The sequence below is a fragment of the Arthrobacter sp. NyZ413 genome (assembly GCF_049390645.1).
Classification (GTDB): Bacteria; Actinomycetota; Actinomycetes; order Actinomycetales; family Micrococcaceae; genus Arthrobacter.
Window position 1 is genome coordinate 906,524 of the sequence record NZ_CP155434.1, and the last position, 230,686, is coordinate 1,137,209.

Consider the following 230,686-nt stretch of genomic DNA (forward strand, 5'->3'; position numbering starts at 1 on the left):
CCGGTGCGCGGATTGGCCGTGAACATGACACCGGAAACCTCGGACTCGACCATCACCTGGATCACCACGGCGAGGCTCAACCCCTCTGTATCTATTGCCCGGCGCGCCCTGTAATCCATGGCCCGCGCTGTCCATAGGGAGGCCCAACAATCCTTGATGGCGTCTTCGAGGCCGGCGGGGCGGATATTCAGGTAGGTATCCTGCTGGCCCGCGAAACTTGCGTCGGCCAGGTCTTCGGCCGTGGCAGATGACCGCACGGCGAAGGTTGCCTCGGGGCCGGCGCCCAGGCTGAGCAGCGCTGTATTGATCTCTTGCGAGATCCCTTCAGGAACGACGCCGGAACGGAACAGGGCGCGGATCTCCCGTTCGGCGTCGTCGGAGGATCCTCCCCCGGCCAGTTCCGCGACGCGGGCCGTCAACCCGTTGGAATCCAGGAACGCCCTGTAGGCGTTCGTGAGGATGACGAAGCCCGGCGGGACGGGGAACCCGGCGCGGGCCAGCTCGCCCAGGTTCGCACCCTTGCCGCCCGCGCTGGCGACGTCTCCGCCGTCGATCTCCTCAAACCGTTGCGTGAAAACCATCGCCGATGCTCCCTCGATCCAGTTTCCTGTGCTCATGTGGGCCGGTGCCGCCTCACACGCTACGCCGGGCATCTCCTGAGCGAAAGGCGCCAGCCGATTGACTTCGTCGCGGAGCTGGCGAAGCCCTTCGCCATGAGCCTGCCGGCGATTGTCCAGCCGGCAATTGAGCGGCTACTTCGCCGCCGGTATCCGGCGGAGTACGACGGCGGCGAGGACCGCCGCTCCTGCCATCAGTACCAGCCCGATCGCCGCGGTGATGTGCACGCCGGATTCAAAGGCGGAACGCGCCGCGGCGGTCAGGGCTTCGGCCATCGGCTGGGGGAGCGTCGCGGCGGTATCCATTGCTCCGGCAAGCGTTTCGCGGGAACGTTCGGCCGGGTGTCCGGACAGGCCTGCAGGCAGCAGGAGGTGCTGCTGGTAGGACGCTGTGAGGATCGAGCCAAGAACCGCCGTCCCGAGGAGGGACCCCAGTTCGTAGCCGGTCTCGGAGATCGCTGAGGCCGCACCGGCCTTGTCCGCGGGCACGGCGCCGAGAATGAGGTCGTTGGAAATGGTCTCGGACGAGCCGACTCCCACCGCGAGCAGCAAGAGCGCGGTCAATAGGTATCCGGGTCCTTGGCCATGGTTCCCCGCGGCCGCCACGAGGTAGCCCACCGCGTTCAGGGTCAGGCCGGCGGCGACTACCAGTCCCGGCCGGATCTTCTTGACCACGGGGACCACCACGAGTCCGGCGAGGATCGTCGCGAGCAGCGCGGGGACCATCGCGATTCCGGCTTCCATGGGAGTCTGTCCTTCCACGAGCTGCAAGTGTTGCGCGAAGAAGTATATGAAGCCCGTCATGGAGAACAAGGACAAGATGTTGGCCGTAATCGCCGTGCTGAAGACCTTGTTCCTGAAGAGCCGCACGTCCAACATGGGCGAAACCAGGGAGCGCTGCCGGCGGACAAAGACGACTCCCATGGCCAGGCCGAACACGATGAACGCCGCAGGGCCGGGACCGAAACCGTGCACGGCGGCTTCCTTGATGCCGTAGACAACGGGCGCCATGGCCAGGATGGACAAAGCGACGCTTGGGACATCGGCCTTGCCTGGATTGCTGTCCTTGGATTCGGGGATGAGGAACGGGCCAAAGGCAAGCAAAGGCAGCAGGAGTGGCACGGCCACGAGGAACACTGCTCCCCACCAAAAGTGCTCAACGAGCCAGCCACCGAAGATCGGGCCGAGTGCCGCCCCACCCGAGAAGCCGGCAGCCCAAATCGCGACAGCAAGCCGACGCCGGTTGGGATCCGGGAAGATGTTGCGGATCAGGGACAGCGTTGACGGCATGAGCATGGCACCGAAAATGCCCAATCCCGCACGGCCGGCAATGAGCCATTCGGGAGATGGCGCGAACGCCGAGGCCGCAGAGACGGCGGCGAAGCCCGTGCTGCCGATCAATAGCAGTCGACGGCGGCCAATCCGGTCGCCGAGGTTCCCCATGGAGACCAGCAATGCGGCCAGCACGAGCGCGTACGAGTCCACGATCCACAGCAACTGGACGCCCCCGACGTCGAGCTTCCTGGCGATTTCCGGCAAGGCGAAGGTCAGTGCGGTGTTGTCCACCGCGACCAGCAGTACGGGAAACATCAAGAGGGCCAGGGCCGCCCAATCGCGCCACGGCGCAGTGTTGGACGCGGAGGGAATGCGGGGGAGCTGGGTTGTGGACGGGCTGAACATGGAAATAACTGTACCGTCCGGACGGTATAGTTTCAATCGACCTCGGGACCTAGGGAAAGATGGACACCATGCCTCGAAAACCTGTTGCGCGGGCCGCTGTCCTGGACGCCTATGAAGCCTTGTTGATCGACGTGGGGGAGCGGGCGGCAACGCTGGACGCCGTTGCCAAGCAAGCGGGGGTGTCCAAAGGGGGCCTCCTTTACCATTTCCCTAACAAGGAAGCGCTGATCGCGGCCCTCCTGGAGCGCATGGATACCTTGGCCGCGAAGGACCTCGCGGAAATGAAGGCCGCGCCCGAAGGGCCCGCGGCTTTCTTCATCAAATCGTCCCTGTGGGCGAACTCTCCCTTGGACAGGGTTTTTGTGGCCGCTGCCCGGCTTGTGGAAGTCGCCCACGAGGAAACACGTAGGCGCTTTGCCGGGATCCAGCAGCAGTGGCTCGACCTGCTCGCCGAAGAAGTAGGACCGGAGATGGCGCGTGCCGTTCGGTATATGGGCGATGGGCTGTATTTCAACGCGATGCTGGAAGGCGGGGCCGCCGGCGGAGAAAGCAAGGCCGACGAGAGGAGCGCCGACGTCGCAGCGCTGCTTGCCGCCGTCGAACGCCTTCGCAACTGAACACCTGCGCAGCTGAAACAGCCGGCGCCCTACCCAATTGGCGACCCCATTTGCGGAGCGGCCCCGGACATAGGAGAATTGTCCCTTGTGAGAGCTGTCACCGGCTCGCGCAATCTGACTCACACAACTGAATACGCCTTTGAACTGCGGCGGGAGAGTCCTGCAAGCAAGTGATGCAGGCGCCGTAGGAGCAAACCCTCCCCAGGAATCTCTCAGGCCAATGCACCGCCGCGGCAAGGCAACTCTGGAAAGCAGCAAGCCGTCCCGTGGTCCCGGAACTTCCCGGAACCACGAACAGGATGTGCCGTGCTCACCGACGGTGCAAGCGGGCAATAAAGCCTGCGGAAACTCTCAGGTCCAATACAGAGCGGGGAGGAACCCTGATAGCTGTGGCGTACTTTGCGCCGCCTTAGTAATGGAGTTCCTTCGTGACGGTTAGTTCCACCTCCGCAACGTTTGTTGACCGGCATATCGGCGCCCGCCGCCAGGCCGATATTGACATCATGCTCAAGGCTGTCGGTTATGACAGCGTCGATTCGCTCGTTGATACCGCGGTTCCCAATGACATCCGCCAGGACGTCGCACTGACTCTCCAGAACGCGTTGAGCGAGGTTGAGGTCCTCGCCGAACTGCGCAAGCTGGCGTCCAAGAACAAGACCGCGGTCCAGATGATCGGGCAGGGCTACTACGACACCGTGACGCCCGCGGTGATCCGGCGGAACATTCTTGAGTCCCCGGCCTGGTACACCGCTTACACGCCGTACCAGCCGGAGATTTCCCAGGGCCGCCTCGAAGCCCTGCTGAACTTCCAGACGATGGTCCAGGACCTGGTTGGCCTGCCGATCGCGAACGCGTCCCTGCTGGATGAAGCCACCGCCGTTGCCGAGGCCGTGCTCATGATGCGCCGGGCCAACAAGAACAAGACGGCCCACGATGGCAAGACTGTCCTTGACGCTGATTGCTTGCCGCAGACCATCGCGATAGTGAAGGGCCGTGCCGAGGCGCTGGGCTTCGAGGTCGAGATCGCTGACCTTTCGGCCGGGCTTCCCGACGGCGACATCAACGGTATCGTGCTGCAGCAGCCTGGTGTTTCGGGCAGGGTGTTCGACCATTCTGCCGTGATCGCGGCCGCGAAGGAGCGCGGTGCCCTGGTCACGGTTGCCGCTGACCTTCTCGCGCTGACGTTGATCACGCCTCCGGGCGAGCAGGGCGCGGACATCGCTGTCGGCTCCACCCAGCGTTTTGGCGTGCCGCTGTTCTTCGGTGGCCCGCACGCGGCCTACATGGCCGTGCAGAAGGGCTTGGAGCGGTCGATGCCGGGCCGCCTGGTGGGCGTGTCCAAGGACGACGCCGGAACTCCCGCCTACCGCCTCGCGCTCCAGACCCGCGAGCAGCACATCCGCCGCGAGAAGGCCACCTCGAACATCTGCACCGCGCAGGCGCTGCTGGCGATCGTGTCCTCGATGTACGCCGTCTACCACGGCCCCGACGGGCTGAAGGCAATCGCCGAAACCGCCCACAAGCACGCCCGCACCCTGGCGGCGTCGCTGGCGGCGGCCGGCCTTGAGGTCCTGCACGGCAGCTTCTTCGACACCGTCACCGTCCGCGTCCCCGGCAAGGCGGCCGACGTCGTCGCCGCCGCGGAAGCCAAGGGAATCAACCTGCGCGGCATCGACGCCGACACGGTCGGCATCTCGGTAGACGAGACGACGACGGCGGCAGTACTCGCCGACGTCGCAGCCGTCTTCGGTGCCACGCTCGCCGAATCGGGCGAAGGTTTCTCCCTGGATTCGGCCGTCGGACGTACCTCGGATTACTTGCAGCACCCGGTGTTCAACACCCACCGTTCCGAAACCCAGTTGCTGCGCTACATCCGCAAGCTCTCGGACCGCGACCTCGCGCTGGACCGCACCATGATCCCGCTGGGCTCGTGCACCATGAAGCTGAACGCCACCGCGGAGATGGAAGCCATTTCCTGGCCGGAGTTCGCCTCGATCCACCCCTTCGCTCCGGATTCGCAGACCGTGGGCTGGCGCGAACTGATCGCTGACTTGGAAGCCGACCTGACCACGATCACCGGGTACGACCAGGTCTCGATCCAGCCCAACGCCGGTTCGCAGGGCGAGCTGGCCGGCCTGCTGGCGATCCGCGGCTACCATTTGTCCCGGGGCGATGAGCAGCGCAATGTCTGCCTGATTCCGGCCTCTGCCCACGGCACGAACGCGGCGTCGGCGGTGCTGGCCGGCATGAAGGTGGTCGTCGTGGCCACGGCAGCCGATGGCACGATCGACCACACGGACCTGCAGGCCAAGATAGAGGCCAACAAGGAAGCCTTGTCCTGCATCATGATCACCTACCCGTCCACGCACGGTGTCTACGACGCCGACGTGCGGGAAATCTGCGACTCGGTCCACGCGGCCGGCGGACAGGTGTATGTTGACGGCGCGAACCTGAACGCCCTCGTGGGCCTGGCGCAGCCGGGCAAGTTCGGCGGGGACGTTTCGCACCTGAACCTGCACAAGACCTTCTGCATCCCGCACGGCGGCGGCGGACCCGGCGTGGGCCCGGTCGCGGCCAAGGCCCACCTGGCACCGTTCATGCCCGGCGACGCGAACAAGGCAGCACACGAGGACGGGCACGGCGTGGCCATCTCGGCCTCCCGCTTCGGTTCAGCCGGTGTGCTGCCGATCTCCTGGGCCTACGTGAAGCTCATGGGCGGGGAAGGCCTGACCGAGGCCACCAAGTCGGCGCTGCTGGCTGCGAACTATGTCGCGTCCCGCCTGAACGAGCACTTCCCGGTCCTGTACACGGGCGAGGGCGGCCTCGTGGCCCACGAGTGCATCCTGGACTTGCGCGAACTCACCGCCCGGACCGGGGTCACCGCGGAGGACGTGGCCAAGCGCCTCATCGACTTCGGTTTCCACGCCCCGACCCTCGCGTTCCCGGTCGCCGGCACCCTGATGGTGGAACCGACCGAGTCCGAGGACCTGGGCGAGATCGACCGCTTCATCGAGGCCATGATCACCATCCGCAAGGAAATCGAGCAGGTCGCCAACGGTGACTTCACCGTGGAGGAGTCCCCGCTGCGCCACGCACCCCACACGGCTGCCGCCGTCGTGAGCTCCTCCTGGGACCGTGCGTACCCGCGCGAGCAGGCCGCGTTCCCGGTCCACCACCTCGCCCAGGACAAGTACTTCCCGCCCGTCGGCCGCATCGACGGCGCGGCCGGGGACCGGAACCTGGTCTGCTCCTGCCCGCCGCTTTCCGAGTTTGAAAACTAAAGGATCCCGATATGTCTGAGAACTACACCGCGCTCTATGAAGAGCACAAGAAGCTCGGCGCTTCCTTCACCGATTTCGGTGGCTGGCAGATGCCCTTGAAGTACTCCTCGGAACTGGCCGAGCACCACGCCGTGCGCAACGCTGCCGGCCTGTTCGACCTCTCCCACATGGGCGAAGTCTGGGTGACCGGCCCTGCCGCCGCAGCCTTCCTGGACTACGCGCTCGTGGGCAAGATCTCCGCGATGGCCGTGGGCAAGGCCAAGTACTCGCTGATCTGCCAAGAAGACGGCGGCATCATCGATGACCTGATCACGTACCGCCGCCCGTCCCCGGAGGAAGGCAGCGATAGGTTCCTCGTGGTCCCGAACGCGGGCAACGCCAAAGTGGTCGCCGCGGCCCTGGCCGAGCGTGCCGCCGGTTTCGACGTCGTCGTGGAGGACGCCTCCGCGGCAACCTCGCTGATCGCCGTGCAGGGCCCCAAAGCCGAGGCGATCCTGCTCCGCTTGGTCCCGGCCGCGCAGCACGAGCTCGTGACCGGGCTGAGGTACTACGCCGCGGTCGAGGTGCCCTTCCTCTTCGGCGGGTCCACCACCGAGCTCCTGCTCGCCCGCACCGGGTACACCGGCGAGGACGGCTTCGAGATCTTCGTTGACAACGACTCCGCCGCAGCCCTGTGGGAAGCCATCACGGCCGTGGCCGAAGACGGCGAACTCATCCCGGCGGGCCTGGCCTGCCGCGACTCGCTGCGCCTGGAAGCCGGCATGCCGCTCTACGGCAACGAACTCTCCCGCGAAGGCAACCCCTTCGCCGCGGGTCTCGGCCCGGTGGTTTCGCTCGCCAAGGAAAGCGATTTCGTGGGCCGCGCCGCCCTGGAAACCCTGAAAGCCGAAGGCGCCGGAACTAGCACGGGCCGCAAGCTCGTTGGCCTCAAGGGCCTCGGCCGCCGCGCCGGCCGCAGCCACTACCCGGTGCTGAAGGACGGCGTCGTCGTCGGCGAGGTGACCTCCGGCCAGCCGAGCCCGACGCTCGGTTACCCGGTCGCGTTGGCGTATGTCGACGTCGAACACTCCGAACCTGGCACCGCCCTGGACATCGACCTGCGCGGAAAGGCCGAACCCTTCGAAGTCGTCGCCCTGCCCTTCTACAAGCGCTAAGCAGCTGCGCTAAGCAACAGAGCACCCACTGGAGTTTGTGTACAGGTCACACCCCTTAAGAACGCTTTCAGGGGGCATGATCTGTACACAAACTCCATCAGACCAAAGAGTTTCAAACGTAAAGGAAAAGCGCATGGCAAAAGTTGCACCTGAACTGCAGTACTCCGACGAACACGAGTGGGTCTCCCGCGAAGACGGGAACCTCGTGTCCATCGGCATCTCGGCCATCGCCACCGATGCCCTGGGCGACATCGTGTACGTCGACTTGCCCGAGGTAGGCGCCGCCGTCACCGCAGGGGAAACCTGTGGCGAAGTCGAATCCACCAAGTCCGTCTCGGACCTGTACTCCCCGGTCACCGGCGAAGTCACCGAAGTGAACTCCGCCGTCGTCGACGACCCCGCCCTCATCAACAACGACCCCTACGGCGCTGGCTGGCTGTTCAAGGTCGCCGCTGAGTCGGACGGCCCGCTGCTCTCCGCGGAGGAATACGCTTCCAAGAACGGTGGCGAACTGTGAGCGCCGCAACGGGAACCGCGTTCGAGCAGGTCGTCTCGCCGTCGCTGGACGCGCAGATCTCCGAGCTGGACCCGGAGATCGCGGCAAAGATCGACGACGAACTCGGCCGCCAGCGCGGCGGACTGGAAATGATCGCCTCCGAGAACCACACTGCCGTGGCTGTCATGCAGGCGCAGGGTTCCGTCCTGACCAACAAGTACGCCGAAGGCTACCCGGGCAAGCGCTACTACGGCGGCTGCGAGCACGTTGACGTGATCGAGCAGCTGGCCATCGACCGCGTCAAGGCCTTGTTCGGTGCGGAGTATGCGAACGTCCAGCCCCACTCGGGCGCCCAGGCGAACGCTTCCGTGATGCACGCGCTCATCAAGCCCGGCGACACGATCATGGGCCTGAACCTCGCGCACGGCGGGCACTTGACGCACGGCATGCGGATCAACTTCTCCGGCAAGCTCTACAACGTGGTCCCGTACGGGGTCCGCGAGGACAGCCACACCGTGGACATGGCCGAGGTTGAAGCCCTTGCCCTGGAGCACAAGCCCGCGCTGATCGTTGCCGGCTGGTCCGCGTACTCCCGCCAGCTGGACTTCGCCGAGTTCCGCCGCATCGCGGACCTCGTGGGCGCCTACCTGATGGTGGACATGGCCCACTTCGCCGGCTTGGTTGCCGCGGGGCTGCACCCCTCGCCGGTCCCGCACGCGCACGTGACCACCTCCACGACGCACAAGACCCTCGCGGGTCCGCGCGGCGGCATCATCCTGTCCAACGACGCCGAGATCGCCAAGAAGATCAACTCCGCCGTGTTCCCGGGACAGCAGGGCGGCCCGCTCGAGCACGTGATCGCCGGGAAGGCCGTGGCCTTCAAGATCGCGGCTTCGGAAGAGTTCAAGGAGCGCCAGCAGCGCGTCCTCGCCGGCGCCCGGATCCTGGCTGAGCGCCTGGTCCAGGACGACGTCGTGGCCAAGGGGATCTCGGTTGTTTCGGGCGGTACCGACGTGCACCTGGTGCTCGTGGACCTGCGCAACTGCGAGCTTGACGGGCAGCAGGCCGAAGACCGCCTCGCCGCGATCGACATCACCGTCAACCGCAACGCCGTGCCGTTCGACCCGCGCCCGCCGATGGTCACCTCCGGCCTGCGGATCGGCACGCCGGCCCTGGCGACGCGCGGCTTCAGCGAAGCCGCGTTCCGCGAAGTCGCCGACATCATCGCCGAGGCGTTGATCGCCGACGCCGGTGCCGACCTTTCCGGTCTGCGTCACCGCGTGGAGGCCCTCGCCGCCGCGCACCCGCTCTACCCGGGCGTAGCAAACCTGGGCTGATCTTGGTGGCCCGTTGGGGCCGACATCCTCCGCGTGCTCGGTCGCGAAGACGCCCGCTGGGCGGACGTGACGCTCTCTTGGACGCACGCTTCCGGATGTTGGCCCCAACGGGGCCATCCCGGCGGACCGTTTGCCCGGGCCCGGATCCTCGGGTCCCCGCCGTATCCGAATTAAATTAGTTAGGAACCACCATGGCTGTTGGCGTCTTCGATCTTTTCTCTATTGGGATTGGTCCTTCGAGTTCGCATACCGTGGGGCCGATGCGGGCTGCTGCCGTGTTCGCGGGCGAGCTGAAGGATTCCGGTGCCTTGGAGCGCGTGGCATCGCTGCGGGTGGACCTTTATGGTTCGCTTGCCGCCACCGGGCGTGGCCACGGGACCATGACGGCGGTCCTGCTGGGACTTGAGGGCTACCACCCGGAGCTGATCCTTCCGGATGAAGTTGAAGCGCGGCTTGCGGCAATCGCCGAAACCGGCACGCTGAACTTGGCGAGCGCTGGTGCTTCCGGTGCCGGCAAGCAGCTTCAGTACGGGGAATCGGACATGGTCCTGCACCCGCTCACCGTCCTTCCCCGGCACACCAATGGGATGAAGGTCTCCGTGTCCGACGCCGATGGCGAGGTCCTGCACGAAGCCACCTTCTTCTCCGTGGGTGGCGGCTTCATCGTGCGTGAGGGCGAAGAGGAAAGCGCCCGGAAGGAACTGGAGGAGTCGAAGAAGGAACTTCCCCTGCCGTTCCGCACCGCTGCTGAAATGCTGGGGCGTTGCGCGTCCAAGGGGCTCAGCATTTCGGACATCATGCTCATCAACGAGCGTGCTTCGCGGAGCGATGAGGAAATCCGCGAAGGGCTCCTGCACATCTGGTCTGTCATGGAAGGATGCGTCGAGGTCAGCCTCAAGCGCGAAGGCGTGCTGCCCGGCGGACTGAAGGTCCGCCGTCGGGCCCCCGACTGGCACGAGCGGCTCCTGAAGGAAGACAAGGACCGGGACCCGAAGTACTGGCAGGAATGGGTCAACCTCATCGCGCTGGCCGTGAACGAGGAAAACGCCTCCGGGGGACGGGTTGTCACCGCACCCACGAACGGGGCCGCCGGAATCATTCCGGCCGTCCTCTATTACGCCTTGCACTACGCTCCTGGGATGGACAACGCCTCGCAACAAGACCGCGACGACGTGGTGGTGAAGTTCCTCCTCGCTGCGGGGGCGATCGGGGTCCTCTACAAGGAGCAAGCGTCCATTTCCGGCGCTGAGGTCGGGTGCCAGGGCGAGGTAGGTTCTGCGTCCTCGATGGCGGCCGCGGGCCTGGCGGAAGTCATGGGCGGCTCTCCCGCCCAGGTGGAAAACGCTGCCGAAATCGCGATGGAACATAACCTCGGCCTGACGTGCGATCCGATCGGCGGCCTCGTGCAGATTCCCTGCATCGAACGCAACGCGATCGCCGCGGCGAAGGCCATCAATGCCGCCAAAATGGCGTTGTGGGGCGATGGAACGCACCGCGTCTCCCTTGACGAAGTCATTGTCACCATGCGGGAGACCGGCAAGGACATGAGCGACAAATACAAGGAAACCGCGATGGGAGGCCTCGCCGTCAACGTCGTCGAGTGCTGACGTCAACCTTATGGCGTGCCGGTGCGTGAGCGGGAGCGGGCGGCCATGCCGGACCGAGCAAGGCCGCGGACGCCATGGCAGCGATCGCTGACCAAACGCTGTTGCCGCGGCCGGCAGTGAGCGGCGGAATGGGACGGTAGGCGATCATCGGATCCTCCAGGTTCGGTTAGTGGTATTACCACTGTGCACGGGCGTGCTGGCTGGGAACTTTGGGGAATCTTTGCCTGGGCTGTGAAGCAGTGGATTGGCATGCGTGGAGTTTGCAGTCAAGGAGCCGAAGGCCATCCAATTGGAGTCTGCGGACCAGATCCAGTTATAGGGGCCGATAGACTTGAGAGTGAACGCCTGCGCCGCCCAGCGGTGCCTGCTGCCTCACGTAACGCAACTGATTGGACACGGCCCCCTTGCGAGAATTCACCGCGCGCTTTGCCACCTCCGAGGAAATCGAACACTGGGACAAACACGTCACGGCCAACCCCAACGGCGGAAACCTCCTCCAATCCGAGGCTTTCGCTGAGGTCAAGCAGCATTTCGGCTGGAAGCCCCTGCACCTGGTCTATGAGACGGCGGACTACAGCAGCTTCAACCTGGTCTTGGAGAAATCCTTCCCGCTGCTCGGCAAGCTCTGGTACCTCATCAAAGGACCGGACGTCGCCGGCGTCGAGGACATTCCCGGGATCGTCAAGGCCAACCAGGAATTCGTGAAGCGCGCCAAGCTGGGTGTGTTCGCCATCAAGATCGAACCAGACATCATCCTGGGGGAGGACGCCAAGGCCACCATCGAGGCCACAGGCGTCGTCAAGACGCCCAACCTGCAACCCAACGACTCCACCGCGCTGCTGGATATTTCCCCCGAGGAAAACCAATTGCTGCGAAACCTCCATTCGCGGGGCCGCAACGCCGTCCGTCGCGCCATCCGCGAAGGGGTCGAGGTCCACACGATGGAGCCGACGGAAGAGAACTTCCGTTCAATGTATGCGCTCATGACCAACACCGTTGAGGCGAAGTCCCAGGTGCGGGTGCGGGAATTCGATTACTACCGCCGGTTTTGGACCAATTTCATGGACCGCGGCCAGGGCAGGCTCCTGTTTGTCTTCGAAAACGGCGTTCCCAGCGTGGGTGCGTTCGTGATCAATTACGGCCGGAAGGGCACGTACAAAGACGGCGGCTCGTTGCAAAAACGCGGTCAATACGGGGATTCGCACTTGGTCCAGTGGACAGCCATCAACGCGGTCAAGGAGCTGGGCTGCACCGAGTACGATTTCTGCGGCACCCCTCCGGCTGACCGGCTCAAAGACACATCCCACCCCTTCCACGGATTGGGCCTGTTCAAGACGAGTTTCAGCAAGACCGTCACTGACTTCGTAGGCTGCTACGACCAAATCATCAGCCCGCTGAAATACAAACTGTGGACCGTTGCGGGGGAGCGCATCGCCCGGCAGATCTACACTCGCCGCACGGGCAAACAGTTCTACTAGGAGTACACCCGTGACCGACCGCCCGGACCACAGGCCCATCACGGACGGATTGCCCAAGACGCAGCCCCTCAAGCCATCGCAGGTGCGCCAGAACGCCAACGCAAGGCGCATGCTCCGCCGGCTCGTCCAGGGCGAGAACCCGCCCACTGCGCCGTTGAGCATCGTGGATCGCTTGGCTGGCAGCCCCTACGCCAACCCCACCATCCAGGTGAGCGGCGTGGATGCTTCGGCCCGCAAGACGATCGATTTCGCGCTCCACATGGCCGAGACGATGTTCCGTTACGGTGCCGGCGCCCTGGAGGTCGAAACCAGTATTATCGCCGTGACGGCCGCGCTCGGCCTGAAGTACATCGAAGTGGACATCACCAACCAGTCGGTGGCAATCAACTACGCGCCCAAGGACCAGACTCCCATCACCTTGCTCCGCGTGGTGCGCTCCTGGACCAACAACTACGCCGGCCTCGCGCAGGTCCACCAGCTTGTCACCGATATCGTCGCCGGAGGAGTGGGCCGCGCCGAAGCCGTGGGCCGCCTGGACGACATCATCCGGAAGAGCAAGCCCTTCCCTCGGTGGATGGTGACCATTGCGTTCGGTGTGTTCGCCGCGGTCTTCGTCGGCGTATTGGGCGGGGGACTCGGAGCTTCGGCCCTGGCTTTTGCGTCCAATTTGCTCGTGAACCTCGTTGCCCGGCAATTGGGCAAATGGCGCACTCCCGACTTCTTCGTCACGGCTGCTTGTTCGTTCCTGGTGACGTTCATTGCGTTGATGCTTCGCTGGGCGGGAGCGGAAATCCCACCGTCCATCGTGGTGGCCGGCGGGATCCTGTTGTTGCTGCCGACGGGACGGCTGGTCTCGTCGGTCCAAGACGCGATCAACGGCTTCCCCGTGACCGCGGCCGGAAGGTTCCTGTCCACCATCCTGACGTTTGGCGCCATTGTTGCCGGGATCGCCGTGGCAGTGGTGGTAGGCGACCTCGTCGGCACCGCCAACATAGACGTCACGCAAACATTCCCCGAGGCGTACCCGTTGTGGGGCCAGGCGATCCTGATCGCGATCGCCGTGATCGCCATCGGGATCACGGAACAGACCCAGTTGAAGCTACTGCTCCCGACGGCGGCTGTAGGCGTTGTGGGCTACTTTGTCTTGTGGGGGGCGGGCGTTCTCGGCATGGGTGACCGGCTATCGCCGGCGATTACGGCCGTCGCGATCGGCCTTTTGGGACGGATTGTGGCGCTGAGGCTCGGCGCTCCCCAACTGGTAGTGGCCGTGCCCGCCGCCATCATCTTGCTACCCGGGCTGAAAATATTCCGCTCCATGTATGTATTGACGGTCCAGGAAGCCGACATCCTTTTGGGTTCGGGCGGCATGCTGAACGCCGGAGCGATCGTCCTGGGCGTCGCCGCGGGAATCGTGCTTGGCGACAACCTCGCCCGGCCGCTGACCAAGGGCTTGGCGAGCAACGAGCGTCGGCGCGTGCGGAGGCGCTAGATCTGCCCGCGTTAGATTTGCCCGCGTTAGATTTGCCCGATGGGGAGCTTCTTTTCGGCTTGGAAGTCGTCTTCAATACGGCCTTGCGCCCAGTAGCCGGAGAGTGAAACCTGCGAACGCTCCAGCCCGTGCTGCTTGAAGAAAATGTCCCGCAGTCCCTTCATGTAGCCGCGCTCACCGTGCGCGAACACGTCGACCCGTCCCTCCGGCCACTCGGCATCGCCCACGGCATCTGTCAGCAGGGAGCACGATCCAGCCGGTACGCCCGAGCGGAAGAGCCAACGCAACTCAACACCTGCCGGCGCCGCGATATCCAGGACGTCCGCTTCGTTGTCCACCTCGAGGAACGCCAAACCCTTGGCATGCGCCGGAAGAGCCTCGATCGACGCAGCGACTGCCGGCAGCGCGGCGTCATCGCCTGCGAAAAGGTACCAGTCGGCGTCCGGGGCCGGGTTGTAGGCGCCACCGGGGCCGGTGAAGACCAGCGGGTCGCCCGGTTGTGCCGCCACGGCCCACGGCCCGGCAAGGCCCTCGTCGCCATGGACCACGAAGTCGATGGCCAATTCCTGGGCGGCTTCGTCCACCCAGCGGACCGTGTATGTGCGGGTGTAAGGCCACTGCTCGCGGGGCAGGGTCTCACGGATAGTCCACAGATCCAGCGGCTGCCCGTAATCCACCCCCGGCTGCGGGAACACGATCTTGACATACCTGTCCACGAAATCGTTGTTCGTATAACCGTCAAAGCCCGGACCGCCTGCGATGATCCGCACCATGTGGGGTGAAAGCTGTTCCTTGCGCAGCACCGTCAGGTTCACCTGCGGACGGGTTTTGCGGGAGGCGGACGAGGCGGCTGGCAAAGAAGTCATGTAGGCAAGCCTAGCTAAGGGAGCGGGGGAAGTTCCCAGTTGACGGGATCGGCGCCTTGCTCGGCCAGCAAGGCATTCGTCCGGCTGAAAGGCCGCGAGCCGAAGAACCCACGCGAAGCGGACAGAGGACTGGGATGTGCCGAAACGATCGCCGGAGCGCCGTCCAACAGCGGTTGCACGGCTTCGGCGTCCTTCCCCCAAAGGATCGCGACGAGCGGGCTTCGCTGCCCCGCACTCGTGCGGCGGCCGGCGACGGCGGTGACGGCCGCCGTCGTGATGGCCTCCCAACCCTTGCCCCGGTGCGATCCGGCCTCCCCGGCGGCGACGCTGAGCACCCTGTTCAACAAGAGCACCCCTTGGCCGGTCCACGCCGAGAGGTCGCCGTGGACGCGCGGCGGAAGGCCGAGGTCCGATTCCATCTCCCGATAGATGTTCGCGAGGCTGCGGGGGATGGGCCGGGTTTGGCCGGAGACCGCGAAGGAGAGCCCGACGGCGTGTCCCGGCGTCGGGTACGGGTCCTGGCCGAGGATCAGGACTTTTACGTCCGCCAGCGGTTGCTGGAACGCGCGAAGGATCCGCGTCGCCGCCGGCAGCACGTGGGTGCCTCGGGCAGCCTCGGCCGCCACGAAAGACAGGACGGACCGCAACTCGTCCTCGACGCCGGCCAACGCTTCAGCCCAGTCCGGTGCCACCAGGACTTCCAGGGGCGCCTCCGGCAGCGCCGCGAATTCCGGCGACTGGTCTTCGGCCCCAAACTGAAACAACGCTTCTTCTGCCATCCGGCCATTCTCCCCTCAGGGAGCTCCGACGTGGCAAACAACAGCCTTGTTATTCCACCGGTACCATTGGAAGGGACGAAATTCGGTTTTGCGGTGAAGGAGTGTGTCGTGGCAGAACCCGCACGGGAACCCTTGGCGGCCGAAGTGACCGGACCGTCGCTTGATGAGCTGAATGCCGGGATCCGCAGTGATTCGCCCCTGGGCAAGCGCGAACAGCAGATGCTTGCCTTGGAAAGGCAATGGTGGAAGTACGCGGGCGCCAAGGAGCAGGCAGTCCGGGAGCTTTTCGACCTTTCGGCGACGCATTACTACCAGCTCCTCAACGCCCTCATCGACACCGAGGAAGCGCTGGCGCACGATCCCATGCTCGTCAAGAGATTGCGTAGACTACGTACGTCACGTCAACGGGCCCGCACGGCCCGCCGCCTCGGCTCCGACGCATAGAACACCCCGCTGTACCGCAGCAAGAAAAGCAGCAAGGACAAGGCCTCACCATGACCAAATATGCCCGGGACGAATTCGACCGTGTCCCGCAGAGCTCATCGCGCCAAGGTGTCCATCGGCTCGTCGCGTCAGCGTCACGCCCTGTTTTGTGGCCTGTCCTGGCCATGGGCGGCATCGCGTTGGCCGTAGGCCTGGTTGCTTTCCTGATCCTGCCGAAACTGGGCTCGGCCCCGACGGTGGTCCCGCAGGCGGTTGCGGCCGCTGACGCCACCAAGACCGCGGCCGCGCCTTCGGCAAGTGCTTCGCCTTCGGCCAGTACCGCTGCCCAGCCGTCGAGCGAGCCAAGCCCCAGCACCACGCCGTCGAGCACCCCGACGCCGACTACCGCAGCGGTGGACATGACCGCCGCCGTCGCCGTCTACAACGGCACCACCACCAGCGGGCTCGCCGCCCGGGTGGCCGGCCTTGTGCAGGGCAACGGATGGCCCCTGTCCACCGTCGCGAACTGGGGCGGCATGCCCCAGCAGACCTCGTCCGTCTTCTACAAGGGCGAAGCCCAAAAAGGCAACGCCGAAGCCCTTGGCAAGCTGCTGGGCATCGCGAACCTTGTGGACAGCGCCGAATTCCAGCAGCCCGTGGTGGTCATCCTGGGCCCCGGCTACCGCTAGGCCGGTTACGCCTCAATAACATTGCGGCCAGCCTTGCGCCTCATTGCGCCACAGCATCGTGACTGTGGTTACAGTAGTTGGGAGCCGGACAGGGGAACCCCCGAACGGCTACCGCTAGTTGAAAGTGTGGGGAACATGGCTTTGGGGACCGTCAAATGGTTCAACGCCGAAAAGGGCTACGGATTCATCACCGTGGATGATTCCGGCGACGACATCTTCGTGCACTGGTCTGCGATCCAGATGGATGGCTTCCGTGCGCTCGAAGAAGGGCAACGCGTCGACTTCGAATTGGGCGAGGGCCAGAAGGGCCCGCAGGCAGAGAGCGTCCGGCTTATCTAGTGGGTATTGCGGCAAGGCAGCTTTCACGGCCCTCCATGGGACGTCCGTCCAGGTCACTTCCACCCGTACCCGCCCTTCTCGCAAGCTGTGCCGTCCTTGCCCTCGGGCTCTCCGGATGCGCCGCGGCCGGCGCAAACGCCCGGCTCGATTCGGTCGCTCCAAGTGGTGACGGCGTCCTGCGCATCGGGGTCATCCTGGACAATACGGGCGATTCTGCGTTCCTCAACGAATCCGAACTGGCTGCGGCGAAGCTTGCGGTGAAGCAGATCAATGATGCCGGAGGCTTCAAGGGGCATCCGGTCGAGTTGCTCCCCGCGGCGGCGGGCGCTCCGGCGGGGTCCAGCCCGAGCCCGAGTGCGTCGGCCAGCCCGAGTGCGACGGCGAGCCCGAGCGCCAGCCCGACGGCGAGTTCCAGCCCGAGCCCGAGCGCACGCAGCACCCAATCAGCTACCGGCCCGAACGATTCAGCCTTCACTGCGGACACCGCGACCCAGGCCAAGGCGTTGTTGGCCGCCCATGCGGACGTCGTCATCGGACCGACGGATTCAAGCCATGCCCCCGCCGCGATCGATGTCCTCTCTCCGGCTCACATACCGCTCATCTCGCCTGCGAACACGGCGACGGGGCTGAGCTCCTACAAGAGCGGCGGGTTCTATTTCCGCACCTCCGCCGCCGACGCCGCCCAAGGCAGTGTCCTGGCAAAGCTAGCCCACGACGCCGGTGCGAAGCGGCTTTCGGTCCTCCACGAGGCCGGCGATTACGGCACTCGGGTCTCGGGAGCGGTCATGGACGCGGCGCGCGGACTTGGCATGGATGCCGCGAACAATGTCGAGTTCACTGCCGGCAAAGCAGCCCCGGCTGCCGCGAGCATCAAAGCGGCGGCGCCGGACGCCGTCGTCGTGGTTGCCCGTGACGGCGCCCAGGGCGCCCTGGCCGAATTGCTCAACGCTGGACTCGGCGGCAACAAGCTGTACTTGAGCGACGGCGCTGTTCGGCAGTACGGGACGGAGCTCGGCGCGGGCGGCCTCAATGGTGCGCACGGAATCGTTCCGGGTGTCTTCCCGACCGTCGAATTCCAAACCGCGCTGACAGGCATCGACCCTGGCCTCAAGGACACGACATACGCCGCCGAGACGTTCGACGCCGCAACTCTCGCCGGCCTTGCCGCCGCCGCTGCGGATGACGACGCCGGGGGATCGATCGCCGCTTGGCTCACCACGGTTTCCGGTGGAGTGCGTCCGACGTCCGGTACTGGAGCCGGGAAGGACCGCGCGAACTGTACGACGTACCAGGGTTGCCTCGACGTGTTGAAGGAAGGGAAGCTGCCCGATTACGACGGCGAGTCCGGCACCATCGGATTCGACGCGAACGGGGACGTCACGTCCGCCAATTACATGGTCTTCAGCTACGGAGCCGATAACACCGCCCGCGTGAGCGGCAAGGAGACTACCTCGAAGGCGCAGTGACGCCACTGTGCCGATAGCGAAACCGCAGGCGTAGCGGGCGGTTTATGGGACGCGCTGCTTGCACTCTCCTCGGTCGAGTGCTAATTATTGATTAGCACTCTCAAGCACCGACTGCTAATTGTTCGTGCGGCCCCGGTCGCATGGGAATGGCGCTGGTGCGTGGGGGACCAAGAACACCTTGCTGGGGTGAGATCCGGACCGCGCGGCAAACAGAGGCCGCAAGCGAAGGATCGTCCGTCGCGGGCACCACAGTGAAGGCACCTTCTTAACGACTGTCCCGGAAGGACTACCGCCGTTATGGCCAAGATCATTGCATTTGATGAAGAGGCACGCCGCGGACTCGAGCGGGGTCTGAACACCCTCGCCGACGCCGTCAAGGTCACCCTCGGCCCGCGTGGACGCAACGTCGTCCTCGAAAAGAAGTGGGGCGCCCCCACGATCACCAACGATGGCGTTTCCATCGCCAAGGAGATCGAGCTGGACGATCCTTACGAGAAGATCGGCGCCGAGCTGGTCAAGGAAGTTGCCAAGAAGACGGACGACGTCGCAGGCGACGGCACCACCACGGCAACTGTTCTGGCCCAGGCCCTGGTCAAGGAAGGCCTGCGCAACGTTGCTGCCGGCGCCGACCCGCTGTCCCTCAAGCGGGGCATCGAGAAGGCCACCGAAGCAGTCATCAGCGAACTGCTCGCGTCCGCCAAGGAAATCGAGACCAAGGAAGAGATCGCGGCCACCGCATCGATCTCCGCCGGTGACACCGAAATCGGTAGCCTCATCGCCGAAGCCCTCGACAAGGTCGGCAAGGAAGGCGTCATCACGGTCGAGGAGTCCAACACCTTCGGCCTGGAGCTCGAACTCACCGAAGGCATGCGCTTCGACAAGGGTTACATCTCCGCCTACTTCGTCACCGACGCTGAGCGCCAGGAAACGGTCCTCGAAGACCCGTACATCCTGATCGTCAACTCCAAGATCTCCAACGTCAAGGAACTCGTTGCGGTCCTCGAGAAGGTCATGCAGTCGAACAAGCCGCTGCTGATCATCGCCGAAGACATCGAGGGCGAGGCCCTGGCCACCCTGATCGTCAACAAGATCCGTGGCACCTTCAAGTCCGTCGCCGTCAAGGCTCCGGGCTTCGGTGACCGCCGCAAGGCCCAGCTCGCCGACATCGCCATCCTCACAGGTGGCCAGGTCATCGCCGAGGAAGTCGGCCTGAAGCTGGAGAACGCAACCCTCGAACTGCTGGGTAACGCCCGCAAGGTTGTTGTGACCAAGGACGAGACCACCATCGTTGAAGGTGCCGGCGACGCCGAAGCCATCGCCGGTCGCGTGGCCCAGATCCGTGCCGAGATCGAGAACTCCGATTCCGACTACGACCGCGAGAAGCTGCAGGAACGCCTTGCCAAGCTCGCCGGCGGCGTCGCAGTCATCAAGGCCGGTGCCGCAACCGAGGTCGAACTCAAGGAGCGCAAGCACCGCATCGAGGACGCAGTCCGCAACGCCAAGGCAGCTGTTGAAGAAGGTATCGTCGCCGGTGGTGGCGTTGCCCTCATCCAGTCCGGTGCCAAGGCATTCGCCAACCTGCAGCTCGAAGGCGACGAAGCAACCGGCGCGAACATCGTCCGTGTTGCCATCGACGCTCCGCTCAAGCAGATCGCTTACAACGCTGGCCTCGAGCCGGGCGTTGTTGTCGACAAGGTCCGCGGCCTGCCTTCCGGCCACGGCCTGAACGCTGCAACCAACGTGTACGAGGACCTACTGGCTGCCGGCGTCAACGACCCCGTAAAGGTCACCCGCTCGGCCCTCCAGAACGCAGCGTCCATCGCTGGCCTGTTCCTGACCACCGAAGCCGTTGTTGCTGACAAGCCGGAGAAGAACGCTCCTGCTGTTGGCGGCGGCGACGACATGGGCGGCATGGGCGGCTTCTAGTCCCCGCACCGGCTCACAAGCCAAACGCACGACGGCGGTTCCCACCTCAGGTGGGGACCGCCGTCGCGCTTTAACTGTCGGGGGCGTCTGGCAGGATGGAAACCATGACGATTATTGCTGCCGCCGATGGTTCCGCCCTAGGCAATCCGGGGCCTGCCGGTTGGGCTTGGTACGTGGACGACTCGTGCTGGAGGGCCGGAGGGTGGCCGCACGGAACCAACAACCAGGGTGAGCTGATGGCCGTGCTGGATCTCTTCCGCTCCACTGCGCATGTTCCGAACGAAGAGTTGAAGATCCTGTGCGACAGCCAATACGTCATCAACTGCATTACCAAGTGGATGCAAGGCTGGAAACGCAAAGGCTGGCGCAAGGCCGACGGGAAACCGGTTCTGAACGTCGACCTGCTTAAGGACATCGACCAAGCCATCGTTGGCCGGAAGTACTCGTTTGAGTGGGTCAAAGGTCACGCAGGTCACGATCTCAATGAGGCGGCTGACGATCGGGCACGGGCAGTTGCCAGTGCATACCAGCAAGGTACTGCCGTCTTGAGCGGACCGGGGTACCCCGGGAGCCGGCTCGGAAACGGGGGAGCAGCCGTGCCCACCCAGGCAGCGGCCCCGGTGGCGTCCGGCGCCGATAACCAGGACGCCGAGTCCCAAGACGAGGACTTGACGCTATTTGGCGGGCAGGATAGTTTCGCGGAGCCCACCCTCTTCGCCGAATTTGAGGAAGAAGCCGTCAACGGCGCGAGCGGCCAGCAGTCCGATGAAGACGCCGTCATTCAGCTTGAAAAGGAGCTCTTGACGCCCGAAGTCAGGGGCGACGTAGGGCGCACCGGGTTCTTGCTCCACCCGGATTTCACCGAGATTGGAAGCTCCGGACGGATCTGGTCGCGCGATGAATTGATGATGGCGTTGGAGGACAACCCGGGGACTACCGCGGAGCTCGAAGTCATTTCGGCGGATCGGATTTCCAAGGACACGATTCTGCTGAGCTACCGGAGCCACGGATGGAACGGTTCGGCCCTTCGCAGTTCGATCTGGCTATTCGACGACGGACGGTGGCGCCTGCGCTTCCACCAATCCACCCCGGAGAAGTAGGCGGGACACCCTTGTCGGCATCCGGCTGGGGCCCGCATAAGGCCCCGGCCGGATACCGCGCCGCTAGTAGCTGAACCTCTGGGTGTTGCCTTGCTCGGCCTGGAGGTAGCTTGCAGCGGCCGAAGACAGCGCGAGGTTGATGGAAGCGAGCGACGCCTCGACCTTGTTTTGGGTCATTGTCCACTCCGCGATGAGGGCTTGGAAGTTGTTGGCTGCCGATCCCTTCCACGTGGCTTGGAGCTCGTCCAACCCGCTTTTCATGGCCTGCACGTCGGCGCTGATGCGGTCCACGGTGGCCTTGACGTTGGCGGACTTGAGCTGGAGGAGTTCGGTATCGACGGAAATGACGCTCATAGGGCGGTGCCTTTCGACTAGCAGTGTCCGCGGGGTGCGGCTGACTTGTGGTCCACACCAATGAGCCTAGGAGACGCTGAAGGGCACCTGCCAGGGTCGAGTCGCGCTATGTGGACAACTAATCGGCGAAGTCCGCCTCCGTGATGCCCCGGGCGTCCGTGACGCTTCCGCCGTCCGGCCCGTCGCTTTCAGGCCCGTCCTCGGCTTCCGGGACCTCCGAGATCGCGTCGTGGAACGGGAGGCTGACAACCAAAGTGGCACCGCCGCCGTCGGTCTCCTCGACCCGGACGGAACCACCATGGGAGCCGACGATAGCCGCAACAATGGCGAGGCCCAGGCCGCTGCCGCCGGTTTCACGCGTCCGCGAGGTATCGGCCCTGTAGAAGCGCTCGAAGATCCGCGGCAGCTCGTCTTCGGGAATGCCGCTGCCGTGGTCGCGCACTTCCATGACGGAGAACACGCCGGCCTCGGTGTTCCTGACCCCCACGGCCAGTTCGATCGGCGTCCCGTCGGGGGTGTAGCGGAGGGCGTTGCCCACCAGGTTTCCCAGGACTTGCCGCAGCTTGGCTTCGTCTCCCTGGACGGGCGCGGGGGCTGCCGACCCGCCGTCAAGCCCTGTCAGTGAGAACTTCCTGGTGCTTGAGGTCGCGAGCGAATCCACCACGGCGTCGTTCGCCAGCAGTTGCAGGTCTACGGGTTTTCGCTGGAGGGGCCTTTGTTCGTCCAAGCGCGCGAGGAGAAGCAAGTCTTCCACCATGGAGCCCATGCGTTTCGCTTCGCTCTCGATCCTGCTCATGGCCGTGCCCACGTCTTCGGGGGTCGCGAGGGCGCCGTGCCGGTAGAGCTCGGAGAAGCCGCGGATGGTGACCAAAGGTGTGCGCAGCTCGTGGGAGGCGTCGGCCGCGAATCGACGCATGCGGGCTTCGGAGGCTGCCCTCGCAGCGAACGACGATTCGATGTGGGCGAGCATCGCATTCAGGGAGGCCCCGAGCCGGCCCACCTCGGTGACGGGATTTTCGATCTCGACGCGGCGTGAGAGGTCACCGGCCGCAATGGCGGCGGCAGTCTTTTCCACCCTCGCCAAGGGACGGAAGGACCGCGCGACCGTCCAGGTGGCGATGAAGAACGCGAGCACCAAGGTCAAGAGCCCGACGCCGACCACCACCAAGGTGGCGTGTTCCATCACCCTGTCCACCGGCGAGAGGGGCAGCCCTACGATGACGACGGCGTTTTGTGCCGTCCGGTTGTCGACTACCGGGACCGCGACAACGCGCCAGTTACCGCCTGCCGTGCCGCCTACCTGGAAGGGGACGTAGTTGCGGTCCCGGGCCTCGGCGGGCGTGATGCTGGCGATGTTCGGGCGGTCGCTCTTGCTCCCGCCGAAGGGGTAGGGCTGCTGGCCCTGCACGAACAACGTGAGGGAATAGTCCGTGGGCACCGTGGGAGTGGACTCGGACAACCTGTCGAAAGATTGTTGCTGTTGGGCGAGCTGGACGGCGGCCCTCAGCTTTTCATCCACTTGTCCTTGGAGGTAGCTCCGGACAAGGGTCAGCGTCCCGGCGCCGGTTGCGGCCAGGGCAAGGAGCAGCAGTCCCATGATGATGGCGACGAGCTGCGACCTGAGGGACGCCGACTTCCAACGGTTATACAAGGTCAGCGCTTCTCGGCCGTCCGCAGTACGTAGCCCACTCCGCGCTTGGTCTGGATCAGTGCGGCGGCGTCCGGATCGATGTCCACCTTGCGCCGGAGATAGGAGATATACGATTCCACGATCGAGGCGTCGCCGTTGAAATCGTATTCCCAGACGTGGTCCAGGATCTGGGCTTTGGAAAGCACGCGGTTGGGGTTGAGCATGAGGTAGCGCAAGAGCTTGAATTCGGTGGGCGACAACTCGATGATGGTGCCGCCGCGTCGAACCTCGTGCGCGTCGTCGTCGAGTTCGAGGTCATCCACGCGGATGACGGCGTCGTCGTCTTCCATGGGCTGGGTGCGGCGCAGCACGGCGCGGATCCGCGCCACTACTTCGTCCAGGCTGAAGGGCTTGGTGACGTAGTCGTCGCCGCCGACCGTGAGGCCGGTGACTTTGTCTTCGGTATCGTCCTTGGCGGTCAGGAACAGGACGGGGAAGTGCTTTCCGGCGGCCCGGAGGCGGCGGGTCACGGTGAACCCGTCCATGTCCGGGAGCATGACGTCCAGCACGGCAAGGTCCGGAGCGTGGGTGTCGGCCGCCGCGAGGGCCTCGCGACCGTTCGACGCCGCGACGACCTCGAAGCCTGCGAATCGCAGCGAGGTGGAGAGCAGCTCACGGATGTTGGGTTCGTCATCGACGACGAGGAGCTTGGCTTCGGGGCCGTTCTTTTTCATACCATTCATGATGCTCCCAGTTTCTGGGAGTTGACTGGATGCTTGTTGGGAGATTTATCCAGATGTCGCGGGCTTTGTCAGGGCGGGTCGACTGCCCGTCAACTGCCGAGGGCCAGCCCGACGCCGAGTCCCACCATCGTGACCGCGACGCCGCCGTCGAGGAACCGCCAGGACACCGGCCGCGCAAAGAACCCGCGCAAGAATTTCGCCCCGAATCCGAGCGAGCAGAACCATACGACGCTGCCCACCATGGCTCCAGCGCCGAACCACCATTGCAGCCCGGCACCTTGCGCATTCGCCACCGAGCCGAGGAGCAGCACAGTATCCAGGTAGACGTGCGGATTGAGCCACGTCAGGGCGAGGATGGTGGCCAATGCCGCAGCCAGCCCGCTCCGCGAACTACCTGAAGCGTCGGCGGAGACCAGCGCTTTCGGCGAGAGGATCCGTTTCGCCGCCATCACGCCGTACGTCACCAGGAAGGCCGCGCCGACGTAGCGGAGGACGACGACGGCGGCAGGGGCCGCGGCGAGCAGCGCACCTGTGCCGAGTACCCCGGCCGCGATAAGCACGGCGTCCGAGACTGCGCAGGCCGCAACCACCGCGCCGATGTGCTCACCACGGATTCCTTGCCGAAGGACGAAGGCGTTTTGGGCGCCGATGGCAACAATGAGGGCCAAACCGGTACCAAGGCCCAGTCCGGCAGCGTGGAAAGCTTCAGGAGAGATCATGTTTCGAGGCTAAGTAGGACGTCCATCATTAGTCCAGCTAAAGATTCTTAGGCAAGATAAGATTCACTTATGTCGCGTTTTTCCTCCGAGCAGCTGCAGACCTTCGCTGCCGTCCTCACTGAAGGCACGCTCGAGTCCGCCGCCCGAATGCTGAACATCACGCCGTCGGCGGTGTCGCAGCGGCTCAAGGCCCTTGAGCAGGCAGCCGGAAGAGTGCTGTTGCAGCGCAGCAACCCGGTCCAAACCACCGAGTCCGGGCAAATCGTGCTCCGGCTCGCCCAACAGCTCGCACAGTTGGAGGCCGATGCCGAACTCGAGCTTGGGTATCCCGGCGAATCGCCCATGGTGTCCGTGCCGATTGTGGTCAACGCCGATTCCTTGTCGGTCTGGTTCCTGGACGCGCTGACGAGGATTCCTCCGGAGCTGAACGCCGTTTTCGATTTGCACCGGGACGACGAGCAACATTCCACTTCCATGCTGCGCGCCGGAACGGTGATGGCCGCCGTGACGGCGACCCCCGAACCGGTCCAGGGTTGCCGGGTGGAACCGCTCGGCAGCATGCGGTACCGGGCAGTCACCACGCCCGCTTTCCGGTCCCGGTGGCTCGCCGACGGTGTGGACTACGACGCCCTGCGTGCAGCCCCGGCGGTCGATTTTGACCGCAAGGACGAGTACCAGCACCGCTTCCTTGGGCTCATCGGCGGCAGTGCGGTCAGGGCGATTCCGCCCGGCCCGCGGCACTATGTCCCGTCCAGCCAGGAGTTTGCCGAAGCCATCCGCTTGGGGCTCGGCTGGGGGCTGTTGCCGGAAGCGCATTGCCTTCCGGACATCGACGCCGGACGCCTCGTGGAGCTTGCGCCACACCTGCCGATGGACATTCCTTTGTACTGGCAAAGATGGCGCAGCGCCTCGCGGATCCTGGACGCCGTCACTGAAGCGGTGCGGGGCGCGGCGGCGGAGTTCCTGCGTCCGGCCTGAGACACAATTGAATCCGGGGGGACCGTGAACCTGCGGGTCCCGTGAATCCGGCGGATGCGGGGCCGAATTGCCAACACGCCGGAAGCACAGCCTTAAATTGTCGTAGCCCCGTCCCACACTGGAGCCATGGAAAACACGCAAGCAGCAGAGGACGCCCGGAAAGGCGCCATCGAATACCGTGTCAGCTACCTGGACCCGCACTCAGGGCACGTCATGGAGGAGCAGTTCGGCAACCTCGCCGCGGCGGAGCGGTTCGCCAATGCCCAGCTCAAGGACGCCGATGCCTGGGCCATTGTGGACGCCGTCGCAGTGGAAACCGCGGTCTCCGGCAGCACACCGGAGCGCTCGCAGCAGCTGGTCGCCTAGCCTGCTGCCACGTCTTTCGCGTCCATGATCCGGTAGGCATAACCCTGCTCCGCGAGGAACCGCTGCCGCTTGGCTGCGAAGTCCTGGTCAAGCGTGTCACGGGCTACCAACGAGTAGAAGCGTGCCGCGCGGCCGTCTTGCTTTGGCCGAAGCAAACGGCCTAGCCTCTGCGCTTCCTCCTGCCGGGATCCGAAGGAGCCGGACACTTGGATCGCTACCGACGCCTCGGGAAGGTCGATCGAGAAATTGGCCACCTTGGAAACAACCAGGGTCTTGATCTCACCCGAGCGGAAGGCGTCGAACAGTTTCTGCCGTACCTTCACGGTTGTGTCGCCCTTGACCACCGGGGCATCGAGGCGCTCGCCGATCTCGTCCAATTGGTCAATGTACTGGCCGATCACCAGTAACTGCTCGCCCTTGTGCAGGCCAACCAGTTGCTCCACCAAGTGCGTCTTTGTTTCGGATGTCGAGCACAAACGATACTTGTCCGCGTCTTCGGCCATCGCGTACGCCACCCGTTCATCCTTGGGCAGGTCCACACGGACTTCCACGCAGTCGGCGGGCGCAATGTAGCCTTGGGCTTCGATGTCCTTCCAGGGCGCGTCGTAGCGTTTGGGACCGATCAGGCTGAATACTTCGCCTTCGCGTCCATCCTCGCGCACCAGGGTTGCCGTGAGCCCCAGCCTCCGCCGGGCCTGCAGGTCAGCGGTCATCCTGAAGATCGGGGCAGGCAAGAGGTGGACTTCGTCGTAGATGATGAGTCCCCAGTCGTGCCCGTCCACAAGCTCGAGGTGCGGGTAGATGCCTCCGCGCTTGGTGGTGAGGACTTGGTAGGTGGCGATCGTTACCGGCCTGACTTCCTTGACCGAGCCTGAGTATTCACCGATCTCGTCCTCTGTCAGGGAAGTCCGCCTGAGGAGCTCGTCTTTCCATTGCCGGGCAGCCACCGTGTTGGTGACGAGGATCAGTGTGGTCGTGGAACCGGTGGCCATGGCAGCCGCGCCCACCAGGGTCTTTCCCGCACCGCATGGCAGGACGACGACGCCGCTGCCGCCGGCCCAGAAGTTCTCAGTAGCGAGTTTCTGGTAGGGCCGCAAGTGCCAGCCGTCCTCGTTGAGCGCGATGAGGTGCGGGGTGCCGTCCACGTAGCCGGCGAGGTCTTCGGCAGGCCAGCCGATTTTGAGCAGGAGTTGCTTGAGCTGGCCGCGCTGGGAGGAATGGACCACAACGGTTTCCCCGTCGATCCGGGGACCGAGGAGCGGGGCGATCTTCTTGGCCCGGATCACTTCCTCAAGCACGGGGTAGTCGTTGGTCCGCATGACCAGGCCGTGCTGCGGATCCTTTTCAAGCCGCAGCCGCCCGTAGCGGGACATGGTTTCTTCGATGTCGATCAGCAGCGCGTGCGGCACGGGGAACCGCGAGTAGCGCAGCAGCGTGTCCAGGACCTTTTCGGCGTCGAGCCCGGCCGCCCGCGCGTTCCACAGCCCCAAGGGCGTGAGCCGGTAGCTGTGGACGTGTTCGGGCGCGCGTTCCAGTTCGGCGAACGCCGCGATGGCGTGCCGAGCCTCCGTGGCGAGTTCGTGGTCGACTTCAAGAAGGATGGTTTTATCGCTTTGTACGATCAGCGGACCGTCGCTCACTATGGCTTCCTCACTTGCGCGGTTCGCCCGCGGGTTCCACATCGATAATGCGGTGTATGGACAAGACTCTTTCGGTGTCCTTGGCGGCGTCGAACACCCTCACGCGCCCGCCGGATACCGATACGGGAACAACGGTCTCGGTGTTGGAATTCCCCAAACCGTCCACCACGTTCATGGTGACGGCCTGCTTGAGCCGGATGGCCTTCTGGAGTGTTTCGAGCCCCAATTGCGTGGCCGCCTCACCCGCCACCTCGCCATGGCTCGCGCGATGGCGCCGCAGCACGGCGAGCTGGTCTTCGACGTCGTCCTCTGGTGGTGCCAGCCGGGGCGCCGTGTAGACGGGGCGCGCACTGCCGGGCACCGCCGTCGTCCTCTTGTAACGCACAACGGCGGGTTCGGCCTCTTGGACGGCAGGCGAGAGTCCCAGCTCGCGCAGCACGCGCGCGGTCTCCCGCGGGCTCGCCGCGGACGTCAGCACAGTCGGGGCGATCCGGACCAACCCGAGGCTGGCGGCTCCGGGTTCGCGGATGAGTTCCGAGATGGCCGTTTCGTCATCGCTTTGGATGAAACTCGCGCTGCTCGCGACACGAAGCTTGCCGTGCCGGGACGCGATGTCCTTGACCAGGTATTCGAGCGGCTGCGGGACATCCGTGGCGGAATGCGTGCGCAGGAACGTGAGGATGGATTCGGCGTCTTGGCCTGAATCCAAGGCACGCCGGATCGAATCGCTGGAAAACCGGAAGATGGTGGCCGGACCCTGGCCTTCGGCATCAGCCATCGCAAGCAGCTTTTCGCCAAGTTCAGGCGCGAGGTATCCAGGGGCGACTGCCGTCAGGTCGGCCTGGAGCAGGACGTGGTTGACGGCTGCCGGCAAATGCTCGCCGAGGATGTCGAGGGCGCGTTCCGGTTGCTCGGCGGCGATCGCCGAACCGAGCTGGGTCAGGGCTCCGGACCCCATGAGCCCCAGGAGTTCGGCTTCGCCCAGGATGCCGCGGACCAGGGAACTGAACCTCCGTGCCATCCGGGGCTGGGCCCATTCCGCGCGTTCCATGACGGCTTCGGCGTCCAGCACGGGAGCCTTGCCGTCCGGAGCTTCAGCCTCCCGTGTGAGCTCGTCGAGGATCTCGAGGATCCGTTTGCGCACCAAAGGGGCGTCCGGGCGTTGTGCCTCGGCGGACAAAGCGTTGATGGAGTTTCCCGCGGCGCCGGACCGGGTCGCCGTGGCGGCGGCTCCCGGGAGCGCCTGCCCCACAAGCGAGGGGGCTCGTTCGCTCGCGATCCAGGCGTGGACCAGCCACAGCCACTGTTCCTGCCGGGGAAGCGTCAACCATTCCAGCGCCGGCGTTTGGATCCACGTGGAACTGTCCACGTCGAGGCGCAGCAATCCGGAGAGTGCGCCAAGCTCAAGGATCAGGGCGGCCTCGGGCAAGTCCAAACGGAGGGCATCGGCCACGCGTGTGAGTTCGCGTACTCCGACTCCGCTGCTTCGCAGGGTTGCCACAGGCTGTTCACGGACGGCGTGCAGGAGCTCGCCGACAAGTCGCAGGAGCTCGGCGATCGCCCCGAGGGCCGCGTTCCGGCGCAAAGCGGCGCTGGTCTGGCCAAGCTCCGGGACGGGCGGCCGCAAGGTGAAATGGTCCACGATCGCGCCGCCGCGCAAGGACAAGCCGACGCTATGCGGCAACTCGACGTGGTTGGCGTCCAGGGGGACCAGCAATCCGCGCGCCAGCAACCAATCGATGGGGCCGACGTCGTGCCCTTCATGGAGCACGGACGCCTTGCGCTGGGCTTGCGGCACGGCCCCCATGGCCCAATTGCCGAACTTGTTCAACAGCGGCCGCGTGCGGGCCGGTGCTTCGGACAAGATGTGTTGCAGGTTCTCCGGCGTCGATGTCCACCGCTGGAGGGCCAGGCCCGCGTCCATGGGGGTGGCGGCGGGCTGGATGTTCGCGCCGCTTTGGTGGAGTTCCGCGACGAGGTGGACTACCCGCTGGGCGAAGGCGGGCTGGAGGCGCACCAGTTCTGTATAGCTGCGGCCCAGGCCTGCCGGATAGATCCCGATGACGTCCTTGAGGCTACCCACCGGCAGGTAGAAACGCTGGCGGCCCGGATTATGCATGGAGGCGGGCGGATCGGCCCGGTGGATGAGGGCCAACTCCTGCAGCTTGTTCAAGATCGGTTCGAGGGCGGCAAGCGTTGAGCCGTTGATGCACTTTTTCAAGCCTGCGGCGGAAACGCTGTGGCCGGTGTCCGCGTTGGTCGAGAGGTGCAGGGTTTCCAACACCTGCATTTCAGGTTTGTTGAGCCGCTCGAGCGCCCTCTGCACGCTGACCCTTGCGCTGGCCCTCGCTGCGAGTGCCGGAAAGTCCGGAGCTATGGGGGAGATGAGGTCCGGCCGCGCGGCAAACAGGGCCCGCAGCGATTCGTCGCTGCGCGCTTCCAGTTCGTTGCTGAGCGCGCGTATGAGGGACATCAGTTCAACGTTACCGCCAGCGTCGCCCGCCGTCGGGCTTTCGCCCCGCTCATTGGCGGCGGCGCGTCCACATGGAGTCCACGATGAGCGCGGCCATCAGGATGAAGGCGAGGGGCAGCCCGTAAAGGGCAGTCGATGTCACCCAGGCCGGCGGTACGCCATTGGCGAAGGCAACCGCCATGACCACGCCGACGGCGGCCAAGGACAGGACCGCGACGACGCCGGCAACAATCGTGAGCGCGCGGCGGTAGCCAGGGGGAATCATGGAAGTAACGCTAACAGCCCCGAAGGGTTCGAAAGGTCCACGCGGTCTCAAAGCGGGAATCCCCGTCCGGGCACGATAACCTTGGATCAATAGACCAACGCGCACCACGCCGTTACCCCTGTTCCCGCAGTACCCTGCGGATGCGGTCGCGAGCGGGTCGTGTCTCCCAAAGAACGAAGAAGGTTGATTAAGTGCCCACCGGCAAGGTCAAGTGGTATGACAAGGACAAAGGCTTCGGATTCCTCGCGGCAGAGGATGGCCAGGAAGTATTCCTGCCCAAATCCGCCCTGCCCGAGGGCGTAGCGGACCTGAAGGCAGGCACCCGGGTTGAGTTCGGCGTCGCCGACGGGCGCCGGGGCGCCCAGGCACTCGGAGTCCGCGTGCTGGAGAAGTTGCCGTCCATCGCGAAGGCAAAGCGCATGAACGCGCGCGAACTCGCGCCCCTCGTGCAGGACCTCGTATCCGTGCTGGACAACCTCTCCGGAACGTTGTCGGCCGGAAAGTACCCGGAAGGTGCCAAGGGCAAGGCCATCGCGGCGGCCCTGCGCAAGGTTGCCAACGAGCTGGAAGCCTAAGCGGGCCATGACATCGGAATCCGCAGGGACCAACCCTGGAGAAAACGGTGATGGCACCGCTCCAGCAACGGCAGGAGCTGTCGCGGCAGGATCCGTCGTATCCGGTTCCGGGCGGAAACCGGCAGCGGTGAAACCACGTGCCGGAATCCCCGTGTGGCGCGTCGGCAAGCCGGATGCGTTCCTCGCGTCCGCCGTCGACGTCGCCCGCGCGGCCGTGGAAACCATCGCCAAGCCTGCCGAGATCGGGCCGCACATCGCAGCCCGATCCGAAGGCGAGCGCGTCGTCACGCACTTGTTTGAGTCCCGGCTCGCCGGTTACGGCGGCTGGCAGTGGTACGCGGTGGTCACGCGCAACTCGCGCTCCAAGGTGGTGACGGTCAGCGAGCTTGGGCTCCTGCCCTCGGAGGACTCGATCCTTGCTCCCGAGTGGGTGCCGTGGGCAAAGCGCGTCCGTCCCGAAGACGAAGCGGCTGCCGCGGAACTGGCGGCGGCCGAGGCCCTGGGCGCCGACGCCTTGGATGAGGACGAGGACGACGACGACACTTCCGTAGCGGACGACGCGCAAGCCGTGGTTGCGGACCAGGACGAAGTGCACGACGCCGACGAGTATGACGAAGAAAGCTTCGACGACGAAATCGAGGCTGACTAACTTTTGACGAACCCGGCGAGCGAACCTATTGAAGGTGGAAGTTGATGTCCACCTTCAAATCGCTGGGTGTCCTTAATTACCGTATTTGGTTCATCGGTGCCCTCATCTCCAACGTGGGTACGTGGATGCAGCGTACGGCCCAGGACTGGCTGGTCTTTGCGCACTTGAGCAATCAGGACGCCGGTGCCATGGGCGTCACCATGGCGCTTCAGCTCGGACCCCAATTGTTCCTGGCTCCGTGGGCCGGCCTGCTTGCCGACCGCTACAGCCGGCGCAGGCTCCTGGTGGCCACCCAATCCGCCATGGCGCTTTTGAGCGCGGGATTGGGGCTACTGGTCTTGAGCGGAGCGGCGCAGTTGTGGCACGTCTATGTGTTCGCCCTGCTCCTGGGCGTCGTGTCCGCCCTTGACGCACCTGTCCGGCAGACGTTCGTCTCCGAACTGGTCAAAGAGGACTACCTTGCCAACGCAGTGGCGCTGAACAGTGCATCCTTCAATGTCGCCCGCATGATCGGTCCGGCTATCTCCGGCGTTTTGACGGTGGCCATCGGGCCGGGCTGGGTCTTCATGATCAACACGGTGACCTTCGTTGCGATGCTTGCCGCGATCCGGGCCATCCCGACGTCGACCTTGCGGGCGCAGCCGCGGGCAGCCAGCGGCAAAGGGCGCATCCGCGAGGGTTTCCAGTACGTGCGCAACCGGCCGGACATCATCGTGGTCCTTGTGGCGATTTTCATTATGGGGACGTTCGGGCTGAACTTTGTCCTCTTCATCGCGGCGATGGTGGGTACGCAGTTCGGGCTGGACGCGGGAGCGTTCGGCCTCCTGAACTCGGTCATGGCCATCGGTTCCGTGGCGGGAGCGCTGCTGGCGGCCCGGCGCGGAAGGCCACGGTTGCGGCTTATCTTCGCCGCGGCCGGAGGGTTCGGCATAGCCAGTGGATTGGCTGCGCTCGCACCGAACTACACAGTGTTCGCCATCACCCTGGTTCCCTGCGGCCTGTTCGCCTTGACCATGATCACCAGTGCCAACGGGTATGTGCAATCCACCACCGATCCCGCGGTGCGGGGCAGGGTCATGGCCCTGTATATGGCTATCTTCATGGGTGGAACCCCTATTGGCGCGCCTTTCGTCGGCTGGGTATCCAACGTTGCCGGCCCGCGGTGGTCCGTCGGGGTGGCAGCAGCCGCCGGAATCATCACCGCGGCGGTGGGCCTCGTCTGGATTATCAGTGCCGGGCAGCTCCGTCTCCGCTTCGACCGGAGCGCACGCGGACTCCGGTTCCTCCGGATCGAGGCGCAGCGCCCGGGCGAGTTCCAGCGTCCCGCCGGACCCGCGGACGCTGACGGTCATAAGGCCCCAACCGACGTCGACGGCGTTAAACGGTCCGGCGCCGCCCGGGATCCCCACCCGGACGACGCCGATAACTCCTGACCGCCCGATGGCGGCGGACAATTACTTCTTCAGTTCGCCCACGACGAAGTCGATGCTGGCCAGCAACGCCGAGACGTCGTCCGGTTCGATCGCGACGAAAGTAGCGATGCGGAGCTGGTTGCGGCCAAGCTTCCGGTAGGGCTCGGTGTCCACGATTCCGTTGGCACGCAGTACCTTGGCCACGGCCGCGGCATCGATCGAGTCGTCGAAGTCGATCGTGGCGATGACGTTGGAGCGCTCCTCGGCCTTTGCCACGAACGGCGTAGCGTACTCGGAAGCCTCGGCCCAGCTATATACGCGGCCCGCGGAGTCCGCGGTGCGGCTGGAAGCGAAGTCCAGGCCGCCGTTGCTGTTGAGCCATTGCACCTGGGCGTCGAGCGTCACCAGGGTGGAAAGCGACGGAGTGTTGTAGGTCTGGTTGAGCTTGGAGTTGTCGATCGCGGTCTGCAGGTCCAGGAAATCGGGGATCCACCGGCCGGTCGCTTTTACCCGGGCCGCGCGCTCGATGGCCGCGGGGGAGAACAGGCCAAGCCACAACCCGCCGTCGGAAGCGAAATTCTTCTGCGGAGCGAAGTAGTAGACGTCCGACTCGGCGACGTCCACGTCCAGTCCGCCGGCCGCCGACGTCGCGTCAACGAGGACGAGGGCGCCGTCGTCGGCACCCTCTACGCGCTTGACGGGGGCAGCCACACCGGTGGAGGTTTCGTTCTGCGGCCATGCGTAGACATCCACGCCGGCTTCGGCCTTGGGGGACGGGCGCGTCCCGGGCTCGGACGTGATGATGGAGGAAGCCTCAAGGAACGGCGCCTTGTTGGTGGCCGAAGCGAACTTCGAGCCGAACTCCCCGAAGGAAAGGTGCTGGGCCTTCTTCTCCACGAGACCGAAGCTGGCGACGTCCCAGAACGCGGTGGAGCCGCCGACGCCGAGGATCACCTCGTAGCCCTCAGGCGCGCGGAAGAACTGGCTCAAGCCTTCGCGGACGGATCCCACCAGGTTCTTGACCGGCGCCTGGCGGTGCGAGGTGCCGAGGATCTTTGCCGAGGCGGCGGACAAGGCCTCGATCTGTTCGGGGCGGACCTTGGAGGGCCCGGCGCCGAAACGGCCGTCCTTGGGCAGCAGATCGGCGGGGATGGTGATGCTGTTGTCGCTCACGGGATGCTCCAATGGTGAAGTAGCGGCCTAGATGGGTCGTGGCAGGTGGCAACGATGCCCCTTTGACTTCCCAATTCTGCCTGACGCCGGATGCGGGTGGAGAACCGAAGGTGTCATAGTCCGCCACGTGGATGCCTCCACCCGGCCTGGGGATTATCCGGAGTAATTCCAAATAAGCTAAGCTTGGAGCTGGCGCCGGTACTTGGGGCGACCGGTCGATCCTTTGCCCGGCCGGCTGCGGCACGGTGGAAAGCACGCTAGATACTGCGCTCGAGGAGCTGAGCTGGATGACGGATCTGATCGATACCACTGAGATGTATCTTCGGACCATTTTGGAGCTTGAGGAAGAGAACATCGTGGCTCTTCGCGCACGCATCGCCGAGCGCCTCCGGCACTCGGGTCCCACCGTTTCCCAGACCATCGGACGCATGGAGCGCGACGGCTTGGTGATCGTTTCCAATGACCGCCACCTTGAGTTGACCGAGTTCGGCCGCAAGCGCGCCACCGAGGTCATGCGCAAGCACCGCCTCGCCGAGCGGCTACTGGCCGACGTCATCGGTCTGGACTGGGCCTACGTCCACGACGAAGCCTGCCGCTGGGAGCACGTCATGAGCGAGCGTGTGGAAAGGCGCCTTTACGAACTCCTGGACCACCCCACCGAATCTCCCTACGGTAACCCGATCCCCGGGCTTGAGGCCTTGGGCGGATCAGCCACCAACGCCTTCGCCGATGGCGTTGTCAACCTCCTGGACGCCATGGACGACTACTCTCCGGACAACCGCGTTACGGTCAGCCGCCTGGCCGAGCCCATCCAGGTGGAACCGGAGTTGCTGGTCCAGCTGGACGAGGGCGGAATCCGGCCCGGGGCCAGGGTTTCCCTGGAGCGCGTCGGCGAATACATTTCGGTCCGCGTTCCCAACATCGACGGCGCCCTCGAACTGCCGCCGGAGGTAGCTTCGCACGTCTTTGTCACGGTGGCTTAGCGCGCCTGCAGGACCTTCGCCGGGCTACTCGCCAGAGCGCTCGCCGGACCGCTTCCGGAAAGATAACGAAATTATTACTACAGGGGTTAATCCCCTATAGTTAACCACTAGCGCCGATACCAAAGCGTTACCTGATCCGGAGCCTAGTTCTGCCAGCGGATCAGCTGGATTAGTCCATTCACTGGCAGAAGCGGGGGAACCATCAGCGGTTGCCGAAATGCAGCCTTGGGGTGAAGTCCGCAGCGGAGAGCAAATCACGGGACCCTTGACCGGGCTGCCCGCGTTCGGTGCTCCTCTACGCGGACCGGGTCTTCGAACTCTCTGACCCGAATCCGACAGCTAACTTCGCAGGCTTGTTAGAGAGGAAAATCTTGAGCACGCAGACCACCAGGGGCCGCAGACGCGCGTCCGTGCCTACTGCTGAGCTGCGAACCGCGCACGTTCCGCCGCAAGGCCGCCCTCGGGATTCGCAGCGCGAAGTGCGCCGACGCAAGGGCCCCTTGCGTCAAATGGCCGAGTTTGCCGCAGCCAGCGGAGTGGGCCAAAAGGCTGGCGTGGCCCTCGCGGTCACGGGCCTCGTCCTGACCGTCACGATGCCGGGCACCGGTGCCCTGACTGCTACGTCAGAATCGGGCCAGGCCTCGTCCGCCGTTGGGACGCAGCCCGAGATTCCAGCGTCCGCCAGCGCCACCATCGACTTCAGCCGGGCCGCGGTTTCGACGACGGCGGACCCGGACAGCCGGCTCAAGCAGCTCTTGAGCGCGCAATCGGTCGGCTCAATCCAGGCTTCTTCTTCAAAGGGCACCCTGGGTGCCCCTTTGGACACCTTGGTCGCGTCGTCGCCGTTCGGCTACCGCGTGAATCCCATTACGGGTGCCGTGGGGGAATTCCACCGTGGCCAGGACTTCGTGGCCCAGTGCGGGACCCCCGTGCACGCCGCTGCGGCCGGGAAGGTAACGTTCGCCGGCTGGCACCCTTATGGCGGAGGAAACCGCGTTGTGGTGGATCACGGTAACGGTCTGGAAACGACGTACAACCATTTGTCGGCGTTCAACGTCAAGGTGGGCCAGGCGGTCAGCCGCGGAGACGTCGTCGCCTTGAGCGGAACCACAGGCGCCTCCACCGGTTGCCACCTGCATTTTGAAGTGATGGTCAACGGCGATGTCGTTGACCCAATGGGCTGGCTCTAGCCAATCCGATGGTCGTCTATCGCATGATTGTCACGCTCCGTGACCTGAATGTGACTTTCGCTCCAAACTCCTGTACCGTCTAACTCGCATCAACTTTTAGAGAGTTGATGCACCCGGGTGGATTGCCTAGCTCTGCCACTGCCCGGGTCTCCGTTCGCAAAACATCGTCTGGCAGAGGCGGGGGACCCACTTTTGGTCATCTTCACGGATGGCCTTGGGGTTAAGTCGTGCGCGATTCCGGAAGGAAGAGCGTGCGGCCGGATGACTCCCATCCGAATCCGACAGCTTACCTCGCGGGCATAGGGAGAGGCCTTTCACGTGTCTTCACGCTCTACTCTTGCGCGCCACCGTGCCGCGGTCACTAAGACCAACTCGCTTGCCGTTATCGCAAAGACGGTCGGCAGCAACGCCGGTGGCGTAGGCCGTCAGGCAGCCGTTATCGCGGCTGCGTCCGGACTGGTCCTTACCAGCGGTATCGCAGCAAACGCTGCCGAAACCAACGTCCCCCGCGAATCCACTGCGACCTCCACGCTGGAAGTCCAGTCCGTCGCCCAAGCCAGCATCGCGGCCGACTCCTCGGTTGCCATCAAGTACGAGCGCCCGGTTGTTTCCACCGAAGCCGCTCCTGTCGCCCAGGCTCCGGTAGCCGTCCAGGAAGCAACTCCCGCGACGCAGACCGACGCTCCGGCCGCCACCACCGGCGGCGTCACGGCAACCCTGGCAGTTTCCACTCCTTCCCCTGCCGCGAAGCTTGCCAGCGGCCAGGGCGCAGCAATTGCCGCCGCTGCCTACGCACAGCTCGGCGTTGCCCAGGACTGCACCGCCCTGGCCACCAACGCACTCGCTGCCGTCGGTATCCACTTCCACGGCTGGCCGGCAGACTACCTTTCCCTTGGCCGCACGGTCAGCGCCGCTGAAGCTCAGCCGGGCGACCTCGTCTACTACCAGAACGGCGGCATGGGCATGGCCCACATCGCTGTCTACGTCGGTAACGGCATGGCTGTCCACGGTGGCTGGAACGGTGGCACCACCGCCCTGTACAGCGTCAACGTTGGTTCGGGCCCGGTCTTCATCCGCGTCGGCGGCTAATCAGTTTTTTACAATGTCCCCGCTGCCTTTCGGCAGCGGGGACATTGTCTTTAATCGCGCCGTCACGGGTTCCCCTCCCCGTGCCCGCCGCATGTCCGGCACGTGAACATTGCCCTACAGTCTTCCGGAACCGGCCTGTGGATTCGTTGATTTGGCAATTGAATGCTTACTCTTGTCATGTCGATCCACAGCCCGTACATGCAGAGGGCAGCCGGCCCTCGCGCCCCTGACGGGTGCGGCCGTGAAGAGGTACGTGCATGCGCACACTCGTTCTGAATGCTGGATATGAACCGCTGGCGGTAGTAACCTTCCGCCGGGCGCTGGTCCTTGTGCTTACGGGAAAAGCGAGCGTAGTGGCCGAAGGCGACGAGCCTGTCGTCGGGCCACAGGAGATTCTCGGACGACCCTCCGTGATTCTTCTCAATCGCTACATCCGCCCAAGGTACAACCGGATCACGGCGGTCACTCGCCGCGGCGTGCTGCGCCGCGACGGACACCGTTGCGCCTATTGCGGGAAAGCAGCCCACACTATTGACCACGTCCACCCCAAATCCAGGGGCGGCGCGGATTCCTGGGAAAACCTCGTGGCGGCGTGCCTGCGGTGCAACAACGCCAAGAGTGACCACACACCGGCCGAGATGGGCTGGAAGCTGAGGTTCACTCCCGCGCCACCCACCGGGACAATCTGGCAAATCAAAGAGCTTGAGAAACCTGCGCCTGCATGGGATCCCTTCCTCTTGCCCGAATCGGCGGCCTGATCCGGAATTGAGGCTGCCTCCCGGGTAATCTGGGCGGGTGGACTTCGATGCGGTGATTTTGGCGGGCGGTAAGTCCTCCCGTCTATGTGGCGTGCCCAAAGCCGAGTTAAGGTACGACGGCGACACACTCCTTGGGCGCGCCCTTTCTGCTGCGCGCGGGGCCGGGAGGGTCGCCGTCGTCGGGCCTGATCCCGGCACCCTGCCGTCGGGAACGCTGACCGCCCGGGAGGATCCGCCGTTCGCCGGTCCCGCTGCCGCGATCGAAGCGGGGTTGCTCGCCTTGGATACGAACGCAGGACGCGGCGCCCCGTGGATCCTCGTGCTGGCTTGCGATATGCCCCATGCCGTCAATGCCGTTCCGGTCCTGCTGGCGGAACTGGCGCGGAATGCCAAGGCTGAAAATGCCAATACCGAATATGCCGGCATCGAAGGGGCCATGGCTGTTTCGCCTGACGGCCGGAAGCAGCCTTTGCTCGGAATCTACCGCTTGTCCGCCCTGCAGCGGGAAGTGCGCGCCGCGGCCGGGCAAGGCGGACTCGCCAACGCGTCGGTCTTCCGCCTGCTTGCTAGTCTTGATCTGCTGGCGATACCGGTCCCGGAGGGCTCCACGGATGACGTGGACACCTGGGACGATGCGGCGGCGCTCGGAGTGAACGGCGACCTGCCGTGAAACTGCTGGACAGGGACTGTGGAGGCGGATCGTGAAGACCCAGGAAGAAACGCTTGAGGAATGGTGCCGTAGCCTGCTGCAAGCATTCGAGCTTGAGAACGTTGAACTCGACATCAACGAGATCCTGTCCCTGGCCGGGGTAGCCGCCCATTCGGTGGTCCGTCCGGCAGCACCGTTGACTACCTTCATTGCCGGCTTGGCCGCCGGCCTTGCCGCGGGTTCGGGCCAGGCAACCCAAACCGCGTCCGTGGACGCCGCGTTGGGACTGGCACGCACGCTCGCCAAGGACTATACCCATGAGGAAACCGACGCCGGATGACGGAAGGCCCCCGGCAAGGCGCGGATCAACCCCGGCCGGATAGCGACAACGAAGATCATGGGCACGGCCACCACGCCGACCATTTGTGGGCGGAAGCCCGGCAACTCGCCTTTGACTGCGCCACGCCCATTCCGTCCGGCCCGGTCGCGCTGAAGGACTCCCTCGGCAGGATCCTCGCGTCCGATGTCCACGCCCTGCAGGATTTGCCGCACTACGCCTCCTCGGCCATGGACGGTTGGGCCGTCAACGGGAGCGGGCCGTGGATCCTTGTTGAGCCGGGCCATCGCTTGGCGCCGCACCAAGCCAGCCCGATCGTCACCGGGGGCCTGGTGCCGCCCGGGGCGAAGGCCGTGCTCCGCAGCGAGAGCGGCATCATGTCCACGGACGACGACGGCCTGCCGGTGCTCGCGCTCGGCGGAACCGCGAAGCCTGGGGATCCGCGCAATGGCCAACACATCCGTAAAGCGGGGGAGGAAGCGGAGGAGGGCGAGCTGCTGATCAAGGCCGGTGTCGTCTTGAACCCGGCCCACCTTGCCTTGGCAGCGTTGGCCGGACGGGACGAGCTCGAAGTCCTCGGCAAGCCGGTCGTCAAGCTCCTTTTGACCGGATCCGAAGTGGTGACCTCGGGCGTCCCGGCCCCCGGCCGCGTGCGCGACACCTACGGGCCCCAACTGGGCGCCGTCGTCGAACTCCTTGGCGGGATCCGCGGCGGACAGGTCAAGGTGGGGGACTCCTACGAGGAATGGCTCGCGGGCCTTGACGAAGGCGAGCCGACAGCCGAAACGCCACCCGCCGACGTCGTTATCACCACGGGCGGTACTGGTAAATCCGGAACGGACCACTTCCGGCGCGCGGTGGCTGAACTGGGAGGCCGGCTGCTGATCGACGGCATCGCGATGCGTCCGGGACACCCGGCGGTCCTGGCCGAACTGCCTGACGGCCGATTTGTCCTGGGCCTTCCGGGCAATCCGCTCGCCGCCATGATGGTCCTTTTCACGGTCGGGGCGCCGCTGCTTGCCGCACTCGGGCACGGAAAACTCGGCGAGGTCGGCGAGGTGCCTTGCGGTGCCACGCTCGACGCCGACCCTCGACGCACGCGGTTGCTTCCATTCCGGTTCGTGTACGGCCTGGCCTCGCCCGCCCAGCATGCCGGTTCCGGCATGATGCGCGGACTGGCCAGCGCCGACGGCGTCATGGTGGTGCCGCCCCACGGGGTGCAGATGGGCGAACTGGTTCCGGCCTTCCCGCTACCCTGGGGACCGCCGCTGCCGCAGCCCAAGGAAGACAAGGCAAAGAAGCCGTCCACAAGGACGGCGCGCAAGGCTCCTTCCGGGCCCGTCGACTGGAGTGCCCTGAGCGGCTGAGCGTCCTTGGATGGACACGGCTGGAATCGGGGCTCAGGCCTTGCAATGATAGTGGAATGAACACGCATGCTTCTCCCCAAGCGTTCCGCAGCCGCGGGAAGGCAGGTACCTGAAATGGGACGCGTGACGCAGCGCCGCAAAATTCATCGCTTCGTCCTGGACGGCTCTCCCCAGGCACTCGAGCATCCGGTGCGTTTCCGCGAGGATTTCCTCGCAGTCGAAGAACCCCTTGAGGTGCGCCTCGGCCACCTGTCCTTCTCTGTGACCATGCGCACCCCGGGCGACGATTTCGACCTCGTGGCGGGTTTCCTCGTCTCGGAGGGCGTTATCTGGGACGCCGAACAGCTCATCTCGCTGCGTTTCTGCGCGGGAGAAGACGAAAACGGCGTCCAGACCTTCAACGTGGTTGAAGCGCAATTACGGCCCGACGTCGTCCTTCCCGAGATCGGACGCAACGTCTACACGTCCAGCTCCTGCGGGATTTGCGGCACGGACTCCATCGAGGCGGTGCGCAAATCATCCCACTTCAACGCGGCGGATGACCCTCTGGCTATCCCGGTAGAGGTCCTCGCTTCGCTTCCGGACCGGCTTCGCGAAGCGCAGGCCGTCTTCGACAAGACCGGCGGCGTGCACGCTGCGGGACTCTTCCGGATGCACGACGACGGCGAACCCGAACTTTTGTGCCTGCGCGAGGACGTGGGACGGCACAACGCCGTGGACAAAGTAGTGGGCTGGGCGCTGCGCGAAGGGTTGCTGCCCCTCCGCGGGACGGTCTTGCAGGTTTCGGGCAGGGCGTCCTTCGAGTTGGTGCAAAAGGCCGCGCTCGCCGGAATTCCGGTGCTCGCAGCAGTCAGTGCGCCGTCGAGCCTCGCGGTGGAACTTGCCCAGGACACGGGCCTCACCTTGGTCGGATTCAGCCGGGGCACCAGTTTGAACGTGTACGCCGGCAGTGACAGGGTGGGCGTCCCGGCGACGCTCTAATGCCTGTTTGGATAGTCGTCGATCACTTGGCTATTGACCGGGAACAACGTAGATTTTATCCATCGATTGGAACCGTTGTTTCCACCGGCCGGTAACCTCGCTTCGCTAGGCTGCCCGCGACGGTAAAGGAAGCCTCCCTACCCAGCCCGGCGCCAAAGGGGACTTGAATTGCACGACGACCGCCTGATTACCGAGAAGCGGCTCGAACGTTTCGTCCGCGAGCGAATCGCCCCTGCCATCTACGGCCGCGCCGTGCCGTTGGAACTGAGCAGCTGGGATGCGCCCGGGGAGCCGGTTCCCGTCTCGGACGCACTCCACCAGGTCTTTGAACCCCAGGAGCATGGCGCCGCATGGGGTAAGGCGTGGGGCACCAAGTGGTTGCGCCTCCGCGGAGAGGTTCCGGAAGGCTGGGGCGCTGCCGAAGGAACAGCCGTGGAAATCGTCGTCGACCTCGGTTTCAGCAACGACGTTCCGGGATTCCAATGCGAGGGCATCGCGTGGCGGGCGGACGGCACCATCATCAAAGCCATCTCTCCACGTAACCGCCATGTTCCCCTGAAGCTGCTCGGCGGTGGCCTTTCCGTGGACTTCTATGTCGAAGCGGCAGCCAATCCCGACGTTGCCCAGGGGTGGACGTTCGCGGCAACACCCCTGGGTGACAAGGCGACCTCCGGGGACGAGCCCAGGTACCGCCTGGGCCTCATCGCCATCGCGGAACTCAACGAGGTTGTCTGGGAGCTCTACCAGGACGTCTGGACCCTCAGCGGGCTCATGCACGAGTTGCCGTTCGACCTTCCCCGGCGGCACGAAATCCTCCGCGCTTTCGAACGCATGCTGGACATCATGGACCCGGACGACGTCGCGGGCACTGCCGCGGCCGGCCGGGAAGCCCTTGCAGAAGTCCTGGGCCGTCCAGCCTACGCGTCGGCGCACGAACTGGTCGCGACGGGCCACGCGCACATCGACTCTGCCTGGTTGTGGCCGGTGCGCGAGACCATCCGCAAGTGCGCGCGGACCTTCTCCAACGTGGTGTCACTGATGGATGAGAACCCGGATTTCGTGTTTTCCTGTTCCTCGGCCCAGCAGTTGGCGTGGATGAAGGAGTTCTATCCGGAACTGTTCGTGCGGATCCGCGAGAAAGCAAAGGCCGGCCAGTTCATGCCGGTGGGCGGCATGTGGGTGGAATCGGACACGAACATGCCAGGCGGCGAAGCCATGGTCCGCCAATTCGTGGAAGGCAAGAGCTTCTTCCTTGAGGAATTCGGGATCGAATGCCAGGAAGCCTGGCTCCCCGATTCCTTCGGATACTCCGGCGCCCTTCCGCAGATCGTCAAGGCCGCAGGCTCCCGCTGGTTCCTTACCCAGAAGATCTCCTGGAACCAGGTCAACCGGATGCCGCACCACACGTTCAATTGGGAAGGCATTGACGGCACGCGGCTCTTCACCCATTTCCCGCCCGTGGACACCTACAACGCTGAGCTCCACGGCCGCGAGCTCGCCCACGCCCAGCGGAACTACCGTGAGCATGGCCGGGGAACCGTTTCGCTTGTGCCGTTCGGCTATGGCGACGGCGGTGGCGGACCTACGCGCGAAATGGTCGCCGCGGCGCGCCGCACGGCCAACCTCGAAGGCTCGCCGAAAGTGCGCATGGGAACCGCGAAAGAGTTCTTCACGCAGGCCGAAGCGGAATATCCCGATCTTCCAGTGTGGGTTGGGGAGATGTACCTCGAACTGCACCGGGGAACATACACGAGCCAAGCCAACACGAAGCAAGGCAACCGCCGCTCGGAGCACCTGTTGCGGGAGGCCGAACTTTGGTGCTCGACGGCGTCAGTGCGCTCGGGCGGTTCCTTCACCTACCCCGTGGAGGAGCTGAAGCGCCTGTGGCGCCTCGTGCTGTTGCAGCAATTCCATGACATCCTGCCGGGCAGCGCCATTGCGTGGGTCCACCAGGATGCCGAACGGAATTACGCGGCGATAGCCCGCGACTTGGAAGCCATCATCGCCGGGGCCGCGTCGGCACTACTCGGCGAAGGGGAGACTGCCTTCCTGCTCAACGCGGCACCGCAGGAGCGCAGCGGGGTGCCGGCCTTGGCAATCGCCGAGCCCGTCCGCGCGGACAACCCCGTGGCTGTCACGGAACGCGCCGGTGGTTACGTCCTGGACAACGGCATCATCCGTGCCGTGATAGATGCGAATGGACTCCTGACGTCCCTCTTGGACCATGCCAGCGGGCGCGAAGCGATTGCCCCCGGGCAGTTCGGCAACCACCTTGAATTGCATCGGGACACTCCCAACGAATGGGATGCCTGGGACATTGACGCGTTCTACCGCAGGAATGTCGTCTCGGTAGTCGAGGCTCGTTCGGTGACGCTTGAGAGCGCCGGGTGGGACGCCGTCGTCGTGGTTGAACGGACGGTGGGATCGTCCACCATCACGCAGCGCATCTCGCTTGAGGCCGGTTCCGAGTCCCTCGGCATTTCCACCACCGTGGATTGGCAAGAGCGCGAGAAGCTGCTGAAGATCGGCTTCCCACTGGATGTCCGCGCGGACCGTTCGGCCTCGGAAACCCAGTTCGGGCACGTGTTCCGGGCAACCCACACCAACACGTCCTGGGAAGCCGCCAAGTTCGAGATCTGCGCCCACCGTTGGATCCACGTAGGGGAGCCGGGATACGGCGTCGCGATTTCGAACGCTTCAAGCTATGGGCATGACGTCACGCGCGCCATCCGCGAGGACGGCGGGACTACGACCAACGTGCGTGTTTCCCTGCTGCGTGCGCCCAAATTCCCGGACCCGCAGGCCGACCTCGGCGTCCACGTCCTCGAACTCGGCATCCGCCCTGGCGCGAGCATCGGTGACGCCGTCGAAGAAGGCTATCGGCGCAACCTCGCACCGAGGATTGTCATGGGTGGGAACCAGACAGAACCGCTATTCACGGTCTTCAACCAGGCGTTGGTCATTGAGGCCGTCAAACTTGCCGAGGATGGTTCAGGGGATGTCATCGTGCGGCTCTACGAATCGCTGGGCGAACGTTCCGAAGGACTCATTACGGCCAACTTCGCCACCCGCGGCGTGCAAGCAGTCGATCTCCTGGAGCGCCCGCTCAAGGCTCCGGGCGTCGTGCCGGGAGACGGTGCGGCAGAGTTGACCCTTCGGCCCTTCCAGTTGGTGACGTTGCGCTTCAGCCGCTGAGAAATGAGGCTCTGAGAAATGAGGCTCTGAGAAATGAGGCTCTGAGAAATGAGGCGGCTGGGAAGTCGGTGCGGGAAATGACCGTGCGGGGAAATGACTGCTTAAAAAGGCTGAGTGGGGGCGGTCCCCAACAGCCCGCCACCACTCATCCCCCCAAATGCGCTCCGGTACGCGCCACAGACCCTTGAAACCCGTTCATTGATTCGAGCGTCAGGCTGCGTCTCCTTCACACATTCATTATTATGGCACGATATAATGGATTTGCGAAAGAGGTTACGCGGTATGTTTTTACCGTTGATCTGAAGGTATCGTGTGGATAGTCCGGCGCGCAATGGTCTTGGACAACCAGATTCCGCCCAAACCGAGGGCGCTCGCCAAGGCAGCCGAGTAGTTGATGAGCGGCCGCAACCACGTATTCGAATCCGGAATGAGCGGAAAGACCTGCGAAACGATCAACAAGGCGAGCCCCGCGAGCAGCATCCCCGAGGCGGCCCGCAGGAGCGCCGGGCCGGAGCTCCGGACTGATCGCCAAATGGCGGGAATGAGGCACGCGGAGACATAGCCCGGATAAGCCCGGCCGAAAGCGGAGTACAGGTCAAGGGCCGGTTCCGGATCCAGGTCTTCCAAGCCAACGGTGGATCCGGAGGTATCCATCGAGAAGAAAAAGACGGCCGTCAGGACCGCCGTGATCGCCAGGACCGCAATTCCCCACGGCCCCCGAACGGCACGTTCCCCGCCTCTTGAACCGAAGGCCCGGGCCACTTTGATGCCCATGAGGAGGAAAGTCCCATAGAGCAGGAAGCGGAGCAGGAGGTTGCACACATTGAAGCCGCCCATGAGCCCGTCCAGGAACTCATACGGGACCTCAAGGCTGAGCAGGATGTCAAGGGAAATGAGTGCGAACAAAACGAACATCATCCGGTTTTCGCCACGCAAGGCGCTGGGAATCCGGATACCGGTCAGGGCCACGCAAACACCAAACGTGGCCCACGCAAGGACATTGGTCATGCGAGGTTGTCCCAGATCCGCTGGGTTCGGTCGAGCTCATGTTCCTGGCGGCGGAGGCTCTTTCCGAAGGCCTGAAGTCGTTCGCCGGCCAGAAGGGCCAGTTCGCCATCGCTCAGCCGGTTCAAGGCGTCCAAGCGTGCACCGGAGGGCCAACCTGCCTCGGCTTCCGTTACGAGCCCGCTCGCCACGAGGCCGCCGGCCGGTCCGACGCCAGCCTCCCGCGACGTCGCCAAGGCAAGCTCGGGAGGCAGCCGGTTGGACGTCAAATAGGCGGAAAAGTTCTGTGGGGCGATCCCGACGGCGTCACTGACCCGGTGCCGCAAGTCGCCGTCGTCGATCGCGTCCACCCAGTTCCGGACGGAACCCGGGTGCGGCGTGCCGGCCAAGTCCAGCGTCCGGGGCCCGTCGGGGTGCTCCGAGCGGTCCACGACGGCGCGGAGCATGTCCATCGTTGAGACCTGGCTGACGAGTTCGGCGTCCGTCGGCGGCACCGGCGTCCCGCGGAGCGCGGCATACGCCTCGAATTGCGCCAGCGCATCGAAGGGATTCACGTCAAAGGCCCGGCTGATGCTGACCAACGACGACTCAGCCACCTTGCCGCGAACCAACTGCTGGGCGAGTGTGGTGCGCTTCACTCCCGAGGAACGGCAGACGTCGGCCGTGCTGGTGTTCGGTGCGATCCCGTGCAACCAGTGTTGGAACGCCTTGGAAGGAAGGGACATGAACCACTTTCTGCTGGACGGCTTCTTTCGCACTGTAATTTTACGATCAGCGCACATTGAATTATGCTTGATTCTCGAACCCGCTGGTCCGCACACCCCCCAAGTCCGGACCAGCGGGTTCTTCCATGCCCGCCCGCCAGGCGGGCAGTGAGAGGATTGACTAATGACTGCAACGCTTGTCGCCAAAGAACTCTCCGGCGGCCACGGTCACCGCACTTTGTTTTCCAAACTGTCCCTCACCGTTGCCCCCGGCGATGTGGTGGGCGTCGTCGGCGCCAATGGTGCCGGAAAATCCACCCTCCTGCGGATCCTCGCCGGAGCCGACCGTCCGCAAGGCGGAACGGTCACCCTCGCGCCCAGCGATGCTTTCGTGGGCTGGTTGCCCCAGGAACACGAACGCACCCCGGGCGAAACGGTCGCCGCCTACATCACCCGCCGTACAGGATGCGCCCAAGCGACTGCCGACATGGAAGAAAGCGCGGAAGGGCTCGCTTCAGGCGCGCCTGGCGCAGACGACGCCTACTCGTTCGCATTCGACCGGTGGATGGCCTCCGGAGCCGCCGACCTTGAGGACAGGATCCCTGCCGTCCTGGCGGAACTCGGGCTCGACGCCGGACCCGAAGCCCTCATGACGGGACTCTCCGGTGGCCAGGCTGCGAGGGTGGCTTTGGCCGCGTTGCTCCTGAGCCGCTTCGACGTCGTCCTCCTCGACGAACCCACGAACGACCTCGACCTGGACGGACTGGCACGGCTTGAGTCCTTCGTCCAAGGCCTGCGCGGCGGTGCGGTGCTGGTCTCCCACGACCGCGAATTCCTGGCTCGTTGCGTCACCAAAGTGCTTGAACTGGACCTTGCGCAGAACAGCGTCGCAGTCTACGACGGCGGCTACGATTCCTTCCTCGAAGAACGCGCCGTGGCAAAGCGCCATGCGCGCGAACGCTACGAAGAATTCGCCAGCACCAAGGCCGACCTCGTTGCCCGTGCGCGGACCCAACGTGAATGGAGCTCGCAGGGCGTCCGCAACGCCATGAGGAAAAACCCGGACAACGACAAGATCCGCCGGGCAGCGAGCACCGAGTCCTCCGAAAAGCAGGCCCAGAAGGTCCGGCAGATGGAATCGCGCATCGCCCGCCTCGAAGAGGTCGAGGAGCCGCGCAAAGAGTGGCAGTTGCAGTTCAGCATCGGCCAGGCTCCCCGGTCGAGTTCCGTCGTCGCAACCTTGCGGGACGTCGTCGCACGCCAAGGCGATTTCACCCTGGGGCCGGTCAACCTGCAACTCAACGCGGGGGAGCGGATCGGAATTACCGGTCCGAACGGAGCAGGAAAGTCCACCCTCCTGCGCCTGCTGCTGGGGACGCAAAAGCCCGACGCCGGCGAGGCTTCAATGGGAGTGTCGGTCGCGATCGGCGAAGTGGACCAAGCGCGGGGACTCCTGGCGGGGCACCTTCCGTTGGCGGACGCCGTCGAAGCCGTTTTGATTGACTGGAGTTCCGCGGATGTCCGCACGCTCCTTGCCAAGTTCGGCCTCAAAGCGGACCACACCTCCCGGACTGTCGACTCGTTGTCCCCGGGCGAGCGCACGCGCGCCGCCCTTGCCCTGCTCCAGGCCCGCGGGGTCAACCTTCTGGTCCTCGACGAACCCACCAACCACCTCGACCTGCCGGCAATCGAGCAGCTTGAGGACGCCTTGGACAGTTACGACGGCGCCCTCTTGCTGGTCACGCATGACCGCCGCCTGCTCGAAAACGTCCGCCTCGATTCCCGATGGAACCTTGAGGACGGCACCGTAACAGAACTGCACCACACTTCCGGAATGGGGAATCACCAGCCATGAGCATGGATGGCGTCGCTTGGCGTTCGCTTTACAACATCAGCCGTGCCAAGAGCGGCTCCCAGCCGTTCTCCCGGGAAACCATCAAGCGCGTCTTGGCTTTTGCCAAGCCGTACCGCAACAAGCTGATCGCGTTCGTGGTTACTTCCATCATGGGCGCGTTCCTCGCGGTTGCCACGCCTGTCCTTGCCGGCCGGGTGGTGGACGCGATCATCGCCCATTCCGCGGCCGGCATCGTGATCGGCCTCGCCGGGCTCATTGCGGCGGTCGCGGTTGCCGACGCCGGGCTGGGACTGCTGACCCGCTGGTTGTCGTCGGTGATCGGTGAAGGCGTGATCGTCGACTTGCGCACGCGGGTTTTCGACCATGTGCAGCGCATGCCCATCGCGTTCTTCACCCGGACCCGCACCGGCGCCCTGGTCAGCAGGCTGAACAACGACGTCATCGGTGCCCAGTCGGCGTTCGCCGGCACGCTTTCCGGCGTGGTGAGCAACTTCGTGTCGTTGGTCCTCACGCTCTTTGTCATGCTGAATACGTCGTGGCTGGTCACGGTGGTGGCCATGGTCTTGCTTCCGGTCTTCCTCATCCCGGCCCGGCGGATGGGTTCGAGGCTCGCGGACCTGCGGCGCGAGGCGGCCACCCACAACGCCGCAATGGGAACCCAGATGACGGAACGCTTCTCGGCGCCGGGCGCCACCTTGGTCAAGTTGTTCGGCCGCCCGGACGAAGAGTCCGCCGAGTTCGCCCTGCGCGCCGGCCGTGTCCGGGACATCGGCGTCCGCACGGCGATGCTGCAATTCACCTTCATCACCGCACTCACCTTGGTCTCGGCCCTCGCTCTCGCGCTCGTTTATGGCTTGGGCGGCTGGCTTGCGCTCGGCGGGCAACTGGCAGCGGGCGACGTCGTCGTGCTGGCGCTGCTCCTGACCCGCCTGTACGCTCCGCTCACCGCGCTGTCCAACGCGCGCATCGAGATCATGAGTGCCCTGGTCAGCTTCGAGCGGGTTTTCGAGATCCTGGACCTCGAGCCGCTCATCCAGGAAAAGCCCGACGCCGTTGCAGTGGCTTCCGGGCCTGTCGCCGTGGAGTTCGACGACGTCCGATTCGGTTACCCGTCCGCGGATAAGGTTTCGCTCGCGTCCCTCGAGGACGTTGCCACTTTGGACACCCGTGGTGGCGAGGAGGTCCTGCACGGCATCAGCTTCAGGGTAGAGCCCGGCCAGACGGTGGCGCTGGTCGGTTCGTCCGGCGCCGGCAAGTCGACGGTGGCCCAGTTGCTTTCCCGGCTCTACGACGTCGATTCCGGCGCGGTACGTCTCGGCGGGCATGGCCCGGGGACCGGCCTGGACATCCGGGACGCGACTTTCGACTCGTTGCGCACCACGCTTGGCATGGTTACCCAGGACGGGCACCTATTCCACGAGAGCATCGCCTCCAACCTGCGGCTCGCGAGCCCGGGAGCGAGCGACGAGGAAATGTGGGACGTGCTTCGGCGTGCGCGGCTCGAGGCCATGGTCCGTTCCTTGCCGGACGGACTGGAGACGGTGGTGGGGGAGCGCGGCTACCGGCTCTCCGGCGGCGAGCGCCAGCGCCTCACGATCGCCCGCTTGCTCATTGCCCAGCCGAGGGTGGTCATCCTCGATGAAGCCACGGCCGCCCTCGATTCCACGAGCGAAGCCGCCGTCCAGGCGGCCCTTGGCGAGGCGCTCGAGGGGCGTACCGCCGTCGTGATTGCCCACCGGCTCTCCACGATCCGTGCCGCGGACGTCATCCTCGTGGTGGAAGACGGCTCGATCATCGAACGCGGAACTCATGCCGAACTCCTTGCCGCGGATGGCCGTTACGCCGAGCTCTACAACACCCAGTTTGCCGAGGCCGCGGCCGTGGCACGGGAAGCTGTTCCTGAGCTGTAACGGCGCCAGGGGCAGGGCGCCGGCGCCAGCGCCCGCCGTCAGCTGCGGCGTTCAGCTGCGGATGACGTGGCGGACCTCCGGCGCGATTTCAACACGGTTCCGGCCGGAGTTCTTGGCCGCGTACAACGCCATGTCCGCTTCCTTCAGGAGCCTTTCGCTACTGACGCGATGGCCCGGGACGTAGGCCGAGATCCCGGCGCAGACCGTCAGGGTGCCTGAGGGGTTGCCGGAATGCGCGATGTTAAGGGCACGAATCGACTCGAGGGCGCGCAAGAGCCGGGTTTCAGCTCCAGTTAGCCTTTGGCCGGGAAGCAGGAGCAGAAATTCTTCGCCGCCGAAGCGGTAGATCCCGTCGCTCTTGCGTCCCCCGCCAGCGAGCGAGGCGGCCACCGCCTGGAGCGCCGCATCTCCCGCCTGGTGCCCGTAAATATCGTTGTAGCTCTTGAAATTGTCGACGTCGCAAATGGCCAGGCAATAGTCAGTTTCATAGCGGGCGCTCCGCTGGTGCAATTGTTCGAGGTCCTCGGCGAGCTTCAGCCGGTTGTAGAGCTTGGTCAGGGGATCGGTACGGGCTTGCTCTGCGAGTGCCTCACGATAGCGGGCAAGGTCCGAATGCAAGGACGTCACCCGCTTTGCCACGAGGAGCCGGGTATGGAGGGTGAACGGGTCAAGGGGCTTGGTCACGTAGTCGTCTGCGCCGGCTTCCATCCCTGCGATCACGTCCGCGTGCGAATCCTTTGATGTCACGAGGACCAGGTAGGTGTAGGCGTAGTCTTCAGCGTCGCGGATCGACCGGCACAGGTCCAGGCCGTCGATTCCGGGCATCATGAGGTCCGTGACCACCACTTCAGGCCGGTGTTGCCTATAGAGTTCCCATGCGGACGTGCCGTCAGCGGCCACGATGCATTCGTGCCCCGACTGTTCGACTGCGGCTTTCGCGACCAGCCGGGAGCCGAGATCGTCGTCCGCCACAAGAACCTTCACGAGGCAACCGAAAGTGCCCTGTCCAGGGCGTGGTCGACGAGGACGAGTTCAGCGTCCAGCCTGGCCAGGAGCGAGGGGTCGACGGCGGCCGGGGCTGAGGCGCCGCGCTCGATGTCCTCGCACAGCTTCGCTGCACGGTTGGCTCCGATGTTTGCCGATGAACCTTTCAACTTGTGGGCCGCTTGCTTGATTTCCTCCCCGGAGCCGTTGGCAACGGCTTGGTGGAGGGCATCCAGGCTGGGTTGGACACACTGGCGGAAGGCCTGTGCGGCTGCCGGCAACAAACCCAAGCCGTCCGCCGGTCCGAGGTCCCTCAGGACATCCAGCCGCGCCGGGTCCAGTGCGGGGCCGGCAGGTTCCCCCAGGGAATGCTTAGGGACCCATCGGTCCAAGAGTTGTTCAAGTTTGCCCATGTCGACTGGTTTGGCGAGGTAGTCGTCCATGCCGGCGGCTCGGCACCTTTCGCGGTCCTCGTCCAACACACCTGCCGTCATCGCGATGACCGGGAGCCGCCGCCCCCCGTCCAGCCGTGCCCTGATGGCCCTGGTGGCCTCGAAGCCGTCCATGACCGGCATATGGCAATCCATCAGGACGGCCGCGTAGCGGGTGGATGCCGTGGCCGCGAGTGCTTGTTCGCCGTCAGCCACCACGTCCACGTTGAACCCCAGCTTCTCCACCATGCTCCGCGCCACGAGTTGGTTCACTTCATTGTCTTCCACTACCAGGACGAGCCCGCGCGATGGCCGGCCTGGACCCACCGGAAGCGGATATGCCGGCTGCGGGGACACATGCGCAGCGGCGGTCGCCGGACGGCTTGCCACGAGCCGCATGAGGCGGTCGTAGAATTCGGAACTCCGAACCGGCTTGGTCAACCATTCCTGGACGCCGGCGGCGGTGAGTTCGGCTTTGTTCACGTTCATGGTGGAGGTCAGCATGATGATCCGCGTGGATCGCAAAGCGGTGTCCGCGCTCAATTGCCGTGCCAGCTCCAGCCCGTCCATGCCGGGCATGCACATATCGAGGACGGCGATGTCGAAGGGGTGTCCGGCGTTGTGCTCCTCCCGGCATCGCTCCAGCGCTTGGCGGGCATCGCCCACGGCTTCGGGGATCAGCTGCCATCCGGCCAGTTGCGCTTCAAGTACGAGGCGGTTGCTTGCGTTGTCGTCCACTACGAGGACCCGGCGGCCGGACAAGTGGTCCTGCCCGATCGACGGCGGAGCCGGGGCCGGGCTCGACACCGCGAGCGGCAGGGCAGTCCAGAAAATGCTGCCGCCTCCCAGCGAGCTCTCGACGCCGATCTCGCCGCCCATGACCTCGGTGAGCTTCCGCGAGATCGCCAAGCCAAGGCCGGTCCCGCCGTAGCGCCGGGTAGTGGAGGCGTCGGCTTGGGCGAACGACTCGAAGAGCCTGAAATGGTCGGCGGCGTCGATTCCAATGCCGGTATCGCGGACCTCGAAGCGGACCCGCACATTTTCGGTATCCCGCTCCACGACCTTGGCGCTGATGACCACTTCGCCGGCTGGGGTGAACTTCACGGCGTTCGAAGCCAGGTTGAGCAGGATTTGGCGGATGCGTCCGGAGTCTCCAACGAGCATCGCAGGAACTTCCGGGCGGCAATACGCAATAAGTTCCAGGCCCTTGGCTTGCGCGGCTTCGGCCATGAGCGCCGCGAGCTCTTCCACCAGCGTCCGCGGATCGAAGGGGCGGGGATCGAGGTCCACCTTGCCGGCCTCGAGTTTCGAAAAATCGAGGATGTCGTTGATCAAGGTCAGCAAGGCTTCGCCCGCGCCCCTGACTCCCTCCGCGTAGTGGCGCTGGGTCTCGTCCAACGGGGTACCCAGGAGCAAGCCGGTCAACCCGATCACGCCGTTCATCGGGGTGCGGATCTCGTGGCTCATCGTTGCCAGGAATTCCGACTTCAACCGGCTTGATTCCTCTGCCGCCTCCCGGGCGGTGACCAGTTCTGCCTGCGCGATTTTGCGTTCGGTAATGTCCTGGCCAATGGTCGCGATTCCGTGGGTTCCGCCGCTGCCGCGGATCGGGGACATCGTCAGCGAGACGGGAACGATCGAGCCGTCGATTCGGACGCGCTTGGTTTCGTAGCTGTGGGTTTCCCCGCCGGTCCTGATGATGGCGAGGAGGCGTTCTTCCTCCCCATGCAGTTCCTCGGGAATGATGAAGGAGACATGCCGGCCAATCGCCTCGGCTGCACTGTAGCCGTAAATTCTTTCGGCGCCCGGATTCCAACTGGTGATGACTCCATCGAGGGTCTTGCCCACAATCGCGTCGGCGGAGGAATTGACGATCGCGCCGAGCCCTTCGAGCTCCGCGGTCCGCTGGGCCACTTTCGACTCGAGGTCCCGCGTGAGGTTGATGTTCTCCAGGATGATGAGTACCTGGCGAGTCACGGCCAGGGCCAGCACAGTGATTCCCACACCTTGGAGGAAAGGATCGCCCGGTCGGCCGGTCCGGATGGGGGCAACCATGACCATGCCGACGACCGGAACGTATGGCAGCAGTTCAAGAGCGAGGGTGTAGAGTCGCCGGTCCGGCCTGTCCCGCGTCAAGTAGGGGACCATCGGGGCCAAGGCGACAAGGAGGAACGCGATGATCCAACCCGCGGCGAGAGGGGTCCCGGTGAGTCCGGTGACGCCGTCGGCGGTTAGTTTTACATAGGTGCTGTCCGTGATTGCCAGGACGAGCAGCCCGCCACCGAGGCACACCCACCGCAGCCGTTCGCCGGGAGCCCGCCGCATGGTCAGCACCAGGACAATGGAGACCATGACGACGTCGACCACGGGATAGGCAAGGCCCGTGAGATGGGCGAGGATGTCCGTATCTTCGGCCTTGTACATGGAGCCGAGCACGGTGGCCCAGCTCATGAACAGCACCGCTGAAGCGATCACAGCCGCATCCAGGATCACCCGAACGAAGGCCACCTTGGACACCCGCGGCCGGGGGAACAAGTAGACGCCGATAGCGGCCGGGATGGCGCAACCCACGAAGGCGGCGTCGGCCAGCGAGGGGTAGGGGTAGCTGTGGTTCCTGCTCAAGCCGAAGAAGGTCCAGATCGCCTGGCCGGCAGCCCACATGAGGGTCGCCGTGGCCATGAACCACCATGCCCGGGAGTTATCGTCCTCGCGGCGGGCGGCTTGGGCGCAACTGGCTGATGCTATGAGTGCGGACGCGAGGATGACGAGGTCCCCTGCGGATTGTGCGGCAGGCGATCCGCTGTTCATGCCCAAGGCCACGGTGAGGAAGGCGACGGCAATGAAACTCAGGGCCGCCAGCCACCCGAGGGCAGGCCTTCGCAGCACTTGCCTGCGCGTCCCGACCGCCGGACCGGCCCGGCGCTCGCCCATGGATTGCATACGGATCCCCCAGTTGGACCTGTCTATGCAGAGACCTCAATTAACCTACAAACAAACTTTGCCACCCTCAGGGCAAAAGCTCCATGGTTCTGGTGGGAAAGGTGGGAATTCCGGCCCTCGTTTCCCGGACCGGCTCCTCTTTTGACCGGCGCTGCTTTTGTACGGCGCTACTTTTGACTGAGCAGGGGGAGCACGTGGTCTGTCAGGAGCGGGGCAAGATCGTCCGGGAGCTCCGCTTCAAGGTCCAGCCAGCGGATCTCGGCGATTTCGGCCGAAGGACGGGCCTCCCAGGTTCCCGGAGCAGTGAAGACCGTGGCTTCGATGTCCGTGGCGGCCTCGTTGGCGGCAACCGCGAGCCATGTTCCCAGGAGTTCCAAAGCATCCGGCCCGATGACGATGCCGACCTCCTCGAACAGCTCCCTGGACGCCGCCTGGGCTGCAGTTTCGCCCGGTTCGGGCTTGCCGCCCGGATGCATGAACTTGTCCGTGCCGCGCTTGCGCACGGTCAAGAGCCGTCCGGAGCGGTCGTAGACGCAGACGGCGCTGACGACGATCAGGTCCTTGGCCGGGTGTTCCTGGGTCATTGCATCCTCCTCAGCCGGGATTCCAGCAGCAGGTCCTTGGCGGGTCCCCGGACGTCCCAGGCGTAGTTGAATTCATCCGGCCCGGCCCAGGAGTAGTTGACTTTGTAGTCGTCGGGCGCGCACCAATGCGTGTCCTCGTTGGCGTGCTCGACGAAGCTCATCCGATGGAAGGGCTTCCCGTCGGGAAAATAGACATCCATCGCTGCCGGCGAGTCCGAGGGCCGCAGGAGGTACTCGCGGAAAGCCGGTCCGGTGTGGGTTGGCCAGCTCATGGTTCCGTCTTCGCGCAGGAGGAGGCCGCCGTCGGGGGTTTCCGAGTAACGCACGACGCCGGTAAAGGTTCCGCGGGTGCCGCCGGCGCGGTCCCAAAGGGACCGGTGAATGCTCCATTCGCCGAGCAGATAGGCGCGAAGGTCCGGCGCCGGGAGCGATTCGCGCGACTGGTCTTTCAAGTGCCCTCGATTGGAATCGAACCAACGACACCGGCTTTAGGAGAGCCGTGCTCTATCCACTGAGCTACGAGGGCCTGTGCCGGGGAGGAGTTTCCGAAGAGCCGCCGTCCGGACACGCATACAAGCATACAAGCTGCGGCGACGCGGCTCGACCACCGACACCACGGCTCCGAGGGCCTGCCGTAGGCTGGCGGCCATGAGAGACCAGATCACGGTACCGGCAGCGCGCGGAGACTACGTCCCGGACCTGGCCTCGACCCGATCGGCCATCGGCAGCTGGGCCCACCTGAGCGTGGTGCAGTACTTCGTGGCCGAATCGGCGGTGATCGATGCCTGGGGCGGGCCGGAACCGTACAGCCGGCGGACGGGCTTCATCAGCGACCTCGGTGCCCTTAAGTGCGGTATCTACGAGCACCGCGACGTCTGTTCGCCATTGCACTTGCTCATGGACGCGTCGTTCGTGGTGCAGGGGCTCGGGATGCTGTTCGGTGCGCTCCTGCTGACTTCGACGCTCCTGAGCATCGCGGCCCGTCCCGGTGTGCGGATCCAGCCAGGGGCCGCCTACCGCAGGTCCTGGTCCGCCGCCGTCGTGATCCGTATCGTTACGGCAATATCCGGGCTCGGAACCGTCATTGTGGGCCTTGTGCCGGAGGACCTCGGATCTCCATTGCACCTCACGGGAGCACTGATGTTCTTCATCGGCGGCGCGTTCGCCTTGTTGGTCCTTGGAGTGCTCTGGCTGCCACATACCACGGTGAGTTGGTTCATCCTCGTTTGCGGATCGGTGTCCTTCGTCGCCCTCGTGGCCGGCGGCCTGACCCGGATGGCGATCCCGGAGCCCGGAACCCTGGAGCGGCTGATGGCGTACCCGTTGACCATCGGATTCAGCGCCGCGGGCCTGGTCATCGCCCAAAGGGTGCGGGACGTCCGGCGGGCTGCCCGCTTCCAAGTTCGCTGAATCTTCGGGCGAAACCCCCCCTTGTTAACGAGTGGGCGTGTTTGGATTATCATGAGTGCACTTGCGGGAAAGCGCCGGGCTGAGGGTTCCATGCAGCCAGGCAGACAGAAGATTGATCGACACAGCAGAACATAGGACCCATGACTCATCAGCTTGTTCTGCCGGGCGCGGCGCTTCCGCCGGGCGTTACGGCTCCGCCGGTTGCCAGCGTGGTGCCGGGTGCGGCGACGCCCGCTCCGATTGCCGTCCATTTCGGCGACGACGGGATCGTTGAGGTCACGCTCCCGGTCAACGCGGTTGTCAGGTCCCATGAAGCCAAGGCAGCGGCTTCGGCCGTTCGCGAATTCTCGGCCGGGCGGAAGGTCCCCCTTCTGCTGACCGTGACCGGCGTGCTCGCCATCACCACCGATGCGCGGGCATCCTACGGGAATCCCCTCGCCATTTCGGCGTGCGCCTTGCTGGGGGAGAGCCCCGTGGACCGCGTGATCGCGCACTTCTTGCTTCGCGCGAAGCCCGAGTCCTTGCCCGCGCAATTCTTCACCTCCGAAGCGGAGGCCCGTGAGTGGCTGAAGGAACACGATGGTGAATCCTGAAACGCAGGATCCGCGCCTCCTTGCCCTCGTCGAAGGCGTGGTCCGAATCGCCGACGGTGACCTCAGCACCAGGATCCCCGTCTCCGGTCCACGGGACGAAGTCGCCGCCGTCATCACGGGCATCAACCTCATGGCGGACGATCTCCAGGCCATTTACCAGGAGCTCGAAGAGCGGGTGGAAAGCCGTACCGCGATGCTCCGCGAGGCCCAGATCGAGCTGGAGCGAATGGCGCTCACCGATCCCCTCACGCAACTGGCCAACCGCACCGCCCTCAACCGCGCACTCAGCTACGAGCTCACGGAGTCCGAGCGCGGGGAGCTTCCTCCCGCTTTGTTGGTCATGGATTTGAACTCGTTCAAGGGGATCAATGACACCTTGGGCCATGGAGCGGGCGACACGGTCCTGCAGGTCACCGCGCAGCGACTTCTCGCGGCGGTCCGCGACGGCGACACCGTCGCCAGGCTCGGCGGCGACGAGTTTGCCGTCATGCTGCCTAAATCCACGGCGGCCCACGCACGGGGAGTGGCCAAACGGATCCTGCGCGCGGTGGGCGAAAGCATCGACATCGGCGAAGTGCGCATCATTTGCGGAACCAGCATCGGCCTCACTGTCGGCCAACCCGGCCAGACTGTGGACGACGTCGTGATGGAAGCTGACACGGCCATGTACGCCGCGAAGGCCGAGCAACGTAGCAGCGTCCGGGTCTTCGAACCGGCGCTGCTCTACGCCCGGCGGCTGCAGGGCCTCATGATCACGGAATTGCGCGAGGCGATACGCACGGATCAGCTGGTGCTGTATTTTCAGCCGGTTGTGGAGTTGAGCTCGGGGCGAATCGAAGGCGCGGAGGCTTTGGTGCGCTGGAACCATCCCGAGCGTGGGCTGCTCATGCCGGACCAATTCATACCGCTGGCCGAGGAAACCGGCATCATCATTGATCTCGGCTATTGGGTATTGCGGCAGGCGATGCGGCAATTGCGCGAATGGCAGGAGCAGCCTGGCGTCACGGGCGATTTCAGCATGCGGGTCAATATCTCGACCACGGAATTACAAAGCCTCGAATTGATCGAGCATGTCAGGGAAGTGCTGGCCGAAACCGGGGTGGAAGCTTCCAAACTGGTCATCGAACTGACGGAATCCATGGCCGTGAACGGCAGCGACATTGACAAATACTCGCTGACTGGACTGCGGCGCTTGGGTATCCGCCTGGAGATCGACGATTTCGGTACCGGTTATTCGTCCATCAGCTATTTGCGCAACCTGCCCGTCAACGTGGTCAAGATCGACCGTTCACTCATCCAAGGTTTGGGCTCGAACGACAAAGAACGCGACTTTGTTGCCGCCGTCCTGCAGCTTATCCATGCGTGTGGAATGCAAGCGGTCGCAGAGGGAATCGAGACCGCGGAGCAAGCCGCCGAGCTTGCCCGCCTCGGCTGTGCCAGCGGCCAAGGTTACTACTTCGGGCGGCCCATGGCTCCCGACAAGTTCGCCGAACTCCTGGCGGGCTCCTAAGCGTTTCCGGAGCTCCGCCGTCGTGCGCGCCGCCCCGGAGCACACCGCCGTCGTACGGACGCGGAAGGGCACCTCACTGCGGTGAGGTGCCCTTCCGTATGACGCTTTAGCTGATGCTAGTTGGTCGGGGTGCTCTTAGTGGTGGCGTTCGGCCACCAGCCGGTCGCGAGCGGGTTGCTCGTGACGGTGGCATTCGGCCACCAGCCCGTTGCGGCGGGGTCGCTCTTGATAGTGGCGTTCGGCCACCAGCCCGTCGCGTCCGAGGAAGTGCTGGAGAAGTTAGGCCACCAACCGGTTGCTACCGAAACGGTGGTGGAGAAGTTAGGCCACCAACCGGTTGCTACGGACGAATCCTGCGAAGGGTTCTCGCTGCTGGCGGAAACGGCTGCCGAGCTGGAAATCCCGCCAATCAAGATGGCTGCGGCCGCAAGGAGTGCGGCGATGGTTCTTTTCATACGGAATGCTCCTGATATGAGTTACTGATGCGACTGGAGTGAATGGAGTGAAACATGCCAATTATAGAATCAACGACACGCCGTGTCACTAACGGTTTGTCAACTGGGACAAATTCCGTGCTAATCGTCGGGTATTCGCTGCGATGCATTGCCTCTGGCCGGGAACCGGGCAGTGCCGGGACATAATGGAGCTATGCGAGAAAAGAAGGTCGCGCCGTCATACGCTGCCGCGGAACTTGAGGCGAGGGGTCATCGCGCGAGCCATGACTTCGCCAAAGCCGCCGACGGCGCGCGCTCGGCCGCGGACATTGCCCTCGACGAGGGCGACTCCGCCGGCTGGTGGAACATGACGTTCCTGCAAGCGGAAAACCTTCTCGACGCCGGCGAGTTCAGTGAGAGCGCGAAGCTGGCAAAGTCGCTCTCGGAGGCTCCCCTCGCGGCGACCTCAGTACAGCACCGTGCCCGTGCGCTCATCCTCATGGCGAACTCGCTCCGCGGCGAAGGGCTCCTCGAGAAGGCGGCTTCCACCGCGGCGTCGGCCGTCGGGCTCGTGGACGACGACGCGGACATGGAAATCGACGTGCACGCACGCCAAGCCCTGATTGCCGCTTATGGCGAATCCGGGAAGCTCGATGAAGCCTGGGCAGAATGCCTGTCCCTGTCCGAGCGGATCTCCGACGAAACCGATGACCAATTGGCTGGAAAGGCCTACTGGGTGATCGGCAATGTGGCCTTCCTTTGCGACAGGATAGACGACGGACTGCACTACCACGAGCTCGCCGCGGAAACTTTCTCCCCTTCCCGGAACCTCGACGTCTGGGCCAAGTTCAACAAAGCCTCCGCCGCGATGAGGCTAGCCGCCGAAGTCGCGGATGCCGCGACCCTCAGGTGCATTGAACGCGCCGAACTTGCCACCGACGTCGTGGGCGGAAGCGAGGAAGACATCATCCTCCTCCGCCTCAACCGCGCACATTGGAACTATCTCGCCGGGGAGGCGGGCGAGGCGATTGAATTGCTCGGCGAGATCAAGGACCGCGCCGACCAGTTGCCCCCGCAAATCGCCGGCGAAGTCTTCCTCCTCCTCGGGCGGGCGCAAGCCGAAACCGGAAACAAGCAAGCAGCCGCTGAAAGCCTCCTGGAGGCAGCGGACCGCTTCGACAAAGCCGGGGCACACCAGCGCGCCCTCCAAGCGCGGGAAATGGTCGAAACCGGGAACAGCGCGGATCGGCAATAGCGCCGGGAGCGCAAGCTTCTCAGGCGCGCTTTGACCGCTGCCGGCCCAGCACTGCGGCCACCACGCCAACAACCACGCTCGCCAGGAACAGCACCCAGCCCACCACGGTGAGCGTCGACGCCAAAGCCACCTGACCGCCGTCGGGCACTGGAGACGCCAGCGTGGTGTCTATGGCGATGTTGCCCCACAAACGGACCACCGCGAACAGCAAGGGGGCTGCCCATAGAGCCCAACGCACCGCCCGGCCAGCCACGTTTGTACCGATCAGCAGTATCCAGGTGAATGCGAAGATCAGCGGAAACAGCGTGCCGGCGGTCTTGTGGATGAAGCTGAGCTGGCCACGGGCGTCGTCGTTCATGGCGCTGTGGAGGTGCTGGACGTAGTCGGTCGAGAATCCGCCGATGAGGGAATCAGGCATGGCCAGGCCGCCGGACAGCTGGGTCATCTGGTTCAGCGTCAAAAGGTGCACATACCAGAAGAGCAGAACACTCGCCACGATGCCGGCGACCACCACGAGCTTCGCGTTGCTCGCGGCCTTCTCGGGCGAACGCTGCGTAGTGGGATTCACCACCGAGGGCGATGAGTGCTCCGGGACAACGGCATTCGCGCCGTGCTTCTTGATGCGCTGGGCGCGAGTCTTGGCCATGCCATCCATTATCCCGGCACTTAAGCTGGAAACATGACCACAGGCAGGCATTCCGCCATAGAACTTGATCCTTCGCTCAATGATTACGAGCTGGCCGCTGCCCTCGTCCGGGAAGCCGGGCAACTTGCGCTGCTCATGCGCATGGGCGGATTGCAAGGCGAACGGAAGACATCGGTGTCCGACGTCGTCACTGCCGCGGACCGGGCAGCCGAAGCCTACGTGCTCGAACAACTCCGGCGCTGCCGGCCCGATGACGGGATCCGGGGCGAGGAAGGCAGTTCGGTGGCCGGGAGCAGCGGACGGACCTGGGTGATCGATCCCGTGGACGGTACCTACAATTTCCTCCATGGTTCCACGTACTGGTGCTCGGCGATCGCGTTGAAGCGCGACCAAGATGCTTCTGCTGTTGACGTGGACCCTGACGTCATCCTCGGCGCGATCTACCAGCCTGAGTTGGACAAGCTCTGGACCGGCGGCGATGGCCACGCCGCCGCATTGAACGGAGAACGGATCGCGGGGCCGTCCAACGCGGCACTGGGCGAACTTGGCGCTGCGACCTACATCCATCCCACCTGGTTGGCCGATCCCCGCGCCGCCATGCCTTGGCACGCCGTTGCGGTTTCCGCCGCCTCGCTGCGGATGTTCGGCTCCGGCTCGTGCGACCTCGGACGCGTGGCCGACGGCGAACTCGGGTGCTGGTTCCAACACAGTTGCCCTGAGTGGGACTGGCTCCCTGGCAAGGCGATCGTCCGCGCGGCCGGCGGGCACACCGCCGTCGTGAACGTCAACGGCCTGAATTGGTTCATCGCCGGAGGCCCGACGGCGGTGAGCGAGATCCGCGGGGCGCTGACGTCCGTGCCGCAATTCGCCTGAGCATGCGCCTTGTTGGGGGTGTGCGTTGCGCATGCTCTTTGCTGGGGGTGTGCGCTGAGCATGCTCCTCGGGGGTTCGTCACGTTGACATTGGGTGTCAGTGCCACCGCCTAGACTTGTATGCACCATGGATATGTTGTTTGACCCGTACGCGGATGGCCCTTTCAAAGCCGGCAGCAGGGCTGCCACCAAGGACGCTCCTGCCATGCTTTCGCGCTCCGGCGGGGGTCTGCCGGGCTTCGAGAGAGGGATGCCCGACGCCGGTCACCGCCTTGCGGAAGGACCCAGCTCCGAAGGACCCGGCTCGGAAGGACACAACTCCGAGGGACACAGCCAGCCGGCACATAGCGTGCCGGGCAGCGAGCTTCCGGGTGCCCCAGTCCGTGAGGCCCACGGTTCACCGCACCAAGGCCAAGCCGGTTTGCCGTCGCGCGAGGCCCTGCTGCAGGGATTGAACCCGCAACAAGAGGAAGCCGTCAAGCATGCCGGCAGTCCGCTGTTGATCGTCGCGGGCGCAGGATCGGGAAAGACGCGTGTGCTGTCCAACCGCATCGCCTACCTGATTGCCACAGGACGCGCGCATCACGGTGAGATCCTCGCCATCACGTTCACCAACAAGGCAGCCGCGGAAATGCGGGAACGCATCGAGGCCTTGGTGGGGAACCGGGCGAAGTCCATGTGGATTTCCACGTTCCACTCTTCGTGCGTGCGGATCCTGCGCCGTGAAGCCGCTAATGTCGGGCTGAACTCCAACTTCTCAATCTACGATTCCACGGACTCGCTTCGTCTCATCACGCTCGTTGCCAAGAACCTGGAGCTCGATCCCAAGCGCTTCGCGCCCAAGGCCATCCAGCACAAGATTTCGGCCCTCAAGAACGAGCTCATCGACGATGACGCTTTCGCTTCCACGGCAAATTACAACGAACCCTTCGAACAGGCCGTGGCCGAGGTTTTCAAGGGCTATACGCAACGCCTCCGCCAGGCGAACGCCATGGACTTCGACGACCTCATCGCCCAGACGGTCTACATGTTCCGGGCCTTCCCTGCGCTCGCGGAGTCCTACCGGCGCCGTTTCCGGCACGTCCTCGTGGACGAATACCAGGACACCAACCACGCCCAGTACGCGCTGGTGCGTGAAATCGTCGGCGAGGGTCCGCAAGCGAGCGAGCTGACCGTCGTCGGCGACTCAGACCAGTCCATCTACGCTTTCCGCGGCGCGGACATCCGCAACATCGTCGAATTCGAGAAGGACTACCCGGAAGCCCGGACCATCAAGCTGGAGCAGAATTACCGCTCCACGCAGAACATCCTGAGCGCCGCCAACTCGGTCATTTCACGCAACCCGAACCGGCCGGACAAGAAGCTCTGGACGGCGGAAGGCGACGGCGAAAAGATCATCGGCTACGTCGGGGAGAACGAACACGACGAAGCCCAGTTCATTGCCAAGGAAATCGACCGGCTGCAGGATGAGGACGGCTTGCGCCCGGGCGACGTCGCGATTTTCTACCGGACGAACGCGCAATCCCGTTCGATTGAAGACGTCCTGGTGCGCGTCGGCCTGCCCTACAAAGTGGTGGGTGGCACCCGCTTCTACGAGCGCAAGGAAATCAAGGACGCCCTCGCGTACCTTCGCGTCTTGGTTAACCCGGACGACGACGTCAACTTGCGCCGCGTGCTCAACGAGCCCAAGCGGGGGATCGGCGATCGCGCGGAAGGCGCTGTGGCGGCCCTCGCCGAACGCGAACGGACGTCGTTCATGGCGGCCGCCCGCAAAGCCGAGCAGGCTCCCGGGATGGCCACGCGTTCTGTCAACGCCGTCCTGGGCTTCGTCAAGCTGTTGGACGACCTCGCGGAAGTGGCTACCGGCTCTGGCGCGGCAGCTGCGCTTGAAGCCGTCCTCGAACAGACGGGGTACCTTGCGGGGCTTCGAGCCAGTACCGATCCCCAGGACGAATCGCGCGTGGAAAACCTGGCGGAACTCGTTGCCGTGGTCCGCGAATACGAGCGCGACAACCCCGAAGGTTCGCTGGGAGAGTTCCTCGAACAGGTATCGCTCGTGGCTGACGCCGACCAGATCCCGGACGCTCCCGAAGGATCGTCCGCGGACGCCGCCGCGGCTGTGGCCGAGGCCAAGCGGATGGGCGTGGTCACCCTGATGACGCTCCACACGGCCAAAGGCCTGGAATTCCCGGTGGTCTTCCTGACCGGTATGGAGCACGGGCTCTTTCCGCACCAGCGCTCCGCGACCGACCCCAAGGAACTGGCGGAAGAACGGCGCCTCGCCTACGTGGGCCTGACGCGCGCACGGAAGCGCTTGTACGTGACCCGCTCCGAGGTCCGCAGCATGTGGGGCCAAAGCCAGTACAACCCCGCGAGCCAGTTCCTCGAAGAGATTCCAGGCGAACTCGTTGATTGGAAGCGCGAAGGAACGTCCCGGCAGGTGAGTGGCTGGGGCGGCGCGTCCATTGGTTCCAACCGCTACGGCGGCTCGTTCTGGGGAGCCGGAACCGCGAGGGGAACCGGGGCGAGCCCCACCGCCGGGTTCGACGCCGACGTGCCGGCCGCCGTCGTACGCAACCGCGTCCAGCCGCAAAAGGAAATCGTCGCGGTTTCGGTGGGGGACAAGGTGAACCACACCAGCTTCGGCAACGGGACCGTGATCGGCGTCGAAGGCTCCGGGGACAAGACCGTGGCGAAGGTGAGGTTCGACGTCGGGGAGAAGCGCCTGCTGCTGCGTTACGCGCCGCTGACCAAGCTGGATTCCTAGCGGCAACTGGATGCCTGACGCCTGAAAAACCGCGCCATCGCGCGGTTTTTCTACGTCCCATAGAAGTGTGTGGTTACTCACTTAACGGGTACTGTAGAACCGGCTGGCCTCCCCGGGGGGCTAAAGTTCGAGAGGAACTTGCGCAATGTGACTGGCCGTTTTGCGGTCGTCCAGAGTGCACCTATCCGCAGCCGGCTTTCGCGGTCACCGCGGTTTCCGGCTGTACCGAAACTACTTCGACGTAGAAGGACACTAAACCGTGGACCTGTTTGAATATCAGGCGCGCGATATGTTCGAAGCGCACGGTGTACCCGTGCTCGCCGGCATCGTGGCGCACACTCCTGAAGAAGCAAAGGCTGCAGCCGAGAAGATTGGCGGCGTCACCGTCGTCAAGGCGCAGGTAAAGGTCGGTGGCCGTGGCAAAGCCGGCGGTGTCAAGGTCGCAAAGTCCGCTGACGAAGCGCTTGAACACGCCACCAACATCCTGGGCATGGACATCAAGGGCCACACGGTCAACAAGGTCATGATCGCCCAAGGCGCCGACATCGCCGAGGAATTCTACTTCTCCGTCCTGCTGGACCGGGCCAACCGCAACTACCTGGCCATGTGCTCGGTTGAAGGCGGCATGGAGATCGAGCAGCTCGCGGTCGAGCGCCCTGAGGCCCTCGCGAAGGTTGCCATCGATCCCGCGGTCGGAATCGACCAGGCCAAGGCAGACGAAATCGTCGCAGCTGCCGGTTTCTCCGAAGAACTGCGCGGCAAGGTTGCCTCTGTCATCCTCAAGCTGTGGGACGTCTTCAAGAAGGAAGACGCAACCCTGGTTGAGGTCAACCCCCTCGTCAAGACCGGTGCGGGTGACATCGTTGCCCTGGACGGCAAGGTCTCGCTGGACGAAAACGCGGGCTTCCGCCACGTCCACCACGCTGAACTCGAGGACAAGGACGCAGCCGACCCGCTTGAGGCCAAGGCAAAGGCGCAGGACCTCAACTACGTGAAGCTGGACGGCGAAGTAGGCATCATCGGCAATGGCGCCGGTCTTGTGATGTCCACCCTCGACGTCGTTGCCTACGCAGGCGAAAACCACGGCAACGTCAAGCCTGCCAACTTCCTGGACATCGGCGGTGGAGCTTCCGCGGAGGTCATGGCTGCTGGCCTCGACGTCATCCTCGGTGACGAGCAGGTCAAGAGCGTTTTCGTGAACGTCTTCGGCGGCATCACCGCTTGCGACGCCGTTGCCAAGGGCATCGTTGGCGCACTGGCCGAGCTTGGCAGCAACGCCAACAAGCCGCTCGTGGTCCGCCTCGACGGCAACAACGTCGACGAGGGACGTCGCATCCTGACCGAGGCCAACCACCCGCTGGTTACCCTGGCAGCCACCATGGACGAGGGCGCCGACAAGGCCGCCGAGCTCGCCAACTCGAAGTAAGGGACGCAGGACTATGTCTATCTACCTCAACAAGGACTCCAAGGTCATCGTCCAGGGCATCACCGGCGGCGAAGGAACCAAGCACACCGCCCTCATGCTCAAGGCCGGCACCAACATCGTCGGTGGCGTCAACGCCCGCAAGGCAGGCACCACGGTGCTGCACGGCGACAAGGAAATCACCGTTTTCGGTACCGTCAAGGAAGCCATGGCGGAGACCGGCGCGGACGTCTCCATCGTCTTCGTTCCGCCGGCATTCACCAAGGCCGCGGTTGTTGAAGCCATCGAAGCCGGCATCGGCCTCGTTGTTGTCATCACCGAAGGCGTGCCGGTTCAGGACTCGGCCGAGTTCTGGGCACTCGCCCAGGCCACCGTCGACGCCGACGGCAAGCAGGTCACCCGCATCATCGGCCCGAACTGCCCCGGCATCATCACCCCCGGCGAGGCACTGGTCGGCATCACCCCGGCAAACATCACGGGCAAGGGCCCCATCGGCCTCGTGTCCAAGTCCGGTACCTTGACCTACCAGATGATGTACGAACTGCGCGACCTCGGCTTCTCCACGGCCATCGGCATCGGCGGCGACCCCATCATCGGCACCACCCACATCGACGCCCTGGCTGCGTTCGAAGCCGACCCCGAGACCAAGGCGATCGTCATGATCGGCGAGATCGGCGGCGACGCGGAAGAGCGCGCAGCCGACTTCATCAAGGCCAACGTCACCAAGCCGGTTGTCGGCTACGTGGCTGGCTTCACGGCTCCCGAGGGCAAGACCATGGGCCACGCAGGCGCCATCGTCTCCGGCTCCGCGGGTACCGCGCAGGCCAAGAAGGAAGCCCTCGAAGCCGCAGGCGTGAAGGTCGGCAAGACGCCGTCCGAGACCGCAAAGCTGCTCCGCGAGGTTTTCGCAGCCCTCTAGGGTCCGCACCCCAGGGGAGCACAACTAAAGCACGACGACGGCGCCCGCCACCTTCCAAGCGAAGGCGGCGGGCGCCGTCGTCGTGCTTTAAGGGATGTGCTTCTTGTGTCGATTCACTCCAATTTGTTAGTATGTCAGTACAAACTAGCAAAGGAGAACAAATGCCTCTCGTGCGTATTGATGTCAACCAGGGCCGCACTCCTGAGGAGCTCGGGGAATTGAGCCGTCGGATCCATGATGCGATCCTCGCCGAATATGGAATTCCCGAGCGTGACTACTTCCATATCGTGACCGAACATCCCCAGGGGCAGATCTTCGCGCAGGACGCGGGCCTCGGGTTCGAGCGGACCTCCGGAGTGGTCATGATCCAGATATTCACGCAAGGAGGCCGGAGCCGCGAAGCCAAGCAGTCCTTGTTTGCCGCGATCGCAGGCCAGCTCGGGGAGATCGGCATTGCAGGCGAAGACGTGTTCCTGGGGTATGTCGAGAACACGGCCGACGACTGGTCCTTCGGCTTCGGGCGCGCCCAGTACGTCACCGGTGAACTCGCCATTCCCGCCCGCTAGATTCCGCCTGTCGGCCGGGACTTTCAGCATGCTTTGCATATGGAATCCCGGCCATTACGTTTCGTTGTAAATATGTCAGTACAAACCTTTGACAGGACATGAATTCTGGTGCAAAGTAGAGCTTGTGGTCCCGCTCACGCGGGCCGGCAAAAGCACCGGAGCTCTCACCGTCCCGCAAGAGTTCACTAGAGAAAGGTCCGCGATCACCGTGACCCACGAACTGCTCACCATCGGGCGCATCAGCGTTGATATCTACCCGAATGACATCGGCGTCGGTTTGGAGGATGTGACGTCCTTCGGCAAGTACCTTGGCGGTTCGCCGTCGAACGTGGCTGTGGCCGCGGCACGGCACGGCCGGCGGGCCGGTGTGATCACCCGCACCGGGGATGATCCCTTCGGTGAATACCTGCACCGCGAACTGCGCAAGTTCAACGTCGATGACTCCTATGTCGCCCCGGTTGCCGGACTGCAAACGCCTGCTACGTTCTGCGCGATCCAGCCGCCGCATGATTTCCCCCTGTACTTCTACGGGCGTTTCCCGACGGCCCCGGACCTGCAGATCGCGGCCGGCGAGCTGGACCTGGACGCGATCCGCTCGGCTGGGATCTTTTGGTCCACGGTGACGGGTTTGTGCCAGGAGCCGTCCCGCAGCGCGCACCTTGCCGCACACGAGGCACGTCCCCGCACGGGCCTGTCCGAGGGCCAGTTCACCATCCTGGACCTGGATTACCGTCCGATGTTCTGGGCGTCGGAAGACGAAGCCCGTGAGCAGGTCGCGAAGGTCCTTCCGCATGTGACGGTCGCGATCGGCAATGACAAGGAATGCGCCGTTGCTGTGGGTGAGGGTACCCCGGATGAGCAGGCGGACCGTCTGCTGGCTGCCGGCGTGGAGATCGCCGTCGTGAAGCTTGGCCCGGAGGGCGTGATGGCGAAGACCCGCACCGAACGCGTTGTGTCCGCTCCGGTTCCCGTGGAGACCGTGAACGGCTTGGGTGCCGGTGATTCCTTCGGTGGCGCGTTCTGCCATGGCCTGCTCTCCGGCTGGCCGCTGGCCCAGGTTCTCGATTACGCCAACGCCGCCGGCGCGCTCGTCGCCTCGCGCCTTTCCTGCGCTGACGCGATGCCGACGCCGGAAGAAGTCACCTCGCTGCTGATCGAACGCGGCCGCCTGACCCCCGCTGATGCTGTTTCCGAAGGAGCAACCCGTTGAGCCTGAATGATGACCCCCGCCGTTACGAGCACCTCAGTGCGATCCGGCTCGAAGATCCCGACGCCGTGGCACGTGCGGCTGCCACGCGTCGCCGCCACCCGGGCCTGAAGTACGGGCAGCAGAACTTCATCGTCGCTGCGGACCACCCGGCCCGGGGGGCCCTGGCTGTGGGGTCCGATCCGACGGCGATGGCGGACCGCCTGGACCTGCTGGACCGTTTGCGGATCGCCTTGGCGAATCCTGCGGTTGATGGTGTCCTGGCTTCTCCGGACATCATGGACGACTTGCTGTTGCTGGGTGCCTTGGAGGGCAAGCTGGTGTTCGGTTCGATGAACCGTGGCGGCCTGGCCGGCCTGGTGAATGAGATTGATGACCGTTTCACGGGTCACACCGCTGACGCCCTCGAGGCTTTGGGTGCCGACGGCGGGAAGATGCTGACCCGGATCTGCCTGGGCGATCCGGACACGGCAAGCATCCTGGAGAACACGGCGAAGGCGGTGGATTCCCTTGCGGCGCGCAAGCTGATCGCGATGGTGGAGCCCTTCCTGTCCGTGCGTGAAGCCAATGGCAAGGTCCGTAATGATCTCTCGGCTGATGCCGTGATTAAGTCGGTTGCGATCGCCCAGGGCCTGGGTTCGACGAGCGCGTACACGTGGATGAAGCTGCCTGTGGTGGCCGAGATGGAACGTGTCATGGCGTCCACCACCCTGCCTACTGTGTTGTTGGGTGGAGACCCGGATGCCGGGCAGGACGAAGTGTTCGCTTCCTGGCAGGCAGCCCTGGCCCTTCCGGGTGTTCAGGGCCTGACCGTTGGGCGCACCCTGTTGTACCCGGCAGACGGTGACGTTGCCGGCGCGGTTGCCACGGCAGCCTCGCTGTTGAAGACCCCAGCGAAAGTATCGGAGTAGATACCATGAGCACGACGCGCAGGATGACCGTTGCCCAGGCGGTAGTGGAGTTCTTGTCCAAGCAGTACACGGTTGATTCGGTCAACGGTGTGGAGTTCCGGGAGCGCCTGATTCCGGGCATGTTCGGTATTTTCGGGCACGGGAACGTGGCTGGTGTGGGCCAGGCCCTCAAGCAGTACCAGTCCCAGGATCCGTCGGTGATGCCGTATTACCAGGGCCGCAACGAGCAGGCCCAGGTCCACCAGGCCGTGGGCTATGCCCGGCACACGCGGCGCCGGCAGACCTTCGCGATCAGTACCTCGATCGGTCCGGGGTCCTCGAACCTGTTGACGGGTGCGGCGTTGGCGACGACGAACCGGTTGCCGGTGTTGTTGCTGCCGAGCGATACCTTCGCGACGCGGGCGGCGGATCCGGTGTTGCAGCAGCTGGAGCAGCCCTACGCGTACGACGTGACGGTCAACGATGCGTTCCGTCCGCTCTCGAAGTTCTTTGACCGGGTGTCGCGTCCGGAACAGTTGTTTTCCGCGTTCCATCACGGCCTGCGGGTGCTCACGGACCCGGCCGAGACCGGTGCGGTGACGATCTCCCTGCCCCAGGACGTGCAGGCCGAGGCCCTGGACGTTCCCGAAGAGTTTTTGGCGGAGCGGGAGTGGCGGATCCGCCGCCCCGAACCCGAAGAGGCAGACATCGCCAGGGCCGTGGAGGCCATCCGGGCCGCGAAGCGGCCGTTGATCATCGCCGGCGGCGGCGTCCTGTACGCCTACGCCAACGACGAACTGGCCAGGTTCGCCGAGCTGACCGGGATCCCGGTGGGCAACACGCAGGCCGGCGTCGGTGTCCTGCCCTGGGACCACCAGCATTCCCTGGGCGCGATCGGGTCCACGGGCACGACGGCGGCGAACGCGATCGCCGCGGAAGCTGACCTGGTGATCGGGATCGGTACCCGGTACGAGGACTTCACCACCGCGTCCAGGACCGCGTTCCAGAACCCGGACGTGAAGTTCGTGAACATCAACGTCGCGCCGATCGATGCGTACAAGCACGGCACCGTGCTGCCGATCGTCGCGGACGCCCGTAAAGCGCTGGTCAAGCTCAATGCCGCGTTGGGCGGTTACCGGGTCGGGGCCGACCTGGCACAGGCCGTCGCCGCCGAGAAGCAGCGCTGGGACGCCACCGTGGACACCGCGTTCGACACCCGGTTCAGCCCGTTGCCGGCGCAGAACGAAATCATCGGCGCCACCAACCGGGCCATGGACGCCCAGGATGTGGTGATCTGCGCTGCGGGGTCGCTGCCCGGTGACTTGCACAAGATGTGGCGGGTCCGTGACCCGTTCGGCTACCACGTGGAATACGCGTACTCCTGCATGGGCTACGAGATCCCGGGCGGTCTGGGCGTGAAGCGCGCGGCCCTGGCCGAAGCCGCCCGCGGCGGCACGGACCGGGATGTCGTGGTGATGGTTGGGGACGGCTCGTACCTGATGATGCACACCGAACTGGTCACCGCCGTCGCTGAACGCATCAAGCTGATCGTGGTGCTCATCCAGAACCACGGCTACGCCTCCATCGGTTCGCTCTCCGAGTCGCTGGGTTCGCAGCGTTTCGGGACCCAGTACCGGGTCCTGGACACCGAGCAGCATTCCTTCGACGCCGGCGACCGGTTGCCGATCGATTTGGCCACGAACGCCGAGTCGTTGGGTGCGAAGGTCATCCGGATCGAACCGGGCGAGAAAGTCATCGCCGAACTCGAACAAGCCATCCGTGACGCGAAAGCCGCCCCCGAAGACACCGGCCCCATCGTGATCCACGTCGAGTCCGACCCGCTGCTGGACGCCCCGTCCTCCGAGTCCTGGTGGGACGTGCCCGTCTCCCAGGTCTCCGAGCTCGAATCCACCAAACAGGCCTTCCAGACCTACATCGACCACAAGTCCCGCCAACGCAAACTCCTCGGCTAAGAACCACCCCCCAACCAGGAAACGAACCCAGGAAGTCCCATGACGAACATCATCACGCATTTCATCAACGGTGTTGAAACGGCCGGTGCCGGCGATCGTAGCCAACCGGTGTACAACCCGGCTACCGGTGCCGTGACCGCGGAGCTGCGGTTGGCCAACCGGGAGGATCTTGACGCCACGGTTGCTGCGGCGAAGGCCGCGGCGGTGAAGTGGGGCGATTTTTCCTTGGCCAAGCGGACGGCGGTGTTGTTCAGGTTCCGTGAACTGGTCGCAGCGCACGTGGACGAGCTTGCCGGGTTGGTGACGGCCGAGCATGGCAAGGTCCTTTCGGATGCGAAGGGCGAGATCGGCCGCGGCCTGGAGGTCGTGGAGTTCGCGTGCGGTATTCCGCAGTTGCTCAAGGGCGAATACTCGGACCAGGTCTCCACCGGGATCGACGTGTTTTCCTTCCGTGAGCCGCTGGGTGTGGTCGCCGGGATCACGCCGTTCAATTTCCCGGTGATGGTGCCGTTGTGGATGGCGCCGATGGCGATCGCGACCGGGAACGCGTTCATCCTCAAGCCTTCCGAGCGCGACCCGTCGGCGTCGATGTTGCTGGCGAGGTTGTGGAAGCAGGCCGGGCTGCCTGACGGGGTGTTCCAGGTCCTGCACGGTGACAAGGAAACCGTGGACGGTTTGTTGACGCACCCGGACGTGGACGGCATCAGCTTTGTCGGGTCGACCCCGATCGCTAAGTATGTCCACGAGACCGCCACCCGGCACGGCAAAAGGGTCCAGGCGCTGGGCGGGGCGAAGAACCATGCGATCATCCTGCCCGACGCGGATTTGGACAACGCCGCGGACCACCTGGCTGCTGCCGCGTTCGGTTCGGCCGGGGAGCGGTGCATGGCGATCTCGGTTGCGGTCGCCGTCGGGGACGCCGTGGACCTGCTGGTCAAGAAGGTCGAGGAGCGCGCCCTGGCCGTGAAGGTAGACAACGGCACCGCGCCCGGGGCTGAAATGGGGCCGGTGATCACGCCGGCGTCCAAGGAACGCATCATGCGGATCGTCACCGAGGCCGAAGCCGCGGGTGCGGCGATGGTGGTGGATGGCCGCAACCTCGTGGTCCCGGGCCATGAGGACGGGTTCTGGGTCGGACCGACCGTGATCGACCACGTCACCACCGCGATGAGCGCGTACACCGAGGAAATCTTCGGACCCGTGCTCGTCGTCGTCCGCGTCGAGGACCTGGACGCGGGCATCACGCTGATCAACGCCAACCCCTACGGCAACGGCACGGCGATCTTCACCTCTTCCGGTGCTGCTGCCCGGAAGTTCCAGCGCTCCGTGACCGTGGGCATGGTCGGCATCAACGTGCCGCTGCCCGTGCCGGTGGCCTACCACTCGTTCGGCGGGTGGAAGAACTCCCTCTTCGGCGACAAGCACATCTACGGCCCCGAAGGCGTGTCCTTCTACACCCGCGGCAAAGTCATCACCTCCCGCTGGCCCGAAACCCACCACGCCTCCGGCGCCTCCTACAACTTCCCCTCCAACTAGCACCAGCTGGGTCACGTAAGGACACGCAATGACTGAAAACAAACTCACCATCGGAACCGCCCCGGACTCCTGGGGCGTCTGGTTCGCGGACGATCCGAAGCAGACTCCGTGGGAGCGCTTCCTGGATGAAGTTGCCGAGTCCGGCTACAAATGGATCGAACTGGGTCCGTATGGCTACCTGCCGAACGATCCCGCCCGCCTCGCGGAGGAACTCAAGCAGCGCGACTTGAAGGTCACAGCCGGAACGGTCTTCACCGCGTTCCACCGGGGTGCCGGCCAATACGAAGAGGCTTGGGAGCCTGCACGCAAGGTAGCCGAATTGACGGCAGCCATGGGCGGCGAGCACATCGTTGTCATCCCCGCGATGTGGCGGGACGACGTCACGGGCGAAGCCGTGGAAAGCGGCGAACTATCGCAGGAACAGTGGAGCGATCTGTTCGCCGGCCACAACCGCATGGGCAAAGTCCTCCTGGAAGACTTCGGCCTGAAGCAGCAGTTCCACTCCCATGCAGACTCGCACGTCGGAGCCCAGCAGGATATCGAGCACCTGCTGGCCGAGACTGATCCGCAATACCTGAACCTCTGCCTGGACACCGGACACGCCGAGTACTGCGGCGCTTCCAGCCTTGAACTCATCAAGAACTACCCGGACCGCATCGGGTACCTCCACCTCAAGCAGATCAACCCGGATGTCCTCAAGAAGGTCAACGAGGAAAACATGACCTGGGCAGCGGCCAACCTGGCCGGCGTCATGACCGAGCCGCCGAACGGCCTCCCGGACCTGCGCGCCGTCATTGAAGCAGTGGAAGGCCTCAACCGCCCCATCTTTGGAATCGTCGAGCAGGACATGTACCCGGTGGCCTTCGACGTACCCATGCCCATCGCCAAGCGCACCCGCAACTACCTGCTTTCGTGCGGCTCCCGCACTACCGTGCAGTAGTAGCCAGCAGTAACAACTAGACCAAAGGACAGAAAATTGACTGACATCCTCCGCGTGGCCGTCATCGGCGCAGGCCGCATGGGCGCAGACCACATCAAGCGGCTCAGTACCCGCATCCACGGCGCCGAAGTGGCCGCCGTCGTCGACGTCGACATTGCCCGCGCGCAGGCCGCCATCGAGGGAATCGACGGCGCTGTGGCTCTCGCGAGCGCTGACGAAGCCCTCAACAACGGCGACGTCAACGCCGTCCTGATCGCCACCCCGGGATTCCTGCACGAGGACATCCTCTACAAGGCACTCGAGAAGGACTTCCCGATCCTGTGCGAAAAGCCTCTCACCCCGGACGCGGAAAGCTCCTGGAAGGTTGTCCAGGCTGAAACCGCCCTCGGCCACAAGCGCATCCAGGTCGGTTTCATGCGCCGCTTCGACGCAGAATACGCCGCCTTGGGCTCCGTGATCCGCAACGCCGAACTCGGCGAACTGCTGATGTTGCACCACCAGCACCGCAACCCGAGCACTCCCGAAGGTTTCACCAACGAGATGCTCATCAACGACTCCGTCGTCCACGAATTCGACGCCATCCGCTTCTTCACCGGTGAAGAGATCACGTCCGTCCAGGTGCGCCTGGGCAAGGCGACGCGCAACGCCCCCAAGGGCCAGCACGATCCCCAGCACGTCCTGATCGAAACCGAATCCGGTGTCCTGGCCGACGTCGAAATCTACGTCAACGCGAAGTTCGGCTACGAAGTGGCCACGCAGGCGTCCTTCGAGGACGGCATCGTGAGCATCGGCGGCGACGGCGGTCCTTACGTTCGCAGCGCCGGGCGCTGGGGCGGCCAGGTCACGCCCGGCTTCGAGGAGCGCTTCGGTGCGGCGTACGACGTCGAGGTCCAGGCATGGGTGGACGCAGCCCGTCGTGGCGAGATCGGCGGCCCGACCGCTTGGGACGGCTACGCCACCGCTGCTTGCTGCGAGGCCGGCGTCAAGGCCCAGAAGTCCGGCGAGAAGGTCGTCGTGCACCTCAACGAGAAGCCCGATCTGTACCAGTAGGACCCGCTTGGTGTGAACCGGGTGGCCGGCCGGTTGTTGCGGCCGGCCACCCGTTTTTGCACCCGCATCCTTCGTAAGACCGTTGACCCCACAAAGGAGTGACCATGAAGATTGCCCTTGATCCCACCCCGTTCCACCACAGCCACAGCCTGCTCGAATTTCCACGGCTCGCGGCTGATCTTGGCTACAAGTACCTGCAGATGACCCCGCACGCGGACCTCATCCCGTTCTTCAACCACCCGAAGGCCGATGACGAGCTGGTGGGCAAGCTGAAGGCGGCCTGCAAGGACGCCGGCGTCGAAATCGCTTCGGTGCTGCCCGTGCTGCGCTGGTCCGGTCCGGACGAGGACGCACGCGAAGCCGCAGTGCGTTACTGGAAGCGTGCCATCCAGATCACGGTGGACCTTGGCGTGCAGACGATGAACACCGAATTCAGCGGCCGGCCGGAGAAAGCCGAGGAGTCCGAACGGGCGTTCTACCGTTCCATGGAAGAGCTCGTTCCGATCATTGAGCGCGAAGGCCTGGACGTGCTTATCGATCCGCACCCGGACGACTTCGTGGAGGACGGCCTTGCTGCCTTGCGCGTGATCCGCGGAGTGAACTCGCCGAACATCGGCATGGTGTACGTTGCTTCGCATACCTTCCACATGGGCAACAAGCCGTTGGAAATCATGCGCGCGGCGGGGGACAAGCTGCGCCTGGTCCACGTGTCCGACACCATGAATCACCACGCCTCCCACGGGCTGCGTTACATCACCAACCCGCCGGGCAACGCCGTGCGGGTCCACCAGCACCTCAAGATCGGCGACGGCGACGTCAACTGGGATGAGTTCTTCGGTGGCCTGAAGGAAATCGGCTTCCTTGACAAGGAGAACACCGTCATGGTTTCGAGCGTCTTCGCCGAGGACGAGAACGCAGAAGAGGTCTCCCGCTACCAGCTGGAGACGATGGGGAAGTTCATCGCCAACGCCTGACCTTCCTCCCGAGTTTGTGTACAGGTGGCACCCCTTAAGAACGCTCTTAAGGGGTGTTTTCTGTACACAAACTCGGGGTGCTGGCGGCTCTTACCTCACCGCTGTGGTCACCAGCAGCAGGGAGTTGATGAGGGCAACGACGACGAAGAGGAACAAAAGGCGAGCGTTGGACGCATCGAATGTCTTTTTTGCCGCCGCAACATATATGCCTGCTGCCGATGTTCCAAGAAGGACTCGGACCCAAGCTTGCCCCAGGGCGTCCAATGCTGCCGGTTCGTGTAACAGTCCCATGGCGTAGACAGTGAGCATGAAGGGTATTTGGCCTAGAAGAACCCAGAACCAACTGTCCCTCAATGTTGGTTTGCTGCCTTTGATGAGGCCTTTATAAACGAGCCGCAGTACTACAGCCTGCAGAAATGATGCCAGGATACTGAAGATATTCACGCCACAGGCGAGAAGAATCCTGAGCGTTGACTCCTCGGAGAACAGGCTGCTTTCTCCAGCCTCCGCAGCAATCCGATCGATGCCCGGTTGTGCGGCGACCAACGCAGCAGTGGCGTACCAAAGCAGCAGGAGGACGATCCAGACGGCGCCGATTTTCTTCACCGGTTGGGTTGTTGGCTGCTCTGACGCCTGGAGGTTTGCCGAGTTCATGTCTACCTTTCTGCAAGTTCTGTGGCACCTTTCTGGGCTTCTAGAGCCTAAGGCGAGACATCGCTCATAGGTGGAGGTTCACCTGAATTTGAGTGCTGATCGGCGCCAAATTGAGTGGACAGCCACCACGACATTGAGTGTTCCGCTTGGTTTTGCGTGACATCTTCCACGAAACAAACGTAAAAACATACTAATGTCAGGACAAAGTATTGACTTCCGTGATCCTTATCACCATGATCTGTGTAGAGGGCCTCAAGCACCTGCAGAGTGGCAGGGCAGGACCCTTATCGAAGGAGATAAAACGTGAAGAAGTTTTCCTGGCGGAACGCGGCCCTCGTGGCGGCTGTCGTTCCGATGATTGCTCTCAGCGCTTGTTCCGCCCAAGGAGGGAAGGCGCCTGACAACGCCAGTGCTGGTGGTGCAGGCCAAGCCGCAAGTACTCCGCGCATGAAGGTCGCCCTGATCACCCACGCCGCGGCCGGTGACACCTTCTGGGACATCGTCCGCAAGGGGGCCGAGGAGGCGTCCTCGAAGGACAACGTCGACCTGCTCTACACGAGCGACCCGGAAGCAGGCCGCCAGGCCCAGCTCGTGCAGCAGGCAATTGACCAGAAAGTTGACGGAATCGCCGTCACCCTTGCCACTCCGGACGCACTCAAGGATGTCCTGAAGAAGGCCGAGGATGCCGGCATCCCGGTGGTGAGCCTGAACGCGGGCGAGGACGTCTCGGCGCAGCTCGGGGCTTTCACGCACTTCGGCTCGAATGAGAAGCTTGCCGGTGAGGCCGTTGGAACCAAGCTCGCGGCGCAGGGTTTCAAGCACCCGATTTGCGTCATCCAGCAGCAGGGCCACGTCGGCCTTGAGGCACGGTGTGCAGGCGTCAAGGCGAAGGTCCCCGGGACCGAGGTCCTTTACGTGAACGGCCAGGACATGACTTCGGTCCAGTCCACCGCGACGGCCAAGCTGCAGGCATCCAAGGACGCCGACGTCATCATCGGCCTCGGTGCGCCGATCACCTTGACCCTCCTGAAGTCGGTCGCTGACGCCAGCAGCTCCGCCAAGGTTGCCAGCTTCGACCTGAACGCGGACCTCGCCCAGAAGATCGTTGACGGTTCCGTGCTATTCACCGTGGATCAGCAGCCGTGGCTGCAGGGCTACATGTCCGTTGATGCCCTCTGGCAGGCAAAGCGCGGCGGCTTCAAGCTCGGTGGCGGCCAGCCGGTCCTGACCGGTCCGACCATCGTTGACAAGTCCAACGCCTCCGACGTCCTCAAGTTCGCCCAGCAGGGCGTCCGCTAGATCCAGGAATCCGGCTGCGCGGCGGACGACCGCCGCGCAGCCTGAGCAACAAGGAGTTCTTGCTATGGCAAACACAGCAACCCTGCCGCCGGCGCCGGCTTCCGCTGCCGGCGATGAGCGGATCGGCAGGCGTAGTCCGGTCCAGAAGTTCCTGGCGAGGCCCGAGGTCGGGGCGCTCGTCGGGGCGGTTGTCCTGTTCATTTTCTTCGCTTCGGTGTCCCAGACGTTCACGCAGCCGAACGCTTTGGCGACGGTCCTGTACGGGTCTTCGACGATCGGGATCATGGCGGTGGGGGTGTCGCTGTTGATGATCGGCGGGGAATTCGACCTCTCCACGGGTGTGGCGGTGATTTCCTCGGCCCTGACGGCGTCCCTGTTCAGCTGGTATTTCTCGATGAACGCGTGGGTCGGCGTCGCGTTGGCGCTGGTGGTTTCGCTGGGGATCGGGTTCATCAACGGGTGGATCCTGGTCAAGACGAAGCTGCCGTCCTTCATCGTGACGCTGGCGACGTTCCTGATGCTCACGGGGTTGAACCTGGCCTTGACCCGCCTGATCGGCGGCAGCGTGTCTTCGCCCTCGATCTCGAAGCTGGACGGGTTTGATTCGGCCCACGCGGTGTTTGCTTCCTCGGTGAGCATTGGCGGGGTCGAGGTGAAGATCACCGTGTTTTTCTGGATCGTGCTGGTCCTGATCGCGTCGTGGGTGTTGCTGCGCACGAAGGTGGGGAACTGGATTTTCGCCGTGGGCGGGGACGCGAACGCTGCCCGTGCGGTGGGTGTGCCTGTGACCAGGACGAAGATCGGTTTGTTCATGGCGGTGGGGTTCTGCGGCTGGATCCTGGGCATGCACAACCTGTTCGCGTTCGACGCGGTGCAGTCCGGTGAGGGCGTGGGCAATGAGTTCTTGTACATCATTGCCGCGGTGATCGGCGGGTGCCTGCTGACCGGCGGGTACGGTTCGGCCGTGGGCGGTGCGATCGGTGCGTTCATTTTCGGGATGGCGAACAAGGGCATCGTGTATGCGCAGTGGAACCCGGACTGGTTCAAGTTCTTCCTGGGCCTGATGCTGCTGCTGGCCACCATCGTGAACCTGATCGTCAAACGCCGCGCGGAACTGAAGTAGAAAGGCCCGCAAGAGAAATGAACGCGAAACAGATCGACCAGCAGACCCTGCTGAAGGATGAAACCGACCCGCTCACGCATACCCCGGTGCACCTGCTTTCCCTGGAGAAAGTCGGCAAGCATTACGGGAACATCATCGCGCTGCGGGATGTGACCATGGCGGTGGACAACGGCCGGGTGACCTGCGTGCTGGGGGACAACGGTGCGGGCAAGTCCACGCTGATCAAGATCATCGCCGGGCTGCACCAGCACGACGAAGGCACCCTGCACGTGATGGGCGACGTGCGGAAGTTCAACTCGCCCCGCGATGCCCTCGATGCCGGGATCGCGACCGTGTATCAGGATTTGGCCGTGGTGCCGTTGATGCCGATCTGGCGCAACTTCTTCCTCGGCTCGGAACTGACCACCGGGTTCGGGCCGTTCAAGTCCATGGACGTGCAGCGGATGAAGGAGATCACGAAGAAGGAACTGGCGGACATGGGCATCGACCTGCGCGATGTCGAACAACCCATCGGCCAGCTCTCCGGCGGTGAGCGCCAGTGCGTGGCGATCGCGAGGGCCGTGTACTTCGGCGCGAAGGTGCTGATCCTGGACGAACCGACCGCCGCGCTGGGAGTCAAGCAGTCCGGCGTCGTGCTCCGGTACATCCTGCAGGCCCGCGACCGCGGCCTGGGAGTCATCTTCATCACCCACAACCCGCACCACGCGTTCCCGGTCGGGGACCGGTTCCTGCTGCTCAAACGCGGCAAGTCCATCGGGTACTACGACAAGAAAGACATCACCCTGGACGAGTTGACGGCCCAGATGGCCGGCGGCGCCGAACTGGCCGAACTCGCCCACGAACTCGAACAACTCGGCGGCCACACCCAGGCCCTCAAAGAAGTCCAAGCCGAAGTCGCCGAAGTCACCGACACCAAACCCGAGGGCGCACCTCGGCACGCATAGTCCGCACGGAAACCAGTCCGCACGGAAACGGGGGCCCGCCGCAGGCCTGCATTGTCCAGGTCCGGCGCGGCCCCCGCTCGTGTGCACAGAGCACGCGTAACGGGCTCGTTTGTAGCAAGCACTAACTAGAAAGTTGTCAATTGATGGTCGTTCCCTCCCTTCCAGCATCCCGAGTGCCGGATTCCCATGACGCTCCCGCCTTGCGATGGGGAATCATGGGGCCGGGATGGATCGCCGAACGCTTCACCGAATCGGTGCAGGCACATTCGCGCCAGGTGATTGCCGCCGTCGGGTCCCGTTCCCTGACGCGGTCCAAAGCGTTCGCGGACGCTTTCGGCGTACCGGCCGCTTACGGGAGTTACGAAGAGCTGGCTGCCAATCCGGACATCGACATCGTGTACGTTTGCACGCCCCATAACTTCCACCACCAGGCCGCCATGCTCGCGCTCAAGGCCGGCAAGCACGTCCTGATCGAGAAGCCGATCGGGCTCAACGCGGCCCAGGCGCGCGACATCGCCGAACGGGCCGAGGCGGCGGGGGTATTCGCCGCGGAGGCCATGTGGAGCTTCTTCCTGCCGAAGTTCGATGTGATCAGGCAAGTGCTCGACGCCGGGACGCTGGGTACCGTCACGACGGTCACCGCCGAATACGGCGAGTATTTCGACCGCAGCCACCGCATCTTCGATCCCGGGCTGGCGGGTGGCCCGTTGCTGGACCTGGGCACGTATCCTTTGGCGCTCATCACCGAGGTCCTGGGCGCGCCCGAATACGTGCATGCCTTGGGCCAGCCGCACGAATCCGGCGTGAATGCCCAACTGTCGGCCATCATGGCTTTCCCCGGCGGCAGCCAAGCCGTGGTGAACACGAATGTGCACAATTTCACCCCGACGGCGGCGACCATCGTCGGTTCCGAAGCCACCCTGACCATCGACGGGCCGTTCAACATGCCCGGCGGGTTCGAAATCCGGTGGCCGGATGGCACGCGTTTGCGCTATTCGGAGGAACCCGGCAGCCAAGTGGATGGCCTCCACTACGAAGCGGCCGCGGTCGCCCGCGCTATCGCCGACGGGAAGAGGGAAATCCCGCAGCGGACCTTGGCATCGTCAATCCGGACGTTGGACGTTGCCGACGAAATACGCCGCCAGGTGGGCATCGCCTTCTAGGCCGCTAATGGATCAAAAGTCTTTTCAACACAAGGAGGTAAAGCAATGAAGGAAGTCATTCTCGGATTGGTGGGCGTGGGGCGAATCGGCGTGATGCATGCCAACAACATCGCCGCCGCTAACGCGGAATTGAACGCCCGTGGTATTAGCGTCAATTTGCGGCTGACCGACGTGGCCGAGGAACATGCGCGCTCGGTTGCAGCCGGTCTCGGCGCCGAATTCCTGCCATCGGTGGAAGCCTTGATCGCTTCGGGCATCGACGGATTGGTCATCGCGACGGGGACGGCCACCCACCCGGAGCTGATCCGTGCCGGCGTGGATGCGGGCATTCCGGTCTTTTGCGAGAAGCCCGTCGCCATGAATGTTGCCGACTCGCTTCCCGTTTTGGAACATGTCCAGTCCAAGAACGGCGTAGTGCAGATCGGCCACCAGCGCCGCTTCGACGCCGGCTACCTCGAGGCGAAGCGCGCCTACCATGCCGGCGAGCTTGGCTGGATCCACTCGCTGCGCGCCGTGACGTGCGACATGACTCCGCCGCCGGTTGAGTTCCTTGCGACGTCGGGCGGCCTTTTCCGTGACTGCTCTGTTCATGATTTCGACATCCTGCGCTGGCTGACCGGCCGCGAAATTGTGGAGGTCTACGCGAAGGGTTCCAACAATGGAGACCCCGCGATCGGTGAAGTGGGCGACGTCGACACTGCCTTGGCCGTGGTCACGTTCGACGACGGAACGGTCGGCACGGTTTCGGCGTCACGCTACAACGGCGCCGGGCACGACGTCCGCCTCGAAATCCAGGGCTCCAGGAACTCCCTCACCGTGGGACTGGACAACAAGACCGCCATGGAATCCGCCGAAGCCGGGGTCGAGTTTCCCAATGGCGAATCGCACAAGACCTTCGCGGAACGCTTCGACCAGGCCTACCGTTCGGAGATGGCCGCGTTCGTTGAGCTGATCCTTGGCTTGCGTGAGAACCCCTGCACTCCGGAAGACGCCGTCGCGGCCTCCCGCGTAGCCGACGCCGCGCAAGAGTCCCTCGCGAGCGGACTGGTGGTGAAGGTAGCCTTCGCCACGGCCTAACGGCCGAGTTTGTGTACAGCTGACCCCCTTTAAGAGCGCTCTTAAAGGGGGTCAGCTGTACACAAACTCCGACGGCGGGAGGCGGCTCGGGTAGGGAGCCGCCTAAGCGCCGAACGGCAGGCGGGGGTCGATTGCCTGGGCGTCCCAGCTCTGCCGCACCCAGCCGTGGTGGGGGTCGTCGCTGATGAGCCACTCACGCACGGGGCCGGGGCCGGCCATGACGTTGAGGTAGTAGAGGTCGTAACCCGGCGCTGCCATCGCGGGGCCGTGCCAGCCATAGGGGACCAGGACGACGTCGCCCGTGCGGACTTCGGCGGCGACATCGATCGGGCGCTCGTCGGAAGCGTACACGCGCTGGTAGCCGATGGCGTCGGCGTCGGAAGGTGCGCCGGGGGCGTCGGCAACCCGCGTCTCGAAGTAGTAGATTTCCTCGAGTTGCGTTTCGCCGTCCTTCTCCTCGTCGTGCTTGTGCGGGGGATAGGAAGACCAGTTACCGGCGGGAGTGAGCACTTCGCACACAATGAACCGGTCCGCCTCAAGGGCCGCGGGGGTGCCGAAGTTGTGGACCTGGCGGGAGCAATTGCCCGCGCCGCGCAACTCGACCGGGGTCTCCGCGGCGGTCACGAGCCGGGTGGGGTACGAAGCCTTGGCGGGTGCCGTCGCGACGGCGACCCGGCCGCCGTCGGGCGAGCTGATGGTGACCGACTTGCCCACGCCGCTGTACAGGACGTCGCTCGGCCCGTGGAAGACGGACTGCCGGCCGGCAAGCTGGTGCTTGACGCCGTCGACCTCTACCGTGAAGGCGCCGTTCAGCGGAACGACGATCCGTTCTTCATTAGCGGCGGGGAGTTCGACGGCGGTGCCCGCGGCGAGCGTCGCGACCTTCAGGCCCGTGTGGGCCCAGCCGTCCACGGCAAGCGCCGAATCGGAGGTTCCAAGGGAGATGTCCCAATCGCCATCATTGGCGGTTCCAAGAGGATAGACCCAGTTGGCCATGAAGTTGTGTCCTTGCCTTAGCGCTGTACGAGTGTCATTTCAAAGCTGTAAGAGTCGCCGCGGTAGACGTGGTGACCGGTTTCCACCATGCGTCCGGTGTCGTCGACGGCGGTGCGCTCCATGGTGACCAACGCCGAACCTACCTCCGCCTCGAGCAGCGGAGCTTGGTAATCGTTGGCGATCATCGCGCCGATCCGCTGCGTCGCGAGGCGGAAGTTCACGCCGCCGCGGCGCAGGATGGCGTAGAGGCCTTCGGACGCGAGCATGGCTTCGTCCATGGTGGCGATATCGTCCCGGACCCAGTTCTCCATGAGCGCCAGCGGCTTGCCGCCCACTTTGCGGAGCCGCGTGAAGTGGTAGACCTTGGAACCGGCCGGCAACTGCAGGGCGGTCAGGGTGGCGGGGTCGGCTTCGGTGTGCGCGAAGCTGAGGACTTGGGTGGTGGGTTTCTTCCCGTTGTTGGTGAGGTCGTCGTAGAGGCTGGAGAGCTCCAGGGGCCGGCGGACCTGGCTGGACACCACCTGGGTGCCCACGCCGCGCTTGCGCACCAGGAGCCCCGAGCGGACGAGTTCGTCCATGGCTTTGCGCATGGTGGGGCGGGACAGGTTGAGTTGGGCGGCGAGGTCGATCTCGTTGTCCAAGCGGCTGCCCGGCTCCAGCACGCCGCTATGGATGGCGGCCTCGATGCCCTGGACCACCTGGTGGTACAAGGGCACAGGGGAAGAACGGTCGATATTGAGGCCAAGTTGATTCGCCATTGCATGCTCCCTCGCGTGCCGGGACTGTCCCGGATGTCGCAGGCATGTCCGTCTATGTTTGCTTGATAGGACATACTGCTTAACTGATCATAGCAGCAGGCCACGCGGGGTCAAGGGATCGCAAGGGAGGGTGTTTTGGCACTGTCTTGGCACTCTCTCGGTGCCGGCAGGATGTCCGGACAACAGCCCTTATGGGTTTACCGTTCGGACCGTCGGGTGCGGCGGCGATGCGTTACGAGCGCGACGGCGGCCAGCAGCGCGCCCAGGCCCTCCGCCACCGCGCTGACGGATTTCCCGAAAAACCAAACAGGCTCATACATGGACGGAATCGGTCCAATGGCTGGTATATCGACGTACCTGTAAAGAACGACGGCCACAAAGGCACTGCCGGCGACAAGAAGTGCCGCCGCGAACGCCGGACGGCTCCCGCGCACCAGGACATACAGGGCCACAAGCACCGCCACGACGGCCTCGAGGTGGAACAGGTTGCCTTGCCCGATACCTCCTGGGGCAGCCAGTTGATACCCCGGCGCAAGCTGCCAATGCACAGCTGCATCCACCGCCAGGGCCGCCGCGACCAAAATCCGCAACACGACGTTCAGCGTGGTGCTCCGGGTACGGCCACGGGGCCGAAAACCACCGGCAGCCATCTCGTGCGTCCTCATTTGACTACCAGCGTTCCGTGCATATTCGAGTGGTAAGTGCAATGGTACGGATAGCTGCCCGGAGTGCTGGGAGCCGTGAATTCCGCGGTTCCGCCCCCGCCGTCCACGGCGGCGTTGAAGGATTTGCCGTCGTCGGACGTCACCGTGTGGGCCTGGGCGTCGAGGTCCTTCACGCTGATCTTAGCGCCGGGACTGACCGAGACGGGCCCTTGGTAGCCGAAGTCCTTGATGGTGATCGTGTCCGGTTGCGTTGCGGACGCCGCGCTCGACGACGACTCGCTAGATGACGGGGCGCCGGGCGGTGGCGTGCCCTGGCCGCCCGAGGTGCCGCAGCCGGCAAGTGCAATCATGGCGGCCGCCGAAGCAATGACCGCCATGGCCTTGGGAGATTTCATGTCAGCCCTTCCCGATGCATCGATCACGTGGCCGCGGTCCGAGATTGCCCGCCACTCTTCATGAGACGTTTCCGCGGGCGTCGCGGTTCACTGGCGAAGGCAAAAGGCAGGCTTACCCTGATGGAATGAGTCCGTCCGGAGCATTGTCCCCCAGTCCGCGAACGCTCGAAGTCGGGAGCCTCGCACATTTCGACCGGCTGCTGGCCGCGGGTGCCATGACGATGCACGGTTGGCATGCCCAATCATTGGACCTCCGCGGACGAAGCGCCGATCTGGATCGGATGGATCCGCAAGGCGCCATTTTCCTGGGCTGCACCTTTGACGAAGGAATGGAAGACTCCTTGCGCAGCCGTGGAGCCCTCATCTTCCCCAAGCTGCAGGGCGTTCCCTTCAACCCTTACCGGGGACGGCTGTACAGCGCAGCGGAACTGTACGAGGACATCGGCGCCACGGAATACGAGTCCACGCTGGACGCCAAGGTCTACCACTGGAGCATCCTGCCAGGGCAACGAACCAGCCTCGACGCGACACTCGCTGCGGCGTTGCACGACCATGCGATCGGCGACGCGCTTGACGACCTGCTCGGCAACGGTGATTTCGCCGGCCATAAAATCGTCGGAGTCATGGGCGGCCATGCCGCGCAGCGCGGCACCCGGGAGTTCGACGACGCAGCCCACCTCGGGCGGCTCCTGGCCCTCGCCGGATACACCGTCGCTACAGGCGGCGGCCCCGGTGCCATGGAAGCGGCCAACCTGGGCGCCTATTTGAGCCGGATGCCCGACGTCGACTTCACCGCCGCGTTGCTGTCCCTCGCGGCGGTGCCTGGTTTCCGTCCCTCGGTGACGGCTTGGGCGCGGGCCGCGGCCTCCGTCGTCGGGACGTATCCGAACGGGGCGACGTCGCTCGGAATCCCGACGTGGTTCTACGGCCACGAGCCACCCAACCTCTTCGCCACCCACATCGCGAAATACTTCGCCAACTCCATGCGCGAAGCGATCCTTCTTGAACTATGCAGCGGCGGAATCGTGTTCCTCCCCGGCTCGGCGGGAACCGTGCAGGAGATCTTCCAGGACGCGTGCGAGAACTTCTACGGCGCACCGGAAACCGTGACGCCGATGGTGCTCGTCGGACGCGACCATTGGGAGCGTGTGTATCCCGCGTGGCCAATGCTGCGAAGCCTGGCGCAGGGAAAGGCAATGGAAGACCGGATCTTCCTCGTGGACACGGTGGAGGAAGCTCTGGCCGTGGTTGCGCGCTAGCTAGCGGCCCGGGGGAGCATGTCCAGTGGTCGCAAGGACCAGTGGACATAGTGGGTTTATGTCCACTGGCCAAGCTAAACGCTGAGCATGCTCCCCCGGGGGCGGGGTTAGTGGGCGGCGTTGTGGGCGGGGACGGTGTCGCCGATCTTTTCCTGGATCCAATCGTGGAAAGCGCCGATGTGGTGCTCGCTGGGGACCAGGACGCCACCGTTCGCGTAGACGCGTGAGCCCATGGCCGGTTGGCAGCGCTCGCAGGCGTCGAAGTCTTGCTGGTTGACGCGGTGGAACAGTTCCACAGAGGCGCTCACGTCCTTGCCGGATTCCACCACGCTGGGCAGGTACAGCCAATCGCATTCCACGATGGTGTGGTCCGCGGCGAGGGGGAACATGCGGTGGATGATCACGTGGTCCGGGACGAGGTTCACGAACACGGTGGGTTTGATGGTGATCGCGTAGTAGCGACGGTCCTGGTCTTCGGCGACGCCAGGAATGACGTCCAGGCCTTCGGAGCCGTCCACCGTGAAGCCCTTGATGTCTTCGCCGAATTCAGCACCGTGGCCCACGAAGTATTGGGCGGCGAGCCCGTCGGCGAATTCGGGAAGTACCTCGGTCAATTCGGGGTGGATGGTGGCGCAGTGGTAGCACTCCATGAAGTTCTCGATGATGAGCTTCCAGTTGGCCTTCACGTCGTACTTGATGCGCCGTCCCAGGGAGAGGTTGGCGACGTCGTAACCGTCGATCGCGTGCACGTCGCCGAGGCGTTCTTCAATGGCGCCCATGACGTCCTCTTCGAAGGAAGGCGGTTCCTCGGCGAGGCAGACCCAGACATAACCGAGGTATTCGCGGATGTGGACCTTGGCCAGGCCGTATTCGTCGCGGTCGATGTCCGGCATTTTGGTCAGGTTGGGCGCTGCGATGAGCTTGCCCTCGAAGTCATAGGTCCAAGCGTGGTACGGGCACTGGAACGAGCGGGCGGCTTCGCCTTGTTCTTCCATGCACAACTTCACGCCCCGGTGGCGGCAGATGTTGTAGAACGCGCGGATGGCTCCCTTGCGGGTGCGGGAAATCAACACCGATTCCCGGCCGACCTGCACGGTCCGCCATGCTCCGGCCTTGTCCAGGTCCGCCGAACGGATCGCACAGAACCACATCTGCTCGAAAATGCGTTCCTGCTCGGCCCGGAACACGGCCTCGTCTACGTAGGTGGATCCCGGCAGCGTGGGAATCAAGCTCGGGGCGGTGACTTCAGCGGTCAATGTTCCTCCTCAGAACAAAAGGGTGGTACGGACGTGGCCTTCACGCCCGCGGGTCTTGGAATGGAAAGCGGACTTAGTGCCCGACGGCGGCAAGTCCGGCGGGCTCTTGCGCTTGGGCGGGCGCGGGGAGACTGCGCCGCCTCTTGGTGAAGAGCCTTGGTTGGTTCATGCCCAGTACCGCGACGGGCGTTTCCCCCCGGTAGTAGACGGCAAGAAAGCTGTGTTCCTGCGGATCGCCGGCTTCGATCTCGAGGCGGTCGTGGCCGCTCGAATGGCCGGCGAACTGGATCTTGACGCCGTGTTGGTCGGACCAGAAGTAGGGCGGCTTCGTCGGCTGCTGCGGCGCGTCCTCGTTCAGTAGCGCCTGGACAGCGAGGGCGGCGCGTTCCAAAGCGCCGGTCCAATGTTCAATGCGGCGGGGACGTCCGACGGCGTCGTCGAACCATGCGGCGCAATCGCCTACGGCGACGATGCCGGGAACGTTCGTGCGGCCCATCCCGTCGCAAACCACCCCGCCGTCGAGGTGCACCCCCGAGCCCTCGAGCCATTCGACGTTGGGTTCGGCGCCGATGCCCACCACAACGACGTCGGCATCCAGTTCGCGGCCGTCCGACATTACCAGCCCGGTCACCTTGCCTTCGTTCCGGTGGACTTCCGTGATGGCAGCGCCGGAAAGCAGCTCCACGCCGTTCGCAGCGTGGAGGTTCGCGACGACCTTGCCCATCTCCTCGCCCAATTGGGCCGTAAAGGGGACAGTGGAATTGTTGATCATGGTGACCTTCATTCCGCGCGATGCCGCCGAGGATGCGACCTCCGCACCGACGAAGCCGGCTCCGATGACCGCGAGGCGGGCGCCTGGAACCATGTGCCCGGCGAGTGCTTGGGCGTCGGCCAAAGTGCGCAGCGTGAAGGCGTTGCCTAGTCCTGCGAGCTCCGGAAGTTGCCGGGCGCGCGCACCGGTGGCGATGAGAATGCCATCGGCGCTGATGCTTTGTCCGTCGTTGAGGCGGATGGTGCGGGTGGCGGCGTCCAGTCCTGTGGCTTCCTGGCCGAGGAGCCATTCGGCGTTGAGTCCGTCGTCGTCGGTCTCCAGGAAGAGATCGTCGGAGGTGATGGTGCCAAGAAGGAAATCTTTTGACAGCGGGGGCCGGTCGTACGGGCGGTGGCATTCATCGCCAATGATGATTAGCCGCCCGGTGAAGCCTTGAGCGCGGGCCGCGCGGGCTGCCGATAGTCCGGCGAGCGAGGCTCCCACGATCGCGAGCGTCTGCATAAAACCACTCTTTTCAAATCGCTTGATACGCAACAAGAGTCGCGATATGCAACAGCGTGACCTATCGCACTGCCAGTGTCAAGGGGGGATCGAGCAATGGAAAAGCCCTTGACAAGCGGTGTGAGCTAGAGCACTCTGTTGCTTAGCGCGAATCGTGTTGATCCATGCGAAACATACTTCCAAGAGTGTTCTCCGGTGTTCTTCCGATCCATTCCGCCAATACCATTCCCTTACTAAAAAGAGGTGCATGATGCATAAGGCCTGCCCGCTCAGTGAACTTGCTCCCGGGGAGGCGCTACGGCTTGACACAGCTCCGCCCATCGCCGTCTTCCACACCGAAGAAGGCGAACTGTTCGCCATCGATGACACCTGTACCCACCAGGACGCCTCCCTTGCCGACGGCTACGTTGAGGACTGCTGGGTGGAATGCCCGCTCCACGCGTCGAGGTTCGACCTGCGCAGCGGATCCGTGGACGCCCCGCCGGCCAAACTGCCGGTCCGCGTCCATGAAGTCAAGGTTGTCGATGGCGACATCATGGTCGTCGAGTCCAACGAAGTCCCCAACCTTCCGCCGGGACTCACTCCGCAAGGCCATGTTTGAGCGTTCCGCGCAATAATCAACAAAGGGCCCCATTTGACAATCAGCAGTGCCGGCCTTGTCCACCGGTCGCCAATGGCGGCGGCTGTCCGTGGGTCTGGGAAACGGCGCCCGGGTGCCGTCAGCGGTCTGCGCTGAAACCAGAAGGGAACAATTCTCAATGATCCATCCGACTAGGACGACGGACTCCGTCGGCACCTCCATATCAAAAGAGACCAGCTCCAGGTTCAAACGCCGTTTCATGGTGCGGCTTGTCGCCGTCTTCATCGGCGGAATGTTCCTCGACGGTTACATCCTCGGAATCATCGGCCCCGTCACCGGACTCATGCGGTCAGATCTCAAGCTCGACGCACTGTCTCTGGGCATGATTGCTGCGGGCCCGCTGGTTGGCATCTTCCTCGGCTCCCCGCTGGCCGGCTGGGCTGCTGACAAGTTCGGGCGCAAGCCCATGTTCCTCGTGGACATGGGTCTGTTCCTGGTCGCCTCAGCGGCCCAGTTTTTCGTAACCTCCGGAGACGGGGCCGTGATCCAACTGGCCATCATCCGGTTCTTCATGGGCGTCGCTATCGGCGGCGAGTACTCAATCGGTGGGCCGTTGCTATCAGAGTTCTCCCCTCCAAAGCTCCGGGGCCGGTTGCTCGGGCTGACTCTGATCGCCTGGTACGTCGGTTTCATGATGGCATTCATCATCGGCACGCTCCTGCACGACGCCGGTACCCCATGGCGCCTCGTAATCGGCACGAGCACGATACTCGCATTCGTCCTGTTCCTCGCCCGCTTTGGCCTCCCCGAATCGCCGAGCTGGCTCATTACGAAGGGACGGCGTGAGGAAGCCCTAGCAATCGCACGCAGATACGTCGAATCGCCCCAGATGCACAACAGCATCACCGAAGAGATCGATCTCAGAATGATCCAGGAGGCCCAAGCCGCGCAGAGCAGCACCAAAATCAAGGGCGCCTCTTTCGGAATGCTGTTCACGAGGCAGTACTGGCGCACCACCCTCTTCACCTCAGGTTTTTGGTTCTGCGCGGTCACTCCATACTTCGCCATCGCGACGTTCGCCGACGACGTGCTCAACAAATTCGGCTTCGGCGGCGGCTGGGCCGGTGGAGTCGGCCTGTCCGCACTTGCGACCGCGGGCGTTGTCACCACCGTACTTCTAATTGACAAGATCGGCCGCCGAATCCTCACCGTGCCCGGGCAGTGGCTCTGCGCAGGCATCCTGCTGATCATCGGAGTCTGGGCGAACGCGCCAGCGATCCTCGTGCTCGCCCTGTTCCTCGCCTTCTCCTTCTTCAATGCCGGCTACACCACGATGACCCAGGTCTATCCGGCCGAGGTGTTCCCCGGCCACCTGCGCGGCATCGGCACGGGCTTCGCCGCCGCCTTCAGCCGCATCGGAGCCGCACTCGGCACCTTCGCCCTGCCATGGGCGATCAGCAACATCGGCATGGGCCCGAGCATGGTCGTGGCCGCCGCCGTCGCATTACTCGGCGCGGTCCTCTCGCAATGGCTCGCGCCTGAGACGAAGGGGCGCACCCTCGCCGAGATCTCATCAAACTTCTCCCACTGACACCGGAAAGTGACTTCGAGTCAGAGCTAATGCCCTCAGGCGGATCATTGTCAGTTGGCAAAGTGGCCCCGTTCCCCGCCGGGAACGGGGTCACTGACGTCTGTAGCCCATTTTCTCGCTGATCATGATGCCGGCCTCACAGAGGCCTTTGACCAATTCGGGATCGTCTTCGGGCTTGAACCGGAAGGCCGGGCCCGAGATGCTCACGGCCCCGATGACCTCGCCCATGTGGTTATAGATGGGGGCCGCCGCTGCCGTCAGTCCAATTTCGAGCTCATCATGGACAATTGAGTACCCGTTCCGGGAGACCTCCAGGAGTTGCGCCTCCAACACCGCCCGGTCCGTGACAGTGCGCGACGTCCGGGGACCCAGGCCCACCTCTTTGAAAATCCGGTCCCTTTCCTCCACCCTGAGCGCTGCCAGCATGACCTTCCCGCTTGAGGTGGCATGCAGGGGAGTGAGGCCTCCCACCCAGTCGTAGGTGGCCAGCGTGGACGGTCCCATGGCTTGATCGACGTTGACGGCGTAATTCGAGCGCAGGACCGCCAGGTTGACGGTCTCTTTGTACGTGTCAGCCAAGCTCTCGAGGACGGTCCTGGCCTCGTGGACCAAGCTGAGCCGTCCGGGCACGGAGCTCGCCAGCCTCAGAATCCCGAAACCGAGCTGGTATTTTCCGCGCTCGGTGTTTTGGCGCACGATTTCCCTGTTCACGAGCGAACCTATCAGCCTGAACACGGTGGACTTATGGACGCCCATCTCTTCCGCGATTTCGCTGACGCCGGCATCGCCTTGCCGGGCCAGGATCTCCAGAATCTGCAGGGCGCGGTCTACCGACTGGACGCCGCCGCCCGGTCCGTCAGAGTCCTTTTCAGTTTCCGTTTCCTTGCCTCCGGCCGCCATCGCGCCTCATGCCTTTCCGGTTGGAAATCACAAATCCTACCCAACGAGGCAACGCTAGCAGAGTCCGGAGACGACGAGAGGCACCCCGGTGGGGTGCCTCTGGCTGGCGGATTTCCAGGCGGTGGCCGCCCGGAAATCCTGGAGCAGCGGCGCGGTCCCTAGGCCTGGACGTATCCGTGAGGGTTGAGGACAAACTCTGTCGCGGCTCCGGCGTCGAACTCGCCGTAACCGCGTGGAGCGTCTTCGAGCCCGATGGCCTTGGCGTTAAAGGCTTTGCCGATCCGGACCTTGTCGTGGAACTTTCCGGCCGACGTTGGCCGGTTGGCGATGGTTGGAATATGCGCGGCCGCCGCCCAAAGGCGATGCTTCGATGAATACCTCCCCAGGTTTCAGGCACCGAAGCACCGTCCATCGGCGACGGAACGGCTCATCCCTCTCAGCGCGAAACACGGAGGAGGGGGCGGACTGCTTGATATTTTGTTGCGCCACTAATGATATATCAGTTCTAGGAATACTATGGTCAGGGAACGTGCGAGTCAAGGCTCTGCCGGGTATGGAAGGAACGTAAAAAGTGGAAAGCAGCGGCGAACTGCCCGTTGACATTGCCGGTACCGATATTCCAGCGCGGCAGGACGATGAGTCCTACGCCGACTTCGCCTACCGGGTCCTGTGCGATGAACTCATCGTCCTCGACATCAAGCCCGGCGAACCGCTCAATGACGATCAGATATCCCGACGCCTGGGCGTTGGAAGGACGCCCATCCGGGAAGCGATGAAGCGGCTCGAAAGCGAACACCTGGTGGTGGCTTATCCTCGGCGAGGGACATTTGCAGCCGGAGTGGATATCACCGACCTCGCCGAAATTTCCGAGATCCGCCAACTCTTGGAACCGGCGGCATCCTCCCGCGCGGCGCGCCTGGCTTCGCCCGTGATCAGGCAGGAACTCCGGGACGTAGCAGGGGAGGTCAAGCAACTCCTGGCCGGCAAGCAAGCCCAGCGGGACCTCATGCGCCTGGACATGCGTGTGCATCGGCTTATCTACCGCGCCACGGGAAGCCGGCACCTTGAAGACGTACTGATTCGCTACGACAACCTGGCTACCCGGATCTGGAGCCTCGTGCTGCAAAAGCTTCCGCCCGTGTCCGAACACATTGCCCAGCACATCGAGCTGTTGGAGACGATCGCCGACGGCGACGCCGAAGCCGCTGCCCGACTGACCACCAAGCACGTCACAGAGTTCGAGAATCTGATCCGCGCCGTTCTCTAGCCGTCTTAGGCCGTCATGGTGGCGAACATGAGGGCCATGGTGGCGGCGCCAGTGGCCTCGAGGGCGTGTTTGGTGCGGTTGTTGTGTTTGGTGTGGTGCTTGGCCTGGCCGGTGGTGGGTTGGCGGCGTAGGAGCAGGGTGGTGAAGGTGATTGCTGCGGCGCCGAAGAGGATGGCCAGGATGAGGGCGGGGGCGCCTTGGTGGGTGAAGAGCGAGGTGAGCGGGTTGCCTGCGCCTGTCCCGGCGGTGGTGGTGTGGTGGTTCATGGGCATGGAGCCCATGTCCATGCTTCCCATTTTCATGTGGGGCATGCCGGTGGTTCCCATACCGGTGGTTCCCGTGGCGGTGGTGCCGGTGCCGCTGGTGGTGGTTCCTGGGCCGGTGGTGGGGGTGTTCATCATGGTGAGCATGAGGGCGGCGGCGGCCATGGTGGCGGCGTGGTAGGCGCAGGTGATGCGGCCTTGGGCGCCGGTGCAGAGGAGTTTGTATTCGGGGCGGGCGATGGCTTGGAGGGTGAACCAGAGCGCGGCGGCGGCGAGGACGCCGATCTGGGCCAGGAGCGCGGCGGGGGCGAGGTTCCAGATCATGGCGGCCATGGCGGCGTGCATGAGGGCGTGCAGGGCTTCGTTGATGCGGTCCGTGGCCTGGCGGGCGCGGGCTGCGAGGTAGAGGTGGTAGGCGCCGGCGGTGGACAGCACGGCCGTGAGGGCCCAGGAGACTGCGGGGATTTCGAACACGCGGATCACGCCCTCACTAAGGGAACTAAAAAGGTTTGTGGCTGGGATGGTTTCGGTCCCCGGCGCTGGGTGTCAGCGCCGGGGACCGAAGACTGTGTCATGCCGGCAGTACAGGCCTGCGGGTACTGCCGGTATTGCTGGTGTTACTGGTTTTTTGTTGGTGTGGGGGTTATTTGCCGGTGCTGCAGTGTCCGGTGTCGGTGGTGGTGGTTTCCCTGGGGAGGTTCAGGGTGGGGTTTTGGTTGAAGAAGCCGTGGGGTTCGAGCATGAACCCGATGTTTTGCCGGGGCATGACGGGCCAGTCTTCCAGGCGGACGACGTGGTGCATGCCGAAGGTGTACCAGACGACCAGGTCTTGATCGACGATGTTCCGGTCGGCTTGGGTCCAGGCGGGCAGTCCGTCCCCGCCGGTGGACTGGTTGGGGTATTCCCCGGCCGGGAAGCGTTCGTCCCGGGTGTAGGGGGTGACCCAGAGGTTGTTCCGGGCGAACTGGGCGCGTTGGGAGACGTGCGCGCGGTCGTCCGCGGCGAGGGTGATCGCGTTGTCCGGGATCAGCCGGTACGCGACCGGTTCGTCCACGATGTTTTTCTTGGCGTGGTTGACGATTTTCCAGAACCGGTGTTTGGACGTGTCGGCCTTGCGGATGGCTGCTTGTTCGGTTTCCAGGAGCCGGTCCACGGCCTTGAACGCGGTGAACGTCGGGTTCTCTTCCGGGATCACGGTGTCGACCTCGTAGACGGAGTTGTTCACGCCGTCGACTTCGAAGTCCATCCGGACGTTGAAGATGTGCTGGTGGATCGGGCCGTACAGGCCGTCGTTGTTCAGGGTCTGGCCGTACGGGCTCTTCTGGTCCGGGTGTTGCCCGGCGGTGGACAGGATGCCGGTGGCCTTGACCAGGAACTCGATGGACCCGTCCAGGAACAGGTGCCAGTAGAACGCGTATTCGTAGTTCGCGACCGTGGCGATGAAGGAAATGACGAGTTTGCGGTTGCGGCGGGTCTCGGCCGTGCCCTCACGGAAGTCAAAGTGCTTCCACAAGATGGAGTCGTCTTCTTCGTGCATGCAGATCGCGTTGGCGATCGTGAGCGGGTTGCCCAGCGAGTCGGTGGTGATCCCGTCGAAGTACTTGATTTCCCCGGTGCAGTCACAGCCCAGGGTCAGGGAGTTGGCCATGTTGCCGATGTTGTACTCGCCCGAGTCGAACGCGTTCTTCTTCGCCTGTACCGGGGCCGGGTCCCCGTACGGGACGACCATCTCGGCCAGCGAGGCACGGTTGATCACCGGGCGGTCCACGCCCTGGTCACGGAACTTCAGCTGGTGCAGCACCAGGCCCTCGCGCGGGGTGAACCCGACCCGGAAGGACCAGTCCGCCCAGCGCACGTGGTTGCCGGTGACCGTGAACGAGGCCCCCTCGGGCTGGGTGATGGAGATCGGCTTCAGATCCGTCCGGGCTTCCCCGACGTACTTGGGCAGGTAATTACCCCGCGCGGCCGGGACCGGGATCGCCTCGTTGTCCTCAATCCTCGCGACCTGACCGGAGGACAGGTCATAGATCACCACCAGGTTCTCGATCGGGTGCGCGTACGGGGAATCATCCGGCTCGTCCCGGACGAACACCAGGGCACGCATCAGGCGCCGGCCCTGCGCGTCCTCACCGAACCAGCCCACGCTCCAGGGCTCGAAACACACCAGGTCCAGGTCCGTCAGGCCGCGCTTGGCCAACGCCTCGATCACCCGCGGGTCCTTCTTGCAGTTGACCTCGCACTCATCAAACTCATCCAACATGAACGGCGGCTGCACCCCCCTGGCCAGCTGCGTCCAGGAGGACACCAGGCCCCCGTCCAGATCCACCACGGCCTCGAACGCGGACCCCGACGCACGGTCAATCAACACCGCATCCGCCTCACGCACCACCGCCGCACCGGCCCGCAACTCAGCCTTGCCCGGCTCCCGCAACTCCACACTGCCAAACCGGAACGACTCCGCAGCAGCCGGACCCTCCTTCAAAATAGCCACCGCACGCGAAATCTCCGCCCGCGACAAAGGATCCAAAGGATGCGCCGTACCCACGGCAGATTCCACTTCATTGTTGATGGTCATGCTTTTACTCCTTGAACTTTCGTTTTTTAGTGCGGATGTTTATGCGGCTGACTTGCCGGATAGCAGCCAGTCGGACGCGGCTTTGCGGTAGCGGATGATGCCTTTGTATTCGGCCATGTCCTCGGGGAGCTCGGCCAGGACGTGGCCGAACTTCTCCCGCCAGGACGGAACCTTGGCAATGTCGGACAGGGGGAGGAGATAGCTCCGGATCAGGAACATCAGGACCCCGCTGTGCGGGAGGCGGATCAAGTGCTGGACTTCCACGCGGAGGTGGAGCTTGTTGGGCATGTCCGGGTCGTCGGCGATGGTTCCGCGGTCCGGACCCCACTCGGGGTAGGTCTCCGTGGAAGTGTCGAGGCGGCGGCCGACGGTCATGGTCCAGTTGGTGCGGCGGAACTGCTCACCCGGCTGCAAGCGGAGCAGGAATTGCTCGGCGCGGGTGATGATGTTTTCTTCCTTGACGCGCGGGACGGGGCCGTGGATTTCAAGGAAGTTCATTCCGACGTCGAAACCAAACGACCAGTCCGCGGCGAAGGTGACAAGGCCGGCGTCGAGCCACATCGTGTTTTCACGTACATCCAGCAGGACGATGTCGTCCTGGATCTGGGTTCCCAGGAACCGCATGGGCTCCATGGGCAGCGAATCGTCGTCGCCCATGGTGAATTCCAGGTCGAGGTTCTGCAGGGAGTTCTGCCAGCGGCAAGTGTCGCCGTCGCGCTGGAAGGACATGATCTCCGGATTTTCCGCGGCCATGGAGGGCAGCAAGGTGGCGATCGAGTCCCACACGGCGGTGCGCATGTGCGGCAGTACCTGCATGCGGGAAGGATCGCGCTTCAGGATCGCCTCGCGGTCGGCCAGTTCTTCGTGGTAGAACTCGTCAATGTCGATGAGTCCGGCGCCCCAGTTGCCGGCTTCGGTCGCCACGTCCTTGTTGGCCGGCTCGACGTTCGCGCTGTAGCGGTAGAAGTCGTTGGCGAACGGGAAGGGGAACTTCCTGATCCGTTCCGGCAGGACGGCGAGTTCAGAGTCTTTGTCGATAGTGATGCTCAAAGGTCCAACTCCAATTCTGGGTCTTCGCTGCGCGATACGCAGCACATCATGGTGGTGTTGGAGGCCTTTTCCTCATCAGTGAGGTAAAGGTCCCGATGTTGGGGGGTTCCGCGGAGGACCGGGAGGACGCATTCGCCGCAGATGCCCTTGCGGCACATGTTGGGGATGCTCTTCCCTGCGTTTTCGAGGGTCTCGAGCAGCGAGACGCCGGCCGGCACATCTAGCTTGACGCCGCTCCGGATCAGGTTCACCGTGAAGGGTTCGCCGTCGTCCAGTTCGGCTGCGCCGAAGGCTTCAGAGTGCAGCCGCGCTTGCGACCAGCCAAGCTCGCGTGCTTGGTTCAGGACCGAATCCATGAAATCGGCTGGGCCACAGACGTAAAGGTGGGTGCCGAGGCTCTGGGTGGTGAGTTGCTCGGTGAGGACCTTTTGGAAACTGTTGCGGTCACCGCATTCGGTGAGCGCTGACCCCATCAGTTCCCTCGCTTCATCTACGTGGGCTCCGGCACCGGGCCGGTAGACGTAGATCAGGGACGACGTGGTGCCTCGGTCAGATGCTGCCCTGGCGTGCGAGAGGATCGGCGTGATACCAATACCGGCCGCGACCAGGAGATGATGCGAGGCATTCGACACCGGGGCGAATGCGCTGCGGGGGTAGGACACGTATACGAGGTCGCCGACCTCGAGTTGGTGCATGGCGATGGATCCGCCGGCACCCTCGTCCACCCGCAGGACCGAGATAATGTACTCGGACGGAGCATTGCCCGAACCGGTAAGGGAGTACGCATTGACGCCGCTGCCGTACTGCACGACGAGATGGCTCCCTGGGACGTACGAGGGCAGCCTTCCCCCCGATGGGTCGATCAAGGTAATGCTGCTGATCGAATCCGTCTGAAGGCTGACGTTCGCCACCTCCAGCTGGAGGCCGCCTTCCACCGAAGGGTGGATAGCGGCCTGGAGCGCCGTCACTGTCATGATGCCTCCTCGGCGTAAGCTGAGTAACCCAGGTAGGCGCTCATACGGCGGGAAAAGTGGTCAGTGACCGCCAACGTAATGGCACATCCCTGGCACTCCACCTCGGAGCCGGCTCCCTGCATAATCGTTGTGGTGTGGCAGTGAGGGCAGTAGATAACCCGCGCACCTACCTCGTTGCCGAGAAGGGTTACTTCACTATCCAGAAGTCCACAGTCGGCGGCCACGGCTGCGGCTGCCCTGATGTCCGCCGCCGGTCCGGCGAGGACAAGACGAACCCCTACGTGCGAGTTGCCAAGCACGGACCGCAGGGCGGCCAAGCTCTCAGGGGTTGCAGATTCAAAACGAAGATCATGCCGAGGCTGGCCACCGGTGTCGTGACCCGCGGTGTCACCTGTGGGGCCAAAGGACGCACAAATGACACCGCGGAAACCCGGTTCCAAGCCTGCTGTTGCGGAGGGCATGGACACGGAGGACATGGGGTGGTTCCTTACGGTGCGAAGGAGCGGTGGCCGGTGAAGAAGCCGAGTCCGTATTCGGGGGTTTCGAACTTGACGGTGGTTCCCTTCGGGAAGAACAGCACGTCGCGTTCCTTGGCGTGGGTGACCTCGCCGGTGGACTGGTCGGTGAGGATGAATTCGCCCTGGATGACGACCTTCATTTCGTCGTACGTGTAGGTGTAGACGAGGGGTTCGGAGGCTTTGAGCTCGAAGAAGCCGGCGCTCATGACCGAACCGGTCGGGTTGTGCAGGGAGTCGCCGATTGCGGCGATGGTGCCGGGTTCGTTCATGGAGGGAAGGCCGATGTAGCCGCCTTCGACTTTGTGGATGGAGCCGGCCTTGCTCAGTGTTCCTACGAGGGTTTCCATGGTTTCTCCTGTGGATGGTTGTTTGCGGTAATCGCGCAACGGTCCGTCTTTGACGGAACCATCGATGTTCGCGGGCCCATCGGAGACTGTTGGTGGAATCTTCTGTGATGCCAGTCACGTCTCTTCGTCCCAGAAGCAAAACTATGACACCTAAATCCTCTAGTCCAGCTTTTTTTAAAAATTTTTCTTATGAGTCATCCAGATTTTGCTTGATGACGTCCTGCTCCAGCCGTGGACTCCTGCCGTACGGCCTTGAGTTCATTGAGACTCCGGGCCCTAGAACTCGGGGATGCGAGGAGGATTGGACGGCCGGGATGGCTCTTTCGGGAGGGGTTTATTCAAGTTGGTTGCCAAAGGAAAATAAAATCACCCACCCTAAAAGCTGTTGCAACGCAGGTTTACCGCTGTACTCTCGGAGGTGATCTGTTTCACAAGTGGCCCCTAGCGGGAACCATCAGACGTCCTGCACGAGATCGCAGACCGGACGGCGAATTACTTCCCCAAAAGACGACACCTTAGTCCCGGTATTCCGATGCGAGTTCAGTTCCGGCCCAGACGAAACACCCTTCCACGCCACTACTCAAAGGAGAGAACCAGTTGCTTAATGGAGATTGTTATGAGTGAAAAACGTTTGGACGGAGCCGATGGCCTCGAAAGGTCGATCGACTGGAAACAGGGTTTGGCCATTGCGCTCGGCGTGCCCCTGCTGATCCTGCCCTCTTTGGGCTACATCCCGATATATTTGTCCGCCGCGGCCATCCTCATCTGGGGATTGTCTGTCATCCAGGGGTTCTTCCAGAACGCCGCCTACGCAGAAATGGCTACCACGTTCACCAAGGCCTCCGGCCTCCCGGGGTTCGCACAGCACATTTTCCGCAACGAGAACTTCCAAGGCAGGTATGACAAGAGCAAGCTGATCGGTGGCTTCAGCGCTTGGGCATACTGGTTTGCCTGGACTCCGGTGCTGGCGATCTTTTCCATCCTGGTCGGTAGCTACCTGCACGGGCTCTTCCCTGCCCTGGGCACGATGTTCACTGAGAACGAGCTCGCCCTGATGACCGGTGTGGTGATCTTCGGCGGACTGTTCGTGGTGAACTGGTTCGGCCTCAAGGACGGCGCCACTTTGGGCTACATCCTGGCGGCCTTTTCCCTCATCCCGCTGATCGTCCTGACCGTAGCGCCTTTCGCCACCGGACACGTCGACCTGGCAAACATCACTGGTAGCTGGTTGCCTACCGATTGGTCCTGGGACCTGCACCACATCCTGATCCTGCTCGGTATCTTCGCAATCGCACAGTGGAGCGCCTGCGCTTGGGAAACAGCCGCCATCTACGGACCGGAATACAAGAACCCCGCGAAGGACGTATCGAAAGCGCTGTTTGCCTGCGGCGCCATCTGCTTCTTCTCGTTCGTCCTGGTGCAGGGCGCGGTCATCGGCGTACTCGGTGTGAAAGGGGTCCTCGCGGAGCCTGTCTCTCCGCTGATCCCCGTAGCACACGCAGTCTTCGGCGAAGCCGGCTCCCAGATCACCATCATCATGCTGATCGCGGCCATGGTCCTGATCATCCAAACGGCGTACCTCGGTTCCTCCCGCGCTATGCACTCCATGGCCACGGAAGGAAACCTTCCCAAGGTCCTCGGCAAGACGAACCGCAACGGCACCCCGTTTATTGCGATGCTGGTTATCGGGTTCTTCAACCTGGTCCTCATTTTCATGGGAAACCCGGCCGCCATTGTGGCGGCATCGGCGATCGGCTACACCTGCGCCAACGGCATCAGTCTCTTCGCCTATGTCAGGGCCAAGAAGCACCCCGCCTTCGCTTCTTTGGAACGGCCATTCAAGGCCCCCAAGGGCTGGAAGAACGTGGCCATGGTCTTCGGCCTGTTCAACCTTCCGCTGTGCTTGGCTGGTGTGGTTTACCTGAACAGCCTGGAAATCGGCTGGACCCCGACCTGGGTTGGTTTCCTTGTCCTGGCACTCTACATTCCCATCTGGTTCTACTCGCAGAACGAAACCAGGCGAGCAAAGCAAAAAGAAGCAGCAGGACGCCCTTTTGGTCTTGAGCCCGCCGGATCCGACGAGCTTGCCGACGCTGAAAAGGTTCCGAACCCCAGCTAAATCCATCCCCCAACCGAGGACGTATATCCCCAACAAGCCATCCCGCTCTGCGGGAGGCCCCATCCCGCACTGAGGGACAAGGAAAGGCAGGCCGTTCGTGAACGGCCTGCCTTTCCTTGCGCCGGACGGCGTTCCCGGCTAAGCCGTATAGATCAGCGAGAGTCCCAAGTGCGGGACGTCGAGCTCGAGCTGGCGCCGCTCGGGTGACCCGGGCTTGACCCGTTCGCCCACGAGGTACATCCCCGAGTTGCCGAGGATAACGCGGTTGCTCGCGTTGATCAGGGCGGCATCGCCCGGGATGGAGCGGAGGATGGGCATGAGCCGTGGTTCGAGGTCCTTGAGGCGGATATCGCATCCGGCGACCCCGGTGAAGTGTCCGTGCACGGAGAATGGCGCAGTGAACGTCAGGATGTATTCCTCGAAGCCGAGGTAGTCGATGTATGGACCCCAGAGGGTCTGCTCGCCCGTGGATTCGGCCATGGAGAAGAAGGGCAGCTTTTCGTAGTCGTAGTACCGGCTGCTGCCTGGCGTGAGATCGAAATTGAGCGGCGCGATCGTGCCGGATTCCTTCCGTGACCACCAATCCAACGCCTGGCTGCCTTCCGCGACGGATTCGTGCGCGAAGAAAGTTCCCGCCCCGACGGCGAAGGAGTTCTTCGCCAAGAACTCCTTCGAGAGCGTATCGAGTCCCGCCAAGGCTGCCTTATCCACCTTCGACTTGCCGACGAGATTCCGTTCGAGCAACGCAGCGACGTTCGCAGAGAGCTCCTTGGTCGCAGCGGACACCACACTCGTCCATGAAGTGAGGGCTCGGGCGGCATGGACGACTTCGTTGTCGGGGTTCATGGGGCATCCTGAATCGATTGGGCGTATCCGAGCGTGAGTTTGGTGTCGATCAAGTGGAATATGTTCCGCCTGATGTGCTCCAGTACCAGTTTCTGGGCTCTTTCGGCTTGGTCCTGGGCTACCGCCCGGACCAGTTCCAAGTGTTCAGCCGTTGCCGTTTCGGGGTCAAGCGCCACACCGAGCGGTGCCCATAGTTGCTGGACTGTTTCTTCCTGAAGCCTTATTTCGGCATTGGCCAACCTCGGTGATTGTGCGGATACGGCTAATTCGATATGGAAGCGGCTGTCAGCCGATGCCCGCACTTCCGGTGTCTCGGCCAAGACGAGTGCGCGCGCAAGTTCCTGGAGCCGCTCAATATCGTGCGTCTCAGCACGTTCGCACGCCAACCTGATGATTGTCGTGGAGATAGCTGAATGTTCGTCGCCGATATCGCGGATTTCCGAGATCGACGTCGAGAGGAACCATTCGCGGATGGTGTCGGTGGGTGTCCGGGGTTGATTGACCACGAAGGTCCCGCCGCTTCTGCCCCGGCGGGTCTCCACGACTCCCTGCTCGCGCAATTCAGAGAGCGCTTCGCGAAGGGTCGCGCCTCCCACCCCGAACATCTCCGAGAGGGCAGCTTCGGGAGGCAGGCGCTCACCGACCTTGAGCAACCCCAGGGTAATCGCTTTGGAGATTCGGTCCACAATGGCGTCGGCACGTTCGATTTCGGGCAGCGACCGATAGATCTGCGACTGGAATGAAGCCGGCGAGTCCAAAAGTCTGCGCTCCGGGAAAAGAGTGGGTGACGTGTTGCGTCAATACTAACCAGTGACCAACGAAGCCGATTGCTCCCGCGCAGCTTCGACCGTGTGGAGGAGCAGTAGCGCCGTGGTCACCGAACCAACTCCGCCGGGAACCGGGGTCAGCGCCGACGCGACCTCCCGGACGCTGGCGGCGTCCGCGTCCCCCACAAGGGAACCGTCGGGCAGGACATTCGTGCCGACGTCGAGCACTACCGCTCCGTCGGAAAGGTGGCTGCCTGTCAGCAGGCCGGCACGCCCTGCGGCGACCACGACGACGTCGGCCGCTTTGGTGTGCTTCTCCAGCGGACCGGAGCGGGAGTGGCAGATGGTGACCGCGGCGTCGCGTTCCAGCAGGAGGAGGGACAGCGGCTTGCCGACCACCGCGGAACGGCCGATGACGACGACGTCGCGGCCCGCCACCGGGACGTCGAAGTGGTCGAGGAGTTCGACGACGGCGCGCGCCGTCGCGGGTGCGAAGGCCCGCTGCCCCACGGCCAAGCGACCCAAGCTGAGCGGATTCGCGCCGTCGACGTCCTTCTCCGGCGCGATCAGCCCCACCAATGCGTCGGAACGGACGCCGGTAGGCAGGGGAGTCTGCAGGATGATGCCGTTTACGGCCGGCTCTGCGCTCAAGTCTTCCAACACGGTGGCCAAGGCCGCTTCGCTGGCGTCAGGCCCGAGGTGGACGATCCGGCAATCGATGCCCGCGTTGCCGGCAGCGCGCTCGATGGATCGGACGTACCAAAGGGTCGAACCGTCGTCGGTGGCAACAACCACCGCGACGGTAGGTCGGACACCTGTTTCAGTGAGGGACAGCGCTCCGCCCCGGGCGCGTTCCTGGATGCGTTCAGCCAAGGCTTTTCCTGACAACAAGGTGGCGGTCATGCGAGGATCCTTTCCCGAACGCGGGCGGCGAGTTTGTCCGCGGCGGCGACGACGGAGTCGGCCAGTCCGTCGGTCTCTCCCGCAAGACGGGTACGGACGGCGTTGTCCTTGATGGCGACCACGTTGATGTCGATGTTGACGCGCGCCGTGGTTGCCGCCGCCCGGGCGGCATCCGCAGCGGCCGCGACGTCGCTGATGACGTTGGAATTTGCGACGTCGAAAAGTTCGGTGGCGAGGTCGACGACGGCTCGGGCGACCGCGATAAGGCGGCCAGGGACCTGGGCGGCCTGGGCAAGCGCGGCCTGGATGCCCGCGGACCGGGCGGCGTCGAGCTCTTCCGTTCCGGACGGGAGCTTGTAGGAATCGATGACGGACTGGAACGCGTGTTCGTCGGCGTCGGCTAGCTGCAACGCCTCGACGATGAGTCCGTCCGATGCCTCGGCGATGCGCTCCACCAGCGATGCGTGCTGTTCGTACTTGGCGCCGGTGGTGTACCTCGCAACCATGGCGACGAGGGCTGCTCCTTGCGCGGCGTGGAGGGCGGCCGCCGCGCCGCCACCGGGAGTGGGCTGCCGTGCGGCGAGCCGGGCGAGGTAGCCGTTGATGGTCTCTGAACCGATCATGAATCTTCCTGGGCTGGGTTGAAGAGGGGGCTGGGATTGGTGAAAGCGGTGCCTGCGTGAAAGGGATGGCTGGGTGAAAGCAGCGGCCCGGACCCACGCTTGAAGGTATGGGGTCCGGGCCGTGCTTTGCCGGGCCGTGCTTGGTTGAGGCGTTCGGGCTGTTAGCCGCGGAGCCTGCTCATCGTGGGGTCGTAGAGCGGATCAGCGGTGACCGTGGCCCGGATGCGTCGGCCGAAGTATTCGATCTCGACCGAATCACCCACGGATACTTCGCCCGGGAGGTACGCGTACGCGATCGGCTTGGCGACCGTGTATCCGAAGGCCGCGCTCGTGACGTAACCGACCGCCTGGTCCTTGTAGAACACCGGTTCCTTGCCCAGCACGAGGCTCCGGCCGTCGTCGACCGTCAGGCAGCGCAAGCGGCGGGCCGAGTTCTCCTCGGTGCGGCCCTCCAACGCGGCCTTTCCGACGAAGCTGTCCTTGGCCATCTTCACCGCGAAGCCGAGGCCGGCTTCGAAGGGGTCGTGTTCGGTGGACATGTCCGTTCCCCAGGAGCGGTAGCCCTTTTCGAGGCGGAGCGAGCTGAACGCGGCACGGCCGGCGGCGATGACGCCGAACGGCTGGCCGGCCTTCCACAAGGCATCCCAGAGGCGCTGTCCGTTTTCGGCGCTTGCGTACAACTCCCAACCCAGCTCGCCGACGTAGGACAGGCGCATCGCGGTGACGGGGACGCCGCCGATAACAGCCTTCTTGGCGCGGAAGTACTTCAGTCCGTCGTTGCTGAAGTCATCGCTGCTGACGGTGCTGACCAGGTCTCGGGCGAGGGGACCCCAGAGGCCGATGCAGCAGGTGCCGCCGGTGATGTCGCGGACCTGGACCCAGTCCCTGGCGCTGCCGTTTTCCGTTTGGTGGCGTGCTGCGCGGTCGAAGTACGCGGTGTCGATGTTTCCGTTGACCCCGAGCTGGAAGGTGTCTTCGCCCAGCCGTGCCACGGTGACGTCGCTCCGGACACCGCCGGCCTGGTCCAGGACAAGGGTGTAGGTGACCGCGCCGGGCTTCTTGTCGAGCTCGGCGGTGGTCAGTTCCTGCAGCAGCTTGAGCGCTCCGGGGCCGGAGACTTCAAGGCGCTTGAGCGGCGTCATGTCGTACATCGCGACGGCGGTACGCGTCTTCCACGCTTCGGCCGCGGCGATGGGGGAGCTGAACATGGCGGACCAGGCGTCGCGGGCCGGCGGCTGCCATTCGGCGGGCATTTCCTTCAGGAGCTCGGCGTTCGCTTCGAACCAGTATGGCCGCTCCCAGCCGCCGGCTTCGAGGAAGTATCCTCCCAGTTGCTGGTGGCGGGCGTGGAACGGGCTCACCCGCAGGCCGCGCGGCGACAGCTTGGGCTGGAGCGGGTGCAGGACATCGTAGATTTCCACGAAGTTCTGCTGCGAGGTTTCGCTCACGTACTCGGGGGTCAGCTGGACGTCCTCGAAACGGTGGATGTCGCAGTCGCCAAGGTCGATCTTGGACTTACCGTCCACCAGTACTTCGGCTACTGCCCGGGCCACGCCGGCCGAGTGTGTGACCCACACGGCCTCGGCAACGTAGAAGCCGTCCAGTTCCTTGGACTCGCCCACCAGGGAACCGCCGTCCGGGGTGAAGGAGAAGATGCCGTTGAAGCCGTCTTCGATTTCGCTTTCGCGCAGGGCCGGGAGCAGCTGCTTGGTGGCTTCCCAAGCCGGAAGGAAGTCTTCGAGGGTGAAGTCCAGCCGGGAGGGCATGTTGTGTTCGTTGATGCTGCCGGGTTCGAACGTACCGAGTTCGTCCAGGTCCACGGGCATCGGCTTGTGGGCGTAGGAGCCGATGCCGTAGCGGTCGCCGTGCTCACGGTAGTAGAGGTCTTGATCCTGGTGGCGCAGGATGGGCAGCCGGGCGCCGTTTGGAAGCTCGTTCTTGCCCTGCTGGACCGGGACCGGGGAAGTCTTGACGTACTGGTGGGCCAAGGGCAGGAGCGGCACGGTCATGCCGATCATTTCGCCGATCTTGGCACCCCAGAAACCTGCACAGGACACCACGATGTCAGCCGGGATCACGCCGTCGGCCGTTTGGACACCGGTGACCCGGCGGCCGGACTGTTCAATCCCGGTGACTTCCGTGTTTCCGAGGTACTTCACCCCGGCGGCCTCGGTGCGCTTGATGAGTAGCTGGACGGCGCGGGCGGCAAGGGCCAGGCCATCGCTCGGAACGTGGAGGCCGCCCAGGACTTCTTCTTCGTTCAGGAGGGGGTACAGCTCCTTGCATTCGGCGGGGGAAATGATCCTGCCTTCGATGCCCCACGACTGTGCGTAGCCGAGCTTGCGCTTGAGGTCGGCCAGGCGGGTCTCCGTAGTGGCCACCTCAAGGCCGCCCACCTGGTTGAAGCAGCTCTGGCCGTCCTCGGTCAGGGAGAGCAGCTTTTCCACGGTGTACTTGGCGAACAGTGCCATGGTCTTGGACGGGTTGGTCTGGAAGACCAGGCCCGGGGCATGGGACGTCGAGCCGCCGGGCATGTTCAGCGGCCCCTGGTCCAGGACCGTGATGTTGTTCCAGCCGCGGGTTACAAGTTCGTCGGCGAGGTTGGTGCCGACGATTCCAGCGCCGATGATGACAATGCGTGGCGTTGATGCCATGGAAATTCTCCTGCTGATGATCGAGTGTGGACTCTGCTGATTGGGGGTCGTGGCTAACGGAAAACCACGGTGCTGGAGCGATCCAGCAGGACACGGTGTTCGCAATGCCAGCGCACAGCGCGGGACAACGCCAAGGCTTCAGCGTCGCGGCCGACCGTTGAAAGGGCGGTCGGGCCGTAGCTGTGGTCCACCCGGATGACTTCCTGTTCGATGATCGGCCCCTCGTCGAGGTCCGCAGTGACGTAGTGGGCCGTGGCGCCAACCAGCTTCACTCCGCGGTCGTAAGCCTGGTGGTAGGGCCGGGCCCCCTTGAATCCGGGCAGGAACGAGTGGTGGATGTTGATGGCCCGGCCTTCCAACTTCCGGCACAGGCCATCGGAGAGGACCTGCATGTAGCGGGCCAGGACCACAAGGTCGGCCTGGTATTCGTCCACGAGGTCCAGGAGCTGTTGTTCTGCCTGCGGCTTGGTGTCCGGGGTCACCGGGATATGGATGAACGGCAGGCCCGCTGCCTCCGCCATGGCCCGGTGTGTCTCGTGGTTGGAGACGACGGCCACGAGCTCGCCGCCAAGGCTGCCTCCACGCCACCGGAAAATGAGGTCGTTCAAGCAATGGCCGAACGTGGACACCATGACCAGGACGCGCGGCTTGGTCTCGCCATGGAAACTGAACTTCATCTCGAAACGGTCCGCGATGGAGCGGAACTCTTCTTCGAGCCGCTCGGGCGAGTAGGCCTCGGAGCCTGAGAAAGCAGTCCGCAGGTGCAGCGTCTGGCGCAGGCCGTCGTCGAACTGCTGGTGTTCCTCGATGTTGAATCCGCGCTCGAAGAGGAACGTTGTCACCGCCTGCACGATGCCTGCGCGCTCAGTGCACGACAACGTGAGTACGAATTTCGGGTCTTGCTTTCCTCGCAGGGCCTTCGGCGCCGGTGCCGTGGCCGTTGAGGGTGTCGCTTCCAGCAAAGTCATGTCTTCTCCTTACGATATATCCTTGCGTTTGATACTGATATATCTGAGTTGTCCATCAGCGTATACTGGTCACTAGATGAGGTCAACAACTATTTGTTGCCAACAGGAGAGGATCGTGGCTGTGGCAATCGAGGCGCTGGCAATTGCGGGGGACGTCGGCAGGAAATCGTTGGCTGATATCGCCTATGAACGGATCCGCGACCGGCTGCTCTTCTTGGACATCAAGCCGGGCGAACTGCTGAATGACGACCACCTCGCCAAGGAACTTGGCGTGGGGCGTACTCCGGTGCGGGAAGCACTGAAGAGGCTCGAACTCGACCGCCTGGTTGTCACGTACCCCAGGCGCGGAACGTTCGCCACCGGCGTCGAAGTCACGGACCTCGCGTTCATCTCCGAAATCCGCACGCAGCTCGAACCCCTTGCCGCGGCCCGTGCTGCGAGGGTGGCAACGGAGCCCGTGAAAGAGGAACTCCGGGCAATCATGCGGGATGTGGAAGCCTGGGACGCGGGTACCGCCTCAGTAGTGGAAACCTTGCGCCTTGACGCGCGGGTGCACCAAGGCATCTACGCGGCCGCAGCCAATCCGCACCTTGAGGACATCCTGATCCGGTACGACAACCTCGCAACCAGGATTTGGTGCATGGTGCTGGACCGGCTTCCCGATCTTTCCCGCCACGTCCACGAGCACCTGGGTCTCTTGCGGGCCATTGCCGACGGAGAAGAGGAAAAAGCCGCAGAGTTGGCCCGGACCCACGTCACCGATTTTGAGCACGCCGTCCGTCAGGCGCTGTTCAGCGCGTAGGGCGCGCTGGCGTTGGGGCGCTGGGTATTGCAGGCGCCGCCTCAATGCTGGGGGCGGCCGCCCAGGCGCGTCGTGACCTTTCGGGCCGCCTCCAGGCATGCCTCGCCGAGGCTGTTGAGGCTGTCCTGGGAGACCCGGAACTTGGGCGCAGCGATCAGGACCGAAGCCACGACGTCGCCACGGTGATCGAACACGGGGGAGGCGACGCCCACTTCATCGATGGACGTTTCGCCGAAGTTGGCGGCCCAGCCGCGCTCCGCTGAATCCTTGAGCCGGAGAAGATAGCCTTCCACCGCCTCTTCGTCGAGGCCGGGCAACGTGACGGAGCCGCTGTTCAAGAGCCGGCGGACACGGTCTGCGTCTTCGGCCGCGAGGAAGATCTGGACCGAGGAACTGAGGGCTTCGTTGTAGCGGGCGCCAAGGGGAGCAAGATGCTTGACTTGGTGGCGGCTGGCGATTTGTTCCACGCACATGGATTCGCCGCCGTTCCACACCATCAAGGCACTCGTCTCCCCGGTCCGTTCGGTGAGTTCGCGCAGCACCGGGTACGCCACCCGTCGCTCCTCGAGTTCGGCGAGCAGGGGTCCGGCGAGCGCAATCATCCCCAAGCCCAGACGGAAACGGCGGGAGTCGTCGTCGCGCTCTACCAGGTGCTCCTGCTCAAACGTCGCAAGAATGCGGGACACCGTGCTCTTGTGCAGGCCGATCCTGCCGGCGATCTCCGTGACTCCCAGCAGGGGTTCCTCGGCCGTGAAGCTGCGGAGCACCGCGATGGCGTTCACGATTACCGAGGTGCTGCGGGTATCGCTCGTGTTTCCGGGCTCGCGGTTGTCGCTGGTCTCGCTGGTTTCCGGGGGAGTCATAGTGCTCACTATATTTCTTCGCGATAGTCGAAATGAGCATGCTCTCCCTTCGCCGCAGCCAGTGGACATATTCGGGTTATGTCCATTGGCCTTGGCAAGGGGAGAGCATGCTCAGTGGGTTTTACGGTGCTTTGCCTGGGATCAAGCGCCGATGATGTTGTATTCCGGGCCGAATGGGAACTTGGTGATGTTCTCGGCGCCGTCTTCACCGACTACCAGGATGTCATGCTCGCGGTAGCCGCCGGCGCCGGGCTGGCCGTCCAGGACGGTGATCATGGGCTCCATGGAGACCACCATTCCCGGTTCCAGGACGGTGTCGATGTCCTCGCGGAGTTCCAGTCCGGCTTCGCGGCCGTAGTAGTGGCTTAAGACGCCGAAGGAGTGGCCGTATCCGAAGGTGCGGTTGGGCAGCAGGCCGTATCCAACGTAGATCTCGTTGAGTTCAGCCGCGATGTCCTTGCACACGGCGCCGGGCTTGATGAGTTCCAGGCCGCGCTTGTGCACTTCCACGTTGATGTTCCACAGCTCCAGCGAGCGGGCGTCCGGTTCGCCGTAGAACAACGTCCGCTCCAGCGCCGTGTAGTAGCCGGAGGTCATGGGGAAGCAGTTCAGTGACAGGATGTCGTGCGTTTGGATCTTCCGGGTAGTGGCCCAGTTGTGCGCTCCGTCCGTGTTGATGCCGGACTGGAACCACACCCAGGTATCGCGGATTTCGGAATCAGGGAACGTGCGGGCGATCTCGTGCACCATGGCTTCGGTGCCGATCAACGCTACCTCGTACTCGGTGATGCCCGCGGTGATGGCGTTGCGGATCGCTTCGCCGCCGAGGTCGCCGATGCGGGCGCCGTGCTTGATGACCTCGATCTCTTCGGCGGACTTGATCATGCGCTGGCGCATCGCGGACTGGGCAACGTCAACCAGCGCCGCGTCCGGGAAAGCGGCCTGGATCTTGTTGCGGTTGTCCAAGGGAAGTGAGTCGTCTTCGACGCCGAGGCGCCGCACGTTGATTCCGCGGGACCGCAGTACTTCCTGGATGCCGAAGATGAAGTTGTCCCGGCGCCAGTCCGTGTAGACCAGGTTGTCTCCATAGCTCCGGCGCCAAGGCATTCCGGCGTCGATATTCGCAGTGACGGTGACCGTATCCTCGGCGGTCACCACCATCGCGTAGGAGCGGCCGAAGTAGGTGAACAGGAAGTCCGAGTAGTACTTGATGGAGTGGTAGCTAGTCAGGACGACGGCGTCCAGTTCCTTTTCTGCCATGATCCGGCGAAGGCCCGCGAGGCGGCGTTCGAACTCCGCATCGGAGAAAGTGAGCGATACCTTCTTGCCGTTGTTGAGTACCTTGAGGCGCTCAAGCTGCGCTACGTCGCTAACTGCCGCGTTTTCGGGGCGGGTTTCGGCGATGGTCATGAGGGTGTTCCTTTCAATGGGTGGGTTGTTTCAGTCCTGTTGGAGTGGTTTCTTGGACGTTTCCACGGCGAACAGGACCGCGATGAGGGAAACTACGGAGGCTGCTACGAGGTACCAGCCGGGAGCCAGCTGGTTGTGGGTGAGGCCGATGAGCAGTGTTGCCATGAACGGCGCAGTGCCGCCGAACAGGGCATTGGAGAGATTGAAGCTGACCGCGAACCCGCTGTAGCGGACCGCCGTCGGGAACAGTTCGGCGAGGAAGCTCGGCAAGGTGCCGTCGTTGAGCGTAAGCATGCCGCCGAGCACGATCTGAACCAGGACGATGACCATGAAGTTGCCGGTGTCGAGGAGCATGAACGCCGGAACTGTCAGGGCAATAAAGAGAATCGACGCAGTGAGGAGCATGCGCTTGCGTCCGAAGGCGTCGGAAGAGATCCCCGTCAGGAAGATGAAACCGATGTAGCTGACCAGCGCGATAGTGGTGGCGAGGAACGATTCGGCAGCGCCGAAGTGGAGTTCTTCAGATAGGTACGTCGGCATGTAGCTGAGGATCACGTAGAAACCGACAGCGTTGAGCAATACCGCGCCCGTGGCGATGATCAGTTGCTTGCGGTAGGTCCGGAACATCGCGAAAGCCGGCGCTTTGACGGGGGCTTCTTTCGCGGCCAATTCGCGGAACGCGGGAGTGTCCTCGAGCTTGGTGCGGATGTAGCGGCCGATCAGGCCCATCGGCGCCGCGAGGAGGAACGGCAGCCGCCAGCCCCATTCGTTGAGTTGCTCGGCGGTCAGGACCGAGCTGAGGAGGGCTGCCAGCAGGGAGCCGAGCAGCAATCCTGCCGCTGTGCTGGCGGGGACGACGGCAGCATAGAGTCCGCGGCGATGTGCCGGCGCGTACTCCACAAGGAAGGCTGACGCGCCTGCGTATTCGCCGGATGCAGAGAAGCCCTGGACTACCCGGACAAGCAAGAGGAGTACCGGCGCCATGACGCCGATCGTGCCGTAGCCCGGGATGAGTGCAATGCAGAAGGTTGCCAAGGACATCAGGACGATCGACAGGGACAACGCTTGTTTGCGTCCGAGCCGGTCGCCGATGTGGCCCCAGATGAAGCCGCCCAACGGCCGGACGAAGAACGAGACGGCAAAGACGCCGAACGTTGCCAGCAGCGCCGTCTGCCGGTCGGAGGAAGGAAAGAAGACCGTGGAGATGGTGCCGGCGAGGTAGCCGTAGACGGCGTAATCGAACCATTCGACAAAGTTGCCGATGAAGCTTGCGATGATGACGCGGCGTCGGGTGTCCTTGCTGACCGCGGGGACGTTGTTTGGAGTGTTTGGCGTGGCCTCGGTATCGGGAAGCGAACCGGATCCGCCATTGGATCCGGAAGGGTCTTGTCCGATGGTTGCCGCCACGGGGGAAGTTTCGTTTTTCATGAATCCACCAAGACGATGTAGTAGTTGCATTCAGAGCAACGCTGTTGCACCAGAATAGGTGTGTGTTGTGTCACCGTCAAGGGCTCTCGTGTGCGGTTGACCGACCGATGATGGGAATTTGATGCGTTCAGAGAAACTGTGTTGCGCTGATTCCGTTCCTTCGGGCAGGGGGAACGCTCGCGGACTCGCCGATGCAAGGGGCAGGGGGAAGGGTTAGGGGCGGGGAGGGGAAACCGTGGGGCGGGAGCGGGTGTCGGGGCGCTACTCCGCGCGCGAACCTTCCACCGCCCCACCGAGCATGCCCATCCTTGGGCATCAGGAGTGGGCATAATCCGGTTATGTCCACTGCACGGGGCCAGGGTTGGACATGTCCCTCTGTGTGTTCACCCGGGAATGAGCAAGTTCCCCGGGCGTTGTCGGAGCTTGTTTGGAGCATGCCCAGTGTCCGACGCCAGGAGTGCGCATAATCCGGTTATGTCCACTCCACGAGGCCAAAAATGAGCATGCTCCAAGGGGAAAGCCAAGAGGGGGCATGCTCTGGTGGGCGGGCGAAGCGGGGGCGTTCCCTCCGGGGCGATGTCGTGGCACACTTAGTGCACTATCGATTGACTGGGGGACCCGGGTCAGGAGATTGGTATGCGTGGTCTGATGCACCTCAGTACATCGTGCCGCCCGCAGGCGGTGAACGAGCCATGATGGCCGGATGGGCCTACCTCATGGCAGGAATCATGACAGTCGATTCGCTCTTGCTTGGCCTCTTGCTGTTGAACATGAAACGCCCGAGGTTCTGGAAGCGAAAGGGCTGACGACGCCCGGCGCCCGCCAACGGCGCCGGCCACCGGCGCCGAATCCACTGGATCGGCAAAGACCGGACCGGCAAAGTCAGAGAACCCCGCGGATCGCCTCTTCGAAACTCACCACGTGGTGCAAGGCGAGGGAAGCCGCACGTTCTTCGTCGCCGTCGGCGATGGCGTTGAGCAGTGCCACGTGCTCTGCGACGTGCCCCGTGACGGAGGGCATCTTGTCCAGCATGTGGCACCAGATGCGCGTCGCCAGGTTGTCGTAGCGGATGAGAACGTCTTCAAGATGGGCGTTCGCGGCGGCGTGGTAGATGAGCCGGTGGACCTGGATGTCGTAGCGCATGAGCTCTTGCTGGGCCGCGCCCTGTGACTCCAGGATGCTGATCTCGGCAGCCACTTCGCGCAGTTTGTCGCGCAGTGCCAGGCTCGCCATGCGGGCTGCCCGGCGCGACGCCAAAGGCTCAAGGAGTTCGCGGATTTCCGAGACTTCGGCCAGTTGGGTGATGTCGACGCCGGTGGCGAAGGTTCCGCGTCGAGGGTATGACACTACGAGGTGGTCGCCTTCGAGCCGTTTGATGGCCTCGCGTACCGGTGTGCGTCCGATTCCGAGTTCTGCCGCGATGTGGCCGTCGTTGATGGGGTCGCCGGGCTTGATGTCCAGCATGATGAGCCGGTCGCGGAGGAGCAGGTAGGCGTTATCCGACAGGGATGTTCCCTGTGCGGGCGCCCCCTGTCCGATCAGTGCCGGTGCTTCCAATGCTGCGCTCATCTGCTACTCCCGTTTGCCGCAATTCCTGGTGGCGGATCCCTTTGATGCCGGGTGGTTGACTGCTCTGTGATCTTCAGCATACTATGTCAACCAGTTCTAATATATCAGTTGCTTATTAGTTCGAAAAGATAAGTATTTCAAAGGAGAACATGATGGTCGAACCCCTGATCCGCCCCCTCGCCCAGGCGGACCCTGAGGTTGAACAAGCGATCACCCGGGAACTCATCCGCCAGCAGTCCACGCTGGAAATGATCGCCTCCGAGAACTTTGCCCCCACGGCCGTCATGGAGGCTCAGGGCTCCGTCCTGACCAACAAGTACGCCGAAGGCTACCCCGGCAAGCGCTACTACGGCGGCTGCGAACACGTCGATGTGATCGAACAGCTCGCCATTGATCGCGTGAAGGCACTCTTCGGTGCGGAATTCGCCAACGTCCAGCCCCACTCGGGTGCCCAGGCCAACGCCGCCGCGATGTTCGCACTCCTCAACCCGGGAGACACCATCCTTGGCCTCGACCTCGCCCACGGCGGCCACTTGACCCACGGGATGCGCATCAACTTCTCCGGCAAGCTCTACAACGTGGTCCCGTACCACGTCCGCGAATCCGACCTCCGGGTGGACATGGCCGAAGTCGAAGCCCTTGCCCTGGAACACCGTCCCAAGCTGATTGTTGCCGGCTGGTCCGCCTACTCGCGCCAGCTCGACTTCGCCGAGTTCCGCCGCATCGCGGACCTCGTGGGCGCCTACCTCATGGTGGACATGGCGCACTTCGCAGGCTTGGTCGCGGCCGGCCTGCACCCGAACCCCGTGCCGTACGCCGACGTCGTCACCACCACTACCCACAAGACCCTCGGCGGTCCGCGCGGCGGCGTCATCCTCGCCAAGGAGCAGTACGCCAAGAAGATCAACAGCGCAGTCTTCCCGGGACAGCAGGGTGGCCCGCTGGAGCACGTGGTTGCAGCCAAGGCAGTTGCCTTCAAGTTCGCGGCTGAGCCCGAATTCAAGGAACGCCAGGAACGCGTGCTCAAGGGCGCCAAGCTCCTGGCCGAACGCCTCCTGCAAGAAGACGTTGCCGCGGCAGGCATCAGCGTTGTCAACGGCGGCACCGACGTCCACCTGGTCCTCGTGGACCTGCGGAACTCCGAGCTCGACGGCCAGCAGGCCGAGGATACGCTCCACCACATCGGCATCACCGTCAACCGCAACGCCGTTCCGTTCGACCCGCGCCCGCCGATGGTCTCCTCCGGCCTCCGGATCGGTACGCCCGCGCTTGCCGCCCGTGGCTTCGGAGCCGAAGAATTCGCCGAAGTAGCGGACATCATCGCGACGGCGCTCGTCGCCACTGCCGGCACCGGCACCCTGGGCGAGGAAACCGCCGTCGAACTCCGCGGCCGTGTTTCGGCGCTCGCCGAGCGTTTCCCGCTTTACCCCCAGCTTTCCCAGCGCGGCAACGCCGCCGCCACCGAAATCGAGGCCGAAATGATTGGAGCAGCCCAGTGAGCGCCGACCACCTCCCCGAACACCCGGACTTCCTTTGGCGGAATCCGGAACCCAAGTCCTCCTACGACGCCGTCATCGTCGGCGGCGGCGGACACGGCTTGGCCACCGCGTACTTCCTCGCCAAGAACCACGGAATGACCAACATCGCGGTGCTCGAAAAGGGCTGGCTGGCCGGTGGCAACATGGCCCGCAACACCACGATCATCCGTTCCAACTACCTGTGGGACGAAAGCGCAGCTATCTACGAGCACGCGCTGAAGCTCTGGGAAGTACTCCCCGAAGAGCTCGAATACGATTTCCTTTTCAGCCAGCGCGGCGTCATGAACCTCGCCCACACGCTGGGCGACGTCCGTGAAAGCATCCGCCGCGTCGGCGCGAACAAGCTTAACGGCGTCGACGCCGAGTGGCTGGACCCGCAGCAGGTCAAGGAACTTTGCCCCATCCTGAACATCAGCGACAACATCCGCTACCCCGTCATGGGCGCCACCTACCAGCCGCGCGCCGGCATCGCCAAGCACGACCACGTTGCCTGGGCTTTTGCCCGCAAGTGCGACGAAATGGGCGTGGACATCATCCAGAACTGCGAAGTCCAGGGCTTTGTCAAGGACGGCAACCGCGTAGTGGGCGTCAAGACCAACCGTGGCACCATCAACACAGAAAAGGTGGGCCTCGCAGCGGCCGGCCACAGCTCGGTCCTCGCGGAAATGGCCGGTTTCCGCCTGCCCATCCAGTCGCACCCGCTCCAGGCCCTCGTGTCCGAGCTGCATGAACCCGTGCACCCGACGGTGGTCATGTCCAACCACGTGCACGTCTACGTTTCGCAGGCGCACAAGGGCGAACTGGTCATGGGCGCCGGCGTCGACTCCTACAACGGCTACGGCCAGCGCGGTTCCTTCCACGTGATCGAGCACCAGATGGCGGCCGCCGTCGAGCTCTTCCCGATCTTCGCCCGGGCACACGTGCTCCGGACCTGGGGCGGAATCGTGGACACCACCATGGACGCCTCGCCGATCATCGGCACCACTCCGGTGGAGAACATGTTCGTCAACTGCGGTTGGGGAACGGGCGGCTTCAAGGGAACGCCCGCTGCCGGCCTCACCTTCGCGCACACCATCGCCACCGGCGCTCCGCACGAGCTCAACAAGCCTTTCGCGCTGGAACGCTTCGAGACCGGCGCCCTGATCGACGAACACGGCGCCGCCGCCGTCGCCCACTAGCCCGCAGCCCCTTAGGAGACCAACCATGCTGCTTATCAGCTGCCCCAATTGCGGGCCACGAGACGAAACCGAATTCCACTACGGTGGCCAGGCCCACGTGGCCTACCCGGAAAACCCGAATGACCTGAACGACCGCGAGTGGGCGGAGTACCTGTTCTACCGCGACAACACCAAAGGCAATTTCGCCGAGCGCTGGGTGCACAGCACTGGTTGCCGCAAATGGTTCAACATGCTGCGCGACACCGTCACCTATGACATCAAGGCCGTTTACAAAATGGGCGAACCGCGCCCTGACCTGACAAACGAAGCGATCTCCCCGGAAGGAGCAAGCAAGTGACCTCGCAGAACGCCCGCCTCGCCACCGGCGGCCGCATCGACCGCAGCATTTCCTGGCGATTCACCGTGGACGGGCAGGAATACACAGGCCACCCCGGTGACACGATCGCCTCCGCCTTGCTCGCCAACGGCCGCGTCAGCGTCGGCAGTTCCCTTTACGAAGACCGCCCCCGCGGCATCGTCTCGGCCGGCGTCGAAGAACCCAACGCCCTGCTCAAGGTTGCCGCCCGCTTCCCCGGCCACGTCGCCGAATCCATGCTCCCGGCAACCGCCGTTTCGCTCGTGGATGGACTCAGCGCCGAGTTCCTGAACGGGCTGGGACGGCTCGACCCTGCCGAAGACCGCGCGGAATACGACAAGAAGTACGTCCACACTGACGTCCTGGTTGTCGGTGGCGGCGTTTCCGGCCTGGCCGCGGCACGCGAAGCCGTCCGCACGGGTGCCCGGGTCATCCTGATCGACGACCAGCCCGAACTTGGCGGCTCGCTCCTGTCCGGCTCCACCGCGCCGGAACTCGCCGAGAGCATCGAGGGCAAGACGGCGCTCGAGTGGATCGCCGACGTCGAAGCGGAACTCGTTTCCGCCGCCGAATGCACCGTCCTCAACCGGACCACGGCGTTCGGTTCGTACGACTCCAACTACGTGATCGCCGCGCAGAACCGCACCGACCACCTGAGCAGCCCCGCGGCGCCGGGTGTTTCCCGCCAGCGTATTTGGCACATCCGTGCCAAGCAGGTTGTCTTGGCTCCGGGCGCCCACGAGCGTCCGCTCGTCTTCGAGAACAACGACCGCCCCGGAATCATGCTGGCCTCAGCGGTCCGCAGCTACCTCAACCGTTACGCCGTCGTCGCCGGAAAGCGCGTTGTCATCGGTACCACCAACGATTCCGCTTACTTGCTGGCCACGGACCTGCAGGCAGCAGGCGTCAAGGTTGCCGCCGTCGTCGACGCCCGCCCCACCATCAGCGCGAAAGCGGCGCAGGCCGCCGAAAGCGGGATCCGCGTCCTCGTCGGCAGCGCCGTCGCGGACACGAGCGGTGCAGGGGAAGACGGCCGGATCGACGGCGTCACCATCCGCAGCATCGACAACGATGGCGAGGTCACCTCGGGCGTCGAACGGCTCGATTGCGACTTGCTCGCCATTTCCGGCGGCTGGAGCCCGGTGGTCCACCTCCACAGCCAGCGCCAGGGCAAGCTGCGCTGGGACGACGAACTGGCAGGATTCGTGCCGAGCAGCGTCGTCAAGGACCAGCAGGTTGTCGGTTCGGGACGCGGAAGCTACGAACTCGCGGATTGCCTCGCTGAAGGCATCTCCGCCGGTGCCGCAGCGGCCATCGCCGCCGGCTTCAGCACCGACGTCGTACCCTCCGAACTGAAGGCTCCCGTCGCTTCGGCGCCGACCCGCCAGCTGTGGCTCGTCCCGGGCCAGACCGGCAACGCAGGGGAGTGGCGCCACCACTTCGTGGACTTCCAGCGTGACCAGACCGTGGCCGACGTCCTGCGTTCCACCGGTGCCGGCATGCGCTCGGTGGAGCACGTCAAGCGGTACACCTCCATCAGCACCGCCAACGACCAAGGCAAGACCTCCGGCGTCAACGCGATCGGCGTGATCGCGGCGGCCCTTAAGCAGGCAGGCGAGGCTGGAACCGAAGGTAGTCGCAGTATCGGCGAAATCGGCACCACCACGTACCGCGCACCCTTCACTCCGGTAGCCTTCGCGGCACTCGCGGGACGCCAGCGCGGGGAGCTCTTCGACCCCGCCCGCGTCACCTCCATCCACCCGTGGCACGTTGCCCAGGGAGCGCTCTTCGAGGACGTCGGACAGTGGAAGCGGCCGTGGTACTACCCTCAGGACGGCGAGGACATGGATACCGCGGTGCTCCGTGAATGTGCAGCAGTCCGCGAATCCGTTGGCTTCATGGACGCCACGACGCTCGGCAAGATCGAGGTCCGCGGCAAGGACGCGGGTGAGTTCCTGAACCGCATCTACACCAACGCGTTCAAGAAGCTCGCCCCCGGTTCCGCCCGTTACGGCGTCATGTGCACGCCGGACGGAATGATCTTCGACGACGGCGTGACCCTGCGCCTCGACGAGGACCGCTTCTTCATGACCACCACCACCGGCGGCGCCGCGAAGGTCCTGGACTGGCTGGAAGAATGGCACCAGACCGAATGGCCGGAACTCGATGTCGTCTCCACTTCGGTGACTGAACAGTGGTCCACGATTGCCGTCGTCGGGCCCAAGTCCCGCGAAGTGATCGCGAAGGTTGCTCCGCAGCTGGCGGAAAACGGCGGGCTCGACGCCGAAGCGTTCCCGTTCATGACATTCCGCGAAACCACGCTGGCTTCCGGCGTGCAGGCCCGGGTATGTCGGATTTCGTTCTCGGGTGAGCTCGCCTACGAAATCAACGTCCCCACCTGGTACGGACTCAACACCTGGGAAGCCGTTGCGGCCGCGGGTGCCGAGTTCAACATCACCCCGTACGGCACAGAGACCATGCACGTGCTCCGCGCCGAAAAGGGCTACCCGATCGTCGGGCAGGACACCGACGGCACGGTCACGCCGCAGGATGCCGGCATGGAATGGATCGTCTCCAAGGCCAAGGACTTCATCGGCAAGCGCTCGTACAGCCGGACGGACGCCGTCCGCACCGACCGCAAGCACCTGGTCAGCGTCCTTCCGGTCGACGGAACGTTCCGCCTTCCCGAAGGCACCCAGCTCGTGGAAAAGGGCATCCCGGTGAATCCGGCATACGGTCCCGTTCCGATGCAGGGCTTCGTGACCTCGAGCTACCACAGTGCAGCATTGGGCCGCTCCTTCGGCCTCGCACTGATCACCAACGGACGCAACCGCATCGGCGAAACCCTGGTGGCCGCCGTCGGTGACCAGTTGCTGGACGTCGTGGTGGGAGAAACCGTACTTTTCGACGCTGAAGGGACCCGTAAAGATGGCTGAAACAGCATTGCCCGCAGAAACTAGCAACCCGGCAAACATTGACAAGCTCCGCGGGGCACGCCGCAGCCCGGCGTCGCACCTGAGCGAGAACTTCGCGTCCGGGTCCGTGGCCGGCACCGTGGCACTCAAGGAGATCCCGTTCCAGACCATGGTGGGGATCCGGGTAGACCGGGATTCCGACGCCGGCCGGCGCCTTGCGTCCGTGACCGGCGGCTTGCCTGCCGCTTGTGGCGAGGTCGCTGGAGGCGAGCGGGCCACCACCTTGTGGCTCGGACCCGACGAGTTCCTCGTGGTTGCGCCGGAAACTGCCCACGATTCCCTGGGCGGCGACCTCGTCCGGGCACTCTTCGAAGCACTTGGTGACGCGCCCGGGCAGGTAGTGGACTTGTCCGCCAACCGCACTACGTTCGAACTCTCCGGAATCCGTGCGAAGGACGTCCTGGAGAAGAGCTGCTCGCTGGACCTGCACCCGCGTGCCTTCCACGCGGGAACGGCCCTGACCACGGAGATCGGCAACATCCCGGCCGTCCTGTGGAAGACCGGCGAGGAGTCCTTCCGGATCTTCCCCCGGGCCTCGTTCGCCGATTTCCTGGGCCGCTGGCTCCTCGATGGCATGAAGGAATTCGCTTCTCCCGAGGTCCCCTGATGGCACTGAGTGTCCTTGACCTGTTTTCCATTGGCATCGGGCCGTCGTCATCGCACACGGTCGGCCCGATGCGGGCGGCAAAGCAGTTCACTGACGGCCTTGAATCCTCAGGCCAGCTCGCGGCAACGGTGCGCGTCCAGGCAGAGCTTTTCGGCTCGCTGGGCGCCACCGGCCGCGGCCACGGCTCTGATAAGGCCGTGGTCCTCGGGCTCCAGGGAGAATCCCCGGAAACCGTCGATACGCGGACGGCTGACGACCAAGTGGCCGCGGCTGCCTTGGACGCGGAACTGCGGATCGGGGGACACCACCGCGTGGACTTCAACTGGGAAGAGGACATGCTCCTCCACCGGCGCAAGTCCCTCCCGGCCCACCCCAACGGCATGACCTTCCGGGCGCTCGACCACGCCGGGGAAGTACTGCGGGAACGCAGCTACTACTCGATCGGCGGCGGTTTCGTGGTGGATGGAGACGCCTCCGGGAGCGACAAGGTAGTCGCAGACGCAACTGTGCTGCCCTACCCCTTCAACACCGCCGACGAGCTCCTGGCCATCTGCGCACGGGAGGAGATGTCCATCTCCGACGTCATGCTCGCAAACGAACTCGTGTGGCGAAGCGAAGCGGAGCTTCGCGAACGGCTGCTCGAGATCTGGGCGGTCATGCGCGAGTGCGTGGACAACGGCTGCTCCGCGGAAGGAATCCTGCCGGGAGGCCTCAACGTAAGGCGCCGGGCGCCGTCGTTGTTCAAGACACTGTCCACGAACGACGCCGGACACGTCACCGGATCGGCGGACCCGCTCCTCGCGATGGAATGGGTGAACCTGTTCGCCCTCGCGGTCAACGAGGAAAACGCCGCGGGCGGCCGGATTGTCACGGCCCCCACCAATGGTGCCGCCGGTATTGTGCCGGCGGTCCTGCATTACTACGTCAAGTTCGTGCCGGGAGCGGACGACGACGGCGTGGTGCGGTTCCTGCTCGCGGCGGCCGCCGTCGGGATCCTGTTCAAGATCAACGCCTCCATCTCGGGAGCCGAAGTCGGCTGCCAAGGCGAGGTGGGCTCGGCCTGTTCGATGGCCGCGGCCGGTCTTTGCGAAGTCCTCGGCGGCACTCCCGCGCAAGTCGAAAACGCCGCGGAAGTCGGTATCGAACACAACCTCGGGCTCACCTGCGATCCGGTGGGCGGCCTCGTCCAGATCCCGTGCATCGAACGCAACGCGATCGCCAGCGTCAAGGCCATCAACGCCGCACGCCTTGCCCTGCACGGCGACGGCAGCCACAAAGTATCCCTCGACAAAGCCATCAAAACCATGCGAGACACAGGAGCGGACATGAAGATCAAGTACAAGGAGACCTCCCGTGGAGGGCTCGCCGTGAATGTGGTGGAGTGTTAGCCATGACAGCCATTCACAATGAGACCGCGTCCGCGCCGGAACAGCCGGCGACCACCGTGGAACATGTCCTGACGCTCGATTGCCCCGAAACCCGGGGAATCGTGCACGCCGTCTCCGGCTTCCTGCTGGAACACGACTGCGACATCATCGAGAACAAGCAATTCGATTCCCAACTGGACCGGCACTTCTTCATGCGGATCCATTTCTCCTCGGAGGGAGACGAATCAACCATCGATTCGCTGCGGGAAGCCTTCGCACCGGTTGCGGAGAAGTTCGGCATGCGCTGGCAACTGAACCGGCATGGAGCCAAGCGGCGCGTGCTGATCATGGTTTCCAAGTTCGAGCATTGCCTCAACGACCTCCTGTTCCGGGCCCGGGTGGGCGAATTGCCGGTGGAGATCGTCGGGGTGGTCTCCAACCACCCGGACCACAGGCGGACCGTGGAATGGCACGGGATTCCGTTCTTCCACGTGCCCGTCACAGCGGCCACCAAGCCCGCCGCGGAAGCGCAGCTCCTGGACATCATCGACCGCCTGGACGTTGAACTCGTGGTCCTCGCACGCTACATGCAGGTGCTGAGCGATGACCTGGCCCGCAAGCTGGATGGCCGTGCCATCAACATCCACCACTCGTTCCTGCCGAGCTTCAAGGGCGCCAAGCCGTACCACCAGGCCTACGCGCGCGGCGTCAAGACGGTGGGCGCTACCGCCCACTACGTCAACGGTGAACTGGATGAAGGACCCATCATCGCCCAGCAAGTGGTGGAGGTGGACCACACCTTCGGTCCGGACGAATTGGTCGCAGCTGGACGTGATACCGAATGCAAGGCGCTCAGCAACGCCGTTCGTTGGCACTGCGAAGGCCGGGTGATCCTGCAGGGGAACAGGACCGTGGTGTTGAAATAGGTTCCGGCCCGGCCCCCGCTTGGACGGTTCCCTGCGGACACGGTGCTTACAAGCATCGAGTGCGCAGGGAACCGTCTTTTGGCGAAGTTTTGCATTAATAGAAAGCGAGCCCCGTCCATCTCTGGACGGGGCTCGCTTTCTTGGTTCTAGTTGATGGGTGTGGGTGGGCGGTTTCCGTTGAGGACGGCGAGTGTGTTGTCGGCTGCGAGCATGGCCATGGCTGTGCGTGTTTCGATGGTGGCGGAGCCCAGGTGCGGGACGAGGGTGACGTTTTCGAGGTCGATCAGTCCGGGGTGGACGGTGGGTTCCTTTTCGAAGACGTCCAGCCCGGCGCCCGCGATCTGGTTTTCGCGTAGGGCGGTGGCGAGGGCGGCTTCGTCGATGATCGGTCCGCGCGCGGTGTTGACCAGGTACGCGGTGTCCTTCATGGCCGCCAGTTGTTCGGCGCCGATCAGGTGGTGCGTGGCCGGGCCGTAGGGGCAGTGGAGGGAGACGACGTCGGAGACGGCAAGCAGTTCGTCGAGCTCGACGCGGCGGGTGCCGAGTTCCGCGGCGATACCGGGGTCGATTTCGCTGCGGGACTGGTAGACGATCTCCATGCCGAAGGCCTTGGCCCGGCGGGCGGTGGCTTGGCCGATGCCGCCCATGCCGACGATGCCGAGGGTTTTGCCTTGCAGGCTGGAGCCGAGCAGGAAGAACATGCCCCATTTCCAGGCTTGTCCGGAGCGGATGAGCCGTTCGCCTTCGCCGAGCCGGCGGGTGGCCATGAGGATGAGTCCGAACGCGATGTCCGCGGTGGCTTCGGTGAGCACGCCGGGGGTGTTGGCGGCGATGATCCCGCGTTGCGTGCAGGCGGGGACGTCGATGTTGTCGTAGCCGACGGCGACGTTTGCGACGACCTTCAGCTGCGGTCCGGCGGCGTCGAGCAGTTCGGCGTCGATGCGTTCGGTCAGCAGGCTCACGACGGCGTCCGCGCCGGCAACCCGGGCCAGGAGTTCTTCGCGGCTGATGGACTCGGAACCGGTCCAGGCGTCGACGTCGTGTTCGGCGCGCAGTTTTTCCAGTGCTGCTTCGGGCACGCGCCCGGTGACTACTACTTTGCTCATGCGTTTTGGATCCATTCGCGCAGGCGGCCGAGGCCGTCGTTGATGGCTGGTACTTCGATGCCAGAGTATGCCAGGCGGATGTATTGGCGCTCTTCTCCGGGCAGGCGCCGGCCGAAGTGCTCGCGGGTGCAGAAGGACACACCGGTCTTGTAGAGGGCATCGGAGGCGAAGTCGCCCACGGCGGTGTAGCCCAGTTTCTGCATGGCTTCGGTGACGTCCGGGAAGAGGTAGAACGTGGATTGCGGCACGGCCACGCTCATGCCCGGGATGGAGTTGACAAGCTCGCACGCGGCATCCCGGCGGTCCTTGAGGATGTCGAGCATCTGCTGCACGGATTCCTGGGGACCGCGGAGCGCTTCGATGCCTGCCCACTGGACGTAGTGGGTGGTGCAGGATTCGTCGTTGGTGTTCAGGGTGGACAGCACCTTGGCGATCTCCACCGGGGCGACGGCACAGCCCAGGCGTGAGCCGGTCATGGCGAACTTCTTGCTGAAGGTGTACAGGATCACGGTGCGCTCGGCCATGCCCGGAATCGATGTGATCGAGCTGGAGACGCCTTCGTAGCGGGTCTCGAAATAGGCCTCGTCCGAAAGCACCCAGAGGTCGTGCTCGATCGCGATCTGCGCTATCGCCTCGCGCTCGGCGGCGGTGGACTCGGCCGAGATGGGGTTCTGCAGGTCGTTGTAGATGATCGCTGCCGTGTAGGGCGTGATCGAGGCCCGGACCTGGTCCAGGTCGATCGCGAAGCCCGTGCTGGTGGGCACGTAACGGTATGGCACGGCCGTGCCGCCCAGGTACTCGATCTGGGATTCGTAGATCGGGAAGCCCGGGTTGGGGTACAGGACTTCCTGGCCGGGGTTCATGACCGCCTGGAGGAACTTGGTGATGACGGGCTTGCCGCCGGTCATGACCACCACGTTCTCCGGGGAGAATTCAATCCCGCGCCGTGAGCCGATGTCCTCAGCCAACGCTTCGCGCAGCTGCGGGATGCCCGGCCCGGGGCAGTAGCCCGTGTACCCGTCGGCGATCGCCCGGTTCATCGCCTCAACGATGTGCGGTGCGGTAGGGATATTGATGTCGCCAAGATGGAACGGGAAGACCTCGTTCCCCTTCGCCTTCCAAGCCGCCGCGGCCTGCGCGACGCTGAAAGCGGTCTCAGTGCCCAGGCGTTCAAGCCGGTGCGCGAGTTTCTGCATGATTGTTTCACTCCTCGTCGAGTTGACGATCCATCCCAAAGGGATACAGATCTCATGTGTAACTAATATATCAGACCACGGGACTAATATATCAGCGGGACGAAAGATGTCCGCTTGTTTTTCTTCCAAATTCCGGCCGAGTGTCCTGCCGGCGGTTAATGCGGTTCGAGTCGAAGCACGAGGCGACGGCTGGCGCTCGCGAGCGAGTCCGCGTAGCTCATGCGAAGCTCCGTTCCTGTGTACGCATGAGATCCGTGCTGCTCGGACGACGGTTGTCCCGGAGCGGCACGGATCTCAGCAGTTTGTGATTTCCCCGGCGTAGTTCTTACGGGCGGGAGAGGTTCACTGCCGGAGCGGTGGAAGTCGTTGATCGCTTGCTGCCGAGCGCAGCGCTCTCAGTCAGCGAAAGGCCACGGGTCTCCGGTGCCCAAAGGATTGAGATCAGGGCGCCGAGGAGGGTGATGGCTCCGGCGATGATCATAGTGGTGCCGATGCCCAGGCCGCTGAGCGCCAAGGGGACAAGATACGTTCCGACGGCGGCGCCGATGCGGCTGAGCGAAGATGCCAGGCCGACAGCGGAGCCGCGGATTTCGGTGGGGAAGAGTTCGTTCGGGTAGACCCACTGCATGATCTGGGTTCCGCCGATCAGTACGGCGTAGCCGATGAACAGGGCCATGATGATCCAGGACGACGCGTCCGGGAGGATGCCCAGCATGAGCAGGGCCAGGCCTGACCAGAGGAAGCTGTGGATCATGAGTGGGCGGCGGCCCATCTTGTTGACGAATACGCACGCGATGATGCAGCCGACCATGAACATGATGGTGATGACGGCGGAGCCGATCTGGCCCATGCTTCCGTCCAGGTGGAGTGCGCCGAGGATGGCGGGGGCGAAGGCGTAGACGGCGAAGAGGGGGACGATCGAAGCGGTCCAGAAGATCGTGATGAAGGCCATGCGTCCGCCGTAGCCGGAGCGGAGGAGGGCGCGGACGTCGAGGTTTTCCTTCGATTCCTGGGGCAGGTCGTCGACGGTGACTCCGGGGCCGAAGACCTTGCGCAGGGAGGCATTGGCTTCGTCGAGCCTGCCTTTGCCCGCGAGCCAGCGCGGGGATTCCGGTGTTCCGATCCGTGCGAGGGCGATCAGCAGGGCGGGCACGGCTGCGCTTGCCAGCGCCCAGCGCCATCCGCTGTCCCCGAGCCCGACGAGCAATTCCCCGACGACGTAGGCAACAGCGGCGCCGACGAACCACATGGTTACGTACAGGCCGAGGAGCGGCCCGCGGTACTTGCGTGGCGAGAATTCCGCCAGCAGGGAGGTTGCGATGGGGTAGTCGGCGCCGACGGCTATGCCGATGAAGAGGCGCAGGATGATCAGCCAGAACACGTCGCCCACGAAGAACTGGAGGGCTGAAAAGACGATCATCGCTATGAGGTCGAGCGTGAAGAGCGTCTTGCGCCCGAACTTATCGGTCAGCCAGCCGCCGGCGAAGGCCCCGAAAAAGATGCCGACGAGAGTGGAGGCACCGATCAGGCCTTGTTCCGACTCGTTCAGGTGCCACTGCCCGGTGATTTGCGCCAGTGCAACACCGATGATGGACAGGATATAGCCGTCAAGGAAAGGCCCTCCGGAGGAGAAGAGGGCAAGCTTCTTATGGAAGGTGGACAGGGGTGCATCGTCCAATGCGTTTGTGGTCATCGAGTTCTCCTAGTCGATGTGGCAGGGATTGCGGCGTCGGTAGTGGACGGCAATTCCTTAAGGGGGCCGACCTCACGGCTCCCCGGATTCTCTGTCCGCCAGGGCCGTTGCCGTGACGATACGGCTTCGGCCCGGATGCAGAGTCAGGGACATCGTGCGATGTCGGCGTGTTGATGGTCCTCGGTAGGTTTCGTGAACTTTGTGATCTCGAACATGCCCGTGTGAGGCATGTCTCAATACTAGGATTCGATCAAAGATCGCACAAGTACTTTCGATCAAAGATCGAAAAAAATTTGAGCGACGCCTGAAGAACTCAGAGTCTCAGGAAAGGCGTTCGTCGCTGTGGACGATCAGTCCCGCACGCACGCGGGGGAGTGGTCGCCCATGATTCGGCGGGCGTGTGGCCCGTACCAGGGAAGAGGTTTAGCTATGGTCCCGCTGGGCGGCCAGAAGGGCCTTGATGCGGTCGGTGGCATCGACAAGTGACGAGTCGTTGACGGACGCGGCCTTGAGGGAATCGCCGTCGCGGGCGGCATCGATGAGGTCGCGTTGGTAGCGCCACAGGGACTCATCGCCCGCGGTGTCCAGGGTTCCCTGCGCTCCCACGATCTTGTAGGCGCGGCACTGCCGCCAGAGGTTGCGGATCATCTGGACGAGCAGTGGATTCCCGGCGGCGGTATAGAGGATTTCCAGGAGGTTCTCGTCGTGGTCCAGGATGGGGACCACTTGGTGGTCGGTGATCGCATGCCGCATGAGGTCGTATTCTTCCTGCATCCGGTCGCAATCCTCGCGGGTGATGTGCCGACTCCCCAAGCGCGCAGCCTCGACCTCAAGCAGCCTGCGGATGTTGTAGACGTGCAATAGCTCCTCAAGGGTGAGTGCCTTCACCACTGCACCCTTGTGGGGTTCGCGTTCGACGATTCCCGCCTCTTCGAGCCGGCGTATCGCCTCGCGCACGGGCATGGCGCTGGTGCCCACCTGTTCCGCGAGCTCGCGGACCGTCAGCCGGGAGCCGGCGGGCAGTTCGCCGCTGAGGATGGCCTCGTGGATGGTGTCGTAAACCTGGTCGGTCAGGAGTGCTGGCGCGGCCCTCTTGGAAAGTGGCATAGATCAAATATATAGGCGAGTGCCGACGGCGGTGCGGTCTTTGGCGTCGTTTCTCACCGCGTGTGCCACTCGGCGCGGTTTCCGGTAAGAGTTAGCCAAAAATCTCTATTGATCTTTGATCAAATCTTGTTATGATGGGAATCACATTGTGCGGTGTTCCTCGAGGTTGTGGGACATCGCGGAGGCTGTCCCGCCTGGGGTGGGAGTATCACGGGCGCCTTCCCCTGGACCGCCCGGAGAAGCAAGCATTCGAGAATTTCGCAGAAGGGCATTCCTATGAAAGATGTTGTGATTGTCGGTGCCGGCCTGGCCGGACTTTCGGCCGGTTGGCGCCTCCGCCATTGGGACACGCTCTTGCTGGAGGCCGGCGAACGGGTCGGGGGCCGGATCCGTTCGGAGCGCCGCGGTTCGTATTGGTTGAACTGGGGCGGGCACGTCTTTGCGGGTGCGGGTTCGTCCACGGATGCCCTGCTCAACGAGGTCGGCGTCACTGCCGTGAATATCCCGGGTTCGCTGCAGGCGTTGTCCATGAACGGAAAGTTCATCCGCAAGGGACACATCGCCACGTACCCGTTCCGCATTCCGATGTCGTTGTCTTCGCGCATCGATACCCTGCGCGCGGGCATGAAGGTTGTCAGCGGCGTGGCCAAGTACACGGGCGTTGTCCGGAAGCGGGCGGGCGAGTCCGGCGCGATGCGCCAGCAGCGTATTTACGACTTCGAGAACAGCACCTCGTTCCAGGACTTCATTGGCGATTTGTCCGAGGACGCCGCTTCATTGTTCAAGACGACGGTTACGCGCTCTGCCGGCGACATGGACCAGATCTCCGCGGGTGCCGGAATCGGGTACTTCAGCTTGGTCCTGGGCATTGGGCAGGGGTTGAGCCAGGGCATCGTCGGTGGTCCGTCGACCCTGACCGAATCGATTGCAGCGTCGCTGGGCGACCGCATCCAGTTGGGCGCCACGGTGAATGAGGTCGTGCACAAGAAGGATTCCGTCGTCGTCCGCTACACCCAGGGTGGAGTGGACCGCGAGGTGGAGGCGCGCGCCGTCGTCCTTGCCACTACTGCCGATGTTTCGCACAAGGTGGGCGTGGACCTTCCGGGCGAACTGCGCGATGCCCTCAGCCAGATCAAGTACGGCCCGCACGTCAGCACGGCATTCCTCACCAACGAAACCTCCGCGCGGCCGTGGGACGACATCTACGCCATCGCTGCTCCGAAGCGGTCCTTCGCGATTGCGCTGAACCAGGCAAGCATCGTGCGTGGTTCGGAATCCGTGCGCAAGCCCGGCGGAAGCTTCATGACGTTCTCGCCGGCTAGCCTCGGTAAGGCCCTGCTGGACAAGAGCGACGACGAAGTCATCCAGACGCACCTTGCCGACCTTGACCAGGTGCTTGGCCATGGTTTTGCCGGCAGCGTTGTGGAAGCGCAGACGGATCGTTGGAAGGTCGCTTCGCCGTACTGCTTCCCGGGCCGCGCCAAACTCCAGTCCACCCTCATGCGGGGAACGGACCGTGTCTTCCTCGCGGGCGACTTCCTCGGAACCCTGTACACGGAATCCTCGATCACCTCGGGCTTCTCGGCGGCCCAGGAAGCTGCCAGCCTGCTCGCGACGCACCGCCAGGCCCCGCCGCACAGCGGCCTTTCGGTCGTCGCCTAAGCCAAGCATCCGTTCTTCCCACCTCAGCACTTAAGTAAAGGAACCACTCATGACCAACCAACTCCGCGGAGTCCTCACCGCTTTGTCCACGCCGTTCGGGCAGGATGGCGCCATCGACGTCGAGATGCTGCGTCGCGTCGTCGACCGCTCCATTGATGCCGGTGTCGACGGCGTTGTCGCCGCCGGATCCACCGGCGAAGTCGGTGCACTGTCCTCCGAGGAGCGGCTGCTCCTGATCGAAACGGTCATCGACCAGGCGAAGGGCCGCGTCCCGGTGATCGCCCAGACCGGCGCAACCTCGACGGCGGAAGCCATCCGGCTTTCGCAGGCTGCCGAGAAGGCGGGCGCGGATGTGCTCATGCTGATCACTCCGTACTACGAACCGTTGTCCCTCGAAGAGACCGTCACGTATCTCAAAGACGTGGCCGGTTCCGTGAAGCTTCCCGTCATGCTTTACAACATCCCGGCCGTGACCGGCGTCAACCTGGATCCGGCCACCGTGCGCGCACTGGCCGAAGAGGTCCCGAACATCCTCTACATCAAGGATTCAAGCGCCAACTGGGAGCAGGCCCTCCAGCTGATCCACCACCACAGCGACGTCATCGGCACGTTCATCGGCTGGGACGCCTACATTTACAGCGCCTTGGTAGAAGGCTCGGCCGGTGTCATGGCCGGTACCGCCAACGTGGTGCCCGAGGAAATCGTCGCGGTCAGCCGTCTGATCGCCGAAGGCGACCTCAACGGTGCGCGTGAACTGTGGAACTCGGTCTACCCGGTGATCGACGCCCTTCTCTCCACGCCGTTCATCGCCTCCGTCAAGGCCGGCCTCACCCTGCAAGGGCTGCCCGCCGGATCGCCCCGACGCCCCACCGCGGACCTTGGTCCCGAGGACTTCACCCGCGTCCGCGACGCCCTTGCGGCACTTCGAGTGAAGGTGGCGTAGGGCTATGTCAACGTCCAGCACAACAGTGTTCACCGTCCTTCGGGGCGGGGAATTTCCGGTTCCTGCCTTGCCTCCTTTCGGCCAGTTCATCGGTGGAGCGTTCGTTCCTTCGACGTCGGGCTCCACCGTTGATGTCGTGAACCCGGCCACCGAAGAAGTCATCGCGCAGGTCCCCGGGGGATCCGTCGAGGACGTCGACGCCGCCGTCGCCGCTGCCGTAGCGGCCAAGACGGACTGGGCGGCAAAGACCCCGAAGGACCGTTCCACGGTTCTCCTGAGGATCGCGGACATCATCGAGGCCAACCGGGACGTCTTCGAAACCCTCGAAGCGGCCAACACCGGCAAGCCGGCCGCCGTGACCGAGGACGATATCTCAAGCGCGATCGACACCTTCCGGTTCTCCGCCGGCGCCACCCGTGCTTTCACCACCCTGGGCGCGGACGACTACGCGGAGAACCACACCTCGGTGATCTTCCGCGAGCCCGTCGGCGTGGTGGGCGTGATCACCCCGTGGAACTACCCCCTCCTCATGGCCGCCTGGAAGATCGCGCCGATCCTGGGCGCCGGCAACACGCTGGTGCTCAAGCCATCGGAGCAGACACCGTTGACGACGCTCAAGCTGGCAGAACTCATCGCCTCCGAGCTTCCGGCAGGCGTGCTGAACATCGTCACCGGCCCCGGCCGGGTAGTGGGCAACCGGCTCTCGGAACACCCGGATGTTGACCTCGTCGCCATCACCGGCAGCGTGGGCAGTGGCCAGAAGGTCGCCTCGAGCGCGGCGTCCACCGTCAAGCGCGTGCACCTGGAACTGGGCGGGAAAGCGCCGGTAGTGGTCTACGACGACGCCGACCTGGAAGCAGCCGCGAAGGGTGTCCGTTCCGGGGGGTTCTGGAACGGCGGCCAGGAATGCGGCGCGGCATGCCGTGTCCTCGTGCACGAATCGGTGGCGGAGAAGTTCACCGAGCTGCTGGTCCGGGAAGTGAGCGACATTTCAGTCGGCGCTCCCGGTGCGGGGGACGACGTCGAGATCGGTTCCATGATCTCCAAGGCCCACTACGAGAGGGTGCTGGCCGCCCTCGACGACGTCCGCAAGGATGGACTGACGATCGCAGTCGGAGGCAACGCACTGGAGGGGCCGGGCTACTTCATCGAACCCACGGTCGTCACCGATGTTCCTGCCGGCGCAGCCATCGCAAGCACCGAGATCTTCGGCCCGGTGGTTTCCGTGGAGACGTTCAGCACAGATGAGGAAGCGATCACGCGGGCCAACGAAACCATCTACGGGCTCGCGGCCTCGGTGTGGACCACGAACGCGTCCCGCTCGCTGTCCGTCCCGCGCAAGCTGGACTTCGGCACCGTGTGGGTCAACTCCCACCTCGTGATTGCCAACGAAGTGCCCTGGGGAGGCTTCAAGGGATCCGGCTACGGCAGGGATCTTTCGATCTACGCCCTGGAAGACTTCTCCAGGACCAAGCACGTCATGTACAAGCGGGACTGAGTTCCGTCCCCGGCTGGCCTCAAAGCACCTCAGCGGTACGAAAAAGATCCCGACGGCGGGCAATCGCCGTCGGGATCTTTTTCGTCTTTGGTTTCTTAGCCGGCAACTGCCGCTGAGGCCCGGATCAGGGACGCCACGCGTTCCCCTTCCGTGTATGCCCCATGGGTTCCTGCAGTCTCGGAGGTGTAATCGCCCGCGAAGTGGAGCGAACCGATCGAACGCTGCAGCTCAGGAAGTGCCGTCGCCCGCTCCGGACTCAGCAAAGCGAAGCAGTGCTGCCACGTCTGGGCATGCACCGCCAAGACGCGGCCCCGAAGCTGTGGAGCCACCGTGTAGAAGTCCTCCATCCACTCGGCCACCCTTTCCTCATCGTCGGCGAAGCCGGGCAAATAGCCGGAAGAATTCCCGTAGCAGGTCAGCTGGACGATGTTCTCGCGGGAGGTCTGCTCGGTTCCACCAGGGACCGGGTTGATGATGGCGTCAAAGGGCATGCCGACAGTCACGATGATCGCCCAGTCCTTGACCTCCGGAAGCCCCTCAACGTCGGCGACGATGTTCAGCGTAGTGCTGCCTGGGCTCGCGACCCGCTGAAGCGCGGAGGTTTTCCAGCCAGGCAGGTCCTTGACGATCTCCGGGACCACTGGCCCAGGGACGGCCAACACGACGTGCCTCGCAAGGAGTTTCTCTTCACCGGGTCCAGCTTTAACCGACACCTCGTACACGCCGTCGGCCTCGCGCAGGGCCACATCCGTTACCCGGGTGTTGTAGCGGACAGCGTCTTCGGGCAGGTGCTTCAGGATGGTCCGGGGAATGGCCTGCATTCCGTCCAGCGCGAATAGTCGGTTGTCCTTTTCCCGCGCGAGGTAGCTGGCGAAGTAGCGGAGTGCGTATTTCGCTGAAAGATTGGCCGGATCGCCCACGGCGCCGCCACGGATCGCCGTCGATATGACGTCGCGAACCGCCGGTTGCAGATCCCGGATCCTCTCCGCCACGGTTTCGTCCGAGAGCTTGCCGAGCGCGTCTACCGATGTTTGGCCGTTGACGTAGTCCTGGTACTCGGCGAGTGAGGCATCAATGAACTTGATGAGTTCAGCTTTTTCGGACTCGCCGAGGTTGAGGCCGGCTACGACGTCCTCGTTTGATTCGGCAACGACTGTCTTCCCGTTGATGTGGATTCCGTACGTCGAGGGAAGGAAGGGCACGGTTTCGATCCCCAGCTCATGCACGAGCTCCTCGGACTTGGTTCCCTTGTAAACGAACATCGCACCGGAATTGGCCGATGTCCCGGCAAGCGGCACAGTGTGCGAGCGTCCGCCGACTTCATGGCCGGACTCCAAGACAAGGACATCCAGCCCCGAGTCCCTCAAGTAATAGGCAGTTCCGAGTCCGGCCGCGCCTCCACCAACAATAATCACGTCATGCAATTTGGGCTCCTCTTGGATAATTCTGTTGTTTCTTTTCTCAAACGCGCCGACGAATACGGGCTCATCGGCAATTCAATGGGCACGCACAAGGGCGACGCCGGGGCCGTAAGCCCTTGCGTCGCCCTCATGCTGTATGGCCCTTGTCAGAGTTCGCTGGGTGCGCCGGGCTCGCCGACGGAGGGATCCATTCCGTACTTATCGAGGATCTTCTTGATGGTGCCGTCCGCGCGGAGCTTCGTGATGTCATCGTCGATCGCCTTGCCGAGGGCCTGGTTGTCGAGGCTGGAGGGCAACATGACCTGGCCCACGGAGGCGAACTGCGGGACGTTCGGGTTGGGCTTGACGTTTACTACCTGGGCGCCGTCGATAGGCGCTGACTTGAACCGGTACTTCGCGGAAGCTGCGGATGCCACGAGCGCGTCGATGCGGCCGGCCTTGAGGTCTGCGTAGATGGACTCGTCGTCCTGGTAGATCTTGAAGTTGTCTCCAAGCCACTTTTGCATGCTGTCGTTCCAGAGGTTGCCGGCGACCGAGCCGACCTTCTTGCCGGCGAGGTCGTCACTGGTCAGGCCGGTCTTCGAGACGATGGCTTGCGGATCGCTCCAGAGCGGGGTGCTCATGTAGACGATGCTCGAGCGTGCCTTGGTGCGCAGCCAGTTTCCGGATCCGATGTCGACGCGCTTGGACTGTACCGACGGGATGACCGCACCGGCACCGCCGGAGGAGCTGACGGTGACCTGGAGGCATTCGAGCTTGGCGATCTCGCCGATCAGGTCGCCTTCCATGCCGGTGACCTGGTCGCCGTTGAGGATGGTTGCCGGCGCGTAGTCGTAGCTGGCCACGGTGAGTTGGCCTTGTGTGAGGGTCTTGAGGCCGTCGTGGGCGGGTTTGCAGCTGGAATTGCTGCTGGCATTGTCGGTGCCTCCGCAGGCTGCGAGGGAGATGGCGAGCAGGCCGGCGGCGGTGCCGGCCGAAAGCACGCGCACGAGTACGCGGGGGGTCCGTGACATGGTTCTACTTTCTTTGCTGGGGTGTTTAGTTGCGTTGGAGGTGGCGGTTGAGGCGTTGTTCGAGGAGTCGGACGAGGGCGAGGAAGAGGAGGGTGAGGGTGCCGTAGAGGGCGGAGGTGAGGAGGTAGACGGAGAGGTATTGGAAGGTGATGGAGCCGATTTCGAAGGCTTTGGACATGAGTTCGGGGACGGCGATGACGAAGGCGAGGGCGCTGCCTTGGAAGACGAGGACGGCGAGGCCTGCCAGGGGTGGGGTGGAGATGCGCAGGGCTTGGGGCAGGATGATGATGCGGAATCCGGTCCAGCCGGACAGTCCGGAGGTCAGGGCGGCTTCTTTTTGTCCGAGGGGTACGGCGGCGATGCCGGCGCGGAAGTATTCGGAGGCGTAGGAGCCGGTGTTCCAGGACAGGGCGATGATTGCGGTGGTGAGGGATCCGAGGGTGATGCCGGCGTCGGGCAGGCTGAAGTAGAGCAGGTAGAGCAGCACGAGGGCGGGCAGGCCGCGGCCGAATTCGACGAAGAGGAAGGAGATCCAGCGCAGGGGGGCCGGTTTCGCGGCGGCCATGACGGCGAAGAGCAGGCCGAGGGGGAAGCCGAAGAGCAGGGACAGTGCGGTGAGTTGGAGGCTGACACCGAGTCCGGGGGCGAGGGCGGGCAGCCAGGAGGCCCATTGGGTGAGCATGTCCATCATGCCACTCCGATCTTGCGGCGCAGGGTCAGGTCGATGCGCCGGGAGATGAGCGCGACGATGAGGCTGATGATGATGTAGAGGGCTCCGGCGGTGATGAAGGAGAGCAGGCCCTGGTGGGTTTGTTTGGCTGATTGTTGGGCGTAGTAGGTGATTTCGTGCACCCCGATGGTGGAGGCGAGGGCGGAGTCTTTGAGCAGGCCGATGCCGTAGGTGGCGATCGCGGGCAGCGCGACGCGGAAGGCCTGGGGGGTGATGATGTGGGTGATGGTGTCCAGGGTGCCCAGGCCGAGGGCGTGCGCGGCTTCGCGTTGGCCTTCGGGGATGGAGAGCAGGCCGGAGCGGTAGATTTCGGCCATGAAGGCTGCGGCGATGAGGGAGAAGCCGATGATCGCGGCTTGGATGGTGGTCAGGCGCAGGGCGTATTGGGGCAGGCCGAAGTAGATCAGGAACAGCCAGGTGATGGGCGGGATGACGCGGATGAGGTTGATGTAGAGGGTGGCGATGCCGCGGATGAGGGGGACGGGGGAGCGGACGGCGCCGACCAGGACCAGGCCGATGATCCCGCCGAAGAGCAGGGACGCGCCGGTGACGTAGAGGCTCAGTCCGATGCCTTGGGCGATGGTGGTGAGCAGGTGCAGGGGCATGGGGGTCACCGGTCCAGGACGGCTTTGAGGAACTGGCGGGTGCGTTCGTTCGCCGGTTGGGTCATGACTTGTTCGCTGGGTCCGATTTCCAGGACGCCGCCGTTGCCCATGACCATGATCCGGTCCGAGACGTCGCGGGCGAAGTGCATTTCGTGGGTGACGACGAGCATGGTCATGCCTTCGTCGGCCAGGTCGCGCATGACGGCGAGGACTTCCAGGCCGATTTCCGGGTCCAGGGCCGAGGTCGGTTCATCGAAGAGCATGACCTTCGGGGACAGGGCCAGGGCGCGGGCGATCGCGATGCGTTGCTGCTGGCCGCCGGAGAGCCGGGCCGGGTAGGCCGTGGCCTTGTCCGGCAGGCCCACGCGCTGGAGGAGTTTCTCGGCGGTGTCCCGGGCCTGGTCCTTGCCGGTGCCCAGGACCTTGCGCTGGGGCAGGGCGATGTTTTCCATCACGGTCAGGTGCGGGAAGAGGTTGAAGCTTTGGAACACCATGCCGGTGACGCGGCGGAGGTGGTCCAGGCTGGCCTTGTCCGGGCGTCTGCCGCCGGCGACCACCCGGGCCCCGCCGATCTCGATGATGCCCTCGGTGGGGGTTTCCAGGTAGTTCAGGCAGCGCAGGAACGTGCTCTTGCCCGCCCCCGAGGGCCCGATGATCGACACGACCTCGCCCTCGCCCATGCTCAGGTTCACATCCGACAACACCCGGGCCGGGCCGTAACTCTTCCCCAAACCGGAAACCACCACCTCCCCGGACACTGATACCCGCGGAGCCCTCGTGCCAAAACTGAAGCTCATGCCAATTCCTTCGGTAACGGGACATCCTTGTCCCTCAAACAGATCAAATGAGGATGCGTGCCCCCTGCAGGAGTATGTGACTTGCTTAGTCCGGTCAGTCTTGGTACTCGCCTGCAGTGTGCCCTACGTCACTGTAGCGAGAGAATTTACTCCCTGTCTAGATCTTTGATCGAATTTTTTGGGAAACCCGTTTTCGCGCCCGACGGCGGGCGAGACTACCGCCGTCGAGCGCGTCTTAGGGGGAATCGCCTCACCGCGCTGGCGAAAATAACCGAGCGGTCGCGCTAATTGCCCGTATATGGCATCAAACTTTGATCAGATTTCATGCGGTTCGTTGGCACGTTGCAGCGGATCGGAAGCCGTGGCGGACCGCGGTGCGTGCTGCCGGATGCGAGGCGTGCGTGCGTCGGGTACATGTGCCGGTACATTGAAGGATTGAAAACACATGGAACGGGGTGAACGCGTCATCGAATCACTGGCCGACATCGCGTACAAGGTCATCGCGGACAGGATCATCACTCTCGATATCCGCCCGAATGAGGCGATCAACGAGTCCCAGCTGTCGAAGGAAATGCAAATGGGAAGGACTCCCATCCGCGAAGCCCTGAAGCAACTGGAAAGCGAACGGCTCGTGGTGACGCAGACGCGAAAGGGTTCCTTCGCCGCGCCCATCAAGCTGACCGACCTTCTTGAAGTCGCCCAGATCCGGCAAGCACTCGAACCGTTGGCCGCGGAACTCGCGGCGGAAAATGTTCGGCCCGAGCACGAAAGCGCCCTTCGCGGGCACCTGCAGCTCCTGGCGGCCTTGTCAGGCAGGCCGGCCGAGCAGAACGAACTGATGCGGCTCAATCTTGAGATCCACCGGCAGATTTACAGCATCGCCGGAAACCTGCACCTCGAGGATACCCTCCTGCGGTACGCCCACCTCTCGACGCGAATTTGGTCGCAAATCCTGGAGCGTCGTTCGCCCGTGCGGGAGCACACACTCGAACTTGGCCCCATCATCCAAGCCGTCCTGGATAAGGACAGTGCCCAAAGCCGTACCTTGATGGATGCGCACGTGCGGAACTTCAACGAGTACATAGCCAACCTGCGATAGGCATGCCCCGCTCCTAAACGAAGCATTGACGTGTAGTGGATCACATCCTAATCTTTGATATATCAACCGTCGTCAGACTGTTGACGATCTCAGGGGGTAATCGCACACCCCATGTCAAAAGGAGCTCAATGGACATCCATGTCGCCATTGATGAAGCGCGTTTCACGCGGTTCCACAAAAAGCTAGTCGCCGCCTGCATGGGCGGCCCCATTCTCGACGGCTATATCCTCAGCATCATTGCGATCGCCCTGATCGGAATCTCGGCCGATTTCCAGACCACGCCGCTCGAAACCAGTCTCATCGGCGCGTCCGCGCTCGTGGGCATCTTCCTCGGCGCTGTCTTCCTCGGACCCCTGACGGACCGCATCGGCCGGCAGCTCATGTACACCATCGACTTGTGGGTCCTGGTCATCGGGTCCGTCCTGCAGTTCTTCGTCCAAGACTCGATGCAGCTCATCATCGCAAGGTTCATCATGGGGCTGGCCATCGGAGCCGACTATCCCATTGCCAACTCACTGCTTGCCGAGTGGCTTCCCCGCAAGCGCCGGGGCCAAATGCTCGGCGTCCTGCAGGTGGGCTGGTTCATCGGCGCCGCCCTCGCCTCTCTCGTCGGCTATGGCATGTTCGAAATCTTCGGTGGCGAGTCCTGGCGTTGGATGCTCGTCTCCTCGGCCATCCTTGGAACAATCGTCATGCTCCTCCGCCTGGGCACCCCCGAATCTCCCCGCTGGCTCCTCCACCATGGCCGGGTCAAAGAAGCAAAGGCCTCCCTCCGAGCCGCACTCGCAGACCAGCTCAGCGTCGAGCACCTGTTCTTCGAGTCTGAAACGAAGCCTGAAGCCGATACCGGCAAGGTGAATCTCTCCGTCCTCCTCAAGAAGCCATACCTGAAGCGCATCATCTTCTGCAGCGGCTTCTACACCTTGCAGGTCGGTCCGCTGTTTGCCATCTACACCTTCGGGCCGACCATCCTGTCCTCCTTCGGCCTGGGGCACGGTAACGCGTCCAATCTCGGTTCCGTGGTGATCGACCTTGTCTTCCTCGCAGGTTGCATCCCCGCGCTCAAGCTCATTGAGACGTGGGGCAGGCGTCCGCTCATCATTTGGTGCTTCGCGCTGATGGCGATCCCGCTGTTCATCCTGGGATTCGCGCCGTCCGCCCCGGTCGGCGTCATCATTGCCTGCTTCTGCGCCTACGCCTTGTTCTCCGGCGGCCCGAGCATCCTCGAATGGGCGTACCCCAGCGAGATCTTCCCGACGAACGTCCGCGCCAGCGCCGTTGGCATTACGACGGCAGCAAGCCGCATCGGCGCGGCGCTCGGGACCTTCGGCCTGCCCTTCTCACTCGAAGCATGGGGCATCGGGCCCACCATGATCATCGCTGCTGTAGTCACGGCAGCCGGCTTCTTCCTGTGCTTGTTCCTCGCGGAAGAGACCAAGGGGATGACGCTGGCCCAGGCCGGAGGCGAAACTGCTCCGGAGAGGGAGCGGGTCCGCGAGGTCGCTTAGCCTTCTCCGACCGCTTCGACGGTTTCCTGCGCACACGCTGTTTGAAAGCATCGGGTGTGCAGGGAACCGTCGAACCGGCGTTGTGGCCGGCCCCGGCTACAGCCCCACGAGCCGTGTGGCCAAGTGCAACGCTGCGAGCCTGCCCGTGCCCCGAGGATCTCCGCCGCACAGTTCGAAGATCCGTTGCAGCCGGTGATGCATCGATTGCCGTTCCACGTGAAGTTCCCGCGCTGCTTGCGCCGTGTTGCAGCCGGTGTCCAGCCAAACGGCCAATGTCCGCACCAGCTCCGAGCGGCGCTGTTCGTCATGTTCGACCACTGCCCCGAGGTGCCGCCGGACAAAATCTTCCCGCGTCCCGGCGTCGAGGCCCGCCTCCGCCAAGCGTTCCACCGCGAAATCGTCGGCATCCACAATGCCGGCGGAAATTCCGCTTCTTGCCTTGAGTTCAAGAGTCCGACGCGCCTCCGCGAGGGACCACGGAGCTTCCCCGATCCCTTGTGCCGCCGGACCCACCGCCAGCGTTGAACCGTCAGGGATAGCCAGCGCGTGAAGCGCCTGGATCAGTTCCGAGCGTGCCGCAAGAGTGTGGTCCCGGGGGAGTGCGGCCAATGCGATCACTTCGGAATTGTCCGCGTAGCTCGCGTCGTGGGACACACAGCGGTGGAGGATACTGTCCAGTTCCGTCCGCAGCTGCCCGGCGGACGGGGAACGGACGACGACGGCCGTCACCGCCCCGCCGACGGAAAACCCAGACGCCGGGCCGAGTTGCTGTAATCGCCATGGTTGCGTGCCCGAGCTGATGGCGCGCATGAGTTCGATCCCCGCGAGTTCCTTCAACCCGGGCGGCATGCGCTGCAGCAGGGCCAACCCGATGATGTCGACGCACCGCTCGCCGGCCACCCGCGCGCGGTTCGCGTCGCCGTCGTCGGGCACTTCCAGCTCGAGGCGGGCGGCCAGCACGCCCCGGACCGGCACGTCCACGGTGCTCAAATTGCAAGACGGCGCCGCGTCGCCCACGTTGGCGGGCCGGTCCGGGCTGGCGCTAGCCAAGGTAGCCCCCGACGGCGATACGAGCCTGACGCTGGCACCCGTCCGGCGTGCCAGTACCGCCAGGAGTTGGTCCAGGCCGCCGCCGTGTGCGAGTTCCGCGGACATCGCGTGGCTTGTCTCGTCGCCGAATTGCAGCTGCGCCACGGATTCGCTGACCAATTGCGAGTTGATGGCCTGCATGATGCCGACGAACGGCGCTACCTTGCGTAGCTCGATGATCGGCAGGCCGCAGGTTTCGCCGGTGTAGAGCATGGATACAGGTATCGCGGGCAAATCCGGGCCGGTTTCAATGGCAAGGGCCGCTACGCCGCGCGCCGCGAGTTGCCGGACGTAGTCCTGGCGGCGTTCGTCCGAGGCGGTGGCAAGCGCTTGGCCGCCGGTCAGGAGGAGTTCTCCGCCTTGCAGGAGGGGAGCGATGTCCATGACTTCGCTTGAATGCACCCAGCGGACTTGTCGGGACAACGCCTCCGGGATGTCCGTCCGCAGCACGGGGTCGGCTGCTTTGAGGGAATCGTGTTCGAAAGCTTCGCCTAGCAATAGGGACATGACATTCCGTAACTCTTATGGGTCAACTGTCATACACATCGTATCTTGTTGCTGTGATGTGAGGCACATACATTGAGAAGGTCCCTTTCACACACGGAGGCACCCCAATGCATGAGAACCTTTCCGCTGCCACGACGCCTGGATCTGCAACGGCGCAGACCGACGTCGAGCAAAACCTTCAGTCCATTCCCGAATCGGCGAGAACCCGCAGCGTCGCGGGTCAATTCTGGATCTGGGCCGGCGCGAACCTGGCCCCGATCAACTGGGTCCTTGGGGCCCTTGGCGTCCAGCTCGGACTTGGCTTTGCCGATACCGTCACCGTCCTGGTGGTCGGGAACCTGATCGGCATGGCACTATTCGGCCTCTTCGTCCTGCTCGGCCAGCGAACCGGCGCCACCGGCATGGTCCTGGCCCGGGCCGCGTTCGGCAGGCGCGGCAACTACCTCCCTAGCGCCATCCAAGCGCTCCTCGGCATCGGCTGGTGCGCCGTCAACACCTGGATCATCCTCGATTTGGTCATGGCACTCCTCGGTAAGCTCGGAATCGTCGATCCGGACCAGCCCAACGTCGGGCCCAAAATCCTGGTGGCCTTCCTCATCATGGCCGCGCAAGTCATCATCGCGTGGTTCGGCTACAAAGCGATCGCGGCATTTGAAAAGTGGACGGTGCCGCCGACCATTGTTGTGCTGGTGGCGATGTCGGCGGTGTCCTGGTTCGGCATGAACATCGACTGGGGCTACGCAGGCCCTCCGGGTGCGGTCCTGGAAGGCGGTGCGAGGATCGCCGCCATGACCACAGTGATGACGGTGATCGGGATCGGTTGGGGAATCACCTGGTTCACCTACGCCGCCGACTATTCACGGTTCGTGAGCACCTCCGTTCCCAAGCGCAAGGTTTACCTGGCCTCCGTCTTCGGCCAGTTCCTGCCGGTGGTTTGGCTCGGCATCCTCGGCGCCAGCCTGGCCACGAAGAGCGGTACAGCCGATCCCGGCCACCTCATCGTGGACAACTTCGGAGTCCTTGCCATCCCGGTCCTCTTCCTGGTGCTGCACGGTCCCATCGCCACGAACATCCTGAACATCTACACCTTCTCCGTAGCCGCCCAGGCACTCGACATCAAAGCCAAGCGCCGGTCACTGAACCTTTTCGTCGGCGTGCTTGCCTTGGCCGGCGTCGTGTTCTTCATCCTCCAAGAGGACTTTGCCTCAACACTGAGCACCTGGCTCGGCGGCCTGGTGGCCTGGGTCGCGGCATGGGGAGGCATCATGCTGGTGCATTACTTCCGTGTGGACAAGCGCCACCCGGTGGGCGTTGATCGCCTTTTCGACCCCGTGGGTACCCGCCGGCTCCCCGCCTTCAACCGGGCCGGGATCACCGCCCTTATCGTGGGCATCTTTGCAACCTGGCTATTCATGTATGGCGTGCTCCCGATCATGCAAGGTCCCATTGCCACGGCGATGGGTGGAATCGACCTCTCGTGGTTGGCCGGCGGAATTGTCGCCGCCAGCGTCTACGGAGTGCTCGGTCCGCGGGTTCATGCCCGGTACCTGCCGACCGCACCGCCCTCGACGGCGGGTTCCCCACCTGCTGCGGAAGCCGCCGTCGTCAACCTGGTCAACGACTGAGAGGAACTCCCATGACCGCCAACGCACCTACCGGCCGGACCGCGCGTCGCAACGCTTTTCCCGACGAGACCCACCCGATCACCTGGCCCGAGGGCTTCACCGCGGCTGCTTCGTTCACGTTCGACGTCGATGCCGAATCCTGCACCATCGCCCACGACCCCACCTCAACACGGCGCATGTCCCTCATGAGCCACCAGTCCTACGGGCCGAAGGTCGCCGTCCCGCGCCTCCTGAAAATCCTTGAGCGCCAAGGGATCCAAGGCACGTTCTTCATCCCTGGATTCACTGCGGAAAGCTACCCTGACGTGGTGCGGCGGATCGTCGACGGCGGACACGAAGTTGCCCACCACGGCTACCTCCACGAGCCCATGCAGGGAATCGACGCCGCCACCGAGGCAAGCTACCTTGACCGTGGCCTGGAAGCGCTCGCCAAGGTCGCCGGCGTGCGACCCGTCGGGTATCGGGCCCCGTGGTGGGAGCTGAATTGGCATTCGCCGGCACTCCTCGCGGACCGCGGTTTCCTTTACGATTCAAGCCTGCTCGACGGCGATGCCCCCTATCGAATGGCCGTCGCCCAAGGCGAGGCCCAGGACACGGATTCCCGCGACATCGTGGAAATTCCCGTGGACTGGACGCTCGATGACTGGGAGCAATACGCGTTCTATCCGGGAGTAACGGGTAGCGGAGTGATCGAGAGCCCGTCCAAGGTCCTCGACATGTGGACTCTGGAAGCCGAAGCCCACCACTCCCAAGGCAGTTGCTTCGTCCTGACCAACCACCCCTTCATCTCGGGGCGCCCGTCCAAGGCTGTTGCCCTGGAACGGTTGATTGAACGCGTGAAGTCAATGGACGGAATGTGGGTGACCACCATGGAACGGATCGCCGAGCACACCAAAGCCACGGTCAACGAAGTCCACAGCCATGCCCGGATAGAGATACCCGGCCATCCTGGAGCCGGAGCCATCTTCAAGCCATCCCGCACGCGGGAGACAGCGCTGAGCTGACGGGCTGCCCCCTACAAATCCTTCCGGCACGGGGCCGAGGCCAGTTTGTAGAGTCCGTTGAGGTCGCCGGCGGCCAGGCCATCGGGGGCGCCGATTTCGGGGTACATGAGCTGGACCGGGTCTTGGACATGGTCCAGGCCCACCACATGTCCTAGCTCGTGTTGAATGACGGCCGAAACATAGTGCGAACCGCCGGGGATGCCGAGGAGCTCGGTGATCTGTGGCGCGTCGAGGTCCAGGCTGCCTGTGACGTAGCTCTTCGGACCCGTGGTGAAGCTGTACATCGTGCTGCCGCCGGTGCCGATGACGGACCCGGCCAAGGCCGGAGCTGCCTCGGGCGTGGTCCAGGAAATCAGGAGCGGCGCCCACCGGTCTCCGTAGAGGTCCGGTTGGTAGGGATCTCGCTTTTCCGAAGGATTCTCCTCAGTGGTGCCGTCATCGATGAACGAGAGGCCTGTGGCTGCGGCGATCTTCGCGATTGCGTCGGAGATGAGGCCTTCGGAGCCGGCGGGAGCCTGGGCCGCGTTGACCACGTAGTGCAGGGGACGGCACGGCGAGTAACCGACTGGCGTGCCGTCATCGTTGGTTGCCAGGAACTTGTAGGAATCGCTGGCGACGGCCGGTTTGGCGGGGGTGCCCAAGGGGTGGTCCGCTTCCTCGTACCCGGGCGGCGGCGTGTCCGGAGCCCGGGCTGCTTTCGGCGCGGCTTGCCCCGACGCGTGCCCGGGAGCGGCCGTAGCCGGACCATGTGTTGGAGGGGCAAACCCCGGAACCAAGGAGGTGATTGCCGGGTCCCCACGGAGGAACCCGCTGACGAGCACCGCCACCGTGGCTACGATTCCCACAACCAACAAATTCCGGACCACGGCGGCAACCGTTCCGGTGCGCGGCGGCGGCAGGCCGCCGTCGAACCCGTTATTCGAGTGCACTACTTCCCCCCAAAGTCCCTGATCCCCGTGCCGAAGCACAGAGAGGCGCCCCTATCCGATCACGGCCCCGAAAACGAGACCCAGCCCGTAGGTAGCGGCCGCGGCGCCGAGGCCGATCGCGAGCTGCCGGAGGCCGCGGGTAAGCGGTGACGTTCCGGACAACAGGCCGACGACGGCGCCCGTGGACAGGAGAGCGATGCCCACCAGCGTACCGGCTACAGCGAGCGCGGCGAAGCCGGTCATGCCGAAAATGAACGGCAGGATGGGCACGATGGCGCCCGAAGCGAAGAAGCAGAAGCTGGACAATGCGGCGCCCCAAGCCGAGCCCACGGCCTCATGTTCGTCCACCGTTTCCTCTTCTTCCGGGTGGAGGGAGAGGCTGGGATCGCAATCGCAGCTGAAGAGGCCCATGCGTTCCGCGGCGCGGTGCTCGGCCGCTTCGTGGGACATGCCACGGGCCAAGTAGACCAGGACGAGTTCGTTGTGCTCGAGGTCCAGCGACGGTGCCGCGGTGAGCGTGGCCTGCGTGGGACGCGTGGCGCGGAGGAGTTCGAGTTGGGAGCGGACGGACACGTATTCGCCCGCACCCATGGACAGCGCGCCGGCGAGGAGGCCAGCGATGCCGCTGAACAAGACCACCGCGGCAGGAACTCCGGTGGCCGCCATGCCCATCACGAGCGAAAGGTTGCTGACCAGGCCGTCGTTCGCGCCGAATACGGCTGCGCGGAAGGTGCCGGAGAGCCTGTTGCGGCCCCGGGTCGCGAGGGCGCGGACTACCTCTTCGTGGATCTGTTCGTCAGCGGCCATCGCGCGGGTGGCCGCGGGGTCCTTGGCATAGGGGGAGCGGCTTTCGGCACGCTGGGCAAGGGCGAGGACGAACACCGAACCGAAATTCCGGGCGAGGAAGCCGAGCATCCGGCTGCGTCCCGAAGCTGCTCGTGGCATCCCGGCGTGTTCGCCAAGGAGCTTGAGCCAGTGGGCTTCGTGGCGGCCTTCGGCGTCTGCGAGGGCCAGGAGGATTTGCCGTTCTTCACCGTCGCGGCGCTGTGCCAGTTGGCGGTAGACGGCGGCTTCGGCGCGTTCGTCGGCGAGGTACTGCCGCCAGCGCTTGATGTCCGACGACGAAGGGGAAGTCTGGGGGGCCGGTGCCTCTTCTGCGGGACTTGGCAAAGGTTCTGCGGGACTCGCCAAAGGATCTGCGGGACCCGCGGCCTCTTGGGCGGGAGGGGTTGGATGTGAGGATTTTGCGTGCGGGTGCACCGGTACTCCTGGGTTGCTGGGGCGGGCTTCATCGCCTCATTGCATGTCCACTTTACCGCCAAATTCCGCGGATTTCCGGCTGGCAAACCTCACTGGACAGTTTAGGCGCACCGTAAAAACGGGCTCCTTCGGGGAAGCCTTGACCACCGGAATAGGCAGTGCTGGGATGGTTGGACAGGGTCCACGAAGAAGCTTAAGCAGGCTTGCTCGTGACAGACCAGCGCCACGTCGAACGGAGGTTGCACCATGGACAGCACCGGCGCCCACGCCCCCCACCCCGACCGGCCCACGGTCGAGGCCGATCCCGCCTACGACTACAGCGAAGACCTGGAAGTCGACGAGGATTGGGACGAACAATCCGAGGTCCTCGACGACGACGAACGCACCGTTCCGCTCGACGAGGCGGAGGAGCATCGCGAGGCTGACGAGGCCGAGTAACCCGCGCGGCTAGAACGCGCTCAGGATGAAATGCCGCTCCACGCCGTTGCGGTGCCCGGCCGCCGCGACCGTGAGGGTGAGTTTGCGCGTGGCCGGGAACCAGCGAACCGGTCGGACGGAACACGACAGTATTTGCGTGATGAGCCGCGGTTCGTGATGCCAGTAGCGCTCCAGGCGCCCGTCCACCAGGAACGTGATGGTGCCTAGTGCAAGGTCGACGCCGGGAACCACCCGCACGCTTTCCTCGCACCTGTGGCTCGGGGGAGGCGCGGACGGACCCGCCTGAACGCCAGGCGCACCCGCCTCTGTGTGGTGCCCGCCTACGGTTATGGATTGCAAAGGCATTGCCTGCTCCTCGCGGAGGTGCTCTTGCCCGTCCGGTTGTCTCTGGTCCGGGGCCGGGCCGCTTCCCATCCGAACCACCCGTGAACATGGGGTTGGCGTGTGGCAAGTCGGAGCTTGGCGCCACATCTCTTGAAGCTGCCTCTACTGTAGGCGCAGCTCGCCGCCAAAGGGCTAAAAGTTTCCCATATTAAGCACGACGTCGGTGCCGCGCCTTCCGGCTGGAAGGTGCGGCGCCGACGTCGTAATCGATGCGGTGACGGTCAGTGCGTGGCGACCGGGTGGGCATCCAAGGGGAGTTCCTCGGTGACCGCTCCGGCGACGCGGCGGTCCCAGGCTTCGCGGACCTCCGGGTCGGTGGGCCGTGTGAGGAGCGAGAGCACGATGTAGACGAGCAGCGATGCGCCAAGGCCGTAGTAGATCGGCTCGTTGGCGTAGACGCCGTCTTCGCTCGGGATGGCGCCTGTGGCGTAGGCGATGAGCAAGGCCAGGGTGAGCACCGAGCCGACGGCCATGGACCATGCGGCGGCGATGCCCGTGCCGCGCTTCCAGACCAAACCGCCGAGGATCGCGACGAGGAGTCCGCCTACCAGGATGTCGTAGGCGATGGTCAACGCCACCACGACGTCTTGCGCCGCCATGGAGATGAGTACCGCGAGAACGCCCAGTCCAAGGACCCAGTAGCGGTTTGCCTTGACGTCGTGCTCGGGGTTGGTGGAGTCGTCCGTGGTGATCGTCTTGCCGAACCAGCTGGCGACGAAGGGCACGACGTCGGCGCGCGCCACCGTTGCCGCGGCGATGAGGGCTCCCGAAGCGGTGGACATCATGGCGGCGACTGCTGCCGCCATGACCAGGCCGCCGATGCCGATCGGCAGGATGTGGGTTGCGACTTCGGCGTACACGACGTCCTTGCCGAGCGACTTGACGTCGATGTTGGGCAGGGCCACCCGGGCGGCCAGACCGATCAGTGCGCCGGCGATGCCGTAGAGGATGCAGTAGAGCCCGGCGGTGGTGCCGCCCCAGCGGGCGACCTTCGGGGTCTTGGCCGTGAAGACGCGCTGCCAGATGTCCTGGCCGATCAGCAGGCCCAAGGTGTAGACCACGAAATACGTAATGATGGTCTGCAGCCCGATGCCGTCAAGTTGGAAGAAGCTGGCATCGACGCGTGCGCGGATGCCGTCGAAGCCGCCTGCCGCGTTGAGCGCGAAGGGAAGCATCAGGAAGAAGATGCCCACGGTCTTGATGATGAACTGCACCTGGTCGGCCAGGGTGATGGACCACATGCCGCCGATGGTCGAGTACACGAGGACGATCGCACCGCCGACGGCGATGGCGAGCCAGCGCTCCCAGCCGAAGAGTACAACGAAGATCGTGGCGTAAGCGCCGGTGGACGTGGCGCACAGCATGAGAGTGTAGGCGAGCATCACGATGCCGGAAGTCTGCGTGGCGCGCTGACCGTAACGCAGGCTCAGCATCTGGGAGACCGTGTAGATCTTCAGCCGCTGGATGGTGCCGGCGAAGAGCAGGCTCAAGAGGAGCACGCCCGAACCGATCGCGACAACCAGCCACATGCCGGAGATGCCGAACTTGTAGCCGAGACCGACGCCGCCCACCGTGGACGCGCCGCCAAGGACCACTGCCGCCATGGTGCCCGTGTAGAGCATCGGGCCAAGGCGGCGACCGGCCACGAGGAAGTCGCTGTTGTTCTTGGTGCGCGATTTGCCCCACCAGCCAAAGGCCAGCATGGCGAGCAAATACACCACCACGATCGCGATATTGATGAAGTCCACGGTTGGCTCCTGAGGGTTTGGCAGAGTCGGTTGGGGAGGACGACGGCGGCCCGCGCTTTGCGCTTTCGACTCGCCGATTCTCTGCTCTGGTGAGTTGGGGAGCGGTTTGTGATGAATGCCTCACAAACAACACTTGTTGCCTATTAGAATACGTAGTGATGCGAGTAACAGTCAAGATGCGACTACTATTGCTGAAATGACAGGGCCGCCGGAACGGCCTGAAAGGTTCGTGAATGAAGGCTCTCCCCGTTGAACCAAGCAACGCCCCCGTTGCCATCGGTTCCCGAATCCGCGCCGCCCGCCAAGCGCAGCGTCTCACCATCGAACAGGTCGCCGACGCCACCGGCCTGACCAAGGGTTTCCTGAGCCGCGTGGAACGCGACCTCACGTCGCCGTCGGTCGCGTCCCTTGTGACGTTGTGCCAGGTGCTCTCAGTCTCGATCGGCGAGCTTTTCGCGGCGCCGGAAACCCACCTGACCCGCCGCGACGACGGTCCACGGATTTCGCTGGGCGGCCAGGGGATCGTGGAGCGTCTCCTGACTGCCCGGTCCGAACGGCGCGTGCAAGTCCTGCAAGCGTCCATCGAGCCGAGGGGGCGCGGGGAATCCGAGCTCTACGCGGTTGACTGCGACGTCGACGTATTGCACGTGGTCAAAGGCCGCATCCGGCTGATCCTTACCAACGACGAGTACGAGCTCGAACAAGGGGACACCTTGTCCTTCCCAGGACGCGAGCCGCATACCTGGGTCAACCCGACGGATGAGCCGGTCGAGGTGCTCTGGATCCTGGTGCCCGCAGCGAGCCGCTGAGCTTGTAGTCGGCCCCGCAACACGCCGTGTAACACGCCCGAAACTCTGCCGACTTGAGAAATTAACGACGACGCCCCTCGCGTTACATGCTGGAAATGATCTGTGCCACATGTGGAAACAGGGCTTCTGTAGCTTCGAGCTTGGGTTACTCGTCAAGGTCGGTACACCTCCTGGTACCAAGACCTGTTCGTTTTAAAAATGGTCTCGCCGTGCGGGCGCCATGGAGCGCCGAACATGCAGGAAGGCTCCCAAAATGGACACAGCGTTTTTCAGCGTCGGGCTGGACATCAACCCCCAGACGCTCGATCCCGGATCTACCGCCTGGATGCTGGCCGCTTCCGCCCTGGTTCTGCTGATGACGCCAGGTCTGGCATTCTTCTACGGCGGACTGGTCCGGATGAAATCCGTCCTCAACATCATGATGATGAGCTTTGGCGCTATGGGCGTCGTCGCGGTGGTCTGGGCCCTCTGGGGCTACGGACTCGCCTTCGGTCCGGACACGATGGGCGGCTTCATCGGAAACCCCTTCGCGAACTTCGGATTGACCGGGCTGGCCAGCGCCATCGGTGGCAAAGCGCCGGGCCTGCCGGACATGGTCTTCATCGGGTTCCAAGCCACCTTCGCCATTATTACCGTGGCCCTCATCAGCGGAGCCGTCGCGGAACGCGTCAGGTTCGGTCCCTGGCTCTTGTTCGCCGGGCTCTGGGTCACCATTGTCTACGCCCCGATCGCCCACTGGGTCTGGGGCGGTGGCCTCTTCGGCTCTACGGGGATCATCGGCAGCAAGATCTCGGCCCTCGACTTCGCCGGCGGCACGGTGGTCCACATGAACGCGGGCATGGCCGGGCTGATGCTCGCAGTGGTCCTGGGCAAGAGGCTTGGCTTCATGAAGGACCCGAACATCAAACCCCACAACCTTCCGTTCGTGATGCTCGGCGCAGGCCTGCTGTGGTTTGGGTGGTTCGGCTTCAACGCAGGTTCCGAACTCGCCGCTGACGGGATCGCCGCGCTCGCGTGGACGAACACCCTCCTGGCGACGAGTGCCGCGCTGATGGGCTGGCTCCTGGTCGAAAGGCTCCGCGACGGCCACGCGACCTCGCTCGGTGCCGCATCCGGCGCCGTCGCCGGCTTGGTGGCAATCACTCCGGCCTGCGGTTTCGTGGATCCCGTGGGCGCGATCGCCATCGGAGTGCTCGCCGGAGTTGTCTGCGCGCTCGCGATCGGCTTGAAGTTCCGGATCGGCCTGGACGACTCGCTCGACGTCGTTGCCGTCCACTTTGTGGGCGGTCTCTGGGGCACCTTGTCGCTCGGCTTCTTCGCCGTTCCATCCGTCAAGACGGCGGGCGGCTTGCTGTACGGCGGCGGCCTGTCCCAATTCTGGCCGCAACTGTTGACTGCCCTGATAGTCACGGTGTGGACTGCAATCATGACAACGCTGATCGGCTTGGCAATCCACAAGACAATGGGGATGCGCGTCAAGGAACACGAAGAGATCGCCGGCATCGATATTGCCGAGCACGCTGAAACGGCCTACGAACTTGCCATGGTGGGTGGTAGTTTCCACCCGGGTGAACAAAACGGCAAGCCGGCCGCGTTTGCTGACAGGATCGAAGAGACGGAGCTCAGCAGCAGCAAGGCCGCCACGTGAAACTGATTACCGCGGTCATCCGTCCAGAAAAACTCGACGAGGTCCTCGACGCCTTGGAGCAGTGCGGCGTCAACGGCCTCACGGTCAGCCAGGCAAACGGATATGGGCAGCAGCGCGGACACGTAGAGGTGTATCGCGGCGCCGAGTACAACTCGGACCTGTTCGCCAAGATCCGGATCGAGGTCCTGGCCGTCGACGATCTCGTGGACGGGATAGTGGATGCCATTCTGGCGAGCGCGAGTACCGGGCAGTTCGGTGACGGCAAGATCTGGACCGTCGATGTATCCCAGACGGTGCGCGTCCGGACCGGAGAGCGCGGGGCGGCAGCCATCAGCTAGCCCCCGGAATGCACATGGCGGTGCCGCATCCCTTGCGATGCGGCACCGCCATTGGCGTGTTTGGCAACCAGCCCACGTGGACCCCTAGCCCACGTGGACCCCTAGCCCACGTGGATCCCTAGCCCACGTGGATCCCTAGCCTACGTGGACCCAGGGCCTGCGGGTGATGTCCGGTTCGGCTTCGCGCAGGACCTCGCGGGTGACGGGCGCGATCTCACCCTCGCCGAAGAAGAGGAACTTGCTCAAGTTGGCGATCGGATTGCCTTCGGTCCACCGGAAGTAGATGTGCGGCATGAGCCCTGTCACGTCGCGGATGTGGAGGAGGACCGCGGCCAAGGTGTTGGGAACGTTGTTGCTGTGGATTTCCAGGATCTTGAAGCCATGCCGGAGCTTGCCTTCCACCAGGAGTTCCTGTTCGAAGTCCGAGCTGTCGTCCACGATGATCTCGATGAAGAGCGCATTGCTGTCTTTAGGCAAGTGGTTGGCCTGCTGGGCGTGCTGCAGCTTCAACTGGTACCGGTCGGCGCTGAGGCGTTTGGGCTCGTGGGCGATGATCCTGATGGGCCCGCGCTCGTTGGCGGCCGTGAACTCGAGGGCGGCCTGGTCCATCTTGATGTGCGTAGCGCGCAGCTCGAACGAGCGGCGGACGCGCGACGCGAAGCTGACCAGGACAATGCCCACGATGAACAAGGCGGCGATCCGGATGCCGTCCGGGCGCTCCACGACGTTGGCCACGGTGGTGTAGGCGAACACGACGGCGACAATGCCGAACGCGAATTTCTTCGCTTTCTGCTTCATCCTCCGCGCCGACAAGGTCACGGCGATGGACGCCGATGTCATGAGCACCAGTACGCCGGTGGCGTAGGCACCGCCCTGGGCGTCAACGTCAGCCTTGAAGATGAGGGTGATGACGAAACCGATAGCGGTGAACACGAGGACAAGCGGCCGGACGGCCCTGGTCCAGGCCGGAGCCATGCCGAAGCGCGGCAGGTAGCGGGGCACCAGGTTCAACAAGCCCGCCATCGCGGAGGCGCCGGCGAACCACAGGATGGCGATGGTGCTGACGTCGTAGACCGTGCCGAATCCGTCGCCGAGGTATTGGTGCGCCAGGAAGGCGAGGGCGCGGCCGCTGGCTTTTCCGCCGGGCTGGAACTCGGCCGCCGGGATCAGGAACGTGGTGATGAAGCTCGAGGCGACGAGGAAGGCACTCATGATGAGTGCCGCCGTCGTGAGCAGTTTGTGCGTGCCGCGGATGCGGCCGGTGGGCTGTTCGTCAGTGTCGCTCGGGCTGCCCTTGATTTGCGGCATCACCGCGACGCCGGTTTCGAAACCTGAGAGGCCGAGCGCGAGCTTGGGGAACACGAGAAGGGCGATGCCCACCATGACCAGGGGGTTGCCGTTTTGCTGGTTGAGCGCGGCCCACCAGTCGGTCACCACGTGGGCTTCGGTCACCACATGCATGAGGCCAACCCCGACGACCACCGCGTTGAGCGCCAGATACACGCCAACCAGGACAACGGCCACGTTGATCGCTTCCTTGAAGCCGCGCAGGAACACGATGCCAAGGGCGGAGATCAGGGCCAGCGTGATGGCGATTTCCTGGCCGTGCAACCAGTCTGGAGCGAACGGGTTTTCGACTGCGTGGGCGCTGGCGTCAGCGGCGGACAAGGTCATGGTGATCATGAAGTCCGTGGCCGCGAAGCCGAGCAACGCGAGGACGAACAGCTTGCCGCCCCAGCGGGGGAGGAGGCGTTCGAGCATCGCGATGGAGCCTTCGCCCCGCGGACTTTCCGATGCGACCCTGCGGTACACGGGCAGGGCGCCCATGAGGGTCACGCCCACCAGGACCATCGTGGCGAGGGGAGAAACCATTCCGGCCGCGAGGGCGGCGATCGCCGGCTGGTAGCCGAGCGTGGAGAAGTAGTCGACGCCGGTGAGGCACATGACCTTCCACCAGGACTGCGGGGTGTGGCCTTCATCGGGTTTTCCGTGCGGGCCTTGGCGCTTGCCCGCGGGTTCGGGCATGCCGTCGAGCAACCAGCGTTTGAACTGGCCGCGTGGTTTGCGCCGGACGGTGGGGTCGGCCGGCGGCCGGGTCAGGGTTGTCACAGGGGTCCTTTCGCGCAGCGCTTGCTGCTCCAGAGGGGAGCGTACGAGCGCCTTCGCCGCGCAAATCCGGGTTTTTATGGAATCTTTACGCCGCCTGTGGCGCCCATCACCTTGCCGCATTTTTATTTCGGGCTTTACCTGTGAGGCGAATCACGTAGCATATAGAACGTCCTATGTCGGATGTGACCACAAACGAAAGGTCTCTACATGAATCACGCAGTGCTTGCCCGCAAGGTCAGGAAACGAACCAAGGGGAGGGGAGCCCGGTTTCCGCTGGCACTCTCCGCCGCGGCGGTTCTTGTGGCGTCATCGGTGATGCCCGCCTACGCGTTGGATCCGTTCCCGGTGACCAACGTCCCCACGAATCCGCCCGGAAGCTACGCCGAGAAAGTTCTCGCATCCAATGGCGACAACGCGATCGATCCCGTCCTGGGGAAGTACTACCGGATTGTGGCGCTCGCGGACTTGGGTGACGGCGTCGTCGTCGCGTCCTACGACGGCAGGCCCGACGGCGGTGACTCGCCGTCGCCGAACTCGATCGTCCAGCGCCGCAGCTCCGACGGCGGCAAAACCTGGGGGAACCCCACGTTCATCGCGCGAGGCCAAATGGGTTCGGCCGGCGTGCAGAAGTACGGCTTCAGCGATCCGAGCTACGTGGTGGACAAGGTCACCGGGACGGTGTTCAACTTCCACGTCTATTCCAAGAACCAAGGGTTCGGCGGAAGCATCCTTGGCAACGACGATTCCGATCCGAACGTCATCAGCGCGGAAGTGTCGGTGTCCACCGACCGCGGGCTCACATGGTCCACGGACCCGGCGAACCAGCCGGCGCTGCCCGTTCCCTCCGGGTATCCGGGTGAATCCGCGTATTCCGGCTTCGCCGGACCGCTCATCACCAACACCGTGAAGCCGAACGGGAGCACCGTCAACGGCGTCGCCAACGTGGGCGGCGTCGTCAGCATGTTCGCCTCGTCCGGCGAGGGCATCCAGCTCAAGTACGGCCCGCACGCCGGCAGGCTCATACAACAGTTCGCCGGAACCATCGTGCAGCCGGACGGCAGCCGCCAGATCCAGGCTTACAGCGTCTACTCCGACGACCACGGCAAATCGTGGACCATGGGCACTCCCACCGGAACGGGCATGGACGAGAACAAGGTGGTGGAACTTTCGGACGGGCGGATCATGCTCAACTCCCGGGATAGCTCCGGCGCCAACCCGCACTACCGGAAGGTCGCCTACTCAAGCGACGGCGGCGCCACCTACAGCACGCCCGTGATCGAAACCCAGCTTCCCGACCCCCGGAACAATGGATCCATCACACGCATGTATCCGGACGCACCCAAGGGATCGGCCGGCGCCAAGAAACTCCTGTTCTCGAACTCGCCGACTCCCACCGCCGGCGGCGCGCGCGTCGATGGCACCATCCGCTACTCGGCCGACGACGGCAAGACCTGGGGCTCATCGCGCATCTTCAAACCGGGAAGCATGTCCTACTCGACGCTGACCCCGCTCGCTGACGGCACCTTCGGCGTCCTCTACGAAGGCGACAACAACACCATCACCTTCGGCAAGTTCGACAAAGCGTGGCTCAGCCCGATTGCCGCAACCATCACTCCCGCGAGCGCCACCGTGGCCAATGGCGGTTCGACCAAACTCAGCGTGACGGTCGCCAATGGCGACAGCGTGCCGCTTCCGGCGTCCACCGTGGGCCTGGACGCCTTGCAGGACTGGACGTCGACGACGGCGGACCTGCCCGCCCTCGATCCCGGCGCCTCGGTGACGGTGCAGCTCACGGTCGGATCGCCGTCGTACGCCAAAGCGGGCGCCGTGCCGTTGACGGCCCGACTGACGGCGGGGCCGGCAACGGTTTCCGCTCCGGTGTCCATGACGGTCACGGGCGGATCGGCGGAGAACGTGGTGGGAGCCTACATTTTCGGTGCCCGCAACGATGCCGGACGGGACCTCGCAAGCCAGCCGTACACCGCGGGAAGCTTGGTTCCCTACAAGTTCCGTGTGTACAGCACGGGCAACGTGGTTGAGTCGGTAGTGCCGCAGTCGGGCAACTTCCAACCGTTCCTGCCGCCGGGGGCCGGCAATTGCCGCTTCAGCTCCCTCGGCGTCTGGGGCAACTTCCTGTGCGGAACTCCGCAACACACCGTCAGCGCGGATGAAATGGCCCAAGGGTTCTTCGTCCCCAGCACCGTTTGGCAAGTCACGGGTACCGGGGCTAGCACCCGGAACTACACCGTGACTGGCGACGAAGTGGACCTGCTGGTCCGGAATCCGCGGCTGGACGGCTCCGCAGCGCCCGTTTTCAATGATCTCGACGGCGACGGTTTCGCCGGTCCGGGTGACACCGTCACCTTCACCTACACGGTGGCGAACGCAGGGAACGTGGCGTTGACGAACGTATCGGCTCCGGCCATCGGGTTGTCCCGGCAGTCGCTGGCTGTTGGAGAATCGGTGAGCGTCAGCTCCACCTACACACTGACCGACGCCGACATCGCGGCCAAGCAGCTCCCGGCGTCGAGCATTGCCACTAGCGCCAGCAACGGCTCCAAGGTAGCTACGCTCGACCTCGTGCGGGCGGCCGTTCCGCTGAAGGTCAAGCCGGCCATGCCGGGCTCCGCGCCTGCCATAGCGCCCCAGGACTTGATCGGCCAGAATCCGCCGATCGACCTGGGCCTTGGCTCATCGCAGGGCGGTTCATCGCAAGCGGTCAAGCATCGCGCAGGCGAAAGCGTAACCATCCACAACGTCGAGTACGGCCAGTGGTACTACGTCTATTTGAACAAGCGCAGCTACCGTCTGGGCTGGTTCTTCCCCACGCGGCAGAACACCATCTCCTTCGTGCTGCCGGACGATGTGAAGAACGGAATGGACAGCTTGGTGGTCTTGGATTCGGACGGCAAGCAGGTCTCCTTCGGCGACTTCCAGGTGACCCCGTTCGGGAACAAGTAGCGAGCCCATGAAACCGGGCCGGATGCGGACGCATCCGGCCCGGTTTCTGCTTCCTGTGTGAGGACCGTGATCTTGTAAACATGTGATGCATATAAGGCAACTTTGAGTGTATGATTGGTGTCACAGTGGTCAATCCCCTCACCGATTCACTTAAGGAGTGGCACATTTTGGAAGAGCTTCGTATTGAGGCCAACGGCAACCTTGGTCCCATTGATTCGGCCCGAATTCCGCGTTACGCCGGTGCTGCCACGTACGCCCGCCTGCCCCGCCTGGACCAGGTGTCCAAGGCCGACGTCACCGTTGTCGGCGTGCCCTTCGACTCCGGTGTTTCCTACCGCCCGGGTGCCCGCTTCGGTGCCAACCATGTTCGCGAAGCCAGCCGCTTGCTCCGCCCGTACAACCCGGCCTGGGATGTCAGCCCCTTCGAAAACATCCAGGTAGCCGATGCCGGGGATATGGCAGTGAACCCGTTCAACATCAACGAGGCAATCGAGACCATCCAGCAGAACGCGCTGGACCTGACGGCCAACGGGAGCAAGCTTGTGACCCTTGGCGGCGACCACACCATCGCCTTGCCGTTGCTCCGTGCTGCCGCTGAACGTGCGGGCGAACCCGTCGCGATGCTGCACTTCGACGCCCACCTCGACACCTGGGACACCTACTTCGGTGCCGAATACACCCACGGCACTCCCTTCCGCCGCGCCGTCGAGGAAGGCATCCTGGACACCGAAGCGATCAGCCACGTCGGCACCCGCGGTCCGTTGTACGGGAAGAAAGACCTCGACGACGACCACCGCTTCGGCTTCGGCATTGTCACCTCGGCGGATGTCTACTACCAGGGCGTCCTCGAGACCGTGGCCAAGATCCGCGACCGCATCGGCAACCGGCCGCTCTACATCTCCGTGGACATCGACGTCCTCGATCCCGCCCACGCACCGGGCACCGGCACTCCGGAAGCCGGCGGCATCACCAGCCGCGAACTCCTCGAAATCATCCGCGGCTTCCGTGGCATGAACCTCGTCGGCGCGGACATCGTCGAGGTCGCCCCCGCCTATGACCATGCCGAAATCACGGGCGTCGCCGGCAGCCACGTTGCCTACGAGCTCGTCACGCTCATGGCGGACAACGCCGTCGAAGGCGACCGCGTCGGCGCGCCGAACGGCTACGCGGCCCAGGCCCTCGGCCAGGAAGCCCGCCAGCCGGCCGGTTTTGCCGCCAACTCTGCGGGAGTGCGTCCGTGATCGACTTCGATCCTGGCACCGCAGCCCCCACTCGCGGCACGGATCAGCGCAACGGCGGGGACCTCGTCGTCGAGACCCTTGAGGCGCTCGGCGCGAAGACGGTTTTCGGCATTCCCGGCCAGCACGCGTTGGGTTTGTTTGACGCGATGGGCCGCGGGAACCTGCATTTCGTTTCGTCGCGGGTGGAGAACAACTCGGCTTTTGCTGCCGACGGGTACTCGCGCGCCACTGGCGAGGTCGGGGTGTTGTTCCTGTCTACCGGGCCGGGGGCGTTGACGTCGCTGGCCGGGTTGCAGGAGGCGTATGCCTCGGGCGTGCCGATGGTCGTGGTCGCGAGCCAGATCCCGTTGGAGGGCCTCGGCGCGCGCCGCAAGGGCATGCTGCACCAGCTTGATGACCAGAAGGCGTCCGCGGCGAATGTCACCAAGAGCCAGCGGCTGATCCAGCACGCTTCGGGGATCCCCTCGGCTATCCAGGACGCGTGGACCGAAGCCATTTCGTCTCCGCAGGGGCCGGTGTGGATTGAGATCCCGCAGAACGTGCTCCTGGATCCCATCATGGTGCCTCCCGTGGAGGATGCCTTGGCCGAGGCCGCGGACAACCCGCCGCGGGTCGAGCTGATCCGCGAGGCGGTGAAATGGCTTACGACGGCGGAGCGTCCGGCGATCATCGCCGGTGGCGGTACGCGCCGTGGCCGGGCTGAAAAGTCCCTGCTCTCGATCGCCGAGACGCTGCGTGCGCCGGTGATCTGCACGCCCGGCGGGAACGGCGCGTTCCCGTGGAACCATGAGTTGTCCTTGCAGTCCTGGATCGAAGACCGGTACATGACCGACGTCCTCGAAGACGCCGATGTGCTGATCGTCGTCGGCTCCTCCTTGGGTGAAGTGACCTCCAACTACTTCACGTTCGAACCGCGCGGACGCATCATCCAGATCGACGCCGAACCGCGGGTGTTGGAATCCAACCGGCCTGGACTGGGCATCCGCGCCGACGCCGGGCAGGCCCTCGCGGCCCTGGACTCGGCGTTGACGGCGGCTTTCGACGCGTCGCAGGACGTTTCCGGGCGTACCGTTCCCAACTGGCACGGGACCTCGCCCGAGGACCTGGTCAAGGAATCCCTCGCGAAGGTCAAAGCCCGCCTGGAATCGCAGGACCTGGGCAAGGAACTGAAGTTCATGGCCGATATCCGCGAAGCCGTTCCCGCAGGGATGCAGACCTTTTGGGACATGACCATCTCCGCGTACTGGGGATGGAGCTGCTGGGACTCCCGCGAGGGCCAGTTCCACTCCGCCCAGGGCGCCGGCGGCCTCGGCTACGGCTTCCCGGCAGCGATCGGCGGTGCCGTGGGCCTGGAAACCACTGGCCAGCCCTCGCGGGTGCTCGCTGTCTCCGGCGATGGTTCCTCGATGTACTCCATCTCGGAACTGGCTACTGCAAAGCAGCACAACATCCCGGTGACCTGGCTGATCGTGGACGACGGCGGCTACGGCATCCTGCGTGAATACATGGTGGGCGCTTTCGGCAAGGCCACGGCCACCGAACTCGCCCGCCCGGACTTTGTCAAGCTCGCCGAAGCCTTCGGCGTCCCGGCACGCCGGGTCTCGCCGGACGAAGTGGGGGACGCGCTCAAGGAAAGCTTCGCCGCGGACGGCCCCAACGTCGTCGTGGTTGAAACCCTCCTGAAAATGTTCGGCCCCACCCACCTCGGCGACTAGCAACACCACATAACCAACCAGCGCGAGCTGGCAGCACATTCGTTCGAAACTCCGGTTTCGCACGTACCGGCTGCCGGTTCGCGCTTGGCGTTTAACGCACCTCACACTTGATTAGTTTCCCAAAGCAATCATTTTGGAGTATAGTTGCTTTAGGCAAACAAAAGTGAGGTGTTTTCCATGGCGGTCGCGTCGAGCACAGCAACCGAGCTCGTCCACCAGATTTTCGATCTCCAGCGGGTCCTCCGATGCATCGTGACCACGAGCTTGGCAAAGGATCCCGAGGTCGGATTCGCGCTGCAAGGCGTCATGCGCTTTATCGGCGAGGGGGAGTCCCGCGCCACGAAGCTGGCGACGCGGTTAGGCGTCAGCCCTCCGGTCCTGAGCCGGCACATCGCCGAACTCGAAGAGCTCGGCTTTGTTGTCCGGCGCCCCGACCCCGCGGACGGCCGGGCCCAACTCGTCGCACTGTCCGAAAAGGGCATGGCGAAGGTCCGGGATTTCGAAGAGCAGCGCAGCCTCAACTTGCGGAGCTACCTCGAAGAATGGAGCGAAGACGACGCCCTGGAAGCGGGCGAGGTCCTCGCGAAATTGACCGCATCACTCAACCACTCAGTCCGGGCAACGGCGGCCGGCTCCCATCACTCGAACCACGAAGCTTAGGAGCAGCACCTATGGCAACCCGAACCCTTGAAGGCACCACGGCGGTGGCGGCACCCAACGCGCCCATGTCGCATCGACAAATCATGGAGGCCCTGACCGGGCTCCTCGCGGCATTCTTCACGGCAATCCTGAGCAGCACGATCGTTGCCAACGCCCTGCCGACCATCATGTCCGACCTCCACGGAACGCAGACCGACTTCGCCTGGGTCATTACCGCCGCGCTGCTCGCCAACGCGGCCACCACGCCCATCTGGGGCAAGCTGGCAGACCTCTTCGACAAGAAGCTCCTGGTCCAGCTGAGCATCGTGGTCTTCGTCGCAGGCTCGGTCATGGCCGGCTTCTCCCAGAGCATTCCCTTCCTCCTGACCGCCCGCGTCATCCAGGGCATTGCGCTCGGTGGCCTCACTGCCTTGGCCCAGGCCATCATCGGCACCATGATTCCGCCGCGTGACCGTGGCAAGTACTCGGGATACATGGGCGCCGTCATGGCAGTTGGCACCGCGGGCGGACCGCTCCTCGGCGGCTTCATCGTGGACAGCCCCCTCGGCTGGCGCTGGACGTTCTTCGTCTGCGTGCCGCTCGCCGTCGTCGCGCTCATCCTGCTCCAGGCGACCCTCAAGATCCAGCACGTCAAGCGTCCCGCCAAGATCGACTGGCTCGGCTCCGTGCTCCTGACATCCGGCGTCAGCCTGCTGCTCATCTGGGTGTCCTTCGCCGGCAACCCGGATTACTACGACTGGATTTCCTGGCAGACCGCCGTCATGGTCGGCGGCGGCGTGCTGTTGCTCGCCCTCCTGGTGCTGGTCGAATCCAAGGTCGCCCAGCCGATCATTCCGCTGAAGATCATCTCCGAGCGCACCACCGCCCTCGCGATCCTCGCCTCGGTGGCAGTCGGCATCGCGATGTTCAGCTCGTCCACCTTCCTCGGCCAGTACTTCCAGGTGGCCCGTGGAGCCACCCCTACAGAGGCCGGCCTGCTGACCCTGCCGATGATCGCAGGCAACCTGACGGGCTCCGTGGTTTCGGGACAGCTCATCAGCCGCTTCGGCAAATGGAAGAGGTACCTCCTCGCTGGCACCGTGCTGTTGGCCGGTGGCCTCGCATTCACGGGCACCATCGACCACACCACTGAACTCTGGATCACCTGCACCTACACCGCGATCTTCGGCCTGGGCCTTGGCTTGCTCATGCAGAACCTCGTGCTGGCCGTGCAGAACACTGTCCAGGCTAAGGACATCGGCACCGCGAGCGCATCCGTGGCGTTCTTCCGCTCCTTCGGCGGCGCGATCGGCGTTGCCGTGCTTGGTGCGGTGATGTCGAACCACGTCACGGAACTTGCCACCCAGGGCCTGGCCGCGGCACACATCCCGGTGAAGGGCGGATCCAGCGACGCGAGCATGGACCTGACCGATCTCCCCGCTCCCATCCGGGACATCATGCGTGCCGCATACGGCGACGCCACCGCCCAGATCTTCATGATCTCGGCAGTCATTGCCCTGGTCGCTTTCCTCGCGGTGCTCTTCATCAAGGAAGTGCCGCTGCGGAAGACCGTGGATGCTTCGCCTGAGCGGGAACTGCTGGCAAACGCCTCCGCCGAGGCAGCCATGTCCCTGGACACCGCCACCATGCCTGTCATCAGTTCTGGTGAAACCACCGAACCAGTCGACGACGGCGGCACGAGCCTGGGTGCCAAGCGTGCGCTTGCGGCGGCCGCCAAGGAACACGACGACCTCGATCTCGAGTTCGCACGGATCCTGACGCAGGAACGGCCCGATCCCACAGCCGGTTTTCGGGATGTCCAGGAACAGTTGGCCCGGACCCAGCGTCTGCTCGCCGAACAGCAATTGCAGCTGAGCCGCTCGCAGCGTGAGCTTCAAGCGCGCATCCAGGAACAGCAAACCATCGCCGTGGAGCAGTCCCGGACAGCCGCGGAACTGGCTGCGTTGCACAAGGAACTCAAGCGGGAACGCCGGCGCCAGGAACGGGCGGCCCTCATGCTCATCGCAGGGGAAGCGCCAAACGCTGCTGGAGCCGGCAACCACTCCAGGGAAGCTGGGCGGCACGCGGGCTAGCCTCCGTTGGCTTTTACGTGAGTTAGCCGCGGATTTGCGGGCGGGTCGGGATCATCCCGGCCCGCCCGCACTGCTGCGTGGAGGCTATGCACGGGACAAAATACGCCGCTCGGATGATATTTGGCTATCAATATTCTGTTGGGGCGGGGGATTTCGTACAGTTGAGGGGCTAATACTGTCAGCGCCTCCTGCTATCTGTATTACTCGTTGGTTCTCACTCAAACTCGCACTCTAAACTCGCACTCTAACTAAGGATCCGTGGGCATGCTTGTCACCCTGATACGGCGCTATTCCAAGCCGTATTTGCCACAGATACTGGCTGTCATCATCTTCCAGTTGGCATCTACCATCGCAACCCTCTACCTTCCCAGCCTTAACGCCAAGATCATTGACGAGGGTGTCTCCCGGGGCGACACCAACTACATCTGGCAGACCGGTGCCCTGATGCTCGCGGTCGCGTTCGGCCAGGTCGTGGCCGCCATCGCCGGGGTGTACTTCGGCTCCCGTGTGGCCATGGCCATGGGCCGCGACCTCCGCCGGGACGTCTTCCGCAAGGTAAGCAGCTTCTCGGCCAAGGACGTCAACAGCTTCGGCGCTCCCACCTTGATTACCCGCGGCACCAACGATGTCCAGCAAGTGCAGATGCTCATGCTGATGGGCCTGAACTTCATGGTGTCCACCCCCATCATGTGTGTCGGCGGCATCATCATGGCCCTCCGCGAGGACCTCAGCCTGTCGTGGCTCGTGTGGGTATCCGTTCCGCTCCTTGTGGCCGTGGTCGGCTACCTCGTGGTCAGGCTGATGCCGCTCTTCCGCTCCATGCAGAAGAAGATCGACGCCATCAACGGCGTGCTGCGCGAGCAGATCATCGGTATCCGCGTGGTCCGTGCCTTCGTGCGCGAACCGTACGAGGCCAAGCGGTTCGGCGGCGCCAACCGGGACCTCACCGAAGTTTCGGTCAAGATCGGCAACCTGTTCGTCCTGATGTTCCCCGCCATCGGCATGATCCTGCACCTCTCCACGGCCGCGGTGCTGTGGTTCGGTGGCCAGAGGGTCGACGCCGGCAACATGCAGGTGGGTTCCTTGACGGCCTTCCTCCAGTACCTCCTGCAGATCCTCATGGCCGTCATGATGGGCACATTCATGGCCATGATGATCCCGCGCGCCTCCGTGTGCGCGGACCGCATTGGCGAGGTCCTCGACGTCGAACCTTCCATCCACGATCCGAAGGCGCCCGTTGCGCCCGCGGAAAAGAAGGGCCGCGTGGAATTCCGCGATGTCACCTTCAAATACCCGGGCGCTGAAGCTCCCGTCTTGAGCAACATTTCCTTCTCTGCGGAACCGGGGCAAACCCTCGCGATCATCGGTTCCACGGGTGCGGGCAAGACCACCCTTGTGTCGCTCCTGCCGCGGCTTTACGACGTCGCATCCGGTGAAGTACTGCTCGACGGCGTTCCGGTCACCAGCCTGGACCGCGACGAAATCACCAGCCGGGTGGCCACCGTTCCCCAGAAGCCGTATTTGTTCTCGGGAACCATCGAACACAACCTCCGCTTCGGCAAGACCGGCGCCACGGACGAGGAGCTCTGGGACGCGTTGGAAACGGCCCAAGCCAAGGACTTCGTGATGGAAAAAGCTTCCGGCCTGAACCGGCGGGTCGCGCAGGGTGGCACCAACGTCTCCGGTGGCCAGAGGCAGCGCCTCTGCATCGCCCGGGCTTTGGTGACCCGGCCCAAGGTCTACTTGTTCGACGATTCCTTCTCCGCCTTGGACGTTGCAACCGATGCCCGGCTTCGGCGGGCCCTGAAGGAAAAGACCCGCGATGCCACGGTCATTATCGTGGCCCAGCGTGTCTCGACCATCGCGGACGCGGACCAGATCCTTGTCCTGGACAACGGCAGGATCGTCGATCGCGGCACACATGAAGAACTCCTCGAAACGTCACCGACGTACCAGGAGATCGTGGAGTCCCAGCTGACCGCGGAGGAAGTGGCATGAGCGAGCAGAATCAGCAAAAGCGTGGTTGGGCGGCGAAGGCCGAAGCAGCCAAGGCGGCCCGGGCGGCCAAAGAATCGGCGGATGCGAAGGACTCGGAAGCCGCAGTCGCCGTTGCCGTGGCGGACGATGACGACGTCGAAGACGTCGAATACACGCCCGGCGAAGCCGATGGCGGCATGTTCGGCAACCTGCCCGCGAAGAAGGCCAAGGCCTTCGGACCGTCAGCCAAGCGGCTCCTGGGCCTGCTGAAGCCCGAAGCCGCGGCCGTGATTGTCGTGATCGGCCTCGTGGTGGTTTCGGTGGTCCTGAACGTCATCGCGCCGAAAATCCTCGGTAGCGCCATGGACGTCATCTTCGGCGGCGTGATGGGCAAGCAACTCCCGCCCGGCGTCAGCCAGGCAGCCTTCGCCGAGAGCCTTCGCCAAGCGGGACAGAACAACTTCGCGGACATGGTGTCCAAGATGGAACTCACCAACGGGATCAACTTCTCCAAGCTGACGTTCCTGATCTCGATCGTCCTCTTGATGTACTTCGTGGCCAACATCTTCCTGTGGGCCCAGGGCTACATCCTGAACCGGATCGTCATGAAGGTCATCAACCGGCTCCGTAACGATGTCCAGACGAAGCTCAACCGCTTGCCGTTGAACTACTTCGACACCCGCCAGCGCGGGGACATCCTTTCCCGCGTGACCAATGACGTCGACAACGTCCAGCAAGGGCTGCAGCAGGCGTTCGCCCAGCTTGTGAGCTCCGTACTGACTGTCCTGGGCATCACCGTCATGATGTTCATCGTGTCTTGGCAACTTGCCCTGATCGCATTGGTCGCGCTGCCCCTCTCCGGCGTCCTCGCAGGTGTCATCGGAGCGCGCAGCCAAAAGCTCTTCGCGGCACAGTGGAAGAACACCGGAACGCTCAATGGCCAGATCGAAGAATCGTTCTCCGGCCACGAACTGGTGAAAGTCTTTGGTCGCGACGCGGACATGCTGGAGCGCTTCGACGAACGCAACGAGGCACTCTACAAGGCGTCCTTTGGAGCCCAGTTCGTTTCCGGCATCATCTTCCCGGCCATGAACTTCGTGTCCTACCTCAGCTATGTAGGCATCGCGGTTGTCGGCGGTTTGCGCGTGGCTTCGGGTTCCATGAGCCTGGGCGATGCCACCGCATTCATCCAGTACTCGCGTGAATTCACGCAGCCCCTGGGCCAGATCGCCGGCATGGCCAACATGCTGCAGTCCGGTGTCGCTTCGGCTGAACGTGTATTCGAGTTCCTGGACGCTGACGAGGAACTGCCCGAGACCGCTGCCAAGCACTTGCCGCCGCGTACGGACGGACACGTTGAATTCGAGAACGTTTCCTTCAGCTACGTCGCGGACAAGCCGCTCATCGAGAACCTGTCCCTAAGCGCCGAGCCGGGCCACACAGTAGCCATCGTGGGCCCGACGGGCGCCGGAAAGACCACCCTGGTGAACCTGGTGATGCGCTTCTACGAACTCAACTCGGGCCGCATCACCTTGGACGGGGTGGACATCAAGGAACTGAGCCGCTCCGAGCTCCGCTCGAAAGTGGGCATGGTGCTCCAGGACGCTTGGTTGTTCGGCGGCACGATCTACGACAACATCAAGTACGGCAACCTCGACGCCACCGAGGAGCAGATCATGGAGGCTGCCAAGGCCACCTATGTGGACCGCTTCGTCCGCGCATTGCCCGATGGGTACCAGACGATCATCGACGAAGAAGGCAACAACGTCAGTGCGGGTGAAAAGCAGCTCATCACCATTGCCCGGGCGTTCGTTTCCGACCCCTCGCTGTTGATCCTGGACGAGGCCACGAGCTCCGTGGACACCCGTACTGAGCTGTTGCTGCAGAAAGCGATGGCTGCCCTGCGCACGGACCGCACGAGCTTCGTCATCGCCCACCGCCTGTCCACCATCCGCGACGCCGACACCATCCTCGTGATGGAAAACGGCAGCATCGTGGAGCAGGGCAACCACAACGAACTGCTTGCATTGCAAGGCGCGTACTACCGCCTGTACATGTCCCAGTTCGCTGGTGAGGACGCAGAAGAGGTCGCTGTGGACGATTCGACGGCGGTGCACAGCTGAGCGCGCACCACGTCGGGCCGATTTCCGTCCAGGTCCCCATGCGTTGGGGCGACATGGACGCGTACGGGCACATCAACAACGTCCAGATCGTCCGCATGCTGGAGGAAGCCCGTATTGCCGCTTTCGGTCCGCCGAGCGGGGCGGGCCTCCCCGGAGTCGAGCCTCCGGTGTCCATCTTCAACGATGTTGGAGAGGGCGTCATGACCTTGGTGGTTGAGCATAAGGTCAGGTACGTCCGCACCTTGGAATACCGCAACATCCCGGCAACGGTGGAAATCTGGGTGGGGGCCGTCAAGGGGGCAAGTTTCGACCTCCACTACGTCATCAAAGATCCGGTCACCGGCCAGGACTGCGTCAAAGCCAGCACCCACCTGGCCTTCGTGGACCAAGATGGCCGGGTCCGCCGGCTCACCCCGGAGCAAAAGGAACAACTGGCTCCCTACCAAGCGTGATCCGAGTTTGTGTACAGGTAATGCCCTCTAGAACCCCTCTTAAGGGCGTCACCTGTACACAAACTCCAGCCATTCAGGAGGCAATACCTTGCAGAACCTGACCTACCGCACCATCGCCTTGAACATTGCCGAACTCGGCCCCACCAATCCTCTGCCCGTGGTCGACGCAGAGCTCAACCAGCCCTACAGGATCGGCGACGGCGTGCCGGAGGAATTGCAGGCCGCGGCCCGGTATGGCCAAGTGCCGAATATGTTCCCTTACCTGATGCAGGATGGCTACTCGCGCGAGCGGACCACCCACGAGGTACCCGCCGTCGTGCTTGAGAACAGCAAGCTGCGCGCGGTTGTCCTGCCCACCTTGGGCGGTCGGCTGTGGGAACTCTTCGACAAAGCCTCCGGTAAACAGCTGCTCCACACCCACGGAACGTTGCAGTTCGCCAACATCGCGCTGCGCAAGGCGTGGTTCGCGGGCGGGCTCGAATGGAATATCGGAACCCGCGGGCATTCACCCACTACATGTGATCCGTTGCACACGGCCGTCGTCGAGACCCCGGAAGGCCACGAGGTCCTGCGGATGTGGGAATTCGAGCGCGTCCGCGGGGTCGTATTCCAAGTGGATATGTGGCTTCCCGAGGATTCGGACGTGCTCCTCGCCGCGGTGCGGATCCGGAACCCCCACGAGCACGACGTTCCAATGTATTGGTGGAGCAACGCCGCTGTTCCCGAGACGCCGGAAACCCGCGTCGTGGCGCCAGCCGCTGAGGCCTATGGCAGCGACTACACTACCGACGTCGCCCGCGTGCGGCCCACCGAGCATCACGGCAAGGACGCCACGTGGCTGGTCAACAGCGCGCACGCGGCGGATTTCTTCTTCGACATCCAACCCGGCCGCCGTCACTGGATCACCGCGGTTGACCGCGACGGCGACGGCCTGGCGATGCTCTCCACGAGCCTGCTGCGCGGGAAGAAGCTCTTCGTCTGGGGCCAGGGCGACGGCGGCAAACGCTGGCAGGAATGGCTCAGCCCGGGCGCCGGTCCGTACGCGGAGATCCAAGCCGGGCTGGCCCAGACCCAAGTGGAGCACCTGCCCATGCCTGCGCGCGCCGAATGGACGTGGGTGGAGGCCTACGGCAACGCCCGGCTCGATCCCGCGGTCTCGCACAGCCAGGATTGGGACGCGGCAATCGCCCACGCCGGCGCGCGACTCGAACACCTCGTCCCGGATGCGGCGCTGGAAGAGGCCCTTGAGGAAGCGGGGCGGAACCAGGCGCTTGCCCCGACGGAGATGCTGGTGCACGGCAGTGCCTGGGGTGCTGTGGAACGCGTCCGACGGCGTGCCGCGGGGCTTGGGTGGGTGGATGAGGTCGGCACGCCCTTCGGCGATCCGACGGGCGGCGAAACCGCGCCGTGGCTTGCACTATTGGAAGGGCGGGGATTCGCGGGATCGGAGACTTTCGTTGCCGGGAACGATTGGGAGGGACTGTTGGAGCACGACGGCGGAGCGGAGGCGTTGTTCCACCTCGCCACCATGGAACATGCCCGCCAGGAACTCGATGCCGCAATCGCGCACTACGACGCCGCCTTGGCCGCGGGCACCATTCCCCGACACACCCGGGCCTTGATTCACCGGGGCCGGTCACGAGCTTTGCTGACCATCGGCAACGTCGACGAGGGCCTGGCCGAGCTGGCGTCCGCGAGCCGCCTGGAACCTACCAACGTCCACCTGCTCGTTGAGGCCATGACCCTGAGCATCCGCCACGGTCTTCCCGGGCAAGCGCTCGTTTTGGTGGGCGAGGCACCTGCCGGAATGTCCGACGTCGGGCGCGTCCGGTTCCTCACGGCGCTCGCCCTTTCTCGCGCCGGCCGGAGCGAAGAAGCAGCGGCCATGCTGCGCGACGGGGTGGAAATTCCGGATATCCGGGAAGGCGAGGACGCGATCTCCGAGCTGTGGAAGGACGTTTGCCCAGATGAGCCGGTGCCTAGCCGCTATCGCTTCGGAATGCACTAGCTTTGTGCCTCCCTGGATGCCGGCCTTCCGGATGCCGGTACCCAGCTAAACCATGTAAGTTGGCATGGTGACTCCCTCCACCAAAGCCCCACTGACCCGTGCCCCCGGTATCTCCAAGGAGATCGAAGATGCAGCGTGGTTCGTGCTGGGCCCGGGGCTCCAGGGGAAGGCCTCGGCGCTCGACGCCGGAACACGTACATGGACGGTCGACGCCGCAGCCGAGCTTCTGGAACGCTTGGAACGCGGCGCATCGGACCCCAAAGCACCCATGATGACTAATTTGCGGCAGAACCTGGAGGGAGCGTCGCGCGAAGCCAAGCTGCTCGCCGTCGAACTTCTGTTCCTCCAGTCCCTGCCGCTCGCCCATGAGGTCAAATCGCTCAAAGTGAAGCGCGCCCGCGTTGCCGAGGCCGCGTCTTGGATCGAGCCTCCCATCGAGCTGCCCGTCGAGCTCTACCAAGGGATGACCGACCACGGCGTGATCCGCGACCGTACCGCGGAATTCAATTGGACCCTGTGGGACCAGTTGGCTTGGCTCTGCCGCTTCGTGGCCCACGTGGATGGCCAGTCGAACGCGAGCATTGCCAAAGCCCTCAAGGATCCGTTGAAGTTCCACGAACTCGCTGCTGCAACCCTGGGGGACCAAGCGGCCATCCGGCGAAGCATCGAATACCTGGCGTGGCCGAGCTACTTCGAACCGGTAGTGGCGGATGTGGAGCGTCGGGAAATCCGTGATGCGTTTGCCTCGCTGGTGGGCGGTGCCAAGGGAGATTCGGAGGAAGACATCACCGCGGATGTCCACCGGATCCGCCTGCACCTCGACGAACAGGCCGGCCAACGCATCGATTGGTACCATCGCCAGCTCGTCAGCCAGTGGCGCAAGGTAGGCGATCCCGGCCGCAGGGCCTGGCTGTTGCGCACGCACCTGGATTCCGCCGAGTTGCTCGCCGCGTGGCAGGCGGAGGAGAAGGCGACGCTCGACGTCGAACACCTCCGCGAACTCAACCCGGGCGTTACCGCGGGCGTAGTGCAGCATGCTGTGGACGAGGACTACAAGCACCTTGGCTACGTTGAACGCGAGGACATGAAGACCGCCGTTTTCGCGTTCCTCACCGTGATGAAGCCGGGCGACCTCGCGCTGTTCCAGCATGCCGGCGCGGTGCGGATCGGCGTCATCCTCGGCGAAGCGGAGCACAACGAGGACAATCGCCGGTTGCGCCGCAAGGTCCGCTGGTTCGACGAAACCCACCCCATCGCCGAGGCCCCGCGCCACGTCCAGCGCCAACTCGCCACCGCGGGGATCGTCGTGGACGTCACCAAGGTCATCCAGTCGCTGCAGAGCCTCCTGCCCGCGGAAGCGGAATCCGACGGCGAGGACACCGCCGCCGCGGACACCGCCGTCGAGCCCGTCATTGAAGGGTTCCGGCCCCTCACCGAGGAGTTCGCGGATTCACTCCATATGGAGCTCGGGCCGCTGAAGGAAATTGCCGACCTCCTCGAGGAAAACCGGCAGCTGGTGCTCTACGGCCCTCCCGGAACGGGCAAGACCTACCTCGCGAAGCATTTGGCCGCCGAACTCGCGGGCGACAGCACCGACGAGCGCGTCAAGCTGGTGCAGTTCCATCCGTCCTATGCCTACGAGGATTTCTTCGAAGGGTTCCGGCCGGACAAGACCGACGACGGCCAGGTCTCTTTCAAGCTCGTCGCCGGGCCGCTGCGTCGCCTGGCCGAAGAAGCAGCGAAGCCGGGGAACTCGAACAAGCCGTACTTCCTCATCATCGACGAGATGAACCGTGCCAATCTCGCCAAAGTGTTCGGTGAGCTGTACTTCCTGCTTGAGTACCGCGACGACCGCATCTACTTGCAGTACAGCCCCAACGAGCCGTTCAGCTTGCCGGACAACCTCTACATCATCGGCACCATGAATACGGCCGACCGCTCCATCGCCATGATGGACGCGGCCATTCGGCGCCGCTTCGCGTTCGTGGAATTGCATCCCAAGGTGGAACCGATCCGCGGCTCACTGCGGCGATTCCTCGAGGCCCGTGGGCTGGACACGCTCAACGCGGACCTGCTCGACGCCTTGAACGATTCGATCGACGACTGGGATCGCGACCTGATGATCGGCCCCTCCTACTTCATGAAGAACGCGGCCCAGGATCCCGCCGGACTGCGCAGGATCTGGAAGTACGAGCTCATGCCGCTCCTCGAAGAGCACTACCACGGGCAATTGAACAGGGCCCAGTTGGAAGAGCGCTTCGGGCTGGACCAGTTGTTGGGTCGACTTGCGACGCGCTAAGTCAACTCCGCCGCGGCCATCGCGTCCTCCCGAAATCGGGAAGGCCGCAGGGTCGGGTAGATCCGTGGGGGTTCGGCCTCCGGCACGTTCGTCCGTGGTTTCGGCGGCGCGGCCGTCCGCTCTTGGCGCTGCGCGGCCCGCTGCTTCAGGAGCAGCTGCCGTTCGGCACGTCGTGATGGACGAGCTCTCCGGTGGCATCGTGGAGAAGCTGGATCCGGACTCCGCCGCGCTCCTGAACTCGAGCGGCCTCGCGAAAGCCTCGCCCATGGGAATGGGGCTTTACAGGATCGAACCCGTCGGGAAAGTCGGATCCGTCCGCACGCCCACGGTCCAGTTCGAGGTGCGGCCAAAGGACCGGTTGGGCCTCAGCCGCCTCCTGTTCCTGCTCAGCTACGCGGGAGACCAGGGTTTCCGCGAAGACTCGGTGGCCGCCGTCGAACACCAGGACTTGTGGAGCGCCTTGGCGGAGTCCCTTGCCCAACTGGCGGAGCGTGCCCTGAGCCGTGGTCCGCTGCAGGGTTACCTGACGGTGGACGAGTCGCTGCGGACGGTCAAGGGCCGGATCCGGATCTCGGACCAGATTTCCCGCCGTCCCGGCATGCTGGTTCCGCTCGAAGTCTCGTACGACGAATTCACCGAGGACATTGCCGAAAACCGTATCCTTCGGGCCGCCCTCGAGCGGATGTGCAAGGTCCCCGGCGTGCGAAGCAACGTCCTCAGCCGCCTGCGGCAGCTTAAGGGAAAGCTCGACGCCGTCACGCGGCTGCAGTCCGGCGCGCCCCTTCCGCCGTGGCGGGCCAGCCGGATGAACCTCCGCTACCATCCGGTGCTTCGCCTCGCGGAGGTCATCCTTCGCAATGCCTCGGCGGAGGCAGGGGAGGGGAAGCAACAAACAGCGTCGTTCGTGGTGGACATGTCCAGTGTTTTCAAGGAATTCGTGGGTCTTGCGATGCGCAAGGCCATGAGGGCGCACCCCGGCGAAATGCGGCTTCAGTACGGCGCCACGCTCAACGAGGCAGTTCGCGATTCCGACCGGCTCACAGTGCGCCCCGACGCAGTCCACTTCCTTGGTGGCAGGCCGGTTGTGGTGTACGACTCGAAATACAAGGCTGCCTCGGATTCCGGAGCTTCGCTCAACGCCGATCACTATCAAATGCTGGCTTACTGCACAGCGCTGCAGGTGCCCACTGCGTGGCTCGTCTACGCCGGGAAAGGCGAGATGAAACTCCGGCGGATCCTCAATACCGATATCGATATCGTGGAATACCCCCTCGACCTCTCGTTGCCTCCCGCGGACGTCCTGGCCGCCGTCGACGATTTGGTCCAGCAGTCGTGGGGAGAAGTGGTGAGGCAAGCTTTGGCGGTTCCTTCGGGAGGGTCGTCAGGCTAGCCTGAAGGAGCAGGCACAGCAGATGGAGGCACAATGCGAAACAAGAAGAAGAAATCCTGGAAGGACATGACACCGGGGCAACGCTTCGGAATGGCAGTGGTTGGCGCTGGTCAAATAGCGCTGCTGATTGCCGCGCAACGCAGCATTACCAAGACGCCGGCGTCGGACATTCGGGGGAGCAAGGCCCTGTGGCGGGCCGCCAGCTTCATCAATTTCTTTGGGCCTTTGAGTTATTTCCTGTTTGGTCGCCGTCGAGGAACTGTGTGAGCTGATCCTCCAAAGCCGAACGGTCCCGCAATTCGCACTCCCAGACAGTGAGGACAGCCCAGCCCGATTCCTGTAACTTTTCGCGCTGGGCCGCGTCCCGCTCCCGGGTGCGGTTCCGCTTGGCTTCCCAGAACTCGGCGTTGGCGGTGGGAGCATGCAGCCCGGCCTTGCAATCATGGAAATGCCAGAAGCAGCCGTTGACGAAAATGACCTTGTGGCGGCTCGCGAACACCAAGTCCGGACTGCCGGGAAGTTTCCCGCCGGCCGCGTTCCCATGGAGCCTGTATCGGTAACCCTTGGCGTGCAGGATTTTGCGAACCAAGAGCTCCGGTTTGGTGTTCTTGCCCCGGATCTTGGACATGTTCCGGCTGCGTTGCTCCGGCGTCAGCAAGTCCCGGCTCTCGCCCATACCCCAGTCTAAGCACGCCGCCCGTTCCAGGTTCTCTGCCTTTGAAACGCTGCCGGCGATACATTACGACGATTATTTTCCGTGTTTGGTAGTTGCTAGCATTTCGACCATGGGTCGAGGGCTGTTTCAGCGCATGGTGGGAATTCTCATTGCGGTCACTGTGGGAGGTGCAGCCGCACTATTGTGGTTCGCTATTGCATCGACCGGAAATTCTGCCGTTGAGTCGAGGGCTGAGGCCATCGTTCTTGGCGTTTGGAAAGTGCTCTACGACTCGGAGGCGCCCCAACCGCGAGTGATCCTCGCCGCCATCGCTTTTGCGCTTTTGTTGTCCGCAGGAGTGGCATTGTTGGAACGCCGTATTGCCAACAGGTCCCGACGTTCGGCAAATCCCCAGACTCCCTTGGCCCCGAAGATTGTCATGGCGGAGACCCGTGGACTGTACGCGGGTCCGGTCACGGTAACTGTGTTGATTCCGGCGCACAACGAGGAAGTTTCACTGCCGTCCACTATTGCATCGCTTATGGCGCAGTCGCATCCTCCGGAACGGATTATCGTGGTGGCCGACAATTGCACGGATTCGACTGTAGCCCTCGCCCGAAAAGCAGGTGTCGAGGTCTTTGAATCCGTAAACAATACAAAGAAGAAAGCCGGAGCCCTGAACCAGGCGCTAAAGTGGCTGCTGCCCGGCCAAGGGGATAACGACGTCGTAATGGTGATGGATGCTGACACCCGCCTCGACGACGGTTTCCTGGAAGTGGCGGTATCCAGGCTGACGAATGACAGGGCACTGATGGCCGTCGGCGGACTCTTCTACGGCGAAGAAGGCCATGGCATTATTGGCCAGTTCCAGCGCAACGAATACATACGCTACTCACGCGACATCGGCCGCAGGCGGGGGCGCGTTTTTGTCCTCACCGGTACGGCCTCGATCTTCCGACCGCGCGCTCTGCGCACTGTCGCTCAGAGTCGCGGCACGTCTATTCCGGGAATCAACGGAGACGTCTATGACACTGCGTCGTTGACCGAGGACAACGAATTGACCATCGCGTTGAAGTCCCTGGGTGGTCTCATGATCTCGCCCATGGAATGCACAGTGGTGACGGAATTGATGCCGAATTTCCGCACTTTGTGGGCCCAGCGCCTTCGCTGGCAGCGGGGAGCACTTGAAAACCTTGGTGCTTACGGTGTGACACCCCAAACCATCCGCTACTGGGCTCAACAGTTTGGCATCGGGTACGGGGTCATTGCGCTCAGCGCCTATCTATTGCTCATCCTCATGATGGTTCTGTCATTGGATACTTGGGTGTGGTTTCCGTTTTGGCTGGGAATCGGCGTCGTTTTCTCGTTGGAGCGCGTGGTCACTGCGTGGAAGGGTGGCTGGCGTGCCCGTATCCTGGCCGCCACGCTCTTTCCGGAATTGTTCTTCGACATGTTCCTGAATGTGGTTTATGTCAAGGGAATCATTGATATCTCCTTGGGTAAGCAAGCCAAATGGAAGCACCTTAACCATTCACAGAGCGCAGGGACCGGGAAGGCAAAATAGCCATGGCGATTTCAACAGCAGTCCCCACCGGTCTTCTGTTCCCAGAGGGAGTCCTGCATTCCGATTGGTTTGCCATTCTGGCGACTTTTGTGGCGATCAATACTTTGATGTATGGCGCTTTGGCTATAGCGAAAATTGTTCCGAAATTGCATCCCGGCGACTGGATTCGTACGAAAAACCAACGCGCGGAGACTCGAAGCATCTACCCGGATGCGCCTACCGTGAACGACGCGACGGACTTCATCAACACTCGCGGAGGACGCGGGCGCCGCGCGGATTAGCGTCATAGGCGGGCGATTCCCTGGTTGAGTGCACCTTAGACACTGCCCGGGCGTCGGTGCGGCCGGGCGTGGGGATACGAGGCCATGCGACCAGCGTCATCTTGGCCCTGTGGATAACTTTTCGACGCTTGGACGGTTCTTCAGCTACCCTGTTGCTCAGGCACACTACTATTGGGGGATAGCAAGCCGTGACTTCACGCACGTCCATTTCTTTTCGCGCCCGTTTCTTCGTCATAGCTGTGGTCGGGGTGATGTTGGGTCTCGCTGGCTGCACGCCTGGCGGTCCACCGGAAGCGTCGCAGACCGGATCACCGAGTGCTTCACCTAGCATCACGGCCACGCCCACGCCGACTCCGGCTGCTGTCTACAAGCCTGCGACTTCCACCGGCAGAGCTGAGAACGTGCCGGTTCCGGTGCTCCCGGAGGCTGCGAAGGCGAACAGCAAAGAAGGTCTGGAGGCGTTTGCTCGGTATTGGTACGACCTTATGAACTTCGCCTATCAGACCGGGGATCTCACACCGGTTGACGCGGTGTCCGGGGCTGGCTGCAACTCTTGCTCCAGAGTTCGCCCGACGATCGAAGACTGGAACTCCCAAGGACAATGGATAGAAGATCATCGCGAGGCAATTTCATACCATCGAGCTGATGGTTCGGTGGAAAAGGCGTCGCCAAAGACCAGTCTGCAAGCCGACATCATGATTGCAAAGTACGAAGGCGGCGCGTGGAGCGCGTCAAACGTCGACCGAATTGGTGGTTAGCAATTGACGCGACGTGGACTTCGTTTCGGCGCGCTCATGGTGTTCGCAACGATCTGTGCAGACTTCCTGGGTGCCCCGTCATCTTGGGCAGCTGGGCCGATAGTTGATTGGAATGATGCAGGAGTTGGGGTCTGGAGGGTTGATCCGGCTTCAGGGAATTGGGTCGATGTACCTGCAGAAACGCCAACAGCTCAAAAGCGGTACAAATACGAGGTTCTCTGTATCGTCAATGATCAGAATGACGTCGATTCAGCATGCAATACCCGTGCGAGGTGTAACGAAGGAATAAATGGCAGGCCGGTGAGATGGTTTGACCAGTTCACCTTTGCAAACCCCGATACATGGCACCGGGTGGAACCCGACCGCTGCATGTATTCCGAGAAGCCGCATGATGTCCTGGATCAGATCGGTGCTCAGATCCAGACGAAATTCCAACAGTTGCCGATCGCCCCTGCGGTCTCCGGTATTCAGCCTTTTCCGCATACGCTCAAAGGGGCGGAGACCAACTTCTATGCCGACGCCGCGGCTCAGACCTTTGCTGTCGACATGCTTGGCCAGAAGGTGGTTATCAAGGCCGAGCCGGTGGAGTACACCTACACGTATGGGGACGGCAGTGGTTTGGGGCCGACGATCTTTGCCGGTGGCCCGTTGCCGGAGGAGCGGTGGGGTGAGCAGACGCGCACGAGCCACGTGTATAAGCAGACGGGTGATTTCCAGGTGTCGGTCTCGACGACGTTTCGGGGTACGTATTCGGTGAATGGTGGCCCGGATTTGCCGATTCCGGGCACGGGGGAGTTCGCGTCCCCGGCGCAGACTGTGAGCGTGTGGCGCTCGGTCACGCGCAACTATGCCGATAACTGCCTCCAGAACCCCCAGGGCGAAGGCTGCCCCGGCGTGCCGTCAAAATAGGACCCGGAACCGAGCGGGCCAACGTGAGATCAAGTCGCTCGGCTTTGCTTGTCGGGGGTCGAGGCTACGCTGACCGGCAAGATGGAAGTACCGACGCAAACTGAAAATTGGGGGAGAAGAATGAAGGAACAAATCTCACGGGGCAGAAGGCGGTTTTCGGGTGACCTCGAGTCGGTCAGCACCGCGGTAAGGACAGTTCGGGAGGCTTTTCCCGTGGTCCTGAAGACGATTGGTGGAGAATGCAGGTCCCCGAGGCGTCTCGGGCGCGATTGGCGTTTCGACCTGGCAACGCTCAACGGGAGAACGCTAGATGTGCTTGAGTGCCGGATTAGCGGCGAGAATGCCTACAACATCGCCAACTACCTTCGACGTCAAGAGGTGTCCTTGGCTGCTGCCATGCGGGAAGGCATGAAGCTTGAGATCCAAGGCGAAACTCAGTTGGCCGACGACGGCACCGTCATCTTGGACGTCACTAAAATTTCCGAGAATTTCACCTCTCGGGAGAACTTCATCGCCAAGATGCTCGCACACTTGAGGCACTTCGCCTAGCAGGCGTCTCATCGGTCAGGACCTCTCGACGAGATATTCACTGTAATGACTATCAAAGGCCCAAATTCCCCAAAAAACTCACGCGATTGCTGGTAATCGCGCCCGAGGACAGCCGCGGATTGGCTGACTTCAAAAGCCAGGTTCGGAAGTCCGAACAAAACGAATCCCTGGCAATCGACTACCAGACATTTCGTTGGGCCAGCCAAGCAGCACCCGAGATGTTCCAAGCGAAGCTCGCCGAGATTATTTCGAAGGGCTACGACCTTATCCTGATCATTCGGGGCGGCGGGCACTGGAGCAAATTGAGGGTCTTCGATCAACCCGAAATAGCTCTTGCAATCAACCGCTCTCCGGTGCCCGTCGCAACCGCTATTGGACATGAACCGGACGTCTCCATGGCCGATCGGGCAGCTAGTTTCTCCTTCGTAACGCCAACGGCCGCTGGAGAAGCAATCAAACGGGAACTCGAGAAGCGCCACTACATCGAGTCCAAACGAATCAACGAAAAACCTTCGAACGGGCGCTCGTCTGCCCAGGCCCCCGTTGGCGCGCCGACACGAGCCAAAGCGGCGGCCCCGGCCGTCCCGCCCACTGTCGCCCCTCATCCGAACTTGGCTGATCTGAATCGAGCAAGGGCCGACGCCGCAGCATTTCAAACGTGGGCCCGGGCAGCCGAACACGAACACCGCAGTGACCTCATCGAATTGGCGCAGCGCCGCGTTCGAATGTTCTCCCACCTTAAAGTCGCTGCATTTATCGCGGCAGGCGTTTCTGCCCTTCTCGTTCAGCAGCCGGTGCTCGAGCTAACGGGTTTCAGTTCGCTCGTTTTGGCCCAGGTGCTGTATCCGGTTTGCTCTGTGGGGCTCTCACTCCTGGCTGCTTGGATGGAGAAGCGGAACCAGAGGTTTGTTTCGGATCCGGCGACCAAGCCAATGAAGCACCCTTTCCGCGACCGGGATGACTGGCGTCGGAGAGCCAAGAGTGTGAGGACCATTCGAGGCATTCGCCAAGTGATCGCAAACATCCCTCCCAGCGGCTGAGCGAACACGACAAACTTGTGACGCTCGTCTCATCAACGTTGGTTCCGGAATAGTTGCAGACGCGTTGCAGTTGCCAGCAGTGGATCCGTTCCCGTTTGAAAGGCATTGCACATGTTGTTTTCCCCGTTGACGCTCGGCGAACTTGAACTTCCCAACCGTTTGGTCATGGCACCGTTGACCCGCGTCCGTGCGGGCGCAGAAGGGATTCCCGGGCCCCTCCTCGTAGAGCATTACCGGCAGCGCGCGTCCTTGGGCCTGATCGTCAGTGAAGGAACATATCCCACTCCGGCCGGCCAGTCCTACCCGGGCCAGCCTGGCCTTGTTACCGAGGAACAGATCGCAGGCTGGAAGAAGGTGACCGACGCCGTCCATGCCGAAGGTGGCCGCATGTTCGCACAGATCATGCACGGTGGACGAGTCTCCCACCCGGACATCACCGGCGGCAACGAAATTGTCGCACCAAGTGCCGTCGCCATCGAAGGAGAAGTGCGGACCCCGAACGGCAAGAAGCCCTACCCTGTTCCACGCGAGTTGAGCACGGACGAGCTGCCAGCGGTCATCCAGGAAATCGTTACGGCATCCCGGAACGCTATCGAAGCCGGGTTCGACGGTGTTGAACTGCACTCAGCCAATGGTTATCTGCTCCACGAGTTCCTTGCACCTAACACCAACATCCGGACGGACAGCTACGGGGGTTCGCCGGAAAACCGTGCGCGCTTTGTCATCGAGGCCGTCAATGCCGTGGTCGAAGCCCTCGGCGCCAACCGCGTGGGCATCAGGATTTCCCCGGAGCACCTGGTGCAGCAGATTGACGAGACTGATCCTGCTGATGTCCGCGCAACTTACGAGGTTCTGGTGGACACGATCGCCCCGCTTAACCTGGCCTACCTGAGCATCCTGCACCACGATCCCCAAGGCGAACTCGTCCAGGACTTGCGCGAGCGTTTCAGGGGTACATTCTTGGTGAACACAGGCTTCAGCACCATCACGGACCGGGAAGAAGCTGTAGCACTCGTCGCGAACGGTCACGCGGACGCCGTTGTCGTCGGGCGCCCGGCCATCGCCAACCCCGACCTCGCGCGCAGGTGGCGCGAGAGCTTGCCGCTCAACGAACCTGATCCCTCTACGTTCTACGGTGAAGGCGCGAAGGGCTACACCGACTACCCGTTCTACGCGAACTAACCGCAAGTAGCCCACGACGGCGGCACTCGGCTTTTCCTGAAAGCCGAGTGCCGCCGTCGTGATTTAAGCGATCCTCCCCGGGCAGATTCTGCTAGCGCGGCACATTTTGCCGGATCTGCGGGCAGGTGCCGTTCGAAGATCCCCGGAGTCGCGGGGGAGCCAGCCCAAGCCAACCGGAGTGGCCCAGCAGAAAATCCCTACCCCCGGTTCTCCGCACAGTTTCCGGGTCTAAGGTTTTTAGTGAGGTAACAATCCCGAAGCGGCCCGTGTGCCGGGAAGGGGCAGCTGAGGTGGCGACAAAGACCCAAGTCTTCAGGGATAAACGCCAGGCCCGCATCGAGCGCGCGGTTGCCAGCCCCCACTACAAATGGATAGTCCTGACCAACACCACGCTGGGCATGCTCATGGCGACCATCAATTCGTCGATCATGCTCATAGCCTTGCCCGATATTTTCCGCGGAATCCACGTAGACCCGCTCACTCCCGGCAACACGAGCATGCTCCTTTGGCTCGTCATGGGCTACATGGTGGTCACGGCCGTGCTTGTGGTTACCTTTGGCCGGTTGGGCGACATGTTCGGCCGGGTGACGATGTACAACGCAGGCTTTGCGATCTTCACGGTCTTCTCCGTGCTGCTTTCGCTGACGTGGCTCTCGGGTGATGCCGGGGTCCTGTGGCTGATCATCATGCGTGTGCTGCAGGGTGTCGGCGGGGCAATGCTGATGGCCAATTCAACGGCCATCATCACGGACGTCTTCAAGGTGGACCAGCGTGGACTGGCATTGGGACTGAACCAGGTCGCGGGCATTGCCGGGTCCTTCCTGGGCCTGATTGTCGGGGGATTGCTCGGTCCGCTGGATTGGCGTTTGGTGTTCCTCGTGTCCGTGCCGGTGGGGTTGGCCGGCACCATGTGGGCGTACCTCAGCATGCATGACACGGGGATCCGGCAGCCGGCCAAGCTCGATTGGTGGGGCAACGGAACGTTCGCGGTGGGCCTCGTCGCGGTGCTGGTGGGTATCACGTACGGCATCCAGCCATACGGCGGCCACACGATGGGTTGGACCAACCCTTGGGTGCTCGCCGCCTTGATCGGTGGGGCTGCGGTGCTGGCCATTTTCTGCTTGGTGGAATCAAAGATCGACGAGCCTATGTTCAATTTGTCGCTCTTCCGAATTCGGGCGTTCACCGCCGGAAACCTGGCCTCGTTGATGTCCGGCATAGGCCGCGGCGGCCTGATGTTCATCCTGATCATCTGGCTGCAGGGGATTTGGCTGCCGCAGCACGGCTACAGCTTTGAAACCACCCCGCTTTGGGCGGGCATTTACATGTTGCCGCTGACCGCGGGATTCCTGATCGCAGGACCCGTTTCCGGTTGGCTCTCCGACCGCCACGGTGCCCGGCTCCTCGCCACCTTGGGAATGGTAGTGGCGGCAGCGAGTTTCCTTTGGCTGCTCGTTTTACCGGTGAATTTCACGTACCTGCCGTTCTGCCTTGCGTTGCTGACCAACGGCTTGGGCATGGGCTTGTTTGCAGCTCCGAACAGGGCCGGCATCATGAATTCACTTCCGCCTAATCGCCGCGGGGTAGGCGCGGGCATGAGCACGACCTTCCAGAACTCGGCCATGGTGCTTTCCATCGGGATCTTCTTTTCCCTCATGATCACAGGGCTCGCCCGCACCCTGCCGCAGACGCTCGCCTCAGGCCTGACGGCTCACGGTGTGGCCGCAGCAGACGCCGCGAAGGTTGCGCAATTACCGCCAGTTTCGGTCCTGTTCTCCTCGTTGTTGGGCTACAACCCGGTGCAGACGCTGCTCGGGCCGAAAGTCCTGGGAGGCCTTCCGGCGTCGGACTCGGCGTTCCTGACCGGCCGCTCCTTCTTCCCGGCGCTCATCTCGGGGCCGTTCGCCGAAGGCCTGGCAGTGGCCTTTGCCTTCGCGATCGCGGCCTGCATCGTGGCCGCTTTCGCGTCCGCCCTCCGTGGCGGGAAGTACGAGTACACGGAGCATCGGATCGAGCCCGAAGCCCCGCGTCGTCTCCCAGCGGCGCAGTTCCTTCCGGATGCGGAGCCGTTCCGGACGGTCAGGTCGAACGACGGCGGAAAGCAAGCCGTCCGTGGGCGGCGTGCCGCTGACCATGTTCCGAAACCCACGAGCGTTGATCCACGTCGGCTCCGATGAAGCGAAGCTAGCTGGCCCGCTGGCACAACGCCACGAAGCCGCCCAGTTGCTCGAGACCTTCGGGGTGGCTCGGCAGGTAGTTGGTCAGTTCCGGTGAGCGTACGACGACGGCACGCCACTGACCGCGCGAGACCGCCACGTTGATCCGGTTGCGTGAGAGCAGGAAATCCATGCCGCGGGGAACTTCGGCCGCAGCGGAGGCCGCCATGGAAACGATCACCACGGGAGCCTCCTGGCCTTGGAACTTGTCCACGGTGCCCACGCGCACATGGCCGAGGCCGGCACTCCGAAGTTCCCGCTGGATGAGCTGCACCTGGGCGTTGTAGGCGGCCACCACCAGGATGTCCTTCTCACCCAAGGGCCGTTCTCCGGCCGATTCACGGGGATCCAGCCATCCGAGCCCCACGTGTTTCCGAACTTGCCCGGCGACTTCCGCGGCTTCCTCCGATGACTGGGTGGAGTTGCCGCTGTGCGGGACGTAGACGCATTCCACGCCGGCAGGGACTCCGGCCAATCGCCGCTCGGAAGCGAGGGGAGCTGACTCCAGCCGGTTGTCGTAGGAAAGTTCTGACACGGCTGCGCACAAATCGGGGTGCATGCGCCACGAGGTCGCCAAGAAATAGCCAAGTTCCTCCGGCAGTGTGTGATGGCCGTCCGCCAACCAGCCGAGGGCGGATTCGTCCACCGGTTCAGGGTGTTTGCCTTGGGTAACCTGCGGGAGCTGCTGCGGGTCGCCGAGAAGGAGCAGCCTCTTTGTTGCCCGGCTCACGGCAAGGGTGTTGGCCAGCGAGAACTGCCCGGCTTCATCGATCACCAGCAGGTCCAGGGAATGGGCTGGAACAGTTTTGCCAGTCATGGTCCATGCCGTACCGCCGATGAGGCAACCGCCGGCCGACGCCAACAACCGTTCAATATCGCCATCAGCCAGGATCTCCCAAGGCTTGGCTTGGGTATCGCCTTCCTTGGGTTTCTTCCCAACCCTGGCCGGAGATACGCCTGCCTCGATCGCCCTGCGGAGGAGCGCTTCAACCGTCGTGTGGGACTGGGCGACCACCCCTACTTTCCATCCCGCGGCCACGAGTCGTGCCACAACGTGGGAGCCGACGTAGGTCTTGCCTGTCCCCGGAGGTCCCTGAACAGCGAGGTAGGAGCGGTCGAGGTCTGCCACCGCGGCAGTGATCGCGTCCACGTAGCCGTTCTCGCCGGACCCGACGACGGGCAGTGCCGTTAGCGTGGCAAGCCGCGGTGGGACTCGGCGCAGCAAGTCCAAAGCTGGGTTCTTTGGCCAGGACGGCAAGCTGGAGCGAAGTCCGACGGCGAGTTCCGAGAGGGCTGCCCGCTGGCCGTTGGTGTTGACCGGGACGTCGGGCGTCAGCGCCATGGGTACCTGGTGGAACGGCGAAGTTTTGCTGGGCAGGATCTCCCGGACAAGCACGGTATCGCCGCTGTGCCCGTCACCGGGGGAGTCCTTGGCATCCAAGCCGCTTGCATCGAGGACTTCAGTTCCGCCTGCACCGCTCCTGCCTTGGGCACTCATTGCCTTGCCGTCGAAAGCCTCAGGCACGGGGGAATCGTACATTCGGAAGAACTTGCTGCCAGGAATGAAACCCGAACCCTCGGCTGCGCGGCCGTAGAACAACACGTCCCTCGAAGGGTTCCTCTTCCCGGGCAAAGTGGACCAGTCCCGTACCACTTCAGCTTCCTCAACAATGAAGCAGTCCCGGGTGTCCTCCCATTCGGAAACGGGCCGGTCGAGGCGATCGAAGTGGCCCCACCAATATTGTTTGTCCTCGCGGCGGTGGTATCCGATGGCGGCAGCCACCAAGGCGACTGCCCGGGCTTCCGAGGGTGCCGCGGCATGGTCCATGACGTAGTCAAGCAGGGCTGTTTCTTCGGGGGCGGCCTCGTATTTCGCCGGCTCGGTCTCCTTGTGTGCTGCCGGGACGGAGTAGCCCGGCTCGATCGAATGCTCGGAGGCCAAGCCCAGCAGCCAATTCCGCAGCTCAAGGGTGGAGAGGCAGTCGTATTCGTTGTAGTCCGAGATCCCCGCCAGGATGTCGGCGGCCTCGTCGCTGCGGCCTTCGTCGCGGGCAGTGCAGTAGTTGGCGTAGGCAACTACTGAAGCTCCGGCGTCGGTCACTTCGCCCGAGCGCAAATGCTCGCCCATGTAGAGGGGCTCGAGTTTCTTGATGCTGTACGAATTTTCGGAAATGCGGATGCTGTGCCGGACCGTGTCGTAAAGGTCCACCAGGACGCCCTCCCGCAGGAGGTTGTCCACGGCGGCCTCGCCGACAGTGTGGACCACCGACAGGTGGCGGAGGGCGGTCTTCTCATAAGCCGCATAATGGTAGATCCGCATGTCCGGATACTTCATCCGGCGTTCCTCGACGTAATCGAGGAAATCGATGAAAGCCTGCCGCTCTTCGGCCCGGGAATGCGCCCAGAACGGCCGGAAGACGGGCTTTTCGCCGGGAGCCTCAGGATTCTCGACCACACCGAACAAGTACTCCAAACCCCAACGGCCGGTCGCCGGGTCTTGCCATAATGGGTCTCCCTCGAAGTCGAAGAAGATGTCACCGGCGTCGGGTCGTGGGAGGCGTGCCAGGGAGTTGGATTCGAGGACCGAGTAGCTGATGGTCTTGGCCTCACCGGTCTTGTCGGTGTAGCGAACGGTTCCGTGGGGCTTCGCGATCCCTGTTTGCAGTCGCGCTTGTTCCTGCAAACGCAGCGTCACGGAATCCGTGAAATCGGGCATCCCGGCCAAGGCGTCAATCGTGGAGATGCCATCGGCAAGCAATTTCTTGCGACGCGCGATCCTCATTCCTGCCACCATCAGCAGGTCCCGGTGCAACTCGACTTGCTCCTTGCAATAGTTGCACCTGCCGCACGCGGTCACCCCTGGGGTACCCCACTGGACGGGCCCGGGTTGTGACCTGTGCGCCGAGGTCAGCGCCAGGAAACGGCTACGGCGTTCGCGGAAGACCGGCAGTACGTCGGCCAGTTTGTGGTTGCTGTGCACGTAGTCGTAGCCGCCGGTGCCTGCCTGGACAGTTGCTCCCAGGACGAGAGTCAACTCCGGCGCAGGCTCGATCCCAGCTTTAAGAAGTTGCTCGGCATAAGCGGCAAGCTGCAGCAAGGCCGTGACTTTTGCATGGCGCGCGAGCTTGGTGTCGAAGACGGCGTACGAGCCGCCGGCCTGTTTCACGAGGAAATCCGACCGCCCGTGGAACTCGCCGTCGAAGAACGCAGCCTGAAAGACAACATCCGCGCCGGACCGCAGGGCTTCAATGGACTCCGCGTGCTTGGTGCGCAGGGTGGCGCGGTCCATCGCTTCGGCGGGAACGACGTCGTACACTCCGGTTCCCGCGCGCGGATCCCAATCGCCGAACTCGGCAACGAACCGCTCCAGCACCGCGTGTTCGTGGATATCGCCCAGCTTCGCTGCGCGATCAAGCATTTCGTCGGGCTCGAACTCCGCTTCGGGGGAGCGCTGCAACTTCTCGTCCAGCACGCGCAGCAACTGGTATTCGCACGTGGAAGCAATCACGAGGTCGCTGGCCGAAAACACCAGGTCCTGCGCCGCTCCCGCACTTTCCGAATCAAGAAGAAACACCTTGCCCCCTTCGAGGCCACGCCCCATTCCAAGCCGACAAAGCCAAGCTATCAGGGGCCCCTGACAGTAATAGGATCAGCACTTTCAACCGCGATCTGTTCAGCGTTTCGGCCTGAGCGTAGGCTGACAACATCGGCGTCGGTGCCGGGGGTCCGCGTCGATACCACATCGATGGAGGAGGACTCATGAGTGTTGTGCGCGAATTCATGACCACCAACGCCCAATGCGTCAAGGAAGACCAGTCATTGCGTGACGCGGCCGTCCTGATGCGCGATCTGGACGTCGGTTCCCTGCCGATTTGCGGCAGCGATGGAAGGCTCAAGGGATTCATCACGGACCGCGACATAGTGGTCAAATGCGTGGCTGAAGGATGGGACGTCGGGGCGAAGACCGCGGCCGACCTCGCCCAAGGCACGCCGATCTGGATTGATGCCGATGCAAGCATCGACGCCGCCATTGACTTGATGGAGAAACACCAAGTCAGGCGCCTTCCGGTCATCACCGACCACCGCCTGGTCGGCATCATCAGCCAGGGCGACATCGCCCGTAACTACGCCGAACAGCGCACTGGAGAACTGGTGGAGCACATTTCCGCCAAGTCGCCGGCCGTCCCGCTCGGCTGACGCACTGCAAACCCAAGCGTCACGGCCCACCAGCCGTGGCGCTTTCGTTTGTGGGGCACAATGTCATGGTGACTCAACTTCCAGCGACCCCGTCAGCCCCGAGCCGGACCACGCAGCCTCCAGCGGCAGAAACCGCCATCCACGCCCGCATTGCAGACGAGCTGGGCGTCAAGGCCTGGCAGGTCAAAGCGGCGGTTGAACTGCTCGACGGCGGATCGACCGTCCCCTTCATCGCCCGGTACCGCAAGGAAGCCACCGGGACGCTCGACGACACCCAATTGCGCGAGCTGGAGGAAAGGCTCCGCTACCTGCGGGACCTGGAGGACCGCCGTCGTACGGTCCTCGAGGCTATTGCCGCGCAAGGCAAGCTGACCCCGGAACTGGAAGCCGCCGTCGTCGGCGCTGACACCAAGTCGCGGCTTGAAGACATTTACTTGCCTTTCAAGTCCAAGCGGCGCACCAAGGCGCAGATCGCCCGCGAGGCAGGGCTCGAGCCGCTCGCCGATGCGTTGCTCGCCAATCCGCAGCTCGATCCGGAACGCGAAGCGGCCAAGTACCTCAACGCTGAGCACTCCATCGACGACGCGTCCGCCGCGCTCGCCGGCGCCCGATCCATCCTCGTCGAGCGTGTCTCGCAGGACCCTGATCTTGCCGAGGACCTGCGCGAACGGCTGTGGACGCAGGGCCGGATGGTGTCGCGCGTGAAGAAGGGCCAGGAGGTCGAGGGGCAGAAGTTCAAGGACTATTTCGACTTCACGCAGGTGCCGTCCGGGATGCCGAGCCACCGCGTCCTCGCGCTGCTGCGCGGTGAGAACGACGGCGTTCTCGAGCTTGACCTCGCCGAAGCGGAACCAGCCGACGACGACGCCCTGGCCGCCGCGCGCACGCGCTACGAGAACGCCGTGGCCAAGTGCCTCGGGGTCGCCGAACGTGGCCGGCCCGCTGATTCGTGGCTTGTCCAGACCGCGCAGATCGCTTGGCGCTCGAGGATCCTGGACCGCCTGAGCAACGACCTCCGTGGCCGCATGTTCGCGACGGCCGAGGACGAAGCTGTCAGCGTTTTCGCTGCCAACCTGCGCGACGTGCTCCTTGCAGCTCCCGCCGGGAACCGCGCCACACTGGGCCTGGACCCGGGACTGCGGACCGGCGTGAAGGTGGCCGTCGTGGATGGAACCGGCAAGGTGGTCGCCACCGACACCATCTATCCGCACGCTCCGGCCAAGAAGTGGGACGAGGCATTGGTGACGCTCGAGCGCTTGGCGCGGCAGCACGCCGTGGAACTCGTGGCGATCGGCAACGGCACGGCCTCGCGCGAAACGGATAAGCTCGCCGGGCAGCTCATCAAGAACCTGACCGCATCGGGCGGTCCTGCCGTGCAGAAACTGGTCGTATCCGAGGCCGGTGCATCCGTGTACTCGGCATCCGCGTTGGCTGCCGCGGAGCTTCCCGGCATGGACGTGTCCCTTCGTGGCGCGGTGTCCATTGCGCGACGCCTGCAGGATCCGCTGGCGGAGTTGGTCAAGATCGAGCCGAAGTCGATCGGCGTCGGGCAATACCAGCACGACGTCACGGCTGCGAAGCTCGACCGTTCGCTCGACGCCGTCGTCGAGGACTGCGTCAACGCGGTGGGCGTCGACGTCAACACCGCATCTCCCGCGCTGTTGAGCCGCGTGGCAGGCGTCGGACCGCTCCTGAGCGAGAACATCGTGGCCTACCGCAACGAGAACGGTCCGTTCGACAAGCGTTCGGACCTCAAGAAGGTGCCGCGGCTCGGGGCCAAGGCCTTCGAACAGTGTGCCGGCTTCCTGCGGATCACCGGGGGAGCGGAGCCGCTTGATGCCTCCAGCGTCCACCCCGAAGCGTATTCTGTGGCGCGGAAAATTGTGGCCGCCGCACATGGTGGGGCCGTGTCCACGCTGGATCCGCAGGCGTTCGTGGACGGAACTTTCGGGTTACCGACCGTTCGCGACATCATGGCCGAGCTTGAGAAACCCGGCCGTGACCCCCGCCCCGCGTTCGCCGCCGCGACGTTCTCCGAGGGCATCGAGAAGATCTCCGACCTCAAGCCCGGCATGGTCCTCGAGGGCACCGTGACCAACGTGGCCGCGTTCGGGGCCTTCGTTGACGTCGGGGTTCACCAGGACGGCTTGGTCCACGTGTCCGCGATGTCCAACAAGTTCGTGTCCGATCCCCGCGAAATCGTCAAGTCCGGCCAAGTGGTGCGGGTGAAGGTCCTCGAAGCCGATCCCGAGCGCAAGCGGATCTCGCTCACCTTAAGGCTCGACGACGAACCCGGCACCGCGGGCGGCTCCGGCTCGCGCGGCGGCTCCGGCGGTCGTGGTTCCGGTTCGCGCGGTTCCGGTGAGCGGGCTGGTTCCGGTGAGCGGGCTGGTTCGGGTGAGCGCCGTCCGGCGCGGCAGGGTGCCGGATCCCCGAGGTCAGCAGGGGCAGCCAGTGGCGCGAAGGCGGCGCCCAAGCCTCAGGCTGACACAGCAATGGCAGAAGCCCTCCGGCGAGCGGGGCTGGGTAAGTAGCCCCGCCGTCGGAGGCCCGCCGCCCCTACAGCGACGGAATCGGGAAGAACGCCCGCGGGTCCTGCATCAGGGCCGGGAAGTCCAAGTCCGAACGGTCAATGACTTTCTCGACCTCGAAGTTGCGCCCGAACCTGCCGTCTTCCAAGGTGATGGGCCGTCCGTGGATCTTGCCCAAGACGAACTTGGCACCGCCTTCGACCGGGACAAGGACAGGCGTGCTGCCGGGGAGCGTCCTGAAAGCTTCTTCCTGGCGTTGCCGGTTCCGCGTGGGTTTCTTGACCTTCTGAACGGGCACCTTGCGCGAGTTCTTGGCCGGACGGCGGGACGTTTCCTCGGCGTACACGAATTGGTATTCGTCACTGTCGGCAATTGCGGGCTTGGCCTTGCCCACAGCCGGCAAGCCGACCTTGTTGATCTTCTCCGGTTCGACGTCGCCCACCGGGGCGCGAAGGACCCAAATGAAATCGTCAAAGGGGTCTTCCGGAATGAATTCGTAGCGCGGTTCGGGCCAGACGAACTCCAGGTCCTTCGGAGCGTCCGGAAAATGTTCGGCGTAGAAACGCGGTTCTTTCTGGAGCAGCTTGGATTGGTGGCTCAAGTGGAAATCGGGGTCGCCGAGCCACGGCGGCATGGGAATCTTGTCCGCGTAGTCCGGGTGGGCGGCCTGCGGCGCGAACTCGGTGATACTCGCGCGGGTGTTGTCCGGATTGCCACGCGCGACCCATTCGTCCACCATCGCCAGGCCGTACAGCGTGAGCGCGGGAACGTACCCCATCCACATGCGGATTGCCGGGTGGGCCGACCGGCCGAACTCGGGGATCACCAGTGCGCGGAGGATCTGCAGGGCTTCGACACGCTGCTTGCCAAGCCTGGCGGTGTCCAACGCGGCAGCGCTCTGCTTGAAATCGGGGAACGGGAGGAAGGTCTGCATCCTTTCAGTTTGGGGGCGAGGCGCCCCAGAACCAAGTTGACGGCGTGTGGTCTTCCCCTCCCCGGCTCTATCTGGTGCATCCATGGAGGATCAACCGGCATCTCCCGTGATTCGTCCTAGGCTTGTCGGGTGGAAACTTTTGGCGAAACGACGACGGCGGCACCCCCGGTTGCCGAACTGCACCTGCACATCGAGGGGACGCTCCAGCCCGAGCTGATTTTCGCCCTCGCGGAACGTAACGGGATCCAGCTTCCGTACGCGGACTTGGACGAGTTGCGCGCCTTGTACGAGTTCACGGATCTGCAATCATTCCTGAACCTGTACTACGCCAACATGGCTGTCCTGCAGACCGAACAGGACTTTGCCGACATGACCCGTGCATACCTGGCGCGTGCCGCGGCCGGAGGAGTCCGGCATGTGGAGGTCATGATGGATCCCCAGGCGCACGTCTCACGCGGGATTGCGTTGGAGACCTGCGTGAACGGTGTGGCTTCGGCGCTCGCGACGTCGGAGGTAGAGTTCGGCGTCTCGTCGCTCCTTATTGCCGCCTTCCTGAGGGACATGTCCGAAGAGTCGGCGCTCGACGTCCTCGAACAGTTGCTTGCCATGGACGCTCCCATTGCCGGGATTGGCCTGGATTCGGCCGAGGTGGGCAATCCGCCGTCGAAATTTGAGCGCCTGTACCGTCGCGCGGCGGAAGCCGGCCTGCACCGCATCGCCCACGCGGGCGAGGAAGGTCCGGCGTCGTACGTGTACGAGGCGCTCGACCTGCTCGGGGTTGAGCGGATTGATCACGGGATCCGCTGCATGGAAGACTCCGTGCTCGTGGATCGCCTTGTGGCCGAGCAAATTCCGTTGACTGTGTGCCCGTTGTCCAACGTGCGGCTGCGTGCGGTGGACACCCTGGCCGACCACCCCTTGCCCGCAATGCTCGCTGCCGGGCTGAACGTGAGCGTGAACTCGGACGATCCCGCGTACTTCGGCGGTTATGTGGATGACAACTTCGCGCAACTCGTCGCGGTCCATGAATTGTCGGCGCGGGACCGGGCACAGCTCGCGTCGAACTCTGTCCGGTCGTCCTTCGCCGGTGATGCGAGGAAGGCTGAACTGCTCGCCGAGGTTGCGGAGTGGGAGAAGGCGGCGGGGGCGTAGGAGGCACTCCGCTTCAATCCGCAAGCTACTCGGCAGTACCCAGTCCAAGTCCGTAATTTGCGGCTGTTTGGGCGTAATAGTGGGACACGACACACGCTGTTAACCGGGAACAGTCGTCAGAATTTACAGAACATTGGCAGACTGCTCAAGGAATACCCGCCGTTGAAGGAGACCCATTGGCCAAGTCCACCGTCGAAAAAAGCAGTGTCCGTCTAAAGACCGTCCTGGACGTCTTGGCTGAGGGAACCTGGTCTGAGAAGTCGCTGAACGCGGGCGAAGTCTTGGCGGAGGCGATTGTCCGCGTGCCGCTGGATGTACGCGAAGCAGAATTGTTGAGTGGAGGGATTCCGCGTGGCCACAAGAGCTTGACCACCGCTACCGCGAAACTGGTCAAGGCGGGCTGGCTGATCAAGGGCCGTTCGGGCTGGACCATCACCGAAGACGGCCTGCGTGCCACGGTGGCTTTCGCGAAGCCGGAACAGTTCGCCGAGGCACTGGCTGAGGGAACTCCCGTTCCTGCGGACACCCCGCTCCCGACGGCTCCGGCCAAGAAGGCTCCTGCTCGGAAGGCTGCAGCCAAGAAGGTGCTCGAGGAAGCCGCCCCTGCCGAGGTTGCCGAGGCAAACGCTTCGACCGCCAAGGCATCGCCCAAGAACGACGTGGCGGCCAAAACGGCTTCCGCCGTGGACAAGCTCGAGCAGCCGGCCGCCGTCGCGATCGCTGGTGATTTCAACAAGATCCTCGGCGCCCCGGAGGACTGGGCCCCGCAGTACGACGAAGCGCAGATGAAGTTCAACTCGCGCCGCAAGGTCTGGACGCTCGCCGCTTCGTTGCCGGCCGGTTTCTACACGTACAAGATCGCGCTGAACCGTTCGTGGGACGAGAACTACGGTGCGTTCGGTGTGCGCGACGGCGCCAACCACGAACTGCACCACGACGGCGGCAAGGTCACCTTCACGTACGACCACTCGACGAGGGACATCGTCACGGCGTAGCGTCGTTGTCCCCGTTTTCTCCAAGTCCAAATTGGACTTGGAGAAAACGGGGAGTCGCCCTTGATCCCGGGAAGACGCCCAACCTCGTGTCGGGATGATTAATGAGAATCATTATTGATAAGCTCCAATTGCTTGATACCTCGCGATTGGAGATCCATGCCGTTCAGTGCTTCCCGACTAGCCCTTTCAATTGTTCTTCCGGTGGCCTTCCTTCTGGGTGGCTGCGCGGCGGCTGAGCAAGCCCCACCTTCCGGGTCTGGCGCAACGACGGATCGGGAGTGGCTTCTCACGGCTGATCCCAAGGCGGCCGCGCTCTATGTAAACGATGTGTCTGACGGGAGCCAGAAAGGCTCGATTGACGGCATTGAGCTTGGTGTGCACGCCGGAACGATCCAACTCGGCAAGGGCCGCATCGCATTGGTTGATGAGTCGAAGCCAAGCCTGAACATCCTGGAAGTCGACCACCAGGGCAAGCCGGTGATCGCGCAAAGCTTCAAGATTCCCGATCCGAACGGAAAATGGGAGCGCGCCGGATGGATCACCACCGACGTGAACAAACGGTACGTGGCCGTGGGTTCTGACTTCGATGGATCCACTGAGCAGCAGGTGACACTGGTTGATCTTCAAAACGGTGGCCAGTGGACGGTCTCATTGCAAACGAACGAGGTAGTCCTGGCGACCACCGGGAAATCGGGCACCGAGGAGATGCATACGTTCCTGGCAGGCGATCCTCTGAGGCTCGTAGTCTCCTCGGGTGGGAAGCTGGACGCTTATCTTGTCTCGGACATCACTTCCGGAAATCCGGCTCCGACCCGCCACAGCTCTACGGCGTTGGGTGCGTATCCGCATGGTCCCCTCATGGGCAAAGATGGCGACGCCATTGGATCGACGCTGAACTCCGGGGTTGAAACTCTTCGCTTGACGCGAGACGGCTTCGGGTCACCGGTTTCCGCCGGCTACCCGGCCGGCGTCGGGCAAAGCTACCGCCCGCGCATGGCTCCCGATGGCACGACGTTCGTGGGGGCGCAAGCCGGGCGCGTCGAGAAGGGCACGGCCTGGAACCTCACTCCTGCGTACCTGATGTCCGGTCCAATGACCCAGGGAAGCATCTCCTCGGTCAAGGTAGGTGAAGGGATTGCAACACGTGCGGCAGTCAGCTCCCGCTTCGCATCGCTTGTCCTGACGAAGGCCGGGGGTGACGACCTGATCCTCCTTGACCGCAACCCTCAAACAAGGATTTACGACGGCGGGAAGACCGAGATCCCCCTTGAGCCCCTCAGTGCGGGACCCAAAGCCGGACAAGACAGTAAGACAGCCGAAACCAGATTTATTGCGGCGACAAAAGACGGAGAAATGATCTTTGTCTCCAGGGGCGGCGAGGGTGCGGTAACCCAGGTTTCCACATCCGAATCAAAGGCCCGGCGCACCATTACCTTCCCGACCAAGCTTGCTGCGGGTGGATATCTCGCAGTCATTAACCCTGCGGAAGCGCCGTTCGACCTTGGTGGGCGCTGACCCTACCCATACATCAACGATCCCGGCGTCGTCAGTTTCTCTCCGGTCTCGAGCCACGTCTTGAGGCCGGAGAGGATCATTGGCCAGCCGCCGTAGATTTGGTCGTTGCCGCCTTCGCGCAGGTCGCTGTGCGTGACGGTCAAGTGGCAGGAGTCTCCCACGGGTTCGATTTCCCAGGTAACCCGCGACGTTCCTTCGGCTTTCACGTCCTCGCCCCATAGGGCGCGCATGGTTTGCACGAGCCGACGCGGGGGATCGACCTCCAGGTTTTCGCCTTCACCGAGGATCATTCCGTTGGCTCGGGGGTTTGTCATTTCGTAGTGGCCTCCCGGCGACCATTCGGCGGTGTGGGTGTTACCGAATTGGTACTTGCTCCGGATATCGCTGTCCGTGATGGCTTCCCAGAGCCGTTCCGGAGTGGTCTTGATATAGATTTCGAAGATCTTTTCCACGGGACTTTCCAATCTGGATTTGAGGTCGCTCAATGCGGCGGCCCATGGTTCTGCGTATTTGCTCACCCAGCGGTCGTGGACGAGCCGGATAGGTACGGGATTCAGGTAATGCAGCTTTTCACGACCACGACGGCGGGTCACCACCAGTCCGGCCTCCTCAAGGATCTTGAGGTGCTTCATGATCCCGAAACGGGTCATGTCGAACCGCGCCTCAAGCGCACTCAGCGTCTGACCGTCCTCGCGGAAGAGCTCATCGAGCAATTCCCTGCGGGTGGGGTCGGAGAGTGCCTTGAATACGGCGTCCATGAATTCAGGATAGGTGACCATTTAGTCACATGTCAACGGTGCGCGGCAGCACAAATGGCGCTCACCAAACCGCGCATGGCCTCACAACCGATCATGCCTATATCCGAGTAGGCCTGAAGAACCCGTTGCGTCGTGGTATTTGGCGGGGATCGATATGAGGTGGAGGCCTGAACCATGCCACGCCGGAATCCATGGTGATGGTCCATTGTTCTTTGTGGATGACGTGATGGTGGTGGCTGCATAACAAAACGCCGTTGTCCGTGCCGGTGGTGCCGCCGTGGCTCCAGTACGTGATGTGGTGGGCTTCGCACCACGGCGCGGGAATATCGCAATCCGGGAAGGCGCAGCCTTGGTCGCGGGCGGTGATGGCTTTACGGATGTGGGGTGGGAACAGCCTGGTGCTGCGGCCGATGTCTAGAATACGGCTCTCACTGCCGAGCAGAACCGGAATGATGTCCGCGTCGCAGGCTATCTTGCGGATGACCGAGGGGTGGATTGGGCCTTGGAATGCGGACGAACTGCTGCTTACGCTGCTGCGCGAGGCGGCCGGTGATTCGTGTTCGATGCGGTCCAGCAGTTCGCGGTAGTCGATGGTCACCATGACCTGTGGCCGAAGGCCTCCCGCCGCCGGCAGTTCCGCCGTGGACAATGCCACCCCGCACGCCCCGACCAGTCCGTCAAGTAGCTTTTGCGCGCGCGAGCGGCGATCGAGCGATGGGCGACTGGCGCCGTCGTACTTGGAAAACGCCCGCGAGGAGGCGGCGCTCCCGTCGTCCGGGTCAGCATCCGCCGATCCGTCGACGTCTTGGCGGAGCCGGGGATTCGTTGCCGTATTCATGACGGTGGCGAGTGTTTCAAATTGTTCCGCGGTGGCGAAGATTTCCATGTGGTGGAGACCTCGGCGGGTTTTGCGGATGAACGCCCCTTGCCGCTGGCGGAGTTCTTCCTCGCTCGGTTCGGAGCCGTCTTGGTCGATGGCATCAACCCAGCGCTTCGCCATCCGGGCGACGAAATCAGGATCGCTCTGCACCGCCGTGTTGGTGAGTGACTGCTCCATCTTCAGTGTGGTTTCCGAATCGGTGATAAGCCGCACCCGGTCAAGGGCCAAGCCGATAATCGTGGCCGAACGGGATGGCACGCTCGCTGCCGAAACGGCCTCGGCCAGCACTTCGTAGCGAGCTGGCACATCCTGCCCAGCGATGCCCGCCTGCGGGAGCACCGCCGAAGCAAGCCCGAGCCGACGCCGTGCCTCGCCAATACTGATCCGCAACCTGGCCCTCAGGAATTCGGCCGCGTTCCGGTAACCGTCGTCCTTCGCGTCGGCCAGATCCGAGGAGCCGGCGGTCTGCGCCGGCCCTTCGACGTCGGGCGGCGTTTCCGCGGCTTCCGTCCAACCGGTCTTCCAACCAGGCGTTGCCGATGATTGCCGCGCCTCGTAGGCGTCCCCGCGTGTCCGTTCTACGGCCTCAGCTGCGACGATCTGCAAAAACTCCACAGCTCGCGATATCTCTTCGACCTTTCCGGCGAAATCGGCGGCATCCTTGAATCCAAACAGGCGGGAAGCGGAAACCGTTTCTGCGCGAAGGGCATCCATCGCGGCATTGGCCTGGCCAAGCCAGAAATCCGGACCCGCCACTCGATCCGGTTTGGCAACAGAAAGGGCCGCCAGGTGATTGAAACCGGCGGCATCGAAGATCGAAAACTTGTGCATTGTCCGCGACGTCGTGGTAGTTCCCAACCCGACGCCCATTCCGCCGGACTGGGCCACTCCGGCATTCATGCGCTGCGAAAGGCGTTCCAACGCCGCAACATCAACGTCGGGCGAGGCTGCCCGACGCGCCACGATGTGAACGATGCCTTCCATGGATAAACCCTGTCACGGGGGTCTGACATTTTTACGCCCGGCGGTCATCGGGTCCCAAGATTCGGAGCCGTAACTAAGGCTTCTGTTCCCAATGAACCCGGATTGCCTTGGCAATTGGGTCGGTGGTGACATCAACCTGGAATGCTACTGGCGCGGTTCCGGTTTCTTCTATGACAGCATCGCGGTACACGCGGCCGCATGAAGGACACAGGGTGTACAGGTCCTCATCTTCTGGCCAGGCGGCCAGCCCGTCGGGAGGGAGGGTCTCTCCAGCGATATGCACAGGGACGCCGTGTGAATCGGCCTGGATCAGTCCCTCATTGCCGACGGTGTTTCCACAAATGCAGGTGATGGTGGTGACATCATGATCGATGACTTCAGCCATTTCAGTGTCCATGTGAGCTCCCGGAGTGGAAGGGACCTTGTGATTAGATTATGCCCAAGAATCCGTAAGTAGTGAGTCGTGGCTGGCGCTTGCGCGAAGCCTTCAACTTCGTGAGGTCCGCGCATCACCGACCCGCCACCGCCGTTGACGCCCGTCGTAACTAGTCGAGGATCGTGTAAGTCGCGTCGGCAGAGAGGTAGTTCTCAATGTCGGGGAAAAGGCTATCGTCCATGAATGGTCGGCAAGTTCCGCTACGGGACGCGATTTGCATGGTGCCCGTGGCGCGGCCCTGACGCATTTCCGACGGCGGCGGGGAGCCGGGGTTCGTGTTCGAGCAGGAACCGCCAAACCGCGATTCATCGACTCCGTAGTAAGTGACCAGAAAATCGTGTGGGCGGGCGAACGCATCCCTGACCGCGAGCACTTTGGAAGCGTCAGGAACAACCGTGCCTGCGTCGGCTTGGAACCAGTCCGAAACGCCAGGGTGCGAAACAAGGTCGATGGACGCACCCGGCGCTACAGCCTGGTCGATGTGGAAGTGCGCAAGCTCCACCCCGCACCAAAACCCTTTGAGTCCTTCGCCGAAGGCTTTGTCACAGAGGGCGTTGGGTGACTCCCACAGCGCATACAGCCCAAACGTCGCTGGCCACTCGGAACTCGGCTCGAATGTTAGTGACGCGCCAGGAGTCGTGTTGGTAATTCGTAACGTGTAAATGGCCTCGACTTGAAGCTCAGCCATGGGCTGATTGGTCGTGGGCCCGACCATGGCCAGGGGCCTGCTCTTCATGCGGGACGGCGAATAGCTGTAGCTCAGCTCAAAGGTGTTGCCGTCAACGTCCCTAATTTGGAGTGTGCCGGAGGATCCTTGAAGCGGTGCTGGCGTCCGCGGCGCCGCTTCCTGGGTGGATTGCCCTGCGGCCTGGCCGGATGGCGTCGCGGGTCCCGACGGCCCCCGGGCAGGAAATGGCCCGCTGAGGAAGACACAACCAGACAAGCATGCCGCCACGGCCGCCCCGACTGCGATTGCGGCAAACTTCGCCATGGTGCCCCCACCACACACTCGACGGCCCTGATGGCCGCATGTCCTCAGATGTTAGCTTCTGATCGCCTGAGGCAACACCATTCACCAGCACGCCGGACGTGAGATTCCGCAGTGCAGCGGCGCCCGCGGGGCCGTACGGTCGGCTTGCTCGAATTGGACTGGCGACCTGTACTCCAAGTGCACAACGGTCACTTACTCGCAAACTCATTAACTAAGTCCAGTAGGCATCACTCAAGGCTGGCCGGAATCGGATCCGTAGGCTCCGTTATGAGCTGAGGAAGGCTCACCGCCATCGGACTGGGAAACGGTGTGCGGAGGTTCAACCGGCAATGCCTGTGCCATGCCAAGGACGCATCATGAAAACTCCAAAACTCATGGCCATAGCTTGCCTTTTGTTTGGATCGATAGTTACACCGCTCACGGCGGCGAACGCTGCGAGTGCCGAGACGCTGGAGTCTCCGAATCTGGGAGCCGCCGCACTGGGTAACGATATTTCGTGGCCCCAGTGCGGCGGCGGATTGCCTGGCGGGCAGTCATTCGGGATTGTCGGCGTGAACGACGGCCGGCCTGGCACGGTGAACCCTTGTTTGGGTGAGCAGCTCCAATGGGCTGCAAGCTCGGTAGGGGGAACCAGCCAGGCGCCGGTCGCGCTGTACGTCAACACCGCCAACCCGTCGCAATATGCGTACTCGTGGTGGCCCTCCTCCAACGTGGTGTTGGGAGTGAATGTTCCCAACCCTTACGGTGCCTGTAACGGGACCGCTTCCACGGCTTGCGCCTACATCTACGGCTACGCCAACGCTTACGACGACGTGAACGAGTGGGGCGTGCCGGATCCGGCGAAGCACATGTGGTGGCTCGACGTGGAAACCGGCAACGCCTGGTCCTGGGACACCGCGGCCAACGCTTCCGTCCTCGAGGGCATGACCGCGTACTTCCAAAGCATTGGTGCTCAAGTGGGCATCTATTCCACCTCGTACCAGTTCGGCCTTATCGCCGGTCAGCCGGGTCCGAACAGCAATCTGAACGGGCTCAAGAGTTGGCTCGCCGGAGCTACCTCAACCGATACCGCGGCCGCATTCTGCGCCCTGCCTCCGCTGACTGCGGGCGGCGCCGTCGCGCTCACGCAGTTCACGGACGGAAACTTCGACTACAACTACTCGTGCATCCCGCCGGCACCGCCCGCACCTCCGGCGCCGGTTGCTCCGCCAGCGCCCCCGACGCCGACACTCACCCACGACGCCGACGGTCGCCTCAAGCCGCTACTCTCGCAAGCACAGGGCTGACGCCCCACGCTCAGAACGCGACCCCGGCGGGTTCCAAACCCGCCGGGGTCGACTGTTGTAACGCGTCGGTTCGTGACCCGAGGCAACCATGCACCAGACTTAGTTAGGTGACCAACAAATCCCGCCCCGGCCTCGCGATTACAGCCCTGAGTGTCGGTACGGCGCTGAACCCGCTGAACTCGTCCATGATTGCAGTCGCCCTGGTGGTGTTGCGGGAGGATTTTGCGCTCGACGTCGCCACCGTCACCTGGGTGATCACCTCGTTTTACCTTGCCTCGGCTGCCGGCCAGCCGCTGATGGGGAGGCTCGCGGACCGCTTCGGTCCCCGGCGGCTGTTCACGTTCGGCATGGCGGTGGTCGCGGTGACGTGCGCGGTGGCGCCGTTCCTGCCCAACTTCGCGCTCGTCTGCGTGGCCCGGGCCCTCATGGCGGTGGGCACCGCGACCGCGTACCCGTCCGCCGTCGTCATGGTCTCCACGCTCAGCCGGGAAGCGAACATCAGTTCCACGCGCCCGCTGGGCCGGATCCAGATGGCCAACACTTCGGCGGCGGCCGTCGGGCCGGTGATCGGCGGCGTGCTCGTGAGTCTGGTTGGCTGGCAGGCGCTGTTCGCGATCAACGTGCCGCTGTCGATCGCGGCGCTACTGGTGGTGCAGCGGACGGCCCCGCCCGACGTCGGGCGCGAAACCGGTAAGTTGTCCGTCCTGGTGCGCGATTCCGACGTCCCCGGAATCCTCGCGTTCGTCGGTTCGCTGCTGCTCGCGATGATGGCGTTGCTCAACGTCGTGCCAGCCTACCGCTGGTGGTTCCTCGCCGCTGCGGTGATCCTGGCGGCGTTGTTCGCGTGGCGGGAGCTGCGGTTCGCCCCGCCGTTCCTCGACCTGCGGCTGCTCGGCCGGAACCGGCCGCTCATGCTGCTTTACCTGGGCTTCGCGGTGTTCAGCGCGGTGTACTACTTTGCGTTCTTCGGTCTGCCTCAGCTGCTGCAACAAGCTGCGGGGTACGACGCCGGCCTGGTGGGTGTGTTGATGCTTCCCCTTGCCGCCGCGTCGGTTTTCATGACGCCGGTGACGGTGCGGCTGATTGAGCGGTTCGGCGTGCGACCGGTGATGGTGGCCGGCGTCGTGGTCCTGGCGTCGGCATCGGGAGCGCTCGGCCTGCTGACGTTGTCCTTCTGGCCGCCGCTGGTGCTGGTCCTTACGGCGTTCATGGGTGTGCCGTATGGCGTGGTCAGTACCTCGTCGAACCAAGGCTTGTATGTTTCGGCGCGGCCCGAGGAGAGGGGAGTGGCGGCCGGGATCTTCCAGACCTGCCGCTACCTCGGCGCGATTACCGCCACGGTGTTGATCGGCGTGCTGTATGGCTCGGGCGTGAACCAGCCGAACTGGGGACTCATGGTGTTGGTGATGCTCGGGCTCAGCGCGGTGGTTTTCGTGCTGGCGCTGGCGTGGCGGAAGCCGGCGGAGTAGGTGCGAGGCCCGTCGGTGGAAATAGCGGATTGAGTGTACGACGGCGACTCCCGTCCTGAGTGCCGATAGGCGCCTGAGCTGGGCGTTTATTGAATTACTTGGCGACGCAAAGTGGCTCCGATCTTAGGGCGCTTTGTGGGTTTGCGCAGCGTATTGACACCCATTTTGGGCCGGAATAATCTCTGCCTTAGCGAGGCCGGTCGCCTCGTCATTTCGTGTTTCGGCGCTGCCTCTGGGGGAGCTCCGCTAGGAGATTGTGCTAGCGAGGAGGGTCCTAAATGTCTTGGGAAATGTCCGGAAAATATGTTGCCAATTGCAGTTGTGCATTGATTTGTCCGTGTCCGGTGGACAGCAGGCCTGGGGGCCGGGCGTGACTGCCGGGCACGTGCCACGGCGGAGGCTGAACGCGGGAGTTGCGGGGCGCGCTTCGGCGCGCCCTGCGTCATTCGCGGTTGCTCGGCGATACCGGCTTGATCTGCGCGAAGCAGGGTTGGTCGCCGTACTGCTGGCCCTTGCGGCCGTCAGCTGGGTGGTTACGGCTGTGCAAATGTCCGGTATGGACATGGGGCGTTGGACGGATCCGGGACCGCTGGGGTTCTTCGTCACGACGTGGGTTGTAATGCTCGCGGCGATGATGTTCCCTTCGGTGGCGCCGATGGTCGTTGCCTATGCGCGGATCGGTCGCCATCGCCGCGAGACTGGTCGTTATGCTCCGACGGGTTCCACTGCCTTGTTCGTCGCGGGATATTTGGTTGCGTGGACGGTGTTCGGCCTCGCTGCCTATGCGATCTATGGTGTGCTCGCGATGCTCGTCCCGGGGTTGTTTTCCTCTGATCCGGGTGGCCGATACCTGGCTGCCGGGGTGATCTTGGCAGCTGCGGTCTACCAGCTCACGCCGGCCAAAAATGTTGCTTTGATGAAGTGCCGGACGCCCTTGGATTTCATCCTTCACCGCATGCGGCACGGGTATTTCGGCGCGCTGCGCATGGGAGTGGAGCATGGCACGTGGTGCGTTGCCTGCTGCTGGGCCCTCATGATCGGGCTCTTCGCGCTTGGTGTGATGAGCATTGGCTGGATGGCATTGGTTGGGGCGTTCATTGCCTTGGAGAAAATGCTCCCGTGGAAACGGCTTGCCAACCGCACGGTGGCGATCGCCTTGGCCCTTATCGCGTTGGGCATCGCCGTCGCGCCCGGGATGGTGCCGGGGTTTGGAATGTAGGTTTGCGGGCGCTCGTGCTTGGCGCGTAGGCGGTGGGGTGCGTGTTCATGGAGCGTTGCTGGCTCTAGTCGGTGTCCTGCTGCTCTGCGCGTGTGCTGCTTGGCCATGGGGTGACTCTCCTTCGGGGGTGGTTTCCGGGAACGTCCTAAGCGCGCCGAGCTGCCCGGTGGAGCGCGTTGGTTATGTGTGTCCTCCGCGCCCGGTTTCAGGGGCCACGGTGGTAGCTTACGACGGCGACACGGCCCAGGTCTCCACGCGCACCGACTCCGGCGGCTTCTTCAGGCTCACCTTGCCCGTCGGCCGTTATGTCATCAAGGCGACTAACGCGGGCGGCTATGCGTCGACTGCCTCACAGGATGTGGTTGTGTCGGGCGGGTCTGTGCGAATCACGTTAATCGTGGATAGCGGGATTCGTTGAGTTATGCACAGTCGCCAAACCCGCTAATGAACACAACTCGAGTGCCCCCTTTTGCAATCACTCCTGATATTGCCGAATTTCTCCTGAATTCGATATCCGGTCTTTCTGCTTAGGCTGGTTATTCAATGTGTTCCATTTGCGCTGTAGCGGGTCACGCCTTCAACCGTCACCCGCTACAGTCATGTTTCCTGTGGATCAGTTCGATGAGGGGCTGTGTGATTCTGCTCCGGAAGAGGGGTCGCCGTGTCTACTAACCGAAACACTGCTTCAAACCGCGACCAGCACCCGCTTCCCGTCCATGACGGGAGCTTGGTCGAAGTGCGCGGCCGCCTGTTCACGGGGGCCGATGGCCATGCTTATGTGCGGCCTAGGATGCACCCGTATGAACCGGACCCCAGTCCGCAACTGCAAGCACGGGAGGACACAACGCCGTTCAGGATGAGGGTCACCGGCCCTGAAATTGTCGAACAGAAACTTGCTCACCCCGAGGGATCGTGGCACACCATTCGGGGCGTCCTCCGAGGGACGAGCATTGAAGTTACCGAAGTGTTCGGTCAGCCCGCGCAATGGCTCGACACCTGGGAGGAAGCGGACCCCAGATACGCGGAGTCGAATCCGGATGCGCCAACGGAGTGGTTCCTTAGTCCGGACCGTCAAACGCTTCTGGAAGAGATTTCTGACCGCTTTGATCAGCGCACGGACTTCGGCCCGCATCTATCGTGGGGGCTCAACGGCACGTACGAGGGCACGTATCGAGTCAAGTTATACATGCTGATGATCAATGACAACTTCGCATCGTGGGCGAACAACTACAGCACCGATGACCTTTTGGTTCGATCCTTCGTCCGGGCTCTGTAGGGGATGCTCCAGCCGTAGCCCTCGTTGGGCGCCAAAAGTCCCTGCTGTGGATCCGGACAGCATCGTTTCCGTGGTCAACCGCTGTGGCTCATTGTTTGAAGATTTCTTTGGCCACAGTGATCGCAGACATGGCTTTGGGCCAGCCGGCGTAGAACGCCAAGTGGATGATGGCTTCCTTGAGTTCCTCTTCGGTGAGACCGTTGGCTTTTGCCCGGGCGAGGTGTCCGCGCAGTTGTTCGGTGCTGCCGCTGGTGATGAGGCTGGCGACTGTGACGAGGCTGCGGTCCCGCGGGGAGAGTTCGTTGCGCTCCCATATGTCCCCGAAGAGCACGCCGTCTGTGAGTTCCACGAGTTTGGGGGCGAAATCGCCGATGAGCTGCTGGGCACGGGTCTGGTTCGTTTCGGTCATGGAGGTTGGCCCGTCAGTTGATCCGTCGTCCGCCCAGCCAGCTGACCATGGCGGGGTCGCGGTGGTCGAAGAAGAGGCTGGCGCCGGTGTCCAGGGCGGCGATCCCGCCCATTTGCTCGTCGGTGAGGGTGAAATCAAAGACGTCGAGGTTCTGCGCCATCCGCTCGGGCCGGACGGATTTGGGGATGACCACGACGTCGCGCTGGATGAGCCAGCGAAGCACCACCTGGGCGACGGACTTGCCGTGTGCCTCGGCAATATTGCTGAGGACGGGGTCGGTGAACAGGTTGTTCTTCCCTTCGGCGAAGGGACCCCAGGACTCGATCTGGACGCCGCGCTCACGCATCAGCGCCTGGTCTGCTTCGCGCTGGTGGAACGGGTGGGTTTCGATCTGGTTCACTGCCGGGACGATCTCGTTGTGGTCGATGAGGTCCACGAGCCGGTCGGGGTGGAAATTCGAGACACCGATCGCACGGGCGCGGCCTTCCTTGTTGATCTCCTGCATGGCCCGCCATTCGCTGTAGTAGTCGCCCAGGGGCTGGTGGATCAGGTAGAGGTCGACGTAGTCGAGGCCGAGGCGGGCCAAAGAGTTTTCGAACGCGCGTTTAGTATCTTCCTGGACGTTGCCGGCCGGGGCGTGTTGGATCCAGAGCTTGGTGGTGACGAACAGTTCCTCGCGGGCGATTCCGCTGGCCTTGATCGCGGCTCCGACGGCAGCTTCGTTGAGGTAGGAAGCGGCGGTGTCCAAGTGCCGGTAGCCGGCGGCAAGTGCTGCTTCAACAGCAGCCTGGGTTTCCGCTTCGGGGATCTGGAAGACGCCAAAGCCGAGGATGGGCATTTCAACGCCGTTGTTCAGGGTGACGGTTTGCATGGATTTTCCTTTGCTCGGATGTGGTTGGAAGGGCTTTATCGGGCTGTTTGGGTATGGGCTGCCGCATAGTCGGCGTCACTGACCGGTTCCAGCCAGGTGGCGCTTTGTCCGTTCTCGTGCTCGACCATGGCCAAGTGGCTCATCAGGCCCTCAGGGGTGGCGCCGTGCCAGTGTTCTTCCCCAGGTGGGGTGTGGACGGTATCTCCGGCGCGCATGAGGATGACCGTGCCGTCACGTGTTCCGACGAGACCGGCTCCTTCGGTGCAGAGCAGGGTTTGGCCCAGCGGGTGGGAATGCCAGTTGGTCCGGGCCCCGGGCGTGAAATGAACCATTGCGGCCATGAGTTTCGACGGTGCTTCGCCCGCATGAAGGGGTTGAAGGTAGACGTCTCCGGTGAACCTCTCGGCCGGGGCCTTGGTAGTGGGCGCGGGGTTGTTCAGTTTCATGGTGTTTTCCTTTGCTCGTGGCGCAGCGTCAGGGAGGCGAGGATGAGGAGGATGAGGATGGCGGCAGTCCAGCCGAGGCTCGTGCGGAGTCCATCCATGAAGCCCTGCCCGGCGAGGAGGGCACCGAAGACTGCGACGCCGAGCGAACCGCCGACTTGCCGGGCGGTGTTGACGACGCCGCTGGCCGTCCCGGCGCGTTCGGCGGGCACGTGGTCCATGACCAGGGCGATGATCGGGGGCACTGTGAAGGATCCGCCAACGCCCACCGGAACCATCATGACGGCGACGAGCAGCACCGGTGTGTCCGCCGGCAGCAGGCAGAGCCCGGCAAGGCCCAGGGCCATGAGCAGTTGACCTGCAGCAATCAGGGCCACCTGCCCGAAGCGGGCCATGAGCCGGGCCACGAGCGGGTTGAGCAGGGCAACCAGTGCGGTCATGGGCAGGAACAGCAACCCTGTCTCCAAGGCGGTAGCGCCGCGTTGCTGCTGGAAGTACAGGCTTTGCAGGAACACAACACCGTAGAAAGCCGCCATCGTTGCCAGGGCGACGCCAAGTGTGGTGGAGACGGTGCGGGAACGGAAAATATCCAAGGGAAGCATTGGCGCCTTGGCCTTGAACTGCACCACCATGAACACCGCCAGGGATGCGGCACCGGCTCCGAATACTGTCAGGATTGCGGGGCTTCCGTAACCGACGGAGGGGCCCTCGATGATCCCGTACGTCAGGCTGGCCAGGGCTAGGACGGCGCTGACCTGCCCGGCCCAGTCAAAGGGCATCGGCCGCCGCGGCGAGCGGGCCACGCCGGCAAGGACCACCAGAGCGAGAACTCCGACCGGGAGGTTGACGAAGAAAATGAGCCGCCAGTGCAACTGGGTAAGGACACCGCCGAGTACCGGGCCGGCTGCGGCAGCAACGGATCCGCCCAGGCCCCAGTAGACGATGGCCCGGCCGCGCTGAACGGCGTCGTGGTAAGCCTCCCTGATCAGGGCGAGTGAGGCCGGGGTGATCATCGCTGCCCCGATACCTTGCAGGATGCGCGCTGTGACGAGCATTGAAAGGTTCGGGCTGAACGCGCAGGCAGCGGATGCCGCTGTAAAGAGGATCATCCCGATCCCGTAGGCACGGCGTGCCCCGACCCTGTCAGAGAACGTCCCAGCGAAGAGCTGAAGTGCAGAGAACATCAGGGTATAGCCGGTCACCACCCACTGCAGCCCGGCCAGGCCACCACCAAAATCGGACCCAACCGCGGGCAGCGCGACGTTGACGATCTGCGCATCAAGGGCGACAACAAAGAAGCCCAGCATCGCCACGGCGAGCGAGGCACGTGGCCGCGCCGCCGTCGTCGTGCTCGGAGGGCTGACAGCAGAAACTGGCATGGGGTCCTTTCAGAACCGGATGAAGAAGCTGCTTCAAGACAACCAGCGCCTTTACATGCGTGGGAGTGCCTGTTGTGCGGTGTACTGCCAGTTCCTGTTAGAGCCGCCTCGTGCGTCGTAGCGTAGATGGATGGACAACACCAAGGACGTCCGCGAGTTCCTCATGAGCCGCCGGGCACGCATTTCTCCGGCCCAAGCCGGGCTGACCGCCTTTAGCGCGAGCCGCCGGGTTGCCGGGCTGAAAAGAGAAGAAGTGGCGCTGCTGACCGGCGTCAGCACCGAGTACTACGCCCGCCTCGAACGCGGAAACCTGCGTGGAGTCTCCGACTCGGTCTTGGACTCCCTCGCCCGCGCCCTGCAATTGGATGAAGCCGAACGAGCCCACCTCTTCGACCTCGCCAAGGCTGCTGCACCGTCGAGCCCGTCCAGCAGCCGCAAGGCACGCCACGAGGTACGGCCAAGCGTCGAGCGGGTCCTCGCCGGCATGACCGGTACGCCCGCATACGTGCGGAACTCCCGGATGGAGATCGTGGCGGCGAACAGCCTCTGCTTCGCCCTCTACACGGGCATCCTCAGCCCCGACACCTTGCCGCTGAACTTGGCCCGGTTCATGTTCCTGGATCCGCGTTCCAAGGAATTTTTCGTCGAGTGGGAAACCCTTGCCGACGATTTCGCCGCTGCCCTGCGCACCGAGTCCGGCCAGAATCCCCGCGACCGTCATCTGAACAGCCTCATCGGCGATCTCGCGGCCGGAAGTACGGAGTTTTCCACCCGGTGGGCCCGGCATAACGTCCGCTTCCACCGCACCGCGCGCAAAACCATGCGGAACGCCCTCGTCGGCGAGATTCAACTCACCGGTGACGCACTGGTCCTGCCCGGCGAAGGCTTGACGCTCATCGCCTACACAGCCGAACCAGGAAGCCATGCCCAGGAACAACTCGACTTTCTGGCCAGCTGGAGCAACACGGGGAAGATCCCGGAGCGCACTGCCCCTGCAGGGCCCCTGCAGGGCGAGCCGTTTGACGTCCCCGGGAGAAAGCTCGACGGCGGTCGTGCTTAGGTTCGCTGCCTGACCGCGGACGCCTACTGCTCCGTCAGCAGTCACGCAGAACAGGCGAAGGACTTACGTATCGATGCTCGACATGTTCGGGTAGCGGGCTCCAGCCGTGGCGCCCGCGGGCGCGAGCTCGTCAAGCCGCTTGAGGTCCTCTTTGGAGAGTTCGACGGCGGTCGCGCCGAGGTTCTCTGCCAGTCGTTCGCGCTTCTTGGTGCCGGGGATCGGGACGATGTGCTCGCCCTGGGCCAGCAGCCAAGCAAGAGCGAGCTGCCCGGGCGTGCATTGCTTTTCGTCGGCCAGTTCTGTGACCCGGTCAACGAGCTGCAGGTTGCGGGCGAAGTTGTCGCCTTGGAAGCGTGGTGAGTGCCTGCGGAAGTCGTTCTCAGCGAAGTCCTCGGGCGTGCGGATTTGCCCGGTCAGGAAGCCGCGACCCAGTGGGCTGTAGGGGACGAAGCCGATGCCCAGCTCGGCCAGGACCGGGAAGACTTTCGTCTCGGGTTCGCGCTCCCAGAGGGAGTATTCGGTTTGAAGGGCTGTAATGGGATGAACGGCGTGGGCGCGTCGGATGGTCTCCGCGGAAGCCTCGGACAGTCCCAAGTGGCGGACCTTGCCTGCCTGGACCAGCTCGGCCATGGCACCGACGGTGTCTTCGATGGGCACCGTCTTGTCCACGCGGTGCTGGTAATACAGGTCGATGTGGTCCACGCCGAGGCGCTGAAGGCTGGCGTCGCACGCGGCTCGCACGTACTCAGGCTTGCCGTTGATACCCGCGAAGGAGCCGTCTTCGTGCCGTTCGTTCCCGAACTTCGTGGCAACTACGACGTCGGCACGACGGTCGGCGATCGCCTTGCCTACGAGCTTCTCGTTAGTGAATGGCCCGTACATGTCGGCGGTGTCCAGGAGGCTGCCGCCGGCGTCGAGAAACGCGTGGATGGTGGCGATGGATTCTTGCTCGTCGCCGTGTCCGTAAAACTCGCTCATGCCCATGCAGCCGAGGCCGAGGGCGGAGACAGTCAATGATCCAAGCGTGCGGTTTTCCATGGGTACTCTCCGTAATCGCGGAATGTGCTGGACGGTGCTCAAAACGGGACTGGGCTCAGAGAGGGTGCGTAGACCGCCACTATAGGCACCCGAACAGTTCTGACTCAAGCTCGGCCAGGGCTTCCGGGTACCCGGCCACATCGATTGCCCCGCGCGTGGTCTGGAGCGAAACCACACGGATGCCAGGCTCGAAGTTGAGGGCCATGAAATCCCACACCTTCAGGCGCTTGCGATCCCGTGCAATCGGGCCACTGACGAGGAAACTTGCGGGTTTGACCCACGGTCCTTCCCGGGATTCGTCTGTCAGGAAGTCCACAAGCGGTGCGCGCACGGAAATCAGGCCGCGCGCCCATTTGTCGGCTAGACCACCGGGCAACGGCTCCGGCGAACGAACCCAGACCTCCGTCCACCCGCGCCTCCGCCATAATTTGAACCTGACCCGGTTGATTACGCGGGCTACTATCGGTGGCACAATCCAGCCGGCCACCCAAAAGGCAAGGTACACGGGAATTGATTCAGGCCACTTCCCGTCGAGCATCACCAAGACGAAAGAAATCGCAAGCGCTCCGACAAAATAGACCACCTTGAGCAAGCGCCTGATCGTCTGTCCTTTCGGAGCCATGCAACACTTTAGCCCCGCCTCGCGGTGGTTGTCCGCAAACCCATCCGACTCCGCAAACTCAGTCAACTGGGAGTTCCCCGCAAGCCACCTCGGAATCCTTGACTCCAGCGAGGGAGTCAACAAAGGTGGGAAGGACCGATCCAAGCGAAATTCTTGCGAATCAGGAGATCCATTATGACTCTTCCCTCAGGTCTGACTTCCGGCACGTGGTTGCTGGACATGTCCCACAGCGAGATTGGCTTCAGCGTCCGGCATGCCGGCATCAGCAAGGTCCGGGGCCGCTTCACGGACGCCAGCGCAGAAGCCCGCGTTCGCGAGTCATTGGCCGACGCGTCCCTCCACGCGACAGTGAAGACCGCCAGCTTCGATTCCGGCGATGCCAACCGCGACGCCCACGTCCGCGGCGGCGACTTCTTCGACGTCGAACAGTTCCCGGAAATGACCTTCCGAGCCACCAGCGTGGAGGGCGACGGCGAGGATTACACGCTCACGGGCGACCTCACCATCCGTGGGATCACCAAGCCGGTTGAGCTTGAAGTCGAGTTCACGGGCGTCGCTGTTGATCCTTTCGGAGCAACCCGCGCTGGGTTCTCCGCTGAGACCGAGATCAGCCGCAAGGACTTCGGGCTGACGTGGAACGCGGCCCTGGAGACCGGTGGCTTCCTGGTGAGCGACAAAGTAAAAATCAACCTCGAAGCCGCCTTGGTCAAGCAGACGGAGCCTGTCGCCGCTGAGTAATCCGGCGAAGCCCGCCACCCCAGGCACAGCTGAAAAGCTCAAACTTTAGTCGCTGCCCTGACGCAACAAGAAAGCCGCACTGGGCCTTGGGCACCAGTGCGGCTTTTCCAATGTTTATCGCGTATTTGTCATGATGTCGTCTCGGAAGATCTCCTGTAGAAACGCCCGAATCGCTGAAGGTAAAGATAGGTAACTGCGAAGGTGATCAATCCGAGGGCTGGCCCTGCCCAGAAGGCTACCGGCGTGCCGTGGACGAGAACAGCAGCACCGCCGAATACGGCACCGAGAATACCGACTCCCGGACCGGCCGAAGCAAGCTTCCCCTGGATTTTGCGGCCGATCTGGCCATAGTGGATGCCTTGTATGACTACAAACAACAGGAACGCGGCAACCATAATCACCGACCACGAGGATCGGTCATCGCCACGACGCTAATGGTCACCCCGAACAAGGCTGACAGTGGCAGCCAATAGGCTCGCGCGGTCAGATGCGTTGTTGTACTCATGAGCAACCTCGATTGAAATCGATGCCAATAGCGGCCATAGGACGGGAGAAGCCCCTCGTGCAGAGTTGTTTCCGAATGCGTGTTGCGTGAACCATCTAAGATCCCCAAACTCTTAGTTTTCAGCTGCTCAAAAAGAGCAAATACAACGACACCAGCTCGTCAGTGGCGTCCGGTTCAGGTCACGCTAGAGAGCAATCCGCCCTGACGCAAGTCAAGCCGGGATGGGCTTCATCGAGCGCATCCGGAGACCCCTCCGGGAAGGGAACCGCGGATCAGCCCGCGTGTTCCAGCCGAGGGGCCAGGGTGAGCGTCGAACGTTGTCTCACGACCGGCTTAGTGCTGGTCCACCGATTCCTTGACCTTCTGTGCTGACCGGCCGGATTCTTTCCGGCCGGGTGGGTAGGCGTGCCGCTTGCCGGCCAGCGTGATGACGAGCGCGACGACGACTGGCAGCGCCGCTGCGACCGGCACCATGAGCGGGCCGGTCAGGACCAAGGCGGCGGAGCCGTAGAGCGCACCGATGGTGATGCCGAGTTGGATGGTAAGAACGGTGAGGCCGTTGGCGGCATCCCGGTATTCGCCTCCCGCGCGGAGGATGGCTGCCTGATTGTAGATGCCGATCGCGCCGAGGCCCGCGCCCCAGACAGTCATGAGGACCATGGCGCCGGGAACTGTTCCTCCACCGAGCGGCAGGAGGAGCATCGCGATGGCGATTGCCGCCGTCGTAATTAACAGCGAACGGCGAGGGCGGGAGTCAACGGTGATGCCCGCGATCCAGATGCCGATCAGGCCGGAGGCTCCGAGGACGGTGAGGGAGAGGCTGATGGCGTAGTCGGGCAGGCCGGCTTCGCGGATGAACGGTGCGATGTAGGTGAAGAGCGCGAAGTGCGCGAGCACCAACAGTGGCCAGGCGATCGCGACCGCTTTCACGCCAGGCTGGGCGATGGCCATGCGCATGGAGGGGCGGACGGCGTCGGGGATCCGTCGGACTTGGGGGAGCAGCCAGAGAGCCAGGCCGGTCAGCAGCAGGCCGAAGCCGGCCAGGAAGAGGAAGGCCGCGCGCCATCCGAGGAGCGTGCCCAGGGCGGTGCCGACGGGAGCGCCGATGGCCATGCCCAGGCTGTTGCCGCTGAAGACAATGGCCAAGGCCTTGCCTACTTTGTCGGCCGGGACTACGCGTGAGACGAACGGCGCCATGGTGGTCCAGAGCAGGCCGTGGGCCAGACCACCAACCAGTCGGCCGCCCATGGCCGCCGCGAAATTGGGGGCGAGGCCGACGAGCACGTTGCTCAGTGCGAAGGTGAGGACAAGTGATACGAGCAGGGTCTTCTTTGGGACCCTGCCCAGCAGACGGGCAGCAGGGATCACCGTGACCACGATGACGGCGGCATAGGCGGCCGCAAGGTAACCCGCGACGGGTTCGGACACGTCCAGGCCAACGCTGATCTGGGGCAATAGACCCGACGTCAGAAGCTCCGTGGTGATGGCCATGAAACCGGTAGTGGCAAGGACCAGCATCGCGGCGATCGGGAAGCGTTTGGGCGCAGGCAAGGGCAGGGCGGAAGACATGGGGGAGCGGATCCATTCAAAAGGGGTGGGTATGAGGACGGCGCCTATGCCAGAGTCCTGCGGACTAAGTTACCTGATATATTCACTGTGCGGCAGGCCCTGTTTAAGTTGAAGATCCAGGCCAGACATCTCGTTCCAGAGTCAGAGCTCCTGCGGCACACGAGACCGGCCATGAGCTCCGCTCTGTTGGCCCGGAGGGGATCCTCAGGGATCCACCGGCGCCGCATTGTGCTGGCTTTCAGCTGGGCGGCCAGTTCGCGGCGCCCGGTCCGTCGAACAATGCGCTGGTGCTGCTCTGGGGGACCACCACGTTGGCGGCGTTGCGCTGAACAGCGAAACCGACCAGCGTGATGGTCGCAATCTCGTCGTTGAGGTTCACCGGCAGCGGCGGCTCCGTGACCAGCCGGACACACCGGCTGGTCAGGTGGTACCCCCGGTCGTGGTCGATGAAGCTTCCGTCCTTGAGCAACCGTGCGATCACGTGCTCCCGCAGCGGGCCAAGCCAGCATGGCGTAGATGTTCAGGATGTGGTCATCGATCCCTGAGGTGGGGGAGACCGCGTTGCCGCCGCAACATGCCGGCCGTTGCCCACCGCCACCTGAAGCAGGTCTTCCAGACAGTCAGGAACCCTTGGCCGCAGCTATCGATGTCCTGGAATCACCGCCGCAATCGTCGGTCGCCGATCGGCTCCTCCGGCGCTATGTAATGGATCTTTATCACTGCCGACACACCAGCTCCCGTGGGAATCCCGACGTCGGCCCTCAAGCCTGCGCACAGCCGCTGGGGATGATCCTGCCGTCGTGACCCGGCCGACCCATGTGAGAGCACGACCGCGGGCTGGCGTTCGGCGAACGGCAGGCCGGCACCAACGCGCGTCGAAGGGGTTCCTGGGAGGTCTTCAAGAAGTTGACCCGATACGGGAGCCAGGTCAGCCGAGGGATGTATCGGACGCTCCAAGGCTGGGCGGCTTTGGCGCGACAGCCATTCCAGGAAGGCGCGTCGGCGAATCAGAGCCCGTGCTCCGTGAGGCGGCTCCAATGAGTCGGATGGCTTTGGGTTCGACGTCAAAGCAGTTCAAGCAGTTGGCTGGGTAAACGAGACTTGAGCCAGCGACGTGATGTACGCCAAGAGCAGCGCGCGGTTGTCTGGCCTGCCGAGGGGCGGCAGGTCCCCGATCTGTACCAGTGTGTCTCGGGTGCTCGTGAGAAACAGGGTAGTGGCACCGGTAACAGTAGCCCCAGGAGAGGTCGTCGTTACGGTCTTAACAGACCTTAGAGGTCTTTCTTCAGCTTGTTGCGTTCGCGCTGGTATAGCCAAATGCCGTGGTCGAATTTGTGCAATTCGACCTATGGATGCGCCGCAGCTTGCACTGCCGCAACGAGTTCCCGGGCTTCATCAGCACTTACAGGTCTCATACGTTGCTCCTTCAGCGCTGCATCAACGAAGCCTCTGACCATGGTGTCCGCCTTTACTCCGGGCTGGCCGAGCAGCATTGTGAAGTACTCGTACGTCACGTCACCTAGACCGCGAACGTCCGTGTAGGCCCGCTTGTGCTGAAGATCAAGTGCCCGTAGCTCATGGGCGGCTATGACAGGCTGGTTCAGGCGAAGGAAGTTGTCGGCCGCCGCAACCACGCACTCCCTTTTATAGCGCCCACCGGTCTTTCCGTTGCCCATGATTTCGCTGATGGTCTTCTCCCTCAACTCCTTAACAGTTTGAAGATTGTTTGTCGCCTCGGGATACAATTCGCGGAATAGTTTAAGTCTGCCGAGAACGCCCCTGGTACTGTCCTTTGTCTTATATACAGATCGGATCGAGTACACCGCGTCGACTAACGACGAACCGATTTCGTCTGGCTATCCGCCGGGCCATGCAGAAAAGTACTTCGCGGGTATTTGTTTTGCAGCCTTTGAAACTGCCGCTAACTGGTACTGATCAACCACTGGGCCCCCATCAAACATGCGCGATAAGATCGACCGTCGCGGTAATCTCAACCTACCCTGTTTCGTACAAGAAGAGGGCGCCGGTGCTGGTGGCGAAGTTTGAGCGGAGTCTTACGGCATCCCCTCGCAGCGGCAGTAAATGCTGCGCCGGATGCAAGGACACGGGAGCGAAGAACCCCACGCGCCACAACGTGCGCTGTCTGGCGAAATGTCGGAGGCTGCACTTACAGCTGGTTCCGTTCGGCAGCCTTCGTCGGCAAATGCACAGGGACTGACTGCACATGTTCCTCTCGCGTGTCACGCCAAGCTGCATTGCTACAGCGTGTGGAGCTCCTCCCAATGCTGTGCAGAATCGACTTCGCCGCTATACCCGGGCCGTTCCGAAGATCGCCGAAATTCACCGTGCGAGTCTCCCAGCAATAGCCCTGGACAACTGCTCTGTGTCGAAACGATGGGTCGCGAAACTCGAGGAAGTGCTGGCCTATCGCGCCGACTATGGGCGTATTCCCCATGCTCGCTTGGACCTTCCCGAGCATGCTCGGCTCGGGCCCTGGCTGGAAGCTCAGCGGCGCAAATTGCGGGAAGGGACCCTAGGTTAGACGCAAATCACTCTGTTGGAGCCATTAGTGGGGTGACGGCCCTGATATCGGAAGCAAATGTAGAAACAGCGTTCGCAGCTACGCTTACCACAATTAGCGGAGTTCAAGCAAGAAACCAATCGCTTGCCCAGTTACCGATCAAGAGCCCCTAAACGGCGCGTACGAGCGCCCGGACAATCAGGGCCGACGGGGAGATTCCTAAGTCAGTTTAGAATCCAGAGAGATCCTAAGGAAAGGATCACTTGCTCTTACAGAGCCAAGCTCAGTGAAGAGAGCTAACTATCGAGGTAACTTGATAAGTGCGCATAGAAGTTAGGAAGGTCGAGACTGTCCGTGCGTGGGCCGTTTCGTACAAAGTATTCATAAGGTTGGCCCTTGGCACGTCGTACGAAGCTGCGAGTGCGGCGAGGCATGACAGAAACGTGGAATACAGGTAGAGCATCGATTTCCATCATCGTTCCGCGCAAAAATGGCTGAACCTGTCCGCCGTCTTGAAAGAGTCCACTTATGAGTGCCTGAAAATGCAGCTGCCATTTGTCGAGTGACCACTTCTTGAGCTCCAAGTCCAATTGGAGGCCACCACACGAATGTCCATCATCGTCTACTCCTACGAAGAGGTCACCCCCGTCGGTATTCAGAAAGGCGCAAACCGTCTTAAGGATCTCACCCTGCAGCGCCTGAATCTCGAGGCGCTTGCCGGACGTTTGCCAGTCTCTAATCGAGCAAAACATCGAACTCTTGAACTCGACCGAGGGACCTTCTCCCTGTAGCAATAGCTGACGCATATTGTTAAGCGGGTCGGTGGAGGACAACTTCGACCGAAGCACCCGTACAGAGCCAAATTCCCCTTCCATCGGAGATGGAGCGAGTTCTAGGTGAAACATTTCCATGAATTCCACCACCTTGATGGCCGCCGAAAGTCTGCCGACTTGGCCCAAATCAAGGAGTTCAGATAGCTTCTCAATGGAAGTTTCGACGCCGGTGGTGTAAGCGCGCGCCACGATTTCGGCTAGAGCCGGCGCGATATCTACAGCCATTTTCTCACAAGGTTACGATGCATCTTGAAATCAGATCCTCAGCTATCAATGCAGCCCGATTTTCCCAGAAATGCAGAGGATCCGGTTCGTCGGCAGTGAGTAAGTCATAACCCTCTTGAGAAATGAAATGCGAATCGAGGCGATTTTTCGAAACCGCGTACTCCATGTCCATTGATGCCAATGCCTGGCCAGGGGTTTGTGCGCGCCAAGCATTATTGCTTTCGCGGGTGAGAGGTGTGAGGTTCGCGACCGAACGCGCGTAGTCATAGTCGGCTTTATTAGGGTCCAAAATTTCCCCAAGCGATCCATGTTGGTTGTTGGCGCACCATGCCCTGGGATAAATGTGGTGGAGTTCCACCGGTTTAGTGCTCGGGTAGGTTATTTTGGTCCCTGGCTCGAGCAGGTCCACTAGGGGCTTGGTTCGAACAGGAAGACTGAGTGCGCGTCCTAGTGCTCCGGCGGGTTTCGCCTCTAGGAGAAGCCTCACTAAGCCTTCCTGATCAGGGACAAGGCCAATGCTCCTGGAAAGAAAATCATTTGCATCGGCGGCCCATGCGTTGGCGTTAGTTGCCTTTGACCGTTGGAACAGAACTTCCTTGAGAGCGCGCAAGTCAGTGGAGCTCTGACTTAGGAACCCTTGATCGTACCGGCCCGACAGGGAGTTCCTCCAAAAGAAGGCCTTGAAAATACCGTCGAGCTCCTCCTGCGTCCATTGATTCGAATAACGGCTATCGTGATCCATGTACCAGCGTAGAGAGGCGTACATGGCCATAGTAACCGGGTACGGGCATTCAGAAAGTTGAAAATACGCGTCGCTAACGCATCTTTGAAAGTCGCCGATGTATCCTGCAACGTCACGGCCGTGAGAAACAATATCCTTCCAAAATTTGGTCGGCGTCGCGAGGAGATCACTGGCCTTCAGCGCAGTGATCTTTGGCTGACCTTTTCCGCCTCCTACCGCCCGCGGTAGTGGTTTATCCACATCATCAATCATGAAATAGCAGGCTGTAGCCATTTGGGCGATTATTTCTGGGCGTGATGACTTTGACGCCCAGCCGACAGCTCCCTCAACCTGCCCTAAATCATCGATCCATTCTCGAAGAAAGATGGTTTCGCCATCATCTTTTGTGTCGTTGTAAAGCCAGCTATGCAGAAGATCGACGGTGGATACTTTGGTACCAGTCGTATTGAGAGTCTCAAAGATCTCGCAGATTTCACCGAGATTATAATCGGCAGGAACAATGTACACGGCTAGTACAGTTTCGTTAATTCCTTCGAATGCCTGCATAAGAATAGAATTTCTCAATTCGAGGATAGCGGCCTCTGGGAGCTCACCATTGGGGTAGTTCGAGGGATTCTTAATTTCCTGCAAATAGCTCATCCATTGGCCCATTAGGCCCTTATGATCGTCACTCGCTAGAGGAAAGAGGCCGGCGCCCACGCAAACACTCAATTGATCGAACTTGTTGGCCTTGACATGACTTTCCTTGAAATAGCGTACCCGCTCGGAGACATCTTCCTGGGTGACGTCAAGGAAATAACGACCGGAGAATTTTCGCCTAGCGTCAGTTGCCCGTAACCCGCCAAAAGCCATAGCAAGGGCGGTTGCTCTCTGGCGGCCGTCCAGGACAGCGTAGAACTTATTTGGTCTTGAGTCTTCTCCGCTGCCAAGCGTGGCCGAGGTGGAAACGCCGTTTTGAGTGTCATCAATGGAGGCGGGAACAAGTTTTAGGTCTCCGTCGTGCGGCTGCTCCCACAGCGTCGCCATACCAATTGGCCTAGCCTCGATTACGGAGAGTACCAAGCTCGTCACGTCTGACTCCGACCAAACGAAGTCGCGCTGGAAGGAGGGAATAAGCCAAGCGTTTGTGCGAAGACGTGTTAGGAGATCTGCAATCCCGATGGATTCGACAACTAGCTTTCCCAATTCTCCTCCGAATACTGTAGTCCCGGGTTACTTTAATTTGTTTTGCGTGCATAGAGATCTCAACACAGCGAGGATTCTAAGGCTGGTTTGGGTCTTCAGGCTTCAAAGAGTTCAGTTGAATTGTCCAATCTAAATCGGGTTTGCCAATTCTGCCACGCCAGTGGCTCTGCCGAGCAAGCAAAGACTCAATGTAGGGGGTATCGAGGTCGGCGATCCTTTCCCATTCTGGGTCTTCGAGGACACTATGAGGTTCAGTCTGAAGGAATTCCAAGTCGACGAGTAGATTTGGGATCGAGAGAAAGGACGGCAAATAAAACCATCTAGTCTCATCCTGGTGGCCGCTGAGCACTCTCCTAGCCTCGCCGATTCCACTTCCGTCGTTAAGGAACTTCTGTATCTTCGGGTGCGTATCTACCATCGAGAGTCTGGCAAGCAATACACGGCTGGCTTTTGGTGAACGCAATTTCTCACCCTGTTTCAGGGTACTTGCGTTGGTATAAAGATCACAAGTGGGTGTGAGGACGATCCACCATTCGGCTCCGTGCTTTAGTATGCTTCCTGCGCGAAAACCGGAGCCATTCAAGGGCGGTAGCAAGTAATACGATGCGGGAACGGCCACGTGTCCGATCGGTTCGCTCTCGCCACTCTTTGCCGGCTCGTCCCAGTCCCGGAGGTATGCTGCTAGGCGGCCGACGAGGACTCGCTCAATCTCCTGTGGATCCAGTTTCTGGTAGGCATTCCAGTTCGGGGCCGCATGTAAACCGAGGAAGCCCCGCAATCTCGAGTCCAACTTATGAAGCAGTTCCCGGGCGGTGCGGCTCGCTCCGGATTCTAAAGCAGCGCGCAATTGTTCGAACAGTTCGCTGGGTTCATCTTTGCTTACGACAGCGACCAGCGGCGGTGTGTGAAGACCATCGCATTGGCCAGGTAGGCCAGTGTAGAACACAACGGGAACCCACCGGACCTCTCTCAGGCGTTTGTATAGATCCACACCTTGGGTGGGCTCGTAGCCGTCAGTAGCTGGGTCGCCGTTCATCACGTCGAGTACTACAGCATCGTAATGACTCTGAGGAGAACCCAGCTCAAGTTCTGCTTCTGGAAAGGAACTTCGAGTTTCAACTTCTACGTTTCCCAAGTCGCTTAGCATCACAGGAATCGCAGCCTTTAGGCTGTCCAGGTGCTCCTGTTTGTCATCAACAACGAGAATCCGAAATTGTCTGTTCTCGGTCACTCGCCTACCCTTCGTCTGAGAGTTACCTGAAAACTAGCCCCGGGTAATTCCTTCGAAGGAATCAACTCCAAAGAGCCATCGTAGAAATCCTGAACTGTTGAACCGGCGATGGCGAGTCCAAGGCCAGTGCCATCAGGCTTTCGTGAGTAATAGGCCTCGAAAATTTCCTCTCGTGCCTCCGGCGGCACACCAGGTCCACTATCGCTGACGCGAAACACCACGTTGCCATCGTCCACTCGCCCGGCCTCAATTAATATCTTGCGCTGTGATTTGTCAACGTGGGTCAACCAGTAACAAGCGTTATCAAGGAGATTCACTAACACATGCATGATTTCGCCTTCGTCAACTGTGACGATCTCTTCGTGCACGCGCCGAGTTACTGCGATGTCGAGTCTTGCGAATTCGGGCTCAAGGAGGCCGCAAGCCGAGTCCACCAGCTTGGTAAGTCCGGTCCTCCGAGGTCTCCCGCGTCGCCGTCCAGACAGCGGTTCGATCCGTTTGAACAGGTTTGTCAGCGTATCGGCGCCCGTCAGAATGCCCGGGGCTTGTGTTTTCACAATTCTCGCCATGGTCGAAGCGTGGTCGTCCACCATCTGAGCGGCTTTTGCGAGCACGAGAGCAGATGTTTTGATGCGACCCACAGCACCTCGTCCTTCGTGCAAAACGATGTCTACAACAGAGCCAAGAGTCGCTAGACGGCTAAACCGCGAAAGAGCTTCCTTGACATTCTGAATTCCTGCCTGAACAGACGCTTCCACTTCTTTCACTGCCTTTTTTAGCTCGGGATCATTTGAGCGCAAGCGGGAGAGCTCGTGAAGCGAATCAAGTGAGAAGTCGCTAAAAAGACCACCTTCGCGAGGTCGATCGCGGGTAGAAGCGCCTTTCTGCTTTTTTCGGTGGTTCCGTCTACGAATCTCTAATTCCTCAATTACGGATAATACGACACTTTGAAGGTCCTCGTATTCGTGTGTGTCAATTAGACCCTCACGGTGAGAGCGATCTCGCAGGCCGTCATTTTGGTCTGCGCTAATGAAGATAAATCCGCTAATCTGATTGTTAGATAGGCGGGTTGTTGGATTATTTACACGACGCGCATCCAGGTTGAGCCAATCATAAGTCGGATCGCCAAATGGCTGCACTCGGAATTTATCGCGGTATAGACCGACCCCGGAATGCTCCTTGATTTCCGTGCGATAGTCCTTGATATCTGTCGACTTGAAATTAACCTTTCCCCTTGTGGCGTCGAATGCCGTCTTGTCCAAGTCCCATGCTCTGATATCGACCTTTAGAGGCCCGCAAGCGGGCGCTCGCCTTGCGGTACGGTCTCTGGAAAGAACAGTGACCGTCTTCGTTACTCTTGAGGCAGTGCCGCTGATCAACTCCTCATACACTAGTTCGGCCACTCCGTCGCCGTTTACTTCACCGCAAATGCTGTAATGAGGATGCATAAGTAGATCGCTTGGTTCTACAACGCCCGATAGATGTCGAAATTCAGAAGGAAGCTCAAGTGAAATTTCGAAATCGGGTTCGATTTCTTCGTCAAGTTCACCTGATGGAACGGGACCTGCAAGTCGAGACAGCGCCAGCCGAAGTTGGCGAATATCGTTCTCCTCCCAGGAACTCTTCAGCTCTTTCATCCGAACAACCGTGCCTGAGCCTGGGTGAGCGTCTCCTAGGACGCTGGCCGCTTCGCCGAGGCCATCTGCGAAAACACCGGCAGGACCTTCATTGAGTGGAAAGGTAACTTGGTCCAAATAGACGTCCTCGTTGAATTTCCTCCAGTCGATACCAATTTCAACCTCAGGCGCATTGGCGCGCCGCGTGGTTATCTCAGTTCGGTTGCCGATCCGCGACGCTGCCAGACGGCCAATGCCTTTTTCTCCGAGCACGCGACGATTTCCGCTTTCACTTTTCATAGCTGCTCGTCGGTGGGGTGTGGCAATTTCGGACCAAACTTTTCGGACAGTGTCAAATGACATTCCATGGCCGTTGTCCCAGACTTCAACACTGCCGGCGCCTTCCTCCAGTGGGCCGTTGAAACGGAGCACGACCTTGCTTGCATCGGCGTCGTATGCATTTTTCACAAGCTCAATCAGAGCGACTCGTTCGCTGCTTATTAAGTCGCTTCCGAGAGTGTGGACGAGCCGCGCGCGAGGCCGGAGGATGCCGGATTGCCGGGCTTGGAGTTCTGTCATGGTACCGATCCTTACTGGCATCCCGCCTTGGCAACGCAATTCCGCCCATGGTTACCGAGATCACAATCCGCCTATTCCGGGGGCAATGCTAGCAGTGGCGCAAGGATTCGCGCTGGTGAACGCGCGGGCATCGGAGTAACCCGCCAAATGTCTACTTGTTCCCGTCTTTCCGTGAGCGGCTTTGCTCGGTCAGAGGCCCGTTAGGGAAGGTGGCCGCCCCATACGCCGACGGCACTCCATGGCCACTACCGGTTTCAACTTCGACTGTTCACCATGACAGAGTCACGATGAATCGTCGTGGTTCCTTCACGGCCTTCGACCTCTGGATAGGTGAGCGATGGTGCACTGGCTAGGCGTTGACCAAGGAAACGGCTGTGTCGGCCGCCGCAGATCACAGACGCTTGACTTGAGGGTAAGGCGAGTATTGTCCGTGAGGTAGGGCAAGATAGACTCCATGTTGTCTGCTGCTGTACCCCTTCATGCTCCAATTGACACCAAGCTTGCTCGCCTGAGGAATGGTGGGTCTCCACGCATGCTGGACCTTTTCAGTGGCTGCGGAGGCCTGACTGCAGGGTTCACGCGGGCCGGTTTCGTTTCGGTGGGTGGAGTCGAGAACGACCCATTTGCGGCCGCCTCATATGCCAAGAACTTCCATGCAGGGGAGAACGAAGGACACTTCGGCAAGGCGCGAGACATCCGTACTCTTGATCTTCAGGAACTCCTCGGCGTTGATGAAGCTGGAATCCAAAGCAGCGTTGACGTTGTCGTGGGCGGGCCACCATGCCCGAGCTTCACCCGTGTAGGGAGGGCGAAGCTTCGAGAGGTTATGGATCACCCCGAAGCATTCAAGCTGGATGACCGGACCACTCTCTACCTTCACGCAATGCGAGTCATTGAACAGACGAAACCGGTAGCTGTTTTGTTAGAAAACGTGCCTGATGTTTTGAATCAGGGCGGCCGGTCCGTGGGTGACGAAATGGCTGAGTACCTACAAGGCTTGGGTTACAACGTTTCGTACACACTTATCAATGCGGCAAACTATGGCGTGCCTCAGACACGCGATCGCTTTTTCTTGATGGCCTATGCCGAGGAACTGGATGCACGTCCCTGCTTTCCCGACCCCACTCACTGGGTAGATTTGCCGCGCGGATACAAGAGCTCTCGGGATGTCGCGCTGCGCCTTCTAGGGGACGTTAACTCGCACACCTACTACCGTCCTCAAGCTGAAGCAACGCCTGAGCAGGGACCTGCCGTGACAGCCAAGGATGCGATTCAGGATTTGCCCCGAATCAGGGAGCACCTTCGCCGGGGTGCACGGCGATTTGATATTCCCGTGGAAACTCCCGTCCCGGCTGTGATGAGTGATTTTGCAACAGCAATGCGTACTTGGCCCAAATTTGACAACAAGGGCGTGGTATTTGATCACGTTACGAGATCTCTAGGCGAACGAGATCTGAGACTCTTCGCGCAGATGAAGCCCGGAGACCAATACCCGGAGGCGCACGCCTTGGCAACATCGCTCTGGGAAGCTGGGGGAGCAGATCCGGCGCGGCTCAGGGAATTTGTTCCTCCATATGATCCGTCAAAGTTTCCAAACAAGTGGCGAAAAATGGAGCCGAATGCTCCAGCCAGGACACTGATGGCCCATCTGGGAAAGGATACGTACTCACACATACACTACGACTCTAGCCAAGCTCGTACGATTACCGTTCGTGAGGCAGCTCGACTTCAGAGCTTTCCCGACGGATTTCAGTTCTGCGGCACAATGAATCCGGCGTTTCGTCAGATTGGGAACGCTGTTGCGCCGCTTGTCGCTTTTGCCTTGGCGAAGTCGATGTCACGAGGCATCGGGGAAGCCTTGTCGTCGTTGGAGGCTGTGAGGGCTTCTTGAGTACGTGGGACGAATTTTCACACAGGCTGGAGCAGAGGCATCCTGGAGTAATAATCCAGGCGGAGCCGAGTCTGGGATCTGCCAATAGTGCGCGGTTTCTCATGGACGGGTTCAAAGTAGGCATTCCGAATCTCCGGACTCGGAGCCGTTTTAAAACGGCAGTGCAAGAAGCGCGCCCATGGGCGTTCGCGGCCAAGCTGCTTCTCCCTGGTGACAAAGACACAGAGCTTTACGTCGCCCTCGTGTTCAGCGGTGAGAACTTGGCTACCTTAGAGCACCGTCTGAGCGTGCTTGATGCTCGCGCCCAGCCGGGGAAAGAGCCGGCAACTAACAACACAAGGTTCTTGCTGCACCGGACTGGTTTTTACGCCACGGTGATGCAGGAGCGTGACCGCATTGATCCCGAACTTGAGACCGGGGAGTACGGTGAGCCAGTACCCGTCGACGAAATTGTTTATGCGGACGTGGAAAGGAGCGGTAGGCTTTCGCCCGCAGAAGTGGACATTGTTAATCGCCTTCGTCGGGACTTCAATGCACCAGAGAAAATACTGAGACTCGAAAGCGATGGTGCTGTAATCCAGGCTGTTCCGCGTCCAGAGCAGTTGTCCATCCGTGAGGTGACGCAACGAACACGCTCACTAGGCGGCCATTACAGCAACGCCACGTTGGAGGCCTTTCATCTGAATCTGACCCACAACTATGACAAACATTTTGTTATTTTGCGTGGAATTTCTGGAACGGGCAAGTCTCGTTTAGCCAAGTGCTATGCATACGCAGTGTTGGGTGCGGACAGCTTGGCGGAGAATCACGACCGCTTCATAGTTGTTGCCGTTGAGCCTCAATGGACTGATCCCACATTTCTCCTGGGCCATCAGGATGTTCTCGACCCGGCTGGTTACCGACGAACCGCCTTCCTGGATGCTTTGCTACTCGCTCACTCAGACCCTATGCAGCCAGTTTTCGTTCTGTTGGACGAAATGAATAGGGCGCAGGTAGAACATTACTTCGCCTCCTTGCTTAGTGCCATGGAGATTGAAGGTGCCATTAGGTTTCATTCAGTTGGCTCAGAAACCATTCCCGGTGTCCCTCCAGAGATCCCGTGGCCGAAAAACCTGTACCTTATTGGGACCGTAAATGATGACGAAAGCGTGCTGCCCTTCAGCGGAATGGTCCTTGACCGGGCCAACTCTCAAGATTTGAGCTACGTCGACGTCAAATCTTTCTCAGAATGGCTACGTGAAACCGAGCCGGCATTGGCTGAAGTGCTAACGGATCAGGTAGTTGAATACCTAGCTGCCCTCGGAGCCCTACTTGCCCCTTTCCAACTTCATTTTGGAAACCGAACTGTCAGGGAAATCGCGCTCTATCTGTTGAGTGCGAAGAAGAGTGGCGCGACAATCGATGCGCTCGACTATCAGATTGATCAGAAGATCCTTCCAAAGCTTCGGGGTGGTGAGGAGTGTTCTCGAATGCTGTTGGATCTGATACAGCTTCTCGATGGCCGAACTTTATCTCAAAAACGAGTCATGTTAATGAAGTCCGACCTGGATCAACTTGATTTCTTCAAGTATCGATGATGGCAGATTGGAATTTATTACTTCACACCACCAAATCATCATCCGCCCCATCGATTGCTCAGGCTTGGCCCCACGTGATCGAGGGGAAAGAAGGATCGATAACGGAAAACCGCACGTACTGGTGGTACTTAAATGGGGATATCGGTCGACCTTACGACATATCGCTCAGGGTTAATGGCGTGTTATTAAGCCGTGATGTTAGCTCAGAGCGGGAAATTTGGTTTGAATGGCCCGTTGGCTTCAATGCCGGTTTTGCTGACGTAGAAATTCTAGGCCTTAGGGCCGAACCTGAGTCCGTGCGAGTAACTGTTGATCCGGCTCAATCCAAACTCGTTCGCAAGGACTTTCGGTTGATGCTGAAGGACATCATGGACGACACTCGTTCCCTGGCGTCCACGTCCGGACTCCACACCGGCTTGACTCGGGGCAAACGTGTTCTCCCCATTGCTCAGGTGGAGTTTCTAACGGAGTCGACCGGTCTCCTTAGAACGCTGGTCCTCGAACTCGACTCTAGCCACACCAAGCGTCTGGGAAGAGCAACTCGCTTGGTTGCCCTTAGGGATGCTCGAGCCTTGAGCATTGCTGAATGGAACCGTAGCCGGCGGCACGGAGTACCAATTGATCAGCACGTCAAGCAAAATCTACCCCATCGGGTTGCGCGTCTTGTTGCTGCTAACGGAGGCCTGCTCCCACGTCGGGTGGACCAAACTCGCACTATTCCCGGTGTACGTCAGCGAGAGCATCAAGAGATTCTGGGCCTTATCAAATACACTATCCGCCTGCTTCGGCGTGCGATTCGCAACCTCGAGTACCGGGAGGTGGGGCAAGGCGAGGCCGTGCTGGCTCGCCGCTGTAGGTTCGCGGCAAGGCAGCTTACTGGGCTTTTAGACCTGCCTATTTTTGCTAATGTTGAGCCTATTCATGGGCGCTGGGGTTATTCGCATGTCTACGAGCGTGTAGAACCCTATCGATCACTATATCGTCTCTATCGTGACATACATTCTGGCGTGAATAGTGTAGATGGGGAGTTCACAAAGATTCCTTTGCGAGAAACGTTTCGGCTATATGAGACTTGGGTCGCCCTCCGGCTCGCGAGGGCAGCAGGAACGATTGATCCAGCATTGGATGCCAGCTCCATGTTCCGGGACGCTCTGGAACAAAATACCCTTACGTTTTCTCTAACGGCCAGCTCTGTTGTTTTTCAAGGCAGTGTTCTGCGATTCAAGCCGGTCTACAGAGAGACCTGGCAAAGTGAGAGTGGCCTGGGATCGTACTCGCGGCATATGATTCCTGATATCGTTCTGGAAATTCAGGGGGACGGTATGTCATCGGGGCAGATCATTGTCCTTGATACGAAATATAGGGTCGAGTCGGAGCTGAACGATGCGGTCGCCTCCATTCATATGTACAAAGACGCCCTAATACAGGAAAGTGGGGGTGACTCGAGTCCCTATCATCGTCGAATCGTCACGACAGGCCTGATAGTTGCACCAAGTCTGCCACGCGGAATGGGGCCAGAGACGGACTGGCGCAAAGAGCGCATGCCTACCGTAATCTTTCGGTCCGGTTATCAGGAGCGCTTCCGTCTTGGGGCCTTGGTCCTTCAGCCTGGGGCGGACCTGTCAATGGTTGCGGACACCCTTGAGCGCTTGCTCGGACGAATGTAGTCCCCGGCGATACCGCTGTTGTCTGCAACGGTGTCCAGCGGAGACATGCTTCCGGTTGGTTAGTCGCACCCGCCCGGGGGGGGGGTAACGGGCGGATTCAGCGGCACCGCCTAGGGAGAAAACTCGCTGGCGGGCTGCATCTGCGCCTGGGCTCCTCTTGAAGTAGTAGCTGAACGGTGCCAACTCCGGCTGCGACGAAGGTTCCGCCACCGCAGCAGCCGGCGGATACTGTCGGTAGGCCCGGAGGAACATCATGCTGAAATATATGCTCGAAATGGCGGAAGCGCGTAGAGCAACACCGGGACGTCGCATCTATAACTACGCGATGGCTGCGGTTTTGGTGGCAGTCGGAATCTGGGTTTTCGCCACGGGCGCGCCCGGATGGATCTTTCTCGCCGTCGCTGCCGTTGACGCCGTCGTCGATATCGTCCTCGTCAATAGTTGGGTGAAGCATGATGCCTTGCGGACGTCGCGATCCGCCGGCGATTCAGTCTGATCTCGTTGTCCGTCTGTTGAGCACCAAGGTCTGAATGAATCGGTCGGCTGCCCTACCGTGGATCCAGCTTGTTGAATCCCGTAATGTCGCCCCGCACTAAGGAAACGATGAATAGATTAATGTCCCGAGGGCTGATCTTTGGTGCCGGATTTGGGTGCGCGTATGTGTTGGTGATTGTTTCTTTGAGCGCGACCAGCGGCCCGGGATTGTTGGTACTCGGCGGACTTGGCGGTGCGTTCGTAGGTGCCCCGTCAGGTTTCATCATTGTGGTCTTCACCCTTGGCGTCGTTCGGCTGGTCACAGTTCGACCCGGCTTTGAGAAAGCCATTGCTGCCACCACAACCGGAGCTCTGACTCTGCTGATCCTTATGGCTTTGGCATCGGGTTCGGATACACAGTGGCCATGGTGGACGGAGGTTGTCACGGCGAGTGCCGCGGCCGCCATTGGTGGGCTGGTATGGCGTCGGGAGAAGACTTTGGCTGAGAAGTCCAGCGAGCTTCATGTCCCCCAACATACTTCGCAACCCGATTCGCGAGGTTAACTGCCGGACACCGCGTGACAGTGCAAGGTTTTGTCTAAGAATTGCCCAAGATTCGTCAATCGACGTTCCAGACGGAGCGGATTATGACAGCATCGTGCTCGGGGCCTTTCCCACTGAACGTTGGGGGTAGCGATGTTCGTTCCGAATTCCGGGGATCTCTTTCGCGAGGACGATCTGCCAGTCCAGATTCGCGCATTGCGGATGCCGCGCTGGGCCGGTGCTGTCCTCGGTGCCGGCCTGGTGGTGATGGCGGTTGCAGCGGTTGCCGCCTCGATCGTTGTCAACGATAGCGACAGCACGATCATCCCGGCTTGGGTCGAGGGACTCATCCTGGCGGGGTCAATAATCTCGGCTATCTCAGGTGCCGTCCTGCTTTGGTATGCGGGGGAGTGGGTCACGCTCACCAAATTCGAAGCAATCGTCACGAGGGCATTCGTCGTCCGCGTCAGGGTCGACCGCACGCAGCTTGAAGACTTCCACGCCTACCTCCACCAGCACTACGCCCGCGGGGGAGTTCAGTACCGCATGGTGCCCACCTTCACCACCAAGGACGCATACGACCGACTCCGGGACCTGCCGCTACCATTCCTGTCCTACTGGAACCCTGCCGGAGGGACACAAGCTCCTCTGCCACCGCGCGCCGCGTACATCGAGGCCTGGGCGCGGGCGGGCTACAGCCCGTACTCAAGAGCCATACCCACAGGCGTCGTACCGTACACGCTCTCGATGCATCGGGAGGCCATGCGAACAGGCCTGCGGCACCGCGCGCGCATGTGGGCGATTATCCTCCCGGTGGTCTCGATCGGGCTTGGCCTAAGCCTCGGTTTCGGTCTCGGACCTGTCGCCAAAGGCCTCGGACACAGCCGCAGCTTTGACGCCAACCGCAGCTATGACGCCGAAACGAACCGCACCGGCATCCGCGACCTCAACGACGCTCTTACCCCCGACATCGCCAGCTACCAGTGGCATGCGACGGTGTATCCGAGCACCGGCACGAGGGACTTCACCTTCTACCCGATCATGCGGTCACTACCCTCAGGGCCCTACACCGTCCGATATTTCATCCGCGACCCGGCGCAGCACGGCGCGGACCTCAGCGTTCCCGAGCAGAGGTACGGCCGAATCGTCTCGCAAGGCACAATAACCGTCAAAAACCCCACAATTGCGTTCACCCTGGACCACGACGACAGCACCTTCGCCATCGAGGTATACGTCACCGACGACCACGGGCACACCACGGCCAACTCCAAGATCTACAGAAACATCGCCGAGCTTCCGGCGCCGACTCCCACGCCCCTTCCCACACGCTGAGAGCCCGGAGCTTCGCATAGGGATTCCGGCGCGGGAGGAGGCTCCAAGCCCGGACCGACGCTGGACAGCACCGTCAGCGCGTGGTTGCGTGGGAGTGTTGCCATGGCCGCATACGGAAGGAACAACAGTGAGCAAGCTTGCACTTATCACGGGAGCCACCTCCGGAATCGGCTGGGCATTTGCCGAGCGACTTGCCGCCGACGGTTACGACCTGGTGATCGTGGGCCGACGACAGGAGCGCCTGGAACAATTCGCCCAATCCCACCCTGAAACCAAGATCCGATCCGTGGCCGCCGATTTGTCCACGCCCGCAGGGATCGACTCGGTAGCGCAGATCTGCGCTACCGAACCAGTGAGCATGCTCGTGAACAACGCAGGCGTGGCACACTACATGCCTCTCGCCGAGCTCCCGGCGGACAAAGCCACGGAACTCGTCAACGTCAAGGTCCTCGCTCCCACCATGCTCAGCCGCGCCGCGATCCCGGGCATGCAGGACCGGGGCGAGGGAACCATCATCAACGTGGCCGGCATGATCTCCTTCGGCGGCCCCGCCCCGCACTCCCAGATGCCCCGCCGCGCAGTCTACGGCGGATCCCTGGCCTACCTCGTCGCGATGTCCCAGACCCTCAGCGCCGAGCTGGAAGGCACCGGAATCACGGTGCAGGTGGTTTGCCCGGGCGTCGTGGCCACGGAATTCCACGAACGCCAAGGCATGGACCTGAGCATGATTCCGCGGATGAGCGCCGCCGACGTCGTCACCGCCAGCATACGCGGCCTGGAACTCGGCGAAACCGTCTGCGCCCCGGGCGTCGAGAACACCCGGCTCCTCGACGCAGTGTTCCAAGCAGACCTCGCCGCTTTCGGCGCGCAGAGCCCCGAGCTTGCCACGCGCTACCGGACAAGCTGATGCGATCCTCATCAAACGGTCCTAGAGTGGGGCCCATGGCTATCGCACGCTTCCCGGTCGTGGTGCTCGATTGTCCCGACCCCAAGACCCTTGCCGAGTTCTACAGCGCCCTCCTCGAGTGGAAAGTCGAGCGGAACGACGACGACTGGTGGTCCGTTCGTGCCGAATACGGGGATTCGCTCGCCTTTCAGAAGGTCGAATCCTTCACGCCCCCGCAATGGCCAGGCCAGGACGTCCCGCAACAGATGCACCTCGACGTCTCGGTGGACGACCTCGACACCGCCGAGGCCGCCGTGCTCGAACTCGGGGCTACCAAGCACGAATACCAGCCGGGAACGTCATTCAGGGTGTTCCTCGACCCGGCCGGCCATCCGTTCTGCCTCTGCCAGGACTGACGCTACACGTTCGCCGTCTCCGTGACCTGCGCCGCCACGTACACCGGCGGGAACAACTCGGAGGCTTCGCGCCGCCGGTAGTCACGTTCCCCGTAGGCTTCGACCATCTGCCCGAAAAGCCGTTGTCCCTCGGCGCGTATTTCGTCGAGATCGATGCCCGGAAGCGAGCCGTCAACAACCACAGGGCGACCCGCGACGTAAGTATCCGTGACGTTGCGAGCCGAACCGTTAAGGATGAGCGTGCGGAGGGGATCTTCCACGACGCCGTCGCGGAAGTCGCCCAGCGACGCGACCATGATGTCCGCTTGTGCGCCCGGGCACAAGCGTCCCAAGTCGTCGCGGCCCAAAGCCTTGGCACCGCCCAGCGTGGCGGCGTCGAAGAACGCTGATACCGAGCCGGCGTCCCGGCGGCCTTCCGCGATGCGCGCGAGGTGCGTGCCGACGTCGATACCCTTGATCAGGTCCGGCGGGAACGAATCCGTGCCCAGGCACATGTTCACCCCGGCGGCTGCGAAGGCGTCGAAGGACTTGAGCATGCCTGAGTAGTGGAACGACGTGAGGGGACAGTGGATCACGCTGACGCCATACCGGGCCAGTACCTCCAATGGCCCGCCTTCAGCGCTCGACGACGGGTCCGTGCCGTCGATCACGATCCCATGCGGGATCAGGAGCCGGGTCTCCAGCAATCCGGAATCCGCCAGCTGCTCCAGGACCGTGCGTCCGGTGAGCTTGAGGAGTAAGCCGTCTTCGTTGGGCTGCTGGAGGCAATGCAGGCGCACCAAGACGTCGCGTTCGGTGGCCAGCTCGGCGGTCCGGCGCATCAGGTCGTCCGAGAGCGTCTCGATCCGGCAGGGGAGCAGGACACCGGTCAGCAACGGGTGCCCGAGTTCCTCGGCGTAATCGAGGAACCGGACGGCGTCGGCGAGTCCCTTGCGTCCCTCGTCCTCGTCGAAGAGGACCACGCGGCCGCCGTCGTCGTCTGTGACATTGATCCCCGAGCGGTAGGCCGGCCCCAGGAAGCCGCGCAAGCCGAGTTCGATGCTGGACTGTGCCATCCCCTGCAATTCTTCGAAGGGTTCAGCCCACGAGCTGTGGATCTCCGAGGCGATCGGCATGTAGGTGGTCACACCGTGCAATGCCAGCTGCGCCAAGGCGAATTTGCGCACGATCTGGCGTTGCGCCGCGGTGAAGACATCCCGACGGCGGTGGGTGAAGTAGTCCTCGGACCATTGCAGTCCCGGAGCGGTCTCTTCCGTGGGCCAGGAATCGAAGATCATGTGGTCGATGTCCGCCAAGGCATCGAGATCGATGAGGCCAGGCGCGATCAGGCTCTGTCCGAAATCCCGGCGCTCGTCCACGGGACCCGCGTAGGCGGTGCCGACGTAGATCACCTCGTCGTCCCGCATCACGACGTGCCCGTCCTTATGCAGCACGTGCCGGGTCCCGTCATAGCCAAGGACGTACCGGGCAGAAAGTTGGGTAATCATGAATCCTCCATATTTGGTATCCCAGGTTAACTAGCCGCAGTTCTTGCTCGGCGGCGACCATGGGCGACGATGCCCACGATCTCCAGAGATTTCATGCGACTTCTGTGACATGTATTGCATTGCGATGTGATCGAGCTTACCATTTTTGGTATACCAAATGGCGCAGGCGAATCCGCCCAACGCCTCTTCAGCACACGAAGGGTGCAGAACAATGAAGAACCGATCCACAACCACTCCGGAGGTGGATGCGCCGGTAGCAAAGGTCGACGACGGCGCGACCCGCCTCTTCACCCCGACGGCGCGGCAATGGGGATCAATGATCCTGTTGTCCACCGGTATCTGCGCCGTCGCCATCCTGGCCGGCACCCACAAGATTCCGCTCGGCAACGCCGCGATCGTCCTCATGCCGGTCTTGTGGGCAGTGCTGATCGGTGCGGTCATTGGGGTGCAGAAAGTACGGCCGATGTCCGGCCAAAGCCGCGCGGTGGCCTCTGTCTTGCTCAATGTCAGCATCGTGATGTTCCTGGCGGCCCTCGGCACCCAGGTGGGGCCCTCCCTCGCCAAACTGACGGCACTCGGCCCGGCCATCCTGCTTCAGGAAGTAGGCCACATCTTCGGTACCGTCATCATCGCCCTGCCCGTCGGCGTCGCACTCGGCATGGGCCGGACGGCAATCGGGGCCACTTGGGCGATCGACCGTGAATCCTACCTGGCCTACGCGCTGCAGCGCTTCGGTGTGAAGTCGCCGGTCTACCGCGGCGTGTTCTCGGTTTGGCTGCTCGGCAGCGTCTTCGGCGCGGTCTTCATCTCCCTGCTGGCCGGGCTGCTCGGCG

196 protein-coding genes, 1 tRNA gene, 1 pseudogene and 4 riboswitches (2 of these 202 cut by a window edge) are annotated in these 230,686 nt (G+C 63.2%); of the genes and pseudogenes, 116 read left to right on the forward strand and 82 right to left on the reverse strand.

The genetic code is table 11. From position 1 onward, the window contains the following. Both ABCW42_RS04425 and ABCW42_RS04430 read right to left on the reverse strand, forming a co-directional pair. On the reverse strand, positions 1 to 617 hold the 5' portion of the coding sequence (locus ABCW42_RS04425) for a PEP/pyruvate-binding domain-containing protein (RefSeq protein ID WP_423183717.1). It extends 2,197 nt beyond the left edge of the window; the window shows 617 of its 2,814 coding nt (coding positions 1–617); its start codon is at positions 615 to 617; its stop codon lies off the left edge, out of view. A 135-nt stretch (positions 618 to 752) separates the two neighbouring features. After that, positions 753 to 2,297 (reverse strand): MFS transporter, encoded by a 1,545-nt coding sequence (locus ABCW42_RS04430; RefSeq protein WP_423183718.1) that lies wholly within the window; start codon positions 2,295 to 2,297, stop codon positions 753 to 755. Between the two features lie 68 nt (positions 2,298 to 2,365). Between ABCW42_RS04430 and ABCW42_RS04435 the strand changes: the two genes are divergently transcribed. The 8 genes from ABCW42_RS04435 to ABCW42_RS04470 all read left to right on the forward strand — a co-directional run bounded on the left by ABCW42_RS04435 (position 2,366) and on the right by ABCW42_RS04470 (position 13,756). Beyond that, positions 2,366 to 2,914, forward strand: coding sequence for a TetR/AcrR family transcriptional regulator (locus ABCW42_RS04435; protein ID WP_423183719.1), 549 nt, complete (start codon positions 2,366 to 2,368; stop codon positions 2,912 to 2,914). A 140-nt stretch (positions 2,915 to 3,054) separates the two neighbouring features. Beyond that, positions 3,055 to 3,152, forward strand: a riboswitch (glycine riboswitch). 190 nt (positions 3,153 to 3,342) lie between these two features. After that, positions 3,343 to 6,195: an aminomethyl-transferring glycine dehydrogenase gene (gcvP, locus tag ABCW42_RS04440; RefSeq protein ID WP_423183720.1), complete on the forward strand. Its 2,853-nt coding sequence runs from the start codon at positions 3,343 to 3,345 to the stop codon at positions 6,193 to 6,195. Between the two features lie 11 nt (positions 6,196 to 6,206). Then, complete coding sequence (gene gcvT / locus ABCW42_RS04445) at positions 6,207 to 7,349, forward strand: glycine cleavage system aminomethyltransferase GcvT (RefSeq protein ID WP_423183721.1); 1,143 nt, start codon at positions 6,207 to 6,209, stop codon at positions 7,347 to 7,349. A gap of 133 nt (positions 7,350 to 7,482) precedes the next feature. Beyond that, on the forward strand, positions 7,483 to 7,866 hold the full coding sequence (gene gcvH / locus ABCW42_RS04450) for a glycine cleavage system protein GcvH (RefSeq protein ID WP_133203234.1): 384 nt from the start codon (positions 7,483 to 7,485) through the stop codon (positions 7,864 to 7,866). Next, positions 7,863 to 9,182, forward strand: coding sequence for a serine hydroxymethyltransferase (glyA, locus tag ABCW42_RS04455; protein WP_423183722.1), 1,320 nt, complete (start codon positions 7,863 to 7,865; stop codon positions 9,180 to 9,182). Before gcvH ends, glyA (ABCW42_RS04455) begins: the two co-directional genes overlap by 4 nt. Positions 9,183 to 9,373: 191 nt before the next feature. Beyond that, positions 9,374 to 10,789 carry an L-serine ammonia-lyase gene (locus tag ABCW42_RS04460; protein ID WP_423183723.1) on the forward strand — a complete coding sequence of 472 codons (1,416 nt, stop codon included), beginning with the start codon at positions 9,374 to 9,376 and terminating at the stop codon, positions 10,787 to 10,789. A 404-nt stretch (positions 10,790 to 11,193) separates the two neighbouring features. After that, entirely contained in the window at positions 11,194 to 12,267 is a 1,074-nt protein-coding gene (locus ABCW42_RS04465; protein WP_423183724.1) for a lipid II:glycine glycyltransferase FemX, read from the forward strand. 10 nt (positions 12,268 to 12,277) lie between these two features. After that, the gene (locus tag ABCW42_RS04470) at positions 12,278 to 13,756 is read left to right on the forward strand and encodes a threonine/serine ThrE exporter family protein (RefSeq protein ID WP_423183725.1); all 1,479 of its coding nucleotides are present in this window, start codon (positions 12,278 to 12,280) and stop codon (positions 13,754 to 13,756) included. A 26-nt stretch (positions 13,757 to 13,782) separates the two neighbouring features. Here the strand turns inward: ABCW42_RS04470 and ABCW42_RS04475 are convergent, their stop codons facing one another. Together ABCW42_RS04475 and ABCW42_RS04480 are read right to left on the reverse strand one after the other, a co-directional pair. Continuing rightward, positions 13,783 to 14,622: a siderophore-interacting protein gene (locus ABCW42_RS04475; RefSeq protein WP_423183726.1), complete on the reverse strand. Its 840-nt coding sequence runs from the start codon at positions 14,620 to 14,622 to the stop codon at positions 13,783 to 13,785. 14 nt (positions 14,623 to 14,636) lie between these two features. Next, positions 14,637 to 15,401 carry a uracil-DNA glycosylase gene (locus ABCW42_RS04480; protein WP_423183727.1) on the reverse strand — a complete coding sequence of 255 codons (765 nt, stop codon included), beginning with the start codon at positions 15,399 to 15,401 and terminating at the stop codon, positions 14,637 to 14,639. A 108-nt stretch (positions 15,402 to 15,509) separates the two neighbouring features. On the opposite strand from ABCW42_RS04480, the gene ABCW42_RS04485 reads away from it, so the two are divergent. The 6 genes from ABCW42_RS04485 to ABCW42_RS04510 all read left to right on the forward strand — a co-directional run bounded on the left by ABCW42_RS04485 (position 15,510) and on the right by ABCW42_RS04510 (position 21,344). Beyond that, positions 15,510 to 15,845 (forward strand): DUF3263 domain-containing protein, encoded by a 336-nt coding sequence (locus tag ABCW42_RS04485; protein ID WP_423183728.1) that lies wholly within the window; start codon positions 15,510 to 15,512, stop codon positions 15,843 to 15,845. A gap of 50 nt (positions 15,846 to 15,895) precedes the next feature. Then, the gene (locus tag ABCW42_RS04490) at positions 15,896 to 16,513 is read left to right on the forward strand and encodes a LytR C-terminal domain-containing protein (RefSeq protein WP_423183729.1); all 618 of its coding nucleotides are present in this window, start codon (positions 15,896 to 15,898) and stop codon (positions 16,511 to 16,513) included. A 135-nt stretch (positions 16,514 to 16,648) separates the two neighbouring features. Next, positions 16,649 to 16,852 (forward strand): cold-shock protein, encoded by a 204-nt coding sequence (locus tag ABCW42_RS04495; RefSeq protein WP_133203225.1) that lies wholly within the window; start codon positions 16,649 to 16,651, stop codon positions 16,850 to 16,852. A 35-nt stretch (positions 16,853 to 16,887) separates the two neighbouring features. After that, positions 16,888 to 18,318 (forward strand): ABC transporter substrate-binding protein, encoded by a 1,431-nt coding sequence (locus ABCW42_RS04500; protein ID WP_423183730.1) that lies wholly within the window; start codon positions 16,888 to 16,890, stop codon positions 18,316 to 18,318. Between the two features lie 297 nt (positions 18,319 to 18,615). Continuing rightward, entirely contained in the window at positions 18,616 to 20,244 is a 1,629-nt protein-coding gene (gene groL / locus ABCW42_RS04505) for a chaperonin GroEL (RefSeq protein WP_423183731.1), read from the forward strand. 104 nt (positions 20,245 to 20,348) lie between these two features. Next, entirely contained in the window at positions 20,349 to 21,344 is a 996-nt protein-coding gene (locus tag ABCW42_RS04510) for an RNase H family protein (RefSeq protein ID WP_423183732.1), read from the forward strand. A gap of 63 nt (positions 21,345 to 21,407) precedes the next feature. Here ABCW42_RS04510 and ABCW42_RS04515 read toward each other — a convergent pair whose 3' ends face one another. From ABCW42_RS04515 to ABCW42_RS04530, 4 genes are all read right to left on the reverse strand, one after another. Beyond that, positions 21,408 to 21,698 carry a WXG100 family type VII secretion target gene (locus ABCW42_RS04515; RefSeq protein WP_423183733.1) on the reverse strand — a complete coding sequence of 97 codons (291 nt, stop codon included), beginning with the start codon at positions 21,696 to 21,698 and terminating at the stop codon, positions 21,408 to 21,410. Between the two features lie 118 nt (positions 21,699 to 21,816). Next, a complete protein-coding gene (locus tag ABCW42_RS04520; protein WP_423183734.1) occupies positions 21,817 to 23,349 on the reverse strand; it encodes a sensor histidine kinase in 1,533 nt (510 codons plus the stop codon). A gap of 2 nt (positions 23,350 to 23,351) precedes the next feature. Beyond that, positions 23,352 to 24,062, reverse strand: coding sequence for a response regulator transcription factor (locus ABCW42_RS04525; RefSeq protein ID WP_133203336.1), 711 nt, complete (start codon positions 24,060 to 24,062; stop codon positions 23,352 to 23,354). A 98-nt stretch (positions 24,063 to 24,160) separates the two neighbouring features. Beyond that, positions 24,161 to 24,790, reverse strand: coding sequence for a LysE/ArgO family amino acid transporter (locus ABCW42_RS04530; RefSeq protein ID WP_423183735.1), 630 nt, complete (start codon positions 24,788 to 24,790; stop codon positions 24,161 to 24,163). Between the two features lie 69 nt (positions 24,791 to 24,859). On the opposite strand from ABCW42_RS04530, the gene ABCW42_RS04535 reads away from it, so the two are divergent. Together ABCW42_RS04535 and ABCW42_RS04540 are read left to right on the forward strand one after the other, a co-directional pair. Continuing rightward, positions 24,860 to 25,768, forward strand: a complete 909-nt coding sequence (locus ABCW42_RS04535) for a LysR family transcriptional regulator ArgP (RefSeq protein WP_423183736.1) — start codon at positions 24,860 to 24,862, stop codon at positions 25,766 to 25,768. Between the two features lie 126 nt (positions 25,769 to 25,894). Next, positions 25,895 to 26,134, forward strand: a complete 240-nt coding sequence (locus ABCW42_RS04540; RefSeq protein ID WP_423183737.1) for a hypothetical protein — start codon at positions 25,895 to 25,897, stop codon at positions 26,132 to 26,134. Here ABCW42_RS04540 and ABCW42_RS04545 read toward each other — a convergent pair. From ABCW42_RS04545 to ABCW42_RS04555, 3 genes are read right to left on the reverse strand one after another with little or no spacing between them, the layout of a single operon-like run. After that, complete coding sequence (locus ABCW42_RS04545) at positions 26,131 to 27,774, reverse strand: DNA repair helicase XPB (protein WP_423183738.1); 1,644 nt, start codon at positions 27,772 to 27,774, stop codon at positions 26,131 to 26,133. The genes ABCW42_RS04540 and ABCW42_RS04545 overlap by 4 nt on opposite strands. A 10-nt stretch (positions 27,775 to 27,784) precedes the next feature. After that, complete coding sequence (locus ABCW42_RS04550; protein WP_423183739.1) at positions 27,785 to 30,247, reverse strand: helicase-associated domain-containing protein; 2,463 nt, start codon at positions 30,245 to 30,247, stop codon at positions 27,785 to 27,787. A 49-nt stretch (positions 30,248 to 30,296) separates the two neighbouring features. Then, positions 30,297 to 30,512: a hypothetical protein gene (locus ABCW42_RS04555; protein ID WP_423183740.1), complete on the reverse strand. Its 216-nt coding sequence runs from the start codon at positions 30,510 to 30,512 to the stop codon at positions 30,297 to 30,299. Between the two features lie 191 nt (positions 30,513 to 30,703). On the opposite strand from ABCW42_RS04555, the gene ABCW42_RS04560 reads away from it, so the two are divergent. Genes ABCW42_RS04560 through ABCW42_RS04570 form a run of 3 tightly spaced genes read left to right on the forward strand, consistent with a single transcriptional unit; the run spans position 30,704 to position 33,169 of the window. Further along, positions 30,704 to 31,087 carry a cold-shock protein gene (locus ABCW42_RS04560; protein WP_133203215.1) on the forward strand — a complete coding sequence of 128 codons (384 nt, stop codon included), beginning with the start codon at positions 30,704 to 30,706 and terminating at the stop codon, positions 31,085 to 31,087. A 7-nt stretch (positions 31,088 to 31,094) separates the two neighbouring features. Then, entirely contained in the window at positions 31,095 to 31,736 is a 642-nt protein-coding gene (locus ABCW42_RS04565) for a DUF3027 domain-containing protein (protein WP_423183741.1), read from the forward strand. A gap of 44 nt (positions 31,737 to 31,780) precedes the next feature. After that, complete coding sequence (locus tag ABCW42_RS04570) at positions 31,781 to 33,169, forward strand: MFS transporter (RefSeq protein WP_423183742.1); 1,389 nt, start codon at positions 31,781 to 31,783, stop codon at positions 33,167 to 33,169. A gap of 21 nt (positions 33,170 to 33,190) precedes the next feature. Here ABCW42_RS04570 and serC read toward each other — a convergent pair whose 3' ends face one another. Continuing rightward, positions 33,191 to 34,321, reverse strand: coding sequence for a phosphoserine transaminase (serC, locus tag ABCW42_RS04575; protein WP_423183743.1), 1,131 nt, complete (start codon positions 34,319 to 34,321; stop codon positions 33,191 to 33,193). Positions 34,322 to 34,608: 287 nt separating this feature from the next. Here serC and ABCW42_RS04580 point away from each other — a divergent pair, with 287 nt between their 5' ends. The 9 genes from ABCW42_RS04580 (at position 34,609) to ABCW42_RS04620 (ending at position 44,870) form a co-directional block, all read left to right on the forward strand. Continuing rightward, on the forward strand, positions 34,609 to 35,304 hold the full coding sequence (locus ABCW42_RS04580; RefSeq protein ID WP_423183744.1) for a metal-dependent transcriptional regulator: 696 nt from the start codon (positions 34,609 to 34,611) through the stop codon (positions 35,302 to 35,304). A 152-nt stretch (positions 35,305 to 35,456) separates the two neighbouring features. Continuing rightward, positions 35,457 to 35,673, forward strand: a riboswitch (cyclic di-AMP (ydaO/yuaA leader). Between the two features lie 2 nt (positions 35,674 to 35,675). After that, positions 35,676 to 36,494, forward strand: coding sequence for a M23 family metallopeptidase (locus tag ABCW42_RS04585; protein ID WP_423183745.1), 819 nt, complete (start codon positions 35,676 to 35,678; stop codon positions 36,492 to 36,494). Positions 36,495 to 36,639: 145 nt separating this feature from the next. Beyond that, positions 36,640 to 36,808, forward strand: a riboswitch (cyclic di-AMP (ydaO/yuaA leader). A 4-nt stretch (positions 36,809 to 36,812) separates the two neighbouring features. Then, on the forward strand, positions 36,813 to 37,583 hold the full coding sequence (locus ABCW42_RS04590; RefSeq protein ID WP_423183746.1) for an NlpC/P60 family protein: 771 nt from the start codon (positions 36,813 to 36,815) through the stop codon (positions 37,581 to 37,583). 257 nt (positions 37,584 to 37,840) lie between these two features. Then, a complete protein-coding gene (locus tag ABCW42_RS04595) occupies positions 37,841 to 38,341 on the forward strand; it encodes an HNH endonuclease (protein WP_423183747.1) in 501 nt (166 codons plus the stop codon). Between the two features lie 37 nt (positions 38,342 to 38,378). Then, complete coding sequence (gene mobA, locus ABCW42_RS04600; protein WP_423183748.1) at positions 38,379 to 39,011, forward strand: molybdenum cofactor guanylyltransferase; 633 nt, start codon at positions 38,379 to 38,381, stop codon at positions 39,009 to 39,011. Positions 39,012 to 39,042: 31 nt separating this feature from the next. Beyond that, positions 39,043 to 39,330: a DUF6457 domain-containing protein gene (locus ABCW42_RS04605; protein WP_165962209.1), complete on the forward strand. Its 288-nt coding sequence runs from the start codon at positions 39,043 to 39,045 to the stop codon at positions 39,328 to 39,330. Beyond that, entirely contained in the window at positions 39,327 to 40,694 is a 1,368-nt protein-coding gene (locus ABCW42_RS04610) for a molybdopterin-binding protein (RefSeq protein WP_423183749.1), read from the forward strand. The genes ABCW42_RS04605 and ABCW42_RS04610 overlap by 4 nt, the downstream gene beginning before the upstream one ends. A 114-nt stretch (positions 40,695 to 40,808) precedes the next feature. Continuing rightward, positions 40,809 to 41,675 carry a formate dehydrogenase accessory sulfurtransferase FdhD gene (gene fdhD, locus ABCW42_RS04615; protein ID WP_423184799.1) on the forward strand — a complete coding sequence of 289 codons (867 nt, stop codon included), beginning with the start codon at positions 40,809 to 40,811 and terminating at the stop codon, positions 41,673 to 41,675. A gap of 168 nt (positions 41,676 to 41,843) precedes the next feature. Beyond that, positions 41,844 to 44,870, forward strand: coding sequence for an alpha-mannosidase (locus ABCW42_RS04620; RefSeq protein WP_423183750.1), 3,027 nt, complete (start codon positions 41,844 to 41,846; stop codon positions 44,868 to 44,870). Positions 44,871 to 45,158: 288 nt separating this feature from the next. On the opposite strand, the gene ABCW42_RS04625 is transcribed toward ABCW42_RS04620, so the two are convergent. Both ABCW42_RS04625 and ABCW42_RS04630 read right to left on the reverse strand, forming a co-directional pair. Beyond that, positions 45,159 to 45,878: a hypothetical protein gene (locus ABCW42_RS04625; RefSeq protein ID WP_423183751.1), complete on the reverse strand. Its 720-nt coding sequence runs from the start codon at positions 45,876 to 45,878 to the stop codon at positions 45,159 to 45,161. Continuing rightward, positions 45,875 to 46,600: a hypothetical protein gene (locus tag ABCW42_RS04630; RefSeq protein ID WP_423183752.1), complete on the reverse strand. Its 726-nt coding sequence runs from the start codon at positions 46,598 to 46,600 to the stop codon at positions 45,875 to 45,877. Before ABCW42_RS04630 ends, ABCW42_RS04625 begins: the two co-directional genes overlap by 4 nt. A 163-nt stretch (positions 46,601 to 46,763) precedes the next feature. On the opposite strand from ABCW42_RS04630, the gene ABCW42_RS04635 reads away from it, so the two are divergent. Both ABCW42_RS04635 and ABCW42_RS04640 read left to right on the forward strand, forming a co-directional pair. Continuing rightward, complete coding sequence (locus ABCW42_RS04635; protein WP_423183753.1) at positions 46,764 to 48,434, forward strand: ABC-F family ATP-binding cassette domain-containing protein; 1,671 nt, start codon at positions 46,764 to 46,766, stop codon at positions 48,432 to 48,434. Continuing rightward, positions 48,431 to 50,344: an ABC transporter ATP-binding protein gene (locus ABCW42_RS04640; protein WP_423183754.1), complete on the forward strand. Its 1,914-nt coding sequence runs from the start codon at positions 48,431 to 48,433 to the stop codon at positions 50,342 to 50,344. Before ABCW42_RS04635 ends, ABCW42_RS04640 begins: the two co-directional genes overlap by 4 nt. Before the next feature lie 51 nt (positions 50,345 to 50,395). Here the strand turns inward: ABCW42_RS04640 and ABCW42_RS04645 are convergent, their stop codons facing one another. The 5 genes from ABCW42_RS04645 to ABCW42_RS04665 form a co-directional block, all read right to left on the reverse strand. Further along, positions 50,396 to 51,328, reverse strand: a complete 933-nt coding sequence (locus tag ABCW42_RS04645; RefSeq protein ID WP_423183755.1) for a GGDEF domain-containing response regulator — start codon at positions 51,326 to 51,328, stop codon at positions 50,396 to 50,398. Continuing rightward, the gene (locus ABCW42_RS04650; protein WP_423183756.1) at positions 51,325 to 54,699 is read right to left on the reverse strand and encodes a response regulator; all 3,375 of its coding nucleotides are present in this window, start codon (positions 54,697 to 54,699) and stop codon (positions 51,325 to 51,327) included. The genes ABCW42_RS04645 and ABCW42_RS04650 overlap by 4 nt, the downstream gene beginning before the upstream one ends. A gap of 167 nt (positions 54,700 to 54,866) precedes the next feature. Continuing rightward, entirely contained in the window at positions 54,867 to 55,283 is a 417-nt protein-coding gene (locus tag ABCW42_RS04655; RefSeq protein WP_423183757.1) for an NUDIX hydrolase, read from the reverse strand. Then, complete coding sequence (locus tag ABCW42_RS04660; protein WP_423183758.1) at positions 55,280 to 55,735, reverse strand: DUF6314 family protein; 456 nt, start codon at positions 55,733 to 55,735, stop codon at positions 55,280 to 55,282. The genes ABCW42_RS04655 and ABCW42_RS04660 overlap by 4 nt, the downstream gene beginning before the upstream one ends. Position 55,736: 1 nt before the next feature. Further along, positions 55,737 to 55,809: transfer RNA gene (locus ABCW42_RS04665), tRNA-Arg, on the reverse strand. 122 nt (positions 55,810 to 55,931) lie between these two features. Here ABCW42_RS04665 and ABCW42_RS04670 point away from each other — a divergent pair. The 3 genes from ABCW42_RS04670 to ABCW42_RS04680 all read left to right on the forward strand — a co-directional run bounded on the left by ABCW42_RS04670 (position 55,932) and on the right by ABCW42_RS04680 (position 58,796). After that, the gene (locus ABCW42_RS04670; protein ID WP_423183759.1) at positions 55,932 to 56,693 is read left to right on the forward strand and encodes a hypothetical protein; all 762 of its coding nucleotides are present in this window, start codon (positions 55,932 to 55,934) and stop codon (positions 56,691 to 56,693) included. A 140-nt stretch (positions 56,694 to 56,833) separates the two neighbouring features. Continuing rightward, positions 56,834 to 57,286 (forward strand): hypothetical protein, encoded by a 453-nt coding sequence (locus tag ABCW42_RS04675; RefSeq protein WP_423183760.1) that lies wholly within the window; start codon positions 56,834 to 56,836, stop codon positions 57,284 to 57,286. Beyond that, the gene (locus ABCW42_RS04680) at positions 57,273 to 58,796 is read left to right on the forward strand and encodes a putative bifunctional diguanylate cyclase/phosphodiesterase (protein ID WP_423183761.1); all 1,524 of its coding nucleotides are present in this window, start codon (positions 57,273 to 57,275) and stop codon (positions 58,794 to 58,796) included. The genes ABCW42_RS04675 and ABCW42_RS04680 overlap by 14 nt, the downstream gene beginning before the upstream one ends. 116 nt (positions 58,797 to 58,912) lie before the next feature. Here ABCW42_RS04680 and ABCW42_RS04685 read toward each other — a convergent pair whose 3' ends face one another. Further along, a complete protein-coding gene (locus ABCW42_RS04685) occupies positions 58,913 to 59,251 on the reverse strand; it encodes a hypothetical protein (RefSeq protein WP_423183762.1) in 339 nt (112 codons plus the stop codon). Positions 59,252 to 59,444: 193 nt separating this feature from the next. On the opposite strand from ABCW42_RS04685, the gene ABCW42_RS04690 reads away from it, so the two are divergent. After that, positions 59,445 to 60,485 carry a hypothetical protein gene (locus tag ABCW42_RS04690; RefSeq protein WP_423183763.1) on the forward strand — a complete coding sequence of 347 codons (1,041 nt, stop codon included), beginning with the start codon at positions 59,445 to 59,447 and terminating at the stop codon, positions 60,483 to 60,485. A gap of 19 nt (positions 60,486 to 60,504) precedes the next feature. Here the strand turns inward: ABCW42_RS04690 and ABCW42_RS04695 are convergent, their stop codons facing one another. After that, the gene (locus ABCW42_RS04695) at positions 60,505 to 61,131 is read right to left on the reverse strand and encodes a hypothetical protein (RefSeq protein ID WP_423183764.1); all 627 of its coding nucleotides are present in this window, start codon (positions 61,129 to 61,131) and stop codon (positions 60,505 to 60,507) included. Positions 61,132 to 61,164: 33 nt separating this feature from the next. On the opposite strand from ABCW42_RS04695, the gene ABCW42_RS04700 reads away from it, so the two are divergent. From ABCW42_RS04700 to ABCW42_RS04755, 12 genes are all read left to right on the forward strand, one after another. Continuing rightward, positions 61,165 to 62,004, forward strand: coding sequence for an inositol monophosphatase family protein (locus ABCW42_RS04700; RefSeq protein ID WP_423183765.1), 840 nt, complete (start codon positions 61,165 to 61,167; stop codon positions 62,002 to 62,004). Positions 62,005 to 62,130: 126 nt separating this feature from the next. Next, a complete protein-coding gene (pcrA, locus tag ABCW42_RS04705) occupies positions 62,131 to 64,770 on the forward strand; it encodes a DNA helicase PcrA (RefSeq protein ID WP_423183766.1) in 2,640 nt (879 codons plus the stop codon). A gap of 259 nt (positions 64,771 to 65,029) precedes the next feature. Then, entirely contained in the window at positions 65,030 to 66,196 is a 1,167-nt protein-coding gene (gene sucC, locus ABCW42_RS04710) for an ADP-forming succinate--CoA ligase subunit beta (protein ID WP_423183767.1), read from the forward strand. Positions 66,197 to 66,209: 13 nt separating this feature from the next. After that, a complete protein-coding gene (gene sucD / locus ABCW42_RS04715) occupies positions 66,210 to 67,112 on the forward strand; it encodes a succinate--CoA ligase subunit alpha (protein ID WP_133203188.1) in 903 nt (300 codons plus the stop codon). 161 nt (positions 67,113 to 67,273) lie between these two features. Next, the gene (locus ABCW42_RS04720; RefSeq protein WP_133203187.1) at positions 67,274 to 67,678 is read left to right on the forward strand and encodes a tautomerase family protein; all 405 of its coding nucleotides are present in this window, start codon (positions 67,274 to 67,276) and stop codon (positions 67,676 to 67,678) included. 208 nt (positions 67,679 to 67,886) lie between these two features. Continuing rightward, a complete protein-coding gene (gene iolC / locus ABCW42_RS04725; protein ID WP_423183768.1) occupies positions 67,887 to 68,888 on the forward strand; it encodes a 5-dehydro-2-deoxygluconokinase in 1,002 nt (333 codons plus the stop codon). Continuing rightward, complete coding sequence (locus ABCW42_RS04730) at positions 68,885 to 69,796, forward strand: Cgl0159 family (beta/alpha)8-fold protein (RefSeq protein ID WP_423183769.1); 912 nt, start codon at positions 68,885 to 68,887, stop codon at positions 69,794 to 69,796. The genes iolC and ABCW42_RS04730 overlap by 4 nt, the downstream gene beginning before the upstream one ends. A 23-nt stretch (positions 69,797 to 69,819) precedes the next feature. Next, on the forward strand, positions 69,820 to 71,748 hold the full coding sequence (gene iolD, locus ABCW42_RS04735) for a 3D-(3,5/4)-trihydroxycyclohexane-1,2-dione acylhydrolase (decyclizing) (RefSeq protein WP_423184800.1): 1,929 nt from the start codon (positions 69,820 to 69,822) through the stop codon (positions 71,746 to 71,748). 39 nt (positions 71,749 to 71,787) lie between these two features. After that, positions 71,788 to 73,284 carry a CoA-acylating methylmalonate-semialdehyde dehydrogenase gene (locus ABCW42_RS04740; RefSeq protein WP_423183770.1) on the forward strand — a complete coding sequence of 499 codons (1,497 nt, stop codon included), beginning with the start codon at positions 71,788 to 71,790 and terminating at the stop codon, positions 73,282 to 73,284. A gap of 28 nt (positions 73,285 to 73,312) precedes the next feature. After that, positions 73,313 to 74,224 (forward strand): sugar phosphate isomerase/epimerase family protein, encoded by a 912-nt coding sequence (locus tag ABCW42_RS04745; RefSeq protein WP_423183771.1) that lies wholly within the window; start codon positions 73,313 to 73,315, stop codon positions 74,222 to 74,224. 36 nt (positions 74,225 to 74,260) lie between these two features. After that, complete coding sequence (locus ABCW42_RS04750) at positions 74,261 to 75,274, forward strand: Gfo/Idh/MocA family protein (RefSeq protein WP_423183772.1); 1,014 nt, start codon at positions 74,261 to 74,263, stop codon at positions 75,272 to 75,274. 104 nt (positions 75,275 to 75,378) lie between these two features. Further along, on the forward strand, positions 75,379 to 76,248 hold the full coding sequence (locus ABCW42_RS04755; RefSeq protein WP_423183773.1) for a sugar phosphate isomerase/epimerase family protein: 870 nt from the start codon (positions 75,379 to 75,381) through the stop codon (positions 76,246 to 76,248). A 90-nt stretch (positions 76,249 to 76,338) separates the two neighbouring features. Here the strand turns inward: ABCW42_RS04755 and ABCW42_RS04760 are convergent, their stop codons facing one another. Next, positions 76,339 to 76,902 carry a hypothetical protein gene (locus ABCW42_RS04760; RefSeq protein ID WP_423183774.1) on the reverse strand — a complete coding sequence of 188 codons (564 nt, stop codon included), beginning with the start codon at positions 76,900 to 76,902 and terminating at the stop codon, positions 76,339 to 76,341. Positions 76,903 to 77,205: 303 nt separating this feature from the next. Between ABCW42_RS04760 and ABCW42_RS04765 the strand changes: the two genes are divergently transcribed. From ABCW42_RS04765 to ABCW42_RS04785, 5 genes are all read left to right on the forward strand, one after another. Further along, entirely contained in the window at positions 77,206 to 78,201 is a 996-nt protein-coding gene (locus ABCW42_RS04765) for a substrate-binding domain-containing protein (protein WP_423183775.1), read from the forward strand. A gap of 64 nt (positions 78,202 to 78,265) precedes the next feature. Next, positions 78,266 to 79,324, forward strand: a complete 1,059-nt coding sequence (locus ABCW42_RS04770) for an ABC transporter permease (RefSeq protein ID WP_423183776.1) — start codon at positions 78,266 to 78,268, stop codon at positions 79,322 to 79,324. A 17-nt stretch (positions 79,325 to 79,341) separates the two neighbouring features. Next, complete coding sequence (locus ABCW42_RS04775) at positions 79,342 to 80,268, forward strand: ATP-binding cassette domain-containing protein (protein ID WP_423183777.1); 927 nt, start codon at positions 79,342 to 79,344, stop codon at positions 80,266 to 80,268. Between the two features lie 173 nt (positions 80,269 to 80,441). Then, positions 80,442 to 81,431, forward strand: coding sequence for a Gfo/Idh/MocA family protein (locus ABCW42_RS04780; protein ID WP_423183778.1), 990 nt, complete (start codon positions 80,442 to 80,444; stop codon positions 81,429 to 81,431). A gap of 45 nt (positions 81,432 to 81,476) precedes the next feature. Next, positions 81,477 to 82,508, forward strand: a complete 1,032-nt coding sequence (locus ABCW42_RS04785; RefSeq protein WP_423183779.1) for a Gfo/Idh/MocA family oxidoreductase — start codon at positions 81,477 to 81,479, stop codon at positions 82,506 to 82,508. Between the two features lie 102 nt (positions 82,509 to 82,610). Here the strand turns inward: ABCW42_RS04785 and iolB are convergent, their stop codons facing one another. The 4 genes from iolB to ABCW42_RS04805 all read right to left on the reverse strand — a co-directional run bounded on the left by iolB (position 82,611) and on the right by ABCW42_RS04805 (position 85,322). After that, entirely contained in the window at positions 82,611 to 83,504 is an 894-nt protein-coding gene (iolB, locus tag ABCW42_RS04790) for a 5-deoxy-glucuronate isomerase (protein WP_423183780.1), read from the reverse strand. 17 nt (positions 83,505 to 83,521) lie between these two features. Then, positions 83,522 to 84,262: a GntR family transcriptional regulator gene (locus ABCW42_RS04795; RefSeq protein ID WP_423183781.1), complete on the reverse strand. Its 741-nt coding sequence runs from the start codon at positions 84,260 to 84,262 to the stop codon at positions 83,522 to 83,524. A gap of 197 nt (positions 84,263 to 84,459) precedes the next feature. Then, complete coding sequence (locus ABCW42_RS04800; protein WP_423183782.1) at positions 84,460 to 84,927, reverse strand: hypothetical protein; 468 nt, start codon at positions 84,925 to 84,927, stop codon at positions 84,460 to 84,462. After that, positions 84,924 to 85,322: a cupredoxin domain-containing protein gene (locus ABCW42_RS04805; RefSeq protein ID WP_423183783.1), complete on the reverse strand. Its 399-nt coding sequence runs from the start codon at positions 85,320 to 85,322 to the stop codon at positions 84,924 to 84,926. The genes ABCW42_RS04800 and ABCW42_RS04805 overlap by 4 nt, the downstream gene beginning before the upstream one ends. 125 nt (positions 85,323 to 85,447) lie before the next feature. Between ABCW42_RS04805 and ABCW42_RS04810 the strand changes: the two genes are divergently transcribed. Continuing rightward, on the forward strand, positions 85,448 to 86,581 hold the full coding sequence (locus tag ABCW42_RS04810) for an LOG family protein (RefSeq protein WP_423183784.1): 1,134 nt from the start codon (positions 85,448 to 85,450) through the stop codon (positions 86,579 to 86,581). A 107-nt stretch (positions 86,582 to 86,688) separates the two neighbouring features. Here the strand turns inward: ABCW42_RS04810 and ABCW42_RS04815 are convergent, their stop codons facing one another. Both ABCW42_RS04815 and ABCW42_RS04820 read right to left on the reverse strand, forming a co-directional pair. Next, the gene (locus ABCW42_RS04815) at positions 86,689 to 87,837 is read right to left on the reverse strand and encodes an aromatic ring-hydroxylating oxygenase subunit alpha (protein ID WP_423183785.1); all 1,149 of its coding nucleotides are present in this window, start codon (positions 87,835 to 87,837) and stop codon (positions 86,689 to 86,691) included. A 73-nt stretch (positions 87,838 to 87,910) separates the two neighbouring features. Further along, on the reverse strand, positions 87,911 to 89,110 hold the full coding sequence (locus ABCW42_RS04820) for an NAD(P)/FAD-dependent oxidoreductase (protein ID WP_423183786.1): 1,200 nt from the start codon (positions 89,108 to 89,110) through the stop codon (positions 87,911 to 87,913). Between the two features lie 250 nt (positions 89,111 to 89,360). On the opposite strand from ABCW42_RS04820, the gene ABCW42_RS04825 reads away from it, so the two are divergent. Then, complete coding sequence (locus ABCW42_RS04825) at positions 89,361 to 89,711, forward strand: bifunctional 3-phenylpropionate/cinnamic acid dioxygenase ferredoxin subunit (RefSeq protein ID WP_423184801.1); 351 nt, start codon at positions 89,361 to 89,363, stop codon at positions 89,709 to 89,711. Positions 89,712 to 89,868: 157 nt separating this feature from the next. Beyond that, positions 89,869 to 91,281 (forward strand): MFS transporter, encoded by a 1,413-nt coding sequence (locus ABCW42_RS04830; RefSeq protein ID WP_423183787.1) that lies wholly within the window; start codon positions 89,869 to 89,871, stop codon positions 91,279 to 91,281. A 90-nt stretch (positions 91,282 to 91,371) separates the two neighbouring features. On the opposite strand, the gene ABCW42_RS04835 is transcribed toward ABCW42_RS04830, so the two are convergent. Continuing rightward, positions 91,372 to 92,181, reverse strand: coding sequence for an IclR family transcriptional regulator (locus ABCW42_RS04835; protein ID WP_423183788.1), 810 nt, complete (start codon positions 92,179 to 92,181; stop codon positions 91,372 to 91,374). Positions 92,182 to 92,339: 158 nt separating this feature from the next. Then, positions 92,340 to 92,480, reverse strand: a pseudogene (locus ABCW42_RS04840) (formaldehyde dehydrogenase, glutathione-independent); the annotation flags it as partial. Between the two features lie 302 nt (positions 92,481 to 92,782). Here ABCW42_RS04840 and ABCW42_RS04845 point away from each other — a divergent pair. Then, positions 92,783 to 93,448 carry a GntR family transcriptional regulator gene (locus ABCW42_RS04845; protein WP_423184802.1) on the forward strand — a complete coding sequence of 222 codons (666 nt, stop codon included), beginning with the start codon at positions 92,783 to 92,785 and terminating at the stop codon, positions 93,446 to 93,448. Positions 93,449 to 93,453: 5 nt separating this feature from the next. Here the strand turns inward: ABCW42_RS04845 and ABCW42_RS04850 are convergent, their stop codons facing one another. The 6 genes from ABCW42_RS04850 to ABCW42_RS04875 all read right to left on the reverse strand — a co-directional run bounded on the left by ABCW42_RS04850 (position 93,454) and on the right by ABCW42_RS04875 (position 99,175). Then, positions 93,454 to 94,194 (reverse strand): DUF5134 domain-containing protein, encoded by a 741-nt coding sequence (locus ABCW42_RS04850; RefSeq protein WP_423183789.1) that lies wholly within the window; start codon positions 94,192 to 94,194, stop codon positions 93,454 to 93,456. 160 nt (positions 94,195 to 94,354) lie between these two features. Further along, entirely contained in the window at positions 94,355 to 96,286 is a 1,932-nt protein-coding gene (locus ABCW42_RS04855) for a primary-amine oxidase (protein ID WP_423183790.1), read from the reverse strand. A 39-nt stretch (positions 96,287 to 96,325) separates the two neighbouring features. Continuing rightward, a complete protein-coding gene (locus ABCW42_RS04860) occupies positions 96,326 to 97,336 on the reverse strand; it encodes a heme-dependent oxidative N-demethylase family protein (RefSeq protein WP_423183791.1) in 1,011 nt (336 codons plus the stop codon). Beyond that, positions 97,333 to 98,310 (reverse strand): PDR/VanB family oxidoreductase, encoded by a 978-nt coding sequence (locus ABCW42_RS04865; RefSeq protein ID WP_423183792.1) that lies wholly within the window; start codon positions 98,308 to 98,310, stop codon positions 97,333 to 97,335. The genes ABCW42_RS04860 and ABCW42_RS04865 overlap by 4 nt, the downstream gene beginning before the upstream one ends. Next, on the reverse strand, positions 98,307 to 98,786 hold the full coding sequence (locus ABCW42_RS04870; protein WP_423183793.1) for a dimethylamine monooxygenase subunit DmmA family protein: 480 nt from the start codon (positions 98,784 to 98,786) through the stop codon (positions 98,307 to 98,309). Before ABCW42_RS04870 ends, ABCW42_RS04865 begins: the two co-directional genes overlap by 4 nt. Before the next feature lie 11 nt (positions 98,787 to 98,797). Then, positions 98,798 to 99,175 (reverse strand): cupin domain-containing protein, encoded by a 378-nt coding sequence (locus ABCW42_RS04875; RefSeq protein WP_423183794.1) that lies wholly within the window; start codon positions 99,173 to 99,175, stop codon positions 98,798 to 98,800. A gap of 616 nt (positions 99,176 to 99,791) precedes the next feature. Here ABCW42_RS04875 and ABCW42_RS04880 point away from each other — a divergent pair. Next, positions 99,792 to 101,294 (forward strand): APC family permease, encoded by a 1,503-nt coding sequence (locus tag ABCW42_RS04880; RefSeq protein WP_423183795.1) that lies wholly within the window; start codon positions 99,792 to 99,794, stop codon positions 101,292 to 101,294. Between the two features lie 138 nt (positions 101,295 to 101,432). Here the strand turns inward: ABCW42_RS04880 and ABCW42_RS04885 are convergent, their stop codons facing one another. From ABCW42_RS04885 to purU (ABCW42_RS04910), 6 genes are all read right to left on the reverse strand, one after another. Continuing rightward, complete coding sequence (locus ABCW42_RS04885; RefSeq protein WP_423183796.1) at positions 101,433 to 102,140, reverse strand: cache domain-containing protein; 708 nt, start codon at positions 102,138 to 102,140, stop codon at positions 101,433 to 101,435. Next, a complete protein-coding gene (locus ABCW42_RS04890) occupies positions 102,137 to 102,898 on the reverse strand; it encodes a FadR/GntR family transcriptional regulator (protein ID WP_423183797.1) in 762 nt (253 codons plus the stop codon). Before ABCW42_RS04890 ends, ABCW42_RS04885 begins: the two co-directional genes overlap by 4 nt. Before the next feature lie 45 nt (positions 102,899 to 102,943). Next, complete coding sequence (locus ABCW42_RS04895) at positions 102,944 to 103,810, reverse strand: bifunctional 5,10-methylenetetrahydrofolate dehydrogenase/5,10-methenyltetrahydrofolate cyclohydrolase (protein ID WP_423183798.1); 867 nt, start codon at positions 103,808 to 103,810, stop codon at positions 102,944 to 102,946. Beyond that, positions 103,807 to 104,433, reverse strand: coding sequence for a cyclodeaminase/cyclohydrolase family protein (locus ABCW42_RS04900; RefSeq protein ID WP_423183799.1), 627 nt, complete (start codon positions 104,431 to 104,433; stop codon positions 103,807 to 103,809). The genes ABCW42_RS04895 and ABCW42_RS04900 overlap by 4 nt, the downstream gene beginning before the upstream one ends. Before the next feature lie 161 nt (positions 104,434 to 104,594). Beyond that, complete coding sequence (locus ABCW42_RS04905) at positions 104,595 to 107,087, reverse strand: GcvT family protein (RefSeq protein ID WP_423183800.1); 2,493 nt, start codon at positions 107,085 to 107,087, stop codon at positions 104,595 to 104,597. 53 nt (positions 107,088 to 107,140) lie between these two features. After that, positions 107,141 to 108,055, reverse strand: a complete 915-nt coding sequence (gene purU / locus ABCW42_RS04910) for a formyltetrahydrofolate deformylase (RefSeq protein ID WP_423183801.1) — start codon at positions 108,053 to 108,055, stop codon at positions 107,141 to 107,143. A gap of 121 nt (positions 108,056 to 108,176) precedes the next feature. On the opposite strand from purU (ABCW42_RS04910), the gene ABCW42_RS04915 reads away from it, so the two are divergent. Then, positions 108,177 to 108,857: a GntR family transcriptional regulator gene (locus ABCW42_RS04915; RefSeq protein WP_423184803.1), complete on the forward strand. Its 681-nt coding sequence runs from the start codon at positions 108,177 to 108,179 to the stop codon at positions 108,855 to 108,857. 41 nt (positions 108,858 to 108,898) lie between these two features. On the opposite strand, the gene ABCW42_RS04920 is transcribed toward ABCW42_RS04915, so the two are convergent. The 4 genes from ABCW42_RS04920 to ABCW42_RS04935 all read right to left on the reverse strand — a co-directional run bounded on the left by ABCW42_RS04920 (position 108,899) and on the right by ABCW42_RS04935 (position 114,127). Further along, positions 108,899 to 109,720 carry an IclR family transcriptional regulator gene (locus ABCW42_RS04920; protein WP_423183802.1) on the reverse strand — a complete coding sequence of 274 codons (822 nt, stop codon included), beginning with the start codon at positions 109,718 to 109,720 and terminating at the stop codon, positions 108,899 to 108,901. A gap of 141 nt (positions 109,721 to 109,861) precedes the next feature. Further along, entirely contained in the window at positions 109,862 to 111,130 is a 1,269-nt protein-coding gene (locus ABCW42_RS04925; RefSeq protein ID WP_423183803.1) for an aminopeptidase P family protein, read from the reverse strand. A 30-nt stretch (positions 111,131 to 111,160) separates the two neighbouring features. Then, positions 111,161 to 112,558, reverse strand: coding sequence for an MFS transporter (locus tag ABCW42_RS04930; protein ID WP_423183804.1), 1,398 nt, complete (start codon positions 112,556 to 112,558; stop codon positions 111,161 to 111,163). Positions 112,559 to 113,440: 882 nt separating this feature from the next. Next, positions 113,441 to 114,127 (reverse strand): GntR family transcriptional regulator, encoded by a 687-nt coding sequence (locus tag ABCW42_RS04935; RefSeq protein ID WP_423183805.1) that lies wholly within the window; start codon positions 114,125 to 114,127, stop codon positions 113,441 to 113,443. 152 nt (positions 114,128 to 114,279) lie between these two features. Between ABCW42_RS04935 and glyA (ABCW42_RS04940) the strand changes: the two genes are divergently transcribed. The 7 genes from glyA (ABCW42_RS04940) to purU (ABCW42_RS04970) are packed head-to-tail and all read left to right on the forward strand — an operon-like array spanning position 114,280 to position 123,073. Beyond that, positions 114,280 to 115,626 carry a serine hydroxymethyltransferase gene (glyA, locus tag ABCW42_RS04940; protein ID WP_423184804.1) on the forward strand — a complete coding sequence of 449 codons (1,347 nt, stop codon included), beginning with the start codon at positions 114,280 to 114,282 and terminating at the stop codon, positions 115,624 to 115,626. Then, a complete protein-coding gene (locus ABCW42_RS04945; protein WP_133206678.1) occupies positions 115,623 to 116,843 on the forward strand; it encodes a sarcosine oxidase subunit beta family protein in 1,221 nt (406 codons plus the stop codon). The genes glyA (ABCW42_RS04940) and ABCW42_RS04945 overlap by 4 nt, the downstream gene beginning before the upstream one ends. 25 nt (positions 116,844 to 116,868) lie before the next feature. Further along, complete coding sequence (locus ABCW42_RS04950; protein WP_133206679.1) at positions 116,869 to 117,180, forward strand: sarcosine oxidase subunit delta; 312 nt, start codon at positions 116,869 to 116,871, stop codon at positions 117,178 to 117,180. After that, complete coding sequence (locus ABCW42_RS04955) at positions 117,177 to 120,134, forward strand: FAD-dependent oxidoreductase (protein ID WP_423183806.1); 2,958 nt, start codon at positions 117,177 to 117,179, stop codon at positions 120,132 to 120,134. Before ABCW42_RS04950 ends, ABCW42_RS04955 begins: the two co-directional genes overlap by 4 nt. Then, positions 120,127 to 120,780 (forward strand): sarcosine oxidase subunit gamma, encoded by a 654-nt coding sequence (locus ABCW42_RS04960; RefSeq protein ID WP_423183807.1) that lies wholly within the window; start codon positions 120,127 to 120,129, stop codon positions 120,778 to 120,780. Before ABCW42_RS04955 ends, ABCW42_RS04960 begins: the two co-directional genes overlap by 8 nt. Next, positions 120,780 to 122,168: an L-serine ammonia-lyase gene (locus ABCW42_RS04965; protein WP_423183808.1), complete on the forward strand. Its 1,389-nt coding sequence runs from the start codon at positions 120,780 to 120,782 to the stop codon at positions 122,166 to 122,168. Before ABCW42_RS04960 ends, ABCW42_RS04965 begins: the two co-directional genes overlap by 1 nt. 2 nt (positions 122,169 to 122,170) lie before the next feature. Continuing rightward, on the forward strand, positions 122,171 to 123,073 hold the full coding sequence (gene purU, locus ABCW42_RS04970; RefSeq protein ID WP_423183809.1) for a formyltetrahydrofolate deformylase: 903 nt from the start codon (positions 122,171 to 122,173) through the stop codon (positions 123,071 to 123,073). Positions 123,074 to 123,219: 146 nt separating this feature from the next. On the opposite strand, the gene ABCW42_RS04975 is transcribed toward purU (ABCW42_RS04970), so the two are convergent. From ABCW42_RS04975 to ABCW42_RS04990, 4 genes are all read right to left on the reverse strand, one after another. Continuing rightward, complete coding sequence (locus ABCW42_RS04975) at positions 123,220 to 124,179, reverse strand: 2-hydroxyacid dehydrogenase (protein ID WP_423183810.1); 960 nt, start codon at positions 124,177 to 124,179, stop codon at positions 123,220 to 123,222. Further along, positions 124,176 to 125,375: a pyridoxal phosphate-dependent aminotransferase gene (locus ABCW42_RS04980; RefSeq protein WP_423183811.1), complete on the reverse strand. Its 1,200-nt coding sequence runs from the start codon at positions 125,373 to 125,375 to the stop codon at positions 124,176 to 124,178. The genes ABCW42_RS04975 and ABCW42_RS04980 overlap by 4 nt, the downstream gene beginning before the upstream one ends. 325 nt (positions 125,376 to 125,700) lie before the next feature. Continuing rightward, on the reverse strand, positions 125,701 to 127,068 hold the full coding sequence (locus ABCW42_RS04985) for an MFS transporter (RefSeq protein WP_423183812.1): 1,368 nt from the start codon (positions 127,066 to 127,068) through the stop codon (positions 125,701 to 125,703). A 423-nt stretch (positions 127,069 to 127,491) separates the two neighbouring features. After that, positions 127,492 to 128,175, reverse strand: a complete 684-nt coding sequence (locus ABCW42_RS04990; protein WP_423183813.1) for a GntR family transcriptional regulator — start codon at positions 128,173 to 128,175, stop codon at positions 127,492 to 127,494. A 276-nt stretch (positions 128,176 to 128,451) separates the two neighbouring features. Here ABCW42_RS04990 and ABCW42_RS04995 point away from each other — a divergent pair, with 276 nt between their 5' ends. The 3 genes from ABCW42_RS04995 to ABCW42_RS05005 are packed head-to-tail and all read left to right on the forward strand — an operon-like array spanning position 128,452 to position 132,278. Further along, entirely contained in the window at positions 128,452 to 129,837 is a 1,386-nt protein-coding gene (locus ABCW42_RS04995; protein ID WP_423183814.1) for a protoporphyrinogen/coproporphyrinogen oxidase, read from the forward strand. Positions 129,838 to 129,886: 49 nt separating this feature from the next. After that, positions 129,887 to 130,780, forward strand: a complete 894-nt coding sequence (gene dapA / locus ABCW42_RS05000; RefSeq protein ID WP_423183815.1) for a 4-hydroxy-tetrahydrodipicolinate synthase — start codon at positions 129,887 to 129,889, stop codon at positions 130,778 to 130,780. A 4-nt stretch (positions 130,781 to 130,784) separates the two neighbouring features. Continuing rightward, complete coding sequence (locus ABCW42_RS05005; protein ID WP_423183816.1) at positions 130,785 to 132,278, forward strand: aldehyde dehydrogenase family protein; 1,494 nt, start codon at positions 130,785 to 130,787, stop codon at positions 132,276 to 132,278. 95 nt (positions 132,279 to 132,373) lie between these two features. Here ABCW42_RS05005 and ABCW42_RS05010 read toward each other — a convergent pair whose 3' ends face one another. The 5 genes from ABCW42_RS05010 to ABCW42_RS05030 all read right to left on the reverse strand — a co-directional run bounded on the left by ABCW42_RS05010 (position 132,374) and on the right by ABCW42_RS05030 (position 136,844). Then, positions 132,374 to 133,693, reverse strand: coding sequence for a flavin monoamine oxidase family protein (locus ABCW42_RS05010; RefSeq protein ID WP_423184805.1), 1,320 nt, complete (start codon positions 133,691 to 133,693; stop codon positions 132,374 to 132,376). A gap of 152 nt (positions 133,694 to 133,845) precedes the next feature. After that, positions 133,846 to 134,712: a substrate-binding periplasmic protein gene (locus tag ABCW42_RS05015; RefSeq protein ID WP_423183817.1), complete on the reverse strand. Its 867-nt coding sequence runs from the start codon at positions 134,710 to 134,712 to the stop codon at positions 133,846 to 133,848. A gap of 25 nt (positions 134,713 to 134,737) precedes the next feature. Next, positions 134,738 to 135,403: an amino acid ABC transporter permease gene (locus ABCW42_RS05020; protein ID WP_423182667.1), complete on the reverse strand. Its 666-nt coding sequence runs from the start codon at positions 135,401 to 135,403 to the stop codon at positions 134,738 to 134,740. Further along, positions 135,400 to 136,047, reverse strand: a complete 648-nt coding sequence (locus ABCW42_RS05025) for an amino acid ABC transporter permease (RefSeq protein ID WP_423182666.1) — start codon at positions 136,045 to 136,047, stop codon at positions 135,400 to 135,402. Before ABCW42_RS05025 ends, ABCW42_RS05020 begins: the two co-directional genes overlap by 4 nt. Positions 136,048 to 136,052: 5 nt before the next feature. Then, positions 136,053 to 136,844 (reverse strand): amino acid ABC transporter ATP-binding protein, encoded by a 792-nt coding sequence (locus ABCW42_RS05030; protein ID WP_423183818.1) that lies wholly within the window; start codon positions 136,842 to 136,844, stop codon positions 136,053 to 136,055. Positions 136,845 to 137,289: 445 nt separating this feature from the next. Here ABCW42_RS05030 and ABCW42_RS05035 point away from each other — a divergent pair, with 445 nt between their 5' ends. Further along, positions 137,290 to 137,943, forward strand: coding sequence for a GntR family transcriptional regulator (locus ABCW42_RS05035; RefSeq protein ID WP_423183819.1), 654 nt, complete (start codon positions 137,290 to 137,292; stop codon positions 137,941 to 137,943). A gap of 128 nt (positions 137,944 to 138,071) precedes the next feature. Beyond that, positions 138,072 to 139,451, forward strand: a complete 1,380-nt coding sequence (locus ABCW42_RS05040; RefSeq protein WP_423183820.1) for an MFS transporter — start codon at positions 138,072 to 138,074, stop codon at positions 139,449 to 139,451. 96 nt (positions 139,452 to 139,547) lie between these two features. Here ABCW42_RS05040 and ABCW42_RS05045 read toward each other — a convergent pair whose 3' ends face one another. Further along, positions 139,548 to 141,047 (reverse strand): PucR family transcriptional regulator, encoded by a 1,500-nt coding sequence (locus ABCW42_RS05045; RefSeq protein WP_423183821.1) that lies wholly within the window; start codon positions 141,045 to 141,047, stop codon positions 139,548 to 139,550. Positions 141,048 to 141,154: 107 nt separating this feature from the next. On the opposite strand from ABCW42_RS05045, the gene ABCW42_RS05050 reads away from it, so the two are divergent. Further along, complete coding sequence (locus tag ABCW42_RS05050; RefSeq protein WP_423183822.1) at positions 141,155 to 142,672, forward strand: purine-cytosine permease family protein; 1,518 nt, start codon at positions 141,155 to 141,157, stop codon at positions 142,670 to 142,672. A gap of 11 nt (positions 142,673 to 142,683) precedes the next feature. Further along, positions 142,684 to 143,676 carry a polysaccharide deacetylase family protein gene (locus ABCW42_RS05055; protein WP_423183823.1) on the forward strand — a complete coding sequence of 331 codons (993 nt, stop codon included), beginning with the start codon at positions 142,684 to 142,686 and terminating at the stop codon, positions 143,674 to 143,676. An 11-nt stretch (positions 143,677 to 143,687) separates the two neighbouring features. On the opposite strand, the gene ABCW42_RS05060 is transcribed toward ABCW42_RS05055, so the two are convergent. Then, complete coding sequence (locus tag ABCW42_RS05060) at positions 143,688 to 144,605, reverse strand: matrixin family metalloprotease (RefSeq protein ID WP_423183824.1); 918 nt, start codon at positions 144,603 to 144,605, stop codon at positions 143,688 to 143,690. 51 nt (positions 144,606 to 144,656) lie between these two features. Continuing rightward, positions 144,657 to 145,775, reverse strand: a complete 1,119-nt coding sequence (locus tag ABCW42_RS05065; protein ID WP_423183825.1) for a VIT1/CCC1 transporter family protein — start codon at positions 145,773 to 145,775, stop codon at positions 144,657 to 144,659. 336 nt (positions 145,776 to 146,111) lie between these two features. Here ABCW42_RS05065 and ABCW42_RS05070 point away from each other — a divergent pair, with 336 nt between their 5' ends. After that, the gene (locus ABCW42_RS05070) at positions 146,112 to 146,303 is read left to right on the forward strand and encodes a hypothetical protein (RefSeq protein ID WP_133204583.1); all 192 of its coding nucleotides are present in this window, start codon (positions 146,112 to 146,114) and stop codon (positions 146,301 to 146,303) included. Positions 146,304 to 146,312: 9 nt separating this feature from the next. Here the strand turns inward: ABCW42_RS05070 and ABCW42_RS05075 are convergent, their stop codons facing one another. Further along, on the reverse strand, positions 146,313 to 146,648 hold the full coding sequence (locus ABCW42_RS05075; protein WP_423183826.1) for a hypothetical protein: 336 nt from the start codon (positions 146,646 to 146,648) through the stop codon (positions 146,313 to 146,315). A 15-nt stretch (positions 146,649 to 146,663) separates the two neighbouring features. Further along, a riboswitch (SAM riboswitch) is annotated at positions 146,664 to 146,783 on the reverse strand. Positions 146,784 to 146,908: 125 nt separating this feature from the next. Further along, on the reverse strand, positions 146,909 to 148,390 hold the full coding sequence (locus ABCW42_RS05080; protein WP_423184806.1) for a sodium:solute symporter: 1,482 nt from the start codon (positions 148,388 to 148,390) through the stop codon (positions 146,909 to 146,911). Between the two features lie 278 nt (positions 148,391 to 148,668). Here ABCW42_RS05080 and ABCW42_RS05085 point away from each other — a divergent pair, with 278 nt between their 5' ends. From ABCW42_RS05085 to ABCW42_RS05095, 3 genes are all read left to right on the forward strand, one after another. After that, positions 148,669 to 149,244 (forward strand): helix-turn-helix domain-containing protein, encoded by a 576-nt coding sequence (locus ABCW42_RS05085; RefSeq protein WP_423183827.1) that lies wholly within the window; start codon positions 148,669 to 148,671, stop codon positions 149,242 to 149,244. Between the two features lie 253 nt (positions 149,245 to 149,497). Beyond that, a complete protein-coding gene (locus tag ABCW42_RS05090) occupies positions 149,498 to 150,892 on the forward strand; it encodes an ammonium transporter (protein WP_423183828.1) in 1,395 nt (464 codons plus the stop codon). Next, positions 150,889 to 151,230 (forward strand): P-II family nitrogen regulator, encoded by a 342-nt coding sequence (locus tag ABCW42_RS05095; protein ID WP_133204578.1) that lies wholly within the window; start codon positions 150,889 to 150,891, stop codon positions 151,228 to 151,230. The genes ABCW42_RS05090 and ABCW42_RS05095 overlap by 4 nt, the downstream gene beginning before the upstream one ends. Positions 151,231 to 151,365: 135 nt before the next feature. On the opposite strand, the gene ABCW42_RS05100 is transcribed toward ABCW42_RS05095, so the two are convergent. Then, positions 151,366 to 153,339 carry an APC family permease gene (locus ABCW42_RS05100; RefSeq protein ID WP_423183829.1) on the reverse strand — a complete coding sequence of 658 codons (1,974 nt, stop codon included), beginning with the start codon at positions 153,337 to 153,339 and terminating at the stop codon, positions 151,366 to 151,368. Between the two features lie 207 nt (positions 153,340 to 153,546). Between ABCW42_RS05100 and ABCW42_RS05105 the strand changes: the two genes are divergently transcribed. The 12 genes from ABCW42_RS05105 (at position 153,547) to ABCW42_RS05160 (ending at position 172,504) form a co-directional block, all read left to right on the forward strand. Beyond that, positions 153,547 to 156,300, forward strand: a complete 2,754-nt coding sequence (locus tag ABCW42_RS05105) for an exo-alpha-sialidase (RefSeq protein ID WP_423183830.1) — start codon at positions 153,547 to 153,549, stop codon at positions 156,298 to 156,300. Positions 156,301 to 156,467: 167 nt separating this feature from the next. Then, entirely contained in the window at positions 156,468 to 157,541 is a 1,074-nt protein-coding gene (speB, locus tag ABCW42_RS05110; RefSeq protein WP_423184807.1) for an agmatinase, read from the forward strand. Beyond that, on the forward strand, positions 157,538 to 159,256 hold the full coding sequence (locus tag ABCW42_RS05115) for a thiamine pyrophosphate-binding protein (RefSeq protein WP_423183831.1): 1,719 nt from the start codon (positions 157,538 to 157,540) through the stop codon (positions 159,254 to 159,256). The genes speB and ABCW42_RS05115 overlap by 4 nt, the downstream gene beginning before the upstream one ends. A gap of 177 nt (positions 159,257 to 159,433) precedes the next feature. After that, entirely contained in the window at positions 159,434 to 159,916 is a 483-nt protein-coding gene (locus ABCW42_RS05120; RefSeq protein WP_423183832.1) for a MarR family winged helix-turn-helix transcriptional regulator, read from the forward strand. An 11-nt stretch (positions 159,917 to 159,927) separates the two neighbouring features. Further along, entirely contained in the window at positions 159,928 to 161,988 is a 2,061-nt protein-coding gene (locus ABCW42_RS05125) for an MFS transporter (protein ID WP_423183833.1), read from the forward strand. A gap of 264 nt (positions 161,989 to 162,252) precedes the next feature. Next, a complete protein-coding gene (locus ABCW42_RS05130) occupies positions 162,253 to 163,986 on the forward strand; it encodes an ABC transporter ATP-binding protein (RefSeq protein WP_423183834.1) in 1,734 nt (577 codons plus the stop codon). Further along, on the forward strand, positions 163,983 to 166,088 hold the full coding sequence (locus ABCW42_RS05135; protein ID WP_423183835.1) for an ABC transporter ATP-binding protein: 2,106 nt from the start codon (positions 163,983 to 163,985) through the stop codon (positions 166,086 to 166,088). The genes ABCW42_RS05130 and ABCW42_RS05135 overlap by 4 nt, the downstream gene beginning before the upstream one ends. 38 nt (positions 166,089 to 166,126) lie before the next feature. After that, positions 166,127 to 166,540, forward strand: a complete 414-nt coding sequence (locus ABCW42_RS05140) for an acyl-CoA thioesterase (protein WP_423183836.1) — start codon at positions 166,127 to 166,129, stop codon at positions 166,538 to 166,540. Positions 166,541 to 166,628: 88 nt separating this feature from the next. Next, positions 166,629 to 168,548 (forward strand): DUF5107 domain-containing protein, encoded by a 1,920-nt coding sequence (locus tag ABCW42_RS05145; protein ID WP_423183837.1) that lies wholly within the window; start codon positions 166,629 to 166,631, stop codon positions 168,546 to 168,548. Between the two features lie 64 nt (positions 168,549 to 168,612). Further along, positions 168,613 to 170,847: an McrB family protein gene (locus tag ABCW42_RS05150; protein ID WP_423183838.1), complete on the forward strand. Its 2,235-nt coding sequence runs from the start codon at positions 168,613 to 168,615 to the stop codon at positions 170,845 to 170,847. 175 nt (positions 170,848 to 171,022) lie between these two features. Then, positions 171,023 to 172,237, forward strand: a complete 1,215-nt coding sequence (locus ABCW42_RS05155) for an McrC family protein (RefSeq protein WP_423184808.1) — start codon at positions 171,023 to 171,025, stop codon at positions 172,235 to 172,237. 90 nt (positions 172,238 to 172,327) lie between these two features. Next, positions 172,328 to 172,504 carry a PLDc N-terminal domain-containing protein gene (locus ABCW42_RS05160; protein ID WP_423184809.1) on the forward strand — a complete coding sequence of 59 codons (177 nt, stop codon included), beginning with the start codon at positions 172,328 to 172,330 and terminating at the stop codon, positions 172,502 to 172,504. On the opposite strand, the gene ABCW42_RS05165 is transcribed toward ABCW42_RS05160, so the two are convergent. Beyond that, a complete protein-coding gene (locus ABCW42_RS05165) occupies positions 172,446 to 172,913 on the reverse strand; it encodes a very short patch repair endonuclease (RefSeq protein WP_423183839.1) in 468 nt (155 codons plus the stop codon). The two genes, ABCW42_RS05160 and ABCW42_RS05165, sit on opposite strands and share 59 nt — an antisense overlap. On the opposite strand from ABCW42_RS05165, the gene ABCW42_RS05170 reads away from it, so the two are divergent. The 8 genes from ABCW42_RS05170 to ABCW42_RS05205 all read left to right on the forward strand — a co-directional run bounded on the left by ABCW42_RS05170 (position 172,864) and on the right by ABCW42_RS05205 (position 181,352). After that, positions 172,864 to 174,456 carry a glycosyltransferase family 2 protein gene (locus tag ABCW42_RS05170; protein WP_423183840.1) on the forward strand — a complete coding sequence of 531 codons (1,593 nt, stop codon included), beginning with the start codon at positions 172,864 to 172,866 and terminating at the stop codon, positions 174,454 to 174,456. The genes ABCW42_RS05165 and ABCW42_RS05170 overlap by 50 nt on opposite strands. Positions 174,457 to 174,458: 2 nt before the next feature. Continuing rightward, entirely contained in the window at positions 174,459 to 174,737 is a 279-nt protein-coding gene (locus ABCW42_RS05175) for a hypothetical protein (RefSeq protein WP_423183841.1), read from the forward strand. 188 nt (positions 174,738 to 174,925) lie between these two features. Further along, complete coding sequence (locus ABCW42_RS05180) at positions 174,926 to 175,495, forward strand: DUF6318 family protein (protein WP_423183842.1); 570 nt, start codon at positions 174,926 to 174,928, stop codon at positions 175,493 to 175,495. A 300-nt stretch (positions 175,496 to 175,795) separates the two neighbouring features. Continuing rightward, positions 175,796 to 176,404: a hypothetical protein gene (locus ABCW42_RS05185; protein ID WP_423183843.1), complete on the forward strand. Its 609-nt coding sequence runs from the start codon at positions 175,796 to 175,798 to the stop codon at positions 176,402 to 176,404. 312 nt (positions 176,405 to 176,716) lie between these two features. After that, positions 176,717 to 176,953, forward strand: a complete 237-nt coding sequence (locus ABCW42_RS05190; protein WP_423183844.1) for a hypothetical protein — start codon at positions 176,717 to 176,719, stop codon at positions 176,951 to 176,953. A gap of 86 nt (positions 176,954 to 177,039) precedes the next feature. Next, positions 177,040 to 177,993: an exodeoxyribonuclease VII large subunit gene (locus ABCW42_RS05195; protein ID WP_423183845.1), complete on the forward strand. Its 954-nt coding sequence runs from the start codon at positions 177,040 to 177,042 to the stop codon at positions 177,991 to 177,993. Between the two features lie 111 nt (positions 177,994 to 178,104). Continuing rightward, a complete protein-coding gene (locus ABCW42_RS05200) occupies positions 178,105 to 179,175 on the forward strand; it encodes an alkene reductase (protein ID WP_423183846.1) in 1,071 nt (356 codons plus the stop codon). A gap of 290 nt (positions 179,176 to 179,465) precedes the next feature. Continuing rightward, entirely contained in the window at positions 179,466 to 181,352 is a 1,887-nt protein-coding gene (locus tag ABCW42_RS05205; RefSeq protein WP_423183847.1) for an MFS transporter, read from the forward strand. 7 nt (positions 181,353 to 181,359) lie between these two features. Here the strand turns inward: ABCW42_RS05205 and ABCW42_RS05210 are convergent, their stop codons facing one another. Beyond that, positions 181,360 to 184,965, reverse strand: a complete 3,606-nt coding sequence (locus ABCW42_RS05210; RefSeq protein WP_423183848.1) for a TM0106 family RecB-like putative nuclease — start codon at positions 184,963 to 184,965, stop codon at positions 181,360 to 181,362. 185 nt (positions 184,966 to 185,150) lie between these two features. On the opposite strand from ABCW42_RS05210, the gene ABCW42_RS05215 reads away from it, so the two are divergent. Together ABCW42_RS05215 and ABCW42_RS05220 are read left to right on the forward strand one after the other, a co-directional pair. Continuing rightward, on the forward strand, positions 185,151 to 185,588 hold the full coding sequence (locus tag ABCW42_RS05215) for a CBS domain-containing protein (protein WP_423183849.1): 438 nt from the start codon (positions 185,151 to 185,153) through the stop codon (positions 185,586 to 185,588). A gap of 65 nt (positions 185,589 to 185,653) precedes the next feature. After that, a complete protein-coding gene (locus tag ABCW42_RS05220) occupies positions 185,654 to 188,122 on the forward strand; it encodes a Tex family protein (RefSeq protein ID WP_423183850.1) in 2,469 nt (822 codons plus the stop codon). Between the two features lie 25 nt (positions 188,123 to 188,147). On the opposite strand, the gene ABCW42_RS05225 is transcribed toward ABCW42_RS05220, so the two are convergent. Then, the gene (locus ABCW42_RS05225) at positions 188,148 to 189,053 is read right to left on the reverse strand and encodes an MSMEG_6728 family protein (RefSeq protein ID WP_423183851.1); all 906 of its coding nucleotides are present in this window, start codon (positions 189,051 to 189,053) and stop codon (positions 188,148 to 188,150) included. A 129-nt stretch (positions 189,054 to 189,182) separates the two neighbouring features. Here ABCW42_RS05225 and ABCW42_RS05230 point away from each other — a divergent pair, with 129 nt between their 5' ends. From ABCW42_RS05230 to ABCW42_RS05240, 3 genes are all read left to right on the forward strand, one after another. Then, complete coding sequence (locus ABCW42_RS05230; RefSeq protein WP_423183852.1) at positions 189,183 to 190,205, forward strand: adenosine deaminase; 1,023 nt, start codon at positions 189,183 to 189,185, stop codon at positions 190,203 to 190,205. Between the two features lie 176 nt (positions 190,206 to 190,381). Then, positions 190,382 to 191,200 carry a glycosidase gene (locus ABCW42_RS05235; RefSeq protein ID WP_423183853.1) on the forward strand — a complete coding sequence of 273 codons (819 nt, stop codon included), beginning with the start codon at positions 190,382 to 190,384 and terminating at the stop codon, positions 191,198 to 191,200. A 327-nt stretch (positions 191,201 to 191,527) separates the two neighbouring features. Then, complete coding sequence (locus tag ABCW42_RS05240; RefSeq protein ID WP_423183854.1) at positions 191,528 to 192,715, forward strand: hypothetical protein; 1,188 nt, start codon at positions 191,528 to 191,530, stop codon at positions 192,713 to 192,715. A gap of 2 nt (positions 192,716 to 192,717) precedes the next feature. On the opposite strand, the gene ABCW42_RS05245 is transcribed toward ABCW42_RS05240, so the two are convergent. The 4 genes from ABCW42_RS05245 to ABCW42_RS05260 form a co-directional block, all read right to left on the reverse strand. After that, the gene (locus ABCW42_RS05245; RefSeq protein ID WP_423183855.1) at positions 192,718 to 193,473 is read right to left on the reverse strand and encodes an ArsR/SmtB family transcription factor; all 756 of its coding nucleotides are present in this window, start codon (positions 193,471 to 193,473) and stop codon (positions 192,718 to 192,720) included. Positions 193,474 to 193,570: 97 nt separating this feature from the next. Then, positions 193,571 to 195,067 carry a DUF222 domain-containing protein gene (locus ABCW42_RS05250; RefSeq protein WP_423184810.1) on the reverse strand — a complete coding sequence of 499 codons (1,497 nt, stop codon included), beginning with the start codon at positions 195,065 to 195,067 and terminating at the stop codon, positions 193,571 to 193,573. A gap of 343 nt (positions 195,068 to 195,410) precedes the next feature. After that, positions 195,411 to 195,722 carry a hypothetical protein gene (locus ABCW42_RS05255; protein WP_423183856.1) on the reverse strand — a complete coding sequence of 104 codons (312 nt, stop codon included), beginning with the start codon at positions 195,720 to 195,722 and terminating at the stop codon, positions 195,411 to 195,413. Between the two features lie 160 nt (positions 195,723 to 195,882). Further along, a complete protein-coding gene (locus tag ABCW42_RS05260; protein ID WP_423183857.1) occupies positions 195,883 to 196,461 on the reverse strand; it encodes a hypothetical protein in 579 nt (192 codons plus the stop codon). Positions 196,462 to 197,120: 659 nt separating this feature from the next. Between ABCW42_RS05260 and ABCW42_RS05265 the strand changes: the two genes are divergently transcribed. From ABCW42_RS05265 to ABCW42_RS05285, 5 genes are all read left to right on the forward strand, one after another. Then, positions 197,121 to 198,050, forward strand: a complete 930-nt coding sequence (locus tag ABCW42_RS05265) for a hypothetical protein (RefSeq protein ID WP_423183858.1) — start codon at positions 197,121 to 197,123, stop codon at positions 198,048 to 198,050. 107 nt (positions 198,051 to 198,157) lie between these two features. Then, entirely contained in the window at positions 198,158 to 199,519 is a 1,362-nt protein-coding gene (locus tag ABCW42_RS05270) for an MFS transporter (protein WP_423183859.1), read from the forward strand. Between the two features lie 337 nt (positions 199,520 to 199,856). Next, positions 199,857 to 200,738, forward strand: coding sequence for a DUF2182 domain-containing protein (locus ABCW42_RS05275; protein ID WP_423183860.1), 882 nt, complete (start codon positions 199,857 to 199,859; stop codon positions 200,736 to 200,738). 217 nt (positions 200,739 to 200,955) lie between these two features. Beyond that, entirely contained in the window at positions 200,956 to 201,156 is a 201-nt protein-coding gene (locus tag ABCW42_RS05280; RefSeq protein ID WP_423183861.1) for a carboxypeptidase regulatory-like domain-containing protein, read from the forward strand. A 309-nt stretch (positions 201,157 to 201,465) separates the two neighbouring features. Next, on the forward strand, positions 201,466 to 202,014 hold the full coding sequence (locus ABCW42_RS05285; RefSeq protein ID WP_423183862.1) for a hypothetical protein: 549 nt from the start codon (positions 201,466 to 201,468) through the stop codon (positions 202,012 to 202,014). Positions 202,015 to 202,102: 88 nt separating this feature from the next. On the opposite strand, the gene ABCW42_RS05290 is transcribed toward ABCW42_RS05285, so the two are convergent. From ABCW42_RS05290 to ABCW42_RS05305, 4 genes are read right to left on the reverse strand one after another with little or no spacing between them, the layout of a single operon-like run. Further along, positions 202,103 to 202,423, reverse strand: coding sequence for a carboxymuconolactone decarboxylase family protein (locus ABCW42_RS05290; RefSeq protein WP_423183863.1), 321 nt, complete (start codon positions 202,421 to 202,423; stop codon positions 202,103 to 202,105). A 13-nt stretch (positions 202,424 to 202,436) separates the two neighbouring features. After that, positions 202,437 to 203,294: an aldo/keto reductase gene (locus tag ABCW42_RS05295; protein ID WP_423183864.1), complete on the reverse strand. Its 858-nt coding sequence runs from the start codon at positions 203,292 to 203,294 to the stop codon at positions 202,437 to 202,439. Between the two features lie 35 nt (positions 203,295 to 203,329). Continuing rightward, entirely contained in the window at positions 203,330 to 203,740 is a 411-nt protein-coding gene (locus tag ABCW42_RS05300; protein ID WP_423183865.1) for a (R)-mandelonitrile lyase, read from the reverse strand. After that, positions 203,737 to 205,116 (reverse strand): MFS transporter, encoded by a 1,380-nt coding sequence (locus ABCW42_RS05305; protein WP_423183866.1) that lies wholly within the window; start codon positions 205,114 to 205,116, stop codon positions 203,737 to 203,739. The genes ABCW42_RS05300 and ABCW42_RS05305 overlap by 4 nt, the downstream gene beginning before the upstream one ends. 130 nt (positions 205,117 to 205,246) lie before the next feature. Between ABCW42_RS05305 and ABCW42_RS05310 the strand changes: the two genes are divergently transcribed. Beyond that, positions 205,247 to 206,176, forward strand: a complete 930-nt coding sequence (locus tag ABCW42_RS05310) for a helix-turn-helix transcriptional regulator (RefSeq protein ID WP_423183867.1) — start codon at positions 205,247 to 205,249, stop codon at positions 206,174 to 206,176. Positions 206,177 to 206,239: 63 nt separating this feature from the next. Here ABCW42_RS05310 and ABCW42_RS05315 read toward each other — a convergent pair whose 3' ends face one another. Together ABCW42_RS05315 and ABCW42_RS05320 are read right to left on the reverse strand one after the other, a co-directional pair. Continuing rightward, positions 206,240 to 207,214, reverse strand: a complete 975-nt coding sequence (locus ABCW42_RS05315) for an aldo/keto reductase (RefSeq protein ID WP_423183868.1) — start codon at positions 207,212 to 207,214, stop codon at positions 206,240 to 206,242. 79 nt (positions 207,215 to 207,293) lie between these two features. Continuing rightward, positions 207,294 to 207,836 carry a hypothetical protein gene (locus ABCW42_RS05320; protein ID WP_423183869.1) on the reverse strand — a complete coding sequence of 181 codons (543 nt, stop codon included), beginning with the start codon at positions 207,834 to 207,836 and terminating at the stop codon, positions 207,294 to 207,296. A gap of 174 nt (positions 207,837 to 208,010) precedes the next feature. On the opposite strand from ABCW42_RS05320, the gene ABCW42_RS05325 reads away from it, so the two are divergent. Further along, on the forward strand, positions 208,011 to 208,574 hold the full coding sequence (locus ABCW42_RS05325; RefSeq protein WP_423183870.1) for a YceI family protein: 564 nt from the start codon (positions 208,011 to 208,013) through the stop codon (positions 208,572 to 208,574). A 248-nt stretch (positions 208,575 to 208,822) separates the two neighbouring features. Next, positions 208,823 to 209,047: a hypothetical protein gene (locus tag ABCW42_RS05330; RefSeq protein ID WP_423183871.1), complete on the forward strand. Its 225-nt coding sequence runs from the start codon at positions 208,823 to 208,825 to the stop codon at positions 209,045 to 209,047. Between the two features lie 365 nt (positions 209,048 to 209,412). Here ABCW42_RS05330 and ABCW42_RS05335 read toward each other — a convergent pair whose 3' ends face one another. From ABCW42_RS05335 to ABCW42_RS05365, 7 genes are all read right to left on the reverse strand, one after another. Further along, positions 209,413 to 210,648, reverse strand: coding sequence for an MFS transporter (locus ABCW42_RS05335; RefSeq protein ID WP_423183872.1), 1,236 nt, complete (start codon positions 210,646 to 210,648; stop codon positions 209,413 to 209,415). 238 nt (positions 210,649 to 210,886) lie between these two features. Then, complete coding sequence (locus ABCW42_RS05340) at positions 210,887 to 211,129, reverse strand: hypothetical protein (RefSeq protein ID WP_423183873.1); 243 nt, start codon at positions 211,127 to 211,129, stop codon at positions 210,887 to 210,889. Positions 211,130 to 211,994: 865 nt separating this feature from the next. Beyond that, positions 211,995 to 212,471: a hypothetical protein gene (locus tag ABCW42_RS05345; RefSeq protein WP_423183874.1), complete on the reverse strand. Its 477-nt coding sequence runs from the start codon at positions 212,469 to 212,471 to the stop codon at positions 211,995 to 211,997. A 994-nt stretch (positions 212,472 to 213,465) separates the two neighbouring features. Then, complete coding sequence (locus tag ABCW42_RS05350; protein WP_423183875.1) at positions 213,466 to 214,227, reverse strand: helix-turn-helix domain-containing protein; 762 nt, start codon at positions 214,225 to 214,227, stop codon at positions 213,466 to 213,468. Between the two features lie 4 nt (positions 214,228 to 214,231). Further along, complete coding sequence (locus tag ABCW42_RS05355; RefSeq protein ID WP_423183876.1) at positions 214,232 to 216,154, reverse strand: GmrSD restriction endonuclease domain-containing protein; 1,923 nt, start codon at positions 216,152 to 216,154, stop codon at positions 214,232 to 214,234. Positions 216,155 to 216,230: 76 nt separating this feature from the next. Continuing rightward, a complete protein-coding gene (locus ABCW42_RS05360) occupies positions 216,231 to 217,385 on the reverse strand; it encodes a hypothetical protein (RefSeq protein WP_423183877.1) in 1,155 nt (384 codons plus the stop codon). Continuing rightward, positions 217,382 to 219,580, reverse strand: a complete 2,199-nt coding sequence (locus tag ABCW42_RS05365) for a sensor histidine kinase (RefSeq protein WP_423183878.1) — start codon at positions 219,578 to 219,580, stop codon at positions 217,382 to 217,384. Before ABCW42_RS05365 ends, ABCW42_RS05360 begins: the two co-directional genes overlap by 4 nt. A gap of 532 nt (positions 219,581 to 220,112) precedes the next feature. Between ABCW42_RS05365 and ABCW42_RS05370 the strand changes: the two genes are divergently transcribed. The 7 genes from ABCW42_RS05370 to ABCW42_RS05400 all read left to right on the forward strand — a co-directional run bounded on the left by ABCW42_RS05370 (position 220,113) and on the right by ABCW42_RS05400 (position 228,366). Further along, positions 220,113 to 221,471, forward strand: a complete 1,359-nt coding sequence (locus ABCW42_RS05370) for a DNA cytosine methyltransferase (RefSeq protein ID WP_423183879.1) — start codon at positions 220,113 to 220,115, stop codon at positions 221,469 to 221,471. Positions 221,472 to 221,632: 161 nt separating this feature from the next. Beyond that, entirely contained in the window at positions 221,633 to 223,048 is a 1,416-nt protein-coding gene (locus tag ABCW42_RS05375; RefSeq protein ID WP_423183880.1) for an McrB family protein, read from the forward strand. Beyond that, complete coding sequence (locus ABCW42_RS05380) at positions 223,048 to 224,715, forward strand: nuclease domain-containing protein (RefSeq protein ID WP_423183881.1); 1,668 nt, start codon at positions 223,048 to 223,050, stop codon at positions 224,713 to 224,715. The genes ABCW42_RS05375 and ABCW42_RS05380 overlap by 1 nt, the downstream gene beginning before the upstream one ends. A gap of 253 nt (positions 224,716 to 224,968) precedes the next feature. Further along, positions 224,969 to 225,211, forward strand: a complete 243-nt coding sequence (locus ABCW42_RS05385; RefSeq protein WP_423183882.1) for a hypothetical protein — start codon at positions 224,969 to 224,971, stop codon at positions 225,209 to 225,211. Positions 225,212 to 225,885: 674 nt separating this feature from the next. Continuing rightward, positions 225,886 to 227,064, forward strand: coding sequence for a hypothetical protein (locus ABCW42_RS05390; RefSeq protein WP_423183883.1), 1,179 nt, complete (start codon positions 225,886 to 225,888; stop codon positions 227,062 to 227,064). Positions 227,065 to 227,191: 127 nt separating this feature from the next. After that, positions 227,192 to 227,971, forward strand: a complete 780-nt coding sequence (locus ABCW42_RS05395; protein ID WP_423183884.1) for an SDR family NAD(P)-dependent oxidoreductase — start codon at positions 227,192 to 227,194, stop codon at positions 227,969 to 227,971. Between the two features lie 35 nt (positions 227,972 to 228,006). Further along, positions 228,007 to 228,366, forward strand: a complete 360-nt coding sequence (locus tag ABCW42_RS05400) for a VOC family protein (RefSeq protein ID WP_423183885.1) — start codon at positions 228,007 to 228,009, stop codon at positions 228,364 to 228,366. A 2-nt stretch (positions 228,367 to 228,368) separates the two neighbouring features. Here the strand turns inward: ABCW42_RS05400 and ABCW42_RS05405 are convergent, their stop codons facing one another. Continuing rightward, positions 228,369 to 229,853 (reverse strand): chlorohydrolase family protein, encoded by a 1,485-nt coding sequence (locus ABCW42_RS05405; protein WP_423183886.1) that lies wholly within the window; start codon positions 229,851 to 229,853, stop codon positions 228,369 to 228,371. A gap of 211 nt (positions 229,854 to 230,064) precedes the next feature. On the opposite strand from ABCW42_RS05405, the gene ABCW42_RS05410 reads away from it, so the two are divergent. Beyond that, positions 230,065 to 230,686 carry the 5' portion of a DUF3100 domain-containing protein gene (locus tag ABCW42_RS05410; RefSeq protein WP_423183887.1) on the forward strand. It continues 788 nt past the right edge of the window, so only the first 622 of its 1,410 coding nucleotides appear in the window; it begins with the start codon at positions 230,065 to 230,067; its stop codon lies off the right edge, out of view.

Excerpts from the sequence above, each read along its gene's own strand:
- ABCW42_RS04930 (WP_423183804.1), bottom strand. The coding sequence starts at position 112,558 with ATGAAAAACGAAACTTCCCCCGTGGCGGCAACCATCGGACAAGACCCT.
- ABCW42_RS04500 (WP_423183730.1), top strand. The coding sequence starts at position 16,888 with ATGGGACGTCCGTCCAGGTCACTTCCACCCGTACCCGCCCTTCTCGCA.
- ABCW42_RS04925 (WP_423183803.1), bottom strand. The coding sequence starts at position 111,130 with ATGACCATCGCCGAAACCCGCCCCGAAAACGCGGCAGTTAGCGACGTA.
- ABCW42_RS05250 (WP_423184810.1), bottom strand. The coding sequence starts at position 195,067 with ATGGATGCCCTTCGCGCAGAAACGGTTTCCGCTTCCCGCCTGTTTGGA.
- ABCW42_RS05260 (WP_423183857.1), bottom strand. The coding sequence starts at position 196,461 with ATGGCTGAGCTTCAAGTCGAGGCCATTTACACGTTACGAATTACCAAC.
- ABCW42_RS05045 (WP_423183821.1), bottom strand. The coding sequence starts at position 141,047 with ATGTCCCTATTGCTAGGCGAAGCTTTCGAACACGATTCCCTCAAAGCA.
- ABCW42_RS04640 (WP_423183754.1), top strand. The coding sequence starts at position 48,431 with ATGAGCATGGATGGCGTCGCTTGGCGTTCGCTTTACAACATCAGCCGT.
- ABCW42_RS04870 (WP_423183793.1), bottom strand. The coding sequence starts at position 98,786 with ATGTCCTCCGTGTCCATGCCCTCCGCAACAGCAGGCTTGGAACCGGGT.
- ABCW42_RS05135 (WP_423183835.1), top strand. The coding sequence starts at position 163,983 with ATGAGCGAGCAGAATCAGCAAAAGCGTGGTTGGGCGGCGAAGGCCGAA.
- ABCW42_RS04655 (WP_423183757.1), bottom strand. The coding sequence starts at position 55,283 with ATGACCCAGGAACACCCGGCCAAGGACCTGATCGTCGTCAGCGCCGTC.
- ABCW42_RS04965 (WP_423183808.1), top strand. The coding sequence starts at position 120,780 with ATGGCACTGAGTGTCCTTGACCTGTTTTCCATTGGCATCGGGCCGTCG.
- gcvH (WP_133203234.1), top strand. The coding sequence starts at position 7,483 with ATGGCAAAAGTTGCACCTGAACTGCAGTACTCCGACGAACACGAGTGG.
- iolD (WP_423184800.1), top strand. The coding sequence starts at position 69,820 with ATGACCGTTGCCCAGGCGGTAGTGGAGTTCTTGTCCAAGCAGTACACG.
- ABCW42_RS05350 (WP_423183875.1), bottom strand. The coding sequence starts at position 214,227 with ATGGCTGTAGATATCGCGCCGGCTCTAGCCGAAATCGTGGCGCGCGCT.
- ABCW42_RS04880 (WP_423183795.1), top strand. The coding sequence starts at position 99,792 with ATGAGTGAAAAACGTTTGGACGGAGCCGATGGCCTCGAAAGGTCGATC.
- purU (WP_423183801.1), bottom strand. The coding sequence starts at position 108,055 with ATGACTTTGCTGGAAGCGACACCCTCAACGGCCACGGCACCGGCGCCG.
- ABCW42_RS05315 (WP_423183868.1), bottom strand. The coding sequence starts at position 207,214 with ATGGAAAACCGCACGCTTGGATCATTGACTGTCTCCGCCCTCGGCCTC.
- ABCW42_RS04540 (WP_423183737.1), top strand. The coding sequence starts at position 25,895 with ATGGAAAACACGCAAGCAGCAGAGGACGCCCGGAAAGGCGCCATCGAA.
- ABCW42_RS04935 (WP_423183805.1), bottom strand. The coding sequence starts at position 114,127 with ATGAGCGCAGCATTGGAAGCACCGGCACTGATCGGACAGGGGGCGCCC.
- ABCW42_RS05265 (WP_423183858.1), top strand. The coding sequence starts at position 197,121 with ATGAAAACTCCAAAACTCATGGCCATAGCTTGCCTTTTGTTTGGATCG.
- ABCW42_RS04980 (WP_423183811.1), bottom strand. The coding sequence starts at position 125,375 with ATGCAGAAACTCGCGCACCGGCTTGAACGCCTGGGCACTGAGACCGCT.
- ABCW42_RS04525 (WP_133203336.1), bottom strand. The coding sequence starts at position 24,062 with ATGAAAAAGAACGGCCCCGAAGCCAAGCTCCTCGTCGTCGATGACGAA.
- glyA (WP_423184804.1), top strand. The coding sequence starts at position 114,280 with ATGGTCGAACCCCTGATCCGCCCCCTCGCCCAGGCGGACCCTGAGGTT.
- ABCW42_RS05310 (WP_423183867.1), top strand. The coding sequence starts at position 205,247 with ATGGACAACACCAAGGACGTCCGCGAGTTCCTCATGAGCCGCCGGGCA.
- ABCW42_RS04690 (WP_423183763.1), top strand. The coding sequence starts at position 59,445 with ATGCGAGAAAAGAAGGTCGCGCCGTCATACGCTGCCGCGGAACTTGAG.
- ABCW42_RS04995 (WP_423183814.1), top strand. The coding sequence starts at position 128,452 with ATGAAAGATGTTGTGATTGTCGGTGCCGGCCTGGCCGGACTTTCGGCC.
- ABCW42_RS04855 (WP_423183790.1), bottom strand. The coding sequence starts at position 96,286 with ATGACCATCAACAATGAAGTGGAATCTGCCGTGGGTACGGCGCATCCT.
- ABCW42_RS05005 (WP_423183816.1), top strand. The coding sequence starts at position 130,785 with ATGTCAACGTCCAGCACAACAGTGTTCACCGTCCTTCGGGGCGGGGAA.
- ABCW42_RS05120 (WP_423183832.1), top strand. The coding sequence starts at position 159,434 with ATGGCGGTCGCGTCGAGCACAGCAACCGAGCTCGTCCACCAGATTTTC.
- ABCW42_RS04975 (WP_423183810.1), bottom strand. The coding sequence starts at position 124,179 with ATGAGCAAAGTAGTAGTCACCGGGCGCGTGCCCGAAGCAGCACTGGAA.
- ABCW42_RS04595 (WP_423183747.1), top strand. The coding sequence starts at position 37,841 with ATGCGCACACTCGTTCTGAATGCTGGATATGAACCGCTGGCGGTAGTA.
- ABCW42_RS04795 (WP_423183781.1), bottom strand. The coding sequence starts at position 84,262 with ATGGCGAATCAACTTGGCCTCAATATCGACCGTTCTTCCCCTGTGCCC.
- ABCW42_RS05325 (WP_423183870.1), top strand. The coding sequence starts at position 208,011 with ATGACTCTTCCCTCAGGTCTGACTTCCGGCACGTGGTTGCTGGACATG.
- ABCW42_RS05070 (WP_133204583.1), top strand. The coding sequence starts at position 146,112 with ATGGACAGCACCGGCGCCCACGCCCCCCACCCCGACCGGCCCACGGTC.
- ABCW42_RS05020 (WP_423182667.1), bottom strand. The coding sequence starts at position 135,403 with ATGATGGACATGCTCACCCAATGGGCCTCCTGGCTGCCCGCCCTCGCC.
- ABCW42_RS04825 (WP_423184801.1), top strand. The coding sequence starts at position 89,361 with ATGCATAAGGCCTGCCCGCTCAGTGAACTTGCTCCCGGGGAGGCGCTA.
- ABCW42_RS04895 (WP_423183798.1), bottom strand. The coding sequence starts at position 103,810 with ATGACCGCCACCTTGTTGTCAGGAAAAGCCTTGGCTGAACGCATCCAG.
- ABCW42_RS04835 (WP_423183788.1), bottom strand. The coding sequence starts at position 92,181 with ATGGCGGCCGGAGGCAAGGAAACGGAAACTGAAAAGGACTCTGACGGA.
- ABCW42_RS04960 (WP_423183807.1), top strand. The coding sequence starts at position 120,127 with ATGGCTGAAACAGCATTGCCCGCAGAAACTAGCAACCCGGCAAACATT.
- ABCW42_RS05290 (WP_423183863.1), bottom strand. The coding sequence starts at position 202,423 with ATGACCGAAACGAACCAGACCCGTGCCCAGCAGCTCATCGGCGATTTC.
- ABCW42_RS05025 (WP_423182666.1), bottom strand. The coding sequence starts at position 136,047 with ATGCCCCTGCACCTGCTCACCACCATCGCCCAAGGCATCGGACTGAGC.
- ABCW42_RS04990 (WP_423183813.1), bottom strand. The coding sequence starts at position 128,175 with ATGCCACTTTCCAAGAGGGCCGCGCCAGCACTCCTGACCGACCAGGTT.
- ABCW42_RS04625 (WP_423183751.1), bottom strand. The coding sequence starts at position 45,878 with ATGACCAATGTCCTTGCGTGGGCCACGTTTGGTGTTTGCGTGGCCCTG.
- ABCW42_RS05040 (WP_423183820.1), top strand. The coding sequence starts at position 138,072 with ATGGACATCCATGTCGCCATTGATGAAGCGCGTTTCACGCGGTTCCAC.
- ABCW42_RS05055 (WP_423183823.1), top strand. The coding sequence starts at position 142,684 with ATGACCGCCAACGCACCTACCGGCCGGACCGCGCGTCGCAACGCTTTT.
- sucD (WP_133203188.1), top strand. The coding sequence starts at position 66,210 with ATGTCTATCTACCTCAACAAGGACTCCAAGGTCATCGTCCAGGGCATC.
- ABCW42_RS05175 (WP_423183841.1), top strand. The coding sequence starts at position 174,459 with ATGGCGATTTCAACAGCAGTCCCCACCGGTCTTCTGTTCCCAGAGGGA.
- ABCW42_RS04695 (WP_423183764.1), bottom strand. The coding sequence starts at position 61,131 with ATGGCCAAGACTCGCGCCCAGCGCATCAAGAAGCACGGCGCGAATGCC.
- ABCW42_RS05105 (WP_423183830.1), top strand. The coding sequence starts at position 153,547 with ATGAATCACGCAGTGCTTGCCCGCAAGGTCAGGAAACGAACCAAGGGG.
- iolB (WP_423183780.1), bottom strand. The coding sequence starts at position 83,504 with ATGGCCAACTGGGTCTATCCTCTTGGAACCGCCAATGATGGCGATTGG.
- ABCW42_RS05050 (WP_423183822.1), top strand. The coding sequence starts at position 141,155 with ATGCATGAGAACCTTTCCGCTGCCACGACGCCTGGATCTGCAACGGCG.
- ABCW42_RS04430 (WP_423183718.1), bottom strand. The coding sequence starts at position 2,297 with ATGTTCAGCCCGTCCACAACCCAGCTCCCCCGCATTCCCTCCGCGTCC.
- ABCW42_RS05085 (WP_423183827.1), top strand. The coding sequence starts at position 148,669 with ATGAAGGCTCTCCCCGTTGAACCAAGCAACGCCCCCGTTGCCATCGGT.
- ABCW42_RS04650 (WP_423183756.1), bottom strand. The coding sequence starts at position 54,699 with ATGCAATCCATGGGCGAGCGCCGGGCCGGTCCGGCGGTCGGGACGCGC.
- ABCW42_RS05380 (WP_423183881.1), top strand. The coding sequence starts at position 223,048 with ATGGCAGATTGGAATTTATTACTTCACACCACCAAATCATCATCCGCC.
- ABCW42_RS04700 (WP_423183765.1), top strand. The coding sequence starts at position 61,165 with ATGACCACAGGCAGGCATTCCGCCATAGAACTTGATCCTTCGCTCAAT.
- ABCW42_RS04570 (WP_423183742.1), top strand. The coding sequence starts at position 31,781 with ATGTCCACCTTCAAATCGCTGGGTGTCCTTAATTACCGTATTTGGTTC.
- purU (WP_423183809.1), top strand. The coding sequence starts at position 122,171 with ATGACAGCCATTCACAATGAGACCGCGTCCGCGCCGGAACAGCCGGCG.
- ABCW42_RS04480 (WP_423183727.1), bottom strand. The coding sequence starts at position 15,401 with ATGGCAGAAGAAGCGTTGTTTCAGTTTGGGGCCGAAGACCAGTCGCCG.
- ABCW42_RS04670 (WP_423183759.1), top strand. The coding sequence starts at position 55,932 with ATGAGAGACCAGATCACGGTACCGGCAGCGCGCGGAGACTACGTCCCG.
- ABCW42_RS04685 (WP_423183762.1), bottom strand. The coding sequence starts at position 59,251 with ATGAAAAGAACCATCGCCGCACTCCTTGCGGCCGCAGCCATCTTGATT.
- ABCW42_RS05225 (WP_423183851.1), bottom strand. The coding sequence starts at position 189,053 with ATGCAGACCTTCCTCCCGTTCCCCGATTTCAAGCAGAGCGCTGCCGCG.
- ABCW42_RS04635 (WP_423183753.1), top strand. The coding sequence starts at position 46,764 with ATGACTGCAACGCTTGTCGCCAAAGAACTCTCCGGCGGCCACGGTCAC.
- ABCW42_RS04820 (WP_423183786.1), bottom strand. The coding sequence starts at position 89,110 with ATGCAGACGCTCGCGATCGTGGGAGCCTCGCTCGCCGGACTATCGGCA.
- ABCW42_RS04530 (WP_423183735.1), bottom strand. The coding sequence starts at position 24,790 with ATGATCTCTCCTGAAGCTTTCCACGCTGCCGGACTGGGCCTTGGTACC.
- pcrA (WP_423183766.1), top strand. The coding sequence starts at position 62,131 with ATGGATATGTTGTTTGACCCGTACGCGGATGGCCCTTTCAAAGCCGGC.
- ABCW42_RS05400 (WP_423183885.1), top strand. The coding sequence starts at position 228,007 with ATGGCTATCGCACGCTTCCCGGTCGTGGTGCTCGATTGTCCCGACCCC.
- ABCW42_RS04810 (WP_423183784.1), top strand. The coding sequence starts at position 85,448 with ATGAGTCCGTCCGGAGCATTGTCCCCCAGTCCGCGAACGCTCGAAGTC.
- ABCW42_RS04680 (WP_423183761.1), top strand. The coding sequence starts at position 57,273 with ATGGTGAATCCTGAAACGCAGGATCCGCGCCTCCTTGCCCTCGTCGAA.
- ABCW42_RS04435 (WP_423183719.1), top strand. The coding sequence starts at position 2,366 with ATGCCTCGAAAACCTGTTGCGCGGGCCGCTGTCCTGGACGCCTATGAA.
- ABCW42_RS05385 (WP_423183882.1), top strand. The coding sequence starts at position 224,969 with ATGCTGAAATATATGCTCGAAATGGCGGAAGCGCGTAGAGCAACACCG.
- ABCW42_RS05365 (WP_423183878.1), bottom strand. The coding sequence starts at position 219,580 with ATGACAGAACTCCAAGCCCGGCAATCCGGCATCCTCCGGCCTCGCGCG.
- ABCW42_RS04755 (WP_423183773.1), top strand. The coding sequence starts at position 75,379 with ATGAAGATTGCCCTTGATCCCACCCCGTTCCACCACAGCCACAGCCTG.
- ABCW42_RS05090 (WP_423183828.1), top strand. The coding sequence starts at position 149,498 with ATGGACACAGCGTTTTTCAGCGTCGGGCTGGACATCAACCCCCAGACG.
- ABCW42_RS05015 (WP_423183817.1), bottom strand. The coding sequence starts at position 134,712 with ATGTCACGGACCCCCCGCGTACTCGTGCGCGTGCTTTCGGCCGGCACC.
- ABCW42_RS05245 (WP_423183855.1), bottom strand. The coding sequence starts at position 193,473 with ATGGACGCCGTATTCAAGGCACTCTCCGACCCCACCCGCAGGGAATTG.
- ABCW42_RS04495 (WP_133203225.1), top strand. The coding sequence starts at position 16,649 with ATGGCTTTGGGGACCGTCAAATGGTTCAACGCCGAAAAGGGCTACGGA.
- fdhD (WP_423184799.1), top strand. The coding sequence starts at position 40,809 with ATGGGACGCGTGACGCAGCGCCGCAAAATTCATCGCTTCGTCCTGGAC.
- ABCW42_RS05165 (WP_423183839.1), bottom strand. The coding sequence starts at position 172,913 with ATGGGCGAGAGCCGGGACTTGCTGACGCCGGAGCAACGCAGCCGGAAC.
- ABCW42_RS05305 (WP_423183866.1), bottom strand. The coding sequence starts at position 205,116 with ATGCCAGTTTCTGCTGTCAGCCCTCCGAGCACGACGACGGCGGCGCGG.
- ABCW42_RS05075 (WP_423183826.1), bottom strand. The coding sequence starts at position 146,648 with ATGCCTTTGCAATCCATAACCGTAGGCGGGCACCACACAGAGGCGGGT.
- ABCW42_RS04830 (WP_423183787.1), top strand. The coding sequence starts at position 89,869 with ATGATCCATCCGACTAGGACGACGGACTCCGTCGGCACCTCCATATCA.
- ABCW42_RS05295 (WP_423183864.1), bottom strand. The coding sequence starts at position 203,294 with ATGCAAACCGTCACCCTGAACAACGGCGTTGAAATGCCCATCCTCGGC.
- ABCW42_RS05335 (WP_423183872.1), bottom strand. The coding sequence starts at position 210,648 with ATGTCTTCCGCCCTGCCCTTGCCTGCGCCCAAACGCTTCCCGATCGCC.
- ABCW42_RS04805 (WP_423183783.1), bottom strand. The coding sequence starts at position 85,322 with ATGAAATCTCCCAAGGCCATGGCGGTCATTGCTTCGGCGGCCGCCATG.
- ABCW42_RS05155 (WP_423184808.1), top strand. The coding sequence starts at position 171,023 with ATGGACGAGCTCTCCGGTGGCATCGTGGAGAAGCTGGATCCGGACTCC.
- ABCW42_RS04475 (WP_423183726.1), bottom strand. The coding sequence starts at position 14,622 with ATGACTTCTTTGCCAGCCGCCTCGTCCGCCTCCCGCAAAACCCGTCCG.
- gcvT (WP_423183721.1), top strand. The coding sequence starts at position 6,207 with ATGTCTGAGAACTACACCGCGCTCTATGAAGAGCACAAGAAGCTCGGC.
- ABCW42_RS04770 (WP_423183776.1), top strand. The coding sequence starts at position 78,266 with ATGGCAAACACAGCAACCCTGCCGCCGGCGCCGGCTTCCGCTGCCGGC.
- ABCW42_RS04510 (WP_423183732.1), top strand. The coding sequence starts at position 20,349 with ATGACGATTATTGCTGCCGCCGATGGTTCCGCCCTAGGCAATCCGGGG.
- ABCW42_RS05255 (WP_423183856.1), bottom strand. The coding sequence starts at position 195,722 with ATGGCTGAAGTCATCGATCATGATGTCACCACCATCACCTGCATTTGT.
- ABCW42_RS05320 (WP_423183869.1), bottom strand. The coding sequence starts at position 207,836 with ATGGCTCCGAAAGGACAGACGATCAGGCGCTTGCTCAAGGTGGTCTAT.
- ABCW42_RS05390 (WP_423183883.1), top strand. The coding sequence starts at position 225,886 with ATGTTCGTTCCGAATTCCGGGGATCTCTTTCGCGAGGACGATCTGCCA.
- ABCW42_RS05220 (WP_423183850.1), top strand. The coding sequence starts at position 185,654 with ATGGTGACTCAACTTCCAGCGACCCCGTCAGCCCCGAGCCGGACCACG.
- ABCW42_RS05160 (WP_423184809.1), top strand. The coding sequence starts at position 172,328 with ATGGCAGTGGTTGGCGCTGGTCAAATAGCGCTGCTGATTGCCGCGCAA.
- dapA (WP_423183815.1), top strand. The coding sequence starts at position 129,887 with ATGACCAACCAACTCCGCGGAGTCCTCACCGCTTTGTCCACGCCGTTC.
- ABCW42_RS04775 (WP_423183777.1), top strand. The coding sequence starts at position 79,342 with ATGAACGCGAAACAGATCGACCAGCAGACCCTGCTGAAGGATGAAACC.
- ABCW42_RS04740 (WP_423183770.1), top strand. The coding sequence starts at position 71,788 with ATGACGAACATCATCACGCATTTCATCAACGGTGTTGAAACGGCCGGT.
- ABCW42_RS05170 (WP_423183840.1), top strand. The coding sequence starts at position 172,864 with ATGTTCCGGCTGCGTTGCTCCGGCGTCAGCAAGTCCCGGCTCTCGCCC.
- ABCW42_RS04580 (WP_423183744.1), top strand. The coding sequence starts at position 34,609 with ATGACGGATCTGATCGATACCACTGAGATGTATCTTCGGACCATTTTG.
- ABCW42_RS04550 (WP_423183739.1), bottom strand. The coding sequence starts at position 30,247 with ATGTCCCTCATACGCGCGCTCAGCAACGAACTGGAAGCGCGCAGCGAC.
- ABCW42_RS04515 (WP_423183733.1), bottom strand. The coding sequence starts at position 21,698 with ATGAGCGTCATTTCCGTCGATACCGAACTCCTCCAGCTCAAGTCCGCC.
- ABCW42_RS04950 (WP_133206679.1), top strand. The coding sequence starts at position 116,869 with ATGCTGCTTATCAGCTGCCCCAATTGCGGGCCACGAGACGAAACCGAA.
- ABCW42_RS05405 (WP_423183886.1), bottom strand. The coding sequence starts at position 229,853 with ATGATTACCCAACTTTCTGCCCGGTACGTCCTTGGCTATGACGGGACC.
- ABCW42_RS04865 (WP_423183792.1), bottom strand. The coding sequence starts at position 98,310 with ATGACAGTGACGGCGCTCCAGGCCGCTATCCACCCTTCGGTGGAAGGC.
- ABCW42_RS04460 (WP_423183723.1), top strand. The coding sequence starts at position 9,374 with ATGGCTGTTGGCGTCTTCGATCTTTTCTCTATTGGGATTGGTCCTTCG.
- ABCW42_RS04905 (WP_423183800.1), bottom strand. The coding sequence starts at position 107,087 with ATGGCATCAACGCCACGCATTGTCATCATCGGCGCTGGAATCGTCGGC.
- ABCW42_RS05035 (WP_423183819.1), top strand. The coding sequence starts at position 137,290 with ATGGAACGGGGTGAACGCGTCATCGAATCACTGGCCGACATCGCGTAC.
- ABCW42_RS05200 (WP_423183846.1), top strand. The coding sequence starts at position 178,105 with ATGTTGTTTTCCCCGTTGACGCTCGGCGAACTTGAACTTCCCAACCGT.
- ABCW42_RS04785 (WP_423183779.1), top strand. The coding sequence starts at position 81,477 with ATGAAGGAAGTCATTCTCGGATTGGTGGGCGTGGGGCGAATCGGCGTG.
- ABCW42_RS05030 (WP_423183818.1), bottom strand. The coding sequence starts at position 136,844 with ATGAGCTTCAGTTTTGGCACGAGGGCTCCGCGGGTATCAGTGTCCGGG.
- ABCW42_RS04745 (WP_423183771.1), top strand. The coding sequence starts at position 73,313 with ATGACTGAAAACAAACTCACCATCGGAACCGCCCCGGACTCCTGGGGC.
- ABCW42_RS05140 (WP_423183836.1), top strand. The coding sequence starts at position 166,127 with ATGCGTTGGGGCGACATGGACGCGTACGGGCACATCAACAACGTCCAG.
- ABCW42_RS04985 (WP_423183812.1), bottom strand. The coding sequence starts at position 127,068 with ATGACCACAAACGCATTGGACGATGCACCCCTGTCCACCTTCCATAAG.
- ABCW42_RS04875 (WP_423183794.1), bottom strand. The coding sequence starts at position 99,175 with ATGGAAACCCTCGTAGGAACACTGAGCAAGGCCGGCTCCATCCACAAA.
- ABCW42_RS05300 (WP_423183865.1), bottom strand. The coding sequence starts at position 203,740 with ATGAAACTGAACAACCCCGCGCCCACTACCAAGGCCCCGGCCGAGAGG.
- ABCW42_RS04885 (WP_423183796.1), bottom strand. The coding sequence starts at position 102,140 with ATGAACCCCGACAACGAAGTCGTCCATGCCGCCCGAGCCCTCACTTCA.
- ABCW42_RS04490 (WP_423183729.1), top strand. The coding sequence starts at position 15,896 with ATGACCAAATATGCCCGGGACGAATTCGACCGTGTCCCGCAGAGCTCA.
- ABCW42_RS04565 (WP_423183741.1), top strand. The coding sequence starts at position 31,095 with ATGACATCGGAATCCGCAGGGACCAACCCTGGAGAAAACGGTGATGGC.
- ABCW42_RS04800 (WP_423183782.1), bottom strand. The coding sequence starts at position 84,927 with ATGAGGACGCACGAGATGGCTGCCGGTGGTTTTCGGCCCCGTGGCCGT.
- groL (WP_423183731.1), top strand. The coding sequence starts at position 18,616 with ATGGCCAAGATCATTGCATTTGATGAAGAGGCACGCCGCGGACTCGAG.
- ABCW42_RS04630 (WP_423183752.1), bottom strand. The coding sequence starts at position 46,600 with ATGTCCCTTCCTTCCAAGGCGTTCCAACACTGGTTGCACGGGATCGCA.
- ABCW42_RS04900 (WP_423183799.1), bottom strand. The coding sequence starts at position 104,433 with ATGATCGGTTCAGAGACCATCAACGGCTACCTCGCCCGGCTCGCCGCA.
- ABCW42_RS04675 (WP_423183760.1), top strand. The coding sequence starts at position 56,834 with ATGACTCATCAGCTTGTTCTGCCGGGCGCGGCGCTTCCGCCGGGCGTT.
- ABCW42_RS04760 (WP_423183774.1), bottom strand. The coding sequence starts at position 76,902 with ATGAACTCGGCAAACCTCCAGGCGTCAGAGCAGCCAACAACCCAACCG.
- ABCW42_RS05125 (WP_423183833.1), top strand. The coding sequence starts at position 159,928 with ATGGCAACCCGAACCCTTGAAGGCACCACGGCGGTGGCGGCACCCAAC.
- ABCW42_RS04535 (WP_423183736.1), top strand. The coding sequence starts at position 24,860 with ATGTCGCGTTTTTCCTCCGAGCAGCTGCAGACCTTCGCTGCCGTCCTC.
- ABCW42_RS04555 (WP_423183740.1), bottom strand. The coding sequence starts at position 30,512 with ATGATTCCCCCTGGCTACCGCCGCGCGCTCACGATTGTTGCCGGCGTC.
- ABCW42_RS05130 (WP_423183834.1), top strand. The coding sequence starts at position 162,253 with ATGCTTGTCACCCTGATACGGCGCTATTCCAAGCCGTATTTGCCACAG.
- ABCW42_RS05150 (WP_423183838.1), top strand. The coding sequence starts at position 168,613 with ATGGTGACTCCCTCCACCAAAGCCCCACTGACCCGTGCCCCCGGTATC.
- ABCW42_RS04610 (WP_423183749.1), top strand. The coding sequence starts at position 39,327 with ATGACGGAAGGCCCCCGGCAAGGCGCGGATCAACCCCGGCCGGATAGC.
- ABCW42_RS04720 (WP_133203187.1), top strand. The coding sequence starts at position 67,274 with ATGCCTCTCGTGCGTATTGATGTCAACCAGGGCCGCACTCCTGAGGAG.
- ABCW42_RS05080 (WP_423184806.1), bottom strand. The coding sequence starts at position 148,390 with ATGCTGGCCTTTGGCTGGTGGGGCAAATCGCGCACCAAGAACAACAGC.
- ABCW42_RS05370 (WP_423183879.1), top strand. The coding sequence starts at position 220,113 with ATGCTGGACCTTTTCAGTGGCTGCGGAGGCCTGACTGCAGGGTTCACG.
- ABCW42_RS04920 (WP_423183802.1), bottom strand. The coding sequence starts at position 109,720 with ATGACTCCCCCGGAAACCAGCGAGACCAGCGACAACCGCGAGCCCGGA.
- ABCW42_RS05215 (WP_423183849.1), top strand. The coding sequence starts at position 185,151 with ATGAGTGTTGTGCGCGAATTCATGACCACCAACGCCCAATGCGTCAAG.